Origin of the sequence: Psychrobacter sp. CAM01, assembly GCF_032842965.1 — a bacterium.
In the GTDB taxonomy this organism is placed as follows: domain Bacteria; phylum Pseudomonadota; class Gammaproteobacteria; order Pseudomonadales; family Moraxellaceae; genus Psychrobacter; species Psychrobacter celer.
This window is the reverse complement of record NZ_JAWJBL010000005.1, coordinates 1-230686: the sequence shown is the minus strand read 5'-3', so window position 1 is coordinate 230686 and position 230686 is coordinate 1. Positions and strand designations below refer to the sequence as shown.

Annotated in this window: 187 protein-coding genes, 7 tRNA genes, 1 pseudogene and 1 riboswitch (1 of these 196 cut by a window edge); of the genes and pseudogenes, 76 read left to right on the top strand and 119 right to left on the bottom strand. The window is 48.1% G+C overall.

The window, feature by feature from the left end; genetic code table 11:
• From R0I52_RS02635 to gspG, 10 genes are all read right to left on the bottom strand, one after another.
• Window positions 1-2846: the 5' portion of a PilC/PilY family type IV pilus protein gene (locus R0I52_RS02635; RefSeq protein ID WP_317053033.1), read on the bottom strand. It extends 799 nt beyond the left edge of the window; the window shows 2846 of its 3645 coding nt (coding positions 1-2846); its start codon is at window positions 2844-2846; its stop codon lies beyond the left edge, outside the window.
• Window positions 2847-2974: 128 nt separating this feature from the next.
• The gene (locus tag R0I52_RS02630) at window positions 2975-3784 is read right to left on the bottom strand and encodes a PilX N-terminal domain-containing pilus assembly protein (RefSeq protein ID WP_100748968.1); all 810 of its coding nucleotides are present in this window, start codon (window positions 3782-3784) and stop codon (window positions 2975-2977) included.
• Window positions 3785-3804: 20 nt separating this feature from the next.
• Window positions 3805-4764, bottom strand: coding sequence for a PilW family protein (locus tag R0I52_RS02625; protein ID WP_243456343.1), 960 nt, complete (start codon window positions 4762-4764; stop codon window positions 3805-3807).
• Window positions 4765-5412: a type IV pilus modification protein PilV gene (pilV, locus tag R0I52_RS02620; protein ID WP_317053032.1), complete on the bottom strand. Its 648-nt coding sequence runs from the start codon at window positions 5410-5412 to the stop codon at window positions 4765-4767.
• Window positions 5409-6221, bottom strand: a complete 813-nt coding sequence (locus R0I52_RS02615) for a hypothetical protein (RefSeq protein WP_317053090.1) — start codon at window positions 6219-6221, stop codon at window positions 5409-5411. Before R0I52_RS02615 ends, pilV begins: the two co-directional genes overlap by 4 nt.
• A gap of 568 nt (window positions 6222-6789) precedes the next feature.
• Window positions 6790-7611: a ComF family protein gene (locus R0I52_RS02605; RefSeq protein ID WP_317053031.1), complete on the bottom strand. Its 822-nt coding sequence runs from the start codon at window positions 7609-7611 to the stop codon at window positions 6790-6792.
• Between the two features lie 40 nt (window positions 7612-7651).
• Entirely contained in the window at window positions 7652-9136 is a 1485-nt protein-coding gene (locus tag R0I52_RS02600; RefSeq protein WP_317053030.1) for a phospholipase A, read from the bottom strand.
• A gap of 510 nt (window positions 9137-9646) precedes the next feature.
• Window positions 9647-11869, bottom strand: a complete 2223-nt coding sequence (locus R0I52_RS02595; protein WP_317053029.1) for a protein-disulfide reductase DsbD domain-containing protein — start codon at window positions 11867-11869, stop codon at window positions 9647-9649.
• Window positions 11870-11920: 51 nt separating this feature from the next.
• Window positions 11921-12460 (bottom strand): protein-disulfide reductase DsbD domain-containing protein, encoded by a 540-nt coding sequence (locus R0I52_RS02590; RefSeq protein ID WP_317053028.1) that lies wholly within the window; start codon window positions 12458-12460, stop codon window positions 11921-11923.
• 442 nt (window positions 12461-12902) lie between these two features.
• Window positions 12903-13364, bottom strand: a complete 462-nt coding sequence (gene gspG / locus R0I52_RS02585) for a type II secretion system major pseudopilin GspG (protein ID WP_317053085.1) — start codon at window positions 13362-13364, stop codon at window positions 12903-12905.
• Between the two features lie 31 nt (window positions 13365-13395).
• On the opposite strand from gspG, the gene R0I52_RS02580 reads away from it, so the two are divergent.
• Window positions 13396-13737, top strand: coding sequence for a hypothetical protein (locus tag R0I52_RS02580; protein ID WP_317053027.1), 342 nt, complete (start codon window positions 13396-13398; stop codon window positions 13735-13737).
• A gap of 116 nt (window positions 13738-13853) precedes the next feature.
• Here the strand turns inward: R0I52_RS02580 and gspF are convergent, their stop codons facing one another.
• The 8 genes from gspF to R0I52_RS02540 form a co-directional block, all read right to left on the bottom strand.
• Complete coding sequence (gene gspF / locus R0I52_RS02575) at window positions 13854-15056, bottom strand: type II secretion system inner membrane protein GspF (RefSeq protein WP_317053026.1); 1203 nt, start codon at window positions 15054-15056, stop codon at window positions 13854-13856.
• Between the two features lie 78 nt (window positions 15057-15134).
• Complete coding sequence (locus tag R0I52_RS02570; protein WP_317053025.1) at window positions 15135-16175, bottom strand: hypothetical protein; 1041 nt, start codon at window positions 16173-16175, stop codon at window positions 15135-15137.
• A 238-nt stretch (window positions 16176-16413) separates the two neighbouring features.
• A complete protein-coding gene (locus R0I52_RS02565; protein ID WP_317053024.1) occupies window positions 16414-17337 on the bottom strand; it encodes an AraC family transcriptional regulator in 924 nt (307 codons plus the stop codon).
• A 403-nt stretch (window positions 17338-17740) separates the two neighbouring features.
• Window positions 17741-17816 (bottom strand) — tRNA-His (locus tag R0I52_RS02560).
• Window positions 17817-17854: 38 nt separating this feature from the next.
• A tRNA-Arg gene (locus tag R0I52_RS02555) sits at window positions 17855-17931 on the bottom strand.
• Between the two features lie 104 nt (window positions 17932-18035).
• Window positions 18036-18112, bottom strand: a tRNA-Pro gene (locus tag R0I52_RS02550).
• A gap of 259 nt (window positions 18113-18371) precedes the next feature.
• Window positions 18372-19913 (bottom strand): 5-methylcytosine restriction system specificity protein McrC, encoded by a 1542-nt coding sequence (locus tag R0I52_RS02545; protein WP_317053023.1) that lies wholly within the window; start codon window positions 19911-19913, stop codon window positions 18372-18374.
• Window positions 19913-21385, bottom strand: a complete 1473-nt coding sequence (locus tag R0I52_RS02540; protein WP_317053022.1) for an McrB family protein — start codon at window positions 21383-21385, stop codon at window positions 19913-19915. Before R0I52_RS02540 ends, R0I52_RS02545 begins: the two co-directional genes overlap by 1 nt.
• 280 nt (window positions 21386-21665) lie before the next feature.
• On the opposite strand from R0I52_RS02540, the gene R0I52_RS02535 reads away from it, so the two are divergent.
• Together R0I52_RS02535 and R0I52_RS02530 are read left to right on the top strand one after the other, a co-directional pair.
• Window positions 21666-22448, top strand: a complete 783-nt coding sequence (locus tag R0I52_RS02535) for a DUF4442 domain-containing protein (protein WP_317053021.1) — start codon at window positions 21666-21668, stop codon at window positions 22446-22448.
• Between the two features lie 42 nt (window positions 22449-22490).
• Window positions 22491-22985: a RidA family protein gene (locus tag R0I52_RS02530; RefSeq protein ID WP_317053020.1), complete on the top strand. Its 495-nt coding sequence runs from the start codon at window positions 22491-22493 to the stop codon at window positions 22983-22985.
• Window positions 22986-23128: 143 nt separating this feature from the next.
• On the opposite strand, the gene gspE is transcribed toward R0I52_RS02530, so the two are convergent.
• The gene (gene gspE / locus R0I52_RS02525; protein WP_317053019.1) at window positions 23129-24676 is read right to left on the bottom strand and encodes a type II secretion system ATPase GspE; all 1548 of its coding nucleotides are present in this window, start codon (window positions 24674-24676) and stop codon (window positions 23129-23131) included.
• Window positions 24677-25135: 459 nt separating this feature from the next.
• Here gspE and R0I52_RS02520 point away from each other — a divergent pair, with 459 nt between their 5' ends.
• Window positions 25136-25954 (top strand): thiazole synthase, encoded by an 819-nt coding sequence (locus R0I52_RS02520; RefSeq protein WP_317053018.1) that lies wholly within the window; start codon window positions 25136-25138, stop codon window positions 25952-25954.
• Window positions 25955-26047: 93 nt separating this feature from the next.
• On the top strand, window positions 26048-27487 hold the full coding sequence (locus R0I52_RS02515) for a wax ester/triacylglycerol synthase family O-acyltransferase (RefSeq protein ID WP_317053017.1): 1440 nt from the start codon (window positions 26048-26050) through the stop codon (window positions 27485-27487).
• Between the two features lie 37 nt (window positions 27488-27524).
• On the opposite strand, the gene R0I52_RS02510 is transcribed toward R0I52_RS02515, so the two are convergent.
• Window positions 27525-28352, bottom strand: a complete 828-nt coding sequence (locus R0I52_RS02510) for an inositol monophosphatase family protein (protein ID WP_075101811.1) — start codon at window positions 28350-28352, stop codon at window positions 27525-27527.
• A 272-nt stretch (window positions 28353-28624) separates the two neighbouring features.
• Window positions 28625-30658 (bottom strand): 1-deoxy-D-xylulose-5-phosphate synthase, encoded by a 2034-nt coding sequence (gene dxs / locus R0I52_RS02505; RefSeq protein ID WP_317053016.1) that lies wholly within the window; start codon window positions 30656-30658, stop codon window positions 28625-28627.
• Between the two features lie 461 nt (window positions 30659-31119).
• Here dxs and ribA point away from each other — a divergent pair, with 461 nt between their 5' ends.
• The 3 genes from ribA to R0I52_RS02490 all read left to right on the top strand — a co-directional run bounded on the left by ribA (window position 31120) and on the right by R0I52_RS02490 (window position 33698).
• A complete protein-coding gene (gene ribA / locus R0I52_RS02500; RefSeq protein ID WP_317053015.1) occupies window positions 31120-31806 on the top strand; it encodes a GTP cyclohydrolase II in 687 nt (228 codons plus the stop codon).
• 7 nt (window positions 31807-31813) lie between these two features.
• Window positions 31814-32833 carry an oxygen-dependent coproporphyrinogen oxidase gene (gene hemF / locus R0I52_RS02495; RefSeq protein WP_317053014.1) on the top strand — a complete coding sequence of 340 codons (1020 nt, stop codon included), beginning with the start codon at window positions 31814-31816 and terminating at the stop codon, window positions 32831-32833.
• A 397-nt stretch (window positions 32834-33230) separates the two neighbouring features.
• Window positions 33231-33698, top strand: coding sequence for a cytochrome c (locus tag R0I52_RS02490; protein WP_317053013.1), 468 nt, complete (start codon window positions 33231-33233; stop codon window positions 33696-33698).
• 113 nt (window positions 33699-33811) lie between these two features.
• Here the strand turns inward: R0I52_RS02490 and R0I52_RS02485 are convergent, their stop codons facing one another.
• The 3 genes from R0I52_RS02485 to R0I52_RS02475 all read right to left on the bottom strand — a co-directional run bounded on the left by R0I52_RS02485 (window position 33812) and on the right by R0I52_RS02475 (window position 36277).
• A complete protein-coding gene (locus tag R0I52_RS02485; RefSeq protein WP_317053012.1) occupies window positions 33812-34783 on the bottom strand; it encodes a mechanosensitive ion channel family protein in 972 nt (323 codons plus the stop codon).
• 77 nt (window positions 34784-34860) lie between these two features.
• Window positions 34861-35439: a lactoylglutathione lyase gene (gloA, locus tag R0I52_RS02480; protein ID WP_317053011.1), complete on the bottom strand. Its 579-nt coding sequence runs from the start codon at window positions 35437-35439 to the stop codon at window positions 34861-34863.
• Window positions 35440-35638: 199 nt separating this feature from the next.
• Window positions 35639-36277 (bottom strand): carbonic anhydrase, encoded by a 639-nt coding sequence (locus R0I52_RS02475; RefSeq protein ID WP_075101817.1) that lies wholly within the window; start codon window positions 36275-36277, stop codon window positions 35639-35641.
• Between the two features lie 633 nt (window positions 36278-36910).
• Between R0I52_RS02475 and potA the strand changes: the two genes are divergently transcribed.
• From potA to R0I52_RS02450, 5 genes are all read left to right on the top strand, one after another.
• Window positions 36911-38176: a spermidine/putrescine ABC transporter ATP-binding protein PotA gene (gene potA, locus R0I52_RS02470; RefSeq protein ID WP_317053010.1), complete on the top strand. Its 1266-nt coding sequence runs from the start codon at window positions 36911-36913 to the stop codon at window positions 38174-38176.
• On the top strand, window positions 38176-39063 hold the full coding sequence (gene potB, locus R0I52_RS02465; protein WP_299189606.1) for a spermidine/putrescine ABC transporter permease PotB: 888 nt from the start codon (window positions 38176-38178) through the stop codon (window positions 39061-39063). The genes potA and potB overlap by 1 nt, the downstream gene beginning before the upstream one ends.
• On the top strand, window positions 39063-39863 hold the full coding sequence (gene potC, locus R0I52_RS02460; protein WP_317053009.1) for a spermidine/putrescine ABC transporter permease PotC: 801 nt from the start codon (window positions 39063-39065) through the stop codon (window positions 39861-39863). The genes potB and potC overlap by 1 nt, the downstream gene beginning before the upstream one ends.
• Window positions 39864-39970: 107 nt before the next feature.
• Window positions 39971-40861 (top strand): LysR family transcriptional regulator, encoded by an 891-nt coding sequence (locus R0I52_RS02455; protein WP_317053008.1) that lies wholly within the window; start codon window positions 39971-39973, stop codon window positions 40859-40861.
• A 290-nt stretch (window positions 40862-41151) separates the two neighbouring features.
• A complete protein-coding gene (locus tag R0I52_RS02450) occupies window positions 41152-41937 on the top strand; it encodes a tetratricopeptide repeat protein (protein ID WP_317053007.1) in 786 nt (261 codons plus the stop codon).
• A gap of 183 nt (window positions 41938-42120) precedes the next feature.
• Here R0I52_RS02450 and crcB read toward each other — a convergent pair whose 3' ends face one another.
• The 4 genes from crcB to R0I52_RS02430 all read right to left on the bottom strand — a co-directional run bounded on the left by crcB (window position 42121) and on the right by R0I52_RS02430 (window position 44714).
• Window positions 42121-42492 (bottom strand): fluoride efflux transporter CrcB, encoded by a 372-nt coding sequence (gene crcB, locus R0I52_RS02445; protein WP_317053006.1) that lies wholly within the window; start codon window positions 42490-42492, stop codon window positions 42121-42123.
• A 50-nt stretch (window positions 42493-42542) separates the two neighbouring features.
• Complete coding sequence (gene tsaD / locus R0I52_RS02440) at window positions 42543-43580, bottom strand: tRNA (adenosine(37)-N6)-threonylcarbamoyltransferase complex transferase subunit TsaD (protein WP_317053005.1); 1038 nt, start codon at window positions 43578-43580, stop codon at window positions 42543-42545.
• Window positions 43581-43731: 151 nt separating this feature from the next.
• On the bottom strand, window positions 43732-44268 hold the full coding sequence (locus R0I52_RS02435; protein ID WP_317053004.1) for a c-type cytochrome: 537 nt from the start codon (window positions 44266-44268) through the stop codon (window positions 43732-43734).
• Between the two features lie 77 nt (window positions 44269-44345).
• Complete coding sequence (locus tag R0I52_RS02430; RefSeq protein ID WP_317053003.1) at window positions 44346-44714, bottom strand: hypothetical protein; 369 nt, start codon at window positions 44712-44714, stop codon at window positions 44346-44348.
• A gap of 443 nt (window positions 44715-45157) precedes the next feature.
• Between R0I52_RS02430 and rpsU the strand changes: the two genes are divergently transcribed.
• On the top strand, window positions 45158-45373 hold the full coding sequence (gene rpsU / locus R0I52_RS02425; RefSeq protein WP_010195908.1) for a 30S ribosomal protein S21: 216 nt from the start codon (window positions 45158-45160) through the stop codon (window positions 45371-45373).
• Between the two features lie 228 nt (window positions 45374-45601).
• Window positions 45602-46051, top strand: a complete 450-nt coding sequence (locus tag R0I52_RS02420) for a GatB/YqeY domain-containing protein (protein WP_317053002.1) — start codon at window positions 45602-45604, stop codon at window positions 46049-46051.
• A 104-nt stretch (window positions 46052-46155) separates the two neighbouring features.
• On the opposite strand, the gene R0I52_RS02415 is transcribed toward R0I52_RS02420, so the two are convergent.
• Window positions 46156-47853, bottom strand: coding sequence for a M48 family metalloprotease (locus tag R0I52_RS02415; protein ID WP_317053001.1), 1698 nt, complete (start codon window positions 47851-47853; stop codon window positions 46156-46158).
• 273 nt (window positions 47854-48126) lie between these two features.
• Between R0I52_RS02415 and R0I52_RS02410 the strand changes: the two genes are divergently transcribed.
• The 4 genes from R0I52_RS02410 (at window position 48127) to thiS (ending at window position 50470) form a co-directional block, all read left to right on the top strand.
• Window positions 48127-48585, top strand: a complete 459-nt coding sequence (locus R0I52_RS02410; RefSeq protein ID WP_317053000.1) for a sulfurtransferase TusA family protein — start codon at window positions 48127-48129, stop codon at window positions 48583-48585.
• A 241-nt stretch (window positions 48586-48826) separates the two neighbouring features.
• Window positions 48827-49690, top strand: a complete 864-nt coding sequence (gene rpoH, locus R0I52_RS02405; RefSeq protein ID WP_198335748.1) for an RNA polymerase sigma factor RpoH — start codon at window positions 48827-48829, stop codon at window positions 49688-49690.
• An 87-nt stretch (window positions 49691-49777) separates the two neighbouring features.
• Entirely contained in the window at window positions 49778-50155 is a 378-nt protein-coding gene (locus R0I52_RS02400; protein ID WP_317053084.1) for a DUF423 domain-containing protein, read from the top strand.
• A gap of 114 nt (window positions 50156-50269) precedes the next feature.
• A complete protein-coding gene (thiS, locus tag R0I52_RS02395; protein WP_075101831.1) occupies window positions 50270-50470 on the top strand; it encodes a sulfur carrier protein ThiS in 201 nt (66 codons plus the stop codon).
• A gap of 272 nt (window positions 50471-50742) precedes the next feature.
• On the opposite strand, the gene hpf is transcribed toward thiS, so the two are convergent.
• On the bottom strand, window positions 50743-51123 hold the full coding sequence (gene hpf / locus R0I52_RS02390) for a ribosome hibernation-promoting factor, HPF/YfiA family (protein WP_105244686.1): 381 nt from the start codon (window positions 51121-51123) through the stop codon (window positions 50743-50745).
• Between the two features lie 591 nt (window positions 51124-51714).
• Window positions 51715-53424 carry an RNA polymerase factor sigma-54 gene (rpoN, locus tag R0I52_RS02385; protein WP_317052999.1) on the bottom strand — a complete coding sequence of 570 codons (1710 nt, stop codon included), beginning with the start codon at window positions 53422-53424 and terminating at the stop codon, window positions 51715-51717.
• Between the two features lie 288 nt (window positions 53425-53712).
• On the opposite strand from rpoN, the gene R0I52_RS02380 reads away from it, so the two are divergent.
• Window positions 53713-54612: a carbon-nitrogen hydrolase family protein gene (locus R0I52_RS02380; protein WP_317052998.1), complete on the top strand. Its 900-nt coding sequence runs from the start codon at window positions 53713-53715 to the stop codon at window positions 54610-54612.
• Between the two features lie 93 nt (window positions 54613-54705).
• Here the strand turns inward: R0I52_RS02380 and R0I52_RS02375 are convergent, their stop codons facing one another.
• The 4 genes from R0I52_RS02375 to lptM all read right to left on the bottom strand — a co-directional run bounded on the left by R0I52_RS02375 (window position 54706) and on the right by lptM (window position 58760).
• Window positions 54706-55773 (bottom strand): tyrosine recombinase XerC, encoded by a 1068-nt coding sequence (locus R0I52_RS02375; RefSeq protein ID WP_317052997.1) that lies wholly within the window; start codon window positions 55771-55773, stop codon window positions 54706-54708.
• Window positions 55774-55837: 64 nt separating this feature from the next.
• The gene (dapF, locus tag R0I52_RS02370; protein ID WP_100748787.1) at window positions 55838-56725 is read right to left on the bottom strand and encodes a diaminopimelate epimerase; all 888 of its coding nucleotides are present in this window, start codon (window positions 56723-56725) and stop codon (window positions 55838-55840) included.
• Window positions 56726-56840: 115 nt separating this feature from the next.
• Window positions 56841-58199 (bottom strand): diaminopimelate decarboxylase, encoded by a 1359-nt coding sequence (gene lysA / locus R0I52_RS02365; protein ID WP_317052996.1) that lies wholly within the window; start codon window positions 58197-58199, stop codon window positions 56841-56843.
• Window positions 58200-58445: 246 nt separating this feature from the next.
• Window positions 58446-58760 carry an LPS translocon maturation chaperone LptM gene (gene lptM, locus R0I52_RS02360; RefSeq protein WP_317052995.1) on the bottom strand — a complete coding sequence of 105 codons (315 nt, stop codon included), beginning with the start codon at window positions 58758-58760 and terminating at the stop codon, window positions 58446-58448.
• A 739-nt stretch (window positions 58761-59499) separates the two neighbouring features.
• Here lptM and R0I52_RS02355 point away from each other — a divergent pair.
• The 8 genes from R0I52_RS02355 (at window position 59500) to R0I52_RS02320 (ending at window position 69694) form a co-directional block, all read left to right on the top strand.
• The gene (locus R0I52_RS02355) at window positions 59500-60732 is read left to right on the top strand and encodes an acetate kinase (protein WP_317052994.1); all 1233 of its coding nucleotides are present in this window, start codon (window positions 59500-59502) and stop codon (window positions 60730-60732) included.
• Window positions 60733-60885: 153 nt separating this feature from the next.
• Window positions 60886-63033 carry a phosphate acetyltransferase gene (gene pta / locus R0I52_RS02350; protein WP_207969698.1) on the top strand — a complete coding sequence of 716 codons (2148 nt, stop codon included), beginning with the start codon at window positions 60886-60888 and terminating at the stop codon, window positions 63031-63033.
• 206 nt (window positions 63034-63239) lie between these two features.
• Window positions 63240-64148 (top strand): nicotinate-nicotinamide nucleotide adenylyltransferase, encoded by a 909-nt coding sequence (locus R0I52_RS02345; RefSeq protein ID WP_317052993.1) that lies wholly within the window; start codon window positions 63240-63242, stop codon window positions 64146-64148.
• 201 nt (window positions 64149-64349) lie between these two features.
• On the top strand, window positions 64350-64751 hold the full coding sequence (gene rsfS / locus R0I52_RS02340) for a ribosome silencing factor (RefSeq protein ID WP_317052992.1): 402 nt from the start codon (window positions 64350-64352) through the stop codon (window positions 64749-64751).
• A 238-nt stretch (window positions 64752-64989) separates the two neighbouring features.
• Window positions 64990-65130 (top strand): hypothetical protein, encoded by a 141-nt coding sequence (locus tag R0I52_RS02335; RefSeq protein WP_317052991.1) that lies wholly within the window; start codon window positions 64990-64992, stop codon window positions 65128-65130.
• A 278-nt stretch (window positions 65131-65408) separates the two neighbouring features.
• Window positions 65409-66239, top strand: a complete 831-nt coding sequence (locus tag R0I52_RS02330) for an N-acetylmuramoyl-L-alanine amidase (protein WP_317052990.1) — start codon at window positions 65409-65411, stop codon at window positions 66237-66239.
• 28 nt (window positions 66240-66267) lie between these two features.
• The gene (locus R0I52_RS02325) at window positions 66268-66465 is read left to right on the top strand and encodes a hypothetical protein (RefSeq protein WP_317052989.1); all 198 of its coding nucleotides are present in this window, start codon (window positions 66268-66270) and stop codon (window positions 66463-66465) included.
• Window positions 66466-66565: 100 nt separating this feature from the next.
• Complete coding sequence (locus R0I52_RS02320; RefSeq protein ID WP_317052988.1) at window positions 66566-69694, top strand: ATP-binding protein; 3129 nt, start codon at window positions 66566-66568, stop codon at window positions 69692-69694.
• A gap of 265 nt (window positions 69695-69959) precedes the next feature.
• Here the strand turns inward: R0I52_RS02320 and purL are convergent, their stop codons facing one another.
• Entirely contained in the window at window positions 69960-73958 is a 3999-nt protein-coding gene (purL, locus tag R0I52_RS02315) for a phosphoribosylformylglycinamidine synthase (protein ID WP_317052987.1), read from the bottom strand.
• A 521-nt stretch (window positions 73959-74479) separates the two neighbouring features.
• Here purL and R0I52_RS02310 point away from each other — a divergent pair.
• The gene (locus tag R0I52_RS02310) at window positions 74480-74974 is read left to right on the top strand and encodes a pyridoxamine 5'-phosphate oxidase family protein (protein WP_317052986.1); all 495 of its coding nucleotides are present in this window, start codon (window positions 74480-74482) and stop codon (window positions 74972-74974) included.
• 177 nt (window positions 74975-75151) lie between these two features.
• Here the strand turns inward: R0I52_RS02310 and pgsA are convergent, their stop codons facing one another.
• The 4 genes from pgsA to acs all read right to left on the bottom strand — a co-directional run bounded on the left by pgsA (window position 75152) and on the right by acs (window position 80225).
• Complete coding sequence (gene pgsA / locus R0I52_RS02305; protein WP_075102629.1) at window positions 75152-75832, bottom strand: CDP-diacylglycerol--glycerol-3-phosphate 3-phosphatidyltransferase; 681 nt, start codon at window positions 75830-75832, stop codon at window positions 75152-75154.
• A gap of 494 nt (window positions 75833-76326) precedes the next feature.
• Window positions 76327-76767, bottom strand: a complete 441-nt coding sequence (locus tag R0I52_RS02300; RefSeq protein WP_317052985.1) for an MgtC/SapB family protein — start codon at window positions 76765-76767, stop codon at window positions 76327-76329.
• A 73-nt stretch (window positions 76768-76840) separates the two neighbouring features.
• Complete coding sequence (locus tag R0I52_RS02295) at window positions 76841-78052, bottom strand: NAD(P)/FAD-dependent oxidoreductase (protein ID WP_317052984.1); 1212 nt, start codon at window positions 78050-78052, stop codon at window positions 76841-76843.
• A gap of 211 nt (window positions 78053-78263) precedes the next feature.
• On the bottom strand, window positions 78264-80225 hold the full coding sequence (acs, locus tag R0I52_RS02290; protein ID WP_317052983.1) for an acetate--CoA ligase: 1962 nt from the start codon (window positions 80223-80225) through the stop codon (window positions 78264-78266).
• 439 nt (window positions 80226-80664) lie between these two features.
• Between acs and R0I52_RS02285 the strand changes: the two genes are divergently transcribed.
• Together R0I52_RS02285 and R0I52_RS02280 are read left to right on the top strand one after the other, a co-directional pair.
• Complete coding sequence (locus R0I52_RS02285; RefSeq protein WP_317052982.1) at window positions 80665-81966, top strand: NAD(P)/FAD-dependent oxidoreductase; 1302 nt, start codon at window positions 80665-80667, stop codon at window positions 81964-81966.
• 202 nt (window positions 81967-82168) lie between these two features.
• Window positions 82169-83176 (top strand): pirin family protein, encoded by a 1008-nt coding sequence (locus tag R0I52_RS02280; protein ID WP_317052981.1) that lies wholly within the window; start codon window positions 82169-82171, stop codon window positions 83174-83176.
• A gap of 235 nt (window positions 83177-83411) precedes the next feature.
• Here the strand turns inward: R0I52_RS02280 and R0I52_RS02275 are convergent, their stop codons facing one another.
• Window positions 83412-84521: an alkene reductase gene (locus tag R0I52_RS02275; protein ID WP_317052980.1), complete on the bottom strand. Its 1110-nt coding sequence runs from the start codon at window positions 84519-84521 to the stop codon at window positions 83412-83414.
• Between the two features lie 630 nt (window positions 84522-85151).
• Here R0I52_RS02275 and R0I52_RS02270 point away from each other — a divergent pair.
• Window positions 85152-85832, top strand: a complete 681-nt coding sequence (locus tag R0I52_RS02270; RefSeq protein ID WP_317052979.1) for a hypothetical protein — start codon at window positions 85152-85154, stop codon at window positions 85830-85832.
• 75 nt (window positions 85833-85907) lie between these two features.
• On the opposite strand, the gene R0I52_RS02265 is transcribed toward R0I52_RS02270, so the two are convergent.
• Both R0I52_RS02265 and trpB read right to left on the bottom strand, forming a co-directional pair.
• Window positions 85908-86810 (bottom strand): DMT family transporter, encoded by a 903-nt coding sequence (locus tag R0I52_RS02265; RefSeq protein ID WP_317052978.1) that lies wholly within the window; start codon window positions 86808-86810, stop codon window positions 85908-85910.
• 133 nt (window positions 86811-86943) lie between these two features.
• The gene (gene trpB / locus R0I52_RS02260; protein ID WP_317052977.1) at window positions 86944-88218 is read right to left on the bottom strand and encodes a tryptophan synthase subunit beta; all 1275 of its coding nucleotides are present in this window, start codon (window positions 88216-88218) and stop codon (window positions 86944-86946) included.
• A gap of 317 nt (window positions 88219-88535) precedes the next feature.
• On the opposite strand from trpB, the gene R0I52_RS02255 reads away from it, so the two are divergent.
• The 5 genes from R0I52_RS02255 to R0I52_RS02235 all read left to right on the top strand — a co-directional run bounded on the left by R0I52_RS02255 (window position 88536) and on the right by R0I52_RS02235 (window position 94294).
• On the top strand, window positions 88536-90143 hold the full coding sequence (locus R0I52_RS02255; RefSeq protein ID WP_317052976.1) for a GMC oxidoreductase: 1608 nt from the start codon (window positions 88536-88538) through the stop codon (window positions 90141-90143).
• Window positions 90144-90282: 139 nt separating this feature from the next.
• Window positions 90283-91287, top strand: a complete 1005-nt coding sequence (locus tag R0I52_RS02250) for a lipoate--protein ligase (RefSeq protein WP_317052975.1) — start codon at window positions 90283-90285, stop codon at window positions 91285-91287.
• A gap of 220 nt (window positions 91288-91507) precedes the next feature.
• On the top strand, window positions 91508-92764 hold the full coding sequence (locus R0I52_RS02245) for a PAAR domain-containing protein (protein ID WP_317052974.1): 1257 nt from the start codon (window positions 91508-91510) through the stop codon (window positions 92762-92764).
• Window positions 92765-92767: 3 nt separating this feature from the next.
• Window positions 92768-93301, top strand: coding sequence for a hypothetical protein (locus tag R0I52_RS02240; RefSeq protein WP_317052973.1), 534 nt, complete (start codon window positions 92768-92770; stop codon window positions 93299-93301).
• Between the two features lie 93 nt (window positions 93302-93394).
• Window positions 93395-94294 (top strand): tetratricopeptide repeat protein, encoded by a 900-nt coding sequence (locus R0I52_RS02235; RefSeq protein WP_317052972.1) that lies wholly within the window; start codon window positions 93395-93397, stop codon window positions 94292-94294.
• A gap of 96 nt (window positions 94295-94390) precedes the next feature.
• Here R0I52_RS02235 and R0I52_RS02230 read toward each other — a convergent pair whose 3' ends face one another.
• On the bottom strand, window positions 94391-96526 hold the full coding sequence (locus R0I52_RS02230) for an NADPH-dependent 2,4-dienoyl-CoA reductase (protein WP_317052971.1): 2136 nt from the start codon (window positions 96524-96526) through the stop codon (window positions 94391-94393).
• Between the two features lie 644 nt (window positions 96527-97170).
• Here R0I52_RS02230 and R0I52_RS02225 point away from each other — a divergent pair.
• Window positions 97171-98838 (top strand): AMP-binding protein, encoded by a 1668-nt coding sequence (locus tag R0I52_RS02225; RefSeq protein ID WP_317052970.1) that lies wholly within the window; start codon window positions 97171-97173, stop codon window positions 98836-98838.
• Between the two features lie 116 nt (window positions 98839-98954).
• Here the strand turns inward: R0I52_RS02225 and R0I52_RS02220 are convergent, their stop codons facing one another.
• The 4 genes from R0I52_RS02220 to hemA all read right to left on the bottom strand — a co-directional run bounded on the left by R0I52_RS02220 (window position 98955) and on the right by hemA (window position 102692).
• Entirely contained in the window at window positions 98955-99374 is a 420-nt protein-coding gene (locus R0I52_RS02220; RefSeq protein WP_178377951.1) for a DUF6691 family protein, read from the bottom strand.
• Between the two features lie 77 nt (window positions 99375-99451).
• Window positions 99452-99889 (bottom strand): YeeE/YedE family protein, encoded by a 438-nt coding sequence (locus R0I52_RS02215; RefSeq protein WP_317052969.1) that lies wholly within the window; start codon window positions 99887-99889, stop codon window positions 99452-99454.
• A 189-nt stretch (window positions 99890-100078) separates the two neighbouring features.
• On the bottom strand, window positions 100079-101212 hold the full coding sequence (locus R0I52_RS02210) for an aminotransferase class V-fold PLP-dependent enzyme (protein ID WP_317052968.1): 1134 nt from the start codon (window positions 101210-101212) through the stop codon (window positions 100079-100081).
• Between the two features lie 124 nt (window positions 101213-101336).
• On the bottom strand, window positions 101337-102692 hold the full coding sequence (hemA, locus tag R0I52_RS02205) for a glutamyl-tRNA reductase (RefSeq protein ID WP_317052967.1): 1356 nt from the start codon (window positions 102690-102692) through the stop codon (window positions 101337-101339).
• Window positions 102693-103256: 564 nt separating this feature from the next.
• Here hemA and R0I52_RS02200 point away from each other — a divergent pair.
• The 10 genes from R0I52_RS02200 to R0I52_RS02155 all read left to right on the top strand — a co-directional run bounded on the left by R0I52_RS02200 (window position 103257) and on the right by R0I52_RS02155 (window position 112308).
• Window positions 103257-105155 (top strand): tetratricopeptide repeat protein, encoded by a 1899-nt coding sequence (locus R0I52_RS02200; RefSeq protein WP_317052966.1) that lies wholly within the window; start codon window positions 103257-103259, stop codon window positions 105153-105155.
• A 133-nt stretch (window positions 105156-105288) separates the two neighbouring features.
• Entirely contained in the window at window positions 105289-105921 is a 633-nt protein-coding gene (gene lolB, locus R0I52_RS02195) for a lipoprotein insertase outer membrane protein LolB (protein WP_317052965.1), read from the top strand.
• A 104-nt stretch (window positions 105922-106025) separates the two neighbouring features.
• Window positions 106026-106982: a 4-(cytidine 5'-diphospho)-2-C-methyl-D-erythritol kinase gene (gene ispE / locus R0I52_RS02190; protein ID WP_317052964.1), complete on the top strand. Its 957-nt coding sequence runs from the start codon at window positions 106026-106028 to the stop codon at window positions 106980-106982.
• 301 nt (window positions 106983-107283) lie between these two features.
• Window positions 107284-107359 (top strand) — tRNA-Gln (locus R0I52_RS02185).
• 163 nt (window positions 107360-107522) lie between these two features.
• A tRNA-Gln gene (locus R0I52_RS02180) sits at window positions 107523-107598 on the top strand.
• 110 nt (window positions 107599-107708) lie between these two features.
• Entirely contained in the window at window positions 107709-108656 is a 948-nt protein-coding gene (locus R0I52_RS02175) for a ribose-phosphate pyrophosphokinase (RefSeq protein ID WP_058367921.1), read from the top strand.
• A gap of 395 nt (window positions 108657-109051) precedes the next feature.
• The gene (locus R0I52_RS02170) at window positions 109052-109726 is read left to right on the top strand and encodes a 50S ribosomal protein L25/general stress protein Ctc (RefSeq protein ID WP_317052963.1); all 675 of its coding nucleotides are present in this window, start codon (window positions 109052-109054) and stop codon (window positions 109724-109726) included.
• Between the two features lie 189 nt (window positions 109727-109915).
• On the top strand, window positions 109916-110500 hold the full coding sequence (gene pth / locus R0I52_RS02165; RefSeq protein WP_317052962.1) for an aminoacyl-tRNA hydrolase: 585 nt from the start codon (window positions 109916-109918) through the stop codon (window positions 110498-110500).
• A gap of 125 nt (window positions 110501-110625) precedes the next feature.
• Entirely contained in the window at window positions 110626-111006 is a 381-nt protein-coding gene (panD, locus tag R0I52_RS02160) for an aspartate 1-decarboxylase (protein WP_105244643.1), read from the top strand.
• Window positions 111007-111297: 291 nt separating this feature from the next.
• Window positions 111298-112308, top strand: a complete 1011-nt coding sequence (locus R0I52_RS02155) for a calcium/sodium antiporter (RefSeq protein WP_317052961.1) — start codon at window positions 111298-111300, stop codon at window positions 112306-112308.
• Between the two features lie 97 nt (window positions 112309-112405).
• Here R0I52_RS02155 and R0I52_RS02150 read toward each other — a convergent pair whose 3' ends face one another.
• The 3 genes from R0I52_RS02150 to R0I52_RS02140 all read right to left on the bottom strand — a co-directional run bounded on the left by R0I52_RS02150 (window position 112406) and on the right by R0I52_RS02140 (window position 113661).
• Window positions 112406-113080: an RDD family protein gene (locus R0I52_RS02150; protein WP_317052960.1), complete on the bottom strand. Its 675-nt coding sequence runs from the start codon at window positions 113078-113080 to the stop codon at window positions 112406-112408.
• 227 nt (window positions 113081-113307) lie between these two features.
• Window positions 113308-113384: transfer RNA gene (locus R0I52_RS02145), tRNA-Arg, on the bottom strand.
• Window positions 113385-113571: 187 nt separating this feature from the next.
• Window positions 113572-113661 (bottom strand) — tRNA-Ser (locus tag R0I52_RS02140).
• A 570-nt stretch (window positions 113662-114231) separates the two neighbouring features.
• Between R0I52_RS02140 and R0I52_RS02135 the strand changes: the two genes are divergently transcribed.
• Window positions 114232-115038, top strand: coding sequence for a hydroxymethylpyrimidine/phosphomethylpyrimidine kinase (locus tag R0I52_RS02135; protein WP_317052959.1), 807 nt, complete (start codon window positions 114232-114234; stop codon window positions 115036-115038).
• 75 nt (window positions 115039-115113) lie between these two features.
• Here R0I52_RS02135 and R0I52_RS02130 read toward each other — a convergent pair whose 3' ends face one another.
• The 5 genes from R0I52_RS02130 to ppx all read right to left on the bottom strand — a co-directional run bounded on the left by R0I52_RS02130 (window position 115114) and on the right by ppx (window position 121561).
• Window positions 115114-115683 (bottom strand): YggT family protein, encoded by a 570-nt coding sequence (locus R0I52_RS02130; RefSeq protein WP_317052958.1) that lies wholly within the window; start codon window positions 115681-115683, stop codon window positions 115114-115116.
• Window positions 115684-115814: 131 nt separating this feature from the next.
• Window positions 115815-116648, bottom strand: coding sequence for a pyrroline-5-carboxylate reductase (gene proC, locus R0I52_RS02125; protein ID WP_317052957.1), 834 nt, complete (start codon window positions 116646-116648; stop codon window positions 115815-115817).
• A gap of 202 nt (window positions 116649-116850) precedes the next feature.
• Window positions 116851-118512 carry a tRNA lysidine(34) synthetase TilS gene (gene tilS, locus R0I52_RS02120; protein ID WP_317052956.1) on the bottom strand — a complete coding sequence of 554 codons (1662 nt, stop codon included), beginning with the start codon at window positions 118510-118512 and terminating at the stop codon, window positions 116851-116853.
• Between the two features lie 327 nt (window positions 118513-118839).
• On the bottom strand, window positions 118840-119643 hold the full coding sequence (locus R0I52_RS02115) for an acetyl-CoA carboxylase carboxyltransferase subunit alpha (protein ID WP_317052955.1): 804 nt from the start codon (window positions 119641-119643) through the stop codon (window positions 118840-118842).
• A gap of 391 nt (window positions 119644-120034) precedes the next feature.
• Window positions 120035-121561, bottom strand: a complete 1527-nt coding sequence (gene ppx, locus R0I52_RS02110; RefSeq protein WP_317052954.1) for an exopolyphosphatase — start codon at window positions 121559-121561, stop codon at window positions 120035-120037.
• Between the two features lie 429 nt (window positions 121562-121990).
• Between ppx and R0I52_RS02105 the strand changes: the two genes are divergently transcribed.
• The gene (locus R0I52_RS02105) at window positions 121991-122398 is read left to right on the top strand and encodes a DUF962 domain-containing protein (RefSeq protein WP_317052953.1); all 408 of its coding nucleotides are present in this window, start codon (window positions 121991-121993) and stop codon (window positions 122396-122398) included.
• Window positions 122399-122493: 95 nt separating this feature from the next.
• Here the strand turns inward: R0I52_RS02105 and hemL are convergent, their stop codons facing one another.
• Complete coding sequence (gene hemL / locus R0I52_RS02100) at window positions 122494-123795, bottom strand: glutamate-1-semialdehyde 2,1-aminomutase (RefSeq protein ID WP_317052952.1); 1302 nt, start codon at window positions 123793-123795, stop codon at window positions 122494-122496.
• 72 nt (window positions 123796-123867) lie between these two features.
• Window positions 123868-124221, bottom strand: coding sequence for a zinc ribbon domain-containing protein YjdM (locus R0I52_RS02095; RefSeq protein ID WP_317052951.1), 354 nt, complete (start codon window positions 124219-124221; stop codon window positions 123868-123870).
• A 285-nt stretch (window positions 124222-124506) separates the two neighbouring features.
• On the opposite strand from R0I52_RS02095, the gene R0I52_RS02090 reads away from it, so the two are divergent.
• The 5 genes from R0I52_RS02090 (at window position 124507) to R0I52_RS02070 (ending at window position 129406) form a co-directional block, all read left to right on the top strand.
• Window positions 124507-125259 (top strand): folate-binding Fe/S cluster repair protein, encoded by a 753-nt coding sequence (locus R0I52_RS02090; RefSeq protein WP_317052950.1) that lies wholly within the window; start codon window positions 124507-124509, stop codon window positions 125257-125259.
• 56 nt (window positions 125260-125315) lie between these two features.
• Window positions 125316-126644, top strand: a complete 1329-nt coding sequence (locus R0I52_RS02085; RefSeq protein ID WP_317052949.1) for a D-amino acid dehydrogenase — start codon at window positions 125316-125318, stop codon at window positions 126642-126644.
• Between the two features lie 525 nt (window positions 126645-127169).
• Window positions 127170-127373, top strand: a complete 204-nt coding sequence (locus R0I52_RS02080) for a CsbD family protein (RefSeq protein WP_100748743.1) — start codon at window positions 127170-127172, stop codon at window positions 127371-127373.
• A gap of 808 nt (window positions 127374-128181) precedes the next feature.
• The gene (locus tag R0I52_RS02075) at window positions 128182-128847 is read left to right on the top strand and encodes a hypothetical protein (RefSeq protein WP_317052948.1); all 666 of its coding nucleotides are present in this window, start codon (window positions 128182-128184) and stop codon (window positions 128845-128847) included.
• 190 nt (window positions 128848-129037) lie between these two features.
• Window positions 129038-129406 carry a hypothetical protein gene (locus tag R0I52_RS02070; protein ID WP_317052947.1) on the top strand — a complete coding sequence of 123 codons (369 nt, stop codon included), beginning with the start codon at window positions 129038-129040 and terminating at the stop codon, window positions 129404-129406.
• Window positions 129407-129446: 40 nt separating this feature from the next.
• Here R0I52_RS02070 and R0I52_RS02065 read toward each other — a convergent pair whose 3' ends face one another.
• From R0I52_RS02065 to R0I52_RS02035, 7 genes are all read right to left on the bottom strand, one after another.
• Window positions 129447-129758, bottom strand: coding sequence for an NGG1p interacting factor NIF3 (locus R0I52_RS02065; protein ID WP_317052946.1), 312 nt, complete (start codon window positions 129756-129758; stop codon window positions 129447-129449).
• 51 nt (window positions 129759-129809) lie between these two features.
• Window positions 129810-130457, bottom strand: coding sequence for a DNA-3-methyladenine glycosylase (locus tag R0I52_RS02060; protein WP_317052945.1), 648 nt, complete (start codon window positions 130455-130457; stop codon window positions 129810-129812).
• Between the two features lie 160 nt (window positions 130458-130617).
• Window positions 130618-131331 (bottom strand): phosphoribosylaminoimidazolesuccinocarboxamide synthase, encoded by a 714-nt coding sequence (gene purC, locus R0I52_RS02055; protein WP_317052944.1) that lies wholly within the window; start codon window positions 131329-131331, stop codon window positions 130618-130620.
• Between the two features lie 124 nt (window positions 131332-131455).
• Window positions 131456-131770 carry a hypothetical protein gene (locus R0I52_RS02050; RefSeq protein ID WP_317052943.1) on the bottom strand — a complete coding sequence of 105 codons (315 nt, stop codon included), beginning with the start codon at window positions 131768-131770 and terminating at the stop codon, window positions 131456-131458.
• Between the two features lie 108 nt (window positions 131771-131878).
• Window positions 131879-132784: a 4-hydroxy-tetrahydrodipicolinate synthase gene (gene dapA / locus R0I52_RS02045; RefSeq protein ID WP_075102200.1), complete on the bottom strand. Its 906-nt coding sequence runs from the start codon at window positions 132782-132784 to the stop codon at window positions 131879-131881.
• 489 nt (window positions 132785-133273) lie between these two features.
• Window positions 133274-134452, bottom strand: a complete 1179-nt coding sequence (locus R0I52_RS02040; RefSeq protein ID WP_317052942.1) for a hypothetical protein — start codon at window positions 134450-134452, stop codon at window positions 133274-133276.
• Window positions 134453-134992: 540 nt separating this feature from the next.
• Window positions 134993-136408 carry a Do family serine endopeptidase gene (locus R0I52_RS02035; RefSeq protein ID WP_410524027.1) on the bottom strand — a complete coding sequence of 472 codons (1416 nt, stop codon included), beginning with the start codon at window positions 136406-136408 and terminating at the stop codon, window positions 134993-134995.
• Window positions 136409-137514: 1106 nt separating this feature from the next.
• Here R0I52_RS02035 and R0I52_RS02030 point away from each other — a divergent pair.
• A complete protein-coding gene (locus R0I52_RS02030; RefSeq protein ID WP_317052940.1) occupies window positions 137515-139776 on the top strand; it encodes a cation:proton antiporter in 2262 nt (753 codons plus the stop codon).
• Window positions 139777-139861: 85 nt separating this feature from the next.
• Here the strand turns inward: R0I52_RS02030 and tmk are convergent, their stop codons facing one another.
• Together tmk and mltG are read right to left on the bottom strand one after the other, a co-directional pair.
• A complete protein-coding gene (gene tmk / locus R0I52_RS02025) occupies window positions 139862-140494 on the bottom strand; it encodes a dTMP kinase (RefSeq protein ID WP_317053083.1) in 633 nt (210 codons plus the stop codon).
• Window positions 140495-140677: 183 nt separating this feature from the next.
• The gene (mltG, locus tag R0I52_RS02020) at window positions 140678-141985 is read right to left on the bottom strand and encodes an endolytic transglycosylase MltG (protein ID WP_317052939.1); all 1308 of its coding nucleotides are present in this window, start codon (window positions 141983-141985) and stop codon (window positions 140678-140680) included.
• 125 nt (window positions 141986-142110) lie between these two features.
• Here mltG and R0I52_RS02015 point away from each other — a divergent pair, with 125 nt between their 5' ends.
• Together R0I52_RS02015 and R0I52_RS02010 are read left to right on the top strand one after the other, a co-directional pair.
• Window positions 142111-142875 (top strand): DpnI domain-containing protein, encoded by a 765-nt coding sequence (locus R0I52_RS02015; protein WP_317052938.1) that lies wholly within the window; start codon window positions 142111-142113, stop codon window positions 142873-142875.
• Window positions 142876-142920: 45 nt separating this feature from the next.
• Window positions 142921-143157 carry a DpnD/PcfM family protein gene (locus tag R0I52_RS02010; RefSeq protein WP_317052937.1) on the top strand — a complete coding sequence of 79 codons (237 nt, stop codon included), beginning with the start codon at window positions 142921-142923 and terminating at the stop codon, window positions 143155-143157.
• Window positions 143158-143161: 4 nt separating this feature from the next.
• Here R0I52_RS02010 and R0I52_RS02005 read toward each other — a convergent pair whose 3' ends face one another.
• The gene (locus R0I52_RS02005) at window positions 143162-144205 is read right to left on the bottom strand and encodes an aminotransferase class IV (protein WP_317052936.1); all 1044 of its coding nucleotides are present in this window, start codon (window positions 144203-144205) and stop codon (window positions 143162-143164) included.
• Between the two features lie 8 nt (window positions 144206-144213).
• On the bottom strand, window positions 144214-144885 hold the full coding sequence (locus tag R0I52_RS02000; protein ID WP_317052935.1) for a hypothetical protein: 672 nt from the start codon (window positions 144883-144885) through the stop codon (window positions 144214-144216).
• Between the two features lie 628 nt (window positions 144886-145513).
• Here R0I52_RS02000 and aroE point away from each other — a divergent pair.
• Window positions 145514-146374, top strand: coding sequence for a shikimate dehydrogenase (gene aroE / locus R0I52_RS01995; protein ID WP_317052934.1), 861 nt, complete (start codon window positions 145514-145516; stop codon window positions 146372-146374).
• A gap of 18 nt (window positions 146375-146392) precedes the next feature.
• Here the strand turns inward: aroE and R0I52_RS01990 are convergent, their stop codons facing one another.
• Window positions 146393-147514, bottom strand: coding sequence for an FUSC family protein (locus tag R0I52_RS01990; RefSeq protein ID WP_317052933.1), 1122 nt, complete (start codon window positions 147512-147514; stop codon window positions 146393-146395).
• A gap of 580 nt (window positions 147515-148094) precedes the next feature.
• Between R0I52_RS01990 and R0I52_RS01985 the strand changes: the two genes are divergently transcribed.
• On the top strand, window positions 148095-149915 hold the full coding sequence (locus tag R0I52_RS01985; RefSeq protein ID WP_317052932.1) for an acyl-CoA dehydrogenase C-terminal domain-containing protein: 1821 nt from the start codon (window positions 148095-148097) through the stop codon (window positions 149913-149915).
• A gap of 210 nt (window positions 149916-150125) precedes the next feature.
• On the opposite strand, the gene ybaK is transcribed toward R0I52_RS01985, so the two are convergent.
• Complete coding sequence (gene ybaK / locus R0I52_RS01980; RefSeq protein ID WP_317052931.1) at window positions 150126-150614, bottom strand: Cys-tRNA(Pro) deacylase; 489 nt, start codon at window positions 150612-150614, stop codon at window positions 150126-150128.
• A gap of 339 nt (window positions 150615-150953) precedes the next feature.
• Here ybaK and plsB point away from each other — a divergent pair, with 339 nt between their 5' ends.
• On the top strand, window positions 150954-153653 hold the full coding sequence (gene plsB, locus R0I52_RS01975) for a glycerol-3-phosphate 1-O-acyltransferase PlsB (RefSeq protein WP_317052930.1): 2700 nt from the start codon (window positions 150954-150956) through the stop codon (window positions 153651-153653).
• Window positions 153654-153771: 118 nt separating this feature from the next.
• Here plsB and ettA read toward each other — a convergent pair whose 3' ends face one another.
• Entirely contained in the window at window positions 153772-155433 is a 1662-nt protein-coding gene (gene ettA, locus R0I52_RS01970) for an energy-dependent translational throttle protein EttA (RefSeq protein ID WP_198335638.1), read from the bottom strand.
• A 482-nt stretch (window positions 155434-155915) separates the two neighbouring features.
• Here ettA and R0I52_RS01965 point away from each other — a divergent pair, with 482 nt between their 5' ends.
• Both R0I52_RS01965 and R0I52_RS01960 read left to right on the top strand, forming a co-directional pair.
• Window positions 155916-156215 (top strand): GNAT family N-acetyltransferase, encoded by a 300-nt coding sequence (locus tag R0I52_RS01965; protein WP_105244600.1) that lies wholly within the window; start codon window positions 155916-155918, stop codon window positions 156213-156215.
• 103 nt (window positions 156216-156318) lie between these two features.
• Window positions 156319-156612: a 4a-hydroxytetrahydrobiopterin dehydratase gene (locus R0I52_RS01960; protein WP_192995764.1), complete on the top strand. Its 294-nt coding sequence runs from the start codon at window positions 156319-156321 to the stop codon at window positions 156610-156612.
• Between the two features lie 153 nt (window positions 156613-156765).
• Here R0I52_RS01960 and R0I52_RS01955 read toward each other — a convergent pair whose 3' ends face one another.
• Window positions 156766-156921, bottom strand: a complete 156-nt coding sequence (locus R0I52_RS01955; protein WP_011512513.1) for a DUF1328 domain-containing protein — start codon at window positions 156919-156921, stop codon at window positions 156766-156768.
• A gap of 519 nt (window positions 156922-157440) precedes the next feature.
• On the opposite strand from R0I52_RS01955, the gene R0I52_RS01950 reads away from it, so the two are divergent.
• The 3 genes from R0I52_RS01950 to R0I52_RS01940 all read left to right on the top strand — a co-directional run bounded on the left by R0I52_RS01950 (window position 157441) and on the right by R0I52_RS01940 (window position 160859).
• The gene (locus tag R0I52_RS01950; RefSeq protein WP_317052929.1) at window positions 157441-158727 is read left to right on the top strand and encodes a saccharopine dehydrogenase family protein; all 1287 of its coding nucleotides are present in this window, start codon (window positions 157441-157443) and stop codon (window positions 158725-158727) included.
• A gap of 499 nt (window positions 158728-159226) precedes the next feature.
• Window positions 159227-160039, top strand: coding sequence for a hypothetical protein (locus R0I52_RS01945; RefSeq protein ID WP_317052928.1), 813 nt, complete (start codon window positions 159227-159229; stop codon window positions 160037-160039).
• A gap of 307 nt (window positions 160040-160346) precedes the next feature.
• Window positions 160347-160859, top strand: a complete 513-nt coding sequence (locus tag R0I52_RS01940) for a hypothetical protein (protein WP_317052927.1) — start codon at window positions 160347-160349, stop codon at window positions 160857-160859.
• A gap of 172 nt (window positions 160860-161031) precedes the next feature.
• Here R0I52_RS01940 and R0I52_RS01935 read toward each other — a convergent pair whose 3' ends face one another.
• Complete coding sequence (locus R0I52_RS01935) at window positions 161032-163554, bottom strand: Tex family protein (RefSeq protein ID WP_317052926.1); 2523 nt, start codon at window positions 163552-163554, stop codon at window positions 161032-161034.
• A 543-nt stretch (window positions 163555-164097) separates the two neighbouring features.
• Here R0I52_RS01935 and ompR point away from each other — a divergent pair.
• Window positions 164098-164856, top strand: a complete 759-nt coding sequence (gene ompR, locus R0I52_RS01930; RefSeq protein WP_075102182.1) for a two-component system response regulator OmpR — start codon at window positions 164098-164100, stop codon at window positions 164854-164856.
• A gap of 85 nt (window positions 164857-164941) precedes the next feature.
• Window positions 164942-166171, top strand: a complete 1230-nt coding sequence (locus R0I52_RS01925; RefSeq protein WP_317052925.1) for a CobW family GTP-binding protein — start codon at window positions 164942-164944, stop codon at window positions 166169-166171.
• Between the two features lie 118 nt (window positions 166172-166289).
• On the opposite strand, the gene R0I52_RS01920 is transcribed toward R0I52_RS01925, so the two are convergent.
• The 4 genes from R0I52_RS01920 to ubiG all read right to left on the bottom strand — a co-directional run bounded on the left by R0I52_RS01920 (window position 166290) and on the right by ubiG (window position 169272).
• Window positions 166290-166556, bottom strand: coding sequence for a DksA/TraR family C4-type zinc finger protein (locus R0I52_RS01920; protein ID WP_317052924.1), 267 nt, complete (start codon window positions 166554-166556; stop codon window positions 166290-166292).
• 183 nt (window positions 166557-166739) lie between these two features.
• The gene (locus R0I52_RS01915) at window positions 166740-167573 is read right to left on the bottom strand and encodes a YciK family oxidoreductase (RefSeq protein ID WP_105244591.1); all 834 of its coding nucleotides are present in this window, start codon (window positions 167571-167573) and stop codon (window positions 166740-166742) included.
• A gap of 84 nt (window positions 167574-167657) precedes the next feature.
• On the bottom strand, window positions 167658-168368 hold the full coding sequence (locus R0I52_RS01910) for an HAD-IA family hydrolase (RefSeq protein WP_317052923.1): 711 nt from the start codon (window positions 168366-168368) through the stop codon (window positions 167658-167660).
• Between the two features lie 55 nt (window positions 168369-168423).
• Window positions 168424-169272 carry a bifunctional 2-polyprenyl-6-hydroxyphenol methylase/3-demethylubiquinol 3-O-methyltransferase UbiG gene (ubiG, locus tag R0I52_RS01905; RefSeq protein ID WP_317052922.1) on the bottom strand — a complete coding sequence of 283 codons (849 nt, stop codon included), beginning with the start codon at window positions 169270-169272 and terminating at the stop codon, window positions 168424-168426.
• Between the two features lie 346 nt (window positions 169273-169618).
• Between ubiG and R0I52_RS01900 the strand changes: the two genes are divergently transcribed.
• A complete protein-coding gene (locus R0I52_RS01900) occupies window positions 169619-170239 on the top strand; it encodes a thiol:disulfide interchange protein DsbA/DsbL (RefSeq protein ID WP_075102176.1) in 621 nt (206 codons plus the stop codon).
• A gap of 157 nt (window positions 170240-170396) precedes the next feature.
• Here R0I52_RS01900 and yjgA read toward each other — a convergent pair whose 3' ends face one another.
• From yjgA to R0I52_RS01855, 9 genes are all read right to left on the bottom strand, one after another.
• Window positions 170397-170909: a ribosome biogenesis factor YjgA gene (gene yjgA / locus R0I52_RS01895; protein ID WP_317052921.1), complete on the bottom strand. Its 513-nt coding sequence runs from the start codon at window positions 170907-170909 to the stop codon at window positions 170397-170399.
• Between the two features lie 56 nt (window positions 170910-170965).
• On the bottom strand, window positions 170966-171937 hold the full coding sequence (gene rapZ, locus R0I52_RS01890) for an RNase adapter RapZ (RefSeq protein ID WP_317052920.1): 972 nt from the start codon (window positions 171935-171937) through the stop codon (window positions 170966-170968).
• 205 nt (window positions 171938-172142) lie between these two features.
• Complete coding sequence (gene panC / locus R0I52_RS01885) at window positions 172143-173024, bottom strand: pantoate--beta-alanine ligase (protein WP_317052919.1); 882 nt, start codon at window positions 173022-173024, stop codon at window positions 172143-172145.
• An 87-nt stretch (window positions 173025-173111) separates the two neighbouring features.
• Window positions 173112-173912, bottom strand: coding sequence for a 3-methyl-2-oxobutanoate hydroxymethyltransferase (panB, locus tag R0I52_RS01880; protein ID WP_317052918.1), 801 nt, complete (start codon window positions 173910-173912; stop codon window positions 173112-173114).
• A gap of 51 nt (window positions 173913-173963) precedes the next feature.
• A complete protein-coding gene (folK, locus tag R0I52_RS01875; RefSeq protein WP_317052917.1) occupies window positions 173964-174554 on the bottom strand; it encodes a 2-amino-4-hydroxy-6-hydroxymethyldihydropteridine diphosphokinase in 591 nt (196 codons plus the stop codon).
• A 24-nt stretch (window positions 174555-174578) separates the two neighbouring features.
• Window positions 174579-176783, bottom strand: coding sequence for a polynucleotide adenylyltransferase PcnB (gene pcnB / locus R0I52_RS01870; RefSeq protein ID WP_317052916.1), 2205 nt, complete (start codon window positions 176781-176783; stop codon window positions 174579-174581).
• Between the two features lie 163 nt (window positions 176784-176946).
• The gene (locus tag R0I52_RS01865) at window positions 176947-177318 is read right to left on the bottom strand and encodes a ComEA family DNA-binding protein (RefSeq protein ID WP_317052915.1); all 372 of its coding nucleotides are present in this window, start codon (window positions 177316-177318) and stop codon (window positions 176947-176949) included.
• Window positions 177302-178168: a nucleoside triphosphate pyrophosphohydrolase gene (gene mazG, locus R0I52_RS01860; RefSeq protein WP_317052914.1), complete on the bottom strand. Its 867-nt coding sequence runs from the start codon at window positions 178166-178168 to the stop codon at window positions 177302-177304. Before mazG ends, R0I52_RS01865 begins: the two co-directional genes overlap by 17 nt.
• A 106-nt stretch (window positions 178169-178274) precedes the next feature.
• On the bottom strand, window positions 178275-179351 hold the full coding sequence (locus R0I52_RS01855; RefSeq protein ID WP_317052913.1) for a transposase: 1077 nt from the start codon (window positions 179349-179351) through the stop codon (window positions 178275-178277).
• A gap of 177 nt (window positions 179352-179528) precedes the next feature.
• Between R0I52_RS01855 and R0I52_RS01850 the strand changes: the two genes are divergently transcribed.
• Window positions 179529-181016 carry a phosphomannomutase CpsG gene (locus R0I52_RS01850; protein WP_317052912.1) on the top strand — a complete coding sequence of 496 codons (1488 nt, stop codon included), beginning with the start codon at window positions 179529-179531 and terminating at the stop codon, window positions 181014-181016.
• A 71-nt stretch (window positions 181017-181087) separates the two neighbouring features.
• Here R0I52_RS01850 and R0I52_RS01845 read toward each other — a convergent pair whose 3' ends face one another.
• The 18 genes from R0I52_RS01845 to sdhC form a co-directional block, all read right to left on the bottom strand.
• Window positions 181088-182488: a UDP-glucose/GDP-mannose dehydrogenase family protein gene (locus R0I52_RS01845; protein WP_317052911.1), complete on the bottom strand. Its 1401-nt coding sequence runs from the start codon at window positions 182486-182488 to the stop codon at window positions 181088-181090.
• A 32-nt stretch (window positions 182489-182520) separates the two neighbouring features.
• Window positions 182521-184194 (bottom strand): glucose-6-phosphate isomerase, encoded by a 1674-nt coding sequence (gene pgi / locus R0I52_RS01840; RefSeq protein ID WP_317052910.1) that lies wholly within the window; start codon window positions 184192-184194, stop codon window positions 182521-182523.
• Window positions 184195-184197: 3 nt separating this feature from the next.
• Complete coding sequence (locus tag R0I52_RS01835) at window positions 184198-185082, bottom strand: UTP--glucose-1-phosphate uridylyltransferase (RefSeq protein ID WP_317052909.1); 885 nt, start codon at window positions 185080-185082, stop codon at window positions 184198-184200.
• 69 nt (window positions 185083-185151) lie between these two features.
• Window positions 185152-186672 carry a glycosyltransferase family 2 protein gene (locus tag R0I52_RS01830; RefSeq protein WP_317052908.1) on the bottom strand — a complete coding sequence of 507 codons (1521 nt, stop codon included), beginning with the start codon at window positions 186670-186672 and terminating at the stop codon, window positions 185152-185154.
• A 12-nt stretch (window positions 186673-186684) separates the two neighbouring features.
• Window positions 186685-187863: a nucleotide sugar dehydrogenase gene (locus R0I52_RS01825; protein ID WP_410524026.1), complete on the bottom strand. Its 1179-nt coding sequence runs from the start codon at window positions 187861-187863 to the stop codon at window positions 186685-186687.
• Window positions 187864-187950: 87 nt separating this feature from the next.
• Window positions 187951-188598 carry a CatB-related O-acetyltransferase gene (locus tag R0I52_RS01820; protein ID WP_317052906.1) on the bottom strand — a complete coding sequence of 216 codons (648 nt, stop codon included), beginning with the start codon at window positions 188596-188598 and terminating at the stop codon, window positions 187951-187953.
• A gap of 20 nt (window positions 188599-188618) precedes the next feature.
• The gene (locus tag R0I52_RS01815) at window positions 188619-190538 is read right to left on the bottom strand and encodes a hypothetical protein (protein WP_317052905.1); all 1920 of its coding nucleotides are present in this window, start codon (window positions 190536-190538) and stop codon (window positions 188619-188621) included.
• Window positions 190539-190608: 70 nt separating this feature from the next.
• Window positions 190609-192078, bottom strand: coding sequence for a hypothetical protein (locus R0I52_RS01810; RefSeq protein WP_317052904.1), 1470 nt, complete (start codon window positions 192076-192078; stop codon window positions 190609-190611).
• A 48-nt stretch (window positions 192079-192126) separates the two neighbouring features.
• Complete coding sequence (gene galE, locus R0I52_RS01805; RefSeq protein WP_317052903.1) at window positions 192127-193164, bottom strand: UDP-glucose 4-epimerase GalE; 1038 nt, start codon at window positions 193162-193164, stop codon at window positions 192127-192129.
• A gap of 99 nt (window positions 193165-193263) precedes the next feature.
• A complete protein-coding gene (gene sucD, locus R0I52_RS01800) occupies window positions 193264-194139 on the bottom strand; it encodes a succinate--CoA ligase subunit alpha (RefSeq protein WP_207968964.1) in 876 nt (291 codons plus the stop codon).
• A gap of 187 nt (window positions 194140-194326) precedes the next feature.
• Window positions 194327-195493, bottom strand: coding sequence for an ADP-forming succinate--CoA ligase subunit beta (gene sucC / locus R0I52_RS01795; RefSeq protein WP_075101408.1), 1167 nt, complete (start codon window positions 195491-195493; stop codon window positions 194327-194329).
• A gap of 185 nt (window positions 195494-195678) precedes the next feature.
• Window positions 195679-197133 carry a dihydrolipoyl dehydrogenase gene (gene lpdA, locus R0I52_RS01790; RefSeq protein WP_317052902.1) on the bottom strand — a complete coding sequence of 485 codons (1455 nt, stop codon included), beginning with the start codon at window positions 197131-197133 and terminating at the stop codon, window positions 195679-195681.
• Between the two features lie 365 nt (window positions 197134-197498).
• Window positions 197499-198746: a 2-oxoglutarate dehydrogenase complex dihydrolipoyllysine-residue succinyltransferase gene (gene odhB, locus R0I52_RS01785; protein ID WP_317052901.1), complete on the bottom strand. Its 1248-nt coding sequence runs from the start codon at window positions 198744-198746 to the stop codon at window positions 197499-197501.
• Window positions 198747-198909: 163 nt separating this feature from the next.
• On the bottom strand, window positions 198910-201792 hold the full coding sequence (locus R0I52_RS01780) for a 2-oxoglutarate dehydrogenase E1 component (protein ID WP_317052900.1): 2883 nt from the start codon (window positions 201790-201792) through the stop codon (window positions 198910-198912).
• Between the two features lie 1103 nt (window positions 201793-202895).
• Window positions 202896-203606, bottom strand: coding sequence for a succinate dehydrogenase iron-sulfur subunit (locus tag R0I52_RS01775; RefSeq protein WP_317052899.1), 711 nt, complete (start codon window positions 203604-203606; stop codon window positions 202896-202898).
• A 187-nt stretch (window positions 203607-203793) separates the two neighbouring features.
• Complete coding sequence (sdhA, locus tag R0I52_RS01770; RefSeq protein WP_317052898.1) at window positions 203794-205644, bottom strand: succinate dehydrogenase flavoprotein subunit; 1851 nt, start codon at window positions 205642-205644, stop codon at window positions 203794-203796.
• A 391-nt stretch (window positions 205645-206035) separates the two neighbouring features.
• The gene (sdhD, locus tag R0I52_RS01765; RefSeq protein ID WP_075101435.1) at window positions 206036-206440 is read right to left on the bottom strand and encodes a succinate dehydrogenase, hydrophobic membrane anchor protein; all 405 of its coding nucleotides are present in this window, start codon (window positions 206438-206440) and stop codon (window positions 206036-206038) included.
• Window positions 206441-206442: 2 nt separating this feature from the next.
• A complete protein-coding gene (gene sdhC, locus R0I52_RS01760; RefSeq protein ID WP_075101402.1) occupies window positions 206443-206829 on the bottom strand; it encodes a succinate dehydrogenase, cytochrome b556 subunit in 387 nt (128 codons plus the stop codon).
• Window positions 206830-207916: 1087 nt separating this feature from the next.
• Here sdhC and gltA point away from each other — a divergent pair.
• Window positions 207917-209197 carry a citrate synthase gene (gltA, locus tag R0I52_RS01755; protein WP_317052897.1) on the top strand — a complete coding sequence of 427 codons (1281 nt, stop codon included), beginning with the start codon at window positions 207917-207919 and terminating at the stop codon, window positions 209195-209197.
• 124 nt (window positions 209198-209321) lie between these two features.
• Here the strand turns inward: gltA and R0I52_RS01750 are convergent, their stop codons facing one another.
• A complete protein-coding gene (locus R0I52_RS01750; RefSeq protein ID WP_317052896.1) occupies window positions 209322-210314 on the bottom strand; it encodes a hypothetical protein in 993 nt (330 codons plus the stop codon).
• A 249-nt stretch (window positions 210315-210563) separates the two neighbouring features.
• On the bottom strand, window positions 210564-211073 hold the full coding sequence (locus tag R0I52_RS01745; protein WP_317052895.1) for a type IV secretion protein Rhs: 510 nt from the start codon (window positions 211071-211073) through the stop codon (window positions 210564-210566).
• Window positions 211074-211403: 330 nt separating this feature from the next.
• Between R0I52_RS01745 and R0I52_RS01740 the strand changes: the two genes are divergently transcribed.
• The gene (locus R0I52_RS01740; protein ID WP_317052894.1) at window positions 211404-212693 is read left to right on the top strand and encodes a replication-associated recombination protein A; all 1290 of its coding nucleotides are present in this window, start codon (window positions 211404-211406) and stop codon (window positions 212691-212693) included.
• Between the two features lie 306 nt (window positions 212694-212999).
• Window positions 213000-214112: a bifunctional 3,4-dihydroxy-2-butanone-4-phosphate synthase/GTP cyclohydrolase II gene (ribBA, locus tag R0I52_RS01735; RefSeq protein ID WP_075101396.1), complete on the top strand. Its 1113-nt coding sequence runs from the start codon at window positions 213000-213002 to the stop codon at window positions 214110-214112.
• A gap of 128 nt (window positions 214113-214240) precedes the next feature.
• On the opposite strand, the gene R0I52_RS01730 is transcribed toward ribBA, so the two are convergent.
• The 6 genes from R0I52_RS01730 to R0I52_RS01705 all read right to left on the bottom strand — a co-directional run bounded on the left by R0I52_RS01730 (window position 214241) and on the right by R0I52_RS01705 (window position 220351).
• Window positions 214241-214723 (bottom strand): acyl-CoA thioesterase, encoded by a 483-nt coding sequence (locus R0I52_RS01730; RefSeq protein ID WP_317052893.1) that lies wholly within the window; start codon window positions 214721-214723, stop codon window positions 214241-214243.
• Between the two features lie 66 nt (window positions 214724-214789).
• Window positions 214790-215740, bottom strand: a complete 951-nt coding sequence (locus R0I52_RS01725; RefSeq protein ID WP_317052892.1) for a hypothetical protein — start codon at window positions 215738-215740, stop codon at window positions 214790-214792.
• Window positions 215741-215839: 99 nt separating this feature from the next.
• Complete coding sequence (locus R0I52_RS01720; RefSeq protein WP_410524025.1) at window positions 215840-216862, bottom strand: uroporphyrinogen-III synthase; 1023 nt, start codon at window positions 216860-216862, stop codon at window positions 215840-215842.
• A 162-nt stretch (window positions 216863-217024) separates the two neighbouring features.
• The gene (gene hemC / locus R0I52_RS01715; protein ID WP_317052890.1) at window positions 217025-218059 is read right to left on the bottom strand and encodes a hydroxymethylbilane synthase; all 1035 of its coding nucleotides are present in this window, start codon (window positions 218057-218059) and stop codon (window positions 217025-217027) included.
• 207 nt (window positions 218060-218266) lie between these two features.
• Entirely contained in the window at window positions 218267-219004 is a 738-nt protein-coding gene (locus tag R0I52_RS01710; protein ID WP_317052889.1) for a LytTR family DNA-binding domain-containing protein, read from the bottom strand.
• A gap of 321 nt (window positions 219005-219325) precedes the next feature.
• Window positions 219326-220351: a histidine kinase gene (locus R0I52_RS01705; RefSeq protein WP_317052888.1), complete on the bottom strand. Its 1026-nt coding sequence runs from the start codon at window positions 220349-220351 to the stop codon at window positions 219326-219328.
• Between the two features lie 239 nt (window positions 220352-220590).
• Here R0I52_RS01705 and argH point away from each other — a divergent pair, with 239 nt between their 5' ends.
• Together argH and R0I52_RS01695 are read left to right on the top strand one after the other, a co-directional pair.
• Complete coding sequence (gene argH / locus R0I52_RS01700) at window positions 220591-221964, top strand: argininosuccinate lyase (RefSeq protein ID WP_075101434.1); 1374 nt, start codon at window positions 220591-220593, stop codon at window positions 221962-221964.
• A gap of 305 nt (window positions 221965-222269) precedes the next feature.
• A complete protein-coding gene (locus R0I52_RS01695; protein ID WP_075101388.1) occupies window positions 222270-222560 on the top strand; it encodes an oxidative damage protection protein in 291 nt (96 codons plus the stop codon).
• Window positions 222561-222644: 84 nt separating this feature from the next.
• Here R0I52_RS01695 and phoU read toward each other — a convergent pair whose 3' ends face one another.
• The 5 genes from phoU to pstS all read right to left on the bottom strand — a co-directional run bounded on the left by phoU (window position 222645) and on the right by pstS (window position 227853).
• Window positions 222645-223442 carry a phosphate signaling complex protein PhoU gene (gene phoU / locus R0I52_RS01690; protein WP_317052887.1) on the bottom strand — a complete coding sequence of 266 codons (798 nt, stop codon included), beginning with the start codon at window positions 223440-223442 and terminating at the stop codon, window positions 222645-222647.
• A 98-nt stretch (window positions 223443-223540) separates the two neighbouring features.
• Window positions 223541-224461 carry a phosphate ABC transporter ATP-binding protein PstB gene (pstB, locus tag R0I52_RS01685; protein WP_410524021.1) on the bottom strand — a complete coding sequence of 307 codons (921 nt, stop codon included), beginning with the start codon at window positions 224459-224461 and terminating at the stop codon, window positions 223541-223543.
• Between the two features lie 89 nt (window positions 224462-224550).
• Complete coding sequence (pstA, locus tag R0I52_RS01680) at window positions 224551-225336, bottom strand: phosphate ABC transporter permease PstA (protein WP_410524024.1); 786 nt, start codon at window positions 225334-225336, stop codon at window positions 224551-224553.
• 187 nt (window positions 225337-225523) lie between these two features.
• On the bottom strand, window positions 225524-226477 hold the full coding sequence (gene pstC, locus R0I52_RS01675) for a phosphate ABC transporter permease subunit PstC (RefSeq protein ID WP_075101431.1): 954 nt from the start codon (window positions 226475-226477) through the stop codon (window positions 225524-225526).
• A gap of 209 nt (window positions 226478-226686) precedes the next feature.
• Window positions 226687-227853, bottom strand: a complete 1167-nt coding sequence (gene pstS, locus R0I52_RS01670) for a phosphate ABC transporter substrate-binding protein PstS (RefSeq protein WP_317052886.1) — start codon at window positions 227851-227853, stop codon at window positions 226687-226689.
• A 271-nt stretch (window positions 227854-228124) separates the two neighbouring features.
• Window positions 228125-228241, top strand: a riboswitch (TPP riboswitch).
• A gap of 289 nt (window positions 228242-228530) precedes the next feature.
• Between pstS and thiC the strand changes: the two genes are divergently transcribed.
• Window positions 228531-230516: a phosphomethylpyrimidine synthase ThiC gene (gene thiC, locus R0I52_RS01665; protein WP_317052885.1), complete on the top strand. Its 1986-nt coding sequence runs from the start codon at window positions 228531-228533 to the stop codon at window positions 230514-230516.
• Between the two features lie 46 nt (window positions 230517-230562).
• Here the strand turns inward: thiC and R0I52_RS01660 are convergent.
• Window positions 230563-230686 (bottom strand): annotated as a pseudogene (locus tag R0I52_RS01660) (IS5/IS1182 family transposase); the annotation flags it as partial.

Here is a 230686-nt window from a genome sequence, read left to right as displayed (position 1 = left end):
CCGTTGTTAGAGCCGCCTTCGCTACGGTAGAAGCTTACTACTGGACGGGTATAAAAACGGTATGCATATTTTTTGTCGACATCAGCACTGGCATTTAGGATACGAGTCATACTTTTATTGCTAAACTTATCAACTGCGTCAAAACCAAACTGCTCGATTCGCGCATTTTCAAAGTCTGCTCGAAACACCTGTCCACCAAGGTCAGCAGCATAAAGATGATCCATCAGCCCGTCATTGTCACGGTCAAGTACGGTAATTTCGCCCGTAAAACTATGAATCATGTTGCTATTATCACTTTTGGTCGCTGACCAAATTAAATCACCAGTCTTAGCATTAATCATGTAGATAGCATTGCCTTTAGCAGGCTTGCTATCAGTAGGAGCATACTCAGCGTCTTCGTAGCTCATATCATAGCCACCACCAAATATCAGGACATCAGTAGGTTCAGTGTTTTTGTTAGCGTCTGATCCTTTATTTAAGCGAATTTTGGCCGCTGTTGGTTTACTCCAAATTTGTCCAAGTCGAGAAAACTTCGTCGAGGGCTCACCGTTTAAGGTGTTTGGCGTGATACTAAATTTAATTTTAGGACTGGATCTATCACTAATGTCTATACCGTAGAAAGCTTGTCCACCCATTCGCAAGCCACCATAAGCAAACATACCCTTATCATCTGTAGTATCCACTGTGACTCTTTTATTCTCTAAATCGTATTTATAATCAGTGGTGACCAGCCACGGCGCATCAACACCGAAATATGGTGTTCCAACTTCATCTTTTATAGAACCTTCTACCAATGCTTTTGGTTGCGTCTCCACCATAAGCTTAGGGATGATAGCGAACTCTTCTACACCTGTATCAGCGTCGACTAAATGCAGTGCCCCATCCATTGAGCCAAATAATACGTAATCGTCGCGCGTATCAGTGATACGGCCATTGTTATCTAAGGTCGCGCCATAAGAGACTGCTGTGGGTGTAGAGTGCACTACTCCACCAAGTACCTTGACTTCATTGGTAGGCTGGTCGAGTTTTAGCTTATCTACTTCATCAGAGCTAGTCGACTGACCATCTTTAGTCAATACTTCACTAAAACCTAAAAAGCTCAGTAAACGACGTTTGTTTATTTCATTTGCGTCGGTATAAACACTATCAACAAGGTTGCCGAAGTTTTGTGGCTTACCATTACTATCCACAGTTATTTTGCGTAAAACAGGCGTCTTTTTGTCCTGTAGAGTGTCTTCTACATAGACAGTACGCAGACTAGATAGTCCGGAGTTTGGTGACTTCAGCTGTGCATAGACACCGCCAGCGGCAATATTATTATTAGCCGGCTTACCATCTACACTAACTCCAACGGTTTGCCACAAGTCTTGAGTGGCAGCACTTAGGTTACCTGCGACATCTTCATATAGCAGCTTATCGTTTTTACCATATAATGTGCCTTTATTTAGGTCATACTTTTTTAGGTTGCCGCGCCAGATACTGCTTGCTGAGGCAATATCTGGATCTAGCATAGGTAGATAGGCATAAGGTAGCTGATTAGCAGCACGATATGGATCATCAGGAATTGTGATCGTGCCAGAGGGTGCTGTGTTGATTATTTGAACCAAACCTGAAGCAAAGTCAACGATACTGGCAGCAATATCTTCAGACTTTTCGGTATAGTAAAAACCGCCATCGCCAAAGGTTTTTACTTCATCATCACCTTTGCGTTCACCAAGCTTACAAAGGTTACGAATATCGTCATCGACATTGTTTCCGCTGTTGCAATCGGTGACTTCTTTTGATTTACCATTGACAATAATATTACGAGTACCTGTTAAGCCATCAAAATCTTTACCAAATCCAACGGTCGCCGTTTTGATCGGTAGCCCTTTTGGGTTGTTAGCAGGGTTACGTAGTAGCGCAGCATAGCTTGCCATACATGCCCAGCCTCTATTACTATTTACATTTGGCAAACCACTGCAAGTATTTATAGATAAAGACGATGAGTAAGACAGTGAGTTATTCATAATAGCTTTTGCTCTGCTAGTGCTACTACCATTAGGATAACCATCAGTTAATAGATAAATACCATTACCACTACATTCTTCATCATTGAGGGGCGATATATAACTGCCGTTATTTTTGGTACTGTTATCAGAGTAGTCAAAACCGCTCCACCAAGTACTATTACTATAACCACTATCTTTTGTAGAGGTGCCCATCATATAAGCACCAGATTCTGCTAAAGCGTGGGCTGTAGGCGTTCCTCCAGTAGGGTTTAGACCTATGACCTTATTGAGCAATTCAACACGCTGCTCTGCGCTCAACTCGCGGGTAGGTGTTAGAATAACCGCCCGACTACCATCACCATTGAGACTATAGTTCCCCATGCCAATACTATAATCATCAGGTAGCGAACCTGTCGGTTTGAGACTTCCATCTTGTACGTTATAAACCCTATCAGCAAGTAGCTCTAAAAGGGCTAATTTGAGCTGCGTCATGCGATCAGTTGTTATATTACTTTGGTCATACCTATCAGTACAACCATAAGGAGTATAGGTTCCTTGCGCATGCACTTTATTAAAGTTTAAAACTGTATTACCGTTTTCATCTCGTAGCAGACCATCGGGCTGATTTGCATCTTTTTCACGCTCATACACAACCAGCTGAATGGCTTTATCTGTTCTATCGCTCTTTTTACCCTTACAAGAGCCGTCATAATAGCTCATACTTCCTGATGTATCTAACATCATAAAAATAGCAGCCGTTCCAGGCTTAGCAGGTGCATAAATCTCTAAGTCGCCAATCGGTTTGCGCTTAATAGTGGCAGTATTGGTATGCGCAGATGTCGTTATCAGACCCATAATTATTGACGCTGTCAATGCTTTGATAGGCCACTTGCGTGAGTACGATTTGTTATTTCTGTAGATCATGACCTACTCCTAATAGCAATATTTTAATATTTGACTCAGACATAACTATGGTGGTTGGACTAACTAGTAGGTAATGTGCAGAGCTTACCGCTACCTTTACCAAAATTGACACATTTAGTGCGTTTAGATTGGTTTTCGACATTGGCCATCTCATAGATGACCGTACTTGGCACACCCGCTTTTGTCATACAGCCTCCGATAGTATCAGCCGTATCATTTACTGAGTGTAAGCGGCTTGTTTGTTCAAAACAATTTTTGCTACCTACCGATGTGTCACCATATGCTGGTAATACTGCCGTACTATTAATATCAAAAGTAAAAGCTTGACTAGATATCTCGCTACTGTCTTGACCGATTGTATAACTTCTAAAAGGCTCGTTTTCAGAGCTAGGCGGCGTTAGGGCAACACTGACCTGAGTCATGCTGGCATTACGAGCGCTGATGTAGTCATCAGACACAGCTGGATTACAATAACCTTTATTATTCAAACTACCAGATGGAGTAATGATTGAGGCTTTATTGATGTCAAAAAATTGCCCCCGTGGACGAAAGCAAAAGATATACTCATGATCTATACTATCGCTATTTAACATGAAGTGCCCAAAAGGACCACTACGTGAGATCATGTCGTTATAAATATTTGTGTTACTACTGCCATTGATGCTCTGTTCTATATTTTGATGAGCATTATCAGCTGACTGTAATAATAAGGTATTTATTTGGTCACTGGTGGCCAGTCGTAAGTCTGTCGTACTCTGTCTGACCGCAATAACACCCACCAAGATGATTAACATCAAAAATAACAATACCACGATTAGTACAGCACCCTGTTGGGCAACTGGCAACTCGCTAGGATATGAGCTCGGCATATCAGACACTTGACTCTCCTTTATGGTGTGTTATTGACAGTAGCCACAATGCTCATTATCCGAGCACTTCGTAACAATATAGTCGATTCATAGCTACGTCGATAGTATTTTTTACGCGAGCTATCTGCTTTAAGTTCGTGCTTTGTGCCTAACAAAGTAAACTCATCTGCATCAGTATCAGTGATGAGCGGTGTGTTACTACGTACGATCATGCCAAGCTTGACGCTTGTAATAGCAGGTTTTTCGCCCTCAGTTGGCTTATCAATATCTAAATAAACGCTAGGCGGCAAATAAGTCAGCTGATCGACAGCTGCCTGCACACCCAAAAGGATTTTGAATTGATCAATAGCTGCAACTACTACTTCACCATTGCCAGTAAATGCCTCTGTCACATTACCATCTGTATCTACACGCCCTGCTGTACAAGCTAATACCAAGTCTTTAGTGGTAGCTGAATTACTTGCACCTGTTGCTAGACGCACAAAGTAACGCTCAACGACCCAGTCTTGTTCTGCTACTTCAATTTTTCCACCTTCACAATCATATAGATCATATGGAGTGATGTTCTTATACTGAATAGTTAATTGGTCACTTGGCTTATCTTTGATGTTGGATAAACCAGTAGCGCTATTTAATGTAAGGTACTTGGTAGCGGTTGTATTATTTGTACCTAAGTTGGTTTGAGTTAATACAATACCACCATGATCAGTAGCATCCGTGATATAACTGATAGGGTTCCCTAGATTTGCTAGACGAACGTGCTCTTCAATAGCTTGCATAGCGAAAATACTGCTATCTTGTACCTCAGAAGCGCTTTGTTGGATAGTGATGGTACGAGTATTAATCAAATAGACCTGCATTACAGCTGCAGAAACCAAAAGCCCAAGCACTAAAGCAATCATCAACTCAATAAGAGTGAAACCACGCATGCTCGTTAAAGATGCATTGGACAACAAACGGGCAGTACGGTATTTTGTCATCTAGTAAGCCTCCGAGATAAGACAGTGACTACCTGTCTTATATACACCATTAGCAGAGGCACAAGCTTTACTATCATTATCATCAAGGATAGCCTTGGTATCACTCCATGCCGTGATAACACACATTTGCTGTTGAATGGCTTGTGCAGATGTACCTGGGCACATAACGATACTAACACTAAGATCTTGATCTTTTGCCATTTTTTTAACTATTAAAGCATCACGTGCTGCTAACTGATTGATATCACAGGACTGCTGGGCGATCTCTTTACCTTCTATGTTTTTAGTGGTGGTAGATAGACAGCTATCTGTTCCTACAATACTCACGACTTGACTATCGATCGTAACGCTATCCGTTGCATTACTACTAACCACCGCTTGTACAGTTGGTACTGCGTTGTTATCACTAGCTACTGCTTTGGCAAAGCTGCTGCCACTACCTGTCACATATGCTTCAGGATAGGCACGCATAACCTCAGCTAAGTTACGTATTATAGTCAAAGACTTTGTGCGTATAAGACTCTCATCTGTGGCGCTGACTGCACGCATTTGTAAAGCACTAAAACCCAATACTGCAACAGACAACAGTAATACAGCAACCAATACCTCTACTAGCCCGATACCTGACTGCCTATTATTAACTCTCATTCACAAACCCCTCCTAGCTTGCTACTGATTAGTCCTACGCTACTAACAACTACCTGTCTAGAGGTGGCGGATTTGTTACTATCACAAATAGTATATGTGACCCCGGCACTTACTGTTTTATTAGGCCTGAAAGTTATCTTATTCGCTGAAGACTTTACAATACTCTTCGCATCATATGGATAAGTCGCAATAATTACTAAGTTTGATTCTGTAGGGTTTCCAGCTCCGTTCCCGTTCCCGTCTCCGTTCCCGTCTCCGTTCCCGTCTCCGTTCCCGTCTCCGTTCCCGTCTCCGTTCCCGTCTCCGTTCCCGTCTCCGTTCCCGTTCCCGTTCCCGTTCCCGTTCCCGTTCCCGTTCCCGTTCCCGTTCCCGTTCCCGTTCCCGTTCCCGTTCCCGTTCCCGTCTCCGTTCCCGTTCCCGTCTCCGTTCCCGTTCCCGTTCCCGTTCCCGTTCCCGTTCCCGTTCCCGTTCCCGTTCCCGTTCCCGTCTCCGTTCCCGTCTCCGTTCCCGTCTCCGTTTCCGTTTCCGTTTCCGTTTCCGTTTCCGTTCCCGTTTCCGTTTCCGTTTCCGTTTCCGTTTCCGTTCCCGTTTCCGTTCCCGTTTCCGTTTCCGTTTCCGTTTCCGTTTCCGTTTCCGTTTCCGTTTCCGTTCCCGTTCCCGTTTCCGTTTCCGTTTCCGCCACTATCTGGATCTGTCGGTGGCGTATCTAACGCCCATGCTGAATTAATAAAAAAGCTTGTCCAGTCTTTAGGTCTTGTTACTGTTAAAGATACTAACGGGCCTGAATAGGGAACCTCAACATTGATCATATTGTTTGACTTATTTCCATTAATATAGCTAACGGTTACGGGTATTTTATTAATACTACTTTCAGCTCTAGCCCCTTTTAACACATTTACTAAAGTAGTGGTTGTTGATTTTACTCGCTGATTTGCTAACTGTTTACTTATACTAGGAGCAGCAATGCTTGCAACAATACCTAAGACCACGATCGTCACCATTAGCTCAACCAATGTGAACCCTAAGCAAGCTATAAATCTGGCTTGTGATATCTTTACCGTAGAATTATGCATGTCGCTATCCTATTCTTGGTTACTGTCAAAAACTGACGTGATTCTTATCAAACAATAGCGTATTTAACCGCTTGAAATTTAATCTTTATAAAGGCATCTTAAAAGGTTGTTTAATAGGCTTGAACTATATACCTGCAATTTTTGTACCATTTACTATTACTCAAGTCTATACTCATTGCTGATCTAATAGATTTATCAAGTCTAGCGATACGGTCTCTTATCTTATCAGTTACTCATATCATCGTTACAGAAACATTCCAGAATTATTTAGTGTATATCAAATCGAAGTCGCAAGCCAGCAAGCTTACTGCTGACTCCCATGAGCGAGTGCATAGGCAGATAGGTGGTAGCGGTTGGTCGGTAATGAGGACGCAGAGGTGGTATTGGTAGCAGGCTTGTACAAAGCGCGGCCCAGCGCTTGTAGGCTCGCGCCTGTGGTTGCGACATCATCGAACAGCAGTAAACGTTTAACTGGCGGGGTTTCGGTCAGCACAAAAGCATTATTGAGATTACTGAGGCGCTCAGCGCGTGTCAGGCCTTGCTGGCTGACGGTGTGATCGATACGCCGGACACCTTGCCATAGCGGTATCTGCCAATGCTTAGACAGCTGCGCAGCTAAGATACTGACCGGATCAAAGCCACGTTTTACCAGACGTTGAGGGGTGGTTGGCATCGCGACGATGACAGCATTATCGTGATGGCAGCCACGTGGCCGTGGTAGTTGACGAATCGCATGGAGCAGCAGTGGTAGTTTGCTCATGTCTTCGTCATGCTTGAAAGCGCGAATGGCTTGCCGAATAGGATAGTCATAAAAAGTAGACGCCTGAATGCTCAAGGCGCTGCCAGCTGCGATATCGACTCTAAATGGTTTGGGCAACCATGTAATACCATGATGACAATGAGCACAGAGCAGACCGCGACTCAAGTGACGATGGATATACCGAGTAACCTTACCACGGTAAATATCGGTAAGCATTGAATCAGCAATAAAAGGAGCGGCTGGGGATAGATGCGAGGTCAACAGCTGGGATGGTGCGGTGCTGCGATATACGCGGCATAGCTGGCAGCGTATATCCACATACTCTGCCAGCCATAGTCCAGCTTGATAAGGAGCCAGTCGGCGCATTGCTTGTACTCCTTAGCAGTCAAAGGCCGTCGATCAGGCCTTAAAACCCCTTCCAATCATTTAAGACGATACCAAAACCGATGGAGGTATTTTCGTGGTTATAGTCGATGATAGACTCGCCATAGCCTTGGAACAGCTGTACATAGCCATTGACGTTTTTGGTCAGTGGATAAATGTAGTCGATCTGCGCCGCGCCTTTATTGGTGCTGGGGTTATAGCGCAACGTGCCACTTAGGCTTTGCTGATCTGGCAAGTCGTATAGGAATTTGATATCACCATAGCCCATGTAGTCTTCGATATCAGGGTTGTCTTCGCTGCTGCTGCTTTCGTTGTTGACGCGCGCCCAGAGCCGCGGCACGACCGACAACTTGCCCCACTCAGCCCCTGCCATCAGATACGCGCGGTTCCACGAACGCGATAACGGATCATCTTGGCCATTAGAGTGATGAATGGCACCTGCACCTAGCATACGTAGACGGCCGCCAAAGGGTAAGTCAGCGGTCACAGGCTGGGTCAAAAATATCTCAGGCTGATAGTCGGTGGCGCGAAACGGCCGAGAGTTATCTTCGTTATACACTTGCCAATGCGACTCTTGGGTATAGCCAAACCATAAATCAGCACTACTATCAAACAAGTCCTCTGCCACTTTGGTCTTTAACGACAGCTGAAACTTCAGCTCCGTCTCACGGACATCATTGGACGTAAAAGGCTCGGTGTCTTGTGAAGGACTGCTTGGCCCCAAGTTAGGGTCAAAGGTATAAAACAGCGGCAGTAAGTAGGTTGGACGATAAGGTCTGACGGTCCAAGTGCCGCGCTCACTGTTTTTATCCAAATCATAAGATAGGCTCAGCGGGGTGTACTTTTCGATGTCTGTTTGCTTGACACCAACACTTTCGAGTACTTTGGCTTCTCGCTGGGTCAACCCCACCGTGTCTAGACTCTGCGTTTCAGGCGAGGACGCCGCTTGTTGGGGCAGCTCGGCAGCGACGGCGCTGCTGCTATCGGTTGTGATGGTAGAGCTTTCTTCTACAAACACCACTTGCGGGTTGCCTGACAGTGTGCTTTGAAAGGTTTTGGCTAAGTCCACAGGCTGTTTGGTGGTGGTATAGCTTGGTGTTTTGCCTTGCTCTGCCACTTTATCAAAACAAGCCAAACGCGCGGTCGCCAGCTGTACCTCGGTACATTCAGCAAACAGCTCTGCTTGTTTGGCGATAAATTCTTTACTGACCACTTTACGGTTTTGCTTACCTGCCTCTGCGCTCGTTGATGGCTTAGGGTCGGCCTCGCTGTGCGGCACCTCATAATCCTCATACTCAAACGCCGCATCTGGAACTGGCAGCTCCCGATAAGTTTGCTCGTCCATCGCAGCGTGAGCTTGTAAGGCCGTCAAGCTCAAAGCCGCCGCGATTGCAACACATAGATGGCGATGGCTATTTTGACGACAGTTAAGTGATAAGCCACCAGATGGCTGGCTTGTGGCACAGGCTTGCGGTAATTGACGTTGAGTAATGATATGGGCAAACATAGGTGTCCTTTATCTGACCAACAATAAGGTCAGTAGAGTATTTTAGATAATGAATATACCATTAGCATCAGCGCTAATATAAAAACCATTCATGAATGAACATCGAGGGCTGAGCTGACAATTTACCCAGCCCTTCAGCATTGTTGCTTTATTGTAATGAAAATATAGACACTATACTAGCGTTATCCTTGCTACAAATACAGATATTCACAAACACAAAAAGGCAAATCTCCATGTCCCCTTACTTTGACTAGCGAGAGATAATAGAGGTTACCATTATATCAAGCACCATGTCTGTATAAACAAACAAGGACATCTAATACCTATAAAAGCAAATAGTTAGTCTATCACTCTCCTACTCACAAGGCTCCTTATCCAAAAAAGCCAAGCGCCTACTATGTTAGGCGCTTGGCTTTTAATTAATAAAAACACAGCATTGGCTGTTACATCAGGCGGGTATTTGGAGATGGGCCACTCACCCTTTTAGCTATTATTTATCCATGGAGATGATTAGCGATTGAGCGCCTCTAAAGTCTGCTCAAATACCGAACGACTGATTTCCCCTACTTGCTGATTGACCAACTGCCCGTCTTGATAATAGAGCAATGCTGGCGGCCCAAACAACTGATAACGCGCTAAGATGGCTTTTGAGTCCTCTGTCGTCTCTGTGATATCGAGTCTGACCAGCAGCCAGTCTTGCATCTGAGCGGGGCGATTATGAAATAGGTTTTTTTCTATAATACGGCACTCAACACACCACTCTGCCGTCACATCGACAATGACTTTCGGATTGTCAGCCAAAATAGCATCTAGCTCGGCAAGGGTGGTGATATGCGCGTCATTGGCGCTATTGCTCGCACCTGATGCGCCATTTGCAGATGTCATCATCATAGGCGCGGCGCTTAGAGAGGCCAGCGGATGCAGACTGTCGTCGTTACCCAAAGCGGCACCTATCATCAAACAAGCCGCCCAAATCCCAGCGATTAAGCCCAGCGCTTGGGTTAAGACGCGCCCTTTACCAAGCCAGCTCCATGCCCATGTCGCCAGCACCATAAACCAAAGCGCCCATACGACCAGCATGACAGGCGAGATAAAGACGCGCTCAATCAGCAACAGCGCCACAGCAAAAAGCAGCAACGCAAAGCCTTGCTTAACCCAGTTCATCCACTCGCCAGCTTTGGGCATGATTTTACCTTGAGTGGCACCGATTAGGATCAGCGGCGCGGACAGACCAAAACCCAGCATAAATAAAGCGACAAACCCAAGCAGCGGACTGCCAATGGTAGACACCGCTAGCAGCGCGCCAAATAACGGCGCTGAGACACAGGGCGATACCACCAGCGCAGATAAAAAACCAGCGATTAGGCTGCCGCCCGCACTGCCAAGCTTGCTATCTCCTGCTTGACTCAAGCGCTGCATCTTGCTGCTGATGGCACTGGGCAAACGAATACTAAAAACTCCCAGCATATATAACGCCAAAAGTACAAACACAATGGCAAAGCTGATTAAGATAATCGGGTTTTGTAGCCAGCCGATGATACCTAAGGACTCACCAAACACCGCAATAACCGCACCTAAAATCCCATAAGCGGTGGCTACCCCGATGGCGTAGCTACCTGTCAAAAGCACACCGCGTTTGACCGTAGGATTGTCTTCACGGGCGACGATATTGGCCACAATGGGTAGCATGGGCAGGACGCAAGGCGTCAAGGCCAAGCCCAAACCTGCTAAAAACAGCAATGCCAATGCCAGCCATGGATGAGACGCTAGGCCAAAAGGGTCGCTATCCATCGCGCCGATAGCGGCAGTCTCACTACTGCTTGGCGCGGCGCGATCAGTTGACTGCTGAGTGTCTGCTATGGGCGCAGCTGCACCAGCAATCTCACCCTCCAATGACACATCTTCTATCAAATCATAGTCGACGACTTCATCATCCATCTGCTTACCAGCAAAGCCGCTGGCACTCTCTGGCGACGCAGCAGCCGATGATGTGGTTAGCGGCTCACTGATGGTCGCCTCATCTCGAGCATCAGTATCTACGGTATTGGCGTCAGTATTGGCCACAGTGCTTTTAGCTGTCACGTCTTGGTCAGTCGCTGACGCATTATTGGCGCGGCTCTGGGAGGGTGCAGCGGCGATACTGACTGTGGTTTTTATTTTCTCTGGTGGATAGCACAGCCCTGCTTTGGCGCAGCCCTGCCAGCCAATCGTAATCGCAGCATTGTCCAGAGGCTTGCCATCTATCGTACTCAGCGTGGTGCTCGCCACTACATTGGCCTGATCAAACACTGGTACGCGGCCGAAGGTCGGATCGTCGATAGAAACGGGCTGCTGACTAAAGGTAAACGGCGCGGCCTTTACCCCATCAGGCAGTGTCAGCTTGAGCTGATTTTTATAAACATAGTGCTCAGGGGTGATATCAAAATTGATCAACAAGCGCGTGCCAGCTTTGGCAGGGCTGCTACTACTGCTGACATCAAAGGCCTCATCGACGGATAAAAACTTTTTTTGTGCACGACTGTCACTGCTACCACCAAACAAGTCGCCCAACCCTGCTGCGTGCGCGGGCATCGGCGCGCTTAGCCCTGCCAGCAGAGTGCTGGCACTTAGCACGAGTGCCGATAGATAAGGGCGGTTTTTTACTCTGTAATGGGACGTATGCTTGGCTTGTTTAGGAACGATGGTTTCGCCGGTAGTCGTGGTCGGCGGCTGTGTTGCTATATGTGCGGGCATGAAAGGCTACCTATTTATTACTCAGGATCGGATCAAAATGTCAGCAACGGCTTAGCGTGGCACTGCGATATCAACTTTGGTCGCAATCTTCTCTGGTGGATAGCATAATCCTGCCTCAGCGCAGCCCTGCCAATGAATCACCACAGGGACGTTTTTTGCGCCCTTGCCATTGGCAGTGGTTAAGGTAGTGGTAGCGGTGACACTTTTTTGAGTAAATACAGGCACCTTGCCAAAAGTCGGATCATCAATGGTCACAGGCTTTTGGTTAAAGGTAAATGGCGTGGCTTTAATGCCCTTAGGAAAGCGCAGTTTCAGCTGGTTTTTGTAAACATAATGTTCAGGGGTGATATCAAACGTAATTGACAGCTGCGTGCCTTTTTTGGTGGCTTTGCTGCTGCTATCTACGCTAAACGCTTGCTCAACTGATAAAAACTTTGACGACCCGTTATTACTGCTGTTAAACAAACCGCTAAGGCTGGCTGCTTGAGCACTTATGGTTCCCGCTGCTATCAGTGAGGTACTAGCAAAAATGATTGCCGCCGCACGTACGCACGCTGACTGGTGTTTTGTCGTAGATGTCGATATACCCATAAATGATACCTCTTAATAACTGATGTCAAACTTGATAACGCAGATTAAATCATGCTCAAAGCAGCGAGGCTGCTTATACAAAGCAAAATATATTAAAAATAATTATAATATTAATATATATACCGAGACAGTCTATAACAAAACCCGCTCAATAAAGAGTAGTTAACAAAAATCATAACTTGTGTCACTAATAAAAAATATCAACCAATAAGCTGTTATTGGTTGATATCTGTTCATCATAAAAAAAACTGCAAGGCTTGAGCTTGAGCCTGCTTCTCTCTAAAACTGGTACAGTGCTACTGGGATGAGTTTTTCGTAGCTTCTAGGAACACAGCTCGCAAGTAAATTTATAGCAGTAGCACGGATAATATCGGCATGTCGATGTTATTTTGGACTGCCTTTATCCTGCGCCGAGATACAATGCTTACCTTGCTATTGTGGACTATAGCTGCGCGTAAATATCCGCATCTTGCCCTTCACCGCCCTGCTGGCCGTCGGCCCCTAATGAAAACAAGTCATAAGGGCGGCCTTCGCTGCCTGGAGCGACATACTGCAGCTCATTTTCCCAGCCATCTGTCGGGTAGCCGCCTTTGATATAACCGCCTTCAGGATAGTTTTTGGCGTCGCTTGGCGGCGTGATCAGCGCCTCTAATCCTTGCGCGGTGGTGGGATAACGCGAGTTGTCTACTTTATACATATCAAGCGCGTTTGAGACAGTGGCCAGCGCGGTTTCAGTGGTTTTGATACGGGCTCTGTCGCTTTGTCCCACCACTTTGGGTACCACAAGGCCTGCTAGGATGGCCAAAATGACAATCACCACCATAATCTCGATCAAGGTAAAACCGGATTGGCCAATCGGCTTCGCATGAGTGGTATTTATCGGGCTGCTACCTGTATTGTCCATCGTCATCTGTGCTCGGGGGGCGGCTGGGGTTTTGTCAGTCATTATCATCACTTTTATCATCGCAGTTGTGTCAGTTATCAAGGCGCTTAAATGGCGTTTAATACTTGGCGCATGGTTACCTGATTTGATTTATTTGCCGTTATCTATCGATATCGGCATCATGGTCACTATAGACCATGATTTTATTTTTATCCAGCGCCGCCAGACGACTTATCTTATGAATTTATCTTTTTTGGCTTTATATATTTTTAGCTTCATAAACCAGCGGGCAGGCTTTAGAGACACTGACGCTGGCTACTATAGCTTAATACGGGGGTTGGCAGAAGTTTATCCGGCTCGCAGTCAACAATGTACAACAGTAAGTAAAGCTTAAGCAAGCTGGTGCAAGTTTAAGCAAGGTAGACCCACGGCTCACTGTTATCTAATGACCCATACAGTCCGCTTAAAACAAGTCTATATCGTCGATTCATCCTAAAAACCACATAGCATTTAACCGGCCAAATCATTCATATTGACAATCGGCAGCATCACTGCCATGACGATAATCATCACCACCACGCCCATCAATACCAGCATCAAAGGCTCAAGTAATGACAATAATGTACTGATAAAGTTGGTGGCTTCGGCCTCTTGCATGTTGGCCGCTCGACTGAGCATGTTTTCCAGCTCGCCTGAGTTTTCGCCGCTTTTGATCATCTGCACCATCATCGGCGGAAAATAGGAGGATTTTTCTAACTGCGTAGAGAGGCTAGCACCTTCTGTGACTCGATCGGCTGCGCTCACAATGGTTTGTTTGATATGTAAGTTGGTCGTCACCGCCGCACCGATATGTAGGGCTTCAATCAGCGGCACCCCTGAGCGCACCAATATCGCCAAAGTACTGGCAAAGCGCGCGGCATTGAGTCCCTTAGACAAGCGCGCCAATATCGGTAGCTTGAGTACCAGACTGTCAATGGCCAGCTTGCCCGCTTGCGTTTGGGCAAAGCGATAACACAAAAATGCCAGCGCGGCCAATACCAACAGCATCAGCCACCACCACTGAGTGATAAAATTGGACAGTGTCAGTACGATCTGGGTGATCAGCGGTAGCGCTTGCTCTGATTGCTCAAAGACCTTGACGATTTTTGGCACCACAAAACTCATCAAGCCCATGATTACTCCGACCGCCATCACCATCAGCACAATCGGATAGACCATCGCCCCTTGGATTTTCTTTTGTAAAGCAAAACGGTTTTCGGTGTAATCTGCCAATTGGTTGAGGATCAAATCCAAATGACCAGATTTCTCGCCTGCGGCAATGGTGGCGATATATAGCGGCGGAAAGCTGGCTGCTTGCTGTAGTGCGCGCGCAAGACTCAAGCCTTCTAACACATGAGAGCGCACAGCGAGCATTAAAGACTTGATATGCGTCTTTGGTGATTGTTTGGCGACGGCGGCTAGGGTTTCTTCTAATGGAATACCTGCTGCCAGCAAGACAGACAGCTGACGGGTTAAGAGCGCCAGCTCATAAGCGGAGGGCTTTTTATAGCGGTTTTTATGCTTAGCTTGTCTGTCATTGACCGCACTGACTTCCACGGGCATCCACTGCTTATCACGCAGCTGCTGGCGTATCTGCCGCGCCGAATCGCCCTCGAGCAGGCCTTTTTGCATACTGCCGCGCTCATCAAGCGCTTTAAAATGATAGGCTGGCATAGCAGCAGATATCCTAAGAAGATCAAAGAGAGTGAATAATAAAACAGCGCTCAAAACCTTAGGGCATGGCTTTGTCGCCTAAAACAGCGGCGTGGAGTCGTTACTGTCTGGCATCAGCCCTTGGAGGAGCAAGACATCTAAATGCTGCTGTTGGAGCTTTTTATCAAAGTCATTGACCTCAGCGATCAGCATTCTCTCGATGCGTTTGTCACTTGCAAACACGCTCAGCCGTGCACAGATGACGGCCAATTGATAAATGCGTTTTTTGCAATAGCCGTCTAGCCCTTGTAGCAGCCGCACCATATGCGGTGTCTCTAAACTGGCGTAGTCATAATCCGCCACCACCTCGGGCGCAAGCGCCGTGACGCTATAGCTAATGGACAGATGCGCGCAAAAATAACAACTAAATAAATAGCCAACTACATGGCCGATATAATAGCCTCTATCGTAAGTAAAACTACTCACCCCAAAGTGTCCAAGCACATAGCTATTGAGACTGCCTTGATCAAGGATAGGTTTGGTGTTTTTGAGCTTACCGATCGTGGCAAAGCACAGCGGGTTACGGCCCTCTTGAGTGGTCAGCTGCCACCCTGCTGGCTGCTGCGCGGGCATGTGGCGGACGATATCAGCGATGATGTCGTCGACCACATGTAGCTGCTGCCAAAGGCGCTCAAGCCCATCGGTATCCATCAGCCCGCGTTTATCGAGCTGCTGCGCCAGCAAATATTGCTGGTATTCTACAAACTGTGATTTGAGCGTTTGTACCAAATAAGTCGGACGGGTATTGGCAGGAGCCATATACAAGAGCCGTGTACGCTCATGCTGAGCACGGTACAAGGCCAGACGCTGGGCGGCAACGCTGTCCTTGTCAGTAGAAGCATCAGTTTGCATCTGTGACGTGACTGTATGCGCCGTGTCCACAGCGCTATCAACCGTAAACAAGGCCAACAGTGCCGCCTTATCAAAGACCACAGCGCTGTCATCCGTTTGAGCGTCTGTCATGGGATATTGCGCATCACTGACGGTGCCTTGAGGCGCATTACTTGGTTTGTTGCCATTGGCTTCGATAGCGGATTGGCTACCGGCTTGGGCGTTTGGCTTTGCGGTTGGTTCAGTCATAACATACCATCTGCAGCAAAATGAAACATCATCTAGATCTGACTATATGCCTGCTTTATAAGGAAATATAGCACGCTTGTCACAAGCGCTGGCGTCCAGATGACTCAATGTTCCATAGTACCTGAACATCGACGTATTGTCAGCCGTCCATCGGCAAAATACCCACCGCCGCACGCGGCTTAAAACACTTAGACTAGACAAAATACCTAGCCAGATAAACGCGGCATCACGTCATGCGCTAGCCGTGATACTGCTGGCGATAGGCTTTGGGCGAGACGCCGTAAACGCGCTTAAATGCTTGGCTAAAGGTCGAATCCGACGCATAGCCGACCAGCTCACTGATACGGCTGATGCTGTTTTGTTGCAACCGCAAGTAGCGCGCCGCCAAACGCAAGCGATAATCTATCAGATACGTTAGCGGCGGCATACCGACTGTGTCTTTAAAGCGCTGCGCAAAGCTCGAGCGCGACATCCCCGCGACCTCTGCCAGCTTATGTATCGTCCAGCTTTTGCTTGGGGCTTCATGCATGGCGGCCAAGGCTTTGGTCAAAAACGGATCTTTCATGGCCTTTAGCCAATTCTCAGTGGCTTCAGGCAGGCTTTCGATATAGACGCGCAAACACTCAATCATCATGATACTCGCCCAGTGATTGATGACTGCGGTCTTACCCATACGCTCGCGCTCAGCTTCCAAGGTCAGCAGCTTAATCTCCACATCAATGACCTCAAACCTGCCATCGGACTCTTCATTGATTTCGGGCAAAATCGATGGCAGGACAGACAATAAAGGCCGTATCATCTCTTTGTCATACTGACACTCAATCAAAATCAGAGACGAATTAGACTCGCCCTCACCTTTGACATCTAGCGTCTGCGCTTTGCAGCTATTGAGCATCTCATCTAGCGGTTGGGCGGCATCACCATCATACGCTAGCGCATAGCTTGTGTGCTGATGGGTATTGGGAATCATGATAATATCGCCTGCATGTACCTCTCGTCGATCATTGCCAACATCGATACAAAAACTGCCAGACATCACCAAGTAAAATAAAATAGTGTCTTTTCTCGTCAATGAATAAGACCAATTACCGACGCAATTTAGCCGATAGTATTTGGTTTCAAACAAATGCACATTTTGTAGCAATACGCTTAGAGCGTCCATCTGTCGTTCCTCAGTGATTATGAGCAGTGTCCAAACCTGGCAAAATAAACTATCTCATAGAGATGACACAAGTCAAATATTCGCTCGTGGACTCTGGTTAAAAATATACATACGTTAGACACATACAGCAAACTCGAGGCGCGCAAATACTGCCCGCACTTATGTGCTGGGCAAGTGACATTTAAATAAAACGATAGAATGACAAATATGAGCACCAAGCATCAGATCGCGGTATAAACACGCAGGCACAAAAAAACGCCGGCCAAAACCAGTGTCATTATTTATGAGCATCAAAGGATAAATATCAAGAGTGACGACAGGGAAGTCTAATAAAGAAACAGAAAAAAGGTGCAGCAATAGAACCAAAACGGCTACTGATAGATAAAGATAGGAAAAGAAAAATTGGGGCGACTGATGGGACTCGAACCCACGACAACCGAGATCACAACCCGGGGCTCTACCAACTGAGCTACAACCGCCATAATATGGCCAAGGAAGGCAAGATATGCAGGCTAAATGGCGCGCCTGGCAGGATTCGAACCTGCGACCACCTACTTAGAAGGCAGGTGCTCTATCCAACTGAGCTACAGGCGCTCTTAAGGGCTTTTTATATATCTGATTAAGATTACAATACTATTGTAGTATAAACTCAATCATTATACATAAAAAAAAGCCTGTAAGGCTCTTAAATAAATAGATGGTCGGAGTGATAGGATTCGAACCTACGACCCTCTGGTCCCAAACCAGATGCGCTACCAAACTGCGCCACACTCCGATATTTCTATTTTTACGATAGTTTTGTCAAGTAACTTGTCGTTGGCAAAACCGCTAACTTGTTAATGTTCATCGCTATCGAGGTGCACATATTAAGGGGTAAAGCCGATTGTGTCAACACCTATTTTTGATAAATTTAAAAGAATTATTAAATTACCGCAAAAACGCATGTTTTTATAAAAAAGGCCACAATCAACGCCTTAATATCCCTTAATATCGATGATACCTACTCATCGACAGGGGCATTATACTACATTTTCTCAGGGAAGCAAGTCACTGCCCTTATTTATCGTACCTGTGTTGACGTTAAAGGGTATTAGCCATAGCGTGGCATGATTTGGCACCTTGTTGGCGAGCGCTTCTGTGACAGGCAGCTGGCGAAGCCTCGTTGGTTGCTGCGTGTCATCTTGTACAGGATACACCAGCCAAGCCTGCGGCGCTTGATAAGCCTGCGCATAGCTGGCCAATTGATAAGCATCGCTGGGGCTGATAGCAGCAGCATTTGCTAGCGCTTTCCATTTGATATCAATCACATGACTATAGCAACCTGCCGTGTTAGTGACCGTCTTTGCCTTGTGATGCGTATGAGTTGAGTTGTCATTGTCATTATCATTATCATTGTCAGGCGGCGTTTGATAAATCAACAAATCAGGGCGGATAGACAAACAAGCTCGCCCCTCCTCGTCATTTAACCAGACCCGCTGCGCCTGAAACAGCGGCTGATAATCCGTACTGATACGCCGAAACAGTGCGGCAATACGTAAGCTGGCCCACTGCTCAAAAGCTTGGTTCATATCTAGCAGTAAGCACAAACGTAGTGATGATGGCCGCTGTTTTATTGCAGGTGGCGCGATACCATTTGCCCCAGCGACACTCGACTGGCGCAGTAGCCAATACGCCATCTCTAATAGCTGCTGCGCACCTTGCACGGCGTTCGCATGCAGTGGCTGCATAGCAAGCTGGCGTTTGGCTTGCTGATAGACCGTCGCCAACTGCGTCAGCTCATGAGCATGTAGCGCAGAGACTCGCTGCCATGTCGTCGACAACTGAGCACCGATGCGAGGAAAACGCACAGAGGTCTGTAGTAATGGGCTAAGTTGCTCTAAAGCACTTTTGATCAGCCTATTGGCTAGCATCTCTTGGCTGAGCACACTGCGCTCACACACGAACTTATGCGGCTGCAGCAGGTTGCGCTGCAGTTGCGCTTTTATCACTAGGCGACCTTGCAATGAGGTTTGGTTATCGATCTGCGTTTGATAGTGCTTGGTGGGTGAGTGGTGCGTCAGTCCTTGCAAAAACTGCTGAATAAGCCAATCTGACAATGGCAAAGCGTTGATCGGTAAGGGTGCAGCGTGGCGACCAAACTGGCCAAGGTGTTTGCTATGTGGCAGTATCTGCGGTGATGAGTCGTTGCTGGCGATCAAGTCTGCCAGCATCCTCTGCACCCAAAGCCGAGTGCGGCTGATAGCGCTTTGCTGCTGTGATGGCGACTGACGCTGAGGCGGTGTATTTGTCGCCGCCATCCGTTTGGGTAATATCTCGAGCACCATGCCACTTGGCAGATGCACAATACCAATATAGTGACCCACCTGAAGCTGCCACTGGCCCCGCTTGCGCTTGATGCCAAATACCGAAAACTCTTGCGCCAGTAGCCATTCAAAATCAGTCACGTACACAAAGTCGCGCGCGGTCAGCCGCTGATGCTCAAACACTGTCATAATGCCTGTCTTAGAAACAGCTGGCTGCCCCAGCTCAGGTTTACCAGCGGTATGAAGGTTGCTATCGTTATGGAGCACAGTCATCAGTATAATCGCTGATAGATAGCCGCCTGCGCAAACGCGCCTGCACCTGCTATAAGATCTGCATTTATCCTATAGCCCCCTGCCCCTAGAGACGAGTGCGGCTGACCAAAAAACGAATCATGGCCCAAATAGCCAGCGGCGCTGTCGTTTTGAGTCGCCGTCTGTGTAGGCCGGCTACCTGCCAGCAGCGCTTGGCTGTCTTGTATAAACTGCATCGCTAGCGGCTGCTCATCATCTTGAAAGATATATTGTAGCACCGCCACTTGCCCACCTGCGGCTTGCGCTAATTGTGGAATGATTTGCTCGGCCAGGGCGCGTTGTAAGTGCTCCAGACTCTCTATCGCCCATAAAAACGCATGGCCCAACTGCGCTTCGCTGCCAAGCGTTTGCGTGATGCGCTGATTGAGGCCGCTGAGTAGTTTATCGAGCGCTATCGTGGCAGCAGGCTCAGCACTGTCTGCACTGTGGCCTGTCTCGATACTTGGTAGCAGCTCAGGCTGTGGCGGACAATCGATAAATCGGAAGCGCCGGCGCAGCGCCATATCTAGCGGGGCTAAAGAATGATCTTGCGTGTTCATGGTGGCATAAATATCGACATTGGCCGGAATACTAAAAGTACGGCCAGAATACGCCAGCTTTACCGTCATCGCATTGGCCATGCCAGTGCGTTTATCTGGCTCAATTAAGCTTAGCAGCTCACCAAAGACCCGTGATACGTTGGCACGGTTGATCTCATCGATCAGCATAGCATAGCGTTGTTTGGGGTCGCGAGCGGCGCGCTGGCACAACAACAAAAACGCGCCATCTTGAATGCCATACTGCATCTGTCGGCCTGCGGCATTGGTGGCGGTATTGGCAGATGTCATAACGGGGCGAATCCCTTCGACAAACTCTTCATAGCCGTAGGCTTGGTGAAAGCTCACCATACTAAAGCGCTGCTGGCTAAAGGCTTGCTGGCGCGCACTATTGTCGTGCTGCGCTTGCTCAAACTCGGCTAGCTGCTGTGATAAACCCTCTAGCAAGTCGATGCTATCAGGCAGCAAATACCACGCACCGCTCTCATCCTTATCAAAATACGCTTGACTAGCGCGGTTATCACAGCTGACCGTCCGCGAGTCAGCAGGACTGTGGCGACGCAGCGCCAACCAAGCGGTGCTGCTTAAGTTTTTGTCAAGGGCATTTTTGGCCGCCTTTGCCACAAAAAAAGGATGCGCGACAATCTCTGGTACTTTTAGTAAGTCCTGCTGCGATTTGCGCATCTGCAAAAATATCAAGCACAGCACCTCGCGCCAGCTCAATTTCTGTAACAGCTGGGCCAATAGCGCCTCATCATCTGCGGTGGGCAGATCGTCGGTGTATTGCTGGGCGATTTGTAGCAATCGATAAGTCTTACCAGTACCAGCGACGCCCGTGTAGATGATATTGACTGGTTGATGAGAGCGGTTTGGTTGAGTGAGCAAGACATCAGACATAACATTATCCAGCAGAGCAAAAGTGTATAAACATGAAACAAGCAATAGGCGGGCTGATTATAACAAGGTAAATGGCGACGTTAGAGCGGTCTGCTCGTTACCTTACTATCATTTTGTAAGCGCAGCAGTTCATGCTAATAATAGTAGGCAGAACGCGGTTAATGTACCATAGTAGCGGTGACGACTTGGCAGCCAATAGGCGCTTCGTCGTTACTGATGAGGTTTCATCATACGCAATGTCACCTTTAACCTATCTATATACTATATAAAGGATTTTTGTATGTCAGGATTATTAAAAAAACTCCCTACCAAGCTGACCAATAAATTGCCAGCCAAAGTAGCTGACAGCACAAGATCGCCAGTCGAACCACCAAACAGCACGCTCAAGCCCGTCAGTAACCAATTTACCAAGCTATTGTCAGTGACCAAATACTTACCGGCCAGCGCCCGCTCCAGTATTTTATCCAAGGCTTTTGGTAAAGTGGTGCCCTATGTCGGCACCACGGGCGTCTACTATGAGACGGTTGAGCCAAACCAAGTGGCGGTCAGCTTAAACAACACCAAAGCCGTGCAAAACCATATCGGCTCTATCCACGCCGTTGCCATCACCCTACTGGCCGAAACAGCCACGGGGTTTATTTTGGGTCTAAACCTGCCCTCTGACCGTGTCCTGCTGATTAAATCTTACTCGGTAGATTTTTATCGCCCCATCAAAAAAGGTCAGATCGCTGCTATCGCCACCTTGTCTGATGAGCAGCGCTTAACCATACTCAATACCCCAAAAGGCGAGATGGTCATCCCTTGCGTCATTCATGATCGCGAGTCTGATAGCGAGCGCGACCCTATCGTGGTCGAAATGACATGGGCTTGGATACCCAAGTCAGAGCTAGAAGCCAGACGTCAAGGCAAAACGAATGCGCAAACAGCAGCAGGTGATGACGCAGCATTGGCAGGTGCGCTTGACGACCAGACCAATGACGCTCAACCCGCTTCACAACTAAACGATACACCCTCTGCGCAAGACTTGTCTGCCGCCACTACAGATATGGCCAAAAGCACATAGATTGCGTGATCAAATCAAAAAACCAACAACAAGGAGACAATGATGTCCAAACTTATCCATACATTGACAGCCCCTTTATCTAAGGTACTACTGGCCAGCGCCTGCGCGTTGGGGCTTAGCATGACAGCCACGGCCGCTCCAGCAAATACCAGCCAACATGCCACACTTAGCAAATCCAGCCCTGTATTTTTGGGAGAAGGTGGCAGCTATCCTTTTTCTGAAGCGGTGCGGGTCGGCGATACACTATATATGTCAGGCCAGATCGGCTTTAAAGACGGCAAGCTGGTCAAAGGCGGCGTCAAAGCCGAAACCAAGCAAGCGCTAGACAACATTCACGCCACGCTCTTAAAGTATGGCTACCAAAAGTCAGATGTGGTCAAATGCATGGCGATGCTGACCGACATGGATGACTTTGCTGACTTTAATGACGTCTACAAAGCCACGATGGCCAAGCCTTATCCGGTGCGTTCAGCCTTTGGCGTCTCAGAGCTGGCGGCGGGCGCAAGCGTCGAGGTTGAATGTATCGCTGTCAAATAATCGCGGTGTTCACTATTGCGGTATTCACTATCAATGTGCCACTGCATACCAGTCATTACCAATAGAGCACGACCAAATAACTGGCTTTGATAGTCAGTTATTTTTTTGCCATTTATATGCTAGGCATCCTCATAAACCCCCTATCAATTTAAAAGTGGTTCATCATTTAGCGCGCTTTCTTTGGTCACGCGCAGCACTTCCTCTAACGTCGTTCGACCTGCTATCACTTTGTGCAGTCCATCAGCGCGAATCGACGATGTTTTTTGGCGGGCGTAGGCTTCTAGCTCATACTCAGCGGTGTTGCTATGAATCATACGGCGCAGCGTATCATCGATGGGCACCACCTCATATATGGCGGTACGACCTTTAAAGCCTGTCTGGTTGCATTTGTCGCAGCCGACGGGTTTGGGGAGTTTGATAAAGGTGTCTGACGCTTGTGCGCCTGATGGCCCCGATGTCAGATCAATCTCGGTAAAGAGCTTGGCCTGCTCACTATCTGCAGCTTGCCAGCCATGACAGTGCGGGCACAAGGTACGCACCAAACGCTGGGCGACGACCCCTATCAATGATGAGGATAATAAGAAAGGCTCAACCCCCATGTCTTGTAAGCGGGTGACTGCCCCTATAGCGGTGTTGGTATGTAGCGTCGATAATACCAAATGTCCGGTAAGTGACGCCTGTACAGCAATTTCTGCGGTTTCTAAATCGCGAATCTCACCGACCATCACCACGTCTGGATCTTGTCGTAACATCGCGCGCAGACTCTTGGCAAAGGTCATATCGACTTTATTATTCACCTGCGTCTGGCCGATGCCATCGAGCTGAAATTCTATCGGGTCCTCAGCGGTCAAGATATTGCGAGTCTGATCATTTAGGTCAGTCAATGCCGAGTATAAAGTAGTGGTCTTACCAGACCCCGTCGGCCCAGTCACCAAGATGATACCGTGCGGTCGATGGATAAGGCGCTTAAGCTCACTATAGTCGCTGTCAGACAAACCCAGATAGGTCATGTTTAAGCGGCCTGCTTGCTTATCGAGCAGTCGCATCACCACCCGCTCGCCAAAACTAGAGGGTAGCGTCGACACCCGCACATCGACTTCACGCCCTGCTAGACGCAAGCTGATACGGCCATCCTGTGGTACGCGTTTTTCGGCGATATCGAGTTTGGCCATCACCTTGATACGCGAGACCAAGAGCGGCGCCAACTGACGTTTTGGGCTAATGATTTCTTTTAGCTCGCCATCGACGCGAAAACGCACGACCAAGCGTTTTTCAAAGGTTTCGATATGAATATCAGACGCATTGAGACGGATGGCCTCGGACAGTAGCGCATTGATCAGGCGGATGATGGGCGCATCGTCTTGCTGTTCCATCAAGTCTTCTGTCTCAGGCACGCTATCTGCCAAGCTATCGAGATCCGGATGGTCTTCAAGTCCTGCAGCAATGTGCTGTGACTCGCCCGTATTGCCTGCATAAGCGGCGTTTAGGCGTTTTTCAAACTCATCGGCGCTGACACTGTCATAGGTGGGCACGCCGCGCACGCCCTGCTGCTGCAAAAACCGCACCGCTTCATTAATCGCCGATAGCGGTGTGGCCTTGGTCAGTACCAGCGTCGCGGGCAGCTCAGGGTCTATTGCAAGGATGACCAAAACCTGATGGCGTTTGGCAAAACTATAAGGCAATTGCATCATAAAAACGACCTGATAACTAAGAATAACTGCGGTATGAGCAGCATATAATGACAGCAGAGGTATGGGTAAATCGATTCTCTTTAAAATGACATAGCGCTTTTGACTATATAGCGCGATAGCGCGGCTTAGCATAGCGCGATAGCGCGGCTTAGCATAGCGCGGCTCAGCGCCGCACCGCCTTAGTCTAAAAAGACTGCCTGTAAACCTGCATGAGTTTGGTATAATAGCATTTTGTGTCAGATGCGTATGAGTTTATCTGCAAGACGCGCGCCTCTATCGCCTGGTGCCAATTGCGCCATCTAACGCGCCAAGTCCACAGAGGATTTTTATTTTGTCGATAGTGCGCTATTATCAGTTTGAGACTTGTCTGATAAGCGGTGCACGTTTGCACTAAGACACACCCTTTCATATTTGACTGTCTATTAGGTCATCTTGCCGCCCGTTATTAGGATTTGAGTTATGTCAGAAAATGCCCACCCCACTCCCACGCCGCTACTATCAGACACCTTTAACGTCGGTAGTCGTACCTTTTCTTCTCGGTTATTGGTCGGGACGGGGAAATATAAAGACATGGCGCAGACTGGTGAGGCCATCGGCGCGTCGGAGGCAGAGATTGTCACCGTCGCCATTCGCCGTACCAATATTGGGCAAAACAACGATGAGCCCAATTTGCTCGACGTCATCTCTCCAGAAAAATACACTATTTTGCCAAATACTGCTGGTTGTTTTGATGCCGAAACGGCGGTTCGTACCTGTAAGCTTGCTCGCGAGCTGCTCGGCGGGCACAATTTGGTCAAGCTTGAAGTATTGGGCGATGAAAAAACCCTATACCCTAACGTCATGGAAACGTTAAAAGCAGCCAAAGTCTTGATAGACGATGGGTTTGAGGTGATGGTATATACGTCTGATGACCCTATCGTCGCCCAAGAGCTTGAGAGCATGGGCTGCGTGGCGATTATGCCGCTCGGTAGCTTGATTGGCTCTGGACTTGGCCTGCTCAATCGCCATACCCTCAGCCTAATCATCGAAAACGCCAACGTACCCGTATTGGTCGATGCAGGCGTCGGTACCGCCTCGGATGCAGCGATTGCCATGGAGCTTGGCTGCGATGGGGTCTTGATGAACTCTGCCATTGCCAATGCGCAAAACCCAGTCTTGATGGCAAAAGCCATGAAGCATGCTATCTGGGCTGGGCGTGAGGCGTTTTTAGCGGGCCGTATGCCGATGCGCAAAATGGCAGCCGCCAGCTCGCCGCAGACAGGCTACTTTTTTCAGTAAACGTTTGCTAGCTCAGCGGACACCTGATTGTGTGGCGCTAGATATGACGCCACCATCATGGGTCTTTTTTCCAACATCATAAAAGGATTTATTATGCGACTTCTCACCGCAGTCGATCAATTATTTTTACTTCTTGAGTCGCGTAAACAGCCCATGCACGTTGGCGGCTTGTTTTTATTTGAATTACCAAAAGCGGCAGATAGCGATTTTGTCTATCAGCTGGTAAAACAAATGCAAGAGTCCGACGTGCCGCCAAGCTTTCCTTTTAACCAAGTGCTAGAGCATTTGATCTTTTGGAAAAAAGACAAAAACTTCGATGTGGAGCATCATCTGCATCATGTCGCGCTGCCAAACCCTGCGCGGATTCGCGAGCTGCTGATGTATGTGTCAAGGGAGCACGGACGGCTACTAGATCGCGCCATGCCGCTGTGGGAATGCCATGTGATAGAAGGCATCCAGCCCGAGACTGAGGGCGGTGCTGAACGATTTGCACTGTATTTTAAAATCCATCACTCATTGGTCGATGGTATTGCAGCCATGCGTTTGGTACAAAAATCCCTATCGCAGTCCGCCACCGAGCCTGTCACCCTGCCTGTGTGGTCACTGATGGCGCGCCACCGCAACCAAGTCAACGCCATATTGCCCAAAGAGCGCTCCGTGCGGCGCATTATCAAAGAGCAAATCTCTACCATCAAACCGGTGTTTACTGAGCTGCTGGACAACCTCAAAAACCATGGCGACGAAGGCTATGTCGGCACCTTTGATGCGCCGATGAGCATCTTAAACAGACGCATCTCCGCCTCTCGTCGTATCGCTGCGCAGTCTTATGATATCGAACGCTTTAACGATATCGCCGCCCGCCTAAAAATCAGCAAAAACGATGTGGTGCTTGCCGTCTGTGCAGGGGCCATTCGTCGTTATTTACTCGCCATGGATGCCCTGCCCAGCAAGCCATTGATCGCTTTTGTCCCGATGTCGCTACGTACTGATAATAGCGTCTCAGGTAATCAGCTATCGTTTGTCCTAGCAAACCTCGGCACGCACCTTGATGACCCACTACGCCGCATCGAGCTTATCCACCGCAGCATGAATAACGGCAAACGCCGTTTTCGCCGTATGAATCAAGCCCAAGTGATCAATTACAGCGTGATTGCGTATGCGTGGGAAGGCATCAATCTGGCAACGGGCTTATTTCCCAAAAAACAAGCCTTTAACCTGATCATCTCCAATGTACCCGGCTCAACCAAGCCCTTATACTGGAATGGCGCAAAGCTACAGTCGCTATACCCTGCCTCTATCGTCTTTGATGGTCAAGCGATGAATATCACGCTCGCCAGCTATCTCGATAGGATTGAGTTTGGTATCACTGCCTGTAGTAAGGCGCTACCGCATATACAAGACATGCTGATACTGATCGAAGAAGAGCTGGATTTGCTAGAGGCTACTAGCAAAGAGCTTGAGTTTCAAGGTATCACGGTCAAGGACAAGCATGACGACCAAAATCCTCAGCGCACAAAAAAGCTGGCACCATAATGGTACCAGCCTTTAAGATTTGATCGTTGAAGGCAGCTTAAAACACATCGCCCCAAGTCGGTACCACCACTTGCATCAATGGCTTGAGAAGCTTGACGTTACAAGCAAAGATAGAGCCTGAGGTCATCGAGTTGTGCGCGCCAGTATGATCGACGACCACGCCGCGTGCTTCGGTGACAATCAGCTCACCTGCTGCAATGTCCCACGGCTTGATAGACATCTCAAAATAACCATCAAAACGACCTGCCGCCACATAGCACAGATCCAGCGCAGCTGAGCCTAAACGGCGAACTTGTCCGCCCGCTTCAGAGATTTTTTGTAGGCTTTCAAAATGCTGCTTGGCATAAGAGATGACTTCGCCATTGCGTTTGCGCTCAAGCGGGTGACCGGTGGTAAATAGTCCACCGTCGATGACTTTACGCTCACTGACATTGATACGGCGTTGGTTGAGACGCGCGCCTTTGCCGCGGCTGGCAGAAAACATCTCGTCACGCACAGGATCATAAATCACGCCGTGCTCGGTCACGCCTTTATACTGTACGGCAATAGAAACACAAAACTGCGGCACGCCATGGACGAAGTTTTTGGTGCCGTCTAGTGGATCGATAATCCAGCACCAATCAGCATCTTCGCCGCGGCCTTCTTGCATACCAAACTCTTCACCCAAAAACGAATGGTTTGGGTAGCTGGCTTTTAGTGTCTCAATCGTCAGCTCTTCACTAAAACGATCAATACGTGTGACCAGTCCATCAAGCCCTTTTGACTCAATATCTAGCTCGATTTTGTGACGGTTTTGATGCGCGTATAAAATCTCTTTACCGACTTTTTCAGCAGCACGTGCTGCGATGACGACCATGGGTTCCATAGATAACCTATTTGCTTGATGAATGAATACTACTTAAGAGATATCACTGATAAAATGTACAAAAAATAAAGCCGACTTAAAACTAAATCCTATCAACCTAACAAAAACCCTAGCCGCCAAGCAAACCAAATAGATGACTGCTAATCGTGGCACCGCCCGCCCAAGTTGTCAAATAATTCACACCTACGGCAAGTAGGGGAGGTTTAAGCAAAAACCTATAAGCTTTATTTTTTACTCTGCTATTTTAGCAATTTTTTGTGAATGATAGGGTTTTATTTTAGCAGTTGCTTGAGCTGACTGACCACACCTGCAACATCCAGACCACAGTCGGCCATTTGCTCTGCGGGTGCGCCGTGCGCGATAAAACGATCCGGAATACCGATATTGCAAATGGCTGGGCGATGGTGCTTAAAGGCCGCCGACTCATTGAGCAAGTATTCATTGACTGCACTGCCCGCGCCGCCCATCAGCATGTGCTCCTCTAGAGTGGCGATATGGGTGATGCCGTGTGCCAGTATCTCTTCTAGTAATACGGTATCTAACGGCTTCACCCAGCGCATATTGACCACATGTACCTGACAGTCCAACTGCTGAGCGATATCCTGGGCGGCCGAATCAGCGGCGGCGACCATGCTGCCAAATGCCAGTAGCGCCAGCTTGAGAGGGGCGTCATCTCGACCTACTACCGACTCAATCACTGCCTTGCCGATATCATAGGTCTGCGCGGGGCGCTCGATGGCAGCACCTGTACCGACGCCGCGCGGATAACGAACAGCCGTACAGCCTTGATACTCATAGCAAGTATTTAATAAATGATAGCACTCGTTTTCATCTTTTGGCGCCGCGATTAGCATGTTGGGTACGCAGCGCAAAAAAGCAAAGTCAAACACCCCCGCATGGGTCGCGCCGTCCTCGCCTACCAATCCTGCGCGATCGATGGCAAACGTGACATCAAGATCTTGCAAAGCCACATCATGAATCAGCTGATCGTAGCCGCGCTGCAAAAACGTCGAGTATATCGCCACGATGGGTTTGACGCCTTGCGTTGCCATACCAGCGGCCAGTGTGACGGCATGCTGCTCAGCAATCGCCACATCAAAAAACCGCTCTGGGAACTGACGGGCAAAGTCGGTCATGCCTGAGCCTTCTTCCATCGCTGGCGTGATGGCGAGCAATTTGTCATCTTCATGCGCTTTATCACACAAAAACTGGCCAAATACTTGCGAGTACTTTAGCGCAGGCTGCAATTTTGTAGCAGCAGGCGGCGTATCATGCGGCTGCTCATCTGGTAGCTTACTAATGGCATGATAGCCAACTGGGTCTAGCTCTGCAGGCGCAAAGCCTTTGCCTTTCGTGGTATAGACATGTACCAGCACGGGGCCTTTGACTTGTTTTGCTAATGACAAGACGCGCAGTAGCTCAGGTATATTATGGCCATCAAAGGGGCCAAAGTAGGTAAAGCCAATGGCTTTGAATAAATTGTCCTCGAGCTGCGGCACATCGCGCATCTCTTTGTGGCGTTTGCGCCGATCAAACCCCTGCATGTCAGGGCGCTGGCAGACGATAGGCTGGCCAGTATCAGAGATATCTACTTGATACCCCGACTCCCATAGCATGGCCAAATGCCGCGAAAACCCGCCAATCGAGCAAGATATCGACATGTCATTATCATTTAAAATCACCAACAAATCGGCATCTTGCTGCACCGCGTCGTTCATGGCTTCAAACGCCATGCCGCCTGTCATCGCGCCATCGCCGATGATACAAGCGACCGTCTGCGGCCGCCCCTGATACCGCAGCGCCAGACTCATGCCGAGACCCGCTGAGATGGAGGTCGATGAATGACCAACACCAAAGGTGTCGTACACAGACTCGGCGCGCTCAGGAAACGCCGTCAACCCGTCTTTTGCACGGATACTGCCCAGCTGATCGCGGCGACCCGTCAGCACTTTATGAGCGTAGGCTTGGTGCCCCACATCCCAAACGATTTGATCGTGCGGCGCATCTAGCAAGTAATGCAGGACAATGGTCAGCTCGACCACGCCTAGGTTGGCACCAAAGTGTCCGCCACTTTGACCGGCCGAATACAACAAAAAAAGGCGCAGCTCATCAGCTAACGCAATCAGCTGAGCGCTGCTAAAGGCATTTAAATCAGCAGGCGTATCGATACTATCGAGCAGCGGCGTCTGCGGGCGCACACGTGGGATCGCCGTATAAGTCTGCTGCAGACTGGGCAGCTGAGCCGCAGACGTAGTGGCTGACGCAGATACGGACTGAGACTGTGGGGAATAAGGTGACTGCTGCATAAACCGTACGATACCTACCAATCTGCTGACAAAACGTGCTTTAGGGTATAAAAAAGAGATAGCCAAGCGACGCCAATAATATCTACATCATTATTGATGTAACAAGCCTTATAGTTATTTATGTAACGCCGGCATAAAATCCATCATGCGGCGTCTCACAGCAAGCACGCGAGCATAATATATAGCGCGGCGCGGCTTGGGATGAGTATTATGCCTTATTATCAGACATCAATACCGAATGTTCGTGACGACATAGTAATGTAAGGGTAAAGACTTGTCACTGTATCCGTCAAAATAGTATGGCATAATAGCATTTTTTTTTAATTGTCGCTTTAATCATCGTGCGCCGTCTGTGAACTTTGTGTGTTTTTACCATAAAGCGCAAAACCATGCTATCGTCATGAGCAGGTGAGCGCGTTTTTACAGACTCTACTGCCACCACCGGCTTATGCAGGACAGTAATGTCATATCAATTTATTACCAGTGCCAAACTACCGACTCGTCATGGCGAGTTTGATATTCATGTTTTTGAAAACGACGACGGCCAAGAGCATGTAATGCTGACCGTTGGTCTGTCTGCGTGTGAGCAAGTAGCGGCCGATGAGACGGCAGACAACACCCGCGTGCCGAGCACAGCGCATGCAGCCTCAGAGCCGCCGGTGCCCTTGGTACGTATTCATTCTGAATGCCTTACTGGCGATGCCTTTAGCTCACTAAAATGTGACTGTGGCCCGCAGCTCAATACTGCCATGCAAGCCATCCAAGAAGCAGGCTGCGGCGCTATTTTGTACTTGCGCCAAGAAGGCCGCGGTATTGGCCTGACCAACAAAATCCGTGCCTATGCCCTACAAGATCAGGGCCATGATACGCTAGATGCCAATTTAATGTTAGGCTTACCTGCTGATGCGCGCATTTATGACATGTGTGGCCCCATGCTCGCCCATGTCGGCGTTGATGCGGTGCGGCTCATCACCAACAACCCAGATAAAGTCGCCTATTTGACCGAACACGGTGTCAATGTGGTGGAGCGCGTGCCTCTGCTGGTGGGTGTCAACGATATGAATGCGGATTACCTCGCCACCAAACGCGACCGCATGGGACATTTGCTCGACAAAGACTTTAATACTGCCATACACCTAAATAAATAGATATGTTATGAGTACTCCAGATACAGCTAATACCACTATAGACAAAAACGTCGCTCAGGCACAAGCAGATGCGGCAAACCCTGCCATACCAAACGATAACGATATCGCTCGCGTCCGCGCGTTTTTGGTCGATTTGCAAGCACGTATTTGCCAAGCGCTCGAGGCACAAGAGCGTGACGGCGGCGGTAATGCCACTTTTGTCCCTGATGATTGGCAGCGCCCAGAAGGCGGCGGCGGCCGCTCTTGTGTCTTAGCAGACGGTGAGGTGATCGAAAAAGCCGGCGTGATGTTTAGCCATATTCACGTACACAACCTGCCTGCATCGGCGACCGCGCGCCACCCCAATATCGCAGGGCGCAAAGCACAAGCCATGGGCGTGTCCCTCGTCGTCCATCCCAAAAACCCAAACGTCCCGACCAGCCATGCCAACGTGCGCTTATTCGTCGCCGAGGCAGAAGGCGAAGCGCCGATTTGGTGGTTTGGCGGCGGATTTGATTTGACACCGTTTTATCCTGTACTAGCGGACTGCGTCCACTGGCATCAGGTCTGCCATGATTTGTGCGCGCCGTTTGGCGACAGCGTTTATCCTGACTTCAAACAGTGGTGCGATGAGTATTTTCATCTGCGTCATCGCGATGAGCAGCGCGGCATTGGCGGGTTGTTTTATGACGATGTCAATACCGAGAGCCGCGGCTGGGACTTTGAGACATGTTTTGACTTTATGAAAGCGGTAGGCAACGGCTATCTTGATGGTATTTTGCCTATTTTTGAACAGCGCAAAGCCGTCCCTTATACCGACGAGCAGCGTCAGTTCCAGCTGTATCGGCGCGGCCGCTATGTCGAGTACAATCTCGTCTATGATCGCGGCACGCTCTTTGGGCTACAAAGTAATGGCCGCATCGAGTCTATCTTAGTCAGCATGCCGCCGCTTGCCAGCTGGCATTACCGCTTTGAGCCAGAGCCTGACTCGCCTGAGTTTGAGCTGACAGATTTTTACTTAAAACCGCGCGACTGGTTGACTCTATAGCAGGTCTGCCTATAATAAAGACCAAAGTATTTTTTCATTGTTTTTATTGCTTAAGTTTTTGTCTCACTTACCAAGTGCACATAAGGTCAGCTGTCATGGCTGACCTTATTTATATAAGACGATATCAAAACAGCAAAAGCATCCACCAAGATACGTCGACGATGCCTGATAGGCCACGTCTGACAAACACGCTTGCGATGGATATTACGATGAGATAACAACTATTTTAACTGAGCTTACTTAGTTCGCCGTTATAATAGAATGTATTTTTAGCAAAAGTCATTTAGAAGCACTGATGTTTCTAGATATTATGCGTTCATTTTTATAATAAAACGTTATTTGTGGCGCGTTTTTCTCAGCACGCCGACGATTAGCCAAATTTAAAGGAGTAATTTATATGGCCCAAGTTATCAAATCCTCACTTACCTCGGTCTTTGGTATCACATTGATGGCGGCCGCTTTAGGCCTTAGCGCTTGTAGCACCTCTGTGGACCCTGATGTCAAAGCGCGTCAAGACAGCATGAAAAGCTGGGGCGATGCGATGGGTGTCATGGGCGATATGGCCGAAGCCCCTGACACCTTTGATGCAGAAGTATTTAAAGAGCAGGCTGCGTTTTTGGCAGAAGATGCCGCCACGCCTTGGAGCCATTTTGAAAACCAAGAAGCCGCAGGTAACGCAACTGAAGCGGTATGGTCAAATGTTGACGGCTTTCGCGCGGAAGCAGAAAACTTCCAACAAGCGACAGCTGAGCTAAATGCAGCCGCTCAAACCGCCACTAGCATAGATGATGTCATGCCAGCGTTTGGTCAAGTGGGCCAAAGCTGCAAATCTTGCCACACTGACTTTAAAGTCAAAAACGACTAAGTCCAGAGCAACATCTGTCAAAACCATCTGACACAAAAAACCGCCTTATCTGCTGATTTGGCGGTTTTTTGTTTGCTATAGGTTTTTTGGTTGCTATAAAAGTATCTATCGGCTTACTTTGCCGTTTGCTGATCGGTAGCAGGAGCTTGCTGCGCTTGCATTTTATCCACAATAGCACTGACAGACGGATCACTTAAATCTATGGTACGTATTGGGAACGGGATATTGACCCCTGCCGCATCCAGCGCTTTTTTAATCTCGACGATGACTTGATGAATGGAGGCGACTTTATTGGCCTGCGTGCCATCTTCGATAAACCAGCGTACCGTCAAATCGATAGACGAGCCGCCAAATCCAGTCGCAATCACGCTAGGCTGAGCTTTCGTCGAGACGCTATCGGCCTTATCTAACGCACGTAAGATCTCCGCTTTTGCCGCTTCGATATCGTCTTCATAGCCAATACCGACAGCCACCTGCAAACGGCGCTGCTTATAGGCAGTATTGACCGTCAACGCCGAAGTATAAAGGTCTGAGTTGGGAATGACCACTTGCCGACCGTCATAAGTCTTGATGGTGGTGGCGCGGATTTTGATGTCCTCCACCGTCCCTTCATAGTCGCCTGAGACAATCTGATCACCGATACGAAACGGCTCTGATAGCAGCAGCAAAATACCTGATAGCAGGTTTTGAAAAATATCTTTAAACGCAAAACCAATCGCCACCGAGCCGATACCAAGGGCGCCAATCAGCTTGGCGGGCGTAAACCCTGGCACCGCAATCACCATCGCAATCATAAAGCCGATAAAGATAATCAGTGCCCCGCCTACCCGCTGAAACACCTTGACCAAGTTTTGATGGCGACTACGGCTACCTAAGAGTTTATGAACGATTTTTTTGAACAGTATCGACAAAAACCAAAAAATCAGGATAACAATGAGCGATGCGACAAAATAAGGAATTCGCTCCAAAAACCCCACCATGATGTCATTGGCCGAATCAAAGATGCTGTGATACGTCAGCGTATCAGTCGTCGACTCAGGGGCACGGTCAGCGTTTACTGTGGTTCCTGCCTCAGGGGTAGGCATGGGCGGTTCACTCCTTTGATTGATTGGGTAACGCAGCGGCTCATTGTGTTTTGTAGCGCATCATGCGCCTCAACACTCTACGCCATCAAATCTGCTTGGACAATCTCGATCCAGTAGCCATCGACGTCTTTGATAAAGGCGATGTTTTTCATGCTGCCATCTTCTGGACGTTTTTTAAATTCGACATTGTTTTTGTCAAACCAAGCCACCGCTTCTGCTAAATTGGGCACACTAAAGCAAATATGACCAAAGCCTTGCGGCCCACTATTGCCATCATGATAGCTAAAGTCGGCCTGACTCTCTGTGCCATAGTTATGGGTTAGCTCCAAGATACCGCGCTGACGAAAAGCAAAGATCTCTAGATCGGCACCTGACGGCAGATTCTCTCGCTCACTATCGGTCAGCTTGGCCAAAAAATACAAATCAAACTCCATCTCGGGGAATTTTTTGACCGCCAATAGAGTCATACCCAGCACCCCAGTATAAAACTCAAGCGACTTGGCAGGGTCTTTGACGCGTAGCATGGTATGGTTAAAGGTAAAGCCTGAGGTTTGCGCTGAGATCGGCTGAATACCTGCATGCGCGACGCTGCTGGCAGGCTGCGCGATAGTCGCTGCATCATCAAGAGAGGTTGAGCTAGACGCTGAATGAGACATAACAATCCTAATATACCTAATATAAAATTAATATAAAAAACAGATGAATCAGCAAGCGAATCACAGCATGGCGATGCGCTTGCTACTTTTATGATAATCAAAAATGCACCAATCTATGATAGGGTTTTGTAAGCAGAAAGCGCACCGCTCTGGTGTGAGGGCGGCTTTTGTCAAGTGAGTACCAAACCCCAAGCACAGATCAGTCTTCTAAAAACCGTACCTTACCGGTTTCTAAGTCGTACTCTGCCCCAACGATAAGCAGCTTACCACTCGTCGTCAAGTCCTCTAGGGCTCGGGAGCCATGTTTGAGCTGACTGACAGACATACGCACGTTGGCACTGATAGAGCGATCTAACAGCTCGTCGGCATCGACGTCTTGACCATTGGCAGTCGCCAGCTCGTGCAAATTGTAAACACTTGGACGAATACGATCGACGATAGACTGTAGGTTTGGCGTGTAGTTTTGTTCAGGGTTGATGAGCGCTTCTACGCAAGCGGTCACCGCGCCGCAGTGTGAGTGACCGAGCACCACCACCAGCTTGGTGCCGAATTTTTCAGCAGCAAACTCAACCGAGCCAATCTGTGAGGGTGCGACGACATTTCCTGCCACCCGAATCACAAACAAATCCCCTAATCCTTGGTCAAAGACAATCTCAACCGGTACGCGTGCATCTGAGCAGCCCAAGATAATCGCCAACGGGTCTTGATCACTGATAAGCTCTGGGCGCCTCTGCATCGCAGGATCTGGGTTGGTGAGGCTGTCGACGTAACGGGCGTTACCTTGTTTTAAAAGCTCAAGCGCTTCTTGACCGGTTTTGGGGCGTGTGTCGTTAGGCATGAGAAATCCTTTTTTTTCGAATGTTAAATGATAGATGGCTGCTCATATATCACGGATGAAGAAGAAGATGGATATATAGACCAAAAGACGGCCAATGGCGACGAGGTCATGCCGTACACTTTGGTGTCAGCCATGACATGATTGTATAGGAACACCGACAAAAAAATGCTAAAAACTTTTGTTTTAATGTCGTTAATATCGCTATAAATGCCTCTGCCACTGTCCCCAAGACCCTCATGCTCATGGTGAAATGCAACCCATTCGACATAAAACTGGCACACTGTATGCCAACACACTCTATGCTACTAGGACGGCATCTATTTTAAGTGGATTAACCATACAAAAACCGCGCTTAGGATAATACAATCTGCCCAAAAGAAAAACGCCCAAGCACATAAACGCCTTACTATTATACTACCGTAAAAGCCATATAACGAGCGCTATCGCCACCCGTGCCATCCGCGCCATCCGCTTTGTCTTGCGGGTATGACTCGCGTAACTGATAACGAAGTTGCACTGATTTATAGTAAGGGTTTGTTATAATACGCAATAACCAGACCATGCTCATGCCAGCCCTTGTCGTGCCCTACGCTAAAAAAGTACGGACAGGCAAGAGGCTTAGGAACCAGATTTATGACCCAATCTTCAGCAAACACGCATACAAACCCTGCGTCATCAGACACTGTACTGCTACAACTGACTGGCCTACAAAAAACCTACGATCAAACTGAGGTCTTAAAAGACATCAATCTCGATATCCAGCATGGTGAGTTTTTGACCCTGCTTGGCCCGTCAGGCTGCGGCAAGACCACGCTGCTACGTTTAATCGCGGGGTTTGAGCAGCCAACGGCAGGGGCGATTTATCTAGACGGCGTGCAGATGGCAGGGCTGTCCGCGGACAAGCGGCCGGTTAACACCGTGTTTCAGCAGTATGCGTTGTTTCCGCATATGAGCGTCGCGCAAAACGTCGCCTATGGCCTCAAGCTCAAAAAAGTACCCAAAGACGAGATTCGGTCGCGGGTACGTGAGATGCTGGCCATGGTGCAGCTAGAGCACTTAGCCAATCGCAAACCACAAGATCTGTCTGGCGGTCAGCAGCAGCGCGTGGCCATTGCGCGCGCGGTCATCAATCGCCCAAAACTACTGTTGCTCGATGAGCCATTATCGGCGCTCGATCACAAGCTGCGTCTGCAGATGCAGTCAGAGCTCAAACGCTTGCAGCGCGAGCTTGGCATCACCTTTGTCTTTGTCACTCATGATCAAGAAGAAGCACTGTCGATGTCCGACCGTATCGCGGTGATGAAAGACGGCAAGTTTCAGCAAATCGGTACACCAATCGAGATTTATGAAACCCCGGCCAATCTATTTACCGCCAAATTTATCGGTGAGACCAATCTGTTTAAGGCAGAGGTCAAAGGTGTGTACCCCGATCAGCCAGATCGTGATGGCCGCGTGACCAACGGCCGCATCGAGGTGGAAGTCTGTGAAGCGCAGGTGCAAGAAGGTAAAGCGACACTACGCAATCTACGCCGTCCTGCTTTTGCCAACGATGTACAAGTAGGCGACATCGTCAACCTACTGCTGCGCCCTGAAGACTTACGCATTTATGATCCCAAAGACGACAGTCATGCAGGCTTGCTGGGCCGTGTCATCGAGAGCAACTATAAAGGCAGTACCTTAGACTCGATTATCGAGCTGGCCAATGGTCATATTATCAAAGCCTCTGAATTTTTTGATGAAGACGATCCTAGCTTTGATTATAAGCTCAATGAAGCGGTCAAGGTGGCGTGGGTTGATGGCTGGGAGTGGGTATTGCCCGAAGACAATTTAACAGAACCACAAGCACCTGAGCAAAGCGCGGCTATACAAAAAACAGCTACACAAAAGGATGTCAGCTAATGGCGCGTACTAGCCGTTTTAACTTGGGTAATAAAAGCCCGTTTCGTACTGCAACGCTATGGCTCATCTGGGGTTGGCTGCTGATATTTGCTTTGTTGCCAAATATCTTGGTCATCGCGGTCAGTTTTTTGACCCGTGATAGCAGCGCCTTTATCAGTTTGCCCATTAATATCGACAGCTATCTACGTATGGTGGACCCGCTGTATTTTGAGGTGTTTGTGCACTCTCTATGGATGGCTGGTATCACCACGGTGATCTGTTTATTACTCGGCTATCCGTTTGCTTGGCTGGTCTCTAAAGCCCAGACGCGCTGGCAGCCACTGCTGATGATGCTTTTAATTTTGCCGTTTTGGACCAACTCTTTGGTGCGGACTTATGCGCTCAAATTATTGTTTGCCAATAATGGTTTGATCAATAAATCCCTACTGACGCTGGGTATCATCGACGCGCCTATCGATATCTTGTACACGCAAGGCGCGGTGATAGCAGGCCTGACGTATTTACTGTTCCCGTTTATGGTGCTGCCGCTGTATGCGGTCTTTACCGATTTGCGCAACGACATGCTGCTGGCCTCGCAAGATTTGGGTGCGTCAAAAACCCAGACCTTTTGGCACGTGGTGCTGCCACTGACCACGCCTGGGATTATCTCAGGGGTGCTTTTGGTGCTGTTGCCTGCGATGGGAATGTTTTATGTGGCGGACGTGCTGGGCGGCTCGCGTAACCTGCTGGTGGGCAATATCATCAAAAACCAGTTTTTGGACGCGCGTGATTGGCCCTTTGGTGCAGCGGCCAGTGTATTATTGACACTGGCGATGGCCGTGCTATTGCTGGCTTATCGTGCCAGTAGCCGCCGCATTGGCAAGACAGATTTTAATGAGGTGGCCTAATGCCTGATAACCAACGCCACATCAAACCATCGAGCCTCGGCAGTATCGCGGCCAAAGGCTATCTTGGCCTGATTTATGCTTTGCTATATCTGCCTATCATCGTCTTGGTGGTGATGTCATTTAACAAGTCAAAAATCGGCTACAACTGGGGCGGCTTTAGCCTCAAATGGTACGAGTCGCTATTTAACAACCAAGCGATGCTCGATGCATTTTGGCATTCTATCGTCTTGGGTTTGGTCGCTGCCACCGTCTCAACCTTAATCGGCACGCTCACCGCCCTTGCCCTACATCGTTACGACTTTCGCGGTAAAGGCTTATTAAACGGGCTGTTGTTTGTGCTGATGATGTCGCCTGAGATTGTCCTTGCGATTTCACTATTGGCATTATTTTTGTTAATTGGGCTACAGTTAGGCTTTGTCTCGCTGCTGCTTGCTCATATCACCTTTTGCTTGCCCTTCGTGGTCATTACCGTATTTGCACGCCTTAGCAGCTTAGATGAGCGCTTGATGGAAGCGGCGCGCGACTTGGGCGCTAGTGAATCGACCATGGTACGCACCGTCCTGATTCCTGTCATCTTGCCTGCGGTGATGGCAGGTTGGTTACTGGCCTTTACCTTATCACTCGATGATGTGGTGGTATCGACCTTTGTCACGGGGCCTAGCTATGAGATTTTGCCGCTACGGATTTATTCGATGGTACGCGTCGGCCTCAAACCTGAGGTCAACGCCATCGGTACGTTGCTACTGGTAGCCTCTTTGGTACTGGTCGTCATCTCACAGCTATTATTACGGCGACGCTAGACGTTGAAGGCTGGCTGATGGCAGGCACTTGATAAAAATATTTGAGTGGAATTCACCGATAGATTGTTTATAATGAATTTTTCTCACTCAAGTGCTTAGGTTATCTTATGTTAGAGCTCCGTCATCTTAATACATTGACGGCACTGCGCGCGCATGGCTCGCTGGCTGCGGCCGCCGATGAGCTGCATGTCACCGCCTCTGCCGTCTCGCATCAGCTAAAAGAGCTGGAAAACTATTATGATGTCAGCCTCGTCAATCGCCGCACGCGCCCGCTGAGCTTTACCCCAGCAGGTAAGATAGTGCTGGCATTGGCCGACAGCATCCTACCGCAAGTCACCCGCACCAAATCCAACCTAAAACGCCTCGCCCACGGGCAGGCTGGTCGCCTGCGTCTGGCCTCTGAGTGCCATAGCTGCTTTGATTGGCTGATGCCGATACTCAACCAGTATCGCCGCGAGTGGTCGGATGTAGAGCTGGACTTCGCCACAGGGTTTGAGCCGGAGCCGCATCATTTACTAATGGAAGGTGATATTGACCTGCTTATCACCACCAGTGATTTGCCGATAGAGGGTATCAGCTATCAGCCGCTATTTGAGTATGAGAGCCGTTTGGTACTGTCGCCCACGCATGACTTGTCGGCGCAAGACTTTATCGCGCCTCATGACTTAATCGATGAAACCTTGATCGCCTATCCAGTCGAAGCCAAACGCCTCGATATCATCGCGGGCTTTATGACGCCAAGCGATGTGAGCTTCAAAAATGTCCGTACCACAGAGCTGACGGCGATGCTGATACAGCTGGTCGCCAGTGAGCGCGGTGTGGCTGCTCTCCCCGATTGGGTAGTGGCGGAGTATGAGAAAAAAGGCTGGGTGGTATCCCGTCCATTGGGAGACGGCGTGCATTGTCAGCTATATGCTGCAACGCGCACGGTAAGTTTAGATATGGCTTATATGCAGGGGTTTGCTAACCTTTTGGAGGGAATTGTGAAGCCGTTGTAGGGTTTATATTTAAATAATGGGGCGCGGTTACAATAGTATCAATATGAAAGAAGGTTTTTGTTTTACGACATTGAAAGCGTAGCGTAGTGTTTCAATCTCTTTGATTAGCAAATCACTTGATCTATCAACAAGGTTAACGGTTAGAAAATAGCTAGCGCCTTGAACGTAGTGTCTGCGATATTGCATGGTATTCTACGAGTAATAGGGTATAGTTAATCTTAATCTATCGTGTTGGGTGTCGCAAGCTCCACCCAACCTACGGGCTAAAGAGAACTTATTAGAGAGAAGCCATGCCACTATTTAGAAACTCACTCATAAGCAAGACAACAATTTTTTTAGTAGCAGCAATGTTTTCTGTGTCAGTGATAGCTATGGACTTTAGACAAAACTTAAGGTTGGCTAATCAAGGCAATGCTTCTGCTCAGTACAATCTTGGAGTGATGTATTATAAGGGCAAAGGGGTACTTCGAGATAATACAAAGGCGTTCGAATGGTTTCAAAAAGCCGCTGATCAAGGCAATGCTAAAGCTCAGTTTAATCTTGAGGCAATGTACAGTAATGGTGAAAGTGCGTATCCATATAAGATCGCATCACAAGGAATATCTGAGTCTGCAGCAGCATTTGTTCGTTCACCAGCCATAGCTCAAGCTGAAGCAGATATAAAAGAAGCTCAAGCTGCAGTAGGTATAGAAACTGCTCAGAATGAATTAGATGATGCCGATCGCTTAGCTACTACTTCAAAAGCTACTACAGGAAAAATGTATATTTACAAGGACCGAGGTGGACAAGTCTTACTCACAAACGTTACACCTAGTAGTAATTTTGATAAGTTCACTAAAAAAACAAAAGTAACTCATTATAAAGATAGAGAGAGAAAATGGGAGCGCCAGTTAAATAAGAAACCAGCCGCCAGAATTGGTATGTCTCATAAACAAGTTTTGAGTGATACCAACTGGGGTAGACCTAAAGATGTAAGGACAACTATTGATGCGTCAGGAACGTTAGAACGATGGATGTATAGCAGCACTCACTCCCTCTACTTTAAAGGCGGCAAATTAATTAAGATAGAAAAGTAAACCTTGATACTTTCACAAATTCTGTGTAGCTAGAGGTCATTCAATCTATGAGGACCTCTATATGTATACCCCTAAACGAACCAATTACTTTGCCATTAAAGCCTATTAATAGACTACCTAAAACAGACTGCAATAAAGGAACGACTTATATCAGTCCCCTAAGTAAGCAACATCTAGCAAAGCTTACAAAACCAGCTTAAAAAAATAAAAGCCAAGCGCGGTTGCTAGCAATGTCAGCCCAACGTGCAGACCGATCAATGCCAGACCTGCCAGCAGTCGCCCATCATGGATAAAGCCAAACACTTCAGCGCTAAAGGTGCTAAAAGTCGTCAGCCCGCCCAAAAACCCTGTTATCACAAATACCCGTAGATGATCAGGCAAACTGCTCCCCATGCGCTCAAACCACACCAGCGCCAGACCGATCAGCAGACCGCCCAAGACATTCGCGCCAAGCGTACCAAGCGGTATCCAGCTATGTACGGGGTTAAAACGCGACAGCCACGCCCGCAGGCAAGCGCCAAGTGCTGCTCCCAAACCAATGGCAAGCCACTGCATAGATTATCCTTCCTTTGTATGGCTTTTCAACTGTATATGGCTGCTAAACATTAAACCGCAGGTAACTCCGTCATCGGCCAACGCGGTACGCAGCTGACGGCTAGATCATCAGCCTGCCCTGCTTGCAGACGCTCAAAGCCAGCATAAGCAATCATCGCTCCATTATCGGTACATAACGCTGGTGGCGCGTAATGCACGGTGGCATTGATCTTGGCCAGCTCACGCTCCAAGGTCTTCCGCAAGTGCGTATTGGCGCTGACCCCACCTGCGATGACTAGGCGACTCATCTCTACTTGTTTTAACGCCTTCACGCATTTTTTGACTAGCGTATCGACCATGGCATGTTGGAAGCTGGCGGCAATATCGGCGCGCACTTGTGGGTCGCTGCCAGAGCCATCTGTATCCTTAATAAGATTATGCACCGCTGTTTTCATACCGCTAAAAGAAAAGTCCAGTCCACGGTGCAGCATCGGACGCGGCAAATCATAAGCACTGGGGTCGCCATTTTCGGCTAATTTAGCGATATTAGGGCCACCAGGATACGGCAGGCCGAGCATTTTGGCCGCTTTATCAAAGCACTCACCCGCGGCATCATCGATGGACTCACCTAGGATTTCATATTGTCCAATACCCTGTGCGGCGATCAGCTGCGTGTGACCGCCAGATACCAGTAGCGAGACAAACGGAAACGCTGGCGGATTGGCACCCATCAGCGGCGCCAGCAGATGCCCTTCCATATGATGGACCCCAATCGCAGGGACATCCAGGCCGTATGCCAAGCTGCGACCAAATAGCGCGCCCGTCATCAGCGCACCGATCAGGCCTGGGCCTTTGGTATACGCGACGGCATCGAGCTCGCTTTTTTTGACATCACACTGCTCGAGCAGCTCATTGAGCAATGGCACCAGCTTGCGAATATGATCGCGGCTGGCAAGCTCGGGTACCACGCCGCCATAAAGGGCGTGCAGCTCTATTTGTGAATACAGTACCTGCCCGACCAAACCTTGATTGTCGCTACCCATTTGCTCACTGTCAAAGATCGCCAGCCCCGTCTCATCACAAGACGTCTCTAAACCCAATACTTTCATGTTTTTGCCTTCATCATACCTTGGTCTGCGTGTTGGTTTTGACCACGCTTTTATCTGCGACTCTCTATCTAAGCACTTGCACAAAAAAACCGCCATTGTCTGTCACAATGACGGCCATTTTAGCAAATTTCAATGGCTCATATCGCCTAAATCAGCTCACGGCAGCTACCATATAATCGACCGCTGCATAAACCTCCGCTTCGCTTACCTTGTCAGTCGCCTGCGCGGGCATCTTGTTAAAGCCCTGCGCTGAGTGCATATGTAGCGTATCTATACCCTTAGCAAGACGCGGCGTCCACGCTGCTTTATCACCGTATTTTGGTGCATCGAGCAGACCTGCTTCGTGGCAGACCTTACAGTTGGACTCGTATAGCTTCGCCCCTGCGTCAGCCGCTAGTACCTCAGGCTCATCTGGGGTTGGTGGCTCGACTGTTTCGGCCGGTTCAGCTGTCGTCGTTGCTGGCGCTTCTACTGCATCTGGCTCAGACGTCTGCGGTTCAGACGTTAACGGCTCAGACGCTTCAGGCGCGGCGGCAGGTGCCTCCTCTACTGCCGTGCTCGTTTCGGCAGGCGCGTCAGCGGGCGGCTCGGCAGTATTATTGTCACTACAAGCGCTTAGCATCAATAATGCACTGATGCTGATGGCCGATACGGTCAATGTATTTATACGCTGTGGTTTGTTCATCATGATCACACCTCTATTTGCTATTGTATATCGATGGCTGCCGACGACAGCGCATACACTGATAGACCATCAAAAGAGTGTTACTCGTTGGTCGCAGGCTCAGCATCGGCGTCTGCTTCCGCATCACTAGCTGGCATGGCAGCTGCGCTATCAGCATCCGCGGCCTCAGCAGTGTCAGCATCTACTGCCTCACCCTGGGCCTCTGTGCCTTCAGTATCGGTACTTTCATCATCAGTGCTTTCTGTCGTCATCGGCGCTGTCTCGGGGAAGTCCATTTGTTCAGCGGCAGGGGCGTTGCTACGGGCAAGCTCAGAGGCTTCATCAACGCGGTCTTTGGCCAACACTTGATGCGACTCGCCCTCTTTGTCGCCACTACACGCGCTGATACCAAAGCCTAAAGCGACGATAAATGCGGTGCTTAGCGCCGTATTTAGTACGGATTTTTTCATTGCAACATCCTCAATAAAGTGCACATAAAACGATTGATATGATGCAAATAATCATAGCATAAACTCTACCCAAACCGTTATAGACAGTAGGGTTTTTTCTTGTTGGTCATACTTGCCAAAAACGGCTCTACGGATGCATATAGTCCATCTCACCTTGCAGTGACCAATCACACCTTATCACGACATGAGTCGCTTTTGTTTGGTATTAATGACGCCGCTGCACTGTACCAGTGGACAAAAGGGCGCAACTTAATGATAATTATGGATTAATCAGCAAAAACCATTGACTTTACGGCTCTTTTTTATTAAAATACTCGCCCTTGTGCTCTAGTACAAAATTGTCCTAGTTTGAGCTGATGCCGGTAATCTTGAGATATTACGGCTAAATACTACTATACAGCCAAACTAATGCCCTTATATCTCATCCTAATCAAGGAGTCTTCATGCCTGCAGTTAAGGTTAAAGAAAACGAACCAGTTGACATCGCTATCCGTCGTTTCAAACGTGCTTGTGAAAAAGCCGGCGTACTATCAGACGTACGTAAGCGTGAGTTTTATGAAAAACCAACGCAAGTACGCAAGCGCAAAAAAGCCGCTGCTGTAAAGCGTTATAAGAAAAAATTGCAACGCGAAACCATTCGTACCACTCGTATGTACTAATCACTTATTTGATTAGCTAAATACCAGCGCTACAGGAACGCCACTGCTATCGATCGATATCAGTGGCGTTTTTTGTGCTACAATTTTTGTTATTATTATTGATATATTGTTATCAGCTCATACTGTATTCATAAAACTATACTCATAAAACCATATCCATAAAAAACACCAGCGCAGGCTGTTTTTATGGCACGCTTCCCTAATCTCTAACCCATAAGGATAATAACAATGAGCCAACTCAAACAAACACTGTCAGACAGCATCAAAGCTTCTATGAAAGCGCGTGAGCTCGAGCGCGTCAAGGTGCTACGCAACGTGCAGTCAGTCGTCAAACAAATCGAGATCGACCGTCAGACCGAGCTAGACGATGCCGCCGTCTTAGAAGTCTTGCAAAAGCAGCTAAAACAGCGCCAAGAGTCACTCGGTATCTTTACCGAAAACGGCCGTGATGATTTGGCAGCCAAAGAACAGTTTGAGATCGATGTCATTAATGAGTTTATGCCTGCCCAGATGGACGATGACGAGCTTGCCGCCTTGGTCAATGCAGAGATTCAAGCACAAGGCGCAACATCGATGCGCGATATGGGCAGTGTCATGGGCGCGCTAAAGAGCAAAACAGCAGGCCGCGCCGACCCTGCCACCATCTCAAAGCTGGTCAAAAACGCGCTACAAGGCTAAGCGCTGCAAATCTAAGTATAACGGTTTCGCGTGAGCAGCTGTATATCAGTGAGCATTTACATCAGTAAGTGCCCAAATCAATAACCGTCTAAGTCAATAACCGTCTAAGGCTCAAAGTCTTGGGCGGTTTTTACGTTTTTGATTTCAGCATTGATATTGGCCAATAGCGGGCGCGCGCTACCAGCTTGCGCAGTGTTTTGGAGATTGTCTGCCAGCTGCTTGGCTTGTGTCAACGAGGTGAGCGCGGCATCATAACGCCCACTCCACAGCTGGTCATGACTGCGATAGCGCAACGCATTGATGGTGGCGATATTGGCCAGCTTTGGTGTGGTGGTGGTTTTGGCCAGTTTTTCGTTGGCCAATTGCAGGCTTTGCCACGCATAGCGGTCACTTGGCTGCTGCTGAGTCAAAGGCTTGAGTAATGCCTGCGCTTGGAGCGGCTGATTGCTATTGGTCAGCGCCTCTGCCAAATAGAGTCGCAGGTCACGGCGCTCAGGATATAGGCGCTGCTGACTGGCCAGAATGTCCGCCGCTTTTGCCCAATTGCCTTGCTCAGCTAACAACTGGCTATGAGTAATCGATAAAAGTGGCTCTAGTCGTTGACGCCGAGCTGCGGGCAGTTTGCTTAGCGATGCAAGTACCTCATTGGCATCATCAAAGCGCTGCTGCTCACCATACCAGTGCATCAATGCCAGCTTGGCCCCAACGCTGTTTTTGGCGGCTGTCGTCAGCACCGTTTCTGACGCATGCTGACCTGTACTCTGTACGCGCCAATAAAGCAGATCAAACAGTGCTTGGTGGCGCTGCTGCTCGGACAATGATAAAGGTGGATAATGCTGGGCTCGGCTTTGCGATTCGCTCAAACGCTCGTTGCTCAGTGGATGCGAGCGCACAAAGCTTGGTAAAAATCGATTTTCAACTTGATTGAGCTGGCTTTGCTGATTCATAGTGGCAAAAAACCTTGGCATCGCCCTTGGATCATAACCCGCTTGGGTCATAATTTGCATGCCCACACGGTCGGCCTCGCGCTCGTTATTACGGCTAAACGCCATGCTGCTGTTCATCGTCGCCGTCTGGCTCCCCATCATCACGGCCGCGGCAGCATCTCCATCGACCGCCGATGCGGCAATGGCTGCCAGCATACCGCCTATCTGCATCAGTAGCGCTTTTTTGCGCTCGTCTGCCCCGCTCTCATAGTGGCGTTGACTAATATGAGCAACTTCGTGAGCAACGACGCTTGCCAGTTCATCCATACTACTGGCGGCGAGTATCGTCCCTGTATTAATACCGATGACGCCCCCTGGCGCGGCAAAAGCGTTGATACTTGGATTATCAATAATGACCAAGCCCATCGGTGCCTGCTGTCTTGCTTGCGCATTGAGCCGCCATGTCATGTCTTTGACGGTCTCGTGTATCCACGGGTCATGCTCCATCTTGATGCTTTTATTGATATTGCGTAATGACCACTCACCGAGCAGCTTATTTTGATACTGCTCAGCAAAGCTCAGCCCTTGCCCGCGTAAGCTTGGCAAACTTAGCTCTTGTGTGTCAGTGGACTGCCAAGAATCATAAGGCGCAGACAGCGCTTGGCGCAAATCGCTGCCGGCGGCGTGGCTACTCTTAGGGGTCACAGCGGTCATCGCCGATATGGTCAATATCGCCGCTGATAGGATAGATAAGGATAGCCGGTGAGCCATGCTGCGCCTATGGATAGAGACAGCATCAGGCGTCAGCAAAGTCGGCGACGATGCTACTTCATAGGCGACTGTACGGCCTTTGAGCGATTGATGAAAATTAAACAAATGCGCATCCTATACAAATAAATCCTAACGTCGTTTCGACTATACGAGCTTGTTTGGGCAAAATCAATTGTCCCGCGCCTGTGACTACCAATCACCACGCAGACCGTCACGATTGTGCAACATGACTGTGCAATCGTTATCTCATTATCATTCTAATGAACCGAATATGACGTTGACTATATTCAACTGCAATCGCCCGTGCGCTATTTGTTATAATGACAAACCATCACCCCTCTCTTAAGTTAAAACCCTCGCATACGATAAGGTTTGTTTATGTCTGCCGATAGTCAGCCCATTACCCGCCCCGCCTCTGACGTTATTTACTTTGCGGCGGATTTGCCTGCAACTGAGCAACAGCAAAGCTGCGAGCTGCTACGATTGCTGGGTGACGCAGTACTCATCAGCGATACGCCGCTGGACATGATACCGCCGCGCCTGACGATAAAAAAACTGGTCGACGGCCGCGGACTGCCCTGCCCGATGCCTTTATTAAAGGCCAAAGTGGCTCTGCGTGAGGTGGCAGCAGGCGAGTCGCTATATGTGGTGGCGACCGACCCCAACTCACAAGCAGATATCACCGCGTTTTGTCGCCAAAGCCAGCAAACGGGCAGCGCAGCACCCTTGTCTTTAAGCGTCCATGAAGTGACCTATCAACCTGCCAATGACGATAAATCTGTCGCGCATTTCGATACAATATATCACTTCATCATTACCAAAACCGATAGCAACTAACGATGGCTATCCTTTACAATTACAACTATAAAGATTTTTATCTGACGATTTGCTTAACTATTTAACCAAGGTCAAAAATATGGCTAATCCTTCTAATAATGCTGCAAAAACGAGTAAAAAAGACGAGGCAGCGCCGATAAAAAATGAAGCACGCGATGCGGCGCTAAAAGCCGCGGCCGAGCGGCCACCCTACGACGCTCGCACCCTTGGCGACACTAGCACCCGTGACTTGGTGCCTGCGATGCCGACCCACTTGTCCGCGCCAGGCGTCAACTTGGGTGCCTATATCAATACCGTCCATCAAATCCCCATCTTGACACCGACCCAAGAGCAGGAGCTGGCGCATCGCTACTATGACGAAGGCGATGTAGAAGCGGCGCGCTTATTGGTGATGTCACATCTGCGTTTTGTCATTCATATCGCTCGTAGCTATTCAGGCTACGGATTGCCGCAGGCGGACTTGATTCAAGAAGGTAACTTAGGGCTGATGAAGGCGGTCAAACGCTTTGATCCTAATAAAGGCGTACGTTTGGTATCCTTTGCCGTTCATTGGATCAAGGCGGAGATTCATGAGTTTGTGATTCGTAACTGGCGTATCGTCAAAGTCGCTACCACCAAAGCGCACCGTAAGCTGTTTTTTAATTTACGCAGCTTAAAGAAAACCAACAACCAGCTAACGCTAGAAGAAGCGGATGCCATTGCCAAGGACTTAAACGTCACGCGTAAGCAAGTGCTAGAGATGGAATCGCGCCTGACCTCTTACGACGCCTCATTTGAAGCGCAATCTAGCGATGATGACGATGGCCGCTATGCGCCGCAGTTGTTTTTAGAAGATGGCATCGACCCCGCCGAGCAGCTCGAAGAAGAAGACTGGGAAGAAAACAATTCCTCAGCACTGCTTGCTGCGATGGGCACATTGGATGATCGCTCACGTGACATCGTCGAGCAGCGCTGGCTCTCTGAGCAAAAATCCACCTTGCATGAGCTGGCAGCAGTCTACTCTATCTCAGCGGAGCGCGTGCGCCAGATCGAAAAAAACGCCATGGACAAGATTCGCGATGCCATGACCATCGATAGCGTTATCTTACCTGATGACATTCAATAGACAGCACAGAGTACAAGGTAATAGGATCGCTAGTTCATGGCAATAGATAATGCAGAGCATGATGCAGTACATAACACGAGTTTTTCTATGGTAAATTGGATAGGAATTGCGGCAATTAATATGGCCATTGCCGTGGCTCTAGGGGCATTTGGCGCGCATGGTCTAAAAAACCTCGTCAGTCTGCAGCAGTTAGAGTGGTGGCATACCGCAACGCTGTATTTATTTGTCCATGCGCTCGGTCTGCTGATCGTCGGCGTGTTGATACGTCTAAGGTACGTCGCGCAAACCCCTGCATGGCTGCTACAAATCGGTATTATCATATTTGCTGGTAGCCTATATGCGATGACGCTGGGCGCGCCGCGCTGGTTTGGCGCTATCACGCCTATCGGCGGCGTTCTGATGATAGCAGGCTGGCTATGGCTGGCGATATCCGCGTTTGCCATCAAGTCGGTAGCCGCAAAATAGCTTGTCATCGCTGATAGCCATGATAAAAAAACGATAAAAAGTAAGGCGACTGATAGTATGACCTATATATCAGCGCCGATGAAAGGAACAAGACTGCATTAGGGAGCATCTGTTATGAGTACCATTAGTGTCAACGGTAAACATCTACAAACCACACACCAGACGGTGCAGCTGGTCATCAATGAGCTGGGCCTGAGTAAAGGTCGCTATGCGGTAGAAGTCGACGGCGAGCTGATACCAAAAAGTGAGCTTGCTGGCATGCGTGTCAAAGAAGGCATGAGCATCGAAGTGGTACAAGCCGTCGGCGGTGGCTAGGTCTTAACGACCGTATAGCTATTTACCCTGTCGTTACGTATCGTCAGTTCTACATAAAATCGCTATGCTAATAATAAGCGGCTCTGATTAAATAGCTCTGATATAGCAACCGGCTTTGATATAGTAAATGGCGAAAAAAAGACCTTAGCACTTATGAGCTAAGGTCTTTTATTTTGTGACGTTTATTTGTTTATAAGAAATTAAGGCCTAATAGAGTAATGACATTATAATAGTAGTTGTATTGTTCTACGCCCTATTAGGCCCTAATGGGATCATACTGCTGGCGCTATCTCGGCTGGCGTCACATCCTGATAACGCCCATCACGTCCTGCCCCTTGCGTTTTCTTACGCTCTTGACGGGTTTTGTACTTACGGACTTGTCTATCGAGCTTGTCGGCCATGTCGTTGATGGCTTTGTACATATCATCTTCACATGCCTGAACAAACATCTCTTGACCCGCCACTCGCATAATGGCTTCGGCCTTATGGCTCTTCATGCCGCCGTCACTGGCGCCGCTATTATCGAGCGATAGTATCACTTTAATACTCTGTATCTGATCAAAATGTCGCTCTACTTTTTCTAGCTTTTCGCGAACTGCCTTGTCCATGGCTTCGGTAACACTGATATGATGACCACTGATAGAAACATTCATATTACTGTCCTTTTGTTTATGACTCACAATCAACAGATGACATAGCCGTCCTGCCTGTATCACCCTGCCTTACCAACAACTCATTAATCAAATCTAAGACCTTTGTTAGCTATGTCTCTGATAGATAGACCGTTAGCAACCAGTATCTTTAGCAAAAAATCAACGTACCCTTATATCGTCTCTTTGATTGTTAATGAAGATAAATACCGTAAAGGTAAATACATTCTATAAATACGTACTAAGGTTAAACACTTAGATTTTGTACTTGGGTTTCGTTGTTGGTATGACTCTAATTTGTCATGAAAGCGGCGTAGTAGCAAGCCATTAAATTGTAATTAAATGTAATAAAAACTGTTGTTTCTATCAAGTTTCTATATAATCAAAAAATTTTATTTTTTATAACTAGATATAGAGTGCAGCAACACAGCAGCATGGTCTATGGCTGATATCGACGCAAAAAAATAACGCCGCTCATATCGTGATACTAGCGGCGCTATTTTAGTTTTCGAGCATATAAAATAAAATGGGCTAAAGACATATCTATTCGAAAATAAGCGCCTGAACACGAGTGCTTGAAGATAAAAAGATGCGTTAGTATTTTTGTCTACGCTGGGTGGACGAGCCGATATTCATCGCTTCACGGTACTTGGCCACCGTACGCCGAGCGATATCGATACCATCAGCCAATAGCGTCTCTTTGATACGTCTGTCTGATAAGGGCTTTTTGGGGTCTTCGTCGGCGATCAGCTGTTTTATCATGACGCTAATAGCGGTCGATGAGATATCACCATCTGCGCTGCTAACATGCGAAGAAAAAAAGTGCTTAAGCGAAAATAAGCCCTGCGGTGTCAAAATGGTTTTGCTGGTGGTCAAGCGTGAGACCGTCGATTCGTGCAGCCCGACCTCATCGGCAATGGCTTTGAGAACCAATGGCTGCATGGCGGTGGCACCCTGCTGCAAAAACGCTTGTTGATGATGCACGATGCTGGTCGCGACTTTTAGTAGGTTTTGATTGCGCTCTTCGATACTCCTGATAAATAATCTGGCATCGGTGAGGTTGTCACGCAGGTACTGATTATCAAGGCTATCATCACCGCGCTTGACCAAGCTGGCGTACTCTTGATTGACCCGTAGCTTGGGTAGCGTCTCAGGGTTTAGGCGTACTTGCCAGCCGGCCTCCTGCGCGTCAGGCAAACCCGTAGGGCGACGAATGGGTGTGACTAGCACATCGGGTATGTCGTAGCTGTCTGGCGACTGAGCATAATCAGGCTGATTTTTTTGAAAGGCAACGCCTGGTAACGGGGTCAATGTGCGCAGTAACGTCAAGGCAGGCATGATGTCCTCAGGGGTCAGCCCTGTGTGCTCGGTCAATGCCTTGATATTATTGCTGACCAAATACTCACTGGCAGATAAAAGCGCGTGAGCTTCTTTTAGATATGCGGTACTAGGATCGAGCTTTGCGAGCTGCAGGGCAAGGCATTCGCTTAAATCACGAGCGCCAACGCCAAGTGGATCGCAAGACTGGACAATACGAAGCACGGCCAATATCTCATCGCGCTCGACACGCTCCTCCCACTGATAAAAGCTGGCCATGGTATCCAAGCTCTGTAACAGCTCATCGATATCGAGCCGAACAAACCCCATCTCATCCATCGAATCTATCAAATACTCAGCGATCAAGGTATCGGTGTCTGATAAACGCTTAAAGTTTAGTTGCCAACGCACATGGTCTTGAATAGTGGCAGAGGTGCCCCCTTGATAGCTATCAAAGTCCTCATTCGCGTGCGGCGCGCTGCTGCTAGTTGGACTGCTCGCGGCGGATGCATAGTTATCGGTATGATAGTTATCTGTACGATAGTCAGCGACACTGTCATCATTGTAGGCCGCTGCGTCGAAGTCCGTTAGATTATCATCACCTGCAGGATCGCCGTTTGTCTCCAGACCAGCTGTCGCCAAACGGTCAATATCTACGTCTACGCCACTATCTGCCCCATACTCGCCCGTCTCTTTTGCGGTGCTACTAAACGCATCGGTGGCCGTCGTCTGATTCCAATCATCAAGCGTCAAGCTATGCGTAGCCGCCTCCATACTGTCGTTCGCGCCGCTGTCAGAGCCCTCACCATCGCCATATTCTTCATCGTCCTCGATGCGTTCGAGCAGAGGATTGCTATCGAGCTTGGCCTGAACCTCTTGCGCCAGCTCAAGACTAGAGAGCTGCAGCAACTTAATGGCTTGCTGCATCTGCGGGGTCAGTTTTTGTGAGGTGCTCAGCGTAGTTGCCAATCCGAACGACATACTCATGGGTGGCTTATTACACTCCGACGATAGTGATAGTCAATAAACAACTGGCTAAAATTGCGATTTAGCCCTAACAGGACACGACGATAGCATTTTTTGTTGCAATTTTGCTACGATAATTTATGCCTAGCCCAGATACGCTTATTTTACTATTACTATAAAACCTTCTAAAATCAATATTTTCGCTATCATTGCTGGCATGCCGACACAGACAACTGGCAAAGCCTGCAAAAGCTCAATATGAAAATAAACAACAAAACCAACGACAACTAAAACACAATTGAGAATACTATGAACCACAACCAAGCAAACGACCAATCATTTGCCGTCGCTGCCATTCAAATGAATAGCCAGCAGGACATCGAGCAAAACCTAGCAGACATAGAGACGGCCATTAGCGCCGCCGCCCAGCAAGGCGCCCACATGGTGGTGCTACCAGAAAACTGCTGTAGTATGGGGCAACAGTCTGCCACAGCCAAGCGCTTCGATGAGCTATCATCGACGATAGCAGGCTATGCCAGCACTCATGGTATCTATGTGCTGGCAGGCTCATTGCCTTGCCCTTATCGCCCTGATGGTATCGTCGTCCCTGACGGCAGGCTGCGTCAAGTCAGCCAAGTGTTTGCCCCTGACGGTACGCGCGTGGCTCGCTATGACAAGATTCATCTGTTTACCGCGACAGTCGCTGACAAAACAGGCAGCTATAATGAAGCGGCGACCTTTGAGCCTGGCACCCAAACCGTCGTGGCACCGCTAGAGACTGATGATATGGTCTACCAGCTGGGTATGATGGTCTGCTTTGATTTGCGTTTTCCAGCGTTGGCTCAGCGCCTGCGTCAAGCCGGGGCGGATATGCTGAGCGCTCCTTCAGCCTTTACCTATTTGACTGGGCAAGCGCATTGGTCACTGCTGTTACGGGCACGGGCACTAGACAGTCAATGCATGGTGATTGGGGCGGCGCAAGGGGGAGACCACACTTATCAGGACGGTCACACACGGCAGACATGGGGACATGCTGCCATCACCGGCTACGATGGCACGGTGCTCAGCAGCTACGATGACAGCGAGCTACAAAAAATGAGCGCCACAGAAAACCAGGGCTATGCCATGGTGATGGCATCTTTAGAAAAATCGCAACAGCAGCAAGGACGACAAAAATTGCCGATTTTTGACTGTCACCGTTTGGCGTAAAGCTGTCTGACAAATAATTTGATGATTAAATTGTTAATAGGGCAATGCCGTCACAAGGCACAAGACGATAGAACCTTATAGATAAGGCCAAACCTACTCGGTATCACCATCAACTTGTGTGTGAGTGGCACGCGGATGAGCGCGGTCATAAACCTGCGTGAGCTTGGCAAAATCAACATGGGTATAGATTTGTGTGGTACTGATATCACTGTGTCCGAGCATTTCTTGTACCGCACGCAGGTCGCCACTGCCTGAGAGCATGTGTGAGGCAAAACAGTGGCGCAGCAAATGTGGATACATGTTTTGGGCGATACCAGCGCGGGCAGCGGCCACTTTTAGGCGCTGCTGCACTGCTCTGGTCGATAGGCGGGTGCCCAGCTTTTCGCTGATAAACAACGCGGTGTCCATCTGCTCAACCCATAGCTCACGGTGTGGCAGATAGCGGCGTATGGCCTCAGCAGCTTTGCGCCCTAGCGGTAGCAAACGCGTTTTGTTGCCTTTTCCTGTGACGCGCACGCGTAAGTCAGACAAATCGATATCGCTCATATCAAGTGCCACCAGCTCGCCGACACGAAGACCACTGCTATATAGCAGCTCAAACATCGCCTTATCACGTAACCAAAGGCGCGCCTGCTCTGGGGTATCGGGCACTTCTTGCTCAAGCAATTGGGTGAGTAAATCGACATCCGCGATAGACGGTAGAGGTCTGGCACTGCGTTTGAGCTGATAACCAGTGGTTGGGTTGATACGGGCTACACCCTCCTCTATCAGCCAACCATAAAAATGGCGAATGGCAGACAGCTCCTGTTGGACGCTGGCCAGGGCAAGCTTGTCTTCATCGAGGCGCTGGCTGATATGCTGAGCCAACTGACGTTTGTCACAGCGCGTCCATGTCAGACGCTTGCCCCGCAAAAACAGCGCCAGCTGATTTAACCCAGCAAAATAAGCCGTCAAGGTGTGCTCAGAATGATTGCGTACCGACAAGGTGTTGAGCCAGCGATGCACTGGGGACAGCAGCTCACGCAGTGCCGCATCGGCCTCTCTGTTTGCCGCCAGCGAGCCTGAGCGCCGCGCTTTTGAGGCGTCGTCTACTGCTAAAGCTGCCGCTCGCTCTAAGTCTTGTGTTTGACTGGTGCGTCGCTGCGCCTTGTTATGAGACATCCTTTTGCTGGACATGACCATCGCTGTTACCTACTCGCTAAACGTACACGCTGGGCGATTTTTATTAGCCCTCAGAGCTTGGTTTGATACCCGCTTGCGCCATCAGCCCATCCGGACTAAACACCCCTTCGTAGACAAAGGCCGTCGGGCCGGTCATCATCACCGAATAACCAGGCTGCCACTTGATAATCATGCTACCGCCATATAGCTGCGCGCGTATCTCTTCGCCCTCGTCGAGCCAGCCTTCACGAATACCGACAGCCACCGCCGCACAGGCACCTGTACCACACGCTTGGGTCTCGCCCACGCCGCGCTCATAGACACGCAAGCGAATGTGCCGCTGATTCATGATTTGCATAAAGCCGACATTAACCCGCTCTGGAAAAGCAGGGTGCGACTCGATGGCTTTACCTAACATCTCGACATCAGCGCTTAAGACGTCATCGACCTTGATTACCGCATGGGGATTGCCCATATTGGCCACATAAAGCTGCACAGGCGTGCCATCGACATCGAGATGATAGGCGTTTTGAATCTTGGTAGTGGCTTTTGGGGTAAAGGGAATCTCATCTGGCTCAAACTTGGGCTTGCCCATATCGACCTCGACCCAGCCGTAACGGTCGGTGGTCAACGAGATGATGCCGCTGGCCGTCTCGACACGCAGGCGCTGTTTAAATGATAGCTTTCGTGCCTGCACAAAACGAGCAAAGCAGCGCGCGCCATTGCCGCACTGTTCTACCTCTGTACCATCGGTATTAAAAATACGATAGCTAAAATCCACGTCAGGACGCATCGGCGGCTCGACGACCAATAACTGATCAAAGCCGATACCGAGATGACGATCGCCCAACAATTGCACCAACTCTCTGGTGAGATCTAAGCGCTGGGTCACCAAATCGATGACCATAAAATCATTGCCCAGACCATGCATTTTTGTAAATTCTATTAGCATACCCTTGATATCCTATCCTAATTTTTATGTATGCGTTATATTAGCACGCTGTCAGATACAATGATAATTATCACCGTTAAATACCCAATTATCGTCATCAGTTCGGCCATACTGGCTAGGGCGTGTCCTGCCACAGCTGCTCATCTGCATAGAGCGCCTCGACTGTCTCGCGCTGGCGAATCAGTTGATGACGCTCGCCCGCTACCATGACTTCACTGGCGCGCGGGCGTGAGTTGTAGTTACTACTCATGGTAAAGCCATAAGCCCCCGCTCCTGTGATGGCCAGCGTATCGCCTGTCTGTAAGGAAAGCAGACGATCTTTTGCCAAAAAGTCGCCTGTCTCACAGATAGCGCCGACGATATCCCACGTTTGGGTATCAGGCGTCTCGATACCAGCGCTTGGCAGCACAGTCGGTATCACTGCCATTTCAGCCTGATAGAGCGCTGGACGGATCAAATCATTCATTGCCGCATCGACGATGGCAAAGTTTTTGTGCGCTGTCGGCTTGAGGACATCAACTCGGGTCAACAGCACGCCTGCATTGGCCACGATGCTACGGCCCGGCTCAAAAAACACCGTCAATCCCAGCTCACTCAGCTTAGGCAGTAACGCTTGCGCGAAGTCCTCGATAGATACTGGCATCTCGTCGATATAGCGGACGCCAAGGCCCCCGCCTAAATCGATATGACGCAGCTCAATACCGTTATCACGTAAACCCTGTATCAGCTCAATGACTTTATCTAATGCCGCCACAAAAGGCGCCACTTCTGTCAGCTGCGAGCCAATATGACAGTCAATACCGACAATCTCAATATGCGATAAAGTCGCGGCTTGCTGATAGACCGCGAGCGCTTCTTGGTGCGCGACACCAAACTTATTGTCTTTTAGGCCCGTTGAGATATATGGATGGGTCTTGGCATCGACGTCTGGATTGACGCGTAGCGAGATCGGTGCAGGCTTATCCAGCATCTTTGCTACCTCATTGATCAGCGCAAGCTCGCTGATAGACTCGATGTTAAAGCAGCCGATACCTTGGGTGAGGGCATATTCAATATCGCCATAGGTTTTGCCGACACCTGAGAATACCACGCGATCAGCCCTACCGCCTGCCGCCAGCACGCGCATTAGCTCACCACGCGAGACGATATCAAATCCAGCGCCCGCCTGTGCCAGCACCCCTAACACCGCAAGGTTTGAGTTGGCCTTTACGGCGTAGCATATCTGATGCTCTACACTGGCAAAGCTTTTGCTATAGGCGTGATAAACGTCCAATATTGCTTGTTTGGAGTATACATAGCATGGCGTGCCGTAGTGCTTGACCACCTCATCGACATTGACCTGCTCCATATGCAGTGCGCCATCGCGATAATCCAGCGCAGGCAGATGGGCAGTTAGCGCCTGCGGGTCGATATACAGCCCTTGTGCGGTTTGGGTAGTGACGGATTCGCCGATTTTTTGCTCAGAATGACTCATATAAATATCTCTACATTGATCAAGGTATTAAGAAGATGGCAAGGACAAAAATGCACGACTAGCGCGGCAACAGCCCTATCAAAGATAGCATGACTAGCATATAAACGACTCTCAAACACTGCCATAACAGTGTGGACACCGAAACAATCAAGCTCACAAGCTGACTTATACTAAAAGCGGCTGCCCTGGGATGCTTAGTTGCTAGTTGCTTAGTGAATTCATAATTTACTAGTTTGGTCATTTGCCTTAGTAGTCGTTGGGATCGGTACTGGGCGCTGGTAGCTGCCAATCATGGCGCGGCTGATACTTATCATCATCAATACCAGCAAAGGCGGCATCTTGCGGATGGCTGGTACTGCCGAACGTCTCTGTGCTTTGCTGCACTGTTTGGTTGCTATCATCTATCAGATACAGGCCGCCCTTTTGCCCGCAGCCTGATAAAACCAGCAGTGATACGGCACTCATGATAAATACTGGCTTCATAGAAGAAAGGCCGGCGCGGCGATGAGCGACTGCGCTGGGTGCGTTCTGGAGATGAGTCGAGCGGCGAGTGAAAAGCATAGCGTGAATGACCTATGTGAATGACCGATAATGGTGTATATAACAGCATGGTGTATATGACAACATATAGTGAGCTCAGTATAAAAACTGATACAGTGCGACTGGGATGGATTTTTCCCAGCATCGAGCGTCGCAGGCACAGTACGCCAAAAAAACTGATACCAGCTCTGCGTCGAAATATAACGTATCTGTTTTATTTAGAATCGACTATAAATAAGCGAATGATTCCGCCAAAAAAGCATCCATGGGCGGATTGGGTAATCGCATTATGACATAAAGCGCCCCCTATACTGAACATGATAGGGCAATAAATTCCTCATCGCTTTCTTGGCGGACAAACGGACAGTTTTTGAGCACAAAAAAGCGCATTATCCTGATTTAGACAAACTTTCTTACAATTTTTATTGGCTGCTATTTTTTGTGTTAACGCTCGATAGACATTGACTACACTCGGTGTACAGTTGTATTGACCAAGCAACGATTTATGGCTTTAACCCTGATAGTTATCATGGTATAGCCACAAAAATGTGTTACATTATAGACGGACCTTGCGACTGTGTTTGGGTGCTAGCGGGCAACTCAACACACACTGAATGACCGTGACAGCCAAGGATATCTCAAATCAGCCATATGCTTGCTGGACCTGTGTCAGCTTGGATATCGCTGGTTTTTGTGTATTACCCCGCGACTCATTTGCTGAGTCACCATTTAACAAAAACCATCTAAGGATAGAGAGAATATGAGCGACAGCCTAAATCCCAATTTTTACGACCAAAACGCAGAAACTTCAACCCTAACCAACCCTACCTTAGTCCTCAACTGCGGCTCTTCTTCTATCAAATACGCCCTCATCAGCGAAGATAACTCTATCCGTATCACTGGGCTGGCCGAAAACTTAGGCCTTGACACCGCCCGTATCAAACACACCACCATCAATGGCGATAAGCTAGAAATCTCTATCCCAGGCGGCCGGCACAAACTGGCCTTACAAAAAATCCTTGAGTTATTAGAGCAGTATCACTTTATCGCTGTCGGACACCGCGTGGTCCATGGTGGCCGCGAGTACTCAGAAGCAGTACGTGTCGATGAGCATGTCTTAGACGAAGTCAAACGCCTAAAAATATTGGCTCCGCTACACAACCCAGCTCACGCTTTGGGCATCGAAGCGGTACAAGCCATCTACCCCGAGATTCCGCAGGTGGTGGTTTTTGATACCGCCTTTCACCAAACCATGCCGCCGGTGGCGTTTCGCTACCCAGTACCAAAAGCCCTCTACGAAGAGCATAAAATCCGCCGCTATGGCTTTCATGGCACCTCTCATGCCTATGTCTCAGAGCGCGCCAGTGAAATCACTCAAACAAAAGGCCCGCATGGCTGGCTGACCGCGCATTTGGGCAACGGCTGCTCGGCGACCGCTGTCTATGATGGCAAGAGTCTGGATACCAGCATGGGGCTGACCCCGCTCGAGGGCTTGATGATGGGTACCCGTAGTGGCGATGTCGATCCAAGTTTACACATGCATCTAAAGCGCCAGCTTGATATGAGCTTAGAAGACATCGATGCGATGCTCAATAACGAAAGTGGCCTACTGGGTATCTCAGGGCTATCGAACGACCTGCGTACAGTCGAAGAAGCGGCCAACGAAGGCCACCAAGATGCCCAACTGGCTATCGAGATGTTCTGCTACCGCGTGGGTAAATATCTGGCCAGCTTAAGCTGTGCGCTGCCTGAGCTGACAGGTATCGTCTTTACCGGTGGTATCGGTGAAAACTCGGTCACCACGCGTACTCGTATCTTAGAGGTGATGCGTCATTTTGGTATCAAGGTCGATGCCAACAAAAACGCAGGGCTGTTTGGCGGTAGCGAAGGCAGTTTCCACGCAGAGGACAGCCATCTGGAGCTTTGGGTCGTCCCAACGGACGAAGAATGCCGCATCGCTCAAGAAACTCGTGAAGCCTTGAGCCTCGCCTAGATTCTGTCTGCTGACAGATCCATCGTTAGGATGGGTTTGTCAGCGTTTTTGTCCGTGCCTTTGAGGAGTGCTATCAAAAAGCGCGGCATCCATCTGACTCATTCTGGCAAGGATGAACACGTTTTAAAAATACAATAAACCGTAGGATACACTATGCAAACCATTTTACTTGTTCCCATTAGTCGCGGTATCGGTGTGACATCAGCGGCGCTCGGTCTGATTCGCGCTTTTGATTATAACGGTATCAAAGCCGGCTTTATGAAGCCGTTTTTGCAAGATGATACCTTTGATAAGCAGCATAGCTTGGACAGTACCAGCGCTTTGACCATGCATGCTTTTGGTCTCAACCCACCAAAATCGATCAGCCGTCAGCGCGTTGAGCGTATGCTGGGTGATGACAACCTAGACGACTTGATGGAAGAAGTGGTGGTCAATTATCATACGATTGGCGACAATCATGACGTGGTCATCTGTGAAGGTCTGGTGCCGACCACAGAAACCTCTTATGCTTCACAAATCAACCGCGCCATCGCACACGCACTCGATGCCAAAATCATCTTTGTCAGCACCGCCGACACCAAAAATCCGGCGCATTTGGCAGATAAAATCGATGTGCACGCGCGCGAATTCGGTGGTATCGTCAACGCCCGCACCCTTGGGGTGATTTTGATGCGCGTACACGACGTGCCAAATACCTTTGAGACGCAGCCCGTCGCACCAGGCGAGGCCATCGTCAGCTTAGATGACACCTTTATGCAAGAGGTGCAGCGCCTCTCCCCTACTTTTAACACCGATGCATTTCGCCTAATCGGGGTGGTGCCGTTTAGTGACTCGCTGTCTGTGCCCCGCACGTGGGATATCGCCACCGAGCTTGATGCCAAGTGGCTCAACGTCGGCGAAGCCAAATCGCGCCGCATCACCCGCATTAGCCTCACCGCGCGCTCGGTGTCACGTGTCGACGAGGTGTTTAAACGCGGCACCCTGATCGTCGTACCAGGCGATCGCGATGATTTGCTATTGGCCGCAGGCTTGGCCTGTATCAATGGTATTCCGCTGGCAGGGCTGGTATTGACAGGCGGCGTCGAGCCAAGCGCCACCGTCGCTGAGCTATGGCAGTCGGCGCTCAAAACGGGCATTCCGGTCATGAGTGTCGAATCCGACAGCTACGAGACGGTACAGAGCCTTGTGCATATGAGCTCTGAGATTCCAAGTGACGACACCGAGCGCGCTGATGAAGTGGCGCGTTATGTGGCCGCGCACCTAGACTTGAGCTGGATTAAGACTTATTTTAGCCAAAACCATGAGCCGCGCCTGTCGCCTTCTGCGTTTCGTCATCAAGTGGTCAAAAAGGCCCAACATGCCAAAAAACGTATCGTCCTACCAGAAGGCGCGGAACCACGTACAGTCGAAGCGGCCTGCATCTGTCAAAGCCGCGGTATCGCCAACTGTGTACTGCTCGCCAAGCGCGCCGATGTCGAGCAAGTGGCCAAAAACCGCGATCTGACCATTCCTGATGACCTTGAGATCATCGATCCCGATAGCCTTGATATGAGCAAATATATCGCTGCTGTCGTCGAGCGCCGCAAAGGCAAGACCAGCGCAGAGGTGGCCGCCGAATACCTAAAAGACACGGTCTATTTAGGGACGATCATGCTACAGCTAGATGAAGTCGACGGCTTGGTATCTGGTGCTATTCATACCACGGCAAACACCGTGCGTCCTGCCTTTCAGCTCATAAAAACCGCACCACAATACTCCTTAGTATCGTCGGTGTTCTTTATGCTGTTGCCTGAGCAAGTGGTGGTCTATGGTGACTGCGCCATCAACCCAGATCCAAATGCCGAAGAGCTCGCCGAGATTGCTATTCAGTCAGCGCAGTCGGCCGCCGCCTTTGGCATCGATCCAAAAGTTGCCATGATCAGCTACTCTACTGGCTCATCAGGGAGCGGCGCGGATGTAGAAAAAGTCACGCGTGCCACCCAAATCGTCCGCGAGCGGGCACCCGAGCTAAAAGTCGATGGCCCACTACAGTATGATGCTGCCTCTGTGATGAGTGTCGGCAAACAAAAAGCGCCCGACTCACCGGTCGCAGGTCAAGCCAATGTCTTTATCTTCCCAGACCTAAACACGGGCAACACCACTTATAAGGCCGTACAGCGTAGTGCCAATGTGGTCAGCGTCGGCCCCATGCTACAAGGCCTCAACAAGCCGGTAAATGACTTATCTCGCGGCGCACTGGTCGATGATATCATCTATACCATCGCCCTGACCGCCATCCAAGCCTATAGCGATTTGATTTAATTATCGCCTGGCTTACGTAGTACTGTCTTTTATTCTGTCTTTTATTTAACCGACTGTCATACTGATGGTCGGTTTTTTATTAGTGAAGTTTGAGCAAATATAGCGCGCTTTTCATGACATCTACTGCCACACGCTCACAATGATGCTATAGTTCATCTCACGTCTTTGAGCCACTACATTTTTATCCGCTTTTTATTCGCTTATCTATGTCAAATACTGCCCTGCAACCTGCGTACCCTGTACCTGCCATTCGTGCCTATCTTGGCGGCTCGTTTGACCCTGTCCATCGCGGGCATGTACAGATGGCGATGGCAGTCTATCAAAGCCTGCTACCACTCGCCCAAGCGCAGCAGCGCGCGCTTTATGTGTCGTTGTTGCCCAATGCCCGCTCACCCTTCAAGCGCCAAAGCAGCGACCCCAAGCATCGTTTGGCCATGCTAAAGCTGGCGATACAAGGCACGCCACTATACATAGATGAGCTTGAGATTTGGCAGCCGCCGCCTGTCTATACCATCGATAGCGTGCGCACTTTGCGCCAGCGTTATCCTGCCGACAGCTTGATATTTATCATGGGTATGGACAGCGCCCGCAGTTTGGATAAATGGCAAGATGGGCTACAGCTGACCGATTATGTACATCTGTGGGTCTTTTATCGCGATAGTATGTCAGTCCCTGATACGGATAACACCAGACTAGCGCTGCAATATTGGCTGCCCACACCTCTGCAGGCAGCAGTCACCGACTCGCCAGCGGCATTGACCCAGCCTATCTCTCAGCCTTCTTTTATTCAAACGCCTACAGACCCTACGATCGATCAGGCGGTCTTGAAAAACCCAGCGTCTGGCCGCATTTATATAGACATACGGCAAGTAGCAGCCATATCCAGCACGCAGATACGGCAAACGCTACAGCAGCAGCCCCGTGGTGATAGCGAATCGGTGCCTGATAGCGCGGCTGGCAACCATACCAAGCCAGTTATAGACGAGCAAATGACCGCAGCATCCGCTATCAATGCTATTATGAACCCGCCCGATCCACTCGCTAAATGGCTAAATCCTGCTGTTTATCATTATATTATCGCCCATCAGCTATATTCTGCGGCGCAATTCCGTTAAAATCGCCTTATCTTTGTTATTTTGCCACGCTCGCCTCTCTAGGACTTGACCGCTGATACGCTGACTGATGTTTTGGCAAATGGTTGGACTACTGGCTTGATAGCCACTTTGACATAATAGTCACTGGGATAATGTCGCCCTAGGCAGACGGATGCTTTAACATTTTATTTTATATATTTACGATTTAAGAGATGAAAATTTATGACCAATACCATGACTGACGACCGTTTAAAAGAATGCTTAGCCGTTGTAGAAAGCGCCCTCGATGACATGAAGGCAAAAAACGTCACCGTGATGAATGTAGAGAACCTAACCGATGTCATGGAGCGTATCGTCATCGCAAACGGTACCTCAAAGCGCCATGTCCGCGCGATGGCTGACAGCGTCGGAGCCGAGGTCAAGCAAGCGGGCTTTATGCCACTTGGCCGTGAAGGCGGTAACGACTCGGATTGGACCTTGATCGACTTAGGCGCTATCGTCGTGCATATGATGACCCCGCAAGCCCGCGAGTTCTATGATCTTGAAGGTCTATGGTCATCACCTGAAAGCCTAGCTGAGCTGGTCGCCACCCCGCGCGAAAAGAAAGCCGGTCGCCGCAATTAATCTACGGCCACCAGCTGTCTTTTCTACAGACGCATATATATCGACTTATATTAGCCGACTACCTTATATAGGCTAATGCAAGTGATACAAAAACATGTGATACAAAAAAGATCAGCGAACCCGTCTGGTCTTTTTTTTGGGGTTTGGTCAACAAGACTGCAACTGCGCCGCGTTTGCGCTACTATGATGTCACGATAAAACCTTTTTATCTCCAGATAATCATCCGCTAGGACACGCCATGAGTACTGCCATTGCCAACACCGCGACCCCCAACGCTCATACAGATTTTAATCACCCGTTACCGCTGCATATTGCGACCTTGATAGAGGTGCGCGCAGGCAAAGCCATGCCATTCGCCCGTCGACCTAAAAACAGATAGCAATACCAATCATAATGATTGAAAAAATAAATACGCAAAAGCCTTATACTAGGGCGTGCCCTCATTTGAAAAATAGAATAAAAATGAGGCAAATTGCCATCTGACAGCACTTGGCCAGATTTAACCATTTTTAACCCGTTTAGCTGACTACTTTAGACGACAGTCGATTGGATTGAGGCCACGCCTTAGATTACATTCTTAAGAGTACATCCTTATTGTAAAAGCAAAAACTTTCAAATAGGCCAAACATGGTAAAACCTTTCGCATGGGCCCTGTGCATGGCCCTGCCACTCAGCGGCTGCGTGGCAACATCGACGCCGCGCTATGTCATCGATAGCACCAGCTATCAAGCTACTGGCAAGAGCGAGCGTATCAAAACCATCGTCCTGCACTACACCGTCTCAGACAATGAGCGCTCGATAAAAACCCTGACCACCGGTCAAGTCAGCGCCCACTATCTGATCTTGGATACACGCGATGACAAGATTTATAGCTTGGTAGATGAGAGCGAGCGCGCTTGGCATGCAGGCGACAGCGGGTTTGCCGGTAGGACGATACTTAACGATACCTCCATCGGCATCGAGATTGTCAATGCAGGCATCAAGCCTGAATATCGCAATACTCTAAACAATGGCGCGCTCGACTATCATCCGTACGAGCACTATGTCGCATTTGATGAATTACAGATTAAAAAAGTCGCTGAGCTGGTGCAAGATATTGCCAAGCGCTATGACATCCCGCCGAAAAACATCGTCGGCCATGCTGATATAGCACCGTCCCGTAAAATCGACCCTGGTGCCAAGTTCCCTTGGCAGCATCTATATAAAGAGTACGGCGTTGGCGCTTGGTATGATGAATTTGATAAGCAGTTCTTTATGCATCCAGACACCTTTGCCGCAGCGACGATACCTGAGATTAAGCAAGCGTTTCGCGATTATGGTTATCAAATCAATAACAGTGACGAATGGGACAAAGCCAGCCGAGATGTAGTCTATGCCTTTCAGCTACATTTTCGCCCGCAGCGACCAACGGGCGAGATGGATTTGGAAACTTATGCTATCTTAAAGGCATTAAATAAAAAGTATGCTGGTCGTGATGACTTTTATTAAGTGATAAAAATGCTAGGAGACATAAACCATGACTAACTCACAATACGACGAACAAGACGAGCTACAGAAATACCTAGAAGAAAAAGCCAGACAAGAACAGGAGCAAGAAAAGCAAAAAGAACAAGAGCCTGAGCAGCTGTCGGCCTATGAGGCTTGTGTGCTAAGAGAAAGCGCTAGGATTCATGAGTTGATCGCTGAGGCTCAAAGAGATTCAGAGGATAATTAATTGAAATATCCTTTCTCCTTTGTTCATGTGTTTAAGGTAGAATTAAGTTCGTAGAATTTAGCACTACAATACTAATTGTACATAACGAGTAGGACTTACCATGAGCGCAGGGTTAATAAAGCATCTTAAAAGAAAAACCGAAGAAGATAGCAATACTAGAATATTGATGTCGCAATGGGAGTTTGATGAAAAGCTCGTCGGTAAGTCGCTTGAAAATGTGGGGAGTTATTATCCACACTTTAGTAGTCATAACGAATCGCACTCACAGCAAATACTCGTCAATATAGAACGTCTACTTGGTAACAACATTGAAAAGCTGACAGCAACAGACACATGGTTAATATTGGAAGCGGCATACTGGCATGACATCGGTATGTTATTTAATGCTGATGAAGTTCAAAAAGTCTTTGAGGAAGATGACTTCAAAGAATATGTCGAAAGCTTAGCTAATGACAATACACAAGACTTACATGAATTTGCCAAAGTATGGCACGAAGATGGCTGGAATAAAGCACTTGTTAATCATTCAGACCCACATACAGGCGTCGAAAAATACCGTCAAATGATTGCTGAGTGGTATCGCCGTGGTCATGCCAAAAACTCAAATTCAGTAGTCTTAGACCCCTTTGAAAAACTTGGTATTAGCTCTCCTCGTACTGAACTTCTCCCGAAACGTATCTATCGTTATCTTGGTCAGATATGCTGGGCGCATGGGCTTGGTTTTGACGATTATGTGATGAAAACATTACCTTTTCGACAAACGGGCATGGGTACAGAAAATTGCCACCCTCGTTTTGTCGCTTGCTTACTACGTTTAGGTGATTTATTTGATATTGATGACAACCGCTTTTGCCCAGTTATGGCAAGACAAGTCGGCAATATGCCTTCATTTAGCGGAACGCATAAACATAAGCATCAAGCGATTCGAGAATTTCAGCTAGATAATGAAACGGTAAGCGTAACAGCTATTTGTAGTACTGAGATGGCATATATTGAATGCCGTAACTGGTTTGATTGGATCCGTGAAGAGATTCAAAATCAAATGTCACAGTGGAAAAACATCGTGCCCAGTCGTGACTTCGGATTACTCCCAACTATCAATAAACTTGATGTTGAGATGACTGATAAAAAAATTCTACTCAATGACAAACCAATGAAGTTTTCGTTGGATGAGCGTAGTGCCATAGAGTTGCTGCAAGGCAATAACTTATATGAAGATAATATGAGCATCTATAGAGAGCTTATTCAAAATGCAATTGATGCAACTATGATTAGGGGTTGGTTAGAGCATGGTCATGATAATGCTGTGGAGCCTTTACCAAAAGATGCTAATCCCTATGATAGCGAAACTCGTGAGTTATTCAAAAAATACCCTATTACTTTAGATTGTAAGAAAATTTCAAAAGATGAAGAGTCAACCCTATGGGAGTTTAGTATTGAAGATAATGGAGTCGGTATATCTAAAAAAGACTTAGAATATATGCAAAAAATTGCTGGTTCTAAAAACAATAAGGAAAAACAAAAGATAGTCCGTGATATGCCAGAGTGGATGAGACCTTCTGGTGAATTTGGCATTGGTTTGCACAGTGCTTTTTTGTTAATGCAAGACCTACCCACCGACCAACAAAAAATAATAATTTATACCAAAAGTCGCTTAACTCATGAGAGCTTAAAAATTGAGTTGAATTCACCTTTGTCAGGTAGAGCTGGGTATTGCTTTATCGAGGTGATCGATGACCTAGGTAAGTATGGCACTAAAATAATAGTCTTAGAAAAATTTTCTATAACTGATAATCGAGACTATATAGATGAGTATTATATAGATGACTACCCTAAATTAATCGATTTAATTTTAGGTGGTAAGAGTTTAGGTGTGAATAGAGCGCTTAGAAGAATTATTGATATAAGTGATATAGTTACTAACCCCACATTAAACTTTGAAGTAAGTTCAAACACTGAAACTTTAGTGACCAAATATAGTTCTTTATTCAATAATAGCTTACATGATCAAAATTTTTATTGGGATAAGAACCTAGGTGTTGCACTTAAGTTGATATATGAGGATGAAAACGAATCTACAAATAATTATTATTTTAACGAATATATGGATCCTGAGAATATAGCTATCATGTACCGTGGTCAACTAGTGCATTCATCTGATATAAATTTTGAGCTTGGTGTATTGGAGAATTTAGAGATGAGGATATTAATAGATATATATAGTTCTCACTCTTCAAATATACTATCTCTTAATCGTGAAGAGGTTAATAACACAGATTATATTAATCAGTTACTAGAAGAATTCTTTGAGAGCTTAGTTGAAAAAATAGCTACTAACAACGAAATAGTTCTTAGGCTACTGAACAGTGACATCAATAAAACTTCTTTATTTCTAATGCTCACTGGACTACAAGTATCTCTAGATAATAATTGGAAAAAGTATCCTCTAAACGAACATTACAAATTTTCTGATGTACTTGATTCAATCGGCTTCACTACAGACAATTTAATAAAAAATGAGCCAATAGCTAATACTCTACAAGAAAATAATATTACTTATATTAACTCTGATCTATTAAGACTTACTTTGGGTAACGAGTATTTTGATAGAGTTCTTTTAGATAATGGATTTAGAAAATATAATGTTACGAATGATGGCTTAGGTATTTCTTCGCAATATAATTATATAAGTGGAATATATTATAAAGGTTCTTTGGAAAGCAAATATTTGACTGAAGAACCAATTATCAATATTGACAGCACGCTAAGATCATCTAGGCTTGTGAGTGATAATTATCTATTAGGCATTGATTATTTGCTAGACTCACCGAATTTTAGTATTAAAGATTATATGAACTCGGACTTATATCCTCTTGAATTTGTCCATAAATTCGATGTGGTAAATTTATCGTTTTTAAATAAAGAAACATTTCTGGCATTGAAAGATTTAAATTCCAACTCAAAACTTGAAGAATTGTTTGTATTTCCTTTTGTATACTTCGAAAATGGTGTAATTGAGATTCCAAATGATACTATCTGTAATATATATGAAAGTGAATCTATTTCTACGAATCAAAAAATTGGACACGTATATAATGCAATAAAAAAAGAAATTATTGATATAGCAAAAAACAAATACACTCTTTGGTATGAAGAGTATCAGCGCGGATTAAGTGTAACACCTATTGATTTAGGTAATTTAGACCAACTTCATGAACCAGCAGGTTAAATATGTAGAAGACTTATAATAGTTATTAGGAGGCGCATTTTAGCCCTGATTGCAGCGGATATACTTGGTTGGTCACTGGGCTGCGGAGGCGTGGCTAGAGGTGGTCGCTTGAATGTTGGAACGCCTCTAGCCTTAGCCACCGCTCCAGTGAACGACTAAGATAGTAGCGAAAAGCAGGATTAGCTCCCAATAGAACCAAACCCCAAACACAAAAAAGGTGAGCCAAAGCCCACCTTTCTTATGATCTAAACTAATTCAAATTATCTTAACGCAACCAAGCCCGCGCATTACGGAACATACGCATCCACGCGCCGTCCTCATCCCACGCTTCTGGTTTCCAGCTGTGGTTGTAGGCTTTTAGGTTACGCTCAGGGTGCGGCATCATGATGGTGACGCGGCCGTCGGTGCTACATAGACCCGTGACCCCACCGAGCGAGCCATTTGGATTGAGCGGATACGTCTCGGTCGGATGACCTTGACTATCGACATAACGCATCGCCAGCTGACCGTGCTTCGCCATACCGTCGATTTCGGTGTTGTCCAGGGTGGCATAGCCTTCACCATGCGCCACAGCGATTGGCAAGATGCTGTCTTGCATGCCTTTAAACAGGATGGACTTGGTGCGCTCAACTTTGACGTTGACCGTACGTGCTTCAAATCGCGCTGATTTATTGGCGATAAAGCGTGGGAAGTTTTCTGCGCCTGGGATCAAATCTTTCAATTGCGCCATCATCTGACAACCGTTACAGACGCCTAAACTAAAGGTATCCGGACGGGCAAAGAAGCGTACAAACTGCATGCGCAATTCGTCATGGAACAAGATAGAGTTCGCCCAGCCTGAGCCTGCGCCGAGCACGTCACCATAACTAAAGCCGCCACAAGCAACCAAACCGTCGAAGTCACGTAGATTGATACGGCCTTCTAGTAAGTCGCTCATGTGCACGTCGACCGCTTCAAAGCCAGCTTGGGTAAAGCCTGCTGCCATCTCGGTCTGACCATTGACGCCTTGCTCGCGCAGGATAGCGACTCTCGGTTTAGTGTCGCGGCTATTTAAGTACGGTTCTTCAACCTTTTGATTGAGATTAAAGTTTGGTGCAGCGATCAGGCCTTGATGGCTGGCATCAGAGATTAAGTCATACTCTTGCTGGACGCACGCTGGGTTGTCACGGCGACGGGCGATTTGGTAGCTGACTTGGCTCCACTCTTGTTGCAGCTCAGCACGGCTAAAGCGTAGGGTATCGTCACCCATGAGCGTTGGGGTTTGAATGATAAGGCTATCTTCTTCAGTGCTTTGACCGACAAGGCTAAGCATATCACCGACGTTATATTGCTCCGCTAGCTCCATCAAAGCTGCGACGTTTTCTGGTAACACTTGAATGACTGCGCCCAGCTCTTCACTGAACAGTTGACCGAGTAGATTGTCATCAGCCAATGACAACTTGATACCTTGACGGCTGGTGAACTGCATCTCTGCAATCGTCGCCAGCAAGCCACCATCACCGATATCATGATAAGCACTGATAACGCCTTGCGCGTTACCCGCTTGGATAAAGTTAAAGAAGTCGATCAAGTCGCTTGGCTTTTCAAGGTCAGGACATTCGTTGCCCAATTGGCTTGCCGTTTGCGCAAGGATTGAACCGCCCAGACGCAATTTGCCTTTAGATAAGTCAATACGGTAAAACGCACTGTCGCCGTTGATCAGCTCAGGGGTGAGGGTTTTTGCCACGTCAGCGACCGGTGCAAAGGCCGTCACGACCAAACTCATTGGTGACACGACTGATTTGTCTTGGTTTTCACCTTCATCGTTATCCGTCCAGTTAGCACGCATCGATAGCGAGTCTTTACCGACTGGAATAGCGATACCGAGTGCCGGGCACAGCTCTTCACCAACTGCGTGAACGGCGTCAAACAATGCCGCGTCTTCTGCGTCGTCACCGCAAGCGGCCATCCAGTTCGCCGACATGGTGATATCGGATAGCTGAGCGATACGGGCACCTGCGATATTGGTAATGGCTTCACCAACCGCCAGACGCGCAGAGGCTTTTGGATTGATAAGGGCGACAGGCGTACGCTCGCCGACACTCATCGCCTCACCAGTCATCGGCTGACCATCTAGCGCCACCAGACCTGATGCTGTCACCGCGCAGTCAGCGACGGGCACTTGATAGCGGCCCACATACTGATCACGTACCACCATACCGGTGATCGAGCGGTCACCAATGCTGATAAGAAAAGACTTGCTCGCGACAGTTGGATGACGTAGCACATCTTTGATGGATTCGGTTAGATTGACATCAGCCAAGTTCAGCGCGGACAACTCAGTCTCTTGACGCTCAAAGCTGCGCTGCATCTTTGGCGTACCACCGAGCAATACTTGCATCGGCATATCAACCGGCTGCTCATCCAATAGCTCATCATCAACGATAAGCTGACGCACTTCAGTCGCTTCGCCTAAGATAGCATACGGGCAGCGCTCACGAGCACAGATCGCATCGAATTGCTCCTTACTCTCTGGGCGAATCGCGAGGACATAACGCTCCTGCGCCTCATTTGACCAGATAGCCATTGGCGACATGCCTGCTTCTAGCGACGGGATTTTACGTAGGTTTAAATGCGCGCCCATGTCATGGTCATCGACCAGCTCTGGCATGGCATTTGACAGGCCGCCTGCCCCAACATCATGGATAGAGACGATTGGGTTGCCGTCTTTACTGGCATTACTAGCGTCAATATCGTTCCCCGCTAAGGCCCAGCAGCGATCGATGACTTCTTGACAACGGCGTTCCATCTCGGCGTTATCACGCTGCACTGAAGCAAAATCTAGACCTTCATCCAACTCACCGCTATCGACTGACGATGCTGCTCCGCCGCCCAGACCGATTTGCATCGCAGGACCACCAAGGACGATAAGCAGGTCGCCTTCACGAATGGCATTTTTTTCGATAAGGTTGCGTTTGATATTGCCATAACCACCGGCCAGCATGATGGGCTTATGATAGCCGCGCATCTCGCTGCCGTCTTTTGCCGCTGAGGTATCAAGCTGAAAACTGCGGAAATAGCCGCATAGGTTGGGACGACCAAACTCATTGGAGAAGTTGGCCGAGCCTAATGGCGCTTCGGTCATAATCTCAAGGCTAGTCGCCATACGATCTGGCGTACCGTAGTCTTGCGTGCTTAATTGACCAGACTGCTCCCACTCCTCAGGCATCTCAGGGATATGCAAGTGCGATACATGGAAGCCTGTCAGACCGGCTTTTGGCTTACCGCCGCGGCCTGTTGCGCCTTCATCACGAATCTCACCGCCTGCGCCCGTTGCCGCACCAGCATAAGGGGCAATCGCCGTTGGGTGGTTGTGGGTTTCGACTTTCATTAAGATGTCGATGGCTTCTTGATGGAAAGCATACGGATGGGTTGAATTGGCGTCTATCGCATCGGTTGGCACCGGATAATAACGCAGCCCCTCTGCCCCTGCCATTACTGCCGCATTGTCTTTGTAAGCAGACAAGATGCCTTGTGGGTTTGATTGATAGGTGTTTTTGATCATCTGAAACAATGACTTTGGCTGCACCTCGCCATCTATCGTCCACTCGGCATTGAAGATCTTGTGACGGCAATGCTCAGAGTTGGCCTGCGCAAACATCATCAGCTCGACGTCGGTCGGATTACGCTGCAGCTCATTGACATAGGCATTCATCAAGTAATCAATGTCTTCGCTCGACAACGCAAAACCAAACTGAGTATTGGCCGACTCAAGCGCACTGCGTCCTTCACTCATCACGTCGATACGATTGAGCGCCGCTGGTGGTTCGTCATCAAACAACTTGCTCACGTCGTTTAAGTCATAAACCAAGCTCTGGGTCATACGGTCAAATAACAACTGCTCAGCATTTACTGGCAGTTTTTCGCCTGCTTTACCATCGACCGTGAGGGTATAAACAATGACACGTTCGACGCGATTGATTTTAATCTCACAGTTATTAAAAATATCGGTCGCTTTACTTGCCCATGGCGAGATCGTCCCAAAACGTGGCCCGACGATCACTTGTATCTGATTGGCTTCTGGGGCGACAAGCTCAGTGCCCGCTGTGACGCCCAGCAAGTCCCGCGCTTTTTGCGCTTCTTCATCAACAAGCTTTCGTGATAGCACATACACTTGCTGAGTATGGATCTGGCTGACATTTAGTTCGGTCTTTTGCTGAAACTGACTGATGAGTTGCTGCGTCTGAAAATCGGTAAGAAACGGTTGTCCGGCGATGGTCATCATAAAGGCATAATCCGTAAGAAAGGCATCTCTGCCATGCAAAGTAAATGGTCTGCGTATTATAACAAGAAGCCCCATAATAAGCAGGCCAAAACCAGGATAAATTGCCAAAGTGACGGCTTCTTTACTTGATGCAGCAGCAATCTGCTGTGCTAATGACTGTCCTTTTGTCCGTTAGGGCTACATGGCGCATTGTCATTCATTGATGTTTTATACATAGATAGCCTTACTCATATAGTCTTACTTGGCTTGTCTTTTTAGCATTGAGGATTTGCAAAGCAGCAAGCTTTGATGGATGCCGTCACAATTTTTACTTAATACTTATAGTCCTTACAAACCGTCACATCGCATTACTGGCAGCCTATATAAATGCTTTGCCAGTAGTCGTTATGCTAGATGGCAGTTGCTTGATAGCAGAAGGTTTTTATATTTTTACCCAAAGCCTTTGCTCAAAGCCAATCGACATCACCATCAAATAACAACAATCTACGACCCTAACAAACTATAAAGAAAAGGAAATCCCTATGAGTAGACAAGACCATATCGATAAAGTGCAAGAATTGGTAAAAGACGTCAAATTTGCCATGATGACCACCCGTACGCATGAAGACCATCTGCATGCCTGCCCGATGACCACCAGCGAAACCAGTATCGGTGCCAAAGAGATTTGGTTTATCGGTGATAAAACCACCGAAACCGTCAAAGACATCGAAAGAAACCCACAAGTGAACTTGGCTTATGTCAGCCAAGATGCCAAAAACTATGTCTCGATCAATGGTAAAGCCGAGCTGGTCGAAGACCAAGAAAAGCTCGATGAGCTATGGTCGCCGATTTATAATGCATTCTACGAGCAAGGCAAAGAAGACCCAAATGTCCAGCTCATCAAAGTCGTACCACATGGTGCTGAATATTGGCTCAGTGGTAGCTCAGTGGTCAATATGTTTAAGATGACCACCGCTGCGGTAACGGAAGGCAAAAAAGCGACCAATCTGGGGGAAAACAACTCAGTAACGCTATAAAGGCAATCGCACTATAAGAAGTATAAATATAAGCGATAACCATAGTAAAAAAACGCCAGTGGCTGATGCGACTGGCGTTTTTTGCTTGGTATTAGGTGTTAAATATTAGGTGCTGATATCGAGTATTAAAAACTAGGGTCTTTGACCGGTAGATGCCTTTATAGACAGGGTTAAATATCAACCGTTTTGTTTAAGATAAGGCCACGCCGCTTTTAGATAAATCATCATCGACCATAGCGTCAAAACCACGGCGGCTACCATAAGCGCGTAGCCGATGGTTTCAAGCGACTCCCAGTTTAGCAGCAGTACGGTAATCGCCACCATCTGAAAAGTGGTCTTGAGCTTACCGACATAAGAGACCGCCACACTGGTGCTTTTGCCCAGCTCAGCCATCCATTCACGTAGCGCCGATACCGCGATTTCACGCGAGATAATCACAATCGCTGCGATGGCCATAATGATATTTGGGTGCCACTGTACGAGGATTATCAAAGCCGCCGCCACCATCAGTTTATCAGCGACCGGATCCAAAAATCGGCCAAAGGCCGAGGTGACATTGAGCTTACGAGCAAAGTAACCATCGAGCCAATCGGTAATCGCCGCTAAGATAAACACACCCGTCAATAATAAATGGCGCAATAAGCTATCGCTAAACTCACTCATTCCTACCCGCGCGATGACATTATCTGAGATGGCAGGCATGCCAATCCCCATTGCTGGCGGCCAATAAGCAATCGCTACAAACAGCGGAATCATTAGGATACGAGCAATGGTCAGATTGTTTGGCAAGTTAAAAATACTTTTGGTATTTTGCTTACTTGGCGGTTCCTGCGTATGCAAATGCGTACTCTCAGTCATGGCAAACCCAGCTTTATATAGACATAATAATGGCAGATAGCTTAGCACTTTTCGGGCAAGCCGTCATGCCATCTCTTATACTGCCCCCAAAGATAAAACGTAATGTCATGTAACCAAAATCGCCAAATCGTAGCCAAATCACCATCAGTTGCGTTATGATAGCCATGCAAACGAAAACACTTGTACACTTAAATATGTAAGTAAATATATCTGCCTATTGAACGGATTATAATTGCCCTAATCTTAATAGGTATAGTAGTAAGGACAAGAGGTATTTTTTTAAACAAAAACCAAAATGGTCATCTACAGCACATTTAAGCGTACTACTGATGCACCTAATGTCATACATATCCATGAAAGCGCGCAATAACCGCATAATAACAACAAGATACCACCACTGCCTTGTAGCGCCATCTTGCTACCTGTCCAGTTTTCCTCAGCCCACAGTACCTCCTCTGTGGGCTTTTTTTATCTGGTAAATTTTCCACAGCAGATTATGGAGCGCCTTTTTCGCTATCGCTCTTAAAGGGCTCAGAAAACTGTAAAATAAAAAAACCAACTGCAGACAGGATAATGGCAATCTCATAGCGACCATAGGCCACCGAAATACCGATTGCACCCGTGTTCCATAAGCTGGCAGCCGTGGCGGTGCCTTTTGAGCCCATCTCGTTTTTAAATATCGCCCCGCCACCGATAAAGCCCATACCCGTGATGATGGCATACATGATCCTCGCCTCACCTGCTGACTCATAGATATCCATACCCACCAGCATAAATGCACAAGAGGCAATCGTCACTAGCGGAAACGTCCTCAGCCCCGCGCCGTTATCTTTCATCTCGCGGTTGAGCGCAATCGGCAACGATAAAATAAAGGCAATACCCAATTGGAAAAAGTGGTACTGCATGAGGTCTAAGTCTATATCGAATCCAAACATAGTATCTCCTCCATGGATATTACCAACGGGCCTCCCGCCCAGCGCCGATTATTATAAATGCCCTCTGTCATTATCAAGGGGTAGCAACACACTGCCCTGCAAGCGCGGCGCAGATCACCTCAGCCGTCTGCTGCGCCATGTGATAGCAGCTCTCGATATTGCCTTGCCCGCACCAGTCGCCACTGACGATCCATTGACGAGACGCATCAATGAGTACGCCTTGGGCGAAGGTTTGCGCATCGGTGCACGTCGCGGCATAGCGCCAGCGATGACAGTCGATCTGTGTGGGAGCACAGGCATTATCCCAACCCAAGGCATGCTGCGCTGCTGTCAAGAGTGCAGCTTGTACAGGCTCTATCTCTTCATCGACCTGCTGCTCGGACCAGTCGTTGCGGGCATGGATGGTGATACTCGGTAGCAGCGTTTCATGGGCAGGTTTTCGCTGCTCTATAAATATCCTATCGATGATCGAATCATTGATATAAGCGACGTCCCACCCGCCACTGTCTGCATCCGTCAGCGCCGCTGGAAGCGCCTGCCCTTCATCCCAGCCAAGCATCAGCGTGTAGCAAGCTTGCATCTTGATGGCGCTGATACTCTCTTGTTTGTCAAAGCCACTGCCAGCCATCAGCTCGGCCGCTTGCGCGTTTGGCGCGGTGCAGATCACCCAGTCAAATAGCCCAAGACTATGGCCTACTTCATCAAACAGCTCGGTTTTTTGTTTAGTTTGTTGCTTACTTTCATCAGCTGTTGGCTCAGCGTATTGCGCCAGTGGTGCCACACGGGTTTGCAAGCGCATGGTGGTGTGCTGTAGCTCGTCTGCCAGCGCGCGCCCCCAACTGGTCATCTTTGGGGTACTGATATAGCGGGCTTGCTCGGTATTCCAGCGCTCTTTTTTTATGATAGATGGCCGCTGACCCGTCGTATGAGCAGTGGTCAGCTCGACCACGTTGGCACACCACGGCTGTATCATATCCATGTCGAGCCATGGCGCTATAAACTGCTGAAAGCTGGCGGTCTTTGCGGTAAAAAACTGCGCCCCAAACGCCCATTGCCAGTTTTTATGCGTTTGGCTATCGCGGCGATATCGGGTGGCCAAACGCCCCACGCCGCTAGATTTTTCAAAAATCATCAGCTGCGGCATTGGCTGGGTAGCAGGCGTGTGACCAAACGCACGCTCCAACAAAGTGGCGGTAAACAGTCCCGTCAACCCGCCACCGATGATGGCGATGGTCGGTGCGGCGGTATCGGCAGGATGACAAGAGTAAAGTGTGTACTCAGACATAATGACAGTCGGCCTTGTGGTGTTTTGATCAAAAAATAATGTGTGTAAGCCAGCATGTGCAGGCAGTCTTGTGCAGATAGCGAGGCTCATAAAAGCTATTGAACCCTTAAAACCTGCTGATATCAATATCATCTACGTAAAAAAGCCATGCTACCGTCGATAACATGGCTTTTTTTATTGTTGATACTATGATTACTATTTATTTACCCGCTTACTCACCGCGTTCCGCCTTGACCACCTCAACCAGCTGATTGATCACTGAACTGTCGGCAAGCGTGGATAAGTCGCCCAAGCCCACATACTGCCCTGCAGCCAAATTACGCAAGATACGGCGCATGATCTTGCCTGAGCGGGTTTTGGGCAGTGCATCGACGATATAGATAGCATCAAGATTGGCAATCGGACCAATCTCTGTACGCACGTGGCGATTTAGCTCGGCTTTTAGCGACTCTGTGGCCGCCTCGCCAGATTTTAGAATAATAAAAGCACAGACCCCCATACCGCGTATATCATGCGGCATACCGACGATGGCCGCCTCCGCGGTTGCTGGATGCGCCACCACCGCGCTTTCGATCTCCGCTGTGCCTAAGCGATGGCCTGAGACATTGAGCACATCATCGACACGGCCGGTGATCCAGTAGTGTCCATCTTCGTCGCGCTGCGCGCCGTCCCCTGTAAAGTAATAACCTGGGTACTCACTAAAATAGGTCTTCAAAAAACGCTCATGGTCGTTATAAATCGTACGCATCTGCCCCGGCCAGCTGCTCTTAATTGCCAGATTGCCTTCGGCAGCGCCTTCTAAAACCTCGCCATCACTATTGACAATCTCTGGCTTGATACCGTATAGCGGGTTCATCGCCGCCCCTGGTTTGGGTGCGACCGTACCTGGTATGGGAGCCATGAGAATACCGCCTGTTTCAGTCTGCCACCATGTATCGACGATGGGGCATGTGCCACTACCAACGATATGATAATACCAGTCCCAAGCCTCTGGATTGATTGGCTCACCGACCGTACCCAGCAGGCGTAGGCTGGAGCGATCCGACTCACGGACAAAGGCATCGCCCTCTTTCATCATCGCTCGAATCGCTGTCGGCGCTGTATACAAAATCGTCACGTCATGTTTATCAATGATATGACCAATGCGCGCCCACGTTGGATACTCAGGTACTCCCTCAAACATCACGGTCGTTGTACCATTGGCAAGGGGTGCATAAGTGGTATAAGTGTGCCCCGTCACCCAGCCGACATCCGCCGTACACCAATAGACGTCATCGTCTTTGACATCAAACACGTCACGGAAAGTTGAGACGGCATACGTCAGATAGCCACCTGTGGTGTGCAGCACGCCTTTGGGCTTACCCGTGGAGCCTGAGGTGTATAATAAAAACAACGGGTCTTCGGCATTCATCACCTCAGGCTCGCAATGCTCAGACTCGCCATCGATTAAGGTATGGTACCAAATGTCGCGGCGGCCACTCATCGGTACTGAGTTACCAGTACGGTGTACGACGACGACGTTGGTGACCGTGTCGGTGCCATCCATGTCCAACGCCCGATCGACGTTGGCTTTTAGCGGAGTGTGTTTATTGCCGCGCACGCCTTCGTCTGCGGTAATGATGACTTTGGAGCGACTATCGACCAAGCGATTGCCCAAGCTCTCAGCAGAAAAACCGCCAAACACCACAGAGTGTACTGCGCCGATGCGGGTACAGGCCAGCATACCGATCATCGCCTCTGGTATCATCGGCATATATAGGGTCACTCGATCGCCTTTTTCGACACCCAGCTTGCGCAGTGCATTGCCCAGCCGGCAGACTTCTTCATGCAGCTCTTTAAATGAGATAATTTTATGCTGCGACGGGTGATCGCCTTCCCAAATGATGGCAGGCTTGTAAGGATGAGTCTTTAGATGACGATCGAGACAGTTGACAGAGACATTAAGCTGACCGTCTTCAAACCATTTGATACGAAAATCGTCCAAATCATAGTTGACGTCGCTGATTTTGGTGGGTTTTTTTATCCAATCGACCAGCTCGGCACGCTGCGCCCAAAAGGCATCATTACTCTCAGGAGATTCGATAGATTGTTGGTAGTCTGTTTGGTATTGCTCCGCGCTGGTATTGGCGGCGGCAAGAAAGTCGTCTGTAACAGGAAATGATTTTTGCGTCATAGTATTCATCCTTTTTAATTATTATGACTCGCACAAACCGCCGCGCACGGCTGCCTGTACAAGCAATAAGAGTCATCTTCCATAATGTGTGACACTCTGTGTTAGTTTGACAAATAAGCGGGACGGTTGCAAGGCATCAACGGCCATTCATAACAATTTCACTGTACAGCCGTATACTTGCTTATCGCTGGCGCGCGACTGCACCATTACATTTAATCCTTGTAACCTGATATGAAATATGGACAATAGCTACACGCCAGCGGTGATGACACGCGCTTATATTGGCTTTTTTTCGCCGATGAGGGTTTTTGGCTGTTGTTACGCACTTAACCTGTTTAGCTTCCCTTTATTTGCGTTACCCTGTATCTAGGCTTCCCTTTATCTGGGCTAATGTAGACGTCACGCGCATCCCCCACCCCTTTCTATTTATGAGATCCCCATGAGTCACCATCGTCCCGCTTCCCACTCTACCCATTACGACGTCATCATCATCGGTGCGGGCGCATCCGGTCTATACTGTGCGCTTACCGCTGGTCGCCGTGGTCGCCGCGTGCTGGTGCTCGACCATGCCAATAAAGCAGGCAAGAAAATCCTCATGTCGGGGGGCGGACGCTGCAATTTTACCAACTATGTCGTCGAGCCGAGCCATTTTATCGGCGACAATCCGCACTTTTGTAAATCGGCCTTGAGTCGTTATTCCAATTGGGAGTTTATCGGTATGGTAGCGGCGCACCATATCCCCTATCATGAGCGCGAGCACGGTCAGCTGTTTTGTGACGACTCAGCCCAAGACATCGTGACCATGCTGCTAGATGAGTGCACGGCAGCCGGTGTGCATATCAAGCTTAGTACACAGATTGATGGCGTAAAACCGATCGATAGTGCCAACCATGCACGCTTTGAATTACGCACCAGCAAGTCGCTGAGTAAAAAAGAAAAGCAAGCAAGAAAAGAGGCCACAAGCTCGCCGACGTTGCCACAAACCACTTACCGCTGTGAGTCGCTGGTGGTGGCAACGGGCGGCTTGTCGATTCCGACGATGGGTGCCAGCGGGCTTGGCTATGAGCTGGCGCAGCAGTTTGGTCATACGCTGGTGGCAACCGATGCCAGCCTCGTGCCTTTTACCTTTACCGACCAGACTGGCGAGCTTATCCGCTCACTGGCAGGCATCAGCCTACCGGTAATTGCCAGCAATGAGCGCATCTCCTTTAGACTACCGCTACTATTTACTCATCGCGGGCTCTCAGGCCCTGCCATGCTTCAGCTTTCAAACTATTGGCATACTGGAGAAACCATCCGTATCAACCTGCTGCCAGATACTGATATGACTGCGCTCCTGCTTGCTCACAAAAAATCCCATCCACGCCAGCTGGTTCGTACCGTTTTGGCTGATCATACCACCAGCCCGCTACCCAAAAAACTGCTCTCCGCCCTACAAGCGCATCTGTGGGATGACATCAAAGAAACCGAGCTTGCCAATATCAAGGACGAGCGACTACTGGAGCTGGGCGCGGCGCTCAACGGCTGGCAACTCAAACCCTCTGGCACCGAGGGCTACCGCACCGCCGAGGTCACGCGCGGCGGGGTGACCACCGACGAGGTATCATCAAAGACCATGCAAAGCAATTTGCAAGAGGGCTTATATTTTATCGGTGAGGTGTTAGACGTCACCGGCTGGCTGGGCGGCTATAATTTTCAGTGGGCGTGGGCCAGTGGCCATGTATGCGGCGAGGTAGTATAAGTGGTATAAGCCGCATTCTCATGCCTTCACTGCTCCTGCTCTGTGCAAAAAACCCAACCAATCTTGCGTCAGTGAGATAATGACTCAAACAAGCATAATATGTGTTATTTTGAATATACAGTAAGATAATACTACATTGAGGCATCTGACGCTTGGCTGCCGTTATGCTGCATAAGCCATATACTATATTATGAGGTGATACATGCGTCCGATCAAACATATTCATGGTGACAAAGCGCCGCACTGGATAGGTGATGGTTTTTATGTAAAAACCTTAATCAACCATTTGGATGATGACTCCGACATTAACTATCGCCATACTGACCCGTTTTTGTTATTTGACTATGGCCAGCCGACCACCTTTGCCCCAAACCCTCATTATCAGACCAAGCCGCACGGCATCGGACAACACCCGCACAAAGGCTTTGAGGCAGTGACTGTCGCGTATGCAGGTGAGATCAGCCACGCTGACTCGACCGGCGGTCGCGGCGATATTTTGGCAGGTGATGCCCAGTGGATGACCACAGGGCGCGGAATCACGCATGAGGAGTTTCACTCTGAGGCGTTTGGTGCGCGCGGCGGGCTCTTTAGCATGGTACAGCTGTGGGTCAATCTGCCGAGCGCTCATAAACTAACAGCGCCAAGATATCAGAGCATCAAGCGCGCCGACATGCCGGTGGTGACGCTGACAGCAGATAGTAATCATCAAACAGCGATTGGCACAGCGGCGATTATCGCTGGTGATTGGCAAGGCATCAAAGGGGCGGCCAGCACCTTTACGCCCATCAACCTCTGGGACATCGTGCTACATCATACAGGCACAACGACGCTACAGCTCCCTAATACCCACAATGTGCTCCTGCTGGTACAAGAAGGCGAGGTGCTGGTGAATGGCACTGCCATCAGTGCGGGTCATTTGATACAGTTTGCCGCGCCAACCCAGCACTGCGCTGAGATGGCGGCGGAGCAAGTGGCAACTCATGACCGTATTGAGCTGTGCCTTCTCGCCGCTCACACTGACGAGCTGGCCGCTACTTCCATAAAAGCGCCTATCAAAAAAACGCCTGTCGAAACTTCTGCCAAACTGCTGCTACTTAGCGGCGAACCTATCGGCGAGCCTGTAGCAGCCCACGGAGCCTTTGTCATGAACACCAAAGAGGAGCTACATCAAACCTTGCGTGATTATCAAGCAGGTCGTTTTGGGCAATGACCTCTGTATCAGTAGCCGCTATATTAATAACCGCTATATCGTCGATACTAGGACATATCTCAATTCAATCTATAGCCATCTAAATGGGCCAAAAATGAGGAACAGCCCTACTAAAAGGTCTGTCAAAATTAACAAATATCGAAGCCCTAACATCGAATTTCTCATAAAAAAGCCGCTTTACAAAGATGTAAAGCGGCTTTTTAACGCTTAAGATTTAAAGTTAATCATCGCTACATTAGGCTTGTTTTTTAGCCAAAAACGCATAGTCAGTATAGCCTTCACTGCCGCCACCATAAAAAGTCTGCGGATGCTGCTCATTAAGCGGCGCTGCTTGGCGGATACGCTCGGCCAAGTCGGGGTTGGCAATATAGTCGCGACCAAATGCCACCGCATCGATGTAGCCGGCCTGAATATTTTGCGACGCTTTTTCGGCAGTATAGCCGCCAGCTGCGATAATCATGTTGTCGAACGCTGTGCGGATACGCTGGCGGAAGCCTTTGGTATAAGGCGTGCCACCCGCCCAGTCAGGCTCTGAGATATGCAGGTACATCAGGCCGCGCGCATTGATCTGCTCGATCAGCCAAATATTATCGTCTTCATCGTAGCCCGCATCTACGCCATTAAACGAGCCTTGCGGTGACACACGAATACCGACATGATCGGCGTCCCATGCATCGATACAGGCATCAATGACATCGAGCGTCAAACGCGCGCGGTTTTCGCGGCTACCACCATACGCATCTTCGCGCTTATTGGTTTGCTCAACCCAAAACTGATGCAGCAGATAACCATGAGCGCCATGAATCTCTACCCCATCAAACCCCGCGTCTTTGGCATTTTTTGTCGCTTGCGCAAAGTCTTTGATCACCTGCTGTATCTCATCTAGTGTCGCTGGACGCGGCGGCGTGGCCTCCACACGGATCGCTTGCTCGTTGCTATCACGCAGTGAGGTTCGAGCGCCGACCTTGACATCGGAGGCGGAGATCGGTGCTTGCCCATCTGGCTGCACGCTTTTGTGCGCGACCAGTCCTGTGTGCCACAGCTGCACGACGATTTTGCCGCCTTTGGCATGGACATTATCGACCACAGCTTTCCATGCGGTGACTTGATCTGGCGTATGAATACCAGGCGCGCCAGCATAGCCTTTGGCCTGAAAGGACACCTGCGTCGCTTCGGTGATGACCAGCCCTGCCCCTGCGCGCTGCGAATAATACTCGCCTGCCAATGCGGTCGGCACATCGCCTGGCTCGACTGCGCGCAGACGGGTCAGAGGTGCCATAATGATACGGTTTTTGAGTGTTTGGCTGCCCATTTTGACAGGTTCAAATAAATTATCGTGTGCCATATTGTGTCCTATGGTATTTGTCGTGATTGGTGAATGTTCGTTATTATACTGCTGCCTATAGTCGACGCTAAATAAATCAGATACATCGCTATCAAGCCGCTCAATGCTTTGTTATACATACTTATTATGGTATCGGTGCGCTGCGACCGAATAAAGGCATAAAAAGTCATATTGAACGACCGTTACCTTTATAGGGAGCGGATGGATTTATTCAAGCAAGCGTTACAAACAAAAACACCTCTGGTCTTTATCTATCCTGCCCCTTGTCCTGCCATCCATGCAGCAAATCGACGCAGCCAATCATGCACAATGATATGACGATAACACCTCGGCTAAATATGTCACAATGACGCGTACCATACTGCCCTGCGCCCTATATCCTATCCCTAGCTTGTGTGTCTCTCGATTAAATAGCGAAAGCTAACATTTGTCAATATAAAAGCAACGCCGTCATCCAATAATAGGCGGTGTTTTATTCGTATTAAGTAGTGGCAACATCGCGTATTTAATGTATCAAAAACACCGATCAAACAGAGAAAAAACATGCAAACGCCAACCGAAGCACCCCAAACAAAGTATCGAAAACATCTTGCAAAAAAACACTTGCCAGCAGTTTGCAGTGTAGGGCTTATGTTGGCCTTGAGTGGCTGTCTTGCGACAGAAAAGCTCGACTATCAGCTAATGCGACAAGAAGATGCAAAATGGGTGGCGGACGAGCAGATGACCGATAGACTCATCGCCGTTGGCAAGCTCAGCGCGCCTATGGAGGGCGTGGATAATGCGATTGTGTTTGCAGGGGAAAAACACAGCTATTTGGTACAGAGCGCAAACCAAGACCCTGAGCTGACAGCTATACTCGATCACGTCGATCTGGCGTATTTTTCCTTTAAACCTATGCCAACAAAAGACACGCCGCACTTTGCGATAAGAGTTGGTGGAAGCGGCTGCCCCTCAGTGCAGGGCTGTATGGCTTTGAGACTATGGTATGAAAAACCGACGCAGCAGCTCGCCGCCGGTGAAACGGATCAGCTTGAGGACGCTGGCTTTACGTGTCACGATGGCTTTGCTGGCGGCATGACCCGCTGTACAAAAACCTTGCGGCGGCTGCCTGTCACGGTAGCACCGGCCATAAACAATAGCGAGACGCTGCCTTACCGTTTTGCGCAGCCAATCGCCCTGACGTTTTATCATTATCAGCCAGACACCACGTTGGCAGAAGAAAAAAGGCTAAAGACGCTGATGCTTCTTGCCAAAGCCTTTGAAATCATTACCTTCCCTATTCAGCCGATCATGGTTGGAGGCGTAAATTAACCACACCGCCGCAGGCTTGACATAGTATTTGGCTGCAAATCTTTACCTTTCAGCGATGAGATGGCCTGCGCGAGTTTAGGATTTCAGCAGTTTTTTAACCGACAACTCAAGCGACAGATAAGTGCCGACTAATATCACCACCGAGCCAATGATGGCACGGGTATCTAGCGCCTCGCCCAGCAGCACATAGCCCAAGATAATGGCAAAAATCGGAATCACCAAAGTGATGCTCGTCGCCCGCGTCGGTCCGATGTTTTTAATCAATTGGTTCATAAAGATGAGGGCAATCGCTGTAGAAAAGACACCTATACAAACCACCGACACCCACGCCTTGGCGCTGATGCTCTGATCATAAGGAAACGCATAAAAAGCCACAGGCAGCATCAAAATACTGGCAATGATCAGCGAGCCTGCAGTGATGGCCACGGGTGAGACATTATATAAATAATGACGGGTGATATTGGCCCCAACTGCATAGCCGACGCAGGCAAGTAGCGCATAGCCCATTGGCAGCAAACCGTTAGCCAATCCGGCCTCTGAGGCACCGCCAGCAAACAAGCTTTCGCTCATCAAAATAGCGACTCCGATCACACCGATGACCAAGCCCAGCACTTGTCTTTTGGACAGCCGGTCTTTAAAAAAAGTACTAGCGATAAAGCCGCTCATCATCGGCACAGAGGCATTGAGCACCGCCAACACCCCTGCGTTGACTGACTGAGCAGAAAAAGAAAACAACACAAACGGCAGAGCCGCAGAAAAAATACCAACCAGCGCCAGCAGCTGCCAATGATCGCGCAGACCGTCACGGTTTTTCTTATTGACCATGACAAACGCCAGCATCACCAGCCCAGCAAATATCACCCGCAGGCTGGCAAATGCTAATGAGCCAAATTCAGGCACGCCAATGCGATAAAACACAAACGACAGCGACCACATAAACGACAGCGTGATAAAAATAATGAGATCGCGTTTGCTCATGGGTTCGTCCTAGTTAGCGCTGAGACTGCCTTAGCAGTCATAAAAAATGCCATGTGATAAAACATGGCAATGATAACAGCTTAGGACGTATTGAACATAGCGTAAGTAGCGATTAAATATCGACATCTGATTGCTATTTTGACAAATCCACTTTGTCTAAGACAAAATCAATATCTTTGTCACCGCGCCCTGATAGATTGACCAAAATCGTCTCATCAGGCGACATGTCTTTGGCGACTCGCATGGCATAAGCGATCGCGTGCGCCGTCTCTAAGGCAGGGATAATACCTTCAAGCCGCGATAGCGCCATAAATGCCTCTAGGCACTCTGCATCTGTCGCTGACTCATAAGTGGCCAGATTGTTGTCCTTCAAGAGTGAGTGCTGCGGGCCGACACCTGGGTAGTCGAGACCAGAGGCGATCGAATGCACAGACGCAGGCTCGCCGTCTTTATCGAGTAGCACGTAGCATTTAAACCCATGAATCTCGCCTTTGACTCCAAGTGTCATGGTGGCGGCATGATTGGCTGTCTCCAACCCCTCGCCAGCAGGCTCGACCCCTATTTTTTCTACGCTGTCATCACCCAAAAACCCGCTAAAAAGACCAATGGCATTGGAGCCGCCTCCGACACAAGCGACCACTTTGTCAGGCAGTTTTCCAGTAGCGTCCAAAAACTGTACGCGTGCCTCACGGCCAATCACTGACTGAAAGTAGCTGACGATCTCTGGATATGGCGCAGGCCCGAGCGCCGAACCAATGGCAAACATACTGGTGTCCAGCTCATTGAGATACGTCTCAAAAGCACTGTCGACCGCTTCTTTTAGCGTCCCCGCTCCATGCGAGACAGACACGATATTGGCACCCAAGATTCGCATACGGCTGACGTTTGGATGTTCCTTTTTGATATCGACCACACCCATGTGTATCTCGCACTCCACGCCCATCAGCGCTGCGGCCGTGGCAAGTGCTACCCCATGCTGGCCTGCGCCCGTCTCGGCGATGACTTTGGTTTTGCCCAGTTTTTTGGCGAGTAAGACTTCACCTAGGCAGTGATTGATCTTGTGCGCGCCCGTATGATTGAGGTCTTCACGCTTAAAATAAATCTGCGCGCCGCCGCAGTGTGCGCTTAGTCGCCTAGCATGAAATATCGGACTTGGTCTGCCCACATACGTCTCACGCAAGCGCTGCATCTCAGTGATAAAGTCATCGTCTTTGATGATGTTGCGAAACCCCGCTTCGATCTCACTCATGGCTTGAGCCAGCTGAGGATGAGCGATTTTGCCGCCGAACTCGCCATACAGCCCATCATTACTCGGCAAGATGGATTGGTGCAGACCATAGCTGTCTGTTACGTTTTTTGTATTATGGTTTCGTGTGGTATGGCTGCTGGCGGTATTTTCTGTTGTCATCGTAAACCCTTATATCTATTTGATGTGACGCCGTGATTTTGCTCATTAAAAAACAGATTTGACTGTAACAAACTTGGTTAACAAATTTAGTTGTATCTTTGTTCTAGTACATTGAAACAAATTCTAAGCCAACTTGTCATCTAGGTCAAGTCGCATCGTCTATTTGACTGACCCATCCTCTCGTCATGCACCGTTTTTGTATGCACGATATGTCACTGAGACGGCAGACTTCGCACAAACTGTCGCCAAGAAATAATAAAGTAAGGTAATATTGCTAGACTCTCGTTCATTAGATAAATCAGACCATCAGGAAACTTATGCAGCGTCGTCAACTTATCAAAGCCATGGGCTTAGGACTGGGAGCCGTCAGCACCTCTGCAGCCATCAGCGGTTGCCAAACTCTCGCCAAGCAGCCAAAACTGCCTGCGACTGTCACCCAAGCGGGTCACTTTCCTAACATCATCGTCGGTAGTGGCTACGGCGGCGCGGTATCGGCACTGCGCTTGAGCGAGCAAGGGCATAAAGTGCTGATTCTTGAAATGGGCATGCGCTGGGACAGAACGCCTGAGCACGATACTTTTTGCAAAATGATCAGCGCCGATAAACGCTCCAGCTGGTTTAGCAATATGCCAAACGCCCCTATTCCGATTCCCATTCCTATTAAGAAATATCCTGGCGTGTTAGATTTGATTGCGTATGATGAGATGAAAGTATTCGCCGGACGCGCCTACGGCGGCGGCTCCATCGTCAATGGCGCGATTGCTATCCAGCCAAGGCGCGCGCATTTTGAAGCCGTCTTTCCCTGGATAGATAGTGACGAGATGTACGATACTTACTTTCCGCGTGCCATGAAAAACCTGAAAGTCAGTAACATCCCCGAATCGTTTTTTAATGAGTCTGAGCATTACGAATTTACCCGCGCGGCTGAACGCCAAGCTGAGCGAGCAGGACTGAAAACCGAATTCTTTGGTAATAGCTACGACTTTGACTATATGCAGCGCGAGGCACGCGGTGAGGTTTATCAATCGGCACTCGGCGGTGAAGTCATCTACGGCAATAATGCTGGCAAGTTCTCACTTGATTTAACCTACCTCAAAGACGCGGAAGCCACGGGCAATGTCACGGTAAAAACCTTACGCAAAGTCAATAGCATCCAAGCGCTCGATAACGAGCAACTCAGATTAGAAGTTCACGTCCTTAATACCACAGGCGGCATCGATAACATTGCTAGTATCGAGCATTACACTTGCGACAAACTGTTCCTCAACGCTGGTAGTACCGGCACCTCAGAGCTACTGCTCAAAAGCCAAGCCGAAGGCAAACTGAATAAGCTAAACAAACACATTGGCCAGTATTGGGGGCCAAATGGCAACATCATGACGGGGCGCAATTTCGTCCACGCGGCTGGCACCACCCAATCGACCATTCCGGTCAAGGGCATCAACATGTGGGACGGCGATAGAGGTGGCTCCAAGTATAAAATTTTTGCTGAGCTTGCGCCCCTACCACTCGGACTTGAGACGTGGACGACGCTATATCTTGCCATCACCGACAATCCAGAGCGCGGCAATTACTATTATGACAAAGCCAGCAAAACCGTGAAACTCAACTGGAAACGCGAGCAAAACGAGTATTCGGTAAATGCCGCTAAAGAGCTGATCGACAAACTCGCCAAAGTAAATGGCGGCTCGACGTCAAGCTTGCTGTTCACCAAAGGCTTCGGTGATGACTTTTGCTATCATCCATTAGGCGGCTGTGTGCTCGGCTTGGCGACTGATGAGATTGGCCGCGTCAAAGGGCATGAGAATATCTACGTGCAAGATGGTGCGTTAATCCCCGGTAGCGCCGGCGTCAATCCATATGTGTTTATCACCGGACTTGCTGAGCGGAATATGGCGAGTATCTTAGGGGAAGATTTTGGGTAGGGTGTTAGAGATTCAGGAGTTGGCTGTATAAAAAGTACTTCTTGTTAATAGAAAACCCTACCACCACACCACCATTGAATTAACGCCCCACATCAGCAACAATAACCGTATCTACTATTCATAATAAAAAGGACACTCAATGAAACTGCGCATTCTAAAGTCTGCCGTGACCAACCCTTGGTTTAACCTCGCCACCGAAGATTGGATATTTAACACGCTCAACCCCGACTCGCACACGCTATTCTTATGGCGCAATAGCGAGACCGTGGTTATTGGGCGCTCGCAAAACCCGTGGGTAGAATGCAAAATTGACAAAATGGAAGAAGACAACGTGTTTTTGGCGCGGCGGCAGAGTGGCGGCGGCGCGGTGTTTCATGATTTGGGCAATACCAACTTTACCTTTTTATCACCCAAAAACGACTACGACCAAGAAGCGAACTTTACCATTATTATTAACGCGCTGAAAAAATTGGGCATAGAGGCGGATTTATCTGGGCGTAATGATATGCAAGTTGGTGATAAGAAAATATCAGGCAGCGCCTTTAAACATGCCGCCGATCGCAGCTTTCATCATGGGACATTACTCGTCAATGCCAATATGCAAAAGCTCGGCGACTATCTCAACCCCCATCCGCTTAAACTCAAAGCCAAAGGCATTAAATCGGTTCGTGCGCGCGTGGCAAACTTGATTGAGTTTAATGAGAATATCAATCATGAGATTTTATCGGATGCGATTATCGAAGCGTTTTACGAATATTATAATGATACCGCGCCAGTAGAAGAGTTGGATGAAGCCAGTCTCGCCAAGCAGCCAGCGCTCAATAAATACTATCAACAAATGGCAGATTGGGATTGGCGTTTTGGTAAGACGCCTGAATTTAGCCATCATATCGAGACGCGATTTGATTGGGGTATTATTGATTTGCACCTTGATGTCAAGCAAGCAGTGATACGCGACGTGGTTATCTTCTCTGATGCGCTAAACGTTGAATTGATTGATCTATTAAAAGAAACATTGACTGATATCAAGTATGATAGACATGAAGTAAAAGCCAAGCTTGCTGAACTGGGCCAAGCGCATCCTAAACTGGCAGCACAGATAGACGATGTATCTGCGTGGCTGACTAGTGAGATGGAAGGTTAGGTTTTTGCTTGATATCTGTAATGAATGCATAGACTCAACTTCCTTTTGCAGCCAATTACTCAAAAGCATCTATACTTTACGCCGACTGAGATTGCCATATAGTCTACACCTTTAAATAAACTTAAGTTTGATATTTAGCATCATAGCCCTCTATAATGTCAGACAAATAATAGACTCAAGTTAAGGGTCCAAACTTTAAGCGTTTAAGCAAGGTAGCACTATGGCAGCCTATATCACCGTCGGCGCAAAGACCTCTCACGGTGGGACGGTCATCTCCGGTTCACCGAATACCACTCATAACGGTATCCCTGTCGCGCGTAAAGGCGATAAAGTCATCTGTAAAAAATGCAAAAAGGTCACTACTATTGTTAGTGGCGACCCGTCGTTTACTGTCGATGGTGCGCCTATCGCACGTGGTGGCGATGTCACCAGCTGCGGCGCGAAACTGATTGCGATTCAGCAGTCATTTGCTGAGTCGGATTTTGAGGTAGGCAGTATTGCGCAGGCAGAGCCTTTGGTGTTTCCGAAGTCGAGTATGAGTAATTCATTTGTAGATGATAATGAGCAAGAACTCGAAGAAATTCACTTCGCTATTGAAGTAATTGAGTTCAACCATAAAGAAGATTCAATAAGCAATTATGGTTCAGAAGGTAACTCTAGCAATATTGCAGTCGATGAATACAATAACGAAGGAGACTATTTAGGTAGCTATAATCTAGCAGATCAACCTAGTGATCTATTGGTTTCTGATTCAACTTGGTATAAAGAAAAGGGTATTGGAAATCAGCTCTCTGCTCTTGCGTCAGATTCATATCAAGCAGCTGTTGATACTGTAACTTCATATTGGGGTGGCACTAAAAAGAAAGGGAAAGAGTTTGGTGAAAACACGGTCAATGTTGCCAAGCATACTAAAAATGCCATGATTATAAACCTTGGCGTTATAGAAGCTGGATTAAAGGACTTCCCCCAAAGAACTAAGGCCTCAGCAGCAACTGCCATGCTACGATTTGGCCAAAGATCGAGCGTAGACTTTGTATATATAGTTGGCGGAGGCGGTATTAAACACTTCGCTATAGAAACCTCAATGGTTGTGAATGTGCATAATGGAAAAGTATATGTGCCTGTAGCTGCAAATGCTAACGTTAGCACTAATAAGGCACTTTCTATTAGTGCCCAAATAGGAGTTGGGCGTATCATAAACAGGAATGGAGAAAGCCGTACTGATGCCACTGATATTATACTATCAGGGCAAGGCCATTCATATTCGGTTGAATTTGGCCCCGCAAGTACTGCTTTTGAAACTACTCATGACGGAAAAGTAACTGGAGGGATTTTCAGTTTAGGTAAACAACTCTCTCTAGGAGGTAATAAAAAGAGTTCCTCTTTTGGCGCTGGTAAAGGCTCTACAAATATGGAAGCAGCAGCAGATATGAAATATAACTCTGCAAGAAATATAATCAAGTATGTAGGAAAATAATCAGTGAAAATAAGAGGTAAAGAATATAAGTTATCTGATATTTCACTTATTGCTTTCGTTATTATTTTATTTATATGGACTGTAGACTTAGAACCAAATAAAGAGCTTGAAATATACCAACAAGAATTGGCTGAGAAAGAAAGCTGGCTCATATCCGAACTTGATAGAATTACTAAGTTTATGAACTTCAAAGTAAGCGATAATAGTCATTCTAATAGGAATGTATGGTACACATCCAGATATGCAAGCCCCGAGTTTGAAAAGAATAAACTATTACATTTACATAGCTTTCTTCTTAAAGAAGGCTGGGTAGATATGACTGATAAAATTGACAAAAATGATTATATAGCTAATACCTCAAGTAGATCTGATAAAACAGCCAAACGTGTCCGTATTCTATGTAAGGATAAAGCTACCATTTTTATGTATATGACCGACATGCAAAATGATTATCTTATTGATTTATTTAAAGCCCGTACTTTGGTGGAGCTTAAGTACGATTACAGCTTACCTTGTTATGACTTAAATGAGCCATAGTATAGTCATACTAATGCCAGATAATAAATAACTGAGGATATTTTCCCCAGAATTTCATTCTAGATAAAAAACAATTTTTCCGAAGGAATTATAATGTATCAAAAAAAAATCTATACTTTAATTCAGTCTTTATTACTAACCACGGTATTATCCAGTAGCTTAATAACTTCTGCTTGCTCAGCGGAGTCATCAAACATCCCTATATTATCAAATCAAAGCACTGCTGCTGAGATATACGAGCTTGGCCTTGCCTATTATGAGGGTGACTCAGTCCCTGAAGATGATGACAAAGCTTTTGAACTGTTTCAAAAAGCTGCTGATCAAGGCTACGCACCTGCTAAACATTATCTAGGTATTATGTATTATGAAGGTTTGGGCGTAGAGCAAAATTATCAAAAAGCATTTGAGTGGATTGAGCAAGCTGCCAACCAAGGATATGCTAATGCTCAATTCGATCTTGGAGTTATGTATCATGAAGGTATTGCTGTTAAGCAAGATGATTTCAAAAAACTTGAATGGCTTCAACAAGCTGCTAACCAAGGATACACTGATGCTCAATTCAATCTCGGGATTATGTATCATGAGAGTATTGGTATTGAGCAAGATTATCAAAAAGCAATGCAGTGGTATCTATTAGCAGCTAACAATGGATCTTTTGATGCTCAAAATAATATTGGTAATTTTTACGAATACGGTTATGGCGTACCGCAAGACTATAACAAAGCTTTTGAGTGGTATACCAAAGCCGCTGATCAAGGGTTAGATTTAGCACAACTTAACATCGGTGGTCTCTACGAAAACGGCTATGGCGTCCCGCAGGACTATGACAAAGCTTTTGAATGGTATCAAAAGGCCGCCGATCAAGGCAATCAACAAGCCAGTAATCGAATCGGTAGATTGGTTATGAATGGTAAAATCGACGATGAAGGTATCATTATTTATAGCACACAAGAAACGGGACTCACATTAGGTGATATCGAAGAACCCCTATAGAATTAAAAAGGGTCACAGTTTACGAAGTAAAAAACGGCAGGAGATCCCTCCCCTACCGTCCTTTCAATTTAAAATTTTAATTCAAAAATTAAACTTTTAAATACTCGCCGCAACCTCAGCGCCATCACGAATCGCACGTTTGGCATCTAGTTCAGCGGCGAGCTTTGCACCGCCAATCAAATGATACTGCGCGTCTGGCGCATCACCGACATTTGGCATCAACTCTACCACTGACTCTTGACCGGCACAGACGACCACGCTATCGACACGCAGCAGCTGGCTTTGACCTTGGGCATTGGTCACCCAAATGCCCTCGTTGGTGATTTTGTCATACTGTACGCCTGCGACTTGGATGACGCCGTGCGACTTGATATGCGCGCGATGCACCCAGCCAGAGGTCTTATTGAGACCGCTACCCAGACGGCCTTTAGTGCGCTGCATCAGGTACACTTGGCGAACTGGCTTAATAGCTTCAGGCTTAATCAAGCCACCATCGGTTTGGTAACTCGTATCCGAGGTCACGCCCCACTCTTCGCGCCACTCGCTGATAGACTGCGGCTCTGGGCGATAGCTTGGGTCTTTTAGCGTCTCAGGACCAAGCTCATCCAGTGGCTGGCCATGATTGGCCGTTAGATATTCACTGACATCAAAGCCAATACCACCTGCACCGATGACTGCAACCGTCTCGCCAACTGACTTTTCACCAGACAGCAGCTCAGCATAGCTGATGACTTGGGGCAGCTCAGCACCTTCTAGCTTGCCTTCAAGGCTTCTTGGCACCACGCCTGTGGCGACAATAACATGATGGAATTTTGCTTTTTCAAGCATATCTTTATCGACTTTGGTATTGAGTTTAATCTCAACGCCTAAGTGCTCAAGCTCATTGATATAGTAGCGAATGGTCTCAAAGAACTCTTCTTTACCAGGGATGACTTTGGCATAGTTAAACTGACCGCCCAAGACGTCTTTGGCCTCAAATAATGTCACATCATGCCCACGCAATGCTGCGACATGAGCGGCTGACATACCAGCGACGCCGCCACCGATGACTGCGACTTTTTTCGGATTTTTGGTTTTCTTATAAACCAATTCCGTCTCATAGCAGGCTTGTGGGTTGACCAGACAAGTCGAGCGTTTATTCTCGAACGTATGGTCGAGACAGGCTTGGTTACAAGCGATACAAGTATTGATGCGATCCGTCTGACCTTTTTTGGCTTTATTAACCCAGTGCGCATCGGCTAAGAACGGACGCGCCATCTGAATCATATCCGCCTGACCACTGGCGATGATATCCTCTGCCGTCTCTGGCATGTTGATACGGTTGGCTGCCATCATTGGGATACTGATGTGCTTTTTAATCTCAGCGGTGAAGTCGACAAAAGCGGCGCGCGGCACGCTGGTGACGATAGTCGGTACACGCGCTTCATGCCAGCCGATACCGGTATTCATGATGGTGACGCCCGCTTCTTCTAGCGCCTTGGCGACTGTGATGACCTCATCCATGACGTTGCCGTCTTTGACCAAGTCAATCACTGACAAACGGAACAGAATGATAAAGTCTGCGCCCACTGCCGCACGAACGGCTTTGACCACATCGACAGCAAACTTCATACGGCCATGAATGTCGCCGCCGTATTGATCGCTGCGTTTATTGACATGACGAGACAAAAACTGGTTGAGCAAATAACCCTCTGAGCCCATAATTTCGACACCATCATAGCCTGCCTGCTTGGCAAGCTTGGCGCAGCGTGCGTAGTCCTCGACGGTTTGCTCGATGTTTTTGACGCTCATCTTGCGCGGTTTAAACGGCGTGATGGGTGATTTGATGGGGCTTGATGACACGATAAATGGATGATAACCGTAGCGGCCACTGTGCAAGATTTGCATGATGATTTTGCTATCAAACTTATGTACCGCACGGGTGACGCGCTGATGGTTGATGACGTCCATTTTGCTATTCATGGTGCCGCCAGCGGGTAGCAGCCAACCTTCGCGATTGGGCGAGATACCGCCTGTAATCATCATCGCCACGCCGCCCTTTGCGCGCTCTGCAAAATAAGCCGCCAGCTTGCCATAATTATAAAAACGGTCTTCAAGGCCGGTGTGCATCGAGCCCATGACCAGACGGTTTTTTAAGGTGGTAAAGCCTAAATCTAATGGCTCAAATAGATGTGGATAGTGGTCGTTTGCGCGAGCAGTTTCTATGGTTTTGGCAGTGCGGCTGGCTGTCATATCATTTTCCTTATGAATGGTTTGTGAGAATACTTTTAAGCTGGCTGAGCGTGCAAAAGTTCCGCTTTTATATCAGCTGGGCTGCAGGATTGAGCATTGCTGATATCCTAACACACCGCTATTATTATCAGCTACGCGGACAAGCGACTGATGAGTGGGCAATATATTGCCGCGATAGATGGACAATACGGTTTTTGACATTTGTTTGAATAACCGCCATAAAACCTGCCCCATTTTTGGTACGATTGGCTATAATAGCGGGGCGCTGCTTTTTACTCAGCCAAACAGTCGGTCAAGCAACCAGACAAAAAGCCTGTCGCCTGTGACGCAAAACTCACTCTACTCAGCGGGCCATTCAGTGACACGCTAGGCAGTTTACTGATAGTAGCAGCCATTCAGTGGCAAGCGTTGTCGTTGAGTGACTTTACAACTGCCACCATGCGACTGCGATCAGTTTTGCGCAGGCTTTGAGCCAATAACTCTGATGACCAATGCACCGCACGTGAGTCACGTTTTACCAATAATTCGATGATATTGGCGTCGCTGTGTTATTTTGAGCTGACTTTAGGTTGAGCTAACTTAGCAGCCGCTTCGCTCACCCCTTGCACCATCGCATTATAGAAATACGATAAAGGACTATCCTAATGACAGACTTTCATACAGGTCTTGGCAAAACGTCTGCCAATCACCAACCACTCACTCCTATCGACTTCATCATCCGTAGCGCGCAGGTCTACCCTGACAAGACCGCCATAATCTACGACGATCTGACGCACAACAATCTTACCCAGAGCTGGCAACAAACTTATGATCGCTGTCGTCAGCTGGCTGATGGTCTGCGCAAACTGGGTATCGATAAGAATGATACCGTCGCGGTGATGATGCCAAACACCCCAGCAATGGTCGAATGCGCCTTTGGGGTGCCGATGTCAGGCGGTGTGCTTTGTACCCTTAATACCCGTCTCGATATCAATGCGCTTAGCTTTTGTTTGCAGCATTCAGAAGCCAAGGTATTGATCTTGGACAGTGAGTTTGCTGAGCATGCCGAGATTATCGATGAGGCCTTTCCCAATCTTATCGTCATTCATGCGACAGATGCCGCGATCGATACTGAGCGTTTTGGTCAAATGAGCTACGAAGAGCTCATCGCCAGCTCAGACAACCTAGACAACTGGGAACGTCCATCGGATGAGTGGGATGCTATCGCCCTTAACTACACCTCGGGCACCACGGGCAAACCAAAAGGCGTGGTCTATCACCACCGCGGTGCCACGCTTAACGCTGTATCCAATATTTTAGATTGGGATATGCCCAAGCACCCGATGTATCTATGGACACTGCCCCTATTTCACTGCAATGGCTGGTGCTTTCCTTGGACCATCGCCGAGCGCGCCGGTGTCAACGTCTGCCTGCGCAAGATAGATGCAGATTTGATTTTGCAGCTGATTGCCAAGCACCAAGTGACGCATTACTGCTCAGCGCCTGTGGTGCACAACATGATCGCAGGCGGCAAGGCTGAATATAAAGCAGCCATTACTCATGAGGTCAAAGGCTGGGTGGCTGGTGCGCCGCCCTCTGAGACCATGCTGGCGGCGATGGAAGCCATGGGCTTTCATATCTCGCACGTCTACGGTCTCACCGAAGTCTATGGGCCAGTCACCATCTGCGCTGAGCAGGACGAGTGGGAGACGCTGGATGTCGCTGGCCGCGCTCAGAAAAAATCTCGTCAAGGCGTGACCTCGCATCTGATGACGGGTTTTGAGCTGTTTAAACAAGGCACCACGGAGCCAGTCGCCGCTGATGGCGAAGAGATGGGCGAGCTGGCCCTGCGCGGCAATATGGTGATGAAAGGTTACCTAAAAAGCCGCAAAGCGACCGAAGAAGCCTTTGCTGATGGTTGGTTCCGTACCGGTGACTTGGGGGTCAAATACCCTGATGGCTATATCAAAATCATGGATAGGCTAAAAGACATCATCATCTCAGGCGGCGAGAATATCTCAAGTATCGAGGTCGAAAACGTCTTATACAAAATGCCTGAAATCCAAAGCTGCGCCGTCGTCGCCGCACCGCACGACAAATGGGGCGAAGTGCCCGTGGCCTTTATCGAGATTCATGCTGGTAGCACCTTGCAGCGCGACCATGTGATGGAGCACTGCAAGCAGTACTTGGCAGGCTTTAAAGTGCCCAAGTACATTATCTTTGCTGAAATACCTAAAACCAGCACGGGCAAAGTACAAAAATACGAGCTGCGCCAAGCGGCCAAATCACTGGCACACGAAACACCCAAAGTCACCGCCAGTGCCAAAGCATAGCCATTAATCGTTTTATATCAGTACTGTAAAAAGGTCAGCCTAACGACTATCGTTAGGCTGACCTTTTTGATGCATAAGTTTTGATATATGGGTATTGTCACTTAAGTCACCAGCGCTCAATCAAGCTTTGGCGCCACCCACTGATAGATGAGCATACCTGCTAGCATAGCAGCGGCAAATACATACGCTTGCCAGTGCCCTGTCCCCAGTAGCACAATGCTTGGGCCTGGACAGATACCCACAAGCCCCCAACCGATACCAAACATCATCGCGCCCATTAGCAGCTTTTTGTCAATCACAGTCTTACTTGGCAATAAGATAAAAGTGCCCGCCCAGCTGGTCTTTTGCCGCTTGGCCAACTGTACACCGATGATCGCCACTAGCAGCCCCCCACCCATCACCAAGGCCAAGGAGATATCCCACGCACCAAAGACGTCCAAAAACCCTTGCAACTTAGCAGGGTCGGTCATGCCTGCTATCAGCAGACCCAAGCCGAATAATAAACCGGCCAGTAATCCAATCATATTTTTTAGCATTATTGTGCCTCATACTTCATCTGTTTATTCAAGCCGTTATAGATAAAACGAGCCGTCTATACTGCGTTAAGTCATTTTTAAAACATACCGAGTACATGCCTGTCCACATACACAGTCACGACACCAAACAACATAAATGTCGCCGTCGCTGCCATTGAACGTTTTGACAGGCGCGCGTTGCCGCAAATACCATGGCCACTGGTACAGCCTGATCCCAGACGCGTGCCAAAGCCCACTAATAACCCAGCAACGAGCAACAAGGGCAATGACGTGGTGATTTCTATATCCGGCAGTGGTCGCACCAGACTATATAGTAAAGGCGAGACGATAAGCCCTACGATAAACAGTATCTGCCACATCTCTATATTTTTGGGTTTTAGCACGCTTGACACGATACCGCTGATGCCGGCAATACGCCCAATACCCAATAGCAAAACAACAGTCGATGTCCCTAGTAGCAGACCGCCAACCAAGGATATCGGCGTAAAGGCCAGCCAATCTATTTGTATACTCATAATATTTACCTAAGCCAATTTTTATCAAAAATAAAATACATTCGTTTTACATAAATACATTATATAATAAAATATAATAAAAGGGTAAAAAAATACTGAACCCAATGATTATGGGTTCAGTATGTGATGTGAATGATGCCCAATCAGATAAATGGTGATTAGGGCATGCCTTCAGTTTAATACGAGCTATTAACTGGCCAATACTTCATCTAGCGCAGTTTCAAAGCGCTGCACTGCGCCGTCGATATCAGTCAATTTATCCAGACCAAACAGACCTAAGCGGAAGGTTTTAAAATTATCAGGCTCGCCGACTTTGAGCGGCACACCAGAGGCGATCTGTACGCCAGCCGCCGCAAACGCCGCGCCTTTATGCATGTCATCACGGTCAGTATACGAGACGACCACGCCTGGTGCTTGATAGCCTTCTGCTGCCACGCTCGCAATCCCTTTGGCTTCGAGCACTTGACGAATGCGCTTACCCAGCTCCCACTGCGCCTCACATAACTGATCAAAGCCGATTTTTTTGGCTTCATTGACGGTGTCGCGGAACTGACGCAAGCTGTCAGTGGGCATCGTCGCATGATAAGCATGGCCGCCGTTTTCATAGGCGCGCATGATATTTAGCCATTGTTTTAGATCAATACTAAAGCTGTCCGACTCGGTGTTGTCTACTTTTTGTACAGCCGCCTCACTTAGCATGACCAGTCCTGCGCCTGGGGTGCTGCTCCAGCCTTTTTGTGGGGCGCTGATCAGCACATCGATGCCCAAGTCTTTCATATCAAGCCAGACACACCCTGAGGCGATACAGTCAATGACCAGCAAGCCACCAACGCTATGGACCGCCTCGGCCAATGCCTTGATATAGTCTGCTGATAAGATAATGCCTGATGAGGTTTCGACATGCGGGGCAAACACCATGGCAGGCTTGGTTTCTTTAATTTTAGCGACTGCGTCTTCGATCGCGACAGGGGCGAACGGCTTTGGCGTATCGCCGTCTTCGCGGTGTGCTGTCAGTACCGTTGATGACTTAGCGATTTTGCTTTTGTCTAAAATTTGCGTCCAACGATAACTAAACCAGCCGTTACGAATGATCAAGCAGTCTTCATCATTGGCCAGCTGACGCGCCACAGCCTCCATACCATAAGTACCAGAGCCAGGAACGATGGCGACCGCATCGGCATTATAAACAGATTTTAGGTCAGCAGATAAGTCGTTCATGACTTGCTGAAAGGCTTTTGACATATGGTTTAGGGCGCGGTCAGTATAGACCACGGAGTATTCTAGTAGGCCGTTTGGATCAATATCTTGACGTAAGGCAGTCATGGGATGCTCCTTGCTCGTTGTCGGATTTTTGGATGGGTATAACCTGTGTTTTTCGCCCCATTGATTATAGGGGGTAATCTACCAAAAAACCAACCCGTGTTTAGTGAACGGGCGAGTAAGACATTTAGCGGCGGCGGTGGGCGTCTTGGAGTCCAGAGACCACAAAATCTAGCAGCTCACTGTCGCCTTGGCGGGCGGCTTTGCGCATGAGCTTAGATGGTGCGTGGGTCAGCGTTTGGGTAAGTCGACGTGACAGCTCGGTGAGGATATCTTCGGGATCGGCATTGTCTTGCTGTAGCTTGGCGATAGAGGCCTGTAGCAGCTTGTCCACCTGATCATGAGTACGGGCACGGTACTGCTGGATGTCTTTACCAACTTGACGGACCTGAAAACGGCGATCCATCTCAACAACCAGCTGACTGACCAGCAACTCAGCATCGACAGCCGCCTGCCTGCGCTGCTCGATGTTGCCTGCAATCACATGCTGCAAATCATCGACCGAGTACAGATATACATCATCGATACGGCCGATGGTCGAGTCGATGTCGCGCGGTACTGCCAAGTCGATCATCAGCATCGGCTGATAACGACGGCGCTTGAGTGCCTGTAGCGTCATGGTTTTATCGATGAGTACATCCATACTGCCACTACAGCTACTGACAATATCGGCCTCACCCAACACTTGTGGCAGCTCCGCAAGTGCTCTGACCTCGACGCGGCGATTGGGATGGTGCAATTCGGCCGCCAAGGCTTCGGCGCGCTCAGGATTGCGATTGCAGATAATCACTCGCCCCACACCCAGCCCTGCGATATGCGTCGCCACTAAGCGGTTCATCTCTCCTGCGGCAACGACCAATAGCGTCCGACTGGGCAAATCATCAAATATCTGCGTGACCAGCTTGGCTGCAGCAAAGCTAAGCGATACCGCTTGCGCGCCTACTTTGGTCTCATTTCGCACGCGTTTGGCCGCGGCAAAGACCTGATCGACAATCCAGCTGAGCTGATTACTCAAGACCTTTTGGTCTTGTGCCAAATGGACGGCGCGTTTGATTTGACCAAGGATTTGCGGCTCACCCAAGATCATCGAGTCCAAACCTGCAGCCACTCGCAGCCAATGCGTCAGAGCATGAGTATCACGGTGCACGTATAGATGAGGCTCAATCTCGGCCAGTGGCAGCTGTTTAAACTCAGCCAGCCATGTTTTTATCTTGATGATATGAGCGCTGATGGCGGCGGCCGATAGAGTGGTGCTGCTAGTTGTGGCGGCGTTGGTTGCAGACTGGGCAGGCTCGCTTTCTACAGGCTGCGGTACCAGTGCATAAATCTCGGTACGGTTACAGGTCGAGACGATCACGCTGCCATCGGTAAAGGCCTCTAACTGCTCGAGTGCGACATTCACATCGTCACCAACAAGCGCCAAGCGCTCTCGTAGAGCGACTGGTGCGGTTTTGTGATTGACCCCAATGACCACTAATCTCATTATTGATAGACCATAAACATGACGCTCACCTGCCAGCCATACGGTGTTTTGATTCTTTATATAAACCAATTCTTATATAGTCGACTCTAAATAAAACAGATACATTGTATTTCAACACGAAACTGTATCGCTTTTATCCTAAACTCACTATATATAATATATAAACAAAAAATACCGTTTGCGACGACAGCGCTAAAAGGAAGAGCTTAAAATCGCCTATTATATCATTATTACCAGCGTTAATTAACACTCACCCACTTCGGATGAGTATTTGCTTGTATCTGGGCACTTGCCCGACAAATCAACCACCTAGGCGACTTTTATGACTGATATCATTACATGACGCCCTGCATCTGTGCTTGTGCGCTGTTTGAGTAACACGGCTGCTATTGTTTATCTTGTCATTCTACTCTTATAATGTTTGACAGGCGCTTTCATCTGAGTATTACTTTAAGTTTTTATCTCAGCCTGCATCATTGAAAACGCACCTTAACCTGACGAACCACCCCTTATTAAACGCTACCTATGGATTAGGCAGTCACTATCGGGCGAACACAGCTATTTATGATTTTTTTTGGGTCATTATTTCGGGCACCGCCAGCACTTGATGAGCGGTCGAGCCTACGCGCTTTATTAAACCTCATTATAGAGCGCTTGTGCCAACGCTATCGGCTAACGCTATCGTTGGCTGTTTGCCTGTGTCTATCTGCCCCTGTGCATGCCAGTGCTATCGATATCTCAGCGAAGGCAGAAAACCAGCAAAACAGCGTCAGCACCCTTACGAGCGCCGCGATACCCAGCGCCGGCGAAAGGCTGCCAGAGACTGTCGATGTGCAGCGCTTGGCTCCTGCTAGCATCTGGCAGCCTGAGCTAAACGAGCCAAGCTTGTACGCACTTTTGGCGGCGGAGTTTGCCGCTGATCGCGATGACAAACAACGCGCCGTCGCCATTTATAAACAGCAGTCATTCAAAAAAGATGCCACCGCTGTCTTTGAGCGGGCGCTGAGCTTATCTTTACAAAACGAGAGTGTGGGCGACTCGTTACAATTTGCCAAAACGTGGCAAGAACAAAACCCCGATCACGTGCCTGCTTGGTTTTATGTCGCGCACTTGGCACTACGCGCACACGATTACGTCTTGGCAGGCGAGACACTAAACCGCATCCTACGCTACGACCCACGCGCCGACTTAAGCGAGATATTAATCGGTATTTATCCCAATACCGATGCTGACAAACGCGACCTACTCGCCGCGCTTCAGCCGCTCGATAGCAAGCAAAATGCGTCTTTATCGGTACTAAAGGCAGGCCTGCTCTATCAATTTAATGAGCCTGAGATTGCTATTGTACATATCAACCGTGCGCTGGCACGCCAGCCTGATTATGTGCCTTTTATTACCCTAAAAGCAGATATCTTACGTAAAATCGTCACCGCCGAAACCGTGGTCAATTACCTTAGCCAAGCGCGCTTGCGCAACCCTGATAGCAAGAGTCTGTACCTGTACGAGATTCGCTATTTACTGGACTTAAAACAAAGCCAAGAGGCGTGGCAATTATTGCTACAAGCGCACGAGCGCTTTCGTGAGGATGCGGAGATTACCTTGCTTGCCGCCTTGGTCAGTCTGGATATCGAAGAGTACCGCAGCGCTGATGAGCTGCTAAATATACTCGCCAAATCTCCGGCTTATCTCGATCGGGCCTATTACTATCTGGGCATCAGTGCTGAGCGTCAGCAGCGCTTTGAGCAAGCCAAACACTATCTCAATGCAGTGATGCAAGAGGACTTGGTATTGGAGGCACGTCGAAAGGTGGTGGCGTTTGAGCTACTTGATGACAATGTCGCTGCCGCCATCAGCACCCTAGAAAAACTACGCAAACAATTTAGCGTCTTTGCCCCTGACACTTATGTCATGCAGGCCGATATTTTATGGCAACAAAACGAGCCGGATGAAGCGCTACAGCTGTTGACTCGGGCGGCGCGTAAATACCCTGACAATGAGATGCTATTGTTTGCCCGCGCTCAGCTCCTCGATGATAAAAACGACTATATCGTCAAACGCACCTTACTCAATCACCTGCGCGCGCTCGATCCGAGCAATCTGGCCTATCAGCTAAGTTACGCCCAGCTGCTCTTGGCCAATGAGCCAAACTCTGAGCAAGGCTTGGCCTTGGCAACCGACATCATCCAGATTCGTTATGATGATCCGCGCTACGACAACGAGCTGCACTTGCAAGCGCTCAACATATTGGCAAGTAACGCCTTAACCAATCAACGCTATCAGCAAGTCATCGACTATCTACAGACCCCTTATGATGTCTTTCCGACCTTGCGCTCAGGCACGCTGTTGCTACGCGCTTATCAAGGCCTGGGCGATAACGCCAAAGTCGAGGCTTTGCTTGCCGACTTGCAGCAGCGCTTTTCATTTGGTCAGCATAATATCAGCGACCGCATACAACTGTATTAGAGTCTGTGCAAAAGCGGGGTGCGGGGTACCGGTTACAAGGCGCTTATAAGAAGCTAACAGCCGCGTATAAGCGAGTAACAAATAGCACTTAAGCTAATATCTTTGTTCATCTTTCTATTTTTGAGAAACTACCATGTCAGCATCAATCACCTTTTATAAACCAAATAAATTAGCTCTGTTCACCGCTATGACTGCAGCGATGGTCATTACCTCTGGCTGTCAGTCTCTAAAGACTGCCAATACTAGCCATCAATCAGGCACCATGATACAAGGTCAAAACAGCGAGCAGCCAAGCAAGCTTGAGCGCTTTAATATCACCGGCAAGATTGGTGTGACGACGCCTGCCAGTGACAGCAGCGGCGCGCAAGGTGGCAGTGCGTTTTATGCATGGGGCCAACAAGACGATCGATTTGCCATTGAGCTGATTGGCGCACTCGGTATTGGCAAAACCAATATTGAATACGATGGTCAGACAGCCACCTTGGTCAGCGAAAAAACCGGTACTTTGACCGCTGATGATCCTGAGACCCTGCTAAAAAAAGCCACAGGCTGGCAAGCACCCATCTCGCAAATGCCCTACTGGATATCTGGTCGCCCTGCGCCCTCAGACAGCGCGCCCAAGCTCGATGCACAAAACCGCCTGATCAGCTCGGTCAATGGTGAGTGGACAGCCAGCTTTACTTATAAAGGTACGGATAAGCTACCTAGTAAAATCAGCGCAGTGCAGCCACAAGGCAACAAGGTTGTCATGACGATTAATCATTAATCCATCAGATACCAACAACGGATCGCCTTTCAAAAGCTATCATTGCTCATTAACATAGCTTTTTATGACTGTACCCTATAATGAAAGAACATGACTGAAAACATATGATTGAAAACATAGCGGCATCATCTGCTTCTACGATGACTCGTCTCTCACCTGCCAAGCTCAATTTGTTCTTGCACATCACTGGCAAGCGCGCTGATGGCTATCATAATCTGCAAACGGTTTTTCGCCTGCTTGATTGGGGCGATTATTTGCACTTCTCACTTGTAGATGGCCTAGTAGATATCGATAACGCTTTAGCGATCGATCAGCTATGTGAGCGACTATTAAGACTGACAGGCGCAGAAGCCATCACCAGCCATGTCACGGACAATTTGATCTTTCAGGCGGCCCGCGCTTTATTGGCCGCGGCCATAGCATCAAACAAGCTACCCAAGCAGCTTGCGCCAGTGACGATTGAGCTGGACAAACACTTACCCATGGGCGCAGGGCTGGGCGGTGGTTCCTCTAATGCGGCGGCGACACTGCTGGCACTTAATGAGATATGGGCGTTTAACTTTACCCAAGATGCACTGATAAACATCGGTGCGACAGTGGGCGCGGATGTGCCGATTTTTATCTTTGGTCAGGACGCGATTGCGCAGGGCATTGGCGAGCAATTAACACCGATAGCACTACCAGATCAGCAGTATTTGGTTTTGACGCCGACGGCGCATGTCAGCACCGCTGAGCTGTTTGCCCATCCTAAGTTGCAGCGTGATATCGCGGCAATATCAATTGAGACGATGAAAAACCAGTCCAACTCTTATGTGCAATATTTACAGATGCCTTATCACAATGTCTTCACGCCTGTCGTCACCGGCCTCGCCCCTGCCGTCGATGACGCATTACAATATTTACAAAGCTTAGAGACGGTAGCACGTAGCACAGCACGGATGACCGGTTCTGGTAGTGTGGTGTTTTTGCCATTGGATGCCAGTATTGCTACCGATAAAGCATTGATAAAAAAGTGGCTGGCAAATGCGCCTTGCCCTGCTTACTTGGTAGATAACTTATAATGGCGCTATCAGAGTACAGGCTGCATCCTAAAAACAGCGGCTTTCCTATATCTACTAGGGCGGCTGATATAAATGCTCCTTGCGTGCTACGCCGTTGGAGGCGGTGCAACTGTATTTAAAAAACTATCACAACAGCACGTCAGAAAAATTTATACCGGTTCCGCGTTAATATATAATGTATCTGCGTTATTTAGAATCGACTATATAAGAAATCGAGTGCAAAAAATTTTGAATAATTGCCAGAAAAAGGCGCAAATGACTTGCAAAATCCAAAAATTTACTTATAATAGGTCGCCACAATAGGGGTATAGCCAAGTTGGTAAGGCATCAGGTTTTGATCCTGACATCCGTTGGTTCGAGTCCAGCTACCCCTGCCATTTTTAGTTTGGATTGCTAGTGATAGCAATTGACAACACCTTCCCAATTTCGGTATAGTTCGCAATGAACACCGCTAGGGAACGCCGTCTTAGACGGTTGATAGGTAGCGACGCCTAGCTAATACTTTGTTAGCATTCAGCGCTCGTCCTGCCTAGACATTACAGGGGTATAGCCAAGTTGGTAAGGCATCAGGTTTTGATCCTGACATCCGTTGGTTCGAGTCCAGCTACCCCTGCCATTTTTTACTATCTTAGTAGTCTATAATTACTTTCACCACTCTTTTCTTTATTTGGGCAGTTAGACACTGCTTAGTGGTCGCTGCTTGAGTCAATAAATAGGACTTCAGTCATGCCTTATTTGGCAATTTTTACGGGCAACGCCCATCCAGAACTTGCGAAAACCGTCGCCGACCACCTACACATTCCTCTTGGTAAAGCTGACATCACGCGTTTTTCTGATGGCGAAATTGCCGTGGAAATCAAAGAGCACGTGCGCGGTAAAGACGTATTTATCATGCAGCCGACTTGTGCACCGACCAACGACAATTTGATGGAAATCATGATGATGGCGGATGCGCTTCGTCGCTCTAGTGCGGGCCGTATCACAGCAGTGATGCCGTACTTTGGTTATGCCCGTCAAGACCGTCGTCCACGCTCAGCTCGCGTTCCTATTTCAGCCAAAGTCGTCGCCGATATGCTAAATATCGTCAGTATCGACCGCGTCATGACCGTAGATTTGCACTCAGATCAGATTCAGGGTTTCTTTGACATCCCTGTAGACAACATCTACGGCACCCCTGTCCTGTTAAATGACCTACAAAAACAAGACTACGACAACATCATGGTGGTATCTCCTGACGTTGGTGGTGTGGTACGTGCTCGTGCGATGGCCAAACAATTGGGCGATACCGACATGGCGATTATCGATAAACGCCGTGCCCGTGCCAATGAGTCGCAAGTGATGCACATCATCGGTGATGTGCGTGATCGTGACTGCGTCATCGTTGATGATATGGTCGATACCGCAGGCACCCTATGCAAAGCCGCTGAAGCATTAAAAGAGAACGGCGCGCGCCGCGTCTTGGCTTACATCACCCACCCTGTACTATCGGGTAATGCGCTAAAAAACATCTCTGAGTCAGCCCTAGATGAAGTGGTCGTGACTGATACCATTCCATTGTCTCCTGCTGCTCAATCTTGTAGCAAAATCCGCCAAGTCAGCATCGCACCGATGCTGGCTGAGAGCTTACGCCGCATCAACAACGAAGAGTCTATCAGCGCCATGTTTGACGCCTAACGACTTCTGTGTCAGTGGCGGTTTACACATACAGCCACACAGACACCTGATATACAAAAAACAGCGCCATATTCGATAATGTGGCGCTGTTTTTTTATGTGCGCATTTTGCGTAGGTCTTTATTATTACTACAAAACCACGTATAATGCGCGCCTGTGCCGACCGTTTGTGTGATTTTCGATGGTTGGCATCTTCAAAAGTGCTGATCACACTTGCCGATAGGTTTTTGCTGATATTTGTCAGTAAACAATGACGGCAAGCATATTGCTCTGTTTCTTGGTTGTCAGCGTCATTGATGACCGGTCATCGAGCTTTCATCACGTATTAGTGGATTGGTCGCAAATCCACTTTTTTATGACCAGACACTTCATTTATCTTTTTATAGGATTATATCCATGAGTATTAATCATTTCGAACTAAGTGCAGTTGCCCGTTCTGCAGAACAGCAAGGTAAAGGTGCGAGCCGCCGCCTACGTAAGCAGAACCTAGTACCTGCTATCATCTATGGTGGTGACGAAGAGCCAACTGCGGTTTCTATCAAAATCAATGAGCTGGTTAAGTCTCTTGAATTTGAAGCGTTTTTCTCACACATCTTGACGCTAAATGTCGATGGCGAAGCGCATCAGGTCGTTATCAAAGACCTACAACGCCATCCAGCTAAAGGCTTCCCAATGCATGCTGATTTCCAGCGCATTGTAAAAGGTCATAAGATCAACATGAATGTTCCTGTGCATTTCACTGGCCGTGAAGAAGCACCAGGTACCAAAGCTGGCGGTATCTTGTCTACCCTAGTGTCTGACATCGAAATTGTTTGCCTACCATCACAACTACCTGAGTACCTAGAAGTTGACGTATCAGGCATGGAAATCGGCGATCTATTCCGTCTATCAGATATCAAACTACCAGAAGGCGTTATCATCTTCGAACTTGATATGGAAGATGCACACGACCGTACTATCGTTAACATGCAGCCACCAACGGTTGAAGAAGTTGACGAAGATGCTGACGAAGTTGATGCAGCTGACGTACCTGCGACCGAGCAAGGCGCTGAAAACAAAGACGGCGAATAATAAACGGCCGCTAGGTCGTGGCACTATGCCCTCGACCTGCTGATAGGTTCGTTTCGTCAAAAAAACAGCAGGTGATGAATATCTCCTGCTGTTTTTGTAAGTAGGGTTTGAGCATCACATTGCTAACAAGCATAAACGATAGCACGATCAACCTTACACTCATTTATCACATTTAAGCAGGATGTTTTTATGGCCATAAAGCTTATTGTCGGTCTTGGTAATCCCGGTCATCAGTATATGTTTACGCGTCATAATGCAGGGTTTTGGTTTGTCTATCATTTGGCGCAGCAGTTCAATATCGCCCTTTCTCCTGACAAAAAATTTCATGGAATAACGGGACGCGGACAGATTCATGGCACTGATGTACGCTTGCTGATGCCATCAACCTTTATGAACAAGTCGGGTCAATCAGTGGTTCCGATGGTCAACTTTTATGGCATCGACAACGATGAGCTGTTGATCGCGCACGACGAGCTGGATATTCCAGCGGGTAGTATCAAGCTCAAAACCAATGGCGGCCACGGCGGCCATAACGGTCTGCGTGACATCACTCCGCATATCGGCAACGACTTTCATCGACTGCGTATCGGTATTGGGCATCCAGGTCACAAATCAAAGGTCAGTGGACATGTCCTCTCAAAGGCCTCACCTGATGAGCAGATTGCCATCGACAGTGCTCTGAGCGGCGCATTTGATGCGTTGCCATTACTGTTAGGCGGTGATATCGAAAAAGCCCGTTCACAAATCAATGGTTTTAAACTGCCTGAATCATAACGGCCAGACCTTTACCGCTGGGCTTGTTACGTCATACTTTATAGTAGTCTTTTATTTTGGCAAAATCGTCCCCACTAACATGATGATTTCGTTCATTAATCTTTGTTACGCTAAGGAAGCAACTTATGCTACTTAATATGCTTAAATGCAAATTACATCGTGCCCGCGTCACTCATGCCGAGCTGCACTACGAAGGCTCATGCGGTATCGATGGTGATTTATTGGACCTCGCCGGTCTGCGCGAAAACGAATCAATCGACATCTATAATGTCACCAATGGCAAGCGTTTTCGCACTTATGCGATTCGCGCCGAAGCAGGCTCTGGTATCATCTCATTAAATGGTGCGGCTGCTCATATGGCAGACTTAGGCGATATCGTCATTATCTGTGCTTATGCACACTTTGATGAAGCAGAAGCTGCGACCCACCAGCCAAAATTGGTCTACTGCAACGAAGACAATACGGTAAAAGACACTGCCAATATCATCCCTGTGCAAGTGGCTTAAGCGTCTGACGGTCTAAGCGCTGCCGCCTAAGAGCAATATCCGGCGTTACCGCTGTCCGTCGTCAGGGCATATACATGATTATCGTACACAAAAGCTGACTCTACAGAGGATTCAGCTTTTTTTGTGCCATTTTTATCGGGCACATTTATATTTTTACTCAAACTTAAAGACGGGCAGCGCTGGACAATATTTGCCAGCTACTTTATAGAAAAACCTAGTTTTAACGGTTTGACAGGGTTTGGCGTGTTTTTTGAGTTTGGTGTCATGATTCATTGATAAGGAAAGACACTGATGTGGTTGGCAATTATTGCTGTATTGATCGGCTTGGCGATTTTGGTATGGAGTGCAGACGTTTTTATTGATGGTGCTACGGCACTGGCAAAAAAACTCAATGTGCCCAGTTTTTTGATTGGGGTTATTATTTTGGGTCTTGGCACCTCTGCACCCGAAATGGTGGTGTCGGTACTGGCCGCCTTGGAAGGCAGTCCGGAGCTGGCGCTGGGTAATGCCTATGGCTCAAATATCATCAATATCGCCTTGGTACTGGGCGCAACTGCCTTAGTAAGCCCCATAATCATCCATAAAGGCATCATAAAACGCGATCTGCCAATATTACTCATCATTACTGCTTTGGCCGCGTGGCAGCTGCGTGACGGGCAGCTGAGTATCGTTGACGGACTGGTACTCTTAGCACTATTGGTCGTGGTCTTGGGCATCCAAATCGTGCTGAGCTTACGAGAAGGCAGCTCACATAAGGTCGATGATATCGATGATAATAAAATTATAGAGCACAGCATAGCAGATAACGCACTGAGCGCAGCAGATAATGAGCCAAGCTTGCTACGTGGTTTGTGGGCGTTGTTCCTTGGACTGACCATGCTGGTGGCCAGCTCACGCGCCATCGTCTGGGGCGCAGTAGAGTTGGCGACACTATGGGGATTGAGCGAGCTGATTATTGGTCTGACCATCGTCGCCGTCGGCACGTCTTTGCCTGAGCTGGTGGCCAGCCTATCAGCGGCGCGCAAAGGCGAGCATGATATGGCACTGGGCAACATCATCGGCTCTAATATTTTCAACACTTTAGGCGTGGTGGGTCTGGCAGCAGTCATCGCTCCGATTAGCGCCAGTCCGATTATTTTGTCGCGTGACGTGCTGGCGATGAGTGCGATTACGCTGTTACTTGTCGTGCTGTGCGGCGCCGCTTTTATCAGACACCGCCCCTTTGGCCGAGGCTCAGGTGCGGCGTTGATGCTGTTTTTTGTCGGCTACACACTGTGGCTGATGCAAACCGTCAATATGTAGAGATAAGATGAGATTGAGGTAGCTGTGCTAACAGCCAGCGCTTTATCACTCCTGTATGATAAGCGGTACAAATGACGCTTATCATACAAATTCACAGTCATTGATTTTTTTTACGATTTTTAAAACCGCGCCACAGTCCCTCATGCGCCACCTTTGGCATCTTAAGAGTAATGGAGTTTGAGAGCATATCTTGTACGGCAAGACCACGGCGATTAAACAAACAAAACACATAATTAAAAATTAAGCCCAAGAACGCACTGGTTAGCATAATCGTACGCGAACCACCGATCAGGCTACCGATGACACCAAACAGCAACGGCATCAAACAAGCCGCCAATATGCGTTTGAACGACTGTCCCCAAGTCAATAAATGCCCTGCATTGTTGACGGTCTTTAGCCGCCACGTCTGCATGCCAAGGGTCTGTCCGCCGCGCCGCCAAAATATCCCATAAAACGCCACCAAGGTCAAAACAAAGGCCGGCGTCATGACAAGGTTTTGATACCAAGTCGGTAGCGACTGCGCTTGCGACGATTCGGTGCCGGTTTCCATGGTCAGCAAAGTACCAATCACCGTCAACATCGTACCGACCAAAAACAACAGCGCCAAAATCAGCATACCATCATACAAAATCGCCACCACCCGAGTTAAGGGTTTGGCAATGCTAGGCGCCTCATTTGGGTCTTGCTGCACAGGCGCGCCGGACGAAGATGAGTTGGGCGCAGAGGGTTTGGGCGCAGTTTTTGGCCGGCGTTTGGGTAAACTTTTTGACATGGTACAAGCTCATAGCAAGCAGTGAATAGTAGCGCTATTGTACCGTAATTCAAACGCTTATCGTACCATTGATGATTAAAGACATATGCGCCATGTGCTACTGCTATGTATTGTGCGCAAATGATAGATATAAAAAAGACAGACACAAAAAAATCGCCAAAGTGTCATAAGACAGGCGATTATTTTAGGTTGTGCTTAAATCTTAATAAGATAAGCTAGTATGCAAATGGTGCGCCTGGAGAGATTCGAACTCCCGACCCCTTAGTTCGTAGCCAAGTGCTCTATCCAACTGAGCTACAGGCGCGTATTTTGCATATCATTCACTACAGTGTTTAATAACAATTGCAGTAAATTAGGTTGGTCATTATATAGATAATATCGCTTGTGTCAACTGATTTTTTAAGATAATTTCAAATTATTTTTGAAGTCATCGCTAAAAAATCATTTATCGTCGATATACTGCGTTAGCACTATTATAACAACAAAATAAATGGCGGTGAAGGAGGGATTCGAACCCTCGATACGCTTACACGTATGGTTCCTTAGCAGGGAACTGGTTTCAGCCACTCACCCACTTCACCGAACGAAGTAAGACACTCATAATACTGTTCAAAAACAGCCTTACAAATACAGTATCGATGCTAACGATACGTCTTATGTCGTGGGCGAGTATTATAACAAAGCCAAAACGAATTGCAAGCCTTGTCGGCATATTTAATCTCGCTTTTATGATAATTATTGATTTAAATGCTTTTATCGCTCATTGTGACCAACAATACTGTCCAAATCTACACATCAGATACTCCCTATCCCTATGGCTACAATAGGCTGGTTTGTTTGAATGAACCACCTGCCATAATTACAATCTATACAACACAAAACTGGCACTTTTTATGTCTGTATAGTTAGCTGAATATAAAACTGTTATGGAGTTAAACGCGCTACTGGTATAAATTTTACTTGCGTGCTGCGTTCCCAGAGGCTGCGCAAAATTCATCCCAGTAGCGCTATGACATTTTTAGAGTGTATCGACTATAGAACGCTACTTATTTAAAACAGGTTAACGCTATGCTGACGCTGGCTTTTTGCTTATTGGCTGGCTATAGTATTTATCAGTTTTCTGATCGCTCTTATAAATAAAAGGATATGTTATGCGACCCGTGGTACTGTGTTTTTCAGGATTGGACCCCTCAGGCGGTGCTGGGCTACAAGCAGATATCGAGGCCATCGGCCAAGCCGGCGCCCATGCCGCCATCGCTTGTACCGCCATCACCATCCAAAGCTCGCAGCAGGTGTTTGGGTTCGAGGCGTGCGCCGCCAGTTTGGTCAAAGATCAAGCCGGCGCCGTGCTCGAAGATCTGCCGGTCCGTGCCATAAAATCCGGCATGCTTGGCACCACTGACAATATCGCCATGCTCACAGAGCTGTTTGCCAAGCAAATCATCGACGCCGATACGCCTTTTGTCTTGGACCCTGTGCTGGTTGCCAATAGCGGCGGCAGCTTGGGCGACGAGCAGACCTTGGTCACCGCCTTTCGCAAGCTACTCCCCTACGCCACCTTAATCACACCCAATACGCATGAGCTGCGTGCGCTAAGCGGCGAGCAAGACCTACATGTCGCTGCACAAAAACTGTGTGGGCAAGGCACCCATGCCGTCCTGGTAAAAACCTCTCATGACTTCGACAGCGGCGATATCGAGCAGTATCTGTATATCAATGGTGAGATGGTACATCAGAGTATCTTGCCGCGCCTAAAAGGCGAGTTTCATGGCTCTGGCTGCTCACTTGCCAGCTTTATCGCTGGCCGCTTAGCCATGGGCGATGCGCTGATTGACGCCGTCAAAGCGGCAGATAATTGGATCACTCAGACGCTACGCGCCGCTGACGTCCCGCACCCTGACGATGACGCCGCCCAATTGATACCCAATCGTTTTGTCAATTATTCACCTATCCAATAAATATATACAAAAAGGGCGCTCTATATCGATAGAGCGCCCTTTACTCAGGCTAATTAACAGCGCAGCGCCCTAGTGTTAGCCCAACATTGGCATAAAGCTGGCGGCCAAACCACCGATGAATATCTCGAGTAAATAAAACGCCAAAAAAGCCACCATCGGCGACAAATCAAGCATGCCTAAGTTTGGCGTGATGCGGCGAAACGGCGCCAAAATAGGCTCGGCCAGACCGATGATAATACCGATAATCGGATGCTGAGACTGGGTAAACACCACAATCCAGCTGACGATAATAGAGCCGATGACCAAGTAGCGACACATACGCAAAAAGTCTAATAATAAGCTGGTAGTGCCCGTAAAAAACAACGGCACCGGCGCAATGCCTTTATGCGTTAAGGCAGCTTTGCCAGAGATATCAATCAGACGAATCAAAAACATCAGTACAATGGCAGCGATGCTGATACGGCCTTGCGCGACGGTCGGAAAAATACGCCCAAACACATCGACGATATGGGTCGCTTTATAGGCAGGGGCTATCATGGGGTTACGAGCATCCATACCAGCGAACTGCAGCATAAAACGAATAAACACCAACATCATGGCGAAAGTGGTGACCAAATCAAAGATTTGAAATAACATGTTGTTCATGAAGCGCTACTCAATGTGACGTTATTAACGGATTTTAAGAAGACGAATGTCTTTATCAGGCGTTTTTTGATTATAAGTGAGATATGCCATCATGCATGACATATCCCAAGATAGATAACAGCAGTCAGCGATTATTTACTCATCTCTTCGCTCAGCGCTTGGCTGCGATCGTAGCAGGCTTGCATGGCTTCAATGATTTGACGACCAATCTCGTTGGCTTGCATAGACTCGACGGCCGCTTGCGTCGTACCATTTGGCGAGGTGACCTTACGGCGCAGCTCGGCTGGTGCGTCATCACTATTCATCGCCATTTTTGCCGCGCCTAGCATGGTCTGCATGGCCAGTGCTGATGCTTGCTCTTTATCCAACCCCAACGCGACTGCACCATCAACCATCGACTCGATAAAGTAAAACATATAAGCAGGCGCCGAGCCTGAAACGGCCGTGACCGCATGCATATGTGTTTCATCATCGACCCACATGACTAGCCCTGAAGCTTCCATCACCGCCGTTGCCAATTGCTTTTGTTCTGCAGAGATAGCGTCTGTACCATATAGACCAGTCGCACCCATCTGAATCATCGCTGGTGTGTTTGGCATCGCGCGCACGATATTGCTATAGCCGCCGAGCATGTCTGTCAATAAAGCCGTCGACAGACCTGCCGCGACCGAAATCACCAGTTGCTGATCTAGCGCATCGGCAAAGCCGCTCACTACCGCTTTCATCACTTGCGGCTTGACGGCCAATACCACGATGTCAGCACCGATAACAGCAGCTGTGGCATCGGCGGTTGGGTCAACAGCGTTTAGTCCTTTAGCAGATAGCTGCTCGCGCACCTCGCTACTAGGGTCGGCGACTGTAATCAAGCTTGGCTCCACACCGCAGCTGACAAGCCCACTAATCAGAGCCTGCGCCATGTTGCCGCCGCCGATAAAGCTGATTTTTTTATTATCTAATACTGACATACTTGTCTCCTACGCGAAAATCCAAAAGTATTCAAACTAACATACTGCTAGGGAAAATGACACTCAGTTTACCATACTGCTACTGGCATCGTTTGATAAATTCAGCGGCTTACTCGCCCGCTTGTTGCCTCATTGACTGATAGAGTTATCGCCTCTATTTGGACGGATTTTGGCGCCGCTTTGGTATTGCTGGCTTTGTTGTCTAGCGCGATTTTTGTATCATAATCTGACTGATGATGCCCTCAGCTACCTCATCAAGCACCGCTGAGTGATTACTCTCTACGCGCATGATACCTGTGTGCAATATCCAACAATCAAAAGGCGACAGCAATAAAATAGGCACGGCAGCTGCGTTTTCGATCAGATCGTCTTGCCCGTCTTTTGAATGGCTAACGGCGACGCTTACTATCACCAAGCTTTCACGCAGCCATACTGGTATACCCAGCGTTTGGTATAGTTTTTTGCCCGCTTGTGGTCGCGGCATGGACACCGTGCGCACACGCTGCTGCCGCGCTAACGGTGCAAACGAGAGACGCATTGCACCCTGATGGTTAAGCTTATTTCTTAGCGTGTCTTTGCTTAACGTGTCCTTACTGAACGTAGCACTGCTTCTTCTATCACCACCCAATAAAGCAGCCAAAGCATGAGGCCAAATCTTGGCTTGCCAAACGAAATGTGTGTCACTGCGTAATGTCATCAAGATAGGCTGCGGTCTGATAGTAGGTGTACTAGCCATCTCAGCTGTCAGATCAGAGATTACATGCTCCACCTTACCCAGCGGTAATGTCAGCCAATCCAGCCAGTCGCTACTTATACGATACAGTCGCTGACGATAACGGCGAATGACGTAAGACTGTAGACCCGCTTGCCAAAAAAGCGCGGTTTGGTGATTAGAGTCCTGACGCCGGCTAAGGTCGAACACCTCATCTACCAGCTGCTTTGTGGGTGGTAAGGGCTCATCTTGAGTAAGCCAATGATGCAGCAATTGGCGCTGACGGTATGGCGGCAGTGTGTTTAGCGCTGCTATATCTAGTACCCGCTGGGCGGACGCGAGCTGCAAATCACTGACTGCTACCCGCTGCAGATCCGCTATTGCCTGATCATTGAGGATGGATTGCGCGTCACTTAATAGCTGGGCGCTACGGGCGATATTATCAATGACGTTTGGGTTGTACGTGGCCAAAACTGGCATGACATCGCGGCGCAGACCACTACGGACATTGTCCCCTGCCTCATTGGTTGGGTCATCAATATAGGGGAGTTGTAGACGCTGCGCATAACGGCTGATCGTACTACGTTTGGCGGTCAACCATGGCCGCCATAGTGCGTTGCGCCGTCCACCTTGTGTCTGCGTGCGCCACGGCTGCATCCCTGATAACCCATTGACCCCAGCGCCTTGTATCAGCCGCATCAGTATCGTTTCGGCTTGGTCATCAGCGTGATGCGCAAGCAGCAGTACATCGTCGGTGTTGAGTACGGCGCGCATCACCTCATAGCGGGCGTGCCGTGCTGCCTGCTCGTCTTGACCTTTGACCTGTGCGCGCAAGATTTGGCAAGGCAGATTTTGCGCGGTGGCCCAACGCGCGATGTGCTGCGCCCAGACGCTGCTATCTGCTTGCAGGCCATGATCGACGTGCAGCAACTGCGGCAAAAACGGCAAGCGGCCGTGATGATATAGCTGGACACACAGCGCCGCCAGCGCTAAAGAGTCTCGCCCACCACTACAGGCCAGCCAGACACGCCGGCCATGCAGCTGCGCGCCGTATTCTATCAGACTACTCAGCAATGCCTGCGCCAAATCAGCGTCAATTGGTAGCGTCGCTATTGGCTTAATAGGAGAGGGAATAATTGCGCTACTGGTCATAATCAGCCTTGTTTATAGCAATCAAAATATCATGAGCCTTAACATATATACGTCGTATAGAAATGGTGCTGCTAATTATAGTAAAGTCCAAATACGTCAGATACATGGCGATTAAGTCGCTCAATGCAAAGTTATTTTTTAAAGGATTTAAATCGTAGTAGTTAAAAAGTAGCGGAGAATGTCTGAGCGCTTAGATGATTGGACAATTTATTGGCTCAAAATCTTATAAACCACCTCTTCTAAATCACCTATGCATAAAAAAACGCGCCATACAATGACACGTTTTTATTTTAACACTTTTATTTTGCGATATGACTCATCAACAAATCAGCAAGGCAGCATCACTTCAGAGTCAAAGGATTTGAGCTTTTCATAACGCAGCGCACAGCGGGTTTCAACATCCATCTCATTGAGCGTTTTTAATTGCTCAGTGAGCAAGGACTTTAGCGCATCCATGACAGGCTGCGGCTGGACGTGCGCGCCCTCACCTTCCTCAATGACCGCATCAATCAGACCCATTTGATGCAGGTTTACCGCATTTAGCTTTAACGCTTCACTGGCGTCTTGAGCTTTTTCGGCAGTCTTCCATAAGATAGAAGCGCAGCCTTCAGGTGAGATGACCGAGTAGATACTGTTTTGTAGCATATTGACCCTGTCACCCACGCCGATGGCCAGCGCACCGCCTGAGCCGCCTTCACCGATGATGGTCACGATGATAGGAACTTGTAGACTAGAGAATACCGCGATACTCTCCGCGATGGCTTGGGCTTGGCCGCGCTCTTCTGCGCCCACTCCTGGATACGCGCCTTGGGTATCGACAAAGGTCATCACCGGAATATTAAACCGCTCGGCCATTTTTACCAAACGAATGACCTTACGGTAGCCTTCGGGGTTGGCCATACCAAAGTTATGGGCGATACGCTCACGCGTACTACGGCCACGGTGCTGACCGATGACCATCACAGGCTGACCCTCAAAACGCGCCAGACCACCCACGATGGCCTTGTCATCGGCAAACGCGCGGTCGCCATGTAATTCATCAAACTCGGTAAACAGCTGATTGACATAGTCCATAAACAATGGACGCTTGGCGTGCCGTGCAAGCTGCACACTATCCCAGACAGTGCTCATAAATGCTTCCCTTTAATAATTATACTCAATAATGTTATCGGTTTTTGATAATGAAAGTACAGTTGTAAACTCAATAGAAGCTATAGTAGCACATCTTAAATGGCATGACATTATTGTCAAAGCAGCTTTTGTTACCTAGATCTGCAAACCATCTTACTAACGATAGGGCACATGCCACCGGTAAGGCACATTGATACGTCGATGGTGTTCGTCATCTGGCATAATAATATGGTTAATTCACTTTAAAACCGATATAGTGCAGCTGGTATGAATTTTGCGTAGCCTCTGTCAGCGTAGACACAGCAAGCAAGGAAAATTTGTACCAGTTGCACGTTTATATGAGCGTATCGATTTTATTTCGAACTGACTATAATCATAAATGCTAGAGCCATCAAGCCTCTATCACGCTAAGCTTGATACCCCATTTGGCAAACTGCTCAATCTCGGTATGCAAATCTGGCAACAAAAACGCATAGTGCTCACTACTATCGGCAACCGTGATCTGCCAGCAGTGCTCATCGACGACAGCGAGCTGTAATGCTGGTAGCTCATGGTCGCTGCGGCTGTGATGCGCCAATACGGCCAAGCGCAGGAGCAAGCACAGATAGACCAACTGGTTGCCGCCGATGGTACAGGTCTGCTCCAACATATCGGCTTTTAGCTTACGGCGGTGATTGAGCATCAGCTGCGCCATGCGCTTTTGGTCGACCTGTGAAAACCCCGGAATATCTGAGTGCTCAAGCAAATAAGCACTGTGCTTATGGTAGCTACTGTGACTGATCGCCAGCCCTATCTCGTGCAAAAACGCCGCCCGTCTGAGCAAATCGCCATCATCACTACTCAGACCCAGCGTGTCTTTGACTTGTTCAAATAAATGCCGGCTGGTTTTGACCACTTGTTTGGCTTGTTTTTTGTCGCCCGAATAGCGTTTGATCAACGCCAGCACACTGCGGTCACGCACGTCTTCACTCGCAAAACGCCCCAACATATCATACATGACGCCTTCGCGCAGCGCGCCGTCAGAATAGACGATGGTTTCGATGCCCAGCACTTTCATCACCGCGCGCAGCACCGCCACCCCCGCTGGAAACACCGCCTTTCGGTGCTCTTTGACACCTTCTAAATCGATATCGCCGACGTTGCCGATCTTTAGCAGCAGCTTTTCGAGTTTTTTCACCCCTTTGTAGGTGATGCGCTCTTGCTCATCGGCCCAGCCCTTTGACACCAAGACATTTCGCACCGCTTTGATGGTACCGCTTGAGCCGACCACACTACTCCAGCCGACTTTTTGGTAACGGCCATTGATCGCCAGTACTTCTTTACGCGCACCTGCGATGGCATTGGTAAACGCGTCTTTGGTAATCTGCCCATCAGCAAAGTACTTTTGGGTAAAGGCCACGCAGCCCATCTGCAAGCTCTCAGTCAGTAGCGGGTCGAACTCTTGGCCGATGATAAACTCCGTCGAGCCACCACCAATATCGATGACCAAACGCTTATCACTACTGGCATTGGTATGTGAAACGCCCAAATAAATCAAACGCGCCTCTTCTCGTCCTGCGATAATCTCGATAGGCTTGGGCAAAATCTTATTGGCACGGCTGATAAAGTCATTGGCGTTTTTGGCTTGGCGCAAGGCGTTGGTGGCTACCACCCGAATACGCTCAGGCGGCACCGAATCCAAACGCGCCACAAAGCGGCTAAGACACTCAAGGCCCCGCTTTTCAGCCGCTGCGCTTAGAATGTTGTGCTCATCCAGCCCCGCGGCCAGCTGCACTTTTTCTGACATAGAGACGACTTTACGCACCTCCCCATGATCTAAACGAGCGATGGCTAAGTGAAAACTATTGGAGCCGATATCAATGGCGGCCATCATTTCATCGTCGGCGATTGGCGGGTTTGTAAAATAATCAATGGGCATAAGCGAAATCGTTACCATATTAGTGGGATAAAAGGTACATACATGGGCGGCGCTGGGTCAAACGGCTGGCTCAAGTAAAGCCAAGCTGTCAAACATCTTATAATAACCAAACTATAAAAACCACATGACAAAAACGAGCCATCAACATCAATGTGAGAGGCCAATAGACAGCAGTGACACAATTTTCGCCATTAAAGCATTTATGCCAAACACTGGCAAGTATAGTCGAATCCAGATAAATCAGATACATGGCTACCAGTTCGCACAAACCAGCAGCACTGGCCGGCAGATTATCTAAAACTTGTGTTACTCATGGGGCTTTGTTACATTAAAATGAATCAAAGGTCTCACTATCCGCTTGCCCATGTCGGCTTAACTTACTGGCCGCCAGCCATCATTTTATCATTCATTAGCAAGGAAGCTAACGCCATGAATCAAACAGCCACCCTCGATGTGATCAAAGCCGCTGACCATCACTCTCATACTCAGGCAAAAAACGACGCCATCAAAACCGTCAGCCCAACCAAACAGAGCTTTTATGATTTTTATTTAGATGAGCATCAAAACATGGCCTGCCGCCGGTTACACTTTGCGGGTAGTAGCTTTGGCTTACTGGGCCTCGCAAAGTCGGTCAAGTCGCGCTCGCCCGCCCCGCTACTCAAAGGTATCGCCGCAGGTTATGCCTGTGCCTGGGTCGGGCATTTTTTCTTTGAAAAAAACAAACCCGCGTCGTTTAAGTCTCCACTAAAAAGCTTTGTCAGCGACTTTCGTATGTACAGTGACGTACTGCGCGGCCGCCTGAGCCTAAAAGATGCTAAGTTTGATAAAATCAAATAAAGGCAGCACACCGCATTTATATCCATAAAAAAAGGTCAGCACCATTTAAGATACTGACCTTTTTAGAGCCTTCAAACCCATGCTAAAAACCGCAATTACGCTGTTGCCATCTCAGCAAATATCTCGTCAGCGGCTTTGATTGAGGCATCGATGTCTACATCGCTGTGCTTGATAGACATAAAGCCTGCTTCATATGCTGACGGCGCCAAGTAAATACCGCGATCTAACATGCCATGGAAAAAGGTGTTAAAGGCTTCCATGTCACACTGCGTCACGTCATTGAAGTTTTGCGGTACAGTAGTGTCGCGGTCTTTGACAAAAAACATGCCAAACATGCCGCCGACGTTATTGGTGCGTAGATTGATACCATGTTTGTCCGCCGCTGCCTGAAAGCCGCTGATTAGCTTATCTACTTTGGCCGATAGCTCGTCATAAAAACCCGCGACCGTTAAGTCCTCAAACATCGCGATACCTGCGCGCATGGCAAGTGGGTTGCCCGATAGCGTACCCGCTTGATAAACGCCGCCTAGTGGGGCGATACAAGACATGATTTTCTCTTTTCCGCCAAATGCGCCTACTGGCAGGCCGGCGCCGATGATTTTGCCAAAACAGGTCAAATCAGGGTCGATACCGAAATGTGCCTGCGCGCCGCCAAGACCGACGCGAAAACCCGTCATCACTTCATCAAAGATCAGCACGGCGTCGTTGGCAGTACACTCAGCACGCAAGGTATCGTGGAACGCTTGCGTGGGCACGACCATATTCATGTTGCCAGCGATCGGCTCCAAGATGACACAAGCAATCTCATCACCCCACTTTTCAAAACAATCCTTAATCGCTTGCGGATCATTATAAGGAATGGTGATGGTATGCTTGGCAAAATCCGCTGGCACGCCTTTTGAGGTTGGCTCGCCGATATCGAGCATTCCTGAGCCTGCTTTGACCAATAAACTGTCTGAGTGGCCATGGTAGCAGCCTTCGAACTTAACGATTTTGTCACGTCCCGTATAGCCACGCGCCAAACGGATGGCGCTCATGGTCGCCTCTGTGCCTGAGTTGGTCATGCGAATCATCTCAACGCTTGGCACGATCTCACAGATTTTATCGGCAACGGTGGTTTCAAATGGGGTTGGTGTACCAAAGCTCAGACCATCATCCGCCGCTTTTTTGACCGCATCGATCACTTTTGGATGAGCATGACCCAAAATCATCGGCCCCCACGAGCCAACATAATCGATATAGGCATTGTCTTCGGTATCATAGATTTTGCTGCCGCTGGCACGGTGCATAAAAATCGGCGTACCACCTACTCCAGCAAAGGCACGGACAGGTGAATTGACACCGCCTGGGATATGTTTGCGAGCTTGCGCAAATAGTTGTTCGTTTTTAGTACTCATAAGTATTCTCTATTATTGTAGTAAAGGTAATGGTGACGTAAGCCATCTTTCGTCTGTTGGCTCGCCGGCGTTTTATGCCTTTTTTACCACCGAGGATTTTAGCTTCATTGGCCCATAGCCATCGAGCTTACAGTCGATATCATGACCATCGCTCGCATCTGGTAGCAAGCGAATGCTCTTGGCCTTGGTGCCTACCTTGATGATGAGTGAGGAGCCTTTAACTTTTAAGTCTTTGATGACGGTCACCGCGTCGCCATCTTGTAGCTCGTTGCCGACGGCATCGCGGATGACAGCGTCTTGAGCCTCGGCTTCTGCAGCGTCAGTTTCCGCGGCTGTCCACTCATGGGCACACATGGGACATACCAGCAGCGCACCATCTTCGTACGTGTATTCAGCATCACATTTTGGACAATTTGGTAAGCTCATCATTTCCTCGGCAGCCAGCAATATTTAAGTGTATTGTAGAGCTCACATTGTACCGTAACTCGCCATCTTTAACCAATTTGTACGGTTGAAAAATGGTCACTCTACCCAACTTATACCGTAACCATTGGAGAGGCACTGTTGTTTTTTACGGCGGTACTTTTTGTGGTACTCTTCTTAATCTCATCTGGTTTTTATAGGCGCGTATTTGGTCAAGGGAGTCTAATACCAGCCCTTAACTATTGTACGCAAACCCTGCTAATCAGCGCTCAAAAAAGGATAATAACAATGACTCAATCTACCGATATATCGACTCTACCACAGTTTTCTCAATTGACGCTCCAAGGCGAGGATGCCGAAAAATTCTTACAAAGTCAGCTGACCGTTGACGTCACCAAACTCGGACTCAGCTATCAAGCTGCTGCCATTAGCAACCTAAAGGGCCGCATCGAGTTTGGCATTTGGATCAAAAAACAAGCCGAAAATCACTTTGATATCGTCATCAGCGCTGACTGTGCTGACAGCTTGCAAGCCCATCTTAAAAAGTACGGCGCATTTTCGAAGTTTGAGACCAGCGCTCCAGCCGCCATCTATCCTTGTGTGCTCGCTGACGAGCCGACTTTTAGTCACAAAGACGAACACCATACGACAGAAGAAGCCAACGCGTGGGCGCAGCAAAGTATCGCCACTGGCAACTACTGGATCGTCGCGGCGACACAAGGGCAGTTTCAGCCGCAAGAGCTACGCCTGCATCAGCGCGGCGGGATGGACTATGATAAAGGCTGCTACTTGGGGCAAGAAGTCATCGCCCGTATTTATTTTAAATCAGCGCCAAAGGCGTTTTTGCACTACGTCAGTGGCACAGGCGAGATGCCAGCAGCCGGCGACAAACTCGGTAAGATTCAGGTGGTCAACGCCATTGCTAGCAATAGTGGCTTTGAGGCATTAGTCGTTGCCCGTCCAGAACATTTAGCCGACAGCGAGCTGACCGTGTTGGCATTGCCACCGGCATTGCAAGCGGATGTAGCCCGCCAACCATAGCCCAAAACATCTCGCAGCCTTAACAGCACTTTTTTAAATACGCAGCAGAGCAATCTATGACACATATCGCGGTACTCGGGGCAGGCGTGGTGGGTGTGACCACCGCATGGTATCTTCGCCAAGCAGGCTATGATGTGACCGTCATCGAGCGTGAATCAGCAGCAGGAATGCAGACCTCGTTTGCCAATGGCGGGCAGATTTCGGTCTCGCACGCCACTCCTTGGGCCAATCCTGCAACCCCGAAAAAAGCGCTAAAGTGGCTAGGTAAAGAAGACGCACCGCTGCTGTATCGCCTGCGAGCGGACAAGGCGCAGCTCAGATGGGCGCTGCAGTTTTTGCAAGAGTGCCGCGCGAACAGAGCGGATGCCAATCTGGTACAGATGGTCCGACTGGGGCTGTTTTCACGAGAGGCTTTGCAGCAGCTACGCGCGGATATCGGTATCGAGTATGAGCAGCAAACGCGCGGCATCATGCATTTTTATACCGATCAAGCAGAGTTTGAGTCAGCCATTGCTCCGACCAAGCGTATGCAAGCGCTAGGCTGTGAGCGCCATATCATCGATATCCGTACTGCGGTCAGCTTAGAGCCTGCGCTCTACCCCATCGCTCATAAGCTCACAGGCGCAACCTATACCAGCCGTGATGAGTCGGGCAACGCCCATTTATTTACTCAGCGCTTGGCTGCGCGCTGCCTCAAAGCAGGCGTACAGTTTTTATACGATACTGATATCCTCGCCATCAACCTTGATACCCAAACGCCGCAGCCGCACGTGCATAGCGTCACCATTCGGCCCAAAGACGCAAACGCCCAGACCTTTAGCGCCGACAGCTATGTGCTGGCGCTTGGTAGCCATAGCGTCGCCCTGATGAAGCCGCTTGATGTACAGCTGCCTATTTTCCCCGCCAAAGGCTACTCAGCCACTTATCAAGTCAATCCTCGCGCCCCGCATCTAGCGCCGTTTGTCAGTCTAATCGATGATGAGTTTAAACTGGTGGCATCGCGCCTCGGCGACAAGCTACGGGTCGCGGGCACCGCCGAATTCAACGGCTACAATCTGGATCTAAACCCTACTCGCTGTGCGGCCATCACTCGCCGTGTGCAGCAGCTATTCCCAAAAGGCATCATTGCAAGCTCTGTACAATATTGGACAGGGCTGCGGCCGATGACCCCATCAAACGTACCGCTGATAGGCCGCGCGCACAAAGGCCATGTCCGTCACGGTAGTTACAATACAGCGGCGAGTTTTGATAATTTATGGCTCAACACGGGTCATGGCACACTTGGCTGGACCCATGCTTGTGGTTCGGCAAAAGCTATTAGTCTGTTAATACAGGGTGAGAAACCGCCAGTCGATTTTGACTTTGTCGGTGTGACTGCTCCATAAAAGCTGCCGAGCACTTTCGCAAAATAAATACCCGTAGCACGTGACGCCCTGTAGAACATAGTATCTTGCATACCAGCTTTATTTCGGATTGACTATATTTAATGGCTAATATGTTTAGTACCTAATCTTGCTGATAAATTCTTATCTATTTCCGTTTTTGCGATATCGTCTTTACGGTACTTCGTTGAAAAAACTGCTTTTTATTACACAAAGATGTGACGCATAACATAGGTACGTAGATTTCTATAATGGTGCAACACTCTAAACATTGCCTATACAGACAAGGCTATTGTGAGCGCCTATATTGGATATCACCAGTTGGCTCACACGTGATTGCCAATGCAAGTTAAATGTTGGTAATAATCAGCAGCCGCTGAGTGATACGTTATAAAAACACAGATGGAACGCATGTCTTATAACTTAATATTCTAAAGCTTAAGATATTAAAGCTTAGTCTTGAGACAAAACTTAGCCTTTAGACTGAGCCTCAATACTAAACTCGATCATAACAGAAGGAATATAATAATGAATGAACATACGCTAAAAGGTGAATGGAACCAAATGAAAGGTGCGGTTAAACAAAAATGGGCAGAGCTCACCGATGATGACCTCACTCATATCGAAGGCAGCCGCGACAAGCTAGTAGGCCGTGTACAAGAGCGCTATGGTCATAGTAAAGAAAATGCCGAGCGCGAAGTAGACGAATGGCGTCGCCACAATAACTACTAATAATAACTACTCATTGTAGTTACTGAGATAGTCTTCTTTACTCACTCATGGAGACCAGCTTAAACACTTGCTGTTGAGTACTTGCTATTAAGTAATGATAAATAGTAGAGAATAAAAAAGACCGCATGAAAGCATGCGGTCTCTTTTTTTTATAGAACGAGCAGATACAATAAAACCGCATAGCAATCAATTGTTATGCGGTTTTATTGTTAACCATCCATGTTACCTATCACGGTTGCGTCATGTGCATCCTTGCACGCTATTCAACATGATGTGATACTGGGCATCCTGCCCTTTTTCTACGACTACCAGCAATCACTGCTGTTGTCAGCACAGAAAATGTGTCCTTACTTCAGTTCTCATTATCATCCTGATGCTGATCACTGAATCATTATCCTTAATGCGGTTCACTCAATCCTTGAGTCACATTCCCTAATGCCGTGTGACTATAATGCCCAATCTATAATGTGATGTTAAGTCGCGTAAGCGTCATTGCGTGTAAGCATATACTTACATGAGCGCTCCTGCACTCATTTTTACCCGACTAAGCTATTGATAATTATCCACTTTATTTTCCTAAAGGTCATTGCCTACTTGAAAAAGCCACATAGCGATACAAACGTATTGGCGATAAACCTAGCCACACCTGACACCTTAGTCACCTAAAGTTGCCGATGCTTACGCAAATATTTGCAAAGTTTACAACTTATTAACAGCCAAGACACGCGGCAATGAGATTAGCGTCCTACTATGGTTATGTAAGCAAATATTTCAAAAAGAAGAAATATCCCCTATAGGAGAAGATATTGTGAAAATATTAAGACCTTCGTCTTTATCAGCGGTGGTCACCTCTGGTCTTGCTGTCGCATTACTGAGTGTCTCTACCGTTGGTTGCACGGTCGCCGCGCCTGGATACGGTTATGATTACCCCATCTACGGCGGCGGTGGGGATTATGACCGTGTCAGTTATAAGCGCGTCAGTCAGCAGCTACGCAATAACTTGCGCCGTAAAGGTTATCAGGTAATGGATATTAGAGCCGACAGTCATCGCGGTCGCCGCGCCCTCATTGCTTATGCCAAAAAGAACAACCAAGCATATGAGCTAAAATATAGCTATCCTGATCTGCGCTTGATCAGCTCAAGCAAAAAATCTTGGTCCAATATTTGGGACGACGAAGACTATTATAAGAACGGTAAATATAAGAACGATAAATATAAGAATCATGGTAAGTACAATAAGCACTATAAAGGTGATGACGTCGAAGACCGTATCAAACAAGAGTCACGCTACCCTGCCATCAAACAACGGGCGATCAGAAAGGTTGGCGCCATGGGTTACCGCGTCAAAGACATTGAGCTGGAAGAAAAAAACAATCGCGGGGTGTTTGAGATTGAAGCAAAACGCGGCTCCCAAGAGTACGAAATACTGCTTGGTTATCCCAACCTAAACGTCATCAAAATAGAAAAAGACTAATATGTATTTGATGAGATAGTGCGCGTCTCATCGGTTATTCTTGTTTGTCCGTGCGTTATTCGCGCGACTTTTTATTAAATTTTGGCATCGTTGTGGTCTTGATGCCTCTGGTCAAATAAGCCAGCCCTTGGTTTGTTTGGCCATTTTTCATAAACCGACTCATCACATTTTGACCCCATAAGAGGTTTTTATGCACATCACTACTTTTGTAAAGCACACTGCAGTGACTGCTATGGTTGCTGCCTTGGCACTGACGACTGGCTGCGTCACCGCGCCTGGCTACAATGCCTATGGCGATCTATATGAAGACATTTATAAAGACACCAAGCTGTATAAGAAGCACAAAAAAACGCTGAAAAATATCGATAAAGAGCTGTATCAGCCTGCAATCGAGCAGCGCGCTGCCAATAAAGTCAGCAACATGGGGTACCGTGTCAAAGACGTAAAATACAAAAAAGGCGACCACAAAATAAAGGTAAAAGCTAGACGCGGCGGTGAAGACTATAAGATCGAGCTTGACTATCCAAGCTATCAGGTGATTAAAATAAAAGAAGATTGAACCACTAATTAAGCCGCTATTAGCTATCCTGCCTCATCTCTTACCAGTCAAGTACTTCGATGACATCATAAGCAGGCGTCTCATATGGATGCGCCTGCTTTAACGCACCGATGACCTGCTCGATGTTTTCTTTTGCTACCACCATCTCAACACGCCACTCGGTTACTTTTTCTAGTCTATCTTGCGCCCCGATATGCGGATGACTACCAGCCAAAGGCTTAAACTGCCCTGTACCCTGCACTTGCCAGCAGCACGCTTCATAATTGCCAATCTTACCGCCGCCCGCGACAAACAGCGCTGATTTTACCGACTCGAGCGCCTCATCAGGGATAAAAACGGTTAATTTATACATAAAACACTTCCTTCGAGCTTATTTAAAAAAACTACCACAGCTATAAACTTACTATTTTTTAGACAACGACGGATGGTCAGTCCATATATAGCGTAGCAGCCAGTCTTTGGCGTCGCCAGCATAATCGATACCGATACGCGGGCGCAATGACACTGGTGGCTGACAGCCATCGTCTTCGACCCAAACATCAGATGCGGGGGCAATAGGCTTGCCATATAAATCACGATCAATGTGCAAGCGTTTGGTGAGCTTACCTGGGCCTGCAAACTGTTTGGGATCAGTCCGCTGCTTACTGGGACGCCATGGCTGCTCGTCTGCAAGGCGGTCACTGTCGTCGGTCAAAAACCCTGCACGTATCAGCACAGACTCGGGCGACTGGGCAGCCCCGCTGACTAAGTTGAGCATATAATGGACGCCATAAGTCAGATAAACATAAAATACGCCACCTGGCTCATACATAATCTTGGTACGTGAGGTGCGTGTGCCGGCATGAGCGTGGCAAGCTGGGTCTGCTGCCCCAATATAGCCTTCGGTCTCCGAGATGCGCATACGTAGGATTTTTTCTGTGCCGTCACTATCTATCAGCCGCCTGCACAGCACCTTACCTATCAAATCAGCGGCGACCACACAGGTGGGGCGCGTAAACCAAATCGGCTCTAGTGCCTTGCTGTTTGTTTTGGGAGACCAAGTGTGAGACATGACTATCGACCAACCTACTTAATACATTCAAAGATATTAAAAAATATTATAAGTAGAATACCGCGCTTGTACCGTGCGTCTTTTTTACCAGTTCCGTAATTTTTTGCATAAAAAAACTGAGCACACGGCTCAGTCTTTTATAGCGGTCTAAACAAATCGCTTAGCTTAATGGGACGCCAATGCGGTTGGCCACTTCTTCGTATGCTTCGATCACATCACCCAATGACTGACGGAAACGGTCTTTGTCCAGTTTTTTCTTGGTGGTTTTGTCCCAGATACGGCAACCATCTGGTGAAAACTCATCACCCAAGACGATACGGTCGTGGAATACGCCAAACTCAAGTTTGAAATCGACCAAGATCAAATCACCAGCGGCAAACAGCGCTTTTAGTACGTCATTGACTTGATAGGTCAGCTCTTGCATTTTTGCCAACTGCTCTTTGGTCGCCCAACCAAGAGATACGGCCAGTGACTCATTTACCATAGGATCACCCAGCGCATCGTCTTTATAAAACAGCTCATAAGTAGGCGGCGTCAGTGCTTGCCCTTCTTCTAAGCCCAAACGGCGTACCAAACTGCCAGCGGCAAAGTTACGCACCACGCATTCTACCGGAATCATATCCAGACGCTTGACCAACACTTCATCTTCTGACAGCTGCTTTTCAAAGTGGGTTTCGATACCCACATCCGCCAGTTTTTGCATGATAAACGCATTAAAGCGGTTATTGACGACGCCCTTGCGTGCCAATTGCTCGATACGCTTACCATCCAGCGCTGAGGTATCATCACGGAAGTGCAAAATCAGAAGATCGTTGTCTTCTGTTTCATATACAGATTTGGCCTTACCTTTGTACAGCAGTTGTTGCTTTTGCATTATGGGAGTTCCTGTTCGTTCAAGCTTATGTGGTAAAAACGCGCAGCTACCGCTTTGGTTTGGCCCAATCGATCAGACACAATCGGCAAGACAAAAACTCAGCGGTATAAGTAAAGAAATAAAACTAGTTTGAAGGCGTGCTCACCGTACGCTGAGGCTTTGGCAGTTGATACTGACTGCCTGAGTCATTTTTTAATGTAAGGGTGTTTGTACCAGCGTTAGGCGTAGGATATAAAGGGACAAAAGGTGCAGGCTCTTTATTTACTGGCAATTCAATCGGTGCCAGTTTTTTGCTTTGTTGGTACTCTAAACTACCGTCGTCACGTTTGCCAAGTACGTTTTTGACACTTTGGCAACCGCTCAATACGAAGGTACTGCCCAAAACGACGGTTAGCAATGCAGGGAATATCTTTGTGCTCGTCGATGATGTTTTCATCATGTTATCTCTCTGAGTTAGCAGTTATTGCTCGATGATACTATGGCTCTAGGCTCTATAATGCTATTGCTTGATGATAATGGTGCTCGATTATACGATAGCTAAATATTACTATAGTAAGTTTGCACGCACCAAGGCTTCATCGATAGTGGCATGATGCTTTTGTGCTAGCCATACCAACGGCAAGCGAATCCCTTTGTCGATCATACCCATTTTGTGCAGGGCATATTTGGCAGGAATCGGGCTTGACTCAATAAACAGATCACGATGCAGATGCTTGACCACATCATGAGCTTTGTCAGCAGCGGCAAAGTCGCCACGTAGACCAGCGGTAAAGGTCTCACTCATGGCTTTTGGTGCGACGTTGGCCGTCACGGAGATATTGCCCTTACCGCCGACTTTCATCAAATCAAGCGCGGTGCCATCATCACCAGACAGTACCACCATTTTATCACCCACAGCTTTGATCAGCTGCTCACCGCGGCCCACTGAGCCTGTGGCGTCTTTGATAGCGACGATATTGTCGATATCACATAAGCGCTCGACGGTCTCTTGGGCGATATCGACGACGGTGCGTCCTGGCACGTTATAGAGCATCTGCGGAATGTTGACCGCCTCGGCGATGGTCTTGTAATGCTGAAACAACCCTTCTTGCGGCGGCTTATTATAATAAGGCGCAACGAGCAAGGCGCAATCTGCACCAGCGTCGGCGGCATCTTGAGTCAGCTTGATGGCTTCCATGGTGTTGTTGGCACCTGTCCCCGCAATCACCGGTACGCGACCTTTGACATGCTGCACAAAATAACGAATCACATCGCTATGCTCTTGCATCGATAGCGTTGCTGACTCGCCCGTGGTACCAACGGCCACCAGACAATGCGTGCCTTGCTCAATCTGCCAATCTATGAGGTCTGCCAGACGTTTATAATCGACCGTGCCGTCAGGATGCATGGGCGTTACCAAGGCTACCATTGAGCCTTGTAGTCGGGTTTTAATCTCGTCGTATGCTGTGCTCATAACCGTGCCTTACTGTTTTATCCTAGCTTTTATCAAAGCTGTCACATGATAGGTCGTTTGCAAATGCCAGTGTGCGCCTCTACTCCACCTATCATTATATAGGCAAAAATAGATGCTCATGGTATTACGTGCGATGTCTTATCTTACGTACTGTCTTACTGTGGGAAGTTGGCGTTCACCAAGCACTTGCGATATAAATGCGTCTGTCTTTAGGCCGCTTTGACGGAAGTGGTCTCTATCACCAAAGCGCCTGTCTGATTCTAAAACATAATCATAAAAAACGCCTGCTAGTGTAGCATATTTTGATTTGACCGCTATCAATCAATTGAGATTACATCTACGTTGCTAATCAATAAAATGCTCACCGACGCGCACCCATGATCTGCATCAAAACTGCTACCCGTCATTAATAAGTCATCGTTTGGTGGCTTATTAATGACTAATTAGTGTAGCGCAATGCCGCAGCGCTGATAAGTCTTTTGCAAAATATTAACGAATCGTCAACACATCGATAGTGGGCCGATACAAGCGAAATGGCAGACCGCGCGTGCCAATACCGCTACTGACAAATATCTGAGCACTGGCATGCTGGTACAAGCCGCGCTGCTTCCCCATACGACTATTGCCAAGCACACCTTTGTTATCGCCACTGCGCTGGATATCTTGTTGTTTTTGCGCCTGCCATATATTTTTTTGTGTGGCTTTTGCCGCCCCTGTGATCAATAACGGCCGTGGTTGTGGCGATTTTGGTAAGTCGCTGATACTATCAAACCGTGAGGCCAAAATAATTACCGGCTGACGCGCGTGGGTGATTTTTGTCCCAAGCTTGGCTTTGTCCGCGCTGTTTTGCTCATCGACTTCGCCACACTGCACAGGGACATCTTGCCAACCACACAGCACGGCTACAGGCGCATCTGTTGCGTGCGCCGCTAAGCGCTGGGTATCCCTTATATTGTCAAAACGACTGGCAGATGGCGGCACGGCGGCGCATCTGAGCGGCAATGAGGTACACTGCTGGCCAATGTAGCTAATATCAAGCACATCAAACGCGCAGGCCAAGGTGTCCTCCAACAATGGCTGGCCTTGCTTGGTGGTGTTGAGCGACTGATAACGCAAGTCTGAGGTACTCATCACTGTATAGACCGGTTTATTGACCCCTTTAAACAGCATCAGCTGCCCGACCAAATCAGCACTAGGATAATACAGCCAATCACCGGTAATCAAAACCGCATCCACTGCCAAGTCGTTGATGGTTGCGACCAGTTTACGAATATGGCGCGGTTTGCCACTATATAACCCAATGCGTAGGTCTGCCAATACAGCGACCGTCAGTGGTGTCGACAAATCCAAATCGACAGTATGGTGCTCAAGGCGCAAACAATTGGGCTGAATGATAACGGTATAAAAATAGACCAGCATGGCCGCCACCGCGCTAAGCAGCACCGGCCACGCTAAGGCAAATAGACCCTCCATCCAGCCTGTCAGTAGGAGCAGCGCCCAAACAGGCATGGTGTACGCGGCATAATACAGTATGAGCTGGCCCCAGATACGCAAAAACCGTTTGGTCGGATTGGCATTGAACGTCTGTAATCCTGACCATAGTAGAATATACGCAAGCAATGCGGCTGCTATAGAGATACTTAGCGTATAAAGTGCGTGGTCAGTCATAATTACCTAGCGGTTATGGGTGAAGGTGGAACAATCGAACAGTGGCTTTTGAGCAGCACTTAGCCCTTATTGCTTATCAATCAATGCTTATTTCGTAGGGGCTACAATGCCTTATAAACTGGGCCGACCACATAGGGCTGACAAGACGCAGAGCATAAAGCAGTATCTAGCAAACCCTAGCGATCAGACAACGTCTGCCACAGCCAAACGTGCGACAAGCCAGCATCGCCCAAACGATATGTGGCGAGTTGGATAAAAAATCAGCCATTATAGAGGCCGAGCTCTATGATAGACAAGCACAATTGTAAACCCATGTATTCACTGGACCTATCTTGCGTGTCGTACCGATGGTATTTGCCGAGACGCCTCTAATGAGCCATAGGAATGAAGCATAGGAATGAAGCATAGGGTTGATCGACCCGCTCATCATTCTGCTGGCTGCCTCATTATACTGACAGCCTATGTCAATCATTGCCCTATTTATTCAGTTTTATCCAGTCAGATGCTCGTATTGCGTGACGACTCCTGTATGACACAAGGCTACTCGATACGCAGACCGATGATACCCGGAACACCTTGACGAATGACCTCAATGGTCACCACGCCTTTTTTGGGTAACGTTGAGATGGCACTGGAAAAATCAGTGACTTTTTTAATCGGCTTTTGGTGAAAATTGGTAATCACATCGCCTGCCATGATGCCTGAGCGCGCCGCCAGCCCTGTGGGGTCGACTGTGGTGACTAAGATGCCGGTTTTGTTGTCAACTGCCAGCTCTGCTTGCTCATCGGCGGTCAAGTCACGTAAGCGCAGCCCAAGCTGTATATCATTGTCTTGCTGATCGCCGCTTTGTGCTCGGACATCATTGGGCGCATGGGCCAGCGTGCCACGCGCGAGCATCCGTTTACCATCGCGCTGAATCTGCACATGAAACGCGTCGTTGGGCTTGGCACGGTTGAGTAAATTCAACAAATCCGAGGCGCGCATGATTTGCGCATCATTATACTGCAAAATAATATCGCCAGATTTTAGCCCTGCTTTTTGGGCAGGCGAATCTGGTGATACGCGAGTCAGCAACGCCCCTTGCGGGCGCGCCAAGTTATACGCTTCTGCCAAGTTGCGATCGATGTCTTGTGGATAGATACCCAGATAAGCACGGGCGACTTCACCATTGGTTTTTAGCTGCTCGTAGATGTCCATCGCCGCATCAATCGGGATAGAAAACGACAGCCCCATATAGCCACCTGTACCACTAAAGATACGCGAGTTGATACCGATGACCTCGCCGCGCTGGTTAAACAGTGGGCCACCTGAGTTCCCTGGGTTTAGTGCCACATCGGTTTGGATAAACGGCACACTGGTATCGCGTGAAAAATTGCGCGATTTGGCGCTGACGATACCAGCCGAGGCCGAATAATCAAAACCAAAGGGCGAGCCAATCGCCAGTACAGGCTCCCCAACTTTTAAACCATTGGAATCACCGATCGGTAACGCGGGAAACTGCTTACCACTGACCTTTAGTACTGCCACATCCGAGCGCTCATCGCTACCGACCAAGGTGGCATCCAGCTCTGTCCTATCGTTGAGCGTGACGGTGATTTTGTCCGCGCCTTCGACCACATGATGGTTGGTCAACATATAGCCATTTGTAGTGACAAAAAACGCGGTGCCGTAGGCATGCTCAATCGCTGGGGTCGCGGCTTGATCCGGAATACGCAGACGATCGCCAAAAAACTGCCTGAGCAGCTCTGCCGTTTGGGCCTTAGCAAGCTCCGCCTCACTGACGGTTTTGGTCACATTGACACGCGCCACCGCTGGGGTGACCTGCTGTACCAAATCCGAAAAATTCGCCGTGGTGACGGCAGCATGCGCGCTTGGCATCGCCGTGGTATATACCCCTGCCAGCATCGCTGTGCTCATGGCAAGCGCTAAAGTGCTGCGCTGTAGCCAATGGCGCATACGAGGTTTGGCTGGCGCTGTAGACATATTGATAGGCATCGTGTCCTCCATATGAGTGATCATTATTATTGTCAGTGGCCGTGCTGTGGCGAATACTATCGCTGCATCTCAAAGACGATGCTGTGTACAGTTAGGTACAGTGCTGCTGGAATACGTTTTGCACAGTCTGTATGACACCTGATAGCACGCAATAAAACCTATTCGAGCAGGACGAGACAAACAATGTAATAGCACAGCCATGTGATGCAAAATAGCCGCTTGGTGCAAAAGTGGGCCATGTCTTATCGTTTTATCCGTACTGTTGTCCCTGATTTCAATCCCTTTTTGTTATGCAATAGGTTACTGGTTTTTTTGCTGCAATACCATTAGCCGTCAGTATCTTTGTATCAGTATCTTTATATCATTATCTTTATAGTAGCGACAGGCCATCGGTACGACAAAGATGGCGACAAAAAGATAGCTACTGTATGATAAATCAAAGCGCTGGCCTGTATTATCTGCATAAGATCGGTACCTTTTAGCATCCCGTTGTGCTCTGCGGCGGCGCTATCGCTGCTCAATATGGTTGGTTATCACGCAATAGTCAGTCACACGGCAACTAGCAGCGATGAAATAAAATCATGTTATGATAGCAAGCCAAATAACTTTATAAACAAACAAAAGTCAATTAAAAACATCGATTGGATTGACCTTGCGTTTATCAACTTGGCTCGTATCGCCCTTATTTTCCATCTTTTGCATGACTAGAGGCGTTTATACCTTATCTCAACCTTGTCAATAACTCAAAACCGCCTATCAGCTACTAAGTAGGCCATACGAGTCATATAAACCTGCCAACCGAGTACCATGATTGGCGTAGGTTTGATGACACGGATTGACTGTTGGATTTGGTATTTTTATCTAGGAATGCTTTTGTCTTTATTACTTTATAGTATATATCACATCTGGCTCATGTTTGGATGCATGATGGCTATCTGCCGATGGCCTTGCTACTAAAAAGCTTGCGACCGTTTGCGACATCGATACACACTGCAGATAGTAGGCAGCGCGGTCGCCCAAGCAATGGATAGATATAACATATGACAAGATTACAAAAGGATTAATGTATGGATACCGCCCTATTACTATCTGGCGTGGTTGGGATTGGCATCGCCGCCCAATGGCTGGCTTGGTATTTAAAGCAACCGTCCATTTTATTTTTATTATTGATAGGTATCATCGTCGGGCCAGTCTTGGGTATTTTTGACCCTGATTTGGTGCTCGGTGAGCTGATGTTCCCCTTCATCTCTTTGGGGGTAGCGATTATTCTATTTGAAGGCTCGCTGACGCTAGAGTTTGATGAAATCAAGCAACACGGCACTGTCGTACAAATGCTGGTCTCGGTCGGCGTACTGATCACCATTGCTATCGTGGCGTTATCGACGTATTTATTATTTGATGTCGATCCACTGATTGCCCTGCTATTCGGTGCCTTGGTCTGTGTGACAGGCCCGACAGTCATCATGCCGCTACTGCGTAGTGTACGCCCCAATAAAACCATCTCCAATATCCTCAAATGGGAAGGCATCATCATCGACCCGATCGGTGCTATCGCAGTGGTATTGGTCTATGAGTACATCATCTCAGGCGGCGAAGCCAGCAGTATTTTATTGTTTGCCAAAATTGTGGTGCTAGCGACAGCGCTTGGGATGGCAGGCGCTTGGCTGCTTGCATTCCTCATGCGTCGTCATATGATTCCTGAGTTTTTGCGCAATGTCTTTACCCTAGCCTTTGTGCTGGTGCTGTTTTCGGTATCGAACCATTTAGAGCACGAGTCTGGTCTATTGACCGTGACGGTATTGGGCGTGGCGCTGGCCAACTGGCCCAAATTCCCGCGCGAGACGATTTTGGAGTTTAATGAATCCTTAACCATCTTACTCATCTCTGTGCTCTTTATTATCCTTGCCGCACGTGTTGAGCTGGCAAGCTTGCTAAGCGTTGGGTTTGCAGGATTGGTGCTGCTGGCTATCGTCATGTTTGTGGCGCGGCCTTTGTCTGTCTGGGCATCGGCCATCGGCTCAAACCTTAAGACCAATGAAAAGCTGATGATCAGCTGGATTGGGCCGCGTGGTATCGTCGCTGCTGCTATCTCATCTTTGTTTGCTATCCGCTTACAAGAGTATGATATCCAAGGCGTCGAGCTGCTAGTGCCGCTGGTGTTTATGGTCATCATCGGCACGGTCTTGATCCAAGGCTTGGGTGCCAAAATGGTCGGTAACTTGCTGGGCGTGCGTGAGCCTGAAACCAATGGCATATTGGTGGTCGGCTCAAACCCTGTCGCGCTTCTTATTGCCACCTCGCTCAAGGACCAAGGCTTTGATGTCATCGTCGCTCACAACAACTACACCAATATTGCTCGCGCCCGTATGAGTGGCCTACGTACTTACTTTGGCAACCCCATCTCAGACCATGCCGACCATCATCTGGATTTGATCGGTATCGGCCGTCTGTTTGCCATGAGTATGGATAAAGAGATGAACACCTTATCTGAGATTCATTATCGTCACGAGTTTGGTGAGCGTAAGCTATATCGTCTTAAGTTTAGTGACGAAAAAGTCAAAAGCGAGCGCGACGATAAGCAGTCAAACTTCCATTCACAGTGGCTGTTTGGCAAAGACGTCACCTATACCAAGCTTGCCAGTATGCTGTCCAAAAAGGCACGTATCAAAATCACCAACATCACTGACAGCTATAGCTTTGAGCAATATAAGGCCGATAATAAACAATTTGTGCCGCTCTATACCGTCGACAAAGAAGGCAAGCTCCACGTCATCACCGACAAGTTTGATGGGACGGTGCCGCGCGATCGCAAGCTTATCTCCTTGGTGGTGGACGATGAGGTGCAGCCAAAGCCAGTCGATGTAACGCCAAAGCAAGAGCAAGCGCGTATGGCGGCGGATGCCAACTTTGAATCCAGCTCCAAAGCGCCTGAAAAACGTAAAGAAAAAGAGCTGAACGAAGAAAGTACTGACGCTACCGAGCCTGTGAGCGTAACGGGCGCAGAAAAAGTCGCTGGCGATACAACTGCCGAGCAAAATACTGAGAAAAATGCGCCGACGCACATGCCAAAGGACGCAAGCAGTAGCTTGGATACAGCCGCAAACGCCGCCGCGACGCAAGACAGCTCAGCGGCTCAAGTACAAAACGACAATGCTGAGACTGCCAGCTCAGCCACAGTCGCCAAGACCAAGGCAGCTAATAGCAGCAATACCAATGGCAATGGTCATGCGCCTAAGACCAAAAAAGGCTCGCTGGATCCCAATCGCTTCCCTGATGCCGGTCAAGATACTGCAACCGACACGGACAGCCACAAGGACCCAGACGCATAACTGAGCCATAACTGGCGCATCACCAGACAAGTAACCATAAAAAAACCCCCAATCGATGTTGGGGGTTTTTTCTACGACGCCGCTTTTATATTAGCTCCAGCCTCTGTTGTACCGCCTGCCAGATGCGCGCACCAACCTCCTCGGCGCTGCCCGACGCCTCAATCCGCTGTATGCGCTCAGGATACTGGCGCGCAAGCGTATCAAACCCCTCATACACCCGCGTAAAAAACGCACCCGCTTGCTGCTCAAAGCGATCGGCAGCGCTGCGCTTGCCAGCACGCCGCATCCCCTCAGCGACTGGTAAGTCTAACCACAACGTCAGCTCAGGCAACTGCGGTACAAACTGGGCAATCAGCATATCAATCTTCGCGCGCACTGCCTCATCACCATGGGCGCGGCCAAACCCTTGATAAGCCACGGTTGAGTCGGTAAAACGATCACATATCACCCACCTGCCAGCTTGTAGCGCGGGCAAAATCACTTGCTGCATATGATCGCAGCGCGCAGCAAACATTAACAGTAGCTCAGTGTCGTCATTTATGTCGGTCGCAGGGTCTAGGAGTATCTGGCGCAGATGCTCAGCAAATGGGCTGCCACCAGGCTCGCGGGTACGCAGATAGTCGATACCATGGCTATCTAAACGTGTGCATAGCTGCTCGATCGCTGTGGTTTTACCCACGCCCTCAGTGCCTTCAAAACTGATAAAGCGACCTTGTATTATCTGATTATCAGTAGCGTCTTGCGCCAGATTGGTATCGGCATTGGCAGGTATAGATACAGACATGAGATGACCTTGTGTCATGGCTAAGCGCTATGAGGTGACATAGCGCTTGATAAATAGGTATGTGGTTTCAAACAGAGCGTCACGCATCCCGTAACGGGTATTATCGCGTAACGGGTATTACTGCGGCGGTGTTTGTGCTTTTTTTTCACGCATGACGCTTAGGTAGTCTCTTACCGCTTGATTGTGCTCAGCCAAGCTATCAGTAAATTTGTGCCCGCCATTACCGGTTGCCACAAAATATAGCGCCTCGCTATCTGCCGGATGCAGGGTCGCCTCGATAGAAGCGGCCGACGGCAGGGCGATGGGTGTTGGCGGCAACCCATCGATTTGATAGGTGTTATATGACGTTTTTTCATCGATGTCTTTACGGCGAATATTACCATCATAGCGATCGCCCATACCATAGATGATGGTTGGGTCTGTTTGCAGGCGCATGCCTTTATCCAAACGGTTTTTAAACACTGCCGACACCAACGGACGCTCATCAGCGATGCTGGTTTCTTTTTCGATAATAGAGGCCATGACCAGCGCCTGATAGGGCGTTTGGTACGGCAGGTTCGGCGCCCGGTTTTCCCAAGCATCAAACAGCGCTTGCTGCTGACGCTTATACAGATCTGTTAGTACCTGCTTATCGGTTGAGCCTTCCCCATAATAGTAAGTGTCTGGCGCAAACCAGCCCTCAAGGTTATGATTGACGATGGGGTCGTTACTACTGATTACCGCCTCTGGCAAGATACCGACCAAGTCGAGCCCCTGAGCGATGCTGGCATTACTCGCGGGACGGGTGCTGTCGTCACTATCTAGCAATACTTCTTTTTCGATGCCTGGGTTGTCACGTAAAGTCTGATAAAGGTCGCTTGCGGTCTTGCCTTCGATGATTTGTATCTTGACCATGGCAGCTTTTGCGCCTTGCTCTAGTATATGTAGCGCCTCAGCGATAGTTGGATTTTCAGGCAGCTGATAGATACCAGCGTGCAGCGGCGCGTCGGCTTGCGACTTGATATAGAGCTTGGCCACACTGGCAGAAAACAGCGGAATCTGCTGTTGCCACTGCGGCAATAGCCCATAGTAAGTCTGACCCTGCTCAATCGTCACCATCTGCGCTGGCTGCTCGATACGGCCAAACAGCGTCTGATAAACCATCACCAAAAAAAACGCGGCGATCAGCCCCAGCACCAGTAGCACCTGATAGCCCCGCTGCATGAAAAACGACGGATTATCGACTTTGTAAGTGCGCGGTTTGCCCTCGCCGCTGATGAGCGATACATCTGTCGCAGGCGCGTCTGCTACGTTGGTGGCTGACGGCTCTACAGGCGTGTCATCCGTATGCGGCTTTTCAGCATTCGACGATGCAGCATGGTCCTGCTGGTTTTCTGGTGTATCATTAGGGCGTTCGGGCGGCGACTCAGGGGTTGATGTACTCATGACAACTCGCGGGGCAGAAGTTTGCTAGAATTTAGCACTGAACCGTGTGATTTTCAATGGGATTTGTTTAGCTTGTTACTTTTACTGCAGCGCTTACATCTATTTACTGGGCACAAAAACGCATCATGAACTTATATTTTAATCAAAGTCTGGCCAAAAACTACAACTCCAAACCACAGATTATTCGTGTGCTTAGTGAGGCATGGGTAAAAGACAACGGTTACTGTCCCAACTGCGGCATTCAACCATTAGCTGAGTTTAGCAATAATAAACCTGTGGCTGATTTTTATTGTGCAGCTTGTGCCGAGCAATACGAGCTAAAAAGCAAACAATCAAAACTAAGCAATATTATCAATGATGGCGCTTATGCCACCATGCTTGCGCGTATCAATAGCGACGACAATCCAAGCTTCTTCTTTTTGACCTACTCCCAAGAGTATCGCGTTAATAATTTTCTGATTATTCCCAAGCAGTTTTTTAAGCCCGATATCATTATAAAACGCAAACCATTGGCAGCCTCTGCCAGACGTGCAGGTTGGGTCGGCTGCAATATTGACCTGCGCCGAGTACCAGAAACAGGAAAGGTGTTTTTGGTCAAAGACCAGCAAGTGATACCGCGCGACAGTGTCACGCAGCAGTTTCAAAAGACGTTGTTTTTACGTAAGCAATCCATCACCTCACGAGGTTGGACGCTAGATGTTTGGCAGTGCATTGACAGATTGGGTGATAAATTTAGCCTGCAACAAGTTTATGCTTTTGCTGATGAATTACAACTCAAGCATCCTGACAACAACCATGTGAAAGATAAAATTCGCCAGCAACTACAAGTGCTACGAGATAAGGGTATTATTGAGTTTATGGGGCGTGGTCAGTATCGAAAATTAAGCTAAGCTTACTATAGTTGTTTAAAAGGCGATCACTTCTACGAGCTACTTTTGCTAGGATCAGCAGCACCAACCCTAGCAACAGAGATAATGATTATGAAAAGTGACACAGGCTTAAAAACTTATCAGATAGAAATAGTTGAAACGATGAGCGCTATTATAGAGATAAAGGCTGAAGACGATTCTTCAGCGATGACGCAAGCGCAAGAAAAGTATAGAAATGAAGATATTGAGTTAAATTATGATGATTTAGTTGATACCAAATTTAATATTTTTGATGTGAAGTAAGCGACTAGTTAAACTCAACCACTTCACCCGATAGCAAAGTAAGTGAACTCATCGGCATCACCCCGCGCAGCGCATTACAAAAGAATAGCCGCGTTATCCGTGGCAATTCCTCATCATGTAATGAACGCATGACTACTGGTCGTTCTGTATTCGCAAGCGCATCGATGATTACTTGTCGCATGACCCCAGCGACACCCGACTGTGCCATCGACGGCGTATACCATTGGCCAGTGGTCAGATAATTGGCCTGAGTTTGGTCGTTATCGCTGCTGGTTGACACAGGTGGCGGCGACTCTGCTAGTTGATAAAACACATTGCTCATCGTGCCCTCCACCCAATGTCCGCTCATATCGCGTAGCAGACCTTCGCCGATCTCTGGCTGTGCAGGGTTTGGCACCGGCTGAGCATTTAACCACTGCGCTTTGTACCGTTGCAGCTCACCGCTTGCGAGGACATTGTCCAAGCGATTGAGGCTTTTGAGTCCAGCCAATGGCGGCGGTAGGCAAGCGATCTTCGCCGATAGGCAAAAGGCGGCACAATTAGGCTGCCTAGGCATCATGCGTCCATCAGGTAGCGTGATTTGCTCTGCTGTCTTGACAGGCATAGCGGCCACTTTTAGCCAGACATCACAGGTGCGACCAGCTGCATCAGGCGCATAGCCATAGCCGCGTACCGCCTGCGTGCTACGCGTGACGATTAGCTTTAGCATGCCTTGTTGCAGCTGCTGGCCATAGGCGGATAGTCGACTCATAAGCGCTGGGCAGTCTATATCCAGCTGCAGCGCTTTTGCATGGCTGAGCAGTCGCTGTCGATGCTGCTGCTGCCATAGTATCTGCCCGTCGACGACGCCCATGGTGGTAAAAAAACCATCAGCGTATGCCAGTCCGCGATTGTCTAAGGCGACTGAAGATGCCGCTGATCGTTGTTTTGCAGTATCTGAGTCTAGCACCTCTAGGTGCTGGCCGTCCAATTGTAGACAGTGCCAAGCATTGCTCGGTAGGGAGGCAGCGCTAGCAAGCGGTAGGGATACTATATTAGATGTCGGCATTGAATCGCTTAGCCGTCATCTGTTTGGGCGGCTGATTTATTGATGATCAGCATACAGCTATAAAACTCACACTTGGCCAACTCGACTTTTTGACCACTGATGACTTTGTTTTTGACGACTTGGCCTGCCAGCATATCGGCGACGACTTTACCACCATCGTCGCCCATCAGTTGCCGTGCCAGCTTGTAGGCTTTTTTGGCATGATTTTGACTGTGCTCTTTTTCTGTATCTGAGTCGGTGGGATTGGCATAGTACCAGCCAAGCTCGAGATATTTTTCGGAATCTATAATATCTAGATACGGCGCGTCGGTCTTCATAAAACGATATTTGGATGCTGGATTGCTGGCATAGTCGAGACTGTTTTCGTCTGTACTGAGCACCTTGCCAAATGTGGTTTTGATGCCGTCCAGCTCGGTGACCTTTAGAGGCTCTACTTTTTCATCGCTCCATGCCGAGACATCATATTTGACAGGCGTGCCCTGCTCAGCCACCGCGCCGTCGAGGTCTGAGTCGGGGGCCGCATTGTCTTGGGCTTGTGGCTCTGTGACGGCCTGCGCACTGCTATCGGTGGCCGCATCTGAGGTTTCGGGGTCGTTTTTGTTGCTATCACAGCCGCTCAATGACAGAGCCGTCGCCATTATCGTACCGACTAGAAGGGTCTGTAGGTTATTATTCCACATGGGCAATTTACTCACACTTTTAGATGGGTCTCAACGTAGTATTAACGAGCTGGCAGCAATGCCGCTGATAACGATGAATGATTGGGTAACAGCTTATGCTTTATTCATTTGTACTTTATACTCGCTGGTACTTTATAAAATAGTGATGCTCTACTCTATATAGTCAGTTAAAAATAAAACTGTTATATAAATTTAACGCGCTACTGGTATAAATTTTACTTGCCTGCTGCGTTCACAGAGGCTGCGCAACCTACGTTTAAAAATAGCATCCCAGTAGCGCTATGCGCTTTTTAGAGTGCATCGACTATATAGCTCATACGCGCCTCATACGCTTGTTAGTTTACCCAACTGCATAACACTTGACTACCCTTTACGTTACGCATCCCCCTCCCAGAAAGTACAGATTTGTTAAAAACCTAACTCAGCAAAACCGTTTTCAGAAAAACCTTTTTTAGAAAACCCGTTGTCAAAAAAACGCATAGCGTACTTCCGCTTTCGCGCAGCCATGACTTATATCCATCTGCTCAAGCGTAGGGTTTGTCAACACCCGCGTTATCCCTTATGATGATTGGCCTCTAGCAGCGATTTATCGATTATCTTTTGCCCATTGTTTATCCGCGGACTCTCTATGACCCAACACTTTATCGTCATCGGCAATCCCATTGCCCACAGTAAATCCCCTGAGATTCATGCGCAGTTTGCCGCTCAGACGGGGATGGATATTAGCTATCAGCGTCAATACTGTCCTGATGATGCCGCCAGCTTTACTGCGCTGCTCGAAGCGTTTTTTCATGGTGGCGGCGTGGGTGCCAATGTCACCGTGCCATTTAAACAAGTCGCCTATGCATGCTGCGCGGCGCGTGGCGGCTTGTCTGAGCATGCCAAGGTAGCAGGCGCGGTCAATACTTTATGGTTAAATACAGCATTGTTAAAAAACGGTGCTTCCATCTCTGAGGCCATTTATGGCGATAACACAGACGGTCAAGGTTTGGTCAATCATATACTAAGCTTGGGCTGGCCACTTGCAGGCGCGCGCGTGGCACTGATCGGCGCTGGCGGCGCAGCTCGCGGGGTGATTTTGCCACTAATTCAGGCAGGTATCGGTGATTTGAGCATTGCCAATCGCACAGTGAGCAAGGCGGAGGATTTGGCTTGTGAGCTGAGCGCTGCTAGCGACGTGATTGACGCACATGCTATCTCGACCTGCGCGACAAGCGAGCTGACAGGAGCATTTGACATTATCATCAATGCCACCTCTATTGGGCTATCTGGTGAGACGTTGCCACTGGCAGATACACTAACGGCTCATTATGCCTATGACATGATGTACGGACGCACGCTACCGTTTTTGCAGCACTTTGCTGCTCGCGGCGCACAGACATCGGACGGTTACGGTATGCTCATCGGCCAAGCGGCCTTGAGCTTTGAGCGCTGGACGACGCAAAAGGTAGATGTCGCCGTAGCGACTGCAGCGTTACATGATAAATAATACTGTGATCAATAGCGCCTAACCAACACGCGCCAGCAGCCAGTTTTCTATACGTCTCAATGGGCGACGTAGGCGCATCGAAGGCATAGCCAGCCCGCCACCTAGGCCGACCATGCAGCCGAGCGCTGTATCAAGCATCCGCGCGCGCATGACTTCCTCGGCTATCGGTGCCACCATCGAAGCACTGCCGTACTCTGCGATAAAGATAGTCAGCGGCGTGATAAAGATCACGGCCAGACCATAATGCCGATCGACCAATGACTCGATCAACAGCATCATCGCGAGTATCGAGGCGGCCACGCCCCACTGCGACAGCCCCCACGACAGCATCCAGCCAGCGACCGCCATGCCAGCGATGGTGCCGAGTAGTCGGTGTAGCTGCTTGATCCACATCGTGCGTAGCTGCATGCCCTGAATGATGATAAAACAGCTCATCGCCGCCCAGTAAGGATAGGGCATCTCAAAAAACATGGCGAGCGCCAAGGTCAAGCTGACAAAGCCCGCCACAATCGCACTGTCACCGATCGTATCTGCTTCATAATGATAGACAGGCGCAGGCGCGACCGCACGCGTCATCAACAAAAACAGCGTATAAAGCGCCGCCAATAACATCGACGCCCCGCTACCCAACACCACCAGCCCTACCGCCGCTGGCACCTGCGCCAGTGGTGTCGGCATAAACAGCGCTATCGCGCCTGCCATCATCACAAACAACCCCGCCGGTGGCGGCTGACGATAGTAACGCCCCAGCACCACGACCCCAAAGGCCATCAATACAAACACCGGCAACCTAAGCCATGGCAACTGCTGGGCGATCAGCCCCAAAGCAAAGCTCATCGCCATCGCAAACCCCCATGCCATGACCGTCACCAACCGATAGGGCAAAGTACCCACCAGCGGTAGGTTTAAGATAATCATCGCCCCCAGCGACGCCTTAATACCTGAAGGCAGCGCATCAAAATACGCCCCGACAAACACCGGAAAACTAATAGCAAGCGCGGCGATAATGGGCATGTGCCACGGTCTTTTGCTGCGATTGACCTTAAGCAGATGATCCAGCTCGCCATCGATGAGCGACTTGATACGAGTCCACAAGGTGGTGCGCCAAACGACATGCTGATTGCGTAGTTTTTTGCCCATAGTTGGCCTACTGTCTCCTAGATATAGGTGTGTTTGCTCGGTGGTCTACCCTACCCTTTAGGTAGTGCCTGCTGACTAGGTAGGTTCTATTGATTATTGTCACACTGCGCTTGCTCCTAAACGGCTGTGATAATGGTGGCTATAAAAACAGAGCACTGATATAAAAATACTGATATAAAGCTGCTAAGATAAAACTGCTAAAAGAAAAGTACTGAAAGTAGCCTACTAAAAAAGCCCTATCGTTCGCAGCTCAATCAAACTAAAAGTAATAATTTACAATTAAAAACATGAATATTATTTATGTATTGTATATTTGTATGCATAGAAGATTTATACTCATACAAACACCGTAGCAGCTGACTTTTATTCAAGACGTTTGTAGGGCTTTCATGGAATACATCGACTGGCTGGCTGCTCTTATCACACTCCATGACTAATGACAGACAATTAACATACCATTGATTATCAAATAGATACAGTGTCTACCCCTATCCCAAATAAGTAAAGATCGCTTACATAAAAACTGGCTCAATGACTGCGCCACAAGCCTATGAGAGCGAACCAACCAAAGAGAGCGATTATGTTAACTTACAAAGCACCTTTACGTGATATCAAATTTTTGATCAACGATGTGTTTGATTATCAGACGCATTACAAGAGCTTAGACAACGGCGAAAACGCTGATCCCGAAACCGTCGATATGATCTTACAAGGCATGGCGGATTTTGCCGAAAACGTCCTATCACCACTTTACCAGCCTGCTGACGAAGAAGGCTGTCATTTTGAAAACGGTGAAGTCACTACCCCAAAAGGCTTTAAAGAAGCTTATCAGCAGTTCGTCGAGGGCGGCTGGCAAGGCATCTCATACCCTGAAGAGTACGGCGGTATGAACTTGCCGATGTCCATCAACCTCATCAAGGCTGAGATGATCGGCACAGCCAACTGGCCATGGGCAATGTATCCGGGCCTATCTACTGGCTGTATCAACACCTTATTACAGTACGGCTCTGATGAACAAAAAGCCATCTACCTACCAAAACTGGTCGAAGGCTCATGGTCAGGTACCATGTGTCTGACTGAGCCGCAGTGTGGTACTGATTTGGGTCAAGTAAAATCAAAAGCCATCCCGCAAGAAGACGGTACGTATAAAATCAGCGGCACCAAAATCTTTATCTCAAGCGGTGAACACGACTTAACCGACAACATCATTCACATTACTTTAGCACGCCTACCCGATGCCCCAGAAGGCACACGCGGTATCTCGCTGTTTATCGTACCGAAGTTCCTACCAAATAGCGATGGCGAGTTAGGCGAGCGCAATGCGGTGGTGTGCGGCTCTATCGAACACAAAATGGGCATCAGCTCATCAGCAACTTGTGTCCTCAACTACGATGGCGCGACAGGCTACCTAATCGGCGAGCCAAACAAAGGCCTAAAAGCGATGTTTACCTTTATGAACACCGCGCGTATCGGTACGGGTATCCAAGGTCTGGCGCACACCGAGCTGTCTTTCCAAAACGCCTTGCCCTATGCCAAAGAGCGTCGCTCGATGCGCGCCTTATCAGGCACCAAAGATCCTAAAAAAGTGGCAGATGCCATCATTCACCATGCAGATGTTCGTCGTATGCTCTTGACCCAAAAGGCCTTTGCTGAAGGTGGTCGTTCGATGATTTATCACTCAGCGCGCTATGCGGACAAAATGTCACAAGGCGTGGCCAATGGCGATGAAGCAGAGTTTGAAAAATGGGATGACAAGCTTGGTTTTTATACCCCTATCCTAAAAGGCTTTTTAACTGAATTGGGTATCGAGGCGGCCAAACACGGTCAGCAAATCTACGGCGGCCATGGCTATATCAAAGAATGGGGCATGGAGCTGATCGCTCGTGATGCTCGTATCGCGACCATGTATGAAGGGACCACGGGCGTACAGGCGCTAGACTTGCTCGGTCGTAAGGTCATCTTGCAATCTAAAGGCAAGATCATCCGTGACTATACCTCAAGCATCATGAAATGGTGCGGCGAGTATGCACTGGATAAAGACATGCGTAAGTTCGTTTGGGCGTTGACCAAGCTATGTGCTGAGTGGAACACCTTGACCGTTCGTCTGATGCTGATGGCACGTAAAGACCGCGAAATCATCTCTGCGGCCTCTGATGACTTCTTGATGTACTCAGGCTATGTGATGATGGGCTATCACTGGGCGCGCATGGCAGCGGTCGCGTATGACAAGCTCGAAAACGGCGGTACAGAAGCGCCAGAGTTCTACAAAGCCAAAATCCAAACCGCTGAGTTTTATTTTGATAAAATCTTACCGCGCACCTCAGGTCATGCTGAAAGTATGGTTGCCCCAAGCGAGAGCATGACAGCGATGGATATCGACAGCTTTGCTTTCTTAGACTAAGACTGCCCTCGCACTCATTTATAACGATGAAAAAGCGCCTATGATTTAGGCGCTTTTTTTATGTGTTTTAGAACATCAAAAAGCAAGAAAACAGCCGTGATAAGACAGAGACTGCACAAAACGAATACCAGTAGCACACTTGATATCGGGTTGACTATAAAAACGATAGTCACAAATACCGACAGCCATCAGCCTATCGATACCATGCTGCTAGTCATCGGTGATCGCAGCAAAATGCGCATTTAGCATCGTCGCCAATTGATGCGGCGGCAACTCTATCTCTAAGCCGCGACGGCCACCGCTGACGTAGATCGTAGACTGCGTTTGAGCCGAGCAATCTATCATCGTCGGCAAGCGCTTTTTTTGTCCAAGCGGGCTGACGCCGCCTAGTACGTAGCCGGTCGTGCGCTCAACCAGTTTGCTATCCGCCATTTGTACTTTTTTGCAAGACAAGGCTTTGGTAGCAGATAAGGCTTTGGCCATTTTTTTGAAGTTTAAGGTCTTATCAACGGGCAATATGGCCACGGCAAGCGCGCCTGCATCGCTCGATACCACTAAGGTCTTAAAGACTTGAGCGGCATCTACGCCCAGTTTTTCTGCCGCCTCAAGACCAAAAGAGGCCGCTTGTGCATCATGGGTGTATTCGTGTAATTGATAATCCAGACGGTGTTTTTTGGCAAGATTGATAGCAGGCGTCATAGGGGGTTCACTTACCTTTTTTAATAGATACATTCTAATAGATATCAGAACAGAGCGGTTTTCATCAGTCAGTACGTCCATTATTGCGCTAAACGGGTCAACTTTCAAACGATTGTACCGCCAGCTGCGCGCGCCTAGCCTTGTTTTTAAATACTGTCTTTCATTGCTGCCCTTAAGTGCTGTCTTTAAGCGCTGTTCTTGCTTACTGCCTGATGACTGATAGATAAGCGATGACCGCTGGCATATGAATATTAGTAGTATATACAGACAGCATATATCGCTTTGCTGGCTTTTATGGCATCATAAGCGCACTATATTTGATGATTTTTGATACTGATTATGATACCGAAGTTCCTAAAAAAACGGATTTTTAAAGCGCCCGTCACCACGGATAACGCCGCAACTGACAGCCAACCAGTCACGCCTAAGCCTTATGCAAATGCCCCGATCAATCAGCTCTATCGCAAGCTATCGGGCCAAATGCTGGACGTCGCGGTCAAACCCAAACTACTAGGAGAGCTGCCTGAATTTGACAGCGATGATCAGACGCTCAGGTTTTATGTGCTGCAAGATTATTCGCGCTCCAATAGTATTTTGATTGACCTACAGACCCAAGAGCACAACCTGCCGCCTGCGTTGGTCGACGTCCAAGATAGCGCTCATAACATCAAAGAAAACGCCGCTATTATCTTTTTAAAGCACCCAAGTGCCAAAGACAGCCAACTCTCGCCGCGTCTATCGCGTTTGGTCTCTGCGGTGTTGCAGTATCCGGAGCTTAAGGTTCGGCTAGTGCCGGTGTCTATTTTGTGGGGACGCGCGCCAGAAAAAGAGGACTCGTTATTTAAGCTGTTGACCGCCGATAACTGGGAAGACCCAAGCATCACCAAGCAATTATTTAATATCGGAGTGATGGGGCGCGATACCTTTGTGCAGTTTCATCCGCCGCAGGACTTGCGCGCGCTGATCCACGAGCAGTTACATACCACGCCCGTAGAAGACGACCATGCTCAACCTGTCAGCGATGAGATGCCCGCTTATACCTTGACCACTGGCGCGGATGGCAATCGCGAGCTGGTGCGGATGTTACAACAGCAGCTCACCACCTATCTGGACAAGCAGCGCGCCAGTATGCTGGGCCCTGATTTATCAGACCGCCGCAACCTTGTAGACAAGCTCGTGTACTCGCCTGCCATCAAGCACGCGATAGAAGCCGAGGCCAAGGCTACGGGTACCAGCGTACGCGAAGCGCGCAGTGTCGCCAAAGGCTATGCCAATGAGATGGTCAACGACTACTCGCACTCGATCATTCGTGGTTTTTACAAGTTTTTGACGTGGCTATGGACACAGCTATATGATGGCGTCGAAGTCCATCATTTCGAGCGCGTACGCGAGCTGGCGGCAGACTACGAGCTGGTCTATGTGCCGTGTCATCGTAGCCATGTCGACTATTTGCTATTGTCTTATGTCATCTACAAGCGCGGTCTGAGCATTCCTTATGTCGCCGCTGGTGACAATTTAGACGTACCAGTATTAGGGCCGCTACTACGCGGCGCGGTAGCGTTTTATATTCGCCGTAGTTTCCGTGGTAACGCGCTTTATACCGCGGTGTTGCGTGAGTATATGCATACTCTCATCACCCGCAACACGCCGATTGAGTACTTTATCGAAGGGGGCCGCTCTCGCTCAGGGCGACTGCTACCACCGAAGATGGGCATGCTGGCGATGACGGTTCATAGCCAGCTGCGCCATACCAACAAGCCTGTGGTGTTTATTCCAACCTATATCGGTTATGAGCGCATCATGGAGGGCGGCACCTACGTCGGCGAGCTAAAGGGCAAGCCAAAAGAGTCCGAATCCCTTATCGGCTTACTCAAAGTCGGGCGCAAGATCGAGCGTATCTTTGGTAATGTCCATTTGAGCTTTGGTACGCCGTTGCACCTAAGCGATTTTATGACCAAGTTTGATGTACCAGCAGATAGCCTGCCTGCCGATCGCACCGATACCCCACTTGACGAAAAAACCAGCGCCATGGTGGACAATATCGGCGTCAAAATCATGCAGCATATCAACAAAGCCGCTGTCATCACGCCAGTATCGTTATTGTCACTGGTATTGCTATCAGCCCCAAAAGCGGCGCTTGATGAAGACATTTGCCGCGAGCAAATCGCCTTGTATCAGGGGCTCGCCCAGCAGCTGCCTTATGCCGATGATACTTTTATCACCGATATGAGCCCGCAGCAAATCATTGATTATGGTATCAAGCTCAAGCTCATCGAGCGCACACCGCATATCTTAGGCGATATCATTCAGATTGCTGGCAAGCAGGCAGCGTTGCTCAGCTACTTCCGTAACAATATATTGCACGTCTTTATTTTGCTATCGTTCTTATCGGCCTTGGTCGCTCGTAATGGCCGCATCGAGCGCAGCCGTTTGGACAATATTGCCACGCAGATGTATCCATTTTTACAAAGCGAGCTGTTTTTGTACTATCCGGCGCACAGCCTAAATGATACCCTCAACAAAAAAGTCGATAGCCTGCTCGCTCATAGTCTTATCGTCGAGCTTGGCGATGGTATCTTGAGCGTCCCTGAGTCCAATAGTAAAGGCTATCAGCAGCTACAAGTACTGGCCACGCCTGTCGGGCAGAGTCTCGAGCGTTACTTTATGACCCTTGCCCTACTCGCGCAGCAAGGCTCGGGCAATCTGACTGAAAAGGAGGTCGTGGATTTGTGTCACTTGCTCGGTCAGCGCTTGTCGGTGCTATATGCCGACGACATTCCGGATTTCTTTGATCGGGCGTTGTTTACCAGCTTTATCAGTGCCTTGACGCGCCTTGACTACTTACAAAAAGATGAAGAAACTGGGGTGCTGACCTTTGATCATCGTATCAATGACATCGCTCACCATGCCAAGTACGTCCTGACGCCTGATATGATGCAAATCTTGCAGCAAGTCGCAAGCTTAGACGAAGAAGAGATTACCCACGCGATTACTGAGATTAGCAATAAAAAGCAGCGTAAATTTGGTCGTAAGCGTTAATTGATACCGTTATATTAAGCTGCTCAAGATATTGAGCAGCATAAAAAAAGACCTCTAACTGATTAGAGGTCTTTTTTTATTGAGCACTATATTTTATTGAGTACCATAAGCACCGCTCTTAGGTAGAAATCTTTTTATACTTCATACGCTTAGGAGTAGCATCATCACCCATGGTCTTTTTGCGATAGGCTTCAAACTCAGAGTAGTTACCATCGAACCATACAGGGCCTTCTTCTTCGAACGCCAAGATGTGGGTGGCGATACGGTCAAGGAACCAGCGATCATGCGAGACCACCATGACGGTACCAGGGAATACTTGAATCGCATCCTCTAGCGCACGCAAAGTTTCGATATCCAAGTCGTTTGACGGTTCATCAAGCAGCAAGACGTTAGCGCCCTGCTTTAGTGTCTTAGCCAATTGCAAGCGGTTACGCTCACCACCTGATAGCTGTCCGACATGCTTTTGCTGGTCTGAGCCTTTGAAGTTAAAGCGGCCAATATAAGCACGGCTTGGGGTCTCATAGTCGCCTACCTTGATGATATCAAGGCCGTCTGATACTTCTTCCCAGACGGTTTTGTTATCATCCAAGTTGTCACGTACCTGACCAACATAGGCAACCTTGACACTCTCGCCCAGCTCGACTGAGCCAGTATCTGGGGTATCACGCTCGGTAATCATGTTAAATAGCGTGGTTTTACCCGCACCGTTTGGCCCGATGATACCGACGATGGCACCTGCTGGCACGTTAAAGCTGAGGTTTTCATAAAGCAAACGATCACCAAAAGACTTGGAGATATTGTTGACTTCGATGACCTTGTTACCCAGACGTGGACCAGGTGGAATATAAATCTCAGCGGTTTCGTTACGTTTTTGGAACTCAGTTGAGTTTAGCTCCTCAAAACGCTGCACACGAGATTTGGACTTGGCTTGTTGGCCTTTTTGATTTTTACGAATCCACTCAAGCTCTTTTTTCAGTGCTTTGGCAAAAGACTCTTCTTGCTTTTGCTGCTGCTCAAGACGGTTGTTCTTTTGCTCGAGCCACTCAGTATAGTTACCCTCATAAGGATAGCCATGGCCACGGTCCAGCTCCAAAATCCACTGCGCGACATTGTCTAAGAAATAACGGTCGTGAGTAATGGCGACGATGGTACCACTGTAGTTTTGCAAGAACTGCTCAAGCCACGCGACCGATTCGGCATCCAAGTGGTTGGTCGGTTCGTCAAGTAGTAGCATATCAGGACGTGACAATAGCAGACGGCATAGCGCCACACGGCGTTTTTCACCACCAGATAATTTGCTGACATCTGCATCCCATGGCGGCAGACGTAGCGCATCAGCGGCTTTTTCGAGCTGGGTATTTAGGTTATGAGCGTCCCACGCTTGGATGATGTCTTCCATCTTGCCTTGCTCTTCGGCCAGCTTATCAAAGTCGGCATCGGGCTCTGCGTATTCGGCATAAATCGCATCCAAACGCGCGAGCGCATCTAACGCCTCACGCATACCGTCTTCGACGTTACCACGGACATCTTTGCTGTCATCAAGCTGTGGCTCCTGCGGTAGGTAACCGACTTTGGTACCTGTTTGCGCGCGCGCCTCACCACTAAACTCAGTATCGACACCTGCCATGATACGTAGCAAGGTAGACTTACCCGCACCGTTGATACCTAGCACACCAATTTTGGCACCAGGGAAAAACGACAGGTTGATGTTTTTTAGAATCTCACGCTTAGGCGGAACAAGTTTTGACACGTTGTTCATCGTGTAAATATATTGAGCCATTAACACTCCGATAGACTGCATAGACAAGGCGTGACAGTCGCACTTTGCACGGATGCTCAGTGGGCTGCGCCTCAAAAATCAGGGTTGTAAATTGTCTGCCATTATCGCATTGTGGCGCATACCCTGCAAGCGAGTAGACGGCTTTCATGCCTTTTCTGCTAAAGTATTGGATTAATTGGTGAAATAAGCCAACCTTATCGAGTTTTTTGACGGCCGCAACGAGCCTTGACGATTTTGATAATGGTAGGCTATCGTAACATATACCCTATCCACGATTACTCGAAAGGGCTATAAATCTACTCGCAGGCAGCGCATAATAAGGCATAACGTATTTGGGCAGATAATAAATAAACAATGCCGCCATCTATCATCGATCTAGAGCCTTTTTATAAGAAACATCGATCTAGAGCTTTCGTATAAGAGCCACTGTCTAAATACCCTCAACCTAAAGCAATCTAATAAAACCAACAACGGAGTATATGATGAGTACACAGGAATTTACTGCAGACAACGCCCCAACCATCACCCACAACGAGTCCGCAAACCGCTTTGAGACCACCATCGACGGTCATACAGGCTATATCAGCTATCAGGAGCGCGACGACAAGCTGGTGTACGACCATACCATCGTGCCAAAAGAGCTAGGCGGCCGTGGTCTTGGTACAGCACTGGTCAAGCATGCTCTCGACTATGCCCGCGCTCATGATAAAAAGGTGGTGCCGCAATGCTCATTTGTCGCCTCCTACATCAATAGACGACCTGAGTATCAAGACTTAGTATAAAAAACTTGGTATAAAATACTTGATATAACAGACTGTTCGCCAGTCAGCTGACGTCATCGTTATTTTTAATAAACCAAACCACATAACAATAAAGGTTATTAATATGAGTAGTTTATCTGACAAGCAAATCAACCTACAGTTAGAAGATCTGGCAGGATGGCAACGTGACGGCAATAGTATCGTCAAGACCTATCACTTTAGCGACTTTATCGAAGCCATGAGCTTTATGAATCAAGCCGCTTTTCATGCAGAGGCGCTCGAGCATCATCCTGAATGGCGTAATATCTACAATGTGGTAGAAGTGCGCTTGACCAACCACGATACAGGTGGCATCTCAAGCTTGGATATCCGTTTGGCCAAACGCATGGAGCACATCATTCAGCCCAAACGCTTATAAGCGCTATCTGACAGACAAACACAGCAGCCAAAAAAAGTCCTCGATTCAAATCGAGGACTTTTTTTTACCAAATATACTCAAGCATCTTGCCTGTATATTTAAAATTGCCTGCATATTTAAAATAGTTAAACATCTTAGCTGCTTAACTGCCGACTACATACGGCGGCTTACAAATGCGACGATAAATAAAATCACCGCCAATGCCAATAAAATATACGCAAAGTTTGCTGATAAGCCTGCGACACCGCCGAAGCCCAAGAAACTTGCTAACAATGCGATAACGGCAAAAATAATAGCCCAGCGAAACATAATCTTCTCCTTGAATGATAATCAAAACCAGATTGCAGATCTGTCTGCTATCCCTTCTCATACTCATTAATTGTTGTTTTTTTATACCTATTACAACGACTTACGACCATAGATTAGCAACATTTGTCGCCAGACAACGTTCATTTTGGTAATGATATCGGTGGATTATGTAACCTTTGTAGCAAGTCTTAATACTCGCCAAATCTTGTTTTTGTTTATAAAGATTGTGTGTAGCGACAGATGGTGTTTTATAAGTCACGCTTTTTTTGTCCATTAAATCTGTTATAACCCCTCATAGTGATCCACTAAAAAGCAGCTAGGCGCAGTATGGAGGACACGCCCTAGTTATCAGCCTTGCTGTCACATTTTTATAGGAAGCTGACTGTCGCAACCCAACCATAAAATGACTGTCAGTACTGCACTTGACCAGATGATAATTGAGCAAAAGTTGCTATGATGATGGTAGCTACGATAATAAACGAGCCGCTAAAAACAACCATTCATATAAGGAAGAGAGTTATGGATACCAATACGGATACGACCAATCACACCGCTGCAAACAACACTGAAAAACGACCTTATGCGGTCGTGCTTTATGGAGCGACCAGTTTTGTCGGGCAAATCACCGCTCATTACTTGACCCATTTTTTGTCAAATGCCAAAAACAAAGACGGCTCTAATGTCACATGGGCCATCGCCGGCCGTGATGAAGCAAAGCTAAACGACTTGCAGTCCAAACTTGCCAGCAAAGTCGACACCATCATTGCCAATAGTAACGACGCCGCCAGCCTCGATGCGATGACCAAACAAACCCAAGTCATCATCTCAACCGTCGGCCCCTACCTCAAGTACGGCGAACCACTGATCAAGTCTTGTGCAGAAAATGGCACCGATTACGTCGATCTGACCGGTGAAGCCATCTTTATCAAAGACATGATGGATAAATATCAGGAGACGGCAAAGCAAAGTGGCGCTCGTATTGTCAACTCCTGCGGGTTTGATTCCATTCCTTCAGATTTGGGGGTTTATTTTACCCAAAAGCAAGCCGAAGAGAGATTTGGTGAGACATGTAATGTCATTCATATGCGTGTCAAGGCGGCAAAAGGTGGACTGTCTGGCGGCACTATTGCCTCAATGGCAACGATATTTGAAGAAGTCGGAGAAGACAAATCGCGCCGCAAGCAAGTGGCCAACCCTTATTTGCTAAACGATGATAAAGACGCGCCAAACGTACGCCAAGACAACATCAGCAAACCAAAATACGACAGCGAGCACAAACGCTGGCTTGCGCCCTTTGTCATGGCCAGTATCAACACCCGTATCGTCCATCGCACCAACCAACTGCTCGGCTATGAGTACGGGCGTCAGTTTAAATATGATGAAGCGATGTGGATGAAGGATGGCGTCAAAGGTCAACTATCGAGCTATGCGATGAGCGCAGGCTTATTTGGATTTGCCACAGCGATGATGATCAAACCCAGCCGTGAGCTACTATCTAAGCATGTGCTGCCCAAGTCAGGCTCTGGCCCTTCTAAAGAAGAGCAAGAAAACGGCTACTTCGATATTCGTCTGTTTGGTCAAACCACTGGCAACCAGACCATCAATACCAAAGTCACCGGCGATAAAGACCCAGGTTACGGCAGCACTTCGCGTATGTTGGCACAGGCCGCTCTTTGCTTGGCACAAGATATCAGCAAAGACGATGTGGCCGGTGGATTTTGGACGCCAGCGGCCGCGATGGGCGATACCTTACTGTCGCGCTTAGAGGAGCATGCCGGCCTTCGTTTTGAGGTAGTCGATGCCTAACATTATTATCATGGGTAGATGAGGGACTGCATCACATTCATCCCAGCCGTACTGTGCTTATTTTATAACAGATCGACTATAGTCTCTGACCGTGTCTTATTTATAAGGTGCGGTTTTTTATGGCAAAAATTTTAGAAAATGTAGTGAAACATCAAATGACAAATCTGAGCGGCTGTTAATAAATACAACTAGTGTACTTTTTTAGTGACAGATGTTGCCTGTTGACGATTTTTTTATACATTATGCTACACATTCCTAGCCTAATGTCACAGCCATCTTTTGGTCACTAGCGTAGGATAAAAAGGTCACATAACAAAGGTCGCATAACTTTTTGTGCCTTACCTTTTAAACATCTTATGAAGAATAAACACCTTATAAATACTGCTCCTGACCACTTAGCTTCTGGTAACACACAGTGAATGGCACATCGTTCATGTTACGTAGCCATGAGAGTGATATAAGACAGAGCAAAATCAATAACAATCAAGAGGGAACCACGATGAAATTGCACGTATTAACCGCCGCTGTATTTACTTCAGGCCTTATGATGTTGGCAAGCTCTGCCAATGCAGCTATGACCACCGATGGCCATGGCAACGTTGGCTATGATAGCTACGATGAGTGCGTCAGCGCAGTCAAAGATGGCTCAGCCAAATTTTATACCCCTTATACTTATCAAAACCCCAAGCGCCAAGCCGGTGAAGCCGCCGTCAAACAAATGACACTAGCAGAAGTGATGATCCCCCAAAGCGTGGTCGATCGCCGTAACTTACGTACTAAGGATTACTCTGCAGGGGCCTGTGACCTAGGCGTTGGGCAATCAAACGGTCGTTATGGGGTATCGGGCGCGTTGGTCGGCAAATATGTCCCTATCGCTGCTGATATGCCCGTCAACGTCTATATGGACAAAGCTGGCAACCCAGTTCGCTTGAGTATGCAGCAATGTGACAACCATTTCGGCGATAAATTTCCCACACCTATCGTCAGTGAAGCCCCTGCCCCAGAGGCACAAATTGCGGTCAATGAAGCGCGCAGCGTAGAGCCTGTCGTCGTCGAGACAACGCGCGTGATACGTCCAGCCAAATACAGCGTCAAAGAAGTCATCATCGCCCCAGACGATCAAATCAAACGCGTCAACACCGCTCAAGGTACGGCAATCGCCATCGAAGATAATGCCAATCGCGCTGTTATTGTGGGCGAAGAGGCCAATGCCGACGTCCTTGACAACACAGAGATCAACCAAACCTTCCCTGTGGTTCGCGTTCCTGATGCTGACGAGATGCCTCAGGTAACTAAAGAAGCAAATAAATAAGGGATTGGCATATAATCTCTCTTAAATACGCACTCACGGCGCCAAAAACAAAGATAACCAAAGACAAGTTTGGAGAGAGATTGTCGCAAATGTATTACCAGTGTTTCATAATGTCACAAGAAAATACCAAGCTGTTAGAACCTTAATGACTTTACTACTGAAATACTGGCTCTAGAGCTGGTATTTTGCGTTTGGGAATAATAACAAGTTCGTATCAGCACATAAGGTAGTGACTCAAAGTTCACCATCTTATGCGCGGATTTGTGGTTTTGTACATAATCATCTTATTATATTTTGGAGTTTTATCATGAAAAACACAGCCTTATCACTACTCATGGGTGCGACACTTATCTTACCAACTATGGCGATGGCAGCCCCAGTCAACACCGCAGAGGTGACCCCAGCGGATAAATTGGCCGAACCCGTAGACAATACCTTACAGGCCGAAATCGAAGGCCCAGACGGTGAGCTACTGGCCACTCAACCTGGCGCTGTAGAAAGTGAAGAGGTCGTCGCTATCACAGATGCAGCAGCCACGGAGGTAGCGACTAACGAAGCTACTGAGGAAGAAAATGATGCAATGGCAGCGGCTGATATGCAACCTGCGCAAACCGAGCAGCCTGCACCAGCACTCAACATGCAGCACAGTGATGCAAACTATCAGCCACTATTGGCAGGTGAAGGCGCAACCGACGACGAAGCTGCCAACACAGAAATCACATTACAAGAAAAGAAAAAAGACAAGCGTGGTGAGCTACTCGCAACGCAGCCTGCGGATGTCGAGTTTAAAGAAAATCGCCGTATCGCTATCGCACGCTAAGATTTGGGCGCAATAATAGCGTCTCGATAATAGCAGCGCCTCAATTATAGCGTCGCTAACAAACAGCATAAACACAGATGGCATTTTGCCTATTAAGGCACAATTGATACAAGCGTATGACACAAAAAAGGCAGCCCCATGGCTGCCTTTTTTCTATTTTTTATAATACTGATTATTTTTTGCTTTTGGTCACGCCGGCCTCTTGTAGCAGTGCACCCAAAGTCCCCATTTTGGCTGATGCGTCGGCTTTTGGCGCCTTGCTGCGGTTAGAGGCATTGTCATTAGCTTGACGATGGTCACGCGGTTTTGTTGCACGTTTATCCGCTGGGCGCTTATTGTTTGGACGATTGCCGCGCGGACGGCTCGCTTTTTCATCACCAGCAGTATTGCGGGTCGCAGGCTTGGCGGCTGGCCGCGCTGATTTTTCTGCTTCAGGCTTCATGCTAAAGCCAATACGGCCGCGTTTTTCGTCGATAGAGATGACACGTACTGAGACAATATCGCCTGGTTTGACACGGTTCATCGGATCAGCGACAAAGTCATTGGCCATCTGCGAGATATGTACCAGCCCGTCTTGATGTACACCGACATCCACAAAACACCCGAAGGCGGTGACGTTGGTGACCACGCCTTCTAGCTGCATGCCTTCGCTTAAGTCCTTAATGCTATTGACGTCTTCACGGAAGTTAGCGGTCTTAAACTCAGGGCGTGGATCGCGCGCAGGTTTTGCCAGCTCTTCAATGATGGCTTTTACACTGACATTGTCGTCATTGGCCGCCAGTGCTGTGGTATCAACGCTATTTAACACCCCATCATTACCCAGTACCTCTGACAATGCTTTACCGGTTTGCGCCAGCAAGCTGTCAACCAATGCATAGCTCTCTGGATGGACGCCTGTCGCATCCAGTGGATTGCTGCCACCGTGGATACGCAAAAACCCTGCCGCTTGCTCAAAGGTCTTAGCGCCTAGACGTGGGACGTTTTTGAGGGATTCACGGCTATCAAATGCGCCGTGCTCTTTGCGGTAAGTCACGATTTGCTGAGCGACGTTTTTGTTTAGACCAGCGATATGCGCCAAAATAGCAGGACTGGCGGTATTTACATCGACGCCCACCGCGTTCACGCTATCCTGCGTGACTTTATCGAGGCTATCTGCCAATTGGTTTTGGTTGACATCGTGCTGATATTGACCCACGCCAATGGCTTTTGGATCGACCTTGACCAGCTCAGATAGCGGATCTTGCAAGCGACGGGCGATAGAAACCGCACCGCGTACCGAGACATCTAAATTAGCAAGCTCATCACTGGCAAGCTCACTGGCAGAATAAACAGACGCGCCTGACTCATTGACGATAACAGCTTTGGCTTTTAATTCAGCGTTGGCGGCCAAAATCTCTTTGATCATCGCATCGGTTTCGCGGCTTGCCGTACCATTACCGATAGCCACCAAATCAACCTTATAAGTGCTCAGTAGCTCATCGATGACTTTTTTGGCCTCATCCATCTTATTATCAGGGGCAAATGGATAGACAGTCGCCACCACAGGTTTGTCTTCATTATCTAACATGACATGACCTTGGGCATCGACAATGGCCATCTTCACACCGTGACGGATACCTGGATCGACGCCCAAAATCACCTTGCGGCCAGCAGGCGCAGCCATGAGTAGATGCTGTAAGTTACTGGCAAACACCTCAATCGCATCAGCCTCAGCAGCCAAACGTTTTTCGGTCAATAAACGATGCTCGATATGCGGACGCCATTTATCCTTCCACAGGCTGGTCGCCGCCGCCTGCAAAAACTCACGACGAGCAGCAGGCGCTTTGGCATCGATATCAAAGTGGCTGATGATTTTTTCGATAAAGGGAGCGTCTTCGCCATCGATTTTTAGGCCCAAGACATTTTCTTGGCGGCCACGCAGCATCGCAAGCAGGCGATGATTGGGCAGGCGCGCAAGGCTTTCGCTATGCTCAAAGTAGTCTTTAAACTTCTCGCCCACTTCGCGTTTTTCGTCACTGGCGACAGTCGATACGATGCTCGCTGTCTTTGCAAAGCCATTACGCAAGTTATCAAGCAAATCCAGCGCTTGCGTCCATTCATCAACGATGATGGCTTGTACGCCTGCCAGTTGCTTGTCTAGATCACCGAAGTCGACCTCTATCTCATTGCCCTTGTCATCAGAGATACTGGCTGGCGCCTCATAATCTGCCAATGCATCAGTTGGGGTAATCTCTTGGGTCAACAGCGCTTGTGCTGGTACGTCCAAACCGGCAGCGCGGGCTTTGGCCGCAGGAGAGCGGCGGCGCGGGCGGTATGGCAGATAGATGTCTTCTAGCTCAAGTTTCGATGTCGCATTGTCAATGCGCGCCTGCAGCTCATCTGTCAAGTTGCCTTGCGTGCTGAGCAGCTCAGTGATTTTGAGGCGGCGGCTGGCCATGTCACGCTCATAGTTGAGCGATTTTTCTAGCGCTCGCAGCTGTGCATCGTCAAGATTTTGCGTCTTTTCTTTACGGTAACGGGCGATAAACGGAACTGTCGCGCCTTCATCATAAAGTTTGACAAACGCATTGACTTGAGCAGTCTTAATGCCAAGCGCGCGAGCAAGCTTGTCGTGAATATTCGCGTGTGTGGTTGCATCCAAAACCTGTGTATTTGTCTGGGTTTGAGATGGCGTTAAGGTATCAGTGCTACTCATATACGTATCAATCGTTGAGAAATGTAGTTTTGCATTATAGCAAAAGCTGCATGAATAAAAATCCTTTTTATCTTTTTGCGCTTTTGCCTAGATTTTATGGTCGATATCGCCTTTTAACCTTTCTGTTTCGGCCTTGTTAAACAAACGCATACAGCATTTATCCTGATGGGTGATGCAATTGCTGGTGCAATCTTATACACTAAAGTATCAGCGGCGCAGTTTGGTGATGTCTTGTAGAGTGAATCTCTAAGTCTGACTATTTTGTATCGTTTACCGCCGCTACATAACCGCGTGTACTTCTATATTTAGAAGGCTATAGTCGAAGCCAAATAAATCAGATACCTGGCTATCAAGTCGCTCAATGAAACGGTGTTTTTATATTGGATTGACTATAGGGCATATGAAGAGGGATCTTTGTTGTTAGATAATTTTTTAGACAGTTTTTAATCACAGAGCAAATAATGATAAGGGTGTTGCTCAGCGCAATTTATGCGTGACACCGATAATGAATGTTCATAATAATTTTTATAAGAGGATGCCTGTATGACAGATAATAATAGCCCAGATACTTTGACTCAGCGTATTTTGGTCGTCGATGACGATGCCCGCTTGCGCTCTTTGTTGCAGCGCTTTTTAGAGGACGACGGTTTTGTCGTGCGCACCGCCCATGATGGCAGCCAGATGGATAAACTGATGCAGCGCGAGTTGTTTTCGTTGGTGGTGCTTGATTTGATGCTCCCAGGTGAGGACGGCATTAGTATCTGTAAGCGCTTGCGTGAGGACAATGCCGACATCCCTATCATCATGCTCACCGCCAAAGGTGGCGACGCTGATCGTATCGCTGGCCTCGAAGCAGGCGCTGATGACTACTTACCAAAACCCTTTAACCCAAAAGAGCTGCTGGCACGTATCAAAGCGGTACTGCGTCGTCAAAACCGTGAGCTGCCAGGTGCGCCAAGCCATCAGCTAGAAGTAGTAGAGTTTGGACCATGGACACTTGATTTATCAACGCGTACGCTCAAACGCGACGGCAATGTCGTGACTTTGACGACAGGCGAGTTTTCTGTCCTAAAAGCCTTGGTGCAACATCCGCGTGAGCCATTGACTCGTGATAAGCTTATGAATCTGGCGCGGGGCCGTGAATGGGGTGCAATGGAGCGCTCTATTGATGTACAAGTCTCACGCCTGCGCCGCTTGATTGAGGACAATCCGTCACAAGCGCGCTATATCCAGACGGTATGGGGCGTGGGTTATGTGTTTGTACCCGATGAGGCAGAGGCCGAAACCGCCAAGAGTGAATAGCTATAGCTTTTGACTGATCTAATTTCTTTTAATATAGGCCGTGTTTGGTTACTCACAAACACGTGCCAATATGATGAGCATACCTGTGAAAAACCCAATTATTTTTCAAAACATACCCTGCACCTTAGTGACAGGGTTTTTGGGTGCTGGCAAGACGACCCTCATCAATCACTTACTGACTACCAAACCGACCGAGCAGCGCTGGGCGCTATTAATCAATGAGTTTGGTCGTATCGGTATTGATGGTACGCTGCTAAAAGGGGCTAATTGGTGGCAGGCGGCGCAAGAGACGATCGCGGTACGGGAGGTCAGCGGCGGCTGTATTTGCTGCACCAGTCAGCTACCCTTACAAATCGCCATCAGCCGCCTACTCAGTGAGCACAAGCCGCAGCGTTTGCTCATCGAGCCGACCGGACTGGCGCACCCTCGCGAGCTCGTCCAGCAGCTGAGCGAGCCACATTGGCAAACTGCCCTACAAATGCAAGCGGTACTCACTGTCTTAAACGCCAAACAATGGCAGCAAGCCAAATACCGTGAGCATGAGGGCTTTGCGGTGCATGTAAAAGAGGCCGATGCACTGATTATCAATCGTTACGATCATCTAAGCGCCGACGAAATACAAGCGCTACAAGCATGGATAGCCACACTGAATCCGCACGCTACTATCCTTTGGGCGGCACATGAGCCTGCTGCGGCCGTTAGTCATGACAGCGATCACAGCAACAATCCTGAGGGCAGCAGCAATGGCAGTAGCGACAAAAGTGACGCGCTGCCAGCCTATATCGCCATGCTACGCGAGCAGTTGACCAGGCCCAGTCAGGTCTTAAACCGTCAGCATAAGATTGCGCTTGGGCCATTGGCCAAATCAGCACTTCGCACGCCATTGCAGGGTAACACTCCTGTCGTCTCTGCGTTGGCCGGTACTCCCTTGACTGGCAGTAGTGCCCAAAATAATACCGATAGCGAGCTGCCTTATCGTTATCACGAGACACAGCAAGACCTGCTCTTGGCCGGTTGGCGACTGCCAGCGCATTATGTGCTGCCCGCAGATACCTTACAAAGTTGGCTACTGAGGCTACCAAACTGGCAGCGCATCAAAGGCGTGGTACACACCTCGGATGGTTGGTTGCAGCTGAACTTCACGCCTGATAGCCTAACTACCCGTACAGTCAGTGCGCAGAGTGATAGCCGCTTGGAGGTCATTTTGCAAGGTGCTGACAATGGCAGCAATGATGGCGCTGACCATACGCCCATCGCTATCGACTGGCAACCCTATGATCGTCAGCTTATGGCAATGGTCGTGGTATTAGGGTAGCGGGCCTCTATTTACTTATTGGTCGCTTCTGTATAGCTTTAATACAGGCTATACACATAAAAAAGCCAATATTGTAGAAGTATTGGCTTTTTCAATTCACTCTTATCATGTATGCCTGCTATCGAAGCTGACTGTCCTTACTGCCGCGCCGATTAAACAGCTCCGTTGCCCGTGCGGTTTGTTCAAGCTCGCTTTGACAGCCGACACAATGCTGCACACCGGGTACGGCCAGTCGCCGTGCTTGTGGTATCGCATTGCCACACTCATCACAGAACTCAGCGCTTTCACCTTTAGGCATAGCCCGTCGCGCCCGCTCTAATGCGTCGTTGACCGTTGCATCCATTTGCTCATGCTCAGCACCATCTCTTGACCATCCACCTGCCATAACGTCATCCTATTTATTATTAATGCTATTTAGCTTTTAGACAATAAAAGCCTTTAATAACAAATAGATGGGGTTATCTCTATGGATTACAATGCCAGTTAGGGGCGGTAGATGATGACGCCATCATCAGATATAGGCTAAGCACGATGAGACGTGACTGAGTCTATATCTGATTGGCGAGCACTAGTCTTTTGGTTGCAATTCGACCACTTGCCCGCGCACGCCGATACTGGCATCACTCATCAAACAGACATAACCTGCCATGATATCCTCAGGGGTTTTTAGGCTCATGGGGTTTTCTCCTGGGTAGGCATGAGCACGCATGTTGGTACGCGTCCCACCCGGATTGATACAATTAAAACGTAAATTGGTTGTGTTTTTTGTCTCTTGAGTAAAGATATCGCTCATACCCTCCACTGCTTGCTTGGAGAGCGCATAGGCACCCCAAAACGCGCGCGGATGTGTGCCCACACTACTAGAGGTAAAGACGATAGAGCCATTGTCTGCATCTTTGAGCAGCGGTAATAGCGCCTGCGTCAGCATAAATGTCGCCGTACAATTGACCTTCATCACTTGCGCAAAGGTATCGACGTCATACATCTCAAGCGGTGTTAGCTGCCCAAGCAGGCCAGCATTATGCAAGATACCATCTAACTGGCCGATTTCTTTATCGATCAGTCCCTCTAGCTGCTGCATCTCGGCATAAGTGGCACCCTCTAGGTTCATCGGTAGCATGGCAGGCTGCTTGCCGCCAAAGCTCTCAATCTCATCATAGACATATTCAAGCTTGCTGCTGGTACGTCCGAGCAACAATACAGTCGCACCATAGCGCGCATAGGTCAAGGCGGCGACCCGCCCGATACCGTCACCTGCTCCTGTCACCAAAATAGTCTTGCCATCCAAGCAGTTGTCCGGGGGTACAAAGCTGCGGATCTCGTCATGTGTCAACGGCTGGGTAAAACCAGCTGTGTCTGTACTGCTCTGCGGTTTGGTTGGCTGATTCGTAGTGTCACTCATGGCATTACTCACTGCTTATTATTAAATAGTTAGGATGCGTAATCGTTACTTCGATAAATGGCTTATAGGCTTATCTTGTAGAGGCTATAAATAATCGAACTGACCCGAAGACAATAAAAGTTTATTTAATGCTTCAGGTGTCTCAGTAATATAGTCTGCGCCCCATTTTTTTAGGCTTTTTTGGTCTTCAGGCGGGATATAGCCATAAGCGGCCAAAATCGTCGGCATGCCAGCGGCGTTACCGGCTTCGATATCGCGTATATGATCGCCGACATACAATACGCAGCCTGCCGCACCGCGCGGAATACCGAGCTTCTCTAAGGCCACATACATTGGCTCAGGATCAGGTTTTGAGCGCGAGACATCGTCGGGACACACCAGCACCGCGCAGCGCTCATCTAATTGCATCACATTGAGCAACTGCTCGGCCAAATAACGCGGCTTATTGGTGACGATACCCCAGGGCACGTCTTTTGCCTCCAGTGTGCTCAGCACCTCGTCGAGCGCAGGAAACACGCAGCTATCGACGCAGATGTCTGCTGCGTAATCGTCCAAAAACTGCTGACGAAAGCGCTGCAGCTCTTCATCACTCGCCTGCAGTTGGTCATTATGACGCAGCATCAGCTGCACCATCGCCGAGGCTCCGGCAGAGACTTGCTCTCGAATTTGCCCCTCCGGCGGCGCTTGCCAATCGTTTTCACCGCTCATCTTTGCGATGATACGGACAAAGTCGGCAGCAGTATCGATTAACGTCCCATCAAGGTCAAATAAAACCGCTTTTACAAATTGGCTCATAATAAATGCTCTTAGTCTAAAAGATAAATGTAGGCAAAATCACTTGAGGGCGGCGCTATTGTAGTGGCTTTTGTACCGCCATCATATAATTGACATCGACGTTTTGTGCCAGCCAGTAGCGTTTGGTCAGCGGATTATAGTGCAGGCCAATGATGTCTTGGCGTCTAAATCCAGCATGGACAGCCATTTTGTCAAGCTCAGCGGGGGTGATGAACTTGGCATAATCGTGAGTGCCGCGATCAAGCAGACGCAGCACATACTCTGCACCAATGATGGCAAACAAATAGGATTTGGGGTTGCGGTTGATCGTCGATAGCACGCACACCCCGCCTGGTGCCAGCAGCTCAAAACACGCCTGCACAATCGACTGAGGGTCCGGCACATGCTCCAGCATCTCCATACAGGTCACCACATCGAACTGACCGGCGTGCGTTTTTGCCAGCGTCTCTACAGGGATATGCTGATAGCGCAGCGTGTGCCCAAGGTCACTTTGCTCGGCGTGGAGGGCGGCAGCTTTTAGGTTTTCGGTCCCCAAATCAATGCCTGTGACATCTGCGCCGCGGCGTGCCATTGATTCTGACAATATCCCGCCGCCGCAGCCCACATCCAGCACTTTTTTGCCCGCCAGACCCTGCTCGGCGGTCTTATCAGTGTACTGCTCATCAACAGAGGACGGTGCGCTTTGATAGCCGCGTTTGATATTTTCTTCTATCCAGTTGAGGCGTAGTGGGTTTATTTCGTGCAATGTTGCAAAGGCGCCCGTGCTGCTCCACCACTCCCCTGCCAGCTTATTAAATTTATCCACCTCGCTGGCATCCACATTGATGCTGTTAGTCTCGGCATCATTGACGCGGCTATCGGTATGCTCATTGGCAGTTGACGAAGAAGCATGGACTGAGCTCATGATATTTCCTTTATTGTCATTATAAGTGTCGTATATGAAAGGATTGTCGTACAACGTCTACAACGCGCACGACGATATACTCAATATTAGCATGAGAGTAGCGGTTTTGTCGTGAGGTACATCGTCACGGATTGTGAGTCATGGCTATTGATTCGCTCACAGCTTTACAACCATTCGTTAAGAATCGGATTCACAAGCGCCTATGTTTTACGTTATCATAGGCGCTACTCTATGGTAGGTCGACCGTACTCGACACTCTATCGTTTATACAGCTTGTAGCACTTTTGGCCTGTCTAAGCGGTAAAACCCATCATCACCCTAAGTTTATACATCTCAAGGATAAAGTATGAAACGTGTCATCACACTGACTGGTCTGGCTATGGCTATTGGTCTTGCCACTATGGGCGCACAAGCTGCCGACTATGTCGCCGGAAAAGACTATCGCGTGCTCGACAATCCAGAAAAAATCAGCGGTGACGCCATCATTGTTCGTGAGTTTTTTTGGTATGGCTGCCCGCATTGTAACGTCCTCAATCCGCATATGGAAAAGTGGGCAAAAACCAAAGACAAAGATGTCGCATTCTTCAAGACCCCAGCGGCGCTCAATCCTGTTTGGGAAGCCAACGCCCGTGGTTTTTATGCCGCCCAGCTATTAGGGTTTGAAAACAAAACCCATGACGCTTTGTTTGATGCCATTCATAAAGACGGCAAAAAACTCTTTGACCAAGCATCATTGAGCAAGTGGTATGCGTCAAAAGGCGTGGATGAAAAGAAATTTAACAGCCTATACAACTCGTTTGCCGTCGGCACAAAAATCGGCCGCTCACAAGCTGGCGCAAAGCGTTATCAGCTCTCAGGGGTACCAGCAGTCGTGGTACAAGGCAAATACGTCGTCACTGGTGAAAGCGCCAAAGTACCCAAGGTCGTTGACTATTTGGTTGACAAAGCACGCGCTGAAAAGAAATAAACCCAGCCCTTTTTAACCGAGCGCGTTGATCTTATCGCAGCCTCGGGCATATATATCGTGATAGCAAGCTTATAAATAAAAGCCAATCATTTGATGATTGGCTTTTTTATTTGTTTACGTTTATAGCGTTTATAACATTGGTAGCGACGCTGGGCAGTTATTTTTTGAGCTGCGACAAGATGGCCACTTCTCGTATATAACTGGCCAAATCGGCTTCTGACTCTGCTAGTAGCTCATCATCTTGCATATGCTTGGCGTACTCAATCCATAGTAACAGCTGATACATGCTGTTGCGCTCAGAGGCCTTGTATTGTTTGACAAACTGCTTTAGCGTGCCTTCATCATTGATATTGAGGCGCTCATACCAGCTCTCGATTTTGGAGACTTGCTCTTTTGGAAAATAAGCATCAAACAACGCTTTGACAAGCTCGTGGCGGTTTTCTTCGCCGATAAGCTTACCCACACGCTTAGTCTGACGATTGCGCGCATTGGCGCTGGTGATGTCCGCCAATGCCATCAGCTCAGCCATAAAATAATCACTGGCTGGCAGTTTTTTTAGCTGTTTTTTCGACAAGCTTGCAAGCGGTATGGATAACTGCTGCAAGCGCTCATGGGCTTTTTTGAGTTCTGTGCGCGAGACGCGCATATCCTGTTCTGACCAGTCAATCATAAAAGCGTTCCGAAGTGATGAATAGTAAAATAATAAAGTGCACGTCTGCTAGGAGTTTACCACCGGCTTTTTTCGCGGTGCTTGGCCAACACTTTGACCCCTGCTGGCATGTTCTGTGCCAAACGGCGCTGCAAGGTATCTGTGATAAATACCGAGCGATGCTTACCGCCTGTACAGCCAATCGCCACCGTCACGGTATGACGGTTATTGTGCAAAAACTCAGGCAGCCAGCGCGTCAAAAACTGCTCGATATCGTCCGTCATTTCTGCCACTTCTGGATAATCGGCAAAAAATGTGGCGACCTCTGCATTTAGACCAGTCGCCGCTCGCAGCTCAGGGTTCCAATGCGGGTTTGGCAACACCCTCACATCAAAGACAAAATCAGCATCTATAGGGCTGCCATACTTAAACCCAAAAGACAAAAGATTGATGACAATCTGATTGTCCATACCGATATGCGCACGTAAGCTGTCTTTTAACTGATGGATATTTAAGCTGCTGGTATCGATTCTGATATCAGCGTGACCTGCTATCGGCTCTAGCAGCTCTATCTCTCTTTTGATGGCCGCTGGCAAGTTAAAGGCGATATGACGGGCATTATCACTGTCCACATCTTGCGACATCAGCGGATGGACACGGCGAGTGGCATTGAACCGCGCGATCAAAGTATGCTCTTGCGCGGTGACATAAACGACTTTGACCGCCTGCTTGCCATACGTTGTTTTTAGCGCCTCATAAGTCTCGGCAAAGTTAGACAGATCAGCGCGCGGTGTGCGAATATCGACCCCAAGGGCGATACGGCGTATACCACTTTCCATCACCAGCTTATGAGCTGCCTGTGGCACCAAAGACAAAGGCAAATTATCGATAGAATAATACCCAAGATCCTCTAAGATATTGAGCACTGATGTTTTGCCAGAGCCTGAGCGACCTGAGACGACAAGGATGCTAAGTGCATCTGCGGCGGCTGACCGTCGCACTTGCTCCAAAGCCTGCTCAGACGGCTGATTGCTATTATGTTGATCCATGTCCATCACTCACCTGTCCTAGGTTATCCAAGCCACCAAGCCACCCTACTCAGCCCTCATAAAAGTAGCCGTGCTTTATGCCACAAAGCAGCTATGGCGATTGTTATCAGTAATTGACGCTACTGCTTCCTGCACATTGCGATGGCTAATGATATAACGGCAAATTGCATGATGGCTAACTGCATGAGAGCGAATTGCATAAGGACTACTTGAGAGTCACTAGCTGATTGTCCAATAAACGCGCGCGCCCCAGCCATGCCGCTACCAAAATAACCATGTCTTGCTTATCTTTATCAAAACCTTCTGTTATAGCATCCAGCTCAGCGGTTTTTATCTCTAAATAGTCAACAATAAACCCTGCATTTGTGAGTTGCTCACGCGTCTGTGCAAGTAGCGCCGCTATGTGCGGCAATATCGAGCCTTGCGGCGCTATCTTTATATCTTGTAATTGCTGCGCCAAATCCTGCAGCGCTTGATGGAGCACAGGAGCCACTTGCCGCTCGCTGGCCGTTAAATACTGATTGCGTGACGATAGCGCCAAACCATCGGCAGCACGGACAATGGGCGCAGCGATAATCTCTAGCGGATAACTAAGGTCTCGCACCAATTGCTTGATAATCGCCAACTGCTGGTAATCTTTTTGTCCAAACACCGCCGCATCAGGCTGGATGATATTGAACAGTTTTGACACCACTATACCCACACCATCAAAGTGTCCAGGACGTGACTGCCCGCATAGCTGCGCGCTAATCGTCCCCGCCAGCACTGCTGTCGCAGGCGGCAAGACTGGATACATCTCCTCGATACTGGGCGCAAAGACATAGTCTGCCGCCACTGTGGCAAGCTTTGCCACATCGTCGTCCAGCGTGCGCGGGTAGCTATCAAAATCCTCACCTTCACCAAACTGCGTGGGATTGACAAAAATACTCACCACCACGATATCAGCGTGTTGCTTGGCGATGTTCACCAGCTCAAGGTGGCCATCATGCAAGTTACCCATCGTCGGCACCAGAGCGATAGATTGCTGAGTGCGATACGGCTGCAGCGCTGCACGCAAGTCTGATATCTGCTGATAAATGATTGGCATGATAAAGCCTTCTGTTCTTAATAATCGTAACTGCCCAAAGACAAAGTCAAACTCACTAAAAGATCAAACTATCATCAATCCAAAAAGCTAGCTAAATTGATGCTGAGCAGCAGGAAAGCTGCCGTCGCGCACTGACTGCTGATACAGGGCAAACGCGCCTTCAATACTGCCAGCATGATTGCGCGCATCGGTCAAAAAATCATGGACAAAACGCGGTACGCGGCCGTGTGCCATACCGAGCATGTCATGCATGACCAGCACCTGACCATCGGTATCTGCGCCTGCACCGATTCCGATCACTGGTACCGCGACTGCTTGGGTCACCGCTTTGGCCAGCTCAGCGGGCACACATTCTAGTACCAACAGCGCTGCGCCTGCGTCGACGACGGCTTTGGCATCAGCCAGTAGCTTGTCTGCTGCTGTCTCACCGCGGCCTTGGATTTTATAGCCACCAAAGACATTGACTGATTGCGGCGTCAGTCCCAGATGCACACACGTTGGTGTGCCTGCCTGCGCTAAGGTCGTGACCAGCTCGCACAGCTCACGACCACCTTCTATTTTCACCACATGCGCGCCCGCCTGCATCAGCTTGCGGCTATTGGCCACCGCTTCTGGCAACGTGACGTAGCTCATAAACGGCAGATCTGCCAAAATTAAGGCGCTGCTATTACTCCGAGCGATATTGGCAGTATGATAAACCATATCGTCAACCGTGACTGGCAGCGTTGAGTCATGGCCTTGAACGACCATCCCCAAGCTATCACCGATTAAGATCGTGTCAATCTGCGCCTTGTCCATCATCCGCGCAAACATCGCATCGTAGCAGGTCAAGCACGTAAACTTAGTGCCTTCTTTTTTAAATTTATTTAGCGTAGATAACGTCGTCATATAGCCCTCAATCCCTTTGATTATCAGCTGAATATCTGGCGAGCTCACCGCTCATGAGTTACTTTTTAATAACTTGAGGCCTGTCCAATCGCAGCTTGGTGGATAGTCCGCAATCGGCTTGCCCAATACCTGTAGCTCTGGCGCTATCTCACGTAGCGGCAGCAAGACAAAGTTACGCTCACACAATCCAGCATGCGGTATGGTCAGCTTAGCATCCGTCATTTGCAGCTGATCATATAGCAAAATATCGACATCCAAACTGCGCTCACCCCAACGGCGCAAACGCGCCCGTTTTGCTTGTGCCTCTAGCTGCTGACAAAACGCCAATAGCTCAAACGGCAATAACGTCGTCTCAAACCCCGCGACCGCATTGACAAAATCAGGCTGGTCTTGTGGCCCCATCGGCGCTGACGCATAAAACGATGACACCCGAAGATGACGTATCTGCGCATGCGCCTGCATCGCGTTGAGGGCAGTCTGTAGATGTTCGGTCGGCGAGCCCAGCTCATTGGCCAAATTACTACCCAACCCCACATAGGCGCATGCCCACTCTGCCGCGTCCTGATTATTGCCGTGATCAGTTGTGCTATTGACATCTGCGGCACCATCGGTACTTTGACTGTTATGAAGGCGATTATTCATACCATTGGCTCTCACAGTCACCGATCAAGTGTCTTCAGCACTAGGCTGTCGACGGCGACGCTTTGCGGGTATCGGGCCTTTATCCGTCTCTATCAGACTGATGAGCGGCTGAGGCATTTCAGTTTGTATTTTTTTGCTTGCGCTGGGCGCGGACGTTTTTTTCGCAGTAGCGGCTTTTCTATCTTCTATGCCGCGATTAGCTGACGGCTCAGCTTCGGTAGTAGACTGAACAGCTGGCTTTGGCGCTTGTTTTGTATAAGCCTTAGTCGGTTTTGCGGGCGTCTGCTCGCTGGCATCGGTCGCTTGTGGTTTGGTCGTAGTAGCAGTACTGCTGGGCTGACGACGGCGACGCTTATATGGTATCGGCGCATTATTGAGACTCACCAATGCTGGCGACTGGGCAACCGTGAGCGCAGGCTTATCTGGCACCGATGCGACGGCTGACGGCTTATCATCGCGGCTAACAGCTTGAGCCGATGGCGTCTGCTGTGTTGTGGATGAACTTTCTACTTGCGCCTTTGATTCTTTTTGCGGTCGTTTTTGCGGCTGTTTAGGCGCGGCTTGCTGTTTGTCTTGAGCAGCGCTTTGAGCCTCTTTATCTTGCGGCAGCTGTTTTTTTAGCGGCGGTACGACTGCTTCGTGCTCGATGACAAACAATGGCTTTGGCGCGGCAGGCTTTTTGTGCGACTGCTTGATAGCGGCCAGTGATAATTGCTGCAATTGTGCCAGCTCAGCCTCGTCCTGCGACAATGACTGATTGTCATCATGACGGCCAGCGCTTGACTTACTGTTTGGCTGATTATTTGATTTGCTAGTCGCTGGCTGTGATTTGGCACGGCGGCGACGCGCAGGGATACCGCCTGTATCAGCACTGTCTTTTTGAGGCGCATTTGATGGCTTGGACGACGCGGTATCTGTCACACTCTCGATACTGCTATTTGACTTTTGGTTTTGGCGATTGCGCCCGCGGCTGCGTTGGCTTTTTTTGTAAGCGCCGCGGCGTATGTTTTCATCAAATGCGTCAATCGCTTGCTGCTGCTCGGACGTGGAGAGCGTCTGATACGTCTGCCACCATTCGCCCATACCATTGGTCGACTCAGATAATGGGTGCTCAGCATCGCCGCACTGCTCACGCAGCAATAAAAAATCAAAGCCTGCGCGAAAACGTGGATGCTCAGAGAGCTGGACGATTTGCTTGTTACGTGGTGCAGACAGCTTGGGCTGCAAAATCCAGATATCACGGATAAATTGCTCAGCAAACTTTGGAATGGCGGTTTTGATACGCTGACGGTCGATGACTTTGCCAGCGGCGTGCAGTTGCGCATCGGCAAAAGGCATGTTGCGTTTTTTGGCTTTTTCTAGCTGGTGCAGGTAGTTTTCCCACAACAGCGCCGCATAAAAGAACGCCGGATTGATGCTTTTGCCAGCAGCGATGCGCTTGTCGGTATTGATCGCCACTTGCTTGACCAGTGCGCTTGGCTCAGCAGGTGGATAAATGACCAAACTATCCATCGCCCCTGACTCAAACAATAACGGCAATAGCGGCACCAAATAACCACCGGTAAACATCTTTTGCGTCTCATCATAGAGACGATGCGGCGATATTTGCTCAAGTAGCGCCCAGTTGTCCTCATGGAACTGCTCAGCCAATGCTTCATCAAACTCAAAGCCAAGTTTGGCCTTAAAACGCAGCGCCCGTAGCAGACGTACAGGGTCTTCTTCGATACGAGTAGGCGCGTGGCCAAGCAGACGAATGATGCGATTGTCGATATCGTCAAGCGCCCCGCAAAAATCATGGACCACGCCTTTGAGTGGTTGATAATAGAGCGCATTGATAGAAAAATCACGACGGGCAAAGTCTTGTTTGATATCGCCCCAGACATTGTCGCGCAAAATCATACCATCTTGGTTGGTATTGGCGTTGTTGGTCGGTGGCCCGCGAAACGTCGCCACTTCAATCAGCTCACGGCCAGAATACACATGCGCCAATTGAAAACGGCGACCGATGATACGGCAGCGCTTTCCAAAGACGTCTTTGATCTCATGCGGCTTGGCATCCGTCACTGCGTCAAAGTCTTTTGGACGCAGACCCAATAACGTGTCACGCACCCCGCCCCCGACGATATAGGCATCAAACCCAGCTCGGGTCAATGTGGCAATGACTTCAGTAATGGAATTGGGTAATTCAGATTTATTCAGTTCTAACTGCTTGGCGGCACGCTCGGCCATGCATCTACTCCTCGCCGGTATTCTTTGATCACCCCTAACAGACACAGTGTTTATCAGGCGGATGTAACGACTAGTTTAACAAATTTTGCGCCTGCTGGGTGTGTTATGACCGTTACTTACGTGCTATTTTGTCAATATTCGCCTTGATTATTGCCAAACGCCTTTATTCATCTTGTACGCTGATGCGCGCTCGGTTTTTCTCAACGGTCTTCTGACCGATGCCTTTGACCTTTGCTAAGTCCTCGACCGTCTGAAAACCGCCAAACATCTCGCGGTATAAAATAATCGCCTGCGCCTTACTACTGCCAATACCGTGCAGCGAAACCAGCTCGCCCTCACCGGCACGATTGATATTGATCACCGTTTGCGTGCGTGCTTGCAACTGCGCGGTCTCTTGCGCCAATAAAGACGCGTATGCTTGCTGCGGACTGGTAAAACAAGTCGCTGCCAAAGCCTCGCTTAGCATGAGCGTCATGATAAGCACTGCCCCAGCGGCAGCCGCACCGATCAAGCCAGGCTTATGATGAGCGTTCATGTCTTTTTGCCACCTCCCACAAGGCATCCATCTCCTCAATATCGCTATCCTCTAGACGCTTGCCTGCCGCCGCCAGTTGCGCTTCGATATAGCCAAAGCGTGATTTGAATTTATGCACACAGGTCAGCGTCGCCGCTTCGGCATCGAGGCTGAGCTTGCGCGCCACATTGACCAGCGCAAACATACAATCACCCAGCTCTTTTTCGATATCGCTAATATTGGCTTTGATCTCCGCCTTGGATTTACCCCTAACCTCAGCCTTTAACTCCTCGATCTCTTCTTCTAACTTCTCAAAAGCGCCGCTGATACCGTCCCAATCAAAGCCCAGTTTTGACGCTTGTTTTTGTACATCTTGTGCTTGCATCAGCGCGCTACCCGCTTTGGTACTATCCAGTCGGCGCTTGGGTTTGCCGCGCGCCGCGCGAGCTTGCTGCTCCTCAAGCTTGATCTCATCCCAGCGCGCTTTGACCGCCGCGTCGTCTGTCAGTGTCTCGGCTTCAAACACATGCGGGTGACGGCGAACGAGCTTCTCTTGCAAGGTAGTGATCACATCACTCATATCAAAACGCCCTTGCTCAGCGTAGAGCTGACAATGAAACACCACTTGCAGCAGTACGTCACCCAGCTCGTCCTTGATGTCTTCGTCATCATCCGCTTGTACTGCTTCGCCAAGCTCATAGGCTTCCTCAATCGCATAAGAAATCAGGCTATGATTGGTCTGTTTTTTGTCCCACGGACAGTCGGCACGCAGCCGCGCCATCAAGGCAAGTAAATCATCGATCTGGCCGGTGGCCTCAGGGGTGCCCTGTACAGGCTTGGGTGGCAACGTGGTTTGCTCTAACGGTTTCATAAAAGATGCTCTTGTTTTTGCGGGTTGGTTCCTATGACAGCTAGTGTATCATTGAATAGCAACTGGCTTTTGACTTCCTCCCCTCCCTAAAGTGAGGGGATTCCTACTAAAGACGGCCAAGCCCGACCGCGAGAATGTTTTTTGCTCCATTAACGTCACGTTGATGGGTCGTTTTACAAGAACGACAAAACCATACTCTTATACCAAGACCTGATCTACCTTTCGGACTGTCTTGGCGGGAGCCGCAACACGAGCAGGTTTGGGTGCTGTACGCTTCATTGACTTCAAGATAGTGGCAACCTGCGTTCGCGCATTTGTAATCCAGTTGCCGCTTAATCTCAAACCAACCAGCATCATAGACGGATTTGGCCAGTTTGGATGAAGTGAATGATGTTGGTTTAATTTTACCAACAACGATTAGGCTGTTGGCTTTGACAAGCTTTGATGTGAATTTATGAATTAAATCCTGGCGGGTGTTTTTAATCTTGGCGTGAATGGTTTTGACCCGCTTTTTATTCTTGGCTCTTTGGGCAGTGGCCAGTTTTTCTGCGTATTGATGAGTGATTTTGATTTGTAGCTTGTCACCCTCACTACTGACTGCGGCATCTTTGCAGCCTAGATCAATACCGACTTGACCAGTGCCGCACTTAATCTTTGGAAATTCTTTGACGGTGATACAGGCATACCATCTGCCTCGTGCATCTTGTACCAGCTCACAGGTGTTGATGTTGTAGAGCGAGAGATTATAGCTATCCCATAGATCAATAATCAGCTTTTGACGGTTAGCTAAGCTAAATTGCAGGGTGCTTTTTAGAGATTTTTTACCGCTTTGGTGCGTACTGATATGCTTAATCGCGGTCTTTTTAAAGGGAATCCAGCCCAAACTTCTTCTCTTGGCGTTTGGGTTGTTGGTGCGCCAGTTGAGTTTGGCTTTGTTAAACTGTTTACGGGATTTAGCGTAAACCTCACTAATCGCTTGCAGGGTTTGGCTGTGCAAGTTTAAATACTCGCCACTGCCTTTGGTATAAGCAGCCAAGTCATAGGCTGAAAAGAATTGACCTGTACGCTGTAAATGTTTAAAACTTAGCTCATTGACGTAATTCCAGACAAAGTTAACCGCCCCAGCCAAGATATTGAGCTGAGTGGCATGTTTGTCTTTGATGCGTAGCTTGAGCGTTTTCATGGAATAATTATGATCTCAATGCAGTTGGTTATCAAGGTATTCGCCATACTGGGCGACAATGACTGACGCCTGATATCCACGCCCTAGAAGGACGTGGTTTTACGGCGCTGGATGATAAATACCGCCATTCACTGTTTATTGTTTATTGTTTATTGTTTATTAAAGGAACATATCATTATGCCCACCTCTACCATCCCCAGCTATCAACCAGCGCCTGAGTTTCCACCGATGACGATTGGCTCATTTAAGGCCTATGATATTCGCGGTGAGCTCGGCGTTAGCCTCGATGAAGACATCGCTTATCGTATTGGTCGCGCCTTTGCGCAGATATTGTTTCAGCGGTATCAGCAAGTAGCCGCTACTCAAGACAGTGAGCTGGCGACGCTAAAGCCCGCTATCGTCATCGGCAGCGACATTCGCCACTCAAGTGAGGAGCTGAAACAAGCGGCTATCAAAGGGATAGTCGATGCAGGCGTCGATGTCATCGACCTTGGTATGACCGGTACTGAGGAGGTGTATTTTGCCACCAGCCACTATGCGGCTTTAGGCGGTATCGAAGTCACCGCCAGTCACAATCCAATCAACTACAATGGCCTAAAGCTGGTCAAAGAGCAGTCAAAACCCATCAGCGCTGATGATGGTCTGGCCGAGATTCAGGCATTGGCAGAGTCTGGGCAATTTACCAGCAGTGATAAATCAGGGGCATTGCAGCTGTTGACAGATAAAAGCGCCTATATCAATCACTTGATGACCTTTATCGACACCGACAAGCTCAAACCGCTAAAGCTGGTGATCAACTCTGGTAATGGTAGCGCCGGCCCTGTCGTTGATTTATTAATAGACAAATTGACGCAAGCAGGCGCGCCGATCGAGGTAATCAAGCTGCATCATACCCCTGATGGTAGCTTCCCCAACGGCATCCCCAACCCGATGATTACCGCCAACCGAGCCGCGACGCAGCAAGCGGTTTTGACTCACAAAGCTGATCTGGGTATTGCCTTTGATGGCGACTTTGATCGGTGTTTTTTGTTCGACGAGACAGGCGAGTTTATCGATGGTAGCTATGTGGTGGGTATGCTGGCGCAAGCCTTTTTAAATAAATATCCAAACGAGTCAATCGTCTATGACCCACGAGTGATATACAACACCGAAGCGGTGATTGATGCGCATCAGGGTGAGGCGGTCATCAGTAAGTCTGGGCACTCCTTTATCAAGCAAGTCATGCGCGAATCAGGCGCGGTCTATGGCGGCGAGATGTCTGCCCATCACTACTTTCGCGACTTCTTCTATTGCGACAGCGGCATGATTCCGTGGCTACTGACCATTGAGCTGCTATCCGTCACCGGTAAGACGCTATCGGAGCTGGTCACCGGCTATATCAATGCCTACCCCAGCTCGGGGGAGATGAACTTTCGCCTAACCACAAATGACGCGCCTGCTATTATTAAAGCCATTGAAGACAAGTATCGCAGCCAAAACCCCAGCAAAACCACGCTTGACGGCCTAAGCCTCGACTTTGGCGACTGGCGCTTTAATTTGCGCGCTTCTAATACCGAGCCGCTCATTCGGCTCAATATCGAAACGCGCGGCGATCAGCCACTTTTAGCGGATAAGATACAAGAGATCGAGCAGTGGCTGGCGGCACAAGGGGCGATGCCAGCGTAAAGCCTTTACCTTGGTACAAAGAGTGCTAATGGTCAGACAATAAAGGCTCGCTAGTGAATATGAGCGCGCCTTTATTTCGCACGACCGATGCCCATATAGCTCCCTACCAAGGCTGCAATTTGTGAGCGGCTCATGGCATTTTGCGCATCAAATATCGGCATGGCGTACTGATTGATTTTGCCAATATCTAACTGATCGCGCGGCGACCAACTGATGATAAAAATAGCCTGCGCCTCTGCAAGGTGCTGATAAGGCTGGGTAACCAGCTCCAGCAGCGGCTGCTGCCCATACAGCACAGTCAGCTCATGTTGCGCCTTATCGCTATAGACCAGTGTGCGGATATTGTACGACCATAGCAAAGCGAGTAATGGATGAATAGCTGATTCAATTGTAAGCCCCGAACCAGCCTTATAACTACCGCCCCAGATCATCACGGTCTTATTGTCGATAAACCCATCAAAATACTGCCAAAACTTACGAAATATCAGCTCTTTTTGATCTTCATTGATATGTATGACCGACTCTAAGAGCGGCATATCTAGGCTACGTGCTTGGCTCGACTGCTGCAGCTGCTGCAGCTCACTTGGCAGAGTGTTGCCACCAAAGCCCCACCCTGCTTGTAAGTAACTACTGCCCACCCGCTGATCTAAACCCATGATACGGCTGACTTGACCAATATCGACGTTTTGACTATCTGCCAAGCGCGACATCTCATTCATAAAGCTCACCCGCGTCGCCAGCATCGCCATGATGCTACTACGAGCAAACTCAATGGTCGCGATATCGGCATGATAGGACGCGCTTGCATGCTGCATCAATGGCTTTAATACCGCCAAATGCTGACTACTCTCTGGCGTTTTTTCGCCCAGCAGCCACAATGAAGGGTTTAACATCGAGCTATAAGCATCACCGTCTTTTAAAAACACAAAGGGCACATAATATACCCACGCCCGCTGCAGCCGCTGCGCCAGTGCAGCCACCTGCCCTAATGCCTGAATACCGCTCATAATCAGCGGTAGCGACTGCTGGTGACTGTGATTAAAGGCGGTAATCCAGCCGTCCTCTAGCCATACCGCATCAATACTGTCTAAAAATAGCCAATATAGCGCCACGCTGGCTGGTTTGGGCGGGTTATCAGCGTCGTTATGAGTGCCACCGCCTGTTTTATCATAGTGCTGCAACAGCTGGTCTGCACTATTGGGTAACGGATGGTGACTGATCAGCTGCTGCTGCTTATACATCTGCCACAGTGCCTGCAGATGATGCTCAAAACCATACTGCTCTAACTGCTGGGCCAGTAGGACTTTATCGGCATACAGATGCACGCACTGACCGAGGCTTGCCAGCACCACCGCACTGGTGATGGCCTCGATACTATGACCAACCAGCACACAGACATCAGTCTCCTTTACTGGCTTTGCTTGCCAGCCCCGCGGGTCAGATGAACGCTTATCACTATTATCCGTGCTCATGAGGTTACCTTGTAAACTGATGATTATAGGCTTTAAGACAGCTGATTGATGTGGCGTAGTAGCTGATCGGTGGAGCTATCAAACTGCCTTTCACGCTCGTCTTGCATGGCATGATACACGGACTCCGCCATCTGCTTACCCATCTCAACCCCCCATTGGTCGAAGGGGTTGATATCCCAGATGCTGGCCATGACATAGACCTTGTGCTCATAAAGCGCAATCAGCGCGCCTAGGCTATGCGGGGTCAGCTCATCGAGTAAGATGGTGGTTGACGGCTGATTACCGCGGTAGTATTTGTATTTATCAGCAGCGCTATCGGCTGTGCCATCACTGCCAGCTGTCGCCACGGCGGCATTTCCAAAGGCCAGCACTCGGCTCTGAGCCAGACAGTTGGCGAGCGACAGCTCATGCTGCTGCTGCAACGGCGCGTTTTTTTGCTTATCGTGATAACGGCGCACGCAGGCGATAAAATCACATGACACCTGCTGCGTGCCTTGATGCAGCAGCTGATAAAACGCGTGCTGCGCATTGGAGCCGATCTCACCCCACAGTATCGGGCAGGTATCATAGTCGAGACGCGCGCCGTGCTGGGTGACTGACTTGCCATTACTCTCCATCTCCAGCTGGGTTAAGTAGCTTGGCAGATAGCTCAAACGCCCATCATACGGCAGTACCGTGTGAGCATTGACGCGTAAAAAAGTACTGTTCCAAACAGCAATCAAACCCAATAACACCGGTAAATTCTCTGCAAAATCAGCCTGAGCAAAGTGCTCATCCATACTGTGCGCGCCTGACAGTAGCGCCTTAAACCCCGCCATACCAATCCGAATGGCCAGCGCAAGGCCGATCGCCGACCACATCGAAAACCGCCCGCCGACCCACTCCCATAGCTGTAGCTGATGCTTAGGATGGATCCCCCACGCGCACATCTTTTCGCTATTGGCAGAGATACCTATAAAGTGCCGACGCAGCACACTGTCCTCTGTACCCGCAAGGCGTTTGGCGGTAGCGAGCAGCCATGATAAGGCGGTCTTGGCATTGGATAAGGTGTCTACCGTACCAAAGGATTTGGACGAGATAATAAATAAAGTGGTCTCAGGATTGAGGTGCTTGAGTAGGTTGTCCAGCTGGGTGCCGTCCATGTTGGAGACAAAATGCACGTCGATATCGGTATCGGCCCATTCATCAAGCGCCGTCGTCGCCATCAAAGGCCCAAGATCTGAGCCGCCGACGCCGATATTGACCACATCAGTAATGGCCTTGCCCGAAAACCCGCGCCACGTGCCATTGCGCACCCGCGCTGATAGGCGCGCCACCTGCGCCAGACTGCGATGCACATCAGCCACCACGTCTTGCTCGCCGACCTGTAGCGCGGCGGTCGCTGGCAGACGTAGCGCTGTATGCAAGGCTGCACGCTCTTCACTGGTATTGACCGTCGCGCCTTGTAACAGCGCTTTAATACGAGCCGATAAATCACAGCTATCAGCAAGGCTTAAAAGGTTAGATAATACCGTCTCATCGATACACTGCTTGCTATAGTCCATGTATAGCGCCCCCGCCCGCGTACTAAAACGCGTGGCGCGCGTGGCATCTTGCGCAAACAAATCCGCCACCGACCAGCGCTGCGCCGCTACACTCTGTAGCTGCGACCAATATACCGAGTGGCGGGCGCTGCGATAAGCGCTATCTTGCTGTCTATCGTCCATTGGTTACTTATCATCCGCGAGTTGCCGCTCGGCAAAGTAGATAAACGCCTGCATGTATGAGCGCATATCGCCAGCATCATAGCTATCGCCGCACATCGTAGTGACATTGACCCCCGACTCACTAATCAGCGCATCGATGGCGTCGGTCAGCTGAATCTCACCGCCGACCGAGGCGGTAGTCTGCGCCAGATAATCAAAGATTTGATTGCTAAACACATAGCGGCCGACCACGGCGAGATTGGATGGCGCGTCTGCTAAGCTGGGCTTTTCGACGAACCCTGCCACTTTAAAGCTGCTATTGCTGTTTTTGTTGTCATCGATATCGCTCGCATCACTAAACGCTTGACTCAACTGCGCGATACCGTATTTATGCACATCCTCATCTGCCACGCTCTCGACCAATATCTGTGAATGACCATCGTTGGCAAAGGCATCGATCATAAAGGCTAAGTTGTCCACGCTCATGTCGGTGGTGTATGGATCGAGCACCACATCAGGCAATAACACGGCAAAGTCATGCTCGCCGATGATGGGTCGGGCGGCCAATACCGCATGACCCAACCCCAATGCCTTGCCCTGACGGATCATCGACACCGTCACGTCCTCTGGTAGCCAGTTGAGGCTATCGGCCAGCTCGTCTTTGCCTTTATGACGCAGCTGCGTATCTAGCTCGGCATTGATATCGAAGTAGTTTTCGATTGCGCTCTTTTGTGCATGGCCGACGAGGACGATGTGCTTGATACCAGCGGCGATGGCTTCTGCCACCACATAATGAATGGCGGGGCGATTGCCCAGTGGCAGTAACTCCTTGGGCACGGATTTGGACAATGGCAGCATACGGGTGCCAAAGCCTGCGACGGGGATGACGGCGTGGGTGATGTTTTTCATACCTCAACAATCCTATTAGCTTAGTATTTATCGTTAGTATTTAATCAAGTACTTTGCCTAAAGCTCACATCAAAGCTTACTCAATACTGTATGTGTATCCAAACTTTCTTTTAAGCTCAGCATATCTACTTGAATGCTATCTGGTACTCCATCAAATAAAACTTGTGTCGCATTGGCTTGTTTTTCGACACTCGGCATAATCAAACTGGCTTTCTGATGAAGTGTCTCTATGTGCCATAGTCGCCATGCTTCCCAATAGTCTAAGCGAGCCAGCGCTGCTGTTTTATTATAGATACCGAATTCTTTTGAAGTCATCAAAGAGTTCGGACGGTGACTGGCGATGGTCAGCGGCTTTTTAATAACTACGATGCGCTCACTGCCATAGACTAGCTTTAAACGCTCAAAAAACTCACTATCCGCCCCTGTGCGCACGATATGCAACAACCCTGTCTCTTGTTTGACAGTCTGCAGGCGAAACATGGGAGAAGCGGGGTTTTGGCGCATAAAGGGATACACTTGCCTGACATAGTACTGACCATCATGATCTAATCGCAACCAATGTGATGTCGTCGCAATGATACTAGCGTCTGTTATCAATGGCTGCACTTGCTCTGCTATTTTTTGTGGATGCGCCCAATCGTCAGAATCCTGACAGGTCAAAAACTCACCTGTCGCATACTGTGCGCCAATGCTTTTGGCAGCAAATGTCCCTACATTTTTCGGTAGAGCAATGACCGTTAAATCTTTATAGCGACTGTTCAAAGACCGTAAACGCTGTAGTGTATCATCAGTGCTGGCATCATCAACGACTATTATTTCTAAGTTGCGCCACGTCTGCATCAGCAAACTACGAATACAGCTCTCAATTGTCTCGCTGGCATTATAAGTGGTAACGATAACTGTCACTTTATGCCGCTGATGATGGCCTTGAGACTTTTCTTGCTTATTCAGATTCTCTACTGTGCTTAGATTAGCTACAGTGAATTGCTGCTCATCGGACAGCGCTATCTGATCAAGCTGATGATGAGTAAACATTTGATTTAAATTGGCCAGCTTCGCTAGTGGTGTATGAAGGGCGATATTACTGTAAAGACAGCTTTTATCTGCATACTCGGCATCTACTGGATATGCCAAAAAATCACTTAAATAATGATCAATATGAGTATTTAGTGGATCATGCTGCTGTAAAAGCGCAATATATAGACCTAGATAATAAGAGCTATCTAACGTGCCTGACTTTTCTTTCTGTGCTTTCAAAAAATAAAATACCACTTCAGGGTAAAGTGATATCGTCTCTTTGATCAACTCATGATGAAATTGATAGTAGCGTTTATCATACAAGAGTTGCTCTATATGACTTTTGGCCTTCTCATCCGTTAAATTTTTACGCTTAATATTGGCAATAGTAGATACCAATGTATGCCGCGGTGTCTTTACTGATAACCATGATTGACGCTCTAAAGTACTACGATATAAGCCTAAACGCACCGCATACCAACGGCGCTTAGCAGTGATATAGCGCTGCTTAGGCTTTAGCACTGCTAAAGCCTGAGCGAACTGCTTATTTTTAACATAAGAAAAGTATTTCAAATCGAGACCTAATTAATAATCTGAACCAGATAAGTCTCGAGTATATACCTTATCCAAACTACCTGATAAATCTTCTGAGAGTCGGTTGGCTACAATAATATCTGACCTACTCTTAAACTCTTCTAAATCATTTACAATTTCACAGTCTAAAAAACTATGTTCATTAGACTTGGGCTCATAGATAATCACCGTCGTACCCAGTCGTTTTAAGTGCTTGATAATACCTTGAATAGCCGACGCACGGAAATTATCGGACCCTGCTTTCATTATCAGACGATAAATACCCACAACCTTGGGATTACTCGATACGATATCATTGGCGATAAACTCTTTACGAGTATTGTTTGAAGAAACTACTGCTCCTATCAAGTTCTGCGGTATATTTTCATAATTGGCCAGTAGCTGCTGAGTGTCTTTAGGGAGACAATAACCACCATAGCCAAAAGATGGATTATTATAAAAATCCCCGACCCGCGGATCTAAACAAACACCTTTGATGATTTGCTCAGTATCCAGACCATGAACCGCTGCATAAGTATCCAGCTCGTTAAAGTAAGAAACGCGCAATGCAAGATAGGTATTAGCAAATAGCTTGACGGCTTCTGCCTCAGCACTATTGGTCAATAGAATGGTTGGGTTTTCTTTAACTGCGCAATCTGCCACCATTTGTGCAAACTTCTGTGCACGCTCTGACCGCTCACCGACGATGATGCGTGAAGGGTATAGATTATCGTATAGCGCCTTGCCTTCACGTAGAAACTCAGGAGCAAAGACAAGGTTATCAATGCCTAGTTTCTTTTTCGTTTTTTGCGTAAAGCCTACAGGAATGGTGGATTTGATGATAATCAAGGCATTCGGATTGACTGCCAGTACGTCCTTGATGACGGCCTCGACACTACTGGTATCAAAAGAATTAGTATCTGTATCATAGTTGGTCGGGGTAGCTATCAGCACATAGTCTGCATCGGTATAAGCTTGCATCTTATTCGTTGTCGCAAACAAGTCCAGCTCCTTACGAGCTAGAAAGTTTTCTATTTCTTTATCATCAATCGGTGACTGACGCTGATTAATTTTATTGATTTTATCTTGATCAATATCTAATGCGGTAACGCTATATTTTTGTGCAAAAAGTACGGCATTAGAGAGACCGACGTACCCTGTGCCTACGATAGTTATTTTTTTCACTTCTATTAACCTTTATGTTGCGAACCACTTCTACACGAACATAGTCGTTCTTATATTATTAAACATGTAGTTTCTAAATAATTAAGATATAAGTTAAGGCTTTCGAACCTCAGGCCTTATTACACTATAATCAATCACATTTATAGTTTTGGACTTATCATTTTTAATATTTTGTATAAATACCTCTACATCATTAGACAGGTTTCTTTGTATACTTTCGTAATCATACTTCCACCATTCAACTCTTAAAAGTTGTGATATTATACTTTCTTCAAATCTATATTTAATTATTTTAGCGGGAACTCCACCTACGATTGCGTAAGGAGGAACGTCTTTCAATACTACTGAACCAGCTGCTACTACACATCCATGACCAAGCTTAACACCACTGTTAATAAGTACTCGGTCCCCTATCCAGCAGTCATGACCTATTATTACTCTTCTTCTCTTACTTGTGTGGAATATCGAAATATTATTATCACTAGAGATGTACAAGGATGGATGTGTGCTAACTCCTTCATAGTTATGCTTACCAAGTCCAATAGATACTCCTCTTCCGATCGAGCAATAGCGTCCTACTTCTGAATAAGAGCGTATAATACCTTGATTCATATAAGAATAGTAACCGATCCAAATATCTCCCTGTAACTCACATTCAATAACTCTCACATTATTTTCAGCCAGTACTGACCAGCCTTTATTATTAGTTGATACTATCAACGGTGGACTATTTCTACTCATTATTCCCCCTTAGTAAGGCACTATTTAGAAGTGATTAACTTTTTTGCTCTTATGATCGCTAATCTCAAATAACCCTCTAAAGAAGATGCTAAATAATCAACATGGTTAGACTTTGCTCTATAATAAGAAGACTGACTAAAGTTATTCCATGCCACTTCATTATTATAAAGCCACGAGACCATTTCACCCATCTCCTCCGGTGTTCTAACAGCCATTCCTGTGGCAGAGATATACTCACTTAAAGAATGTGGCATATGTCTATAAACAGCAGGAGTACCATAAAACTGAGCTTCACAAGCCACCATCTCAAAAGTAAGATGAACATTTAGACAAATAAACAACTTCCTATGTGCCATCCAGTCTCCAAACTCGTCTGTCATATGAGGTACAAACTGTACTTTAGGATGTGGTGGATTTTTTCCTGAATATTGTTTATACGCATATAGGTTGACATGAGGTAGTCGCTTATGGATCGCCTCAATCCAAGCATGTGAGTTACCTCCAATGATATATTCATTGCTTAGCTTAGTCGCATCACCTAAACAAATACCTTCGCGCTGATGAAATGGAATAGTGGCATTACTTTCAGTTGGTAAAATTGTTTTTGGTAATACACATATAAACTCTCTAATTTCATTAAAAATTCTATCCTGAGCTGCACTTTCAGTAAAAACTGTAGCAAAAACAGGGGTTTTAGAAGACTTATTATAAAACTTTATTTTTTCTACTATCCAGTTACTTCTATCATCATCATAAAGATATGATAAGTTAACAAGTACTGGTATATTTCGGCTCTGTAAAAAGTTAACTTTATTATCTACGCTTACAAAATCTGGCCTAACTGGATCTCCTGGATATATCCAACATAAATCTACATCTTTTACAATATCTTCATCTAAATCATTAGTTGTATCGAGAGTTTTTACTTCATGTCCTAGGTTAACTAATACATCTTTAATAAGTTTACAAGACTTATAAATACCACCTTTAGAAAAAGTGCCAAACCTTCCTATAATTAATAGCTTTAAAGGTAGATTATTATTAAGTGTCCATTCATTAATCGATTTTACAAAATTATTTTGTAAAACTACTGTGTTCTTTCTTGTTTGTGCATTTGAACTAGAGTCTTTATAAATAGAACTAGCTTCACTACCCTCAACTGCAACTACTTGGTTAGCTTCATGTTCAATTACGTAAAAAGGAATATTATACTCTTGACCTTTTAGCGAAAAAAATATATCTGCCATGTTAGGCGCTATAAAATCTTTCAACTTAACAGGCATAATACTAGTATGGAACGCACAGCAGCCTGTTCCTAAAATATGAACAGGAGTATCAAATGGTCTATGAGCTTTAAAAGTAAATACACGTCGAGACTTTTGATCATAAAAATCTTCATAAGGCTTCTTAATTAATGACCCATGCCAGCCAACACAAGCCTTGAATTCATATTTTTCCAATTTTTCGATGGTAGTAGATATATAGTTCTTTGGATAAATTAGATCGTCATCACAAGAAAAGTATATACCATTGTGCTCATCAACCCAGAAAAACTTACCTACATCTCCTAAATCTTTGCCTTTAAATCCTTCAACTATTATTTTAGGATGTTTTAGATAATCTGGAATATAACTCCATCCATTTAAATAGACGCCTATTTTTTCTACTTGTGGTAACAAAGAACTAATGGTTTTTTCCAGTGCTAATTCTCTTTCGGGTATTGCAGCAATACCGACAAAGACGTTATTTGACAGTTTACCTTTGACAAAATCAACAACCTCTCTTTTCGTTCTATTATTAATTAGTTTAATATTAAAAAGAATAGTATCAGATAATTCTGGATACTCTACAATCGCTTTCTTATACAGTTCTAACGCTTTATCATAGTCCTGATTTAACATTAGATTGTTAGCTTTCTTTAGTATATTTTTTGAAATCATATCAAGCCTATTTAAATTTAATGAACCATTATTAGTTTATATATCGTTACTATTCACATAGCGTAAAAAATTACTTTTTGAACTCTCTTATCTCTCGGCTCATCATAAAAGGCATTTTAATGAGAGCTTTAGGAGATGTCATTCCGCTCACAAACAAATCACCTAATTTATAAGACAAATGACTTTTTACTTTTTCGGCTTCCCTATTGTCTTTGTATTCTTCTATGTCTGGTAAGTCGACTTGATTTCTATCAAAACTCTGAAATTCTTGGTATTCTTTAAACAGAGCTAAAGGTAAAACCGCTAAATCTTTAGGTTTTTTAGCCTTTACCATCTTCGCTCCAAGCCTATATGGCAGATCATTCTTCACCCTATCAGCTGCTCCATAATATACTGGTGCCTTAGAAGGTCGCTGAGCAGTTACTTGTGGTTGCTCATTTTTTTTGGAAGACGATAACGATTGACTTTTTAAGTAGTACTTCTCTAGCTCTTCTTGAGTATGATGCAGCTGCTTAAGTAGCATCTCATTTTCTTGCTTTAGACTCTTAGCTAAACTATTCCCATCTATAGCATTTGCAGGGTTCTGACTACCTTTTACTTCTTCTAATTTTTTCTCAAGTAGCCCATACTCTTTTATTTTCTGCTGTTTGTACACTTTATGTGCTGACAACTGACTTTCTAACTGCTTTTGAACATCATATAACTGCTCTACAAGCAGTTCTTTTTCTACTGAGTGTTGAGGATTTTCTTGCTTATCATACAGATCATTTAAGACAGTAACTAACTCTGTTAAATCAACCTGTTTGGTTCTATAAATTGGCTCACTGCTTTTTATAGCCGCTTTATTCAGTAGCGTATTAAACAGCTTAATCACTTCTGGATATTTTTTTAGGATTTCATTATTGATATGATCTATCGCTGCACTACTTTGGTTAACAGTGTCAGTATCATTATCTGGGACTGAATCTGTAGCATCTTTAAAGACTTGCCAATGCTTCTTTAGGTTCAAACCACTAGCAATGGACTTAACTTGCTCCCCTAGCTTGCTAATGTTATCGGCTGCACAGCTGCCCTCAATCAGTATGGCTTGACCTTCATAACTCTCAAATGTTTCTAGCATTTTTTGATGGTAATCTACCCACTCAGACATAACTTGGTCAATCGTATCTGCTGTCAAAGTTTCACTTGTAAACTCTTTCAGAATATTCTTAGGATGATCAAATACCAAAACAAACCCTACCTCAGGTTCAATCTGCTGCCAATACTCTAAACTCGCTAGATTCTTATCAGACTCCCAACCCCAGTTTCCAAAATCCAAATTAGCCAAAAGCAAATCTATCATGACATTATCAGCCATCTTCTCATTGACAGATGATATGTTTTCTCGCGCAAGCACCTTATATAGCGTCTCTGAAACTTGCTCAGTAGTCATTTTATGAGTATAGCTATCGCTAGGCTTACTTAAGCCTCTCTCATATAGCTTCTCCATTACCTCCTTGGATTTAGAAGTTTTATGTCCAGCTTGGATGATAATACTCATATGGATTTCCTTTATAAATAACAATAATAATAGACAGGAGAAGCTTATTTACTTATAACCACTCGGATTTTGACTTTGCCAGCGCCAGGTATCTTGACACATCTCCGTGATAGACAGCTTAGCGTGCCAGCCAAGTAGCGCTTTGGCTTTATCGGCACTGGCATAGCAGCTGGCGATATCTCCGGCACGCCGCGCGACAAACTGATACGGCACGCGCTGCCCTGTGATATCGGTAAAGGCATTGACCAACTCTAACACAGACGTACCTGTGCCAGTCCCTAAATTAATAGGCAAAAACCCTACTGAGCTTTGCTGTACATTGACTTGCTGCTGTAAATAATTCAATGCCGCGACATGACCTGCGGCCAGATCAGTGACATGGATAAAATCACGCACGCCCGTGCCATCGACGGTCGGATAGTCATTGCCAAAGATGCTAAGTTTTTCCAGCTTACCGACGGCGACTTGCGAGATATAGGGCATGAGATTGTTTGGAATATCGTTTGGGTCTTCGCCTATCTGCCCTGATGGATGCGCGCCCACTGGATTAAAATATCTCAGAGAGATTAGGCTCCAGCTAGTATCGGAGACTGCTAGATCTTCTAGGATATGCTCGACGGTCAGCTTGCTTTGACCATAGGGATTGGTACAGGAGCGCGGGGCGGTCTCATCGATAGGGAGAGTCTCAGGATCGCCATAAACCGTGGCAGAGGAGGAAAAAACGAGGTTTTCAACGTCGTACTCTGCCATGACTTCGAGTAAGGTGATGGTGCCACTGACGTTGTTATTATAATAAAGTAAGGGCTTGGCCACGGACTCACCGACGGCTTTTAATCCAGCAAAATGTATGACACCAAAGAATTTATGAGCGTCGAACACTTGTCTCAATGCCTTGGCATCACGGATATCGCCCTTAACAAACTCAATAGGAGTACCAATAAGGTGAGAGACACGATTGATCGCTTCACGGCTACTGTTAGATAGATTGTCATAAACAACTATCTCATAGCCTGCCTGATGCAAGGCTATACAAGTATGTGAGCCGATATAGCCTGCACCGCCTGTGACGAGGATTTTATTCTTCATAATTTTTCAAACAAAAAAAGACACCCCATTGTAGAGATGTCTTTTTGATAATTCAACACAGCTTTCGTGGCTTTTTGTAGACTTATGCTGACGCCTATCTTACCAGCCAGTAACTTCTTTTAGCTTATCGCCCAATTTAGATGGGTCACGTGTATACGCGATACCCGCATCTTCAAAGGCTCTAAACTTCTCTTCTGCAGTACCTTGACCACCAGAGATGATAGCGCCAGCATGGCCCATACGCTTGCCTTCTGGAGCAGTGACACCAGCGATGTAGCCGACCACAGGCTTCGTCACATGGTCTTTGATATAAGCGGCGGCTTCTTCTTCAGCAGTACCACCGATCTCACCGATCAAGATGATCGCTTCGGTCTGTGGATCTTCTTCAAACAATTTTAGCGCGTCGATCTGGTTCATGCCAGGGATAGGGTCACCACCGATACCGATACAGGTTGACTGACCAAAGCCTAGCTTTGTGGTCTGCGCGACAGCTTCATAAGTCAAGGTACCAGAGCGTGAGATGATACCGACTTTACCTGGCTGATGGATGTGGCCTGGCATGATACCGATTTTGCACTGACCTGGGGTGATGACGCCTGGGCAGTTAGGACCCACTAGACGCACATCGCCCGCTTCTTCTAGATAGCGCTTGGCTTTTAGCATATCGATAGTCGGCACACCTTCAGTGATCACGACGATCAGCTTCACGCCCGCATCGATCGCTTCGACGATTGAGTCTAGTACAAATGGTGCTGGTACATAGATCACAGATGCGTCAGCTTGAGTCGCTTCCATCGCTTCCGCCATGGTGTTAAATACTGGCAAGCCTAGGTGCGTTTGACCGCCTTTACCTGGCGTGACACCGCCGACGACTTTTGTACCGTATTCGATGGCTTGCTCTGAATGGAACGTACCATTTTTACCCGTAAAACCTTGTACCAATACTTTGGTATCTTTATCGATTAATACACTCATTATTTTTTCCTTGTATTCGGTTGTCTTGTGACAGCGACTTGACGACTGATGACCACTATCAATGATGATATGACAATGACGATCCGAGCCTAGCAAGTGCCATCACGCTTTGACGACTATGCGATAGCGCTTATATGCTTAGAGTTTGGTTTTATCGCCCTACTCTAAGGCGCTGGCGCAATCGGTATTAAGCTTGTACAGCTTCGACAATTTTTTGTGCAGCGTCTGCGAGGCCCTGAGCTGAGATCAGTTTTAGACCAGACTCTTCTAGGATTTGCGCGCCTTTTTCAGCGTTGTTACCTTCTAGACGGACGACCACAGGTACTTGTACATCGACTTCTTTGACCGCAGCGATGATGGCTTCTGCGATCATGTCACAGCGTACGATACCGCCGAAGATGTTGATAAGAACGCCTTCTACGCTGCTGTCTTCTAGGATGATTTTGAACGCTTCTACAACGCGATCTTTGGTTGCACCGCCGCCCACGTCTAGGAAGTTAGCAGGCTTGCCGCCGTATAGTTTGATGATGTCCATGGTCGCCATGGCAAGACCCGCACCGTTGACCATACAGCCGATGTTGCCTTCTAGGGCGACGTAGTTTAGGTCAAACTCAGCAGCTTTAAGCTCACGCTCGTTTTCTTGCGTTTTGTCTTGTAGCGCAGCGATCTTTGGTAGGCGATATAGGGCGTTTGAGTCGATACCGATTTTGCCATCGACACAGACGATTTCGCCGTTTTCGCGTACGGCTAATGGGTTGATTTCCATTAGGGCAAAGTCGTTTTCGACAAAGGCTTTGTATGCGCCAGTCATCAATTTTACGAACTGGTTGATTTGCTTGCCTTCTAGGCCAAGTTTAAACGCCACATCACGCGCTTGGAACGGCATAAGACCCACTAACGGATCTACATGTACCTTAAAGATTTTTTCTGGTGTCTCATTAGCGACTTCTTCGATATCGACGCCGCCTTCGGTTGATGCCATAAAGGTCACACGGCGGGTTGCACGGTCGACCACAGCACCAAGATATAGCTCAGTCTGTACTGGATACATATCTTCTGCAACCAAGACGAAGTTGACGGGTTGGCCATCAGCATCAGTCTGGAAGGTGACCAAGTTGGTACCGATGAGCTCTTCTGCCACTTGTTTGGCTTCTTCACGAGTCTTAACCAGCTTTACACCGCCCGCTTTACCACGGCCACCAGCGTGTACCTGGGCTTTGATGACAGCGATATCGGTTGGGGTTTTGTCAAAAGCAGCAGCAGCTTCGTCGCCATTGTGGGCGATAATGCCTTCTTGAATAGGCAATCCGTAGCTTTTTAATAGCTCTTTTGCTTGATACTCATGTAAATTCATTGATTGTATCCCTTGTTTTTTACAATTAATAAAAAGTGAAAATAAGTGCGCGTAGACCAGAGTCTGGCGCACTTATGACCATAGCAGCAGCGCCGATAGCAGCACTATCATTGACGCCTAAATAGTCAAGTCATAAATCGATACTTGCTTATTTGTTTGCTTGTTTTGCAACGGTAGCGAACGACTTATTTTTTACGCTTTTTACGCTGAATAGCGTGAATGGCGCGGCCATCTGCAGATAGCGCCGCTTCGTGTACTGCTTCTGAGATCGTTGGGTGAGCAAATGTCATCAGCTGCAGGTCTTCGATACTAGAGACAAACTCCATCGCGATCATGCCTTGATGGACGATATCGCCTGCACCTGCAGAGATGGCATGCATACCTAACAAGCGATCTGTTTTGGCATCTGCGACGACTTTGATAGAGCCTTGGCCTTCGCTTTGCGCGAGCGCACGACCGTTGGCCGCTAGGTTAAATGAGCCAGTTTTGACTTCATAACCAGCTTCTTCGGCTTCTTGCTCAGTCATGCCAACCCATGCGATTTCTGGATGGGTATAGATGACGTTGATGATAGTATCGTAGTTGACCTGAGCTTTTTCGCCATGGATACGCTCGACGGCCATCATGCCTTCTTCCATCGCTTTGTGCGCAAGCATAGGACCACGTACCAAATCACCGATGGCGTAGACGCCGTCTAGATTGGTTTTGCACTGATCGTCGACATCGATTAGACCGCGCTCGGTCAAGGTGATACCGCTGTCTTCGCCCAGTAGTTTTTCAGAGTAGGCACGGCGACCGACACAGACGATCAGCTTATCAAAGCTCTCCTCTGAGGCTTCGCCTTTGGCTTCGCTGGTCACAACGACTTGATCGCCTTTGACTTCAGCGTTGGTAACTTTGGTATCGACACGGATATCAAGGCCCTGCTTTTTCAGCAGTTTGCCGGCTTCTTTGGCGATGTCTTTGTCAGCAGCAGCTAGGAAACTAGGAAGTGCTTCATATACCACAACCTCGCTACCCAAGCGGCGCCATACAGAGCCTAGCTCCAGACCGATCACGCCCGCACCGATCACACCAAGGCGTTTAGGTACTTCAGTAAAGTCAAGCGCGCCAGTTGAATCAACGATACGGTCACCGTCAGTTTTGGCAACAGGGATTTCGATAGGCACAGAACCTGCCGCAAGAATGACATTTTTTGCGGTGATGGTCGTTTCGCTGTCATTTTCTAGCGCGGTAAATTTAACTTTTTTCTCGCTACCTTTACCATCGATGAGTGTACCCCAGCCTTGTAGCCAGTCAACGCCATTGCCCTTGAGCAATGCTGCCACGCCGCCGGTCAACTGCTTGACGATGCCTTCTTTGCGAGCGATCATCTGCTCGATATCGATAGAGACATCACCTGTGCTGATACCATGCTCAGCTAGGTCATGCTTGGTCGCTTCATAACGATGCGAACTATCCAGCAAGGCTTTTGATGGGATACAACCGACGTTTAGGCAAGTACCGCCAAGCGCAGGCTCGCCTTTATAAACGCGTTTTTCGATACAGGCCACGCTCATGCCAAGCTGACCTGCGCGAATGGCTGCTTCATAACCGCCAGGACCGCCGCCGATGACGACCAAATCATAATTGTCTTTCATAGTACGTTCCTATTTTTTAGATTATTTTAGATTTTGCTCATGTTGTGTGAGGTATATCGGCACGATGGTGTCACTTTTGTGCAATAACGACCGATCTCATCTTTAACCACAGAGTCAATCATCTGTCTAGTTGATGAAGTATTTAGTAACCAATAGGCTGCCTCAAATGCAGACATCTCGATAAAGCTTACTAACGACCCGCCGTCAGACGCCGCCCTATAGGACTGCGTCTTCATTAAACGTCACAATTAAATGTCATAATTAAACGGCTTGATTATTGCTAAGCGTGATTTTGCTCAAATAATAATGGCCGATACCAAAGTTAAAAAACTTGTATCAGCGATTGCCAATACAAGCTTAGAAGCTTACAGGTCTAAAAGAAGCATATTAGGATCTTCAACCAATTCTTTTAGTGTCACTAAGAATTGTACCGCTTCTTTACCATCAATCATACGGTGGTCATAAGACAGCGCTAGGTACATCATCGGTAAAATCTCAACTTTACCGTCGACCGCCATTGGGCGCTCGTTGATCGCGTGCATACCCAAGATAGCAGTTTGCGGTGGGTTCAAGATAGGCGTTGACATCAGTGAGCCAAATACACCGCCATTTGAGATAGTGAATGTACCACCCGTCATCTCGTCTAGACCAAGCTTGCCTTCTTGCGCCTTGCTACCGTATTCACGGATTTTGGCTTCGATGTCCGCCATACCCATACGGTCAGTATCGCGCAGTACGGGAACGACGAGGCCGCGATCTGATGATACCGCCACACCGATGTCATAAAAACCATGATAAACGATGTCATCACCGTCTAGCGAAGCGTTTACCGCTGGGAAGCGTTTGAGGGCTTCGGTCGCCGCTTTGACAAATAGCGACATAAAGCCTAGACGTACGCCATGACGTTTTTCGAACTTCTCTTTGTACTTAGTACGCATGTCCATCAACGGCTTCATATTGACTTCGTTAAAGGTCGTCAACATAGCAGTTTCTTGAGTAGCCGACAGTAGACGCTCAGCGACACGCTTACGTAGGCGCGTCATTGGAACGCGTTTTTCGGTGCGCTCGCCAGTTGACTCTGCCACAGGACGACCACTATCTGACTTGATAGAGCTGTCAGCTTTTAGCGTTGGGTTTGCCATATCGCTCTTGGTCACACGGCCACCGCGGCCACTGCCTTCGACATTTTTCGGATCTACGCCAGACTCTTTGGCTGCTTTACGAACGGCTGGGCTTTGATCTTTATGGTCAGCTTCGGCTTTTTTGTCAGTGGCTTGTACTGGCTCACCGCCATCTGTACCTTGTTTGGCTTGCACTGGTGCCGCTGGCTGGTCTGGGTCGACTGCTGGCTCATCGTTTGAGTCGGTGCTACCGCTTGCGCCCGCTTCAAACTCAGCGATCAGCTCGTCAGATAGTACTGTGTCATCTACTTGCTTGACGATTTTGGTCACAACACCATCATCAGGTGCCACAACTTCTAAAACAACTTTGTCAGTTTCGATTTCAGCCAATAGGTCATCACGGTTTACTTGCTGACCTTCACTGACATGCCATTCGACGATCGTGCCATCGGCAACCGATTCTGGAAAAACGGGGGCTTTGATATCAGCCATCGATATACTCCTTAGATTTGGATATTTATCTGCATTATTAAGTCGTGATAGGCAGTCAATACTGTATGCAACAATGTCACTGATAGGTATTGCCAGTACTGACTGTCATCGCCTGCTTCATGTGTCTTCTATAATCTATAACTTGTAATGTCTGTCACTTATCTTACTTTGCCAGCTCATCGACACTGATACCAAGACCGCCTGCGATCAGTGCTTGCTGCTGCTGAGCATGCAGTTTTGGCGAGCCTGTCGCAGGAGCGGCGCTCGGTGGACGTGCGACTGGCTCCATGACTTTTGCCTTGGTTGGATGTGGGACAACGATACGGAACATATGCGGCGCCAGATAGTACCAAGCACCTTGATTCAATGGCTCTTCTTGCGTCCAAACGATTTCTTTTAGGTTGCTGTATTTTTCGATCTCAGCAATTAAACGTTTTTCTGGCAACGGATAAAGCTGTTCAATACGGACGATGGCCACATGATCAAGGCCAAGCGCGCGGCGCTGCTCAAGTAGATCATAGTAGACCTTACCACCACAGAGCACCATACGAGTGATGTTGTCTGCATTTTGCTCGTCTATCTCTGGCAGTACCGTCTCAAACTTACCGTTGGCAAGCTCTTCTAAGTGCGAGGTAGCCAGCTTATGACGTAGCAGGCTCTTCGGTGACATAACGATAAGCGGCTTACGAATTGGGCGTACCGCTTGACGACGTAAGGCATGATAAATCTGTGCAGGCGTCGTTGGGGTAATCACTTGCATATTGTCTTCGGCACATAGCTGCAAGAAACGCTCAAGACGCGCTGATGAATGCTCAGGGCCTTGACCTTCATAGCCATGTGGCAACAGCATGGTCAGACCACAAACGCGCTGCCATTTGGTCTCACCGCTTGAGATAAACTGGTCAATCACCACTTGTGCACCGTTGACGAAGTCACCAAACTGCGCTTCCCAAACAATGAGCGCGTTGGGTACGGTGGTTGCATAGCCGTATTCAAAGGCCAATACCGCCTCTTCTGACAACAACGAGTTATAAGTGGCAAAACGTGCTTGGTTTTCGCTGATATGCGATAAAGGCACATACATGCTGCCGTCATTGACGTTGTAGATTTCACTATGGCGATGCGAGAAAGTACCACGGCCGACGTCTTCACCAGTGATACGAACCAAGACATTGTCATGATCGACCAATGACGCATAAGCCAAGGTTTCAGCAGCGCCCCAGTTCAATGGCTCTTCGCCTGTTTGCATGGCTAGACGCTGATCGACCACTTTTTGTACTTGGCGCTGTAGCTTGTAGCCTTCTGGCATCTGCGCCATACGGCGGCCATACTCTTTTAATTTTTCGATATCGACGCTGGTATCCCACTCATCGACCAAATCATGACCTAGATAGGGTTTCCAATCGACAAATAACGCTTCGTTTGGCTTGCTGACCAAGGCATTGGCGACATAGTCACCACGGTCTAGCGACTCACGGTAGTCATCTTCATACTGTTTTTCTTCTTCTGCACTAAGGATGCCATCGGCGATGAGCTTTTGTGCATAGATAGTACGCGTCGTAGGCAGTTTTTTGATGACCGCATACATCAAAGGCTGCGTCGCTGATGGCTCGTCGGCTTCGTTGTGGCCGTTACGGCGATAGCAGAACAGATCAATGATGATGTCTTTGTCAAACTCATGACGGTAATCTAATGCCAATTGCGCAGCAAACACCACAGACTCAGGGTCATCACCGTTGACGTGTAAGATAGGTGCATGCACCATCTTGGCCACATCAGTACAGTACTCGGTTGAGCGGGCGTCTTCTTGACGGCTGGTCGTAAAGCCGACTTGGTTGTTGATCACGATATGAACCGTACCGCCCGTGGTATAAGCACGCGTCTGTGACATCTGGAAGGTTTCTTGAACCACACCCTGACCGGCAAAGGCAGCATCACCATGGATGACGATTGGCAACACTGAGTTACCGTCTTTGTTGTTCATAAATGGCTGATCGTTACGGCGAACTTGACGTGCACGTACCGAGCCTTGCAAGACAGGCGCCACGATTTCAAGATGCGAGGGGTTAAAGGCTAGAGCCAAATGCGCCTCACCGCCTGGTGTCATGACGTTAGAAGAAAAACCGTTATGATACTTAACGTCGCCTGAGCCTTTTTCTGGCTGCACCTTACCATCGAACTCATCAAACAAGTCAGCAGGGTTTTTACCTAAGATGTTGACCAATAGGTTTAGACGGCCACGGTGCGCCATACCAATGACCATCTCTTTGGTGCCATAGCCGCCAGCACGTTGGATGATTTCATTGATGGCTGGGATAAAGCTCTCACCGCCTTCTAGACCGAAGCGTTTGACGCCGGTGTATTTACGAGCCAGATATTTCTCTAGGCCTTCAGCTGCTGTCAGACGCTCTAAGATAGATAGGCGTTTTTCTTTATCAAATTCGATATAGCCTAGGTTGGTCTCGAGGTATTTTTCCATCCAGCGTTTTTCGGTGCTGGTGGTCACGTGCATGTATTCAACACCGATATAACGGCAGTACACACGCTCCATGATTTCGATGATCTCACGAAGTGTCGCTTCGTCTTTACCGATGTTTAAATCATTGGTCGGGAATACCGTATCGAGATCCGCTTCTGATAGCTTGTGATACTCTAGCGTCAGATCTTCTACTTCGGCACGCGGATGCAGGTCTAATGGATCTAGCTTGGCGCGGCGATGACCACGGCGACGGTAAGCTGAGATCAGCTGCTGCACACCCATTTGTTTAGGATCCGCACAGTCGGCACTGCCAGCAGACGCGCTACTGGTGTCGGTGTTGACTTTATTGGCGGTTTGATTGCGGGCCAGCAATAAAAACTGATCTTTAATAGCATTGTGTTTGGCGTCATTTGGCGACTTGTACTGTTCAAAATACGTTTGCCAGTCCGCATCCACACTATCAGGATCGGTTAAGTATTGCTCATAGAGCGCTTCGATATAATTGGCATTGTCAGCGGCCAGTTCAGTATGTCCTAGCTCTGCTGCGTCTTTCGTTATACTATTCATAATAATCGTCTATTTGATAGATAAATGAATGGAATCGTGCTTATTATTGTGTAATCTGTCGTATATCTGCTATGTAAACCTTGTGTCACATCAGCGGCTAAGCGTTTATTGACTGAACGTTTACTGCTTGTCAAAAGTCTGAATAACCTACGTCAAGCAAAAGTCAAAGTAAATTGAGCGCTGATTGTCTCTCGTCTATTTTTGCATTGCCGCTAACTTACAGTGTCGACAATAGCTAAGTAGCGCTAATCGCAGTTATTACAATACCGTTGGTAAAAATATAACTATTTGTGAACGCTCAGTTTTCTGAACCAACTCGTTTCACAACATTAATTTATATATAATGCAAAAAGCCATAACAAATCTATTAAGTAACATTTATTAACCATTGGTTATCCATGCTGGTTGTGGCAAGATCATAACAACTATTCACCTGACACATATGGCTGGCTAGGTATATACAGGTATTGCAATAGCAACCAATTAATCGTCAGTCTTCCTGCTTTCAGCCAGCCCTTCACACGGCTGTTTTGGCTGAACTGGTATCCTATCAATGAGATAAGTGACACTCTTAGCCAAATATACATTGCTGTATAGGGTAGCATGTCTACTTTTTACGACATAGTTTGTTTGTTCAATACTAGGTATTTACATAATGAATATCTATTATCAATATAATGATATCATTATTGGCTGATTCTGGCTTGCTATTATACCTAAAGTGGTAAAATCTTCCTAAGCATTCGGCTCAATCAAGCACTAAAATTACCTAAATAAAGTCAGATAGCTCATTAAAACCCTGAGCTGATGTGCGCTTACCCCTATGATTTCTATATTAAGTTAATAGGATTGCGTATCTAATTATATAGGCCGCGCGCCTTTATCACAGACCTTCTTACACATGACCAACGTACTGTCAATATAGCTTTACCATCATACTGTCATTGATGCACGCTAAAAACACATCGCGCTTGCGCTGCTGCCTTTAAAGGTAGGTGACGCAGTTGAGAAGCCCCCGCACCCTAATCAATAAAAAACACCACCTAATGGCTAGGTGGTGTTTTTTTTACAGTATCTGTAAAAAACCATGCAATTATAAACGATTAACCTGCTTGGTCAATCAACATATTACGCAGATGACCAATTGCTTTGGTTGGATTCAAGCCTTTTGGACAAACTGACACACAGTTCATGATACCGCGGCAACGGAACAAACTAAACGGATCGTCCAAACGAGCAAGACGCGCTTGCGTATCACTGTCACGGCTATCAGCCACAAAACGATAGGCGTGTAGCAATGCTGATGGGCCTAAGAACTTATCAGGGTTCCACCAGAATGATGGGCAGCTGGTCGAACAGCATGCACATAAGATACATTCGTACAGACCGTTTAGTTGTTCGCGCTGCTCAGGTGATTGCAGACGCTCTGTCGGCGGTGCTGGTTGATCATTGATTAAGTACGGGTGTACTTTTTCGTATTGCTCATAGAATTGGTTCATATCGACGACCAAATCACGAACCACAGGCAGACCTGGTAGAGGACGGACGGTGACTTTTTCTGGCAAGGTGTTCATGTTGATAAGACATGCAAGACCGTTTTTGCCATTGATGTTCATGCCATCAGAGCCACAAATGCCTTCGCGGCAAGAGCGACGGAAAGTGAGGGTCTCATCTTCTTTCTTTAGGCGTAATAACACGTCAAGCAACATACGATCTGACTCTAACAGCTCAATCGTATAGGTTTGCATGCGCGGCGCTGCGTCCACATCAGGATCGTAGCGATAGATTTCGATGGTGCGAGTACCTCGGCTCATAATGCTAAACTCCACACATAGGTGATGGCGGGCATACAAAGACTGCGACCTCACCACGCTAACGATTGATTTATCATCAGCGCAGGCAAGTGCATGTAGCTGGCGGTCACCTTTTTAATAAATGAATAAGGGATAAAACGTTTGCGCAGTTTATATATCGAGTATATATCAGGCGCGGCGTCTACCATTAGTAGACGCGAACTTTTGGCTCGATATAGTCGACTGTCAACGGCACTTTACGAACTGGCTTATAAATGATGCGGTTGCCTTCAGAATACCACAAGGTATGCTTCATCCACTCATGATCGTTACGGCCATTTGGTGCGTAATCATCATCCTCTGGACGATCGTAGTCAGAAACACTATGCGCGCCACGGCTTTCGTGACGATGCGCCGCTGAAATCATCGTGGCTTTCGCAACTTCGTATAAGTTTGCAACTTCAAAGGCTTCGATACGAGCGGTGTTAAAGACTTGTGATTTATCGGCCAAGTGAATTTTGTCGATTTTTTCACCTAATGCCAAGATTTTTTCGACACCTTCGTCCATGAGAGCTTGGGTACGGAATACGCTGGCATGTTTTTGCATGGTAGCGCGGATTTCATCAGCGACGTCTTGCGCATTGTAGCCTTCAGTAGACTGCTGCAGCTTGTCTAGGCGACGCATGGTGAAGTCAAGTACACGTGGATCTAATGGCTTGTAGTTATGGTCGGCATGATGGAACTCATCAACGATGTGCTTACCAGCTGCGCGGCCAAATACCACCAAGTCAAGAAGTGAGTTGGTACCTAAGCGGTTGGCACCATGGACACTAACGCACGCACACTCACCAATGGCATAGAGGCCTTTCACCACATTGCCTTTAGCATAGAGACCGTTCTCATCGGTACCCGCTTCTAGATCTGGTACGATGACCTGACCATGAATCGTGGTTGGAATACCGCCCATCATATAGTGAATGGTCGGGATAACTGGAATTGGCTCTTTGGTGATGTCGACGTTGGCAAAGTTTTTACCAATCTCAAATACCGATGGCAGACGCTTCATAATGGTATCGACACCTAGGTGCGTCATGTCCATTACGATATGGTCAGCGTTCGGGCCACAACCGCGGCCTTCTTTGATTTCTTGGTCCATCGAGCGTGATACAAGGTCACGAGGCGCTAGGTCTTTGACCGTTGGCGCATAACGCTCCATGAACGCTTCGCCATCTTTGTTACGCAAGATAGCCCCTTCACCGCGGCACCCTTCGGTCAATAGTACGCCTGCACCATGTACGCCGGTTGGGTGGAACTGCCAGAACTCCATATCTTGTAGTGGGATACCAGCACGCACAGCCATACCAATACCGTCACCTGTGTTGATATAGGCGTTGGTAGACGCGGCGAAGATACGGCCTGCACCACCTGTCGCTAGTACGGTGATTGGTGTTTGGAATACAGCAATGGTACCAGTTTCTTGCTCAATCGCCACCACACCGTTGATGTTGCCATCTTCGTCTTTGATCAAATCAAGCGCAATCCACTCAATAAAGAACTCGGTGCCTTGCTCTAGGTTTTTTTGATACAGCGTATGTAGCAGGGCGTGACCTGTACGGTCAGCTGCCGCACACGCGCGTTGTACTGCTTTTTCGCCATAGTTTGAGGTATGACCACCAAATGGGCGCTGATAAATCGTGCCATCTTCGTTACGGTCAAACGGCATGCCCATGTGCTCAAGCTCATAGACAACTTTTGGCGCTTCACGGCACATGTATTCGATCGCGTCTTGGTCACCTAACCAATCCGAGCCTTTTACCGTGTCATAAAAGTGAAAATGCCAGTTATCATTGCTCATGTTACCCAAACTTGCACCGATGCCACCTTGGGCTGCGACGGTGTGCGAACGAGTTGGGAATACTTTGGTCAAAACTGCAACCTTCATGCCTGATTCAGCCAAATGCAGTGAAGCACGCATCCCTGAACCACCACCACCGACGATGACGGCATCGTAGTTTAGGGTCTTAATATTACTAATGGTATTATCTTGTCTAGTTGCCATTACGGTTTTCCTAATGCCTGTTAATGCTTAGAAGTAAATAAAAAGGCTATCTGTCCTGTGTCTGTACACCAATATTTATTCTCTCAGTGCAGCTTACCTAAAGCACATGACACATATGGCCTTTAACCACTTAATTTGCATATCTATCGTTATACTGGGCTGAGCGGTATTATGCTCGGCGACTTATCTATCGAGCGCCCTATCAGCGCCTTTGTCTTTTTAATCATAAAATATTAGACATAAAATAAATAAGTAGCCAAACCCAATGCTATGACTATTTTCGGCTATATATGAATGGCATTGATAACCAAGCTATCAATCACGTTTACAGCCATCCATTTTTTTATCGATATTTTGGCGTCACCACCCAATCTGGGTGCTCACCTCATCATTAAACAGCAACGACACCAAAGCCATTACCCCAAAAGATCATGATGCCCCAAAATAAAAAGACTAAAATAGAGATAATCATCAAAGTCTGTAATACCAAACGCAATCTTGGCGCGCTCTCACCCATCTTGCCTGAGGTGATATAGTCAGTAAATACGGTCCACATACCTACCCAAGCATGGCCTGCAAGTGCTACTACAGCGACCAAGCTAAACAGACGCATCGGTAAGCTGGTCATAAATGATGACCACTCAAGATAGGTGACATCGCCATGGGTCAAAAAGAAACCCAGCAACACCACACTATAAACAGCCAAAACGACCGCGCTGATACGCTGGACAATCCAATCACGTGAGCCTGAACCTGTCAGACCAGTTGCGCTTTTGATTCCTGAATCATTTTTAATCATTAGAACATCACCCATACAAATGACGCGACAATTAAAATCGCTGCAATCACAAAACTGACCTTAGATGCGGCGCGGCCAGATTTTAGCTCTTCGTTCATGCCCATATCAGCAAATAAGTGCTTGATACCCATCACAAAGTGATAAGCAATCGCAGCCACAAATATCCATGCTAAAAAGCGCACAAGTACATTGTCAAACACGGTCTCAAAACTCTCAGGCGACGCCAATGAGTTCTGTAGTAACCACAGCATGACAGGAATCAATAAAAATAAAATAATGCCAGAGATACGATGCAAGATAGAAGCGATCGCAATCGGTGAGCGATTAACGCTAATCACTTGGCTTAAAGGCAGATCAATAGGTCGGTTGCTTTTCACAGCGGGCATCCTTTTTGCGGTTATACTCCTGTATCTGCTATCAACGCATGACATAGATCGGGATTGTGTCAATTAAGCGTAGAGCAACACACGAGACGAATAAAGTAAGGAAGAGCTAGCTGACTTCGTTTAGTTTGTGCTAAAGGTGAAGAAAGAATCATGTGGTAAGGTATTGATACTTTGTCTACGACTGCTTGGGTTACAACTGCTTGGCAAACAGATCGGTCAAACAACCTGTCTATTATACAACAAAGAAAATAAACATGAGTAAGATCGATTAACTAGTCTATTTTTACTGGTCGCACTTATCACAAGATAACCGTGTTTTGTTATCTTGCGATTGTGTTATCTATAAGGGTGCAAACCTGACGCTAAGTGTTTAAAAATAGAACAGTTAACAAGAACATTCAAACCATCGGTTGGATTTGGGTCTATTGACATTGTCCAGCTGTAACCAAATATGAATACCAGTATGAATAGAGAAGCTCTAGACAACACTATATCATGACCACTTATCAATTCGCACAAAACTCGTGCCAGTTAAGTAGCTGCAATTATAAAATGACTGGGCGATAATTACAAATTTATCCATTATGTGGTAAAAAAGGAACAATCAGTTCACAATACAACAGCGTTTTGTCTTATCAAACATAGCGATACGGCCAGTAGTCCTAAAAGCACGTGCCGTACGTACCTTGTCTACCATATCGATGCTACCAGCTTGCATAGACAAGTCATCTCGCCAATCGTGGATATCGAGTCTTATACTCATAAAGTTCAGGTGAAATCACAGCGCGTCTTTGCCACCGACAAAAAGTAAAATTTGCGGCAAAATAACCAATCAGACATATTTTGATACAAAAATTACAGTGAATAAACACGACTAAACCGTGCCAATTGGCGGCATTGATGGTAAAAGTCTTTTCAAATCGCAGGGAATTGCTGCTAATATACCCAGCATATTAAATGCGTTAAATGTATTTTGACCGTTTGACTGAGCATGGCGCGAGGGTAAGCGCCTGTAGTAATCCTTGGCGCGAGGGTATGCGTCTATAGTAATTTTATTCTAACAAGTTAAATCAATGGAGAGCAATTTATGGCTGACACTAATGCCAAACTAACCGTCAATGGTGAAGAATACGAACTTCCTATCATCAAAGGTACTTTAGGGCGCCCAGTTATCGACATTGCTGCTCTACAAGACTCAGGCTTTTGGTCTTACGACCCAGGTTTCAAAGTCACCGCTCCTGTTGAGTCAAAAATTACCTATATCGACGGTGGTAAAGGTGAGCTGTTGCACCGTGGCTACCCTATCGATCAGCTTGCAAAAAATGCTGAATACCTAGAAGTGGCCTATGCCTTGATTCATGGCGACTTGCCAAACGCCGAGCAAAAAGCGGACTTTTTTGAAAAAATCCGTAAGCACACAGGCGTGCATGACCAATTACGTAAATTCTTTGAAGGCTTCCGCCGTGACGCGCATCCAATGGCGATTATGGTGGGCGTTGTGGGTGCCTTGTCAGCGTTTTATCATGACAACCTAGACGTCAGCAACGAAGAGCACCGCGAAATCACTGCCATTCGTCTAATCGCAAAAATGCCAACGCTTGCGGCGATGAGTTATAAATACTCGCAGGGCGAACCGTTTATGTATCCACGTAACGACTTTAGCTACGCGGAAAACTTCTTGTACATGATGTTTGCCACGCCTGCTGATGTGGACTATGAGCCAAACGACGTGGTCACCCGCGCGATGGACAAAATCTTCACCTTGCACGCAGACCACGAGCAAAACGCCTCGACCTCTACTGTGCGCCTAGCTGGCTCAACAGGTGCCAACCCTTACGCCTGTATCGCCGCTGGTATCGCCGCCCTTTGGGGTCCATCACATGGCGGCGCCAACGAAGCTGTGCTTGAGATGCTAGATGAAATCGGTACTGTCGAAAACGTGCCAGCATTTATGGAAAAAGTGAAGAGCCGTGAAGTGAAGCTCATGGGCTTTGGTCACCGTGTTTACAAAAACTTCGACCCACGCGCCCAAGTCATGAAAGAGACCTGTGATGAAGTGCTCGGCGCACTTGGCATCAACGATCCTAAGCTTGAGCTGGCCATGGCACTAGAAAAAATCGCTTTAGAAGATCCGTTCTTCGTTGAGCGTAACTTGTATCCAAACGTTGACTTCTACTCTGGCATCATCCTAAAAGCCATCGGTATCCCAACGTCTATGTTTACTGTGATCTTCTCGTTGGCGCGTACCTCAGGTTGGATCAGCCACTGGTTAGAGATGCACAGCGCACCGTTCAAAATCGGTCGCCCACGTCAGCTATACACTGGCGAGACGCATCGTGACTTTGTCAAAGTAGAAGACCGCAAGTAATCTGCTCAGATACTGCATATGTATAAAATCATCATAAAAAATCCCGCTATATGCGGGATTTTTTATGATGATAGATAAGGGCTGTAATGCTGGCTGTCGCCGTTATAACCTGAGCGGTGGCTGTTTATTCAAATGCTTCAAGCTTTTTTTCATACTTGGCAATTTGCTCATCATAACCCTTGATGGTCTCGTTAAACTTGGCCATGAGTGCTTCAAACTCTTGTTGTTGATCGAGCTTCATCTGCTGCATATCGATGACTTGCTGCGCCTCTATCTGCTCCCAAACCTGATGCTGAATGATGAGTCGTGCCAGCGCCGGGCTCTTGGCACTAAGCCTACCTGCAATCTCGGCATGCTCAAACAGCTGCGGCACCAAAGTCGCTATGTTTATCAAGGTCTCTACCTCATCAGCGCTCAGCGGTGTGATCACTGGCTGATAAAGTGCCGCCGTTGCCTGCTGGTAGCTGTCGATGATTTCATCTTCTGTTAGCATGACAGGCTTGCGCGGCTCGAGGCTAATACGTTTGAGGACGGTCAAATCGCGCTCGCCCACTTCTGTGCTGGTATTGATGTCTGCTGCTGCCTCATCGCCACTTTCCCTATTTTGAGCCGTCGCGGCGGCATTGGCATTAGCACTGATATTAGTATTAGAGTTAGCATTAGCATCGACGTTGCTATCGTTATCGGCAGGCGTGGCGTCACCGCTATTTGTCGTATTATCGCCTGCTGTCTCCGCACTATTTAACAATAAATCTTCTGCGCTTTGGGGCGAGTCTGCCGCTTGCAGCGACTCGTACTCGGCTTGTAGCCGGCGCTGCAACCTTTGCACTTGCGTGACAAAAATTGGCTCAAACTGCTTGATACGCGCCGCCGCCGATTCACTTTGTGGTACAGGCTTGCTGTCTTCGCTAGCTACTTGCTCAGTCGCCCCGCTATCATCGACGACAGGCGCGGTCTCGGTCTGTTGCTGACAGCCGCCGAGTAATAGCGCACCACTCAACGCCGTAGCCAGTACAGTCATGGCAGCATACTTACTATTATGTGAGGGTGTTTTATTCATATGACTACCATGAGCGGTATCATGACCCTTTGCTTTATCTGGTAAAAATTTATACATCAGAGTACATATCCTTTGTTGACGTAAAGACGCAAAACAATGAGTTGACGCAAAATAATAAAAGGTAGGCATATCACCGCTATCCGATGCTGGCGATACTGTGCTAGCGTCTGGGTCATAAACCTCTCATAGCACCATTTAGCATACTTTTATCATAGTGGTTATTGATGCTAATAAGAAGCGTCAATTGTGAACGGAGTGTCGAGCTGGCGACGTTGACAGTAGATTTATGGCATTAAACATATAACATCAGACTCCAGAAGCGGTTGTCAAAAACGGTATACAGCGCTCAAAATCACGGCAGTCCTGACCACGCTGGCGACGGACAAAATAGTCCTGCACCATACGCGCCTGCTGCTCGATACCATACTTAAAAAAGGGCTTGCCTACTGTAAATACATAGTCATAACGCCGATCAACCAACGCCCCGCGTACTACCTTGATACCCTGCTGTAGCTGCCAAACGTGCGTTAGCTCATGTATTAGCCAACTTTGCTGACTTAAGGAGGACTGGCTAAAATCTGTGATCCAGTCTGCTGGGTGAAAGTAAATATGACCATTGGGGCTGACAGCATAATGTCTAAGCACCCACCATGCTGTTTTTAATTGCACATCCTCTAGCCGAATACTGTCGCCAAATACCGAGCGTGCCAGCGCAACCTCACCTGCGCTCAGATGGCGCGACCGTCTCTTTGAGCGCTGAGGACTTGATAAACGCCACGCTTGGCTCAATAACTGCTGTATGGTCTCACGTATCATAAACAATCAATGCCGTTATGTAGGTGCATAATATAAGTACCGTTATATAGGATAAGTGCCGTTATATAAGATATAAGTGCCTAGATAAACACCTAGGAAGTATAAGTGCTTTTATAACTGGTGCTGTCTTATTTATTTAATAAGGCTTTTGACATAAGAATAAAAGCCGCGAAGACAGAAGTTATACATTAGGGTAAGGAGTGCTAGGATAGTGCTATGCGTAATTGATATCCTGTGATAGATAGTCGATACATTTTAATTTGATACTGAGCCTGTGCTTTTACATTGACTATCCTTTTGCCGCCCCATTGATCAACGATAGAGAGTGTTATGCCGCCAAACTTTCATGCCGATACCCCGCTTGCCCAGCGCATGCGCCCAGCGACGCTCGATGCCATCATCGGTCAAGAGCATCTGCTGTCAGCTGGGGCACCGCTACGACGCTTGGTCGAGCAAGGCCATCTGCCCTCCATTATCTTGCACGGTGAGGCAGGCATCGGCAAAACCACCATTGCTATGCTATTGGCTGATGCCGTGGGCCGGCCGTTTCACGCGTTGTCGGCACTCAATACGGGGGTCAAGCAGTTACGCGAAGTGCTGGAGACTAAAGGCTCGTTGAGCTTTGAGTCGCCGGTGGTGTTTATCGATGAGATCCACCGCTTTAACAAAGCGCAGCAAGATGCCTTACTTGGCGCGGTCGAGTCTGGGGATATTACCTTGATTGGGGCAACTACCGAAAACCCCTCATTTAGCGTCAACAATGCTTTGCTATCGCGTTGTCAGGTTTATCGTTTGGAGCCACTGACACCCGAGCAAATCGCCGCCGTATTGCAGCGCGCCATTTCAGAAGATAGCATTTTCAAAGACTTGACCGTGGATTTGCAGGCACAAGACACCATTAGCCAACTGGCGCACGGCGATGCTAGAAAGGCGCTTAACCTGCTAGAGCTGGCCATACAAACGGCGGATACCAGACAATCGCCGCTGATCATCGATGATGCGCTGGTCGCTCGCGTCGCGCAAACGGCGCTGGTACGCTATGACAAAGACGGCGAACAGCATTACGATATTGTCTCAGCCATGATAAAGTCCGTGCGCGGCTCCGACCCTGATGCGGCGCTCTACTGGATGGCGCGGATGCTGGTGGGCGGAGAGCCAGCTGAGTTTATCGCGCGGCGCTTGGTCATCTTGGCGAGCGAAGATATCGGCAATGCTAACCCCAATGCCCTACTCCTCGCTGATGCCGCCCTGCGTAGCGTTCAGTCCATCGGTATGCCAGAGGCGCGCATTATCTTAGGACAAGTGGTGGTGTATCTGGCGACCAGTGCCAAAAGTAACAGCACTTATAAAGCGATAAATGCGGCGATGGCCTTGGCAGAAAAAGACGCCTCTCCCGTACCACTACATCTGCGCAATGGCGTGACCAAATTGATGCGACATCAAGACTATGGGCAGGGCTACGCCTATCCACACGACTATCCCAATCATTATTATCCGCAGCATTATCTGCCAGATACGCTGCTGGGTACGCGCTTTTATTATTTTGCTGATAATCAGCGCGAGCAGCACAGCAAACAGTTTATGGACTGGCTAAAATCCCAATCTGCCAGTAACTCTTAAAACCTACCCGTTTATTAGTAATACTGAACGCTGTTTTTGACAGACTTCGGGATATAGTTTGGAGATGGGGCAGCACGATAGGATGAAAAGCGTTAAAATGTCCTCATAATGATATATAAGCAATGAGGCAATCGTGCCTCGCGTCCGTACCTATAGCCGAGTCGTGCTCATCATCGAATAAATGTAGCCAGCGGCGCGTTGCCTAATCGCAACAGCCTATGGCGTCAGCGGCTGTTACAATAGGCAGATCATGCTATATATGTTACCTCACACCTATCTACACATAATAAAATATTGAGACTTACTATGAGTTTAAATACCATTCCTGAGATTATCGAAGACATCCGTGCTGGAAAAATGGTCATCTTGATGGATGATGAAGACCGCGAAAACGAAGGCGATATCATCATGGCCGCCACCCATGTGCGCCCTGAAGACATCAACTTTATGATCACTCATGCTCGCGGCCTAGTGTGTTTGACCCTATCGCAAGCGCGCTGCCAACAGTTAGCACTACCGCTAATGTCTGATCGCAACGAAGCAAAGTTTAGCACCAACTTTACGGTGTCTATCGAAGCGGCTGAAGGCGTCACTACAGGTATCTCAGCGGCTGACCGTGCGCGCACTATTCAGGCAGCGGTCTCTGCATCAGCCAAACCCGAAGACATCGTACAACCTGGCCATATCTTCCCTATCATGGCACAAAACGGCGGCGTCCTGCACCGTGCCGGCCACACCGAAGCGGGCTGCGACTTGGCTCGCCTAGCGGGACTGGAGCCTGCAGCGGTCATTGTCGAGATCATCAACGCTGATGGTACGATGGCACGTCGTGACGATCTTGAAATCTTTGCCAAAGAGCATGGCATCAAGATGGGTACAATCGCTGATCTGATCAATTACCGTATCGCCAACGAGCAAACGGTAGAAGAAGTAGAGACCCGTCCTTTTGAGACCGAACATGGGACTTTTACCTTGCACCGTTTCCGTGAGTTTGGCGCTGAAGAGACGCATTTGGCGTTGGTGAAGGGCGATGTCAGCGAAGGCGTCAGTACTGTCCGTGTCCATGGCTTCCATCCGCTGCGTGATTTGTTTGCCGCCAAAAACGATATGACGGGTCGTAGTGGCTGGAGCGTACAGTCAGCGTTGGAAGAAATCAGCGCCTCGGAGCGCGGCGTGCTGGTTTGGATTGGTAGCAATCAGCCCGTTGATCTAGGCGATGCGCTGGATAAAGCGGCGGACAATCAATCACAATCAACCATTACCCAGCAGCCGTATCGTAGCATCGGGGTTGGCGCGCAGATTTTGCGTCATTTAGGCGTGCGTGATATGCGCTTATTGTCATCACCCATGAAGTTTTATGCATTATCAGGCTTTGATCTAAACGTAGTAGATTTTGTGCATGCACCCAAGCAAGGCTAGGCGCTGTGATCGTTATTTAATCACTATTCGATAGTGATTAAATAGCCCTGTCAGTCAATCATAAAAAAGCACGCTTATAAACTGAGCGTGCTTTTTTATGTGCGAGTAATTTTTATAAAAGTTAACACTCAAACTTCAGGCGTATGACCAACGGTCGCTTCTAATGCCAATAGGCGCTCGCGCTCGGCACTGCTCCACGGCAACTTGTCTTTGCCAGCGCTGTCCAATCGCACCACCACCGCCTCAGCCGTCGCCACTACCAGGCTTTGCGCCGTACTATAGTAACTATACTCCATCACAATACTGGTACGACCCAAGCGCTGGCAGCGCACCCCTAATAACAAAGTATCAGGGTAAACCACAGGACGCAAATACTGACAGCTTGACTGCGCCAATACCGTCACCATGCTGCCATCAAACATGCCTAATGCCTGCAGATAAGCAATACGCGCTGACTCAGCATAACGATAAAACACCACGTTATTTAGATGGTTAAAGGCGTCCATCTCACCCCAGTGTATCGGCTGATGATGGATAACGGGATAGTGAGCCAGCTCAGTCGGCAGGGGCTCATTAACTGTCGGTAAATCGGCTGGTAGAGAGCGGTTCATAAAGTGTCCTTTTTTATCATCCTGTTTTTTATTATTTGGGTGTGTCTTATCATCAAGCACCCAGCACTAGCGCTGCGGTTTGGCTAAGACTTGCGTGGTCAATAGCGCCGTGGGCCTGGGTGCTTCGACAATCAATTGATCTAGCCAATTTATCACCTCTGCCACGTCGTTGGGGGCTTGCATCATCGTAATATTGGCCGTTTGATCTGACGCTTGCGGGTTGGCCGTCTGTTGCTGACGCTCATCAGCGCTTGGTGTGAGGGTTGTGAGCTGTTTGCGTGCCTGCGATAGATAGCTGATGAGCTGCTCACGGTCGCGCATATTGCTGGCTTGCATGGCCAAATTGAGCGTCATAATGGTCTCGTGGATGGCCAGCTGCCTACGGGTCAGTGCCTCCTTATTTTTAGCTGTGTCTTCAGCTGGGTTTTTATTAACCTTGCTACCCTCTTTATGATCGTAACGCTCATGGTGCTGCAAAAAGGTTTGGATATTTTGCACGGCCAAATTGTGCATCTGCCACGGGCTTGGCTGCGAGCTTTGTGCTTGTAGGCGCTCAATGTCTTTTAGCAGGCTTTGCTTAATCACCACCGTCAGCGCAGGGGCAATCTCATTACTGCTTTGCGACAGCTGCCAGTGTAGCCCCCGCAGCAAATCAATCGCCGCGCTATCGTTGTTATCCATCAGCAGCCTATCCACCGCTTTTATTTGAATACGCAGTAAATCCAGCTGATTTTGCGCTTGGCTACTGGCTGCCACGCGCGGTTCAGGTAGAGTCTGCTGACTCATGGCAAACAAGCGATCATCCATCTCGTTTAAACGGCTGATGACTTGCTCGTTACTTTGCAGACGCTCATGGACACTCTGCTCAAAGCGCTGCTGACTGATATATAACCAGAGTAAGGCGGCGATAAGCAATAAAATCGTCAGCCATTGCAAGCGTATGAGGAGCATATTTGCTTGCCGGCGCTGCTGAATAGCAGAAGGGTCCTTGGGTGAAGACTCAGGGTTCATAGACATAGTACAGCACCGTTACTGGTAGATTGGGTCATGGTTATCGCAAGCCGTATAAAACAGGAAGACGCATCCTGATGACAAAACAGCCATATCCTAGGCGTATCAAGCACTGATCGCAGCCAGTATGGTGGCTGGTGCCAAATCCTCCACCCGCCAGTAGCTCAGCTGCTCATCGGCCACCATATTAGCCAAGCGCTCACCCAGCACCACATAAGCAAAGTCTGACAGCTTGAGCTTGGGCAATCCATCAGTCCCTGTACTGTCTGCCAATGGGTGCTTTACAGTATCCTTAGCACTCGTTTCATCATTTACTTTTCGTTTACCTTGACTGACCACTTGCCGCCAATGCTCAAAGGCGGTGGCACTACTAACGATAACGACCGGTTTTGACTGTTTGGGTATAGGCTTTGGATGCTGAACGGCGCTTGGCGCTGCTGGCGCTGCAAGTTCTGATGCTGATACTAATGTTGATGATGGAGAGCTAGGCAAAGAAGCGGCTGTAGAAAACTGCTGTAACCACTGGTTGTATTGCGTACAGGCCTCGTGAGGCATGATACGCTCGTACCAAGCGATGCTGTCGATATGGACACCGCGCGCTTGTAACGTGTTGACCAATAAACGGCGGCCACCAAGACCGCGCCATACCAACAGCTTGTCCCCTGCTTGCAAACTATCAATCTCTGGCATCGCAAGCATGCCTTCGTTATTGGCCACGCGCGGCTGCAGCACGTGATAGCTTGCCGCCTTGACTTTTGCTGCATTTAAGACCGCAGCTGTCGCCTCTCCTACCGCAATCAAGTGACTGGGAGCGCTGAGTCTTTGTAGCTCGGTGGTTTTTTGGCTTTCATCATTTTGGTTATCACCATTCGTCTCAGAGTGCTGGGCATGGCGCTCGCGGGCAAGCGCTTGCCAAACCGCTAGTCCCGCTGCTGCTGCCGTAGGACTGACGATGACCAGTGCCTGATAGTCGCCTGCAAACCACTGACGCATCAGCGCCATGTCCGCATCTGTGGTAGGACGCGGCTGTAGCGTCAGCATCGGAATCTCTACCACGCTTAGACCCGCAGCTTGTAGGTGCTGCGTCAGCGGAGCGGCACGCTCTACCGGTCTGGTATTGATGACCATGCGCGTAGGCGCTGATGGGGCCGCACTCTTATGCCGAGCGGTAGATGTTGGATGAGATGAGGTGGATGACATAGACGTACCATGACAAAAATCGAAAGAAATAAAGAAGTCGCAAACCTGTCTTAATTACTGGCTTGCAGCTTAGACGTCGGTATCTGCGTATTATTTGGTATCATAAATCGCTGATAAAATAGCGCCGGCACCATCTGCAAGCAACATATCAGCCACATCGATACCCAGCTGGTTGGCCTGAGCTTCTTGCTCGTCTTGGCTACCAGTTAAAGTAATGCGTTTTTCTGCTTTTAGCAGCTCGCTACCATCGGCCTGCCCCACGCGCCCGCGCAGCCACAATATGTTGCCGTCGTCATTGTTGCCATTTTCGGTATTTTTCGCACGGTCATCCTCGGTCTCGTCTGCCATTTGCAAGACCGCATAGGCTGCGATCGGTACCTGACAGCCGCCTTCTAAATGACGGTTGAGGGCACGCTCAGCAATCAGGCGAATACGCGCTTTATTATCATTTAGTGGTGCCAATAGCTGCAATACTGCATCATCGCCCTCACGGCACTCAATCGCCAACGCCCCTTGCCCAACCGCGGGCAGACAAGCATCGATATCCAGCTCACCGCGAATACGCTCGTCCAGCTCAATACGCTGCAAACCACTGGTGGCCAAAATAATCGCGTCATACTCGCCTGCGTCCAATTTGCTCAAACGGGTACCAACGTTACCGCGCAGGGTTTTGATTTGTAGATCTGGGCGATAAGCCTTGATTTGACACTGACGGCGCAAGCTTGAGGTGCCAACGATAGCGCCTTGCGGCAACGCATCGATACTATCGTATGTATTGGATACAAACGCATCGGTTGGGGCGGCGCGCTTGCAGTACACCCCCAACGTCAAGCCTTCAGGCAGCTGCATGGGCACATCTTTTAGCGAGTGCACGGCGATATCTGCATCTCTATTATAAAGCGCTTGCTCAAGCTCTTTGACAAACAAACCTTTGCCACCAATTTTTGCCAGTGGCGTGTCCAAAATTTTGTCACCCTTAGTGACGATTTTTAGCAAATTAATCGTCATCTCAGGATATAGCGCCAACAGACGATCGCGGATATGCTCAGCTTGCCACAAGGCTAATGGGCTTTGGCGCGTGGCGATGTTTAAGGTAGTCAAAGCAGGTTGCTGCAGATTGCTCATAAAAGGCCTCAATAAGTTTGATATACAATATCAGTGCGAATCATCTCTGCATGAAACGATACGGTCGATTTGCCACAAAAATGGGCGCTATCACTCGTTGATAGTAAACGCTGACGCAAAAAAAATACCCCTATTTAAGCATAAATAAGGGTTTGATGATATGGGATGATTATTTCTCTATGAAAACAGTCAGTTACAGATAGCGCTTTACATGCTTTGGATTTTATCACGTAACGCTGGCAGGTGGCGACGACTCACCGCCAATGTCTCATCGATGCCTTTAAAGCGTACTTGATATTGGCCGGCATCCAAGGTTTCTAAGTAGTCCAAAAAACTCAGATTGATAATGGCATTGCGATGGACGCGAAACAACCGGTCTTCAAACTCTTGCTCAAGCTCTTTTAGTGTCTCATCAATCAATACGATACCATCCTTGTGACGGACTTTGACGTATTTTTGATCGGCAGTAAAGTAGTAGATATCTGTGAGCTTAATCAATTCGACGCCGCGATGGGTACGAGCGGCGATATGCTCACGTATTGGCCGCGCTGCCGGGTCCTCAAGCTTGCGGATTTCGTTGAGCTGGGCGGCGTTTAGATTTTTGGCTTTATTTAGCGCCTCCAGCAGCTCGTCTTTGTTGGCAGGTTTGAGCAAATAGCCGATGGCGTTAGCCTTGAGAGCAGCAATAGCATAGTGATCGTAGGCGGTGACAAAGATAATGGCTGGCGGATGCTCAAGCTCGTTCAGCGCTTGCGCACAGCGCACCCCATCCATCTCGGGCATACGAATGTCTAATAATATGATATCTGGCTGCTGGGTTTTGACAGCGACAATGGCTTCTGCCCCTGTCGTGGCTTGTGCCACCACCTGATGGCCTGACTCTTGTACAATTCTGACCAAACGCTCGCGCGCCAATGGCTCATCATCGCAGACTACGATCCGCATGCAAACTCCTGTTTTGGGACATACTTAATACGATTTAGTGAAATAATTCATCAACCTACTATCAATAATAACACTAACGCCCAAGGAATTAGCATAAAAAATGTTTGATTATTGCAGGTGTTTTAAACATTTAATGTAGGTCTGGCAGCGCTTATTTATCGGTCAAATACATATTAGATATTGACGATTATCGTGCCAATTTAAACAGTATGGTGCAATAACTGTGCCATACTTTATATTAATCGCATTAAACAAAAGTTTGTATTAGTAATAGATGTCTATTGATATTCGCTAGCTTGCAGATAGCTAGATGACAGACCGCTATATCCCGACGTCTTGTAGCGGATAATCAATCAAGGTAATGATCTGGCTGTTGGTCACTTTGCTTCTGATATCGGCGCTTTGGCCAAAGTACGAGCGCAGACGCTCTGCTTGGATATAAAAATTCATGTGCTGGCGCAAATCATGATTGATCATCAAGGTTTTTTTGGGGAGCTGGACGCTGATGGTGATGGTGACGCGGTGCTCATACCAAGTGACTTTGATATGAATAAAAATCGTCTCTGTGGTCATCTCCACCACGTTGAGGAGCATTTTTTCTAACACACTTTGCAGCGTCAAAGCGGTGATGACCATGTCATACATGATGTCTTCATCTGGCAGCTGCCATGTGACATCAAGCTTGTCAGATAGCCGGCTAGACTCAATGGCCAAATAGTGCTCACACAAAGCGATTTCTTCTTCAAAGCTAATCTCACGCGCGCCACTAAAGCTGGCGCGAAACAGCGCGGAGACGTGTTGTAGCAACTGGGAGGCGCGTTCTGGATTGGACTCAATCAACGACACCAGTGTGTTGATGGTATTAAAGAAAAAGTGCGGCGTGATACGGGCTTTGATTAAGTCGTTTTGGGCGTTTAGCTTGTGCTCAAAAGATTGATTAAGGGCATTCATCTCACGATAACGGCGCAAAAAGTATAATAGAAATACCAAGGTAAAACCGCCTGCAAGGATTAAGTCAAAAACCACTTCTAACACGAAGTTTTGTAGGCTGTATTCGTGCCAGCCCATGTTTATCATGACCAGCAAGACCAACACCATAGAGACAGCAGAGGCCAGCATAAGGATGGCGAGCACATACATACTGACCTTGGGTATGCTCATGCTCTTAAAGACAGGGCGCAGATAATCGATGATATACAAAGAAGGGATAATGCTTACGGTGTTTTGTATCACTCGGCTGCCAAACTTGATTATAAAGTCAGACCAAGTAGCTAGGTCATGGCGGTCAATCACCGTCACAAACAGCGACCAAAAAAAGATATAAATCAGCCACTGCCAAGGCTTCATGACCTCCATGAGCTTGGGGATAAAAAACTCTAAGCGCTCCGCTAGTAAGGCAACCTCATCATTTGCTATACTTGAGTTCTTATTCTCTTGACTTGTCTTGTATCGATATGAACGCCAACTCTTCAAACCCTAGTAATCCTGAATTAAATAAAAACGTGTCAGTTTCTGATTCTAGCACAGATGACTCTACAACAAATAACGCGGCGCAAAACAGTCCTGCCAGCGCGCCAGGCCAGCAAATGTGGGGCGGACGCTTTAGTGAAGCGACGGACAGCTTTGTGGCCGCTTTCACCGCTTCGGTCGGCTTTGATCAACGCTTTGCTCGACATGATATCCAAGGCTCTATCGCTCATGCGACCATGCTCAAAGAATGCGGGATTTTGACCGCTGATGAAGTGGCGACCATCATCGATGGTCTACAGCAGGTATTAGCTGAGATTGAAGCAGGCGAGTTTAATTGGTCTATCACCCTAGAAGACGTACACATGAACGTCGAGTCACGTCTGACTGATATCGTCGGCGCGGTGGGCAAAAAACTACACACTGGCCGTAGCCGTAACGATCAGGTGGCCACCGATATTCGCCTGTGGCTACGCGAAGAAACCGACAACATCATCGCGCTGTTGGTACGTTTGCAAAACGGCTTGCTGGATTTGGCCGAGCAGCATACGGACACCATCATGCCAGGCTTTACGCATCTACAAACCGCGCAGCCTGTCAGCTTTGGCCATCACGTGATGGCATGGTTTGAGATGCTCTACCGCGATACCGAGCGCCTCGTCGACGCCCGTCGCCGTATCAATCAGATGCCACTTGGTAGTGCTGCGCTTGCTGGAACGACCTTTCCGATTGACCGTACCATCACCGCGAGACTGCTAGGATTTGATGGCATTTGCCAAAACTCACTCGATGCGGTCTCAGACCGAGATTTTGCCATTGAGTTTACCTCAGCGGCCTCTATCCTTATGATGCATATGTCACGTATGAGCGAAGAGATTATCCTATGGATGTCGGCGCAGTTTAACTTTGTACAGATACCCGATCGCTTCTGTACTGGCTCGTCGATCATGCCGCAAAAGAAAAACCCTGACGTGCCAGAGCTGGTACGCGGTAAAGCGGCGCGGGTCTTCGGTCAGCTGATGACATTGTTAAGCCTGATGAAAAGCCAGCCGCTTGCGTATAATAAAGACAATCAAGAAGACAAAGAGCCGTTATTTGACTGTGTCGACACCTTGACAGGTTCGCTACTGGCATTCGCTGATATGCTACCAAACATCACACCCAATAAAGACAGTATGCGTCAAGCGACTATGAAAGGCTATGCGACAGCGACTGATTTGGCAGATTACCTAGTACGTCAAGGCGTGGCATTCCGTGATGCCCATGAGGTCGTCGGCAACGCTGTGGCTTTAGGTATCAAAGAGGGCGTTGACTTAAGTGACTTGTCATTGGCGCAGCTTCAGCAATTTAGCGACGCGATCGGCGATGACGTCTTTGATTACCTAACGCTAGAGGGCTCACTCGCCGCCCGTGATCATTTGGGTGGAACCGCGCCCAATCAGGTCAAGCAAGCGGTGGTTAATGGCCGCGCGCGCTTAAAAGCTTTTGCTTAATTTGCATAAACAGAGGTATGGTATTTCGACGCAGAACGGGTATAAATTTTCCTTGCGTGCTGTGCCTGTACAGACAGATGCTGCGTAAAACTCACCCCAGTCCCGCTGTATCTTTTTTATCCTGAACTCACTATCCAACACCCGCGCCTAGCACTTACGCCTTAGCGCGGGTGTTTTTTGTCATCACATCGCCAAAACTTTCATTAAACCGCTTGGCTGTTACCGTCTATACACCCGATAGCCTTTGCTAAATTTACTCAGATCGTTATCATAGGGTGATATTCATAGTTTATAAGGAGCCTCTAATGACTGAGACTTTTAACCCGCAAGCCAATACCGTGTTTTGCCGCAAATACAAGCAAGAGCTGCCAAAAATGCCGCACCCACCCTTCCCCAATCAAAAAGGCAAAGAGCTACAAGAAACAGTCTCTGACAAAGCGTGGAAAGAGTGGCTGGAGCAGCAAACCATGCTAATCAACGAAAACCATCTAAGCATGATGGACCCTGAGGCCAAAAAGTTTTTGACCGAGCAGCGTGAGAAATTTTTGGACAACGAAGACTATGAGCGCGCGCAGGGCTGGACACCAGAAAAATAAAAGCTCGACATCACTTTTATACTTATACCAGTATGCTAAATATCGAAACGCGCTATCTTTAAATAGCGCGTTTTTAATGGATGTTTAAAGGCCGTTGCTCAGTTTTTTATCGCTAGCTAGCGGTGAGATATCTGTCGCTATCACATCATCATTTTGGCGCGCCGCCATCCGATCATTGGCTTCTTGCACCGCTTTTTCGACCAGTGCATAGTCTGAGTGGCGTACATCTTGGCCGCTGATATAGTTGATGACCAGCTCGGCGATGTTTTGCGCATGATCACCAATACGCTCGAGCGCGCGCAACACCCACACGATATTGATGACCTTGGAGACGTGGCGCGCGTCTTCCATGATATAAGTCATCAAGGCACGCATCGCTGATTGATACTCTTCATTGACCACATCATCATTGCGCATCACCTCAAACGCCTGCTCAGCATTGGATTGACTAAAAGCCTCTAGCGCATTGTGCAGCATCAGACGTACTTGATTGCTCAGATGCTGCACTTCGGCATAGCCATACGCTGACTTACCTTGAGCGGCGAGCTTATTGGCCATTTTGGCGATTTTGACCGCTTCATCACCGATGCGCTCCAAATCCACCACGCCTTTACTGATGGACATCACCAAACGCAAGTCACTGGCCGCTGGCTGGCGTTTGGCGACCAATAACAAGATATGCTCATCCAGCTCGACTTCCTGCCGATTGATATCAAAATCCATCTCGATGACTTCTTGCGCCAGTGTGTCATCCTTGTCGATAAGCGCGTGAATGGCTTTGGCAACTTGGCTGGCTGCATGGTCGCCCATCACCAAAAACAGACGAATGGCTTCATCCAAATCTTGATCAAAACTTTTGGAGATGTGCTTGTCACTTTGCATGAGAGGTATTCCCTAAGTATCTGTATATTAATGGCGTGCTGCTGGCATAGCTGTATTGTTGTTATTAAAAATTAACGATAGTTTTAATCTGTACAGCGTTAGCCATAACGACCCGTAATGTAGTCTTCCGTGGCTTTTTGCGTAGGCGTGGTAAATATCTGATCGGTCTCGCCCATCTCAACCATATCGCCCAGATACATATAGACCGTGTAGTCTGACACTCGCGCCGCCTGCTGCATGTTGTGAGTGACGATGGCGATGGTATAATCTTTTTTTAAGTCTTCAATCAAATCCTCGATGGCGCCTGTCGAGAGTGGGTCAAGTGCCGAAGTTGGCTCATCGAGCAGTAGCACTTCAGGCTTGGTAGCGACACTACGAGCGATACACAGACGCTGCTGCTGCCCGCCTGATAGCGACAAACCTGAGGCTTTGAGCTTGTCTTTTACCTCAGGCCATAGTGCCGATTTTTTTAGCGCCCATTCCACCCGATTGTCCAGCTCAGCTTTGCTTAGTCTTTCATAAAGACGCACACCAAAGGCGACATTGTCATAGATGGACATCGGAAACGGCGTCGGCTTTTGAAAGACCATACCGACTTGCGCACGTAGCAGGTTGACATCGATGTCTTTGCCCAAGATGTTTTTGCCATCGAGGTTGATACTGCCTTCTGCACGCATGCCGGGGTAGAGGTCATACATACGGTTAAAGGTACGGAGCAGGGTTGACTTGCCGCAACCTGACGGGCCGATAAAGGCGGTGACTTTTTTGTCAGGAATGTCGATATTGATATTTTTTAGCGCCTGAAAATCCCCGTAATAAAAGCTTAAATCACGAATCTGCATCTTCGCTGCTGGCATGTCTTTGGGAATATCATGCTGTGTTTGCTTAGTTAAATTTGACGAATCTGGCTGCGACAGTTGCGTGGTCGTCGCCATCGATCTATGTAGTAAGCTGGCTGTGGTCGTATCAAAGTTGCTGCTATCTGCTGTGCTACGCGTTTTGCTGATGACGTCATTCATAATGTTATCCAACCTAGCTTAATGAATATAAATTTAGGTAAATGCTATATATAAGGTGATTTGGTGGTAGGCGTTATCGACTCTGGCTACTATTTGCTGGAGCTGCGTCCACCGATAAACCTTGCCAAAATATTGAGTACCAATACCGAAGCGGTAATCAGCAGTGCCGCCGCCCAAGCAAGGGCATGCCAATTGTCATAAGGACTCATGGCAAACTGATAAATGGTGTTCGGCAAGTTGGCAATCGGCTGACTCATATCGGTACTAAAGTATTGATTATTTAAGGCGGTAAATAGCAATGGCGCCGTCTCACCGGTGATTCTGGCAAAGGCCAACAGCACACCAGTGGTCAGCCCCGCTCGAGCCGCCTTAATCGTCACTTGCGTGACCATCTTCCACTTCGGCGTGCCCAGTGCATAGGCCGCTTCACGAATGCTATTGGGCACCAGATTGAGCATGTTTTCAGTCGTGCGCACCACCACAGGCACCACAATCAATGCCAATGCCAAGGCACCCGCCCACCCGGAAAAGCTTTGGCCTTTAACCATCAAGGCATAAATAAACAGACCAATGACAATCGACGGCGCAGAGAGCAAAATATCATTTAAAAAGCGCGTCACTTTGCCAAGCAGGCTGCCTTGCGCAAACTCAGACAAATAAATCCCTGTCATCAGGCCAATGGGCGCACCGATAAACAACCCCGAAAACGCTAACATTACCGAGCCGACAATGGCGTTGCGTAGACCACCTTCGCTCATCGGTGGCGGGGTGTCGGCGGTAAAGATAGGCATTTGTACCATGCCTTGGAAACCTTCGATAAACAGCGTCACCAGTATCCAAAATAGCCAAATCAAGCCAAATACCATCGCCGACATGGCAAAACCCAAGCCCAGCTTATTGGCCCAGCGTCTTTTGTTATAAAGACGCTTGTCGTAGCGGCTATCAAAGCCAGTCTGCGCAGGTAACGCTGAGTGCATCGCATTAGTAGGCATAAAACTCATTTCCATTTTTCAAGATTTTTTGTCAGCCTGTATATCGCTGTCGTCTGTATATCGTTATGTGTTAGCGGTTGCCTGCTTTTTGATCCATACGCATCAGCATGAGCTTAGCCAGCGACAGCACAATAAAGGTGATGATAAATAGTATGAGGCCAAGGTGCAGCAGCGAGGCCAGATGTAGCTCACTGGAGGCTTCGGCAAACTCATTGGCCAGCGCTGAAGTAATGGTGACACCCGAGGTAAACAGACTTGGGCTGATATTAAAGGCGTTACCAATAAGGAAGGTCACGGCCATGGTCTCACCCAGCGCCCGACCCAACCCCAAGATAACCCCGCCGACCACGCCTGCCTTGGTATAGGGCAAGATAATCTTAAACATCACTTCCCAAGTGGTCGCACCCATGCCGTAAGCTGACTCTTTGAGCAGGTCTGGCACCACAGAGAAAACATCGCGCATGGTAGCGGCAATAAAAGGAATAATCATAATGGCAAGCACCAAGGAGGCGGTAAACATGCCCAATCCCATTGGCGCACCGGTAAATAGTTTGCCGATGATAGGCAGTGGACCGACGTGTTCGATAAACCACGGCTGAATGTGATCACCAAAAAACGGCGCAAAGACAAACAATCCCCACATACCGTAGATGATAGAGGGAATACCAGCCAGCAGCTCAATGGCGATACCGAGAGGCTTTTTTAAGAAGTTTGGACACATCTCAGTCAAAAATATCGCAATACCAAAGCTGACTGGCACAGCGATTAAGATGGCAATAAAGGACGTCACCAGCGTGCCATAAATAGGCGCTAGTGCACCGTATTCATTGGCAACCGTATCCCAGTTATTACTGGTATAAAACCCAAGGCCAAATGCTTGAATGCTCGGCCAAGCGCCAATGATCAAAGAGAGCAAAATACCGCCCAAAGATAGCAGTACGAGAATGGCAAATGCCTTGGTGGCATTGACAAATAGTGCATCGTAACGTTTTTGTTTTGCCAGTTGCGACCTTAAATCATTCATAAGTGTCTCAGCATTAAATAATATTAAATCAAAATCTTGAAAAGACTCATCAGGTCTTATCACAGCAAACGAAACCTTAATAAAGGGTGCTATTAACGGTCATTAATAACGCTATTTTTAAGTTTGTTGTGATAAAACCTTTGAGACAACCACCGGAGAATAGGTGTCTCAAAGGGGCTTACAAGTACTGCTATACATATATAGAAAAACTACTGAGCCGGTGTGTAGACGGGTTGACCATCACGACCTTTGACTTCATTCCACTTGTCTTTAAACAGTGCCACTGCGGTATCAGAGAAAGGCACATAATCAAGCGCCATGGCACTATCATCACCTTCAGCATACGCCCAATCAAAGAAGTTCAGCACGCCAGCCACTTGCTTCGGGTTTTCTGGCTGCTTGTGTACCAAGATAAAGGTGGCAGCGGCGATGGGCCACGCTTGCTCGGTCTCAGAGTTGGTGATGACTTTATAAAAGCCTGCTTGCTGTGACCAATCGATATCACCTGCCGCAGCAAAGGTCTCAGCAGATGGCTGCACGAAGTTACCCGCCGCGTTTTTGAGGGCGGCATGCGCCATGTTGTTTTGCTTGGCATAGGCATACTCGACGTAGCCGATAGCGTTTTTCATGCGGTTGACGTAGCTTGATACGCCCTCGTTGCCTTTGCCGCCTGCCCCTGTGGCAGAGGTTGGCCATTTGATGGTTTTATCGACACCCACGCTGTCTTTCCAGTCAGTTGAAACCTTCGCCAAATAATCGGTAAAGTTAAAGGTTGTGCCTGAGCCATCTGAGCGAAACACGGTGGTAATGGCAGCATCTGGCAAGGTCAAATCTGGGTTCATGGCGGTGATAGCAGGGTCATTCCATTTGCTAATCTTACCCAGATAGATATCGGCTAGAGTTGCGCCGTCCAGCTTTAGCTCACCTGGCCCCACGCCATCGATATTGACAATCGGTACCACGCCGCCGATGACGGTTGGAAACTGAATAAGTCCTGCCGCATCCAGCTCTTCAGGGGTCATGGGGGCATCAGAAGCGCCAAAGTCAACGGTTTTTGCTTGGATTTGTTTGATGCCACCTGAGGAGCCGATAGACTGATAGTTGACCTGACCGCCAGTCGCGGCATTATAGTCATAGGACCATTTGGCATAGATAGGCTGCGGGAACGACGCGCCAGCACCAGTGATGTTCATGGCGATGTTTTCAGCTGATTTAAAATCGCTTGCTGGAGAAGATGTCGCTGTGCTGGTGGTTTCGGCCACTGTCGCCGCGCTGGTGTCACTCTGCGCTGCTGACTCTGCGGTGTCGGTGGATTTATTACAAGCGGTGAGTACTAAGGTGCAACTAACGGCGACTGCCAATAACGAATAACGCATGTAGGACTCCTAAAGTTTAACAACGATTGAAAAAAGCATGATTGGTGACATGTGTGACATCTTGACAAGTTTTTATGACAGTTTGATGACAACCGCCCAACTCTTTTATCTGCGTGACAAATAGGGTCAAATCAGTCGGCGCTTGAGGCTAACGCTATTAGCCTGCGTGTCATGACTCATGGCCTCGTGCGCACGTTGACTGACATACCGGTGGTCAAACACCAGTAGCCCTCATGGCAGAAGTTTGTTAGTATGAGACTGATTTACAACACTGACAGACTCGGGGTGCGGTGTATGAATGGCTGACTGCCTTTGTACATTCGCTGAGAGATCACCCGCCGAACCTGATGCGGTTAGTACCGACGCAGGGAAGTCTTCAGCACTTTATTATGTATGGCAAAAACGGGCAGAAATGCCTTGTTATCCTCATGACTGTTGGCCTAAATGCCCACTTTGTGGTGCTAAGCTTTATAGGGTTAAGTAGTGCCAAATAATGATGAGGGATACCAAGCGTCGCTTACAGGTTGATGACATCCTCCGCGAAGGCAGGTTTTCGCGATGATAGCTTTGACAGCCAGTGACGACGACGCAGCAAAAACTGCCTAGATGATAAGTGCTACCCCCGCAGCTTCTGGCGGTGTTGCTTTTATTCAAAAACCAACACGCTAGGACAGCATATGACAACCTCAACCTTACCTCCAAAGACCCAGAAAAACGCTTCTGACAAAAAAACCGACGCGTTAAAAACCCCTGCGCACCGTAGCGCCAAAGACACGCGCTTTGAAGAAGAAGCGCGCGACCTACACCGCATTCTCCCCGCCTCGCAAAAAGTCTATATCCAAGGCTCAAGACCTGATATTCAAGTGCCGATGCGCAAGATTACGCTGGACCCCACCCCCATCCAAGGCGTTGATGAGTCCGACTGGGAGCAAAACCCGCCGTTTTATGTCTACGACACCTCAGGCGTCTATACCGACCCTGATGCCCAAATTGACCTAACCCACGGCTTACCCAAACTGCGCGAGGGCTGGATAGCCGAGCGCGGTGATACAGAGCAACTAAGTGGTTTGTCCAGCTCATACGGGCAAGCGCGTGCGCGTGATATCACCACAGCCAATCTACGGTTTGCCCATATCGATAAGCCGCGCCGCGCCAAAAAAGTCAATGGTAAAGCAGGCAATGTCACCCAGATGCACTATGCGCGCCGCGGTATCATCACCCCTGAGATGGAATATATCGCCATTCGTGAGACGCAAAAGCAGCATGAACTGACCGATATGCGCCAACATGACGGCGAGAGCTTTGGTGCCAATACGCCAAAAATCATCACCCCTGAGTTTGTGCGTAGCGAGGTCGCGGCCGGTCGCGCCATCATCCCAAATAATATCAATCACCCTGAGTCTGAGCCGATGATTATCGGGCGTAATTTTTTGGTAAAGATTAACGCCAATATCGGTAATTCAGCACTTGGCTCGTCTATCGATGAAGAAGTGTCGAAGATGACATGGGCAACACGATGGGGCGCGGATACCATCATGGATTTGTCGACAGGCAATCATATCCACGAGACCCGTGAGTGGTTGATTCGTAACTCGCCTGTGCCCATCGGTACGGTACCAATTTATCAAGCATTAGAAAAAGTCGACGGCATCGCCGAAGACCTAACGTGGGAGATATTCCGCGATACATTGATCGAGCAAGCCGAACAAGGCGTTGATTACTTCACCATTCATGCAGGCGTGCTGCTGCGCTATGTACCACTGACGGCCAATCGCTTGACGGGTATCGTCTCGCGTGGCGGCTCTATCATGGCGCAGTGGTGCCTTGCCCATCATAAAGAGAGCTTTTTATACACGCATTTTGAAGAGATTTGCGAGATTATGAAGCAGTACGATGTGGCCTTTAGCTTAGGCGATGGTCTGCGTCCCGGCTGCTTACAAGATGCTAATGACGAAGCGCAGTTCGGTGAGCTGCGCACGCTTGGCGAGCTGACGAAAATCGCTTGGCAGCACGATGTGCAGGTAATGATCGAAGGTCCAGGGCACGTGGCGATGAACCGCATCAAAGAAAATATGGACTTGCAGCTAGAGACTTGCAGCGACGCGCCGTTTTATACTTTAGGGCCGCTGACCACTGATATCGCACCCGGTTATGACCATATCACCAGTGCTATTGGCGCGGCGATGATTGGCTGGTTTGGCACCGCCATGCTCTGTTATGTGACGCCAAAAGAACATTTAGGACTACCAAATAAAAAGGACGTAAAAGACGGTATCATCACCTATAAAATCGCCGCGCATGCCGCTGATCTGGCTAAGGGCCACCCAGGCGCGCAAGCTCGCGATAATGCCTTATCTAAGGCGCGTTTTGAGTTCCGCTGGGATGATCAGTTTAATCTGGCACTCGATCCTGATACCGCACGCGAATATCATGATGAAACGCTGCCAAAAGACGCGCACAAGTCGGCGCATTTTTGTTCAATGTGTGGCCCTAAATTTTGTTCGATGAAAATCACCCAAAACGTCCGTGAGTACGCCAAAGGGTTAGATGCGGCAGAAAGCTTAGGCACAGAGGCGATGAGTGCAGCTGAGATTGAACAAGGCATGCAAGAGATGACCGAAAAATACCATAGCGAGGGGCGACAGCTGTATAAAGAGGTATAATTCCGCTGATTTGACCGCTGTATATTTAATAGACCTCTTGCAAAAGTCATAGTCTAAGCTCGGAATTAATGATACCAGCAAACAGCTTCATTCTAAGATCGTAGCGCTGACGACGGTTGCGATATCTATGAGCCACGATTTTAAACAACTTGATTAAGCCTATTTTGTGC

Coding starts and splice junctions, on each gene's coding strand:
- R0I52_RS01810 (WP_317052904.1), bottom strand. CDS start 192,078: ATGAGTATTATCATCCAAGCTGGACATAAAACTTCTAAATCCAAGGAG.
- argH (WP_075101434.1), top strand. CDS start 220,591: ATGTGGGGCGGACGCTTTAGTGAAGCGACGGACAGCTTTGTGGCCGCT.
- R0I52_RS02255 (WP_317052976.1), top strand. CDS start 88,536: ATGCAGCGTCGTCAACTTATCAAAGCCATGGGCTTAGGACTGGGAGCC.
- galE (WP_317052903.1), bottom strand. CDS start 193,164: ATGAAGAATAAAATCCTCGTCACAGGCGGTGCAGGCTATATCGGCTCA.
- R0I52_RS01835 (WP_317052909.1), bottom strand. CDS start 185,082: ATGAAAAACATCACCCACGCCGTCATCCCCGTCGCAGGCTTTGGCACC.
- R0I52_RS01845 (WP_317052911.1), bottom strand. CDS start 182,488: ATGAGCACGGATAATAGTGATAAGCGTTCATCTGACCCGCGGGGCTGG.
- gspG (WP_317053085.1), bottom strand. CDS start 13,364: ATGGACAATACAGGTAGCAGCCCGATAAATACCACTCATGCGAAGCCG.
- gspF (WP_317053026.1), bottom strand. CDS start 15,056: ATGCCAGCCTATCATTTTAAAGCGCTTGATGAGCGCGGCAGTATGCAA.
- R0I52_RS02420 (WP_317053002.1), top strand. CDS start 45,602: ATGAGCCAACTCAAACAAACACTGTCAGACAGCATCAAAGCTTCTATG.
- R0I52_RS02000 (WP_317052935.1), bottom strand. CDS start 144,885: ATGTGGAATAATAACCTACAGACCCTTCTAGTCGGTACGATAATGGCG.
- panB (WP_317052918.1), bottom strand. CDS start 173,912: ATGACGACGTTATCTACGCTAAATAAATTTAAAAAAGAAGGCACTAAG.
- R0I52_RS01985 (WP_317052932.1), top strand. CDS start 148,095: ATGTTAACTTACAAAGCACCTTTACGTGATATCAAATTTTTGATCAAC.
- sdhC (WP_075101402.1), bottom strand. CDS start 206,829: ATGCCCGCTGTGAAAAGCAACCGACCTATTGATCTGCCTTTAAGCCAA.
- R0I52_RS02270 (WP_317052979.1), top strand. CDS start 85,152: ATGTTGGCCTTGAGTGGCTGTCTTGCGACAGAAAAGCTCGACTATCAG.
- acs (WP_317052983.1), bottom strand. CDS start 80,225: ATGACGCAAAAATCATTTCCTGTTACAGACGACTTTCTTGCCGCCGCC.
- R0I52_RS02155 (WP_317052961.1), top strand. CDS start 111,298: ATGTGGTTGGCAATTATTGCTGTATTGATCGGCTTGGCGATTTTGGTA.
- R0I52_RS02050 (WP_317052943.1), bottom strand. CDS start 131,770: ATGATGAAAACATCATCGACGAGCACAAAGATATTCCCTGCATTGCTA.
- trpB (WP_317052977.1), bottom strand. CDS start 88,218: ATGACAACAGAAAATACCGCCAGCAGCCATACCACACGAAACCATAAT.
- R0I52_RS01900 (WP_075102176.1), top strand. CDS start 169,619: ATGAAACGTGTCATCACACTGACTGGTCTGGCTATGGCTATTGGTCTT.
- R0I52_RS01990 (WP_317052933.1), bottom strand. CDS start 147,514: ATGGGCAAAAAACTACGCAATCAGCATGTCGTTTGGCGCACCACCTTG.
- R0I52_RS02200 (WP_317052966.1), top strand. CDS start 103,257: ATGATTTTTTTTGGGTCATTATTTCGGGCACCGCCAGCACTTGATGAG.
- lysA (WP_317052996.1), bottom strand. CDS start 58,199: ATGAGTCATTCTGAGCAAAAAATCGGCGAATCCGTCACTACCCAAACC.
- R0I52_RS02250 (WP_317052975.1), top strand. CDS start 90,283: ATGAAACTGCGCATTCTAAAGTCTGCCGTGACCAACCCTTGGTTTAAC.
- gloA (WP_317053011.1), bottom strand. CDS start 35,439: ATGTCTCATTCAGCGTCTAGCTCAACCTCTCTTGATGATGCAGCGACT.
- R0I52_RS02330 (WP_317052990.1), top strand. CDS start 65,409: ATGGCCCTGCCACTCAGCGGCTGCGTGGCAACATCGACGCCGCGCTAT.
- R0I52_RS02510 (WP_075101811.1), bottom strand. CDS start 28,352: ATGGAACCCATGGTCGTCATCGCAGCACGTGCTGCTGAAAAAGTCGGT.
- R0I52_RS02015 (WP_317052938.1), top strand. CDS start 142,111: ATGAACTTATATTTTAATCAAAGTCTGGCCAAAAACTACAACTCCAAA.
- R0I52_RS02115 (WP_317052955.1), bottom strand. CDS start 119,643: ATGAGCACTGTCTGGGATAGTGTGCAGCTTGCACGGCACGCCAAGCGT.
- proC (WP_317052957.1), bottom strand. CDS start 116,648: ATGTCAGTATTAGATAATAAAAAAATCAGCTTTATCGGCGGCGGCAAC.
- hpf (WP_105244686.1), bottom strand. CDS start 51,123: ATGAATGTTTCTATCAGTGGTCATCATATCAGTGTTACCGAAGCCATG.
- R0I52_RS01705 (WP_317052888.1), bottom strand. CDS start 220,351: ATGAAGCCTTGGCAGTGGCTGATTTATATCTTTTTTTGGTCGCTGTTT.
- pstB (WP_410524021.1), bottom strand. CDS start 224,461: ATGAATGACGTCATCAGCAAAACGCGTAGCACAGCAGATAGCAGCAAC.
- R0I52_RS02300 (WP_317052985.1), bottom strand. CDS start 76,767: ATGTTTGGATTCGATATAGACTTAGACCTCATGCAGTACCACTTTTTC.
- R0I52_RS02280 (WP_317052981.1), top strand. CDS start 82,169: ATGCGTCCGATCAAACATATTCATGGTGACAAAGCGCCGCACTGGATA.
- rpoN (WP_317052999.1), bottom strand. CDS start 53,424: ATGAGTATGTCGTTCGGATTGGCAACTACGCTGAGCACCTCACAAAAA.
- purL (WP_317052987.1), bottom strand. CDS start 73,958: ATGATGACCATCGCCGGACAACCGTTTCTTACCGATTTTCAGACGCAG.
- R0I52_RS01855 (WP_317052913.1), bottom strand. CDS start 179,351: ATGAAAACGCTCAAGCTACGCATCAAAGACAAACATGCCACTCAGCTC.
- R0I52_RS02085 (WP_317052949.1), top strand. CDS start 125,316: ATGACACATATCGCGGTACTCGGGGCAGGCGTGGTGGGTGTGACCACC.
- rpoH (WP_198335748.1), top strand. CDS start 48,827: ATGCCGACCCACTTGTCCGCGCCAGGCGTCAACTTGGGTGCCTATATC.
- gltA (WP_317052897.1), top strand. CDS start 207,917: ATGGCTGACACTAATGCCAAACTAACCGTCAATGGTGAAGAATACGAA.
- R0I52_RS02475 (WP_075101817.1), bottom strand. CDS start 36,277: ATGCCTAACGACACACGCCCCAAAACCGGTCAAGAAGCGCTTGAGCTT.
- R0I52_RS01965 (WP_105244600.1), top strand. CDS start 155,916: ATGAGTACACAGGAATTTACTGCAGACAACGCCCCAACCATCACCCAC.
- hemL (WP_317052952.1), bottom strand. CDS start 123,795: ATGAGTACTAAAAACGAACAACTATTTGCGCAAGCTCGCAAACATATC.
- R0I52_RS02630 (WP_100748968.1), bottom strand. CDS start 3,784: ATGCCGAGCTCATATCCTAGCGAGTTGCCAGTTGCCCAACAGGGTGCT.
- R0I52_RS02275 (WP_317052980.1), bottom strand. CDS start 84,521: ATGGCACACGATAATTTATTTGAACCTGTCAAAATGGGCAGCCAAACA.
- rsfS (WP_317052992.1), top strand. CDS start 64,350: ATGACCAATACCATGACTGACGACCGTTTAAAAGAATGCTTAGCCGTT.
- R0I52_RS01695 (WP_075101388.1), top strand. CDS start 222,270: ATGACTGAGACTTTTAACCCGCAAGCCAATACCGTGTTTTGCCGCAAA.
- lptM (WP_317052995.1), bottom strand. CDS start 58,760: ATGCTTTTCACTCGCCGCTCGACTCATCTCCAGAACGCACCCAGCGCA.
- panD (WP_105244643.1), top strand. CDS start 110,626: ATGCTACTTAATATGCTTAAATGCAAATTACATCGTGCCCGCGTCACT.
- R0I52_RS02455 (WP_317053008.1), top strand. CDS start 39,971: ATGTTAGAGCTCCGTCATCTTAATACATTGACGGCACTGCGCGCGCAT.
- R0I52_RS02435 (WP_317053004.1), bottom strand. CDS start 44,268: ATGATGAACAAACCACAGCGTATAAATACATTGACCGTATCGGCCATC.
- pgsA (WP_075102629.1), bottom strand. CDS start 75,832: ATGACTGAGAGTACGCATTTGCATACGCAGGAACCGCCAAGTAAGCAA.
- R0I52_RS02295 (WP_317052984.1), bottom strand. CDS start 78,052: ATGTCTGAGTACACACTTTACTCTTGTCATCCTGCCGATACCGCCGCA.
- R0I52_RS01820 (WP_317052906.1), bottom strand. CDS start 188,598: ATGAGTAGAAATAGTCCACCGTTGATAGTATCAACTAATAATAAAGGC.
- R0I52_RS02590 (WP_317053028.1), bottom strand. CDS start 12,460: ATGGGTATATCGACATCTACGACAAAACACCAGTCAGCGTGCGTACGT.
- R0I52_RS02490 (WP_317053013.1), top strand. CDS start 33,231: ATGGCCCAAGTTATCAAATCCTCACTTACCTCGGTCTTTGGTATCACA.
- R0I52_RS02220 (WP_178377951.1), bottom strand. CDS start 99,374: ATGCTAAAAAATATGATTGGATTACTGGCCGGTTTATTATTCGGCTTG.
- potC (WP_317053009.1), top strand. CDS start 39,063: ATGCCTGATAACCAACGCCACATCAAACCATCGAGCCTCGGCAGTATC.
- R0I52_RS02005 (WP_317052936.1), bottom strand. CDS start 144,205: ATGCCGACATCTAATATAGTATCCCTACCGCTTGCTAGCGCTGCCTCC.
- R0I52_RS01720 (WP_410524025.1), bottom strand. CDS start 216,862: ATGGTCATCAATACCAGACCGGTAGAGCGTGCCGCTCCGCTGACGCAG.
- yjgA (WP_317052921.1), bottom strand. CDS start 170,909: ATGATTGACTGGTCAGAACAGGATATGCGCGTCTCGCGCACAGAACTC.
- R0I52_RS02380 (WP_317052998.1), top strand. CDS start 53,713: ATGAACCACAACCAAGCAAACGACCAATCATTTGCCGTCGCTGCCATT.
- R0I52_RS02355 (WP_317052994.1), top strand. CDS start 59,500: ATGAGCGACAGCCTAAATCCCAATTTTTACGACCAAAACGCAGAAACT.
- dapA (WP_075102200.1), bottom strand. CDS start 132,784: ATGAGCACAGCATACGACGAGATTAAAACCCGACTACAAGGCTCAATG.
- odhB (WP_317052901.1), bottom strand. CDS start 198,746: ATGGCTGATATCAAAGCCCCCGTTTTTCCAGAATCGGTTGCCGATGGC.
- thiC (WP_317052885.1), top strand. CDS start 228,531: ATGACAACCTCAACCTTACCTCCAAAGACCCAGAAAAACGCTTCTGAC.
- rpsU (WP_010195908.1), top strand. CDS start 45,158: ATGCCTGCAGTTAAGGTTAAAGAAAACGAACCAGTTGACATCGCTATC.
- R0I52_RS02375 (WP_317052997.1), bottom strand. CDS start 55,773: ATGTCTCATAACAAGGCGCAGCGACGCACCAGTCAAACACAAGACTTA.
- R0I52_RS02060 (WP_317052945.1), bottom strand. CDS start 130,457: ATGTCTCACACTTGGTCTCCCAAAACAAACAGCAAGGCACTAGAGCCG.
- R0I52_RS02030 (WP_317052940.1), top strand. CDS start 137,515: ATGGATACCGCCCTATTACTATCTGGCGTGGTTGGGATTGGCATCGCC.
- tilS (WP_317052956.1), bottom strand. CDS start 118,512: ATGACCAGTAGCGCAATTATTCCCTCTCCTATTAAGCCAATAGCGACG.
- R0I52_RS02485 (WP_317053012.1), bottom strand. CDS start 34,783: ATGCCTACCCCTGAGGCAGGAACCACAGTAAACGCTGACCGTGCCCCT.
- R0I52_RS01730 (WP_317052893.1), bottom strand. CDS start 214,723: ATGAACCGCTCTCTACCAGCCGATTTACCGACAGTTAATGAGCCCCTG.
- crcB (WP_317053006.1), bottom strand. CDS start 42,492: ATGCAGTGGCTTGCCATTGGTTTGGGAGCAGCACTTGGCGCTTGCCTG.
- R0I52_RS02335 (WP_317052991.1), top strand. CDS start 64,990: ATGAGTACTGCCATTGCCAACACCGCGACCCCCAACGCTCATACAGAT.
- pstC (WP_075101431.1), bottom strand. CDS start 226,477: ATGAATGATTTAAGGTCGCAACTGGCAAAACAAAAACGTTACGATGCA.
- sdhA (WP_317052898.1), bottom strand. CDS start 205,644: ATGGCAACTAGACAAGATAATACCATTAGTAATATTAAGACCCTAAAC.
- R0I52_RS02095 (WP_317052951.1), bottom strand. CDS start 124,221: ATGAGCTTACCAAATTGTCCAAAATGTGATGCTGAATACACGTACGAA.
- potA (WP_317053010.1), top strand. CDS start 36,911: ATGACCCAATCTTCAGCAAACACGCATACAAACCCTGCGTCATCAGAC.
- R0I52_RS02175 (WP_058367921.1), top strand. CDS start 107,709: ATGCCTTATTTGGCAATTTTTACGGGCAACGCCCATCCAGAACTTGCG.
- dapF (WP_100748787.1), bottom strand. CDS start 56,725: ATGCTAATAGAATTTACAAAAATGCATGGTCTGGGCAATGATTTTATG.
- sucD (WP_207968964.1), bottom strand. CDS start 194,139: ATGAGTGTATTAATCGATAAAGATACCAAAGTATTGGTACAAGGTTTT.
- R0I52_RS01710 (WP_317052889.1), bottom strand. CDS start 219,004: ATGCGGATCGTAGTCTGCGATGATGAGCCATTGGCGCGCGAGCGTTTG.
- R0I52_RS02245 (WP_317052974.1), top strand. CDS start 91,508: ATGGCAGCCTATATCACCGTCGGCGCAAAGACCTCTCACGGTGGGACG.
- R0I52_RS01815 (WP_317052905.1), bottom strand. CDS start 190,538: ATGATTTCAAAAAATATACTAAAGAAAGCTAACAATCTAATGTTAAAT.
- R0I52_RS02400 (WP_317053084.1), top strand. CDS start 49,778: ATGGTAAATTGGATAGGAATTGCGGCAATTAATATGGCCATTGCCGTG.
- R0I52_RS01950 (WP_317052929.1), top strand. CDS start 157,441: ATGGATACCAATACGGATACGACCAATCACACCGCTGCAAACAACACT.
- pstA (WP_410524024.1), bottom strand. CDS start 225,336: ATGTCGGCGATGGTATTTGGCTTGATTTGGCTATTTTGGATACTGGTG.
- R0I52_RS02570 (WP_317053025.1), bottom strand. CDS start 16,175: ATGACTGAACCAACCGCAAAGCCAAACGCCCAAGCCGGTAGCCAATCC.
- R0I52_RS02035 (WP_410524027.1), bottom strand. CDS start 136,408: ATGCGCCATTGGCTACAGCGCAGCACTTTAGCGCTTGCCATGAGCACA.
- pstS (WP_317052886.1), bottom strand. CDS start 227,853: ATGCGTTATTCGTTATTGGCAGTCGCCGTTAGTTGCACCTTAGTACTC.
- pth (WP_317052962.1), top strand. CDS start 109,916: ATGGCCATAAAGCTTATTGTCGGTCTTGGTAATCCCGGTCATCAGTAT.
- R0I52_RS02170 (WP_317052963.1), top strand. CDS start 109,052: ATGAGTATTAATCATTTCGAACTAAGTGCAGTTGCCCGTTCTGCAGAA.
- R0I52_RS02600 (WP_317053030.1), bottom strand. CDS start 9,136: ATGTTTGCCCATATCATTACTCAACGTCAATTACCGCAAGCCTGTGCC.
- aroE (WP_317052934.1), top strand. CDS start 145,514: ATGACCCAACACTTTATCGTCATCGGCAATCCCATTGCCCACAGTAAA.
- ribA (WP_317053015.1), top strand. CDS start 31,120: ATGTCATATCAATTTATTACCAGTGCCAAACTACCGACTCGTCATGGC.
- ppx (WP_317052954.1), bottom strand. CDS start 121,561: ATGCCCATTGATTATTTTACAAACCCGCCAATCGCCGACGATGAAATG.
- ybaK (WP_317052931.1), bottom strand. CDS start 150,614: ATGACGCCTGCTATCAATCTTGCCAAAAAACACCGTCTGGATTATCAA.
- R0I52_RS02265 (WP_317052978.1), bottom strand. CDS start 86,810: ATGAGCAAACGCGATCTCATTATTTTTATCACGCTGTCGTTTATGTGG.
- pgi (WP_317052910.1), bottom strand. CDS start 184,194: ATGGACGATAGACAGCAAGATAGCGCTTATCGCAGCGCCCGCCACTCG.
- dxs (WP_317053016.1), bottom strand. CDS start 30,658: ATGCAGCAGTCACCTTATTCCCCACAGTCTCAGTCCGTATCTGCGTCA.
- purC (WP_317052944.1), bottom strand. CDS start 131,331: ATGCAAAAGCAACAACTGCTGTACAAAGGTAAGGCCAAATCTGTATAT.
- R0I52_RS02520 (WP_317053018.1), top strand. CDS start 25,136: ATGTCAGAAAATGCCCACCCCACTCCCACGCCGCTACTATCAGACACC.
- R0I52_RS01775 (WP_317052899.1), bottom strand. CDS start 203,606: ATGAGCCGAGGTACTCGCACCATCGAAATCTATCGCTACGATCCTGAT.
- R0I52_RS02130 (WP_317052958.1), bottom strand. CDS start 115,683: ATGAACAACATGTTATTTCAAATCTTTGATTTGGTCACCACTTTCGCC.
- R0I52_RS01865 (WP_317052915.1), bottom strand. CDS start 177,318: ATGAACGCTCATCATAAGCCTGGCTTGATCGGTGCGGCTGCCGCTGGG.
- R0I52_RS02430 (WP_317053003.1), bottom strand. CDS start 44,714: ATGAAAAAATCCGTACTAAATACGGCGCTAAGCACCGCATTTATCGTC.
- R0I52_RS02320 (WP_317052988.1), top strand. CDS start 66,566: ATGAGCGCAGGGTTAATAAAGCATCTTAAAAGAAAAACCGAAGAAGAT.
- R0I52_RS02515 (WP_317053017.1), top strand. CDS start 26,048: ATGCGACTTCTCACCGCAGTCGATCAATTATTTTTACTTCTTGAGTCG.
- thiS (WP_075101831.1), top strand. CDS start 50,270: ATGAGTACCATTAGTGTCAACGGTAAACATCTACAAACCACACACCAG.
- R0I52_RS02065 (WP_317052946.1), bottom strand. CDS start 129,758: ATGTATAAATTAACCGTTTTTATCCCTGATGAGGCGCTCGAGTCGGTA.
- R0I52_RS02605 (WP_317053031.1), bottom strand. CDS start 7,611: ATGCGCCGACTGGCTCCTTATCAAGCTGGACTATGGCTGGCAGAGTAT.
- gspE (WP_317053019.1), bottom strand. CDS start 24,676: ATGATGCAATTGCCTTATAGTTTTGCCAAACGCCATCAGGTTTTGGTC.
- R0I52_RS02530 (WP_317053020.1), top strand. CDS start 22,491: ATGTCCAAACTTATCCATACATTGACAGCCCCTTTATCTAAGGTACTA.
- hemA (WP_317052967.1), bottom strand. CDS start 102,692: ATGAGATTAGTGGTCATTGGGGTCAATCACAAAACCGCACCAGTCGCT.
- pilV (WP_317053032.1), bottom strand. CDS start 5,412: ATGAGAGTTAATAATAGGCAGTCAGGTATCGGGCTAGTAGAGGTATTG.
- R0I52_RS01780 (WP_317052900.1), bottom strand. CDS start 201,792: ATGAATAGTATAACGAAAGACGCAGCAGAGCTAGGACATACTGAACTG.
- pta (WP_207969698.1), top strand. CDS start 60,886: ATGCAAACCATTTTACTTGTTCCCATTAGTCGCGGTATCGGTGTGACA.
- R0I52_RS01915 (WP_105244591.1), bottom strand. CDS start 167,573: ATGAGTGACACTACGAATCAGCCAACCAAACCGCAGAGCAGTACAGAC.
- R0I52_RS02285 (WP_317052982.1), top strand. CDS start 80,665: ATGAGTCACCATCGTCCCGCTTCCCACTCTACCCATTACGACGTCATC.
- R0I52_RS02090 (WP_317052950.1), top strand. CDS start 124,507: ATGACTCAATCTACCGATATATCGACTCTACCACAGTTTTCTCAATTG.
- R0I52_RS01725 (WP_317052892.1), bottom strand. CDS start 215,740: ATGTCTATGAACCCTGAGTCTTCACCCAAGGACCCTTCTGCTATTCAG.
- R0I52_RS01910 (WP_317052923.1), bottom strand. CDS start 168,368: ATGAGCCAATTTGTAAAAGCGGTTTTATTTGACCTTGATGGGACGTTA.
- R0I52_RS01945 (WP_317052928.1), top strand. CDS start 159,227: ATGAAATTGCACGTATTAACCGCCGCTGTATTTACTTCAGGCCTTATG.
- R0I52_RS01750 (WP_317052896.1), bottom strand. CDS start 210,314: ATGTATAAATTTTTACCAGATAAAGCAAAGGGTCATGATACCGCTCAT.
- tsaD (WP_317053005.1), bottom strand. CDS start 43,580: ATGAAAGTATTGGGTTTAGAGACGTCTTGTGATGAGACGGGGCTGGCG.
- R0I52_RS01745 (WP_317052895.1), bottom strand. CDS start 211,073: ATGATACGTGAGACCATACAGCAGTTATTGAGCCAAGCGTGGCGTTTA.
- R0I52_RS02325 (WP_317052989.1), top strand. CDS start 66,268: ATGACTAACTCACAATACGACGAACAAGACGAGCTACAGAAATACCTA.
- R0I52_RS01935 (WP_317052926.1), bottom strand. CDS start 163,554: ATGAGTAGCACTGATACCTTAACGCCATCTCAAACCCAGACAAATACA.
- R0I52_RS02150 (WP_317052960.1), bottom strand. CDS start 113,080: ATGTCAAAAAGTTTACCCAAACGCCGGCCAAAAACTGCGCCCAAACCC.
- lolB (WP_317052965.1), top strand. CDS start 105,289: ATGTCAGCATCAATCACCTTTTATAAACCAAATAAATTAGCTCTGTTC.
- R0I52_RS02230 (WP_317052971.1), bottom strand. CDS start 96,526: ATGACAGCCAGCCGCACTGCCAAAACCATAGAAACTGCTCGCGCAAAC.
- ubiG (WP_317052922.1), bottom strand. CDS start 169,272: ATGAGCTCAGTCCATGCTTCTTCGTCAACTGCCAATGAGCATACCGAT.
- plsB (WP_317052930.1), top strand. CDS start 150,954: ATGATACCGAAGTTCCTAAAAAAACGGATTTTTAAAGCGCCCGTCACC.
- R0I52_RS02080 (WP_100748743.1), top strand. CDS start 127,170: ATGAATGAACATACGCTAAAAGGTGAATGGAACCAAATGAAAGGTGCG.
- R0I52_RS02595 (WP_317053029.1), bottom strand. CDS start 11,869: ATGCCCGCACATATAGCAACACAGCCGCCGACCACGACTACCGGCGAA.
- ispE (WP_317052964.1), top strand. CDS start 106,026: ATGATTGAAAACATAGCGGCATCATCTGCTTCTACGATGACTCGTCTC.
- R0I52_RS02615 (WP_317053090.1), bottom strand. CDS start 6,221: ATGATCAATGTTGAGGTTCCCTATTCAGGCCCGTTAGTATCTTTAACA.
- R0I52_RS02135 (WP_317052959.1), top strand. CDS start 114,232: ATGCGACCCGTGGTACTGTGTTTTTCAGGATTGGACCCCTCAGGCGGT.
- R0I52_RS01960 (WP_192995764.1), top strand. CDS start 156,319: ATGAGTAGTTTATCTGACAAGCAAATCAACCTACAGTTAGAAGATCTG.
- ettA (WP_198335638.1), bottom strand. CDS start 155,433: ATGGCTCAATATATTTACACGATGAACAACGTGTCAAAACTTGTTCCG.
- R0I52_RS02450 (WP_317053007.1), top strand. CDS start 41,152: ATGCCACTATTTAGAAACTCACTCATAAGCAAGACAACAATTTTTTTA.
- R0I52_RS01850 (WP_317052912.1), top strand. CDS start 179,529: ATGCCCACCTCTACCATCCCCAGCTATCAACCAGCGCCTGAGTTTCCA.
- R0I52_RS02235 (WP_317052972.1), top strand. CDS start 93,395: ATGTATCAAAAAAAAATCTATACTTTAATTCAGTCTTTATTACTAACC.
- R0I52_RS02540 (WP_317053022.1), bottom strand. CDS start 21,385: ATGTCTGATGTCTTGCTCACTCAACCAAACCGCTCTCATCAACCAGTC.
- R0I52_RS02625 (WP_243456343.1), bottom strand. CDS start 4,764: ATGACAAAATACCGTACTGCCCGTTTGTTGTCCAATGCATCTTTAACG.
- hemF (WP_317053014.1), top strand. CDS start 31,814: ATGAGTACTCCAGATACAGCTAATACCACTATAGACAAAAACGTCGCT.
- hemC (WP_317052890.1), bottom strand. CDS start 218,059: ATGAGCAATCTGCAGCAACCTGCTTTGACTACCTTAAACATCGCCACG.
- R0I52_RS02210 (WP_317052968.1), bottom strand. CDS start 101,212: ATGACTGCCTTACGTCAAGATATTGATCCAAACGGCCTACTAGAATAC.
- ompR (WP_075102182.1), top strand. CDS start 164,098: ATGACAGATAATAATAGCCCAGATACTTTGACTCAGCGTATTTTGGTC.
- R0I52_RS02070 (WP_317052947.1), top strand. CDS start 129,038: ATGCACATCACTACTTTTGTAAAGCACACTGCAGTGACTGCTATGGTT.
- sucC (WP_075101408.1), bottom strand. CDS start 195,493: ATGAATTTACATGAGTATCAAGCAAAAGAGCTATTAAAAAGCTACGGA.
- rapZ (WP_317052920.1), bottom strand. CDS start 171,937: ATGGATCAACATAATAGCAATCAGCCGTCTGAGCAGGCTTTGGAGCAA.
- R0I52_RS02410 (WP_317053000.1), top strand. CDS start 48,127: ATGTCTGCCGATAGTCAGCCCATTACCCGCCCCGCCTCTGACGTTATT.
- R0I52_RS01940 (WP_317052927.1), top strand. CDS start 160,347: ATGAAAAACACAGCCTTATCACTACTCATGGGTGCGACACTTATCTTA.
- mazG (WP_317052914.1), bottom strand. CDS start 178,168: ATGAAACCGTTAGAGCAAACCACGTTGCCACCCAAGCCTGTACAGGGC.
- R0I52_RS01920 (WP_317052924.1), bottom strand. CDS start 166,556: ATGGCAGGTGGATGGTCAAGAGATGGTGCTGAGCATGAGCAAATGGAT.
- lpdA (WP_317052902.1), bottom strand. CDS start 197,133: ATGAAAGACAATTATGATTTGGTCGTCATCGGCGGCGGTCCTGGCGGT.
- ribBA (WP_075101396.1), top strand. CDS start 213,000: ATGAGTTTAAATACCATTCCTGAGATTATCGAAGACATCCGTGCTGGA.
- R0I52_RS02545 (WP_317053023.1), bottom strand. CDS start 19,913: ATGACTGTGCTCCATAACGATAGCAACCTTCATACCGCTGGTAAACCT.
- panC (WP_317052919.1), bottom strand. CDS start 173,024: ATGCCAATCATTTATCAGCAGATATCAGACTTGCGTGCAGCGCTGCAG.
- R0I52_RS02310 (WP_317052986.1), top strand. CDS start 74,480: ATGAGTAGACAAGACCATATCGATAAAGTGCAAGAATTGGTAAAAGAC.
- R0I52_RS01955 (WP_011512513.1), bottom strand. CDS start 156,921: ATGTTTCGCTGGGCTATTATTTTTGCCGTTATCGCATTGTTAGCAAGT.
- R0I52_RS02105 (WP_317052953.1), top strand. CDS start 121,991: ATGAATCAAACAGCCACCCTCGATGTGATCAAAGCCGCTGACCATCAC.
- R0I52_RS02535 (WP_317053021.1), top strand. CDS start 21,666: ATGTCAGGATTATTAAAAAAACTCCCTACCAAGCTGACCAATAAATTG.
- R0I52_RS02215 (WP_317052969.1), bottom strand. CDS start 99,889: ATGAGTATACAAATAGATTGGCTGGCCTTTACGCCGATATCCTTGGTT.
- phoU (WP_317052887.1), bottom strand. CDS start 223,442: ATGCAAAGTGACAAGCACATCTCCAAAAGTTTTGATCAAGATTTGGAT.
- R0I52_RS02565 (WP_317053024.1), bottom strand. CDS start 17,337: ATGGACGCTCTAAGCGTATTGCTACAAAATGTGCATTTGTTTGAAACC.
- R0I52_RS01740 (WP_317052894.1), top strand. CDS start 211,404: ATGCCGCCAAACTTTCATGCCGATACCCCGCTTGCCCAGCGCATGCGC.
- pcnB (WP_317052916.1), bottom strand. CDS start 176,783: ATGGCCGAGCGTGCCGCCAAGCAGTTAGAACTGAATAAATCTGAATTA.
- R0I52_RS02225 (WP_317052970.1), top strand. CDS start 97,171: ATGACAGACTTTCATACAGGTCTTGGCAAAACGTCTGCCAATCACCAA.
- R0I52_RS02040 (WP_317052942.1), bottom strand. CDS start 134,452: ATGACTGACCACGCACTTTATACGCTAAGTATCTCTATAGCAGCCGCA.
- R0I52_RS02345 (WP_317052993.1), top strand. CDS start 63,240: ATGTCAAATACTGCCCTGCAACCTGCGTACCCTGTACCTGCCATTCGT.
- mltG (WP_317052939.1), bottom strand. CDS start 141,985: ATGAGTACATCAACCCCTGAGTCGCCGCCCGAACGCCCTAATGATACA.
- potB (WP_299189606.1), top strand. CDS start 38,176: ATGGCGCGTACTAGCCGTTTTAACTTGGGTAATAAAAGCCCGTTTCGT.
- folK (WP_317052917.1), bottom strand. CDS start 174,554: ATGAATAATCGCCTTCATAACAGTCAAAGTACCGATGGTGCCGCAGAT.